We start from the raw sequence: 230,686 nt of genomic DNA, 5'->3' as shown, positions 1-230,686 counted from the left end.
ACCTTGTATCTAAAGGGTCAATAATTGCGTCTACCCACAAACGTGATGCTGCATAAAAAGGAGTAGTTTGCCGGGTATATTTACTGGTCATTTCAGCGAAAAGCTTTTCTTCATTTTCGGGGGTAATTTCTTTGCCCTTTGCTTTAAGCGATGCTACTTCAATTTGCAATAGAGTTTTTGCGGCCTGCTCACCGCCCATTACGGCTATTTTCGCTGATGGCCATGCGTAAATAAATCTTGGATCGTACGCCTTTCCACACATGGCGTAATTGCCGGCTCCATAAGAGTTTCCAAGTATGATGGTTATTTTGGGGACAACAGAATTAGCAACAGCATTTACCATTTTTGCCCCGTCTTTTATTATGCCGCTATGCTCACTCCTGCTACCCACCATAAAACCGGTAACATCCTGTAAAAAAATAAGCGGAATTTTTTTCTGGTTGCAATTCAATATAAACCTGGCAGCTTTATCTGCGCTGTCATTATAAATAACGCCGCCCGTTTGTAGTTCACCTTTTTTGTTTTTAATGTTCAACCGTTGGTTGGCAACAATACCCACTGCCCATCCGTCAATTCGTGCATAGCCGCATAAGATTGTTTTTCCATAGCCTTCTTTAAATTGTTCAAACGAGCTTTTATTGGTTGCATCTTTCCCTGGTGAAGCATCGGAAGGTTCGGCATCTACGATTCTGTCAATAATTTCGAGCATATCGTAAGGCCTGGTATTTCCTTCAGGGAAAATGCCATAGATTTCTGATGGATCTTTTGCTGGTTGCAATGAAGCAATGCGGTTAAAACCTGCTTTAGGAAAATCTCCAAGTTTACTCATAATCCTTTTTACTTCATCAAGACATTCTTCTTCTGTTTTAAACTTGTAATCGGCAATACCGCTTATCTCTGTGTGCGTAACGGCGCCGCCTAATGTCTCATTATCGGTATTTTCGCCAATAGCTGCTTTTACAAGATAAGGCCCTGCTAAAAAAATGGAACCATTTCCTTCAACCATTAAAGTTTCATCACTCATTATTGGAAGATAGGCGCCTCCGGCCACACAAGGCCCCATTACCGCGGCAATTTGTGTAATGCCCATTGCACTCATTTTTGCATTGTTACGAAAGATGCGTCCAAAATGTTCTTTATCGGGAAAAATTTCATCCTGCATAGGAAGGAACACACCGGCGCTGTCAACCAAATAAATTACAGGTAAATTATTTTCCATGGCTATTTCCTGCATACGCAAATTTTTCTTACCTGTAATCGGAAACCATGCACCTGCTTTTACAGTTTGATCATTTGCAATAACAATACATTGCTTGCCACTTACATAACCAATGCCAGCAACAGTGCCACCAGCGGGGCATCCGCCATAATCTTCGTACATCCCGTAGCCAGCAAAGACACCAATTTCAATAAAAGGTTTTTTATCATCGAGCAGGTAGTGTATACGTTCCCTGGCGGTTAACTTATTTCTTTCTTTTTGTTTTGCTATCGCTTTTTTTCCGCCTCCTTCTTCAATTGTAGTAACTAATTTTTTTAGGTTGCTCAAAGAAAGTTTCATTACATCTTCATTCCTGTTATAATCTATATTCATAAAAATTTCAATATATATCTCAAAACTAAAACTTTAAATTTATGTTATACAAATAGAACACTACCTTTCATCAAACCTTAGTATGCACCTACGAAATATCATTAAATCTATATCCCGGAAATTATTATTTATAATCTTAGGAGTTATTCTTGTTGCTGTTTCTCTTTATTTTGTTTGGCAAAATAATAAGTATCGGTTTGCAAGAGATAAACTTAAAAGCACCGTTTCAGAACAAACAGACAGCCTTTATAAAATAAAATATGATTCACTTTATTTTGATGAGATAACGGGAGAGGCATATCTTAAAAACATTCATATAGGGCCGGATACAACTATTATTAAAAGAACAAAGCTGGATGATCTTCCTTATATTTTATTGGATATTACCATTTCAACCTTAAAAGTAAACGGAGTTAAAACAGATAAAGCTTTGCTGGGAAAGCAGATGGAAGGCGACTCCGTGATAATTGATCACCCCGATGTAGTCGTTTATTTTATAAAACCTTTGCAAAAGAAAACAAACATTAATGAAGAAGCTACTTCAATTTATAATGAAATTCTTGGCAACCTGAAACGCATACAGGTAAGCCGCGTTTTCATCAATAATGTGCATATACAAGGAATCAATTATTTTGAAAAGGGAAAAGTATTTGATCTCACCAATGGTAATATTCAATTAACTGATGTACTGGTTGACAGCGCCCATAACCTTGATACAACACGTACATTATTTTGTAAACAAATCGGATTGCAGGTTGCTTCTTTTGTAGAATATGATAATTCAAGACCTGAGATCCGGGTAAAAAATTTGAACTATTCGGGCGCAGATAATTTACTTTCTTTTGGTAACATAGACGTAAACCGATTTGAAAGTTCCAATGGTGACAGCAGTAAATTATTGCGTGCAAGTAATCTTGTTCTTAAAGGTATTGATGCTAATGAGTTTGTAAAAAATAAAAATATAATCGTCGATACTATTCAATGTAAAGATATTTCTGTATACCAGCCACCCTTAAAAAAATTAAAAATGCCACGTGATAATAATCAGCAGAAGAAAGATACCACCGGCTTTAGGCATGTTTACAGTATTGAAATGACACACCTGGGCTTTCCCAAAATTTCATTTATACCCCGCAAAAAAAGTGGTATAAGCATCGGCAATATAGCTGTGACAATAAACGAAGTAAAAGCCGATGAGGTTATAGATGTTCAAAATAATCCGCTGGATTATAGCAAGGAAGTTGAAATAACCACCGATAATATAACAATGAATTCCAAAGACGGCTTTTACAATTATACTTTCCGAAATGCATCTATTAATTCTTTGCATAAACAATTAAAGATTGCCTCAGTTGGTATAAAACCTTTATTGAGTGAAAAGGCATTTGCTAATAAAGCTCATTTTCAAAAAGACCGTTATGAAGTGGATTTAAAAGATATTTCTTTGAAGAATATAGACATGAAAAATCTGCTGGATAAAAAAATATTTGCATCTGATTTGGTTGTCAATAATATTTCTGCAAAAATTTACCGCGATATCAGAAAGCCGTTAAGTGGCAAAAATAAAGTGGGTAATTATCCATCCCAAATGCTTGGCAAGGCGAATATGCCTGTTAATATTTCTCACGCAACTTTATCAAATGCATTTATACAATATACAGAGCATGAAAAAATAAGTGACAGCTCTGGTGTAGTTACGTTTAATGGTACTTCAATTAATATTTCGAATATTACTAACGTGAAAGATGCAATAGAAAGAAATGGAGTTACAACCATTTCATATAAAACCAGAATACTAAATGAAATTCCGGCTGAAGGAACGTTCAAATTTTTTTTAAATAGCAATACTGGGAGTTTTATCGCAACAGGTCATGTATCTGCTTTTGACGCACTATCGTTAAATAAAGTGTCTGTGCCAATGGCTTTAATGCGTTTGAATACAGGCCAAATAAATGCGATAGATTTCAATTTTACCGGCAATGACACAATTGCGAAAGGAGACTTTGTTATGAAATATAACAAGCTAAAAGTTGATGTATTAAAGCGTGATAAAGATTCCAAAGAAATTAAAAAGAAAGGCCTCACCAGCCTGGTAGCAAATATAATTGTGAAAAATAATAACCCTGAGAATGGAAATCTGCGTAAGGAAACTCCTCACTTTGATCGTGATGTGCAGAAATCTTTTTTCAATCTTATCTGGAAAACCATTTTTACCGGGATGAAGAAGACGGTGGGCTTGCCGTAGAAATCCTTATTGCTGTGATTGTTTTTTTCTAATAAATAACTGTATGGCATACCCGAAAATTATTACCAGCAGCGCTCCTATAACATTCAGCCATAAAAAAGAAATCACATCTGCTTTATAAATAATTATAATAAATATTTCTGAGATAACCGATGAATAGAAGGTTGCATTAGCTTTTATACCCTTAATCCAAAATGCTACTAAAAAAATGCCTAGTATTACTCCATAAAATAATGAGCCAAGGATATTTACAGTTTCAATAAGGCTATTGCCTAAATTGCTTGCAAATTCAGCAACTGCAATGCTGAAGAGGCCCCACGCCAATGTATAAACTTTTGCCAGGTCATAATCCATTTTCGGCGTAAGCTCTTTCTTAAAAAATCTTTTGTGAATATCAACAACCGTACACGACGCTAATGCATTCAATGCAGCAGCGATGCTTCCCCATGCGGATAAAAAGATTATTGCTATCAATAGGCCGATAAGGCCTTTTGGTAAGTAATCCAGCACAAATCTTAAAAAGATATAATTGGTATCACTGATTTCCTGGCCAGGCAAAGCACTTGACAAAATATTTTTGTACTTGGCCTTAATTGCGGCTTTTTCAGCGTTAGCAGCGGGCGCAACTTTTGCATAATTGGATTCAAGCGCTATAAGTGAATCTTTATACGGAGTTTTTTTTGCAAGTTCCACCTGCGTTTCGTTAAAATAAATGGGTTCTTTATGAAACTGGTAAAACGAAAAAACCAATACGCCCAGTAATAGAATTAAAAACTGCATCGGAACTTTCACAATGCCATTCATTAATAATCCCATTTTACTTTGCCGGTTATTCTTTGCTGTTAGGTAACGGCCAACCTGGCTTTGATCAGTACCGAAATAAGAAAGCGCTAAAAAGAAGCCCCCTATTATTCCACTCCAGATATTGTATTTATCCTTCCAGTCAAAACCATTCGCGGTTCTTCCTGAAGTAATGATATTCATTTTTCCATTTTTACCTCCGATGTGCAATGCATCAATAAAGCCGGTATTTTCAGGCATAAGATGAACAACAATATAACCGGCTATAAACATGCCTGCAAATACTATAATCAATTGTAATTTTTGAGTATGAGCGACCGCCCGGGCGCCGCCACTTACTGTATATATAATTAGTAAGCCACCCATAATAATATTGGTGACATAGATGTTCCAGCCAAGCAATGAACTTAATATTAATGAAGGGGCATAAATACTGATGCCGGTTGATAAGCCACGGGATATTTGGAACAGAAATGAAGTGAGCGTTCTTGTTTTAAGATCGAAGCGGTTTTCTAGAAATTCATACGCGGTATAAACTTTCAGTTTATTAAAAACAGGTACAAAAACAACGCATATAACGATCATGGCTAATGGCAGTCCGAAATAGTATTGAACGAAACGCATGCCATCTGTATAAGCCTGGCCAGGTGCGCTTAAAAAAGTGATAGCGCTCGCCTGGGTTCCCATAATGCTCAACAACACAAGATACCATGGCATATCGCGGTTGCTTAAAAAATACCCATCTAGATTTTTAGTTGTACGGCTTTTATAAACTCCATAAAAAATAATGGTCGTAAGTGAAGTAATCAGAACTATCCAATCAATAATACTCATAAGCCTTACCTGTTGTGATAATTTAATTGTGGAATAAATCTATCCGCCATTAAAATAAACTGAAAGAAAATAATATAGTATAATCTGAAATAAAAGGAATGCCAGCACCAGTAAGTACCACTTATTCCAATACTTTTTTTCAGAAGACAACATATCAGCAATTTTATTTCATTAAATTCTCTTACTTATTTTTTGGTAACGCAATTAAATTAGCCATCAGGCGGTAAGCGCCCGGAACGCCATCAGGTAGTTGGCGAAAGAAAACAAGGCTCGCATACACGAAGTTGCCTTTCCCATATTTTGCAATGGCAAGGCTTCCATTGCTTTCTTCTTCATCCGCGTCATGCATGCCGAGCGGTGTTTCATAATGCGAATCTAACTGAACGGCCTGGTAAGTACTCCTTTCCTGCACCCAGCCTTCAAAATCTTTTTCCGTTATTTTATTCGGATAATTTAATGCAGGATTAGCCGGCAATAAAAAATTTACTTTGGCATCTTCTTCTGTAACACGTGAACCGGAACTGATCTTAAAAGGGTAGGGGCCGACCGTTATATTTTTATCACCTACCTGGTTGCTCTTCATATATTGAACGATCATGTTGCCGCCGTTTTTTACGTAACGCATCAATACATCATTTTTATCACTTAAGTATTCATATAAATTATACGCTCTTATTCCAGTCATGATGGCGTCGTATCGCTTCAAATTTTCATCGGTAATATCTTTCTCTGATAGAGTTGTTACATCATAGCCCATATCTTTTAATGCATCAGGTACTTTATCGCCCGCGCCAATAATGTAACCTATCTTTTTACCGACGATCTTTATGTCAAGCTTTACAATATCTGCTTTTGCTTCGGGGAAATAAGTGATGGTGGGGATATGATTGTATGAAATTGTTTTCGTGTAACCGTTATAGTTGCCATCACTGGTCTTTAAATATATTTCTTCTGAGTTATTTGTTTCATTAGATTTTGATGTGAAAGTTGCTGTTTTGTAAACTTCCTTGCTACCTTTTGTATCATAAGTAATAGATGGAATATCGGTGGCCCAGTTTTTCGAATAATCCTGCAGAACTTTATAACTTTCTGAATTATCTAAGTTTGACTTTAAATGAATAATGGCTTTTACAGGAGCGCCATTCAACGAAATGAAATTATCCTTCGTATAACTCAACTCAATTTTTGGCAATACCGGTATTGGCTCATAAGTGTCGCCCTTTACAGGATCAATATATCTATACTGAACAGGTTTTTTAATAGTAAAATCCTCACCATCAATATTTACTAAAAATGATGCCTCAAACGAAGGGGCATTTTCTGCTTTACCAATCAACGTCTGATCTCTTACATCAAATGTCCCGCCTTTTAGCGGGTACACGAGCCAGTAAGGTTGTGATATTTTTTTATCATCAGCGACAGCTAAAGTTTTATTGATGTTAACATTTTGATTGGTAGGCAAAGCTGTTGAAAATGATGAATCAAAATTTTCAACACTTATATTTTTAAAAGACACATTTACATTTTCTCTTTTAATTAAATTAAAAGAGATGCTCAGGTTTCCGCCTTGCACTACCTGCGATTGTGATGATGTTGCTTCAACATATAGCGCACTGCATTCAATAATGATTTCTTCTACTTCATCCAATTTTTTATTTCGCCAGTTATCTTCCGGCAATGCTTTAATTGCCTGGTATAATTTTACTAAAGATGGCACTGATAAATCGGGCTGAGCAATATTATAATTACTAATGATAGCATTAATCATACTTTCTATCGGTTCGCCCCCGGGTATTCTTTTCCAGTCAGTAACAATTCCATCCATCAAATCATTCTTTGGCGCTTCTCCGCCTGTTGTTGCAAAATACTCATACGATTCACCTCTTCTTCTGGGCCTTCCTTCTCCCTGGCTTTTATGCATTGTTCTTGCTTCGCCACCCAGCTCGCCGTAACTTTTTCCTATCAGGGGATTATAACCGCCTATGTCAATTTTTAACTGGTCCTCGCTGGTTGTATTGTTTCCGCCAAAATTATAAGTGTTCCATAAAATTCTTTTTGCCTGCCAGGGTTTTACACCATATTTAAATTGTTCAGGAAATTTAGTCGGATCAGCAGCAGCAGTGAATGCTTCCTGTGCTAAAATAGAGGATGCTGCATGGTGGCCATGCCCCGCACGTTTATCAGGAGGGAATCTTTTTATAATAACATCGGGCTGATACTTTCTTATTACCCAAACAACATCACTTAATATTTTTTCTTTATCCCAGATGCGCAATGCTTCAGCGGCGCTTTTACTAAAACCAAATTCATACGCCCTGGTAAAATATTGCTCTGCTCCATCAACACGTCTTGCAGCTAATAATTCCTGGGTGCGTATTAAGCCGAGTTCTATGCCTTGTTCATCACCAATTAAATTTTGTCCGCCATCGCCTCTCGTTAAACTTAAATAAGCTGTACGCCACAATTTTTCTTTGGCAAAATAAGGAAGCAATGCATTGTTCTCATCATCAGGATGCGCACCAACATACAAGACAGATGCAAGAACATTTAATTTTTTTATTTGTTGAAAAACTTCTGAAGAGGTATAAGTTTCAGGCGATTGAGCAAAAGCAAAAAATGAAAGGTGAAGAGTGAAAAATAAAAAAACGATTTTGCGCATATTTTAAAAATTATTCTACGAAAATAAGGGAATGTAGTTTTTAAGTGCCTCCGCTTAAATAAAAAACAATAACAGGATATTGTAAACACCATTATCCGGTAAAGTTTATTTTTATTCTAATGACTTAAATTCGATGAAATTTTATAATGAAAGAACCCCCTCTTCTTTTTTTGCTGGTTATTTTTATATGTTCCGTTCAATTCACGTATGCCCAGCAATCAAATTTAAATCCTTACAATTACCATCCTGTAAAACAAATTATTTGTAGAAATGGCGCTGTAGTTTCCGCGAACGCGTTGGCAAGCCAGGTGGGAGTAAATATTTTAAAGGAAGGAGGTAATGCCGTTGATGCAGCAATTGCAACCCAACTTGCTTTGGCTGTGGTGTTTCCCGGTGCAGGCAATATTGGAGGTGGAGGTTTTATGATTGTACATTTAAAGAATGGTAAAAATGTTGCCATTGATTTTCGGGAAGTGGCTCCGGGCGCAGCATCGCGGGACATGTATCTTGATTCTAACGGTAATGCACAAATGCATTTATCGCAGGACGGATATCTTGCAGTGGGAGTGCCGGGTTCCGTTGCCGGCATATTCGCAGCTATGAGATATGCAAGACTTCCTTTTAAGAAATTAATACAACCTGCCATTGATCTTGCGGAAAAAGGGTTTGTGATATCAGATGCAGAAGCAAAAAGTTTTAATGGGTCGAAAAATGAATTTATAAAATTAAATACAACACTTCCAATTTTTGTAAAGGATGAAGTATGGAAAGCAGGTGACACGCTTGTTCAAAAAGATCTTGCCAATACTTTAAAAAGAATAAGAGATAACGGCGCTAAAGGATTTTATGAAGGTGAAACTGCAAAGCTTATTGCGGAAGAAATGAACCGAGGGAATGGAATTATTACCGAAGATGATCTGAAAAATTATAAACCTATCATACGTGAACCTTTATCTTTTAATTATAAAGGAAATACAGTTGTAACAATGCCTTTATCCAGCAGCGGTGGAATTATTTTAGAACAAATGATGAAGATGAGCGTTTTTGAAAATATTGGCAAAATGAAATTTGAAACTCCCCAATCAGTGCAATTGATGACAGAAATAGAACGCCGTGCTTTTGCAGACAGGGCAAAGTTCTTAGGCGATCCTGATTTTGTAAAAGTGCCGGTAAAAACTTTGGTAAGCGATGCATATTTAAAAAAGAGATTACGTGATTATACGCCGGGGAAAGCAGGCAACAGTAAGGATACAAAGGAAGGTGTAATAAATGTAGAAAGCGATGAAACCACGCACTTCGACGTAATTGATAAAGAAGGCAACGCTGTTTCTGAAACAACGACCTTAAATGGTTGGTTCGGAAGTAAGGTTGTGGTAGCAGGCGCCGGCTTTTTACTAAATAATGAAATGGATGATTTTAGTGTAAAACCAGGAGTCCCCAATATGTTTGGCGCTGTGGGCGCTGAGGCCAATGCGATTGCTCCCCATAAAAGAATGTTGAGCAGTATGACGCCAACGATAGTCTTAAAAAATAATAAACCATGGATTATTGTGGGAACGCCGGGCGGCACAACGATTCCAACGAGTGTATATCAAACATTGATTGACATCATCGATTTTAATATGAGTCCTGAAGACGCAGTTAATTGGCCGAAGTTTCATCATCAATGGTTGCCGGATGAACTCTATATTGAAAATACTTTTGACAAAAATGTGGCGGATGAGTTAAGAAAAATAGGATATAAAATAGTAATAAAATCGGGTATCGGAAGAACAGAAGTAATTATGGTAAAGCCTGGCGGCTCATTAATTGCTGTTGGTGACGGGCGAGGCGACGACAGCGCTGCAGGTTATTAATTATTGATGAGGCTTTCCAGAAACTTATAAAAAGGAAATGTTTTGTTATATATTAACGCATCTTCATTTGGCTAACGCAGTCGTTTGATTATTTTTGCCAATCAATTTTTTCTCCTGAAAAAAGTTTATAAAATATCTTTAAGAATTTTGCTGGCATTCTTTGCACTGATATTTGTGCTTTGGATTTTACTGCATACAAGTTTTTTTCAGAATTATATCGTTCGCAGGGTTACTCATCGTCTTTCTAAAGACCTCCATACTACCGTTTCTATTAAGCATGTGGATTTTGAGCTTTTTGATAAAATGCTGTTAGAACAAACTTTAGTGCTTGATCAAAAACACGACACATTGTTGTACGCAGGTGCTGTAAAAGTGAGCCTTACTGATTGGTTCTTTTTTAAAAATAATATCACGCTTGAATACATTGGTCTTGATGATGCAGTGATAAATTTAAACAGGAAAGATGCTACCTGGAATTACCAGTTCTTAGTGGATTATTTTTCAGGGCCGAAAAAAGCAAAAGATACTTCCTCGGGCGCTGTTCAATTGAATTTAAAAGAAATTCAATTGAACAGGATTAAAGTGTGGCAAAAGGATGAATGGAAAGGAACCAACCTGCTTGTATCATTAGACAATTTTAGTTGTAACGCAGATACCTTTGATTTAAATAATCATATTATTAATATTAAATCTGTTACCATCGGCCATCCGCTGTTTTCACAATATGATTATGATGGCAACGAGCCGGAAGATACCACCGTTGCCGCTGCTGCCCCGTTAGCCGAAGTGGATAATAGAGACACCTTGCAATGGAATACTGATGGATGGAAGATAGCAGTAAAAAATTTGCAGATTAATGATGGAGGATTAGCTATAGAACAGCAAACAGTGCGGCCGGTTTATACTAACCAGTTTGACGACCAGCATATCATTATTTCAAACATTAATGGAAGCTTTAAAAATTTCAGTTTTTTACAAGATACTTTAAAAGCTAACATTCAACTCTCGTGTAAAGACAGAAGCGGTTTTACAATTAAGAATATTGCCGCTGAGTTTAAGTTTACGCCAACTATCATGGAGTTTAATAAATTCGATCTGGTTACGAGTAAAAGTCATCTTACAAATTATTATTCCATGCGGTATAAAAATTTCAATGATGACATGCAGGATTTTGTGCACAAAGTAACCGTTGAAGGCAGGTTTGAAAAAAGTGAATTAAATAGTGATGACCTTGCTTTTTTTGCGCCCGATGCTGCCACATGGAAGGAAAATTTTGTATTGAGTGGAACTGCCAGAGGAACAATAGATAATCTGTCAGCCAAAAAAATGATTATAAAAGCAGGTGATGATAATTACCTGGATGGTGACATAAATTTACGCGGACTGCCAGATATAGACCAGACATTCATCGACTTTCGCTCAAGGGATATGAGAACAAATTATAATGAGCTGGCCCGCCTTATTCCCGCGCTTAAAGATATTACCAATCCCAATTTAAGCGCCTTTGGCAATATTAAATTTACCGGAAGCTACACCGGTTTCATCCGCGACTTTGTAACCTATGGAACGTTGCAGACCGACATTGGAACTTTGCAAACAGATGTGCAGATGAAAGTTCCGCGTGATGGCAACCCTGTTTATAACGGTACCATTTCAACTGATAATTTTCAACTGGGGAAATTTATTATGAACAGCCAGATTGGTACCATAGCATTTAATGGAAAAATAAATGGTAAAGGGTTTAATGCGAAAGATGTAGATATTGGTATTGACGGAAATATAAGCCGCGTAATTTTTAACGGATATGCCTACACGAATATAATTGCGCATGGGAATTTCCGTAAAAAATTGTTTTCGGGTAATGCTAGTATTGATGATCCTAACATTAAAATTGACACACTTTCCGGTTCAATTAACTTTAGCAGAACAGATCCTGAATTTAACCTGAATGCGAGTGTTGGACGGCTAAACCTTCAAAACCTGGGATTTACCAATGATAGTATTTCTTTAACCGGTAATTTTAATCTTCACTTTACAGGAAATAATATTGATAATTTTTTGGGATCAGCAAAAATTTATAATGCTATTTTGCTGGATAATGACCAGCACCTCTCCTTTGATTCACTCACAATTAATTCCTCTGTTCAATATGGAAAGAAATATTTAGCCCTGCAAACAAATGAATTGGAAATTACGCTAAACGGCAATTTTAAGATTCTTGAATTACCTGATGCATTCCAGTTATTTCTCAACCGGTATTATCCTGCTTATATCAATAAGCCTAGACGAAAAATAGAAAACCAGGATTTTACCTTTTTGGTTAAAACAAGAAATGTGAGTGATTACATTGCCCTTATAAATAAAAAATTAAGCGGACTGGATAATTCGATTGTTATAGGAAATATTAATGTAGCCGAAAATATTTTAAACGTCCAGGCAGACGTGCCGCAATTTAATTTCAGTAATGTAAGTTTTAATAATATTCATTTCGCTGGCCGCGGAACGAAAGACACCCTTGCTTTTAACGGCGACATTGATGATGTAATTATAAACGACAGCTTACATGCACCCGGAACAAAATTGCAGGTTATTGCTCATAACGATATTTCGGATGTAGTAATAAATACGTCTACCAACAAAACATTAAATGCTGCGAACCTCTCTGCCAAGGTTGTTACAAATTCAAATGGCTTCAGGCTGATGTTTAACTCATCAACCTTTACAATAAACGAAAAGCAATGGACAATTAATGAAGGTGGTATTCTTGAACTCAATAAAAATACACTGCTTGCCAGTAATGTTAAGTTTGATCACGATGGCCAGGAAATAAGCGTTTATACCGAACCGTCAGCCTTAGATTCAGGCAACGACGTTTTGATAGGAATAAAAAAGCTGGACATTGCTGATTTTGCCCCGTTATTTTTTAAGACACCTAAGATAAACGGATTTATGAGCGGCAGCATTCGCATTGCAGATCCGTTTGGAAAACTTGCTGTAAACTTCGACACAAAAACAGAACAGTTTCACTTTGAAGGTGATTCAATTGGAATCTTATCAACCAGTGGAGAATACATCTCAGCTTCGGGCCAGGTAAAAGCTCATGTTGTCTCAGACAATAGTTTATATAATTTTTTGGGCGACTTCGCTTATACGCCTAACGATTCAAGCAGTAATCAACTAAATGGAACTATTACACTTAATAATTCCGGCATTAATATTTTGGATAAATACCTGGGTGATATTTTCAGTAACATTTCAGGAAGAGCTACCGGCGACTTGCATATTTCCGGTACCACTGCAGATACAAAGCTTACGGGCAAAGTGCGGCTTGACAGCACATCACTAACGGTAGACTACACGCAATGCCGTTATATTTTGGAAAATAATACGCTTATAACTTTTAACCCAGACGAAATTGATTTTGGAACGATTAAAATAAAAGATACGCTTAATAATACTGCTACAGTAAGTGGAAAATTATATCATAGCTTTTTTGATAATTTTTTCTTTAATGATTTGCATTTAAAAACTGATCCAAGGGGAAACGGGCCGGCAAAATTTGTTTTATTAAATACAACTTCAAAAGACAACAAGGAATTTTATGGAAGCTTGGTAGGCGAAGCTGAGTTATCTCTTAATGGTTTTGTGACTGATATGAAAATGAGTATAAGAGGGCAGCCAACAGATAGCAGCCATATTTATTTACCTACCGGGGAAACCGCTGAGACTGGGCCATTAGATTATATCGAGTTTACAAAATTTGGGCGTGAAATGAAAGCTGATCTTGTATCGCGTAAAAGCTCAAATATAAAAGTTGATATGGCGATAACGGCAAACCCGTACGCAAAAATTGATGTAATACTGGATGAAACTACCGGGGATGTTATAAAAGCACAGGGAAATGGGAAATTAAATATTACGGCAGGAACAAGAGATCCTTTAACCATAAGAGGAAGGTATGATATAGAAGAGGGGCAATACACTTTTAATTTTCAAACTTTTTTAAAGACGCCATTCAATTTACAAAAAGGATATATTGAATGGCAAGGGGATCCTTATCTTGCCAACCTTAATATCGACGCCATTTACAGGGCTTCTAACGTAGATTTAAGCAACATACCTACCAGCGCCGGGCGAAGTTCAGTAAAGGGAGATGTTGATATAATTTTTAAATTAAGAGGAACATTAAGAGAGCCTACGCCCACATTTGAATTTCAATTTCCTTTTGACAATGCCTTAAAGTCTGATCCAATCGCGATTGAATATTTAAAAACTTTCCAATCCGATCAAAATGAATTGAACAGGCAGGTAACATCCCTGCTACTTTTTAATACATTTATGAGCAGCCAGCAGGGATTGCTCACGGGTAACAATACAGGAAATTTTGTAACACGAAGTGTTGGCCAGATATTGTCATCTACTCTTTCCAGTTCACTCAATACCTGGCTGCAAAAATTGCTGAATACAAATTCGGTTAATCTTTATACCAATATAAATACATCAGATTTTAATTTTCAAAAAGGCGGTACGCAAAAAGAAATACAAAATGTTGGAAATTTTGGTGTGAAAACTGCATTTCTTCAAAACAGGTTGCTGGTTAATTTTGGCGGCAATGTGGATTACCGGCTTGCGCAAGGCGCTTCTAATTCCAACGCTAATTTTTTGTTTACTCCGGATGTATCGTTTGAATATTTAATTTCCCCGGATGGTAGGCTGCGGGTAATTGGATTTAACCACAGCGACGCAGACCTTGGGGATATATCAGGTATTACCCGCCGCAACCGAACGGGTGTTCAGCTTTCCTACAGGAAAGAATTTGATACATTCACCGAGTTTTTTACCAATCAAAAAAGAAGGATCAACAAGCGGGTTATTGACACAACTTCAGCTAATTGATGCAATTATATTTTACCGGTTTGTAAAATATTGTGCCCCAGCTTATCTCTTTTTGTTGTAAGATATTTTTTATTATGCTGGTTGGGCGTAATCTCAATGGGAACAGATTCCACAATTTCAAGCCCGTAGCCGAATAGACCTGCTCTCTTTCTCGGGTTATTGGAAATGAGTTTTATTTTAGAAATGCCAAGTTCCCTCAATATTTGTGCTCCCACGCCGTAATCTCTTTCATCCATTCCGAAGCCCAATTTTATGTTTGCTTCAACGGTATCAAAACCTTCTTCCTGCAGTTTATACGCTTTTAGTTTATTTAGTAGGCCAATTCCTCTTCCTTCCTGGTTCATATAGAGCACCACACCTTTTCCCGCTTCCTCTACCATTTTCATTGCCGCATGTAGCTGGTCTCCGCAATCGCAACGCAGGGAGCCTAAAATGTCGCCGGTCATACAACTGGAGTGAACCCTAACTAATACCGCTTCATCTTTTTCCCAATCGCCTTTTTTGAGTGCCATGTGTTCCTCTCCTGTGTTAAGTTGCTTATATGCTATCAGTTCAAAAGTGCCATATTTTGTGGGCATTTTTACCCGTACATCTTCTTTAATAAGCGTTTCCTTTTTAAGGCGGTAAGCAATTAGATCTTTAATTGAAACAATCTTTAAATCATGCTTTTTAGCAATGAGTTTAAGCTGAGGGAGCCGGGCCATTGTGCCATCTTCATTCATTATTTCGACTAAAACACCAGCATCTCCATGGCCGGCAAGTTTTGCAAGATCTATTGTTGCTTCGGTGTGGCCGGTTCTTCTTAAAACTCCGCCGTTTTTTGCTCTCAGCGGAAATATGTGCCCCGGCCTTCCCAGTTCTGTTGGTTTTGTTTCGGGGTTAATTAATGCCTGGATGGTTTTGGCACGGTCATGGGCAGAAATTCCGGTAGCACATCCATTGCCGAGAAGATCGACACTTACCGTAAAGGGTGTTCCATGCAAAGCGGTATTTTCATTCACCATAAGGTCAAGTCCTAGTTCATCGCATCTTTTTTCCGAAAGAGGCGCACAGATAAGGCCACGGCCATGCTTGCTCATAAAATTTATAATTTCAGGAGTTACATTTTTTGCAGAGGTAATAAAGTCTCCTTCATTTTCACGATCCTCATCGTCTACAACAATTACGAGTTTCCCGTTTTTTATATCTTCAATAGCCGCTTCAATTGTATCTAACATATTGCATAATTATTTTGCAAAGATAAATGAATGTAAATCCACAATTAAGGGAGCTCGCGAAAATTGCTTAATTCGTAAAATGTTGAGAATGTCTTAATGATTTATTAATATACTAAAAGCAGCTTTTGCAGTGCAAAGCTTGCCTTGCAAATGTTAATAAATGTTAACAAATGATGATCACAAATAACATTTTATTTATTTCCTTTGCGGCTTAAAACTAAAACTATAATCATGAATCTTAGAAAACTATTACTATTTATAATTCTTGCTTTTATTTCATTTTCTGTTAATGCCCAGGTTACTACCAGTAGCATAACAGGATTTGTAAAATCTGATACAGGAAGCCCATTAGATGGCGCCACGGTTAAAGCGGTGCATCAGCCTTCCGGCACAAAATATCAGACCATCACAAAAAAAGACGGGAACTTCACAATTCCCAACACAAGAGTTGGCGGACCTTACACTATAACAGTAGGCTATGTTGGATATAAAACTCAAACTATAGATAATGTTACCTTAAACCTTGGTGAACCTTTTTCAACTGATATTACGCTCGCTACCAGTACCACCGTATTACAAGAGGTAACTATCGCCGGTGGAAGAAGTTCGGCTAACGCCAAAACCGGTGCCAGCACTGTGTTTAATGCCAGGCAAATTACTACTTTACCTTCTATATCAAGAAGCATAACGGACTTTACGAGGCTTACTCCACAAGCAAGTAGTGGCAATAGTTTTGCAGGCAGAGACGGAAGATTTAATAACCTGCAAATTGACGGAGCTAATTTGAACAATAACTTCGGTTTATCTACAGACCCACAACCAGGAGGAGGCGCCAGTCCGATATCAATAGATGCTTATGATGAAATTTCTGTAAACATTGCCCCTTATGATGTGAGGCAATCAGGCTTCACAGGTGCAGGATTAAATGTAATAACAAAGAGTGGTACTAATACCTTTCACGGAACGGCTTATGGTTTTTACCGGGATCAGAGTTTTAACGGTAAGCATGTTGGAAATGTAGACCTTACTCAAACACCACAAAAGAATAAAGTATATGGCGCCAGCCTTGGGGGGCCAATCATCAAGAACAAATTATTTTTCTTTGTAAATGCCGAATGGGAAAACAAATCTGTACCTAACGGAAACGACTACGTGCCGGCCGGATCTTCAGCTTCGGGACTTCCGTCTGCGGCACCAAAAGATTCGCTGGATAAATTTGCTTCTGTATTAAAATCTAAATATGCTTACGCTGCCGGAACATATGATAACCGGCCAAACTATGTTACCAAAAACCGTAAATTATTGGGCAAGATTGACTGGAACATTAGCGATAAGCAAAAACTGGTTTTAAAATATAGTGATTTTAAAGGTTCGGATCAATCGCCATTAAACGGCAGCAGCGTGCCCAACAGTGGCGCTGGCGGGTTCACAATCAGGGGAACTTCAAGCGCACAATTCAGATTGCCTAATAATAGAAACAGTGATCAATCAATCGGGTTTGCTAATTCTGATTATGCCACGGATCATGTTGTTCAATCAGGAACACTTGAATTAAACAGCAATTTTAATAGCAGGGTTTCCAACCAATTATTGTTTGCCTATACCCATATTGATGACAAAAGAAACAGCCCTGCCGGCATTTTCCCTACAATAGAAATTTTTGATGCTGACGGAACTGTACCGGGAGTAACTAAGGGTCGTAATTATATGAGTGCAGGTACTGATCCTTTCACCAGGAACAATGAAGTGGTTAATAACATTGCCGACATCACAGACAATTTTACTTATTTCGCCGGAAGACATACATTAACAGCAGGAGCAACTTATGAATATCAAAAAGTAGGCAATGCGTTTATGCCGGGTTCAGAAAGCTATTATATTTATAACAGCCTGAATGATTTTGTTACAGATGCGCCACCGGCATTCTTTTCTTATAATTATTCTTTAGTGCCGGGCCAACCGAAAGTATTTTCAGCGAATTTGCAAATAGGTCAATTAGGTGCTTACATCCAGGACGAGTTCAACATTAATAGCAACTTCAAACTTACGTACGGGTTAAGAGGCGATGTTCCTACTTATCTTAAACAGCCGATTTCTAACCCTGCAATTGCAGCCTTGCAATTTCCTGACGAAAACGGAAACCTTAAAAGTTACAGCACCGGTAAATGGCCAAAAGCTAATATTCTTTTATCGCCACGTGTAGGTTTCAGGTGGAAAGTTCCAAACGAAAAGGGATTAGTTTTAAGAGGTGGAACAGGTGTGTTTACGGGTAAAATACCATTTGTATTTTTAACCAATATGCCAAGCAATAGCGGTGTTTATCAGAATGGCGTAGTACTTAACCAGGCTGCAGATTTAGCCGGTATCACATTTAATCCAAACCCTGATGCTTATCTCTCAAAATTTCCTTCTACTGTTACAGCTAAAGCGCCGGGAAGCTTTGTATTGATTGACCGTAACTTTAAATTTCCACAGGTTTTCAGAACCAATTTAGGAATTGATAAACAATTGGGAAATGGCTTTACTGCTAACGTGGACATCCTATATACAAAAGACTTGAATGCGGTAAAAATGCGTAATGCAAATCTTATTGCTCCAACGGGTACTTTATCGGGAGTAGATAACAGGCCGTATTATCCAACATCACAAACGGGTGCCTCCAAATTTGTAAACCCAAGTGTTGGGTCAGTAATTGTTCTTGAGAATACTAAAAAAGGATATTCTTTTTCAAGTACCGCCCAGTTGTCTAAAGCGTTTTCTAATGGATTTTATGGTTCAGTAGCTTATACTTATACACTGGCAACTGAAGTAAGCCCCAACCCCGGTTCACAAGCAACTTCTGCATGGCAGTCCATTATAAACAGGGGAACTCCCAATGAAGAAGAACTGTATAATTCAGCCTATTCAATTCCTCACAGGATAGTGGGTACTATTTCTTACAGGAAAGAATATGCAAAACATTTTGCAAGCACTTTATCGTTGTTTTATGAGGGCGAGGCCCAGGGACGTTTTAGCTATATAGTTGGAGGCGATATTAACAAGGATGGAAACAATGCATCTGACCTTATGTATATTTATGCAAAAGGTTCTGATGTTCCTTTCTCTAACTTTACAACCACTTCAGGTGGAGTTACTACTGTAAAATATACTATCGCACAACAACAGGCCGCATACGATCAGTTTGTAAGCAATTCGCCCTACCTGCGGAAACATAAAGGACAATATGCTGAAAGGAATTCCGCATTAACTCCATGGTATGACCGTATCGATGCAAGATTTTTACAAGATTTCTTTATTATGGCGGGCAGCACCAAACACACGCTTGAGTTTAGCGTAGATGTGCTCAACGTTCCAAATTTACTTAGCAAAAATTGGGGTATAAAAGATCGTTATACTATCAATAACCCACTTTCTTTGAAATCTATCGATGCAAATGGAACACCGGTTTACAACCTTGCAGAATTTAATAAGGCTTTGGTTACTTCTCCCTATCAAAATGATATTTCTACATTTAGCACATGGGGAATGCAAATTGGCTTAAGGTATATTTTTTAATAATTTGATTTTTTAAAACTTAAAATGCCCTGGAATTTCCGGGGCATTTTTATTATCGAAAACGAATTTAAAATTCGGATAATTAAATTCAAAATTTAAAATCTCTAAGATGCTTCGGCTAATGCTTGTGCCGGTTGCCTTTTCATATTTAATTTACCATTGTATTGTGCGCCTAATTCTATTTCGAGGGTATCGGTAGTAATTTCTCCGTTTACAAACCCCGTCTTCTTAATTTCTAATTGCGTTGTCTTCACATTGCCATTTACCGTTCCAAATATGATAGCCGATTTGGTAATAATATCACCTTCAACATTTCCCTTTTCACCTAATATTACGCCGCCGTCAACAATTACATTGCCGATAATTTTTCCTTCAATTCTTATTGCTGATGATCCTCTTAGCTCACCGGTGAAAATAAATCCTTCACCAATAATGGTTGAAATTTCCTGTTGGTTAATTTCAAGCGCCTGCTGTTGTTTGTCGTTTTTTTTAAACATATTAGTTGAGTGTTAAAAAGTTTTTAGGATCTATTTTTTCTCCGTTTTTATGAACTTCATAATGCAGGTGAGGTCCTGTTGAACGGCCTGTTGAGCCAATATTACCTATCTGCTGACCAATATCAATTTTTTCACCTACGTTTACTAAAATCTTTGAGAGGTGGCCATAGAGTGTTTCAAAACCATTTCCGTGTTTTAGTATAATACAGTTTCCAAAACCGCCACGCAGTCCTGCAAATTCCACTTCACCTTTGGCCATAGCTTTCACAGGAGAGCCCCATGCGCCCCTTATATCTACTCCTTTATGTGTTTCTACACCTTCACCGCTAAAAGGATTTTCCCGATGCCCAAACGTAGATGTGATAGTTCCCGGAAAAGGATAACCCAAAGGCGTATACGAAATATTGTAAATTATTTTCTTTAAATATCCTTCGTAAAAATTACTGATCTCATCGGTGGAAATAATGTCGTTATCTGCCTCACCACCTTCCGGGCCCTTTAAGTTCGATTTAATACCTCTTGCTTTTAAGTATCCATTTATTGTTAAAAGTTCTTTATCAATTGTGGTAAACTTTTCGCGAATTGTATTGGTATCAACCTGTGCGTATGAAACGTGTATCGACTGGATTCTTTTTGCAAGTGCTTCCCGAATTTTATTTTGTTGAATACTATTAGAAGTAAGAAATACTATGGTGCCAATAAGACCAAAAAAGATTAATAAAACGGCGGCGAGGTATTTTTTCCAGTTCAATAAAAGCTTACTGGAAACCTGCATGGGTTTTAACGCCTGTGCATTTTTATTTACAAATAAGACGGTGGTTTTTTCTTTTTTTGTATTCATAGGAGCCAGGTTAATTTAATTCTGAATCAGGTTACGATAACTTGGATAACTGATATCTTGAATTCAGCAATAGCTTCAATCTTAGCCATTGAATTATAAACGGGAAAAGAAATATTTAATTGCCTTGAGTCATGGCTTTTTTATAAGCACTTTTACAAGGTATCAAGTAATTGAAAATCAATTAACAATGGCTTTAGTTGCCATCAGAAAAATTGTAATGTGGATATTTAGTTAACTATTTACCGCAATAAAAACTAAAACGAAGAATTAGATTACTCAGCGACGGTTTCTGTGATTTGTTCATTTTTTATGGTTATGGTCACAGGATTTTTTGTAAACATTAATCCTATCATCATAATTAATGCTGTTAAAATTATAACCTGTATAACAAGAGAGGTATTTACAAACGAGATATTTTGCGACGGTATAATTGCCAGAAAAAGCAGGACATTAACGAGGCCTCTTGGTGCAATAAATAATAATGGTGAAAGTGGAAGTTTAAAAAGTTTAAGTAGAATAGCACGGAATAGGAATACCAAGGCTACAATTGTAATCGCCCAAATAAGAGTTTCAGCATTTAAAATATCTGACCTTTTTATGAGGTATCCAAAAAGCAGAAAGAATAACGCTCTGATTAAGAAAGTAATTTCAACAATTAATTCTTTGAACTTGTGCACCTCCTTATTTAATTCTCGTGGTCGAAGCATTTGTATCCATTTAAATTGTTTCAACTGGTCGAGGTTGCCCAGGAACAGTCCAAAAAGAAGAATAAATATGAGCGCAGGTAAATGATAAATTTCTGATATGGCGTATATCAGGATAAGCAATAAAATAATAGGAACAAATTTTATGTTATGTTCAATTTTGCTGAGTAAGTAAGAAAGGGCTAATGTGGCAAAAAACGAAATAAGCGCAATTATTAATAATTGAACAGTAAAAGCACCTGCTGATTGTAAATTGATAACACTATTTAATGCAATATAATTAAAGAACAAAACTCCCAATATATCTGATAGGCTGCTTTCGTATACAACAAATTCCCTGTTGGAAGTTGTAAGATTTTTAACGCTGGAAATAGCTACAGAACTGCTTATTATGCAAAATGGAATAGCATTGGTAAGGCTTAGTTTATAGGAGATATTTTCAAAATACTGGAACAGGAATGCAAGCAAAAATGAAAGTAATAGAATGGGTATTAAGGCAACAAAAAAAGATTTTACGATTATTATTTTTTTTGATTTATCAAAGTCGAGTTCAAGCGCACCTTCCAGTACAATTAATATTAATCCAATGGTCCCTAAAAAAGGTAAGAGGCCAGTGAGGTCGGGAATATTAATCTTCATTAGCTGCGAAACCTGGCGTACAATCCAACCAAGAAGCAATAATAAAAGAACAGAAGGAATTTTTGTTAACGAAGAAGTGAGATCAAATACATAGGCGATAAGTAATAAACCACACAATGTTATAATAATTGGTATTGTCATAATTTGGATTATTGTTTATCACGGCTTTTCGGCTACCCGATATTCTTAAAAATTACGTCCCTTTTTTAATGCAGTAGAAGCAAATTTAATTTTTAAAGTTATCACATTTAAAATTAAGCTTTATGATGCAACCGGATACGATGGCATTAATAATCCAATATTATGTTTATGTAAAATTCAGTTGAAAAAAAGTTTTAAATAACTAAACCACTAATTGATTCGTGTAGGCTTGGTAGTAATATAATTCAATTTTGAAAATAAAAAAACCGCTCCATTTTCGGATGCGGTTTATGGTCGTGAAAAACCTATTTTTTTATCCGGTCAGTTTCTTCTCCGTTCTTTACAATATGCTTGTGGGTTACTCCATTATGACGGTGTTTAACTTTATAACCGTTATGTTTTTTGTTCTTACTAAAAGTGTTATGCACTTTTTGAGGAACAGTGGAGGTGTTTTTTGTTTTATCCTTATCCTGCGCATGTGTGGTAAGGCTGATGCCGAAGGCAAAAACTAAAATAAAAAGGAGTTTTTTCATTGTTATAAATTTTGATGTATTTAGGCCTATGCAAATCGCATGCCTGTAATTTCGTTTGTTAAACCATTAGTCACTTGCCGTTAGTAAACTACATCCTCTTAGGTCGCTTATGTCGCGCCGACCCAGCACTTCAAAACTTCCATTATGGTACAATTTCCCCACATCATCAGTTGCAATGAAACTGCAGGAATAAATATTTGCGAGGTCTATTACATTTAATAAACCCGTAGAAGGTTTATATTTTCTTGGGGATGCAGTTATTTCAAGAGGGTCATCTTCTTCCCTGGCTAATACCTTCATCCATGGAGGACATTTAAATAATCCTTTTCCTGTTGAATAAGCTTGTGATAATAATTCTGTCATTCCATATTCTGAATGTATATTTTGTAATCCAAGCTTTTGTTTTAAAAAAGTATGGACTTCCTCACGGGTAATTTCTTCTCTTCGCCCTTTCATACCGCCCGTTTCCATAACGGTTGTGTAATTGAGGTCTATAGAATATTTTTCGGCGAAATCAAGCAGCGCAAAAGTTACTCCAATTAATAAAACAGGTTGTTTCCTTATTTCATGGTGAACTAAAGTTTGGTAAAGTTTTTCATGATTGTGAAGGTAAAAGCCACTATGAGAACGATCGCTTAGTTTTATAAGATGATCTGCCATAGTTACAAGCGATGAATTTTGTCTCTCGAGATATCCGGGTAACAACGCCAGTATACAAAGTTCCCGGGGATTACCATAAAATAATTTGAAACCAGTGAGAAAACTTTCTTTATACAACGATAATTTTTTCACAAAATGGCGGCTTGTATTTTCCCCGGTGGTTCCGCTACTTTCAAAAATAGTTTCCGGTTCAAAGTTGGTGGTGGTTACCTGGTTCGTCTTAAAGAATTGAATAGGTAGAAAAGGAATATCTTCTATCCTGTTCACCTGCAGCGGGTTTATATGAAGCGCATCGGTGTATAATTTATAGATTTTGTTGTGTTCATACTGAAGCCTGAACATTTCCAAAGCCATATACTGAAAATTATAGTGGTTGGCTGAGAAAATTTTATCTTCCCATTTAGATATTTCTAAAAAGTTATTCAGTTTTTAATATTTAAATTTGAAGAATTAAAATACAAAGATGCGATACACTCTGTTATTTTCCATACTCTTAATAATTACCTCGTCATGTACGAAGACTAAATTTTCTTCTACTCCTTCTTTAAAATTTAAATCGGTAAATACTACACAGCTTCCCCAACACGCACTTTTGCAATTTACCTTATCGTTTACTGATGCCGAAGGGGACTTTTCTGACAGCGGTAATATTTTTGTACAAAAAATAAGCGCTAACTGTCCTAATAGCAATGGCGATGAGACTTATGTATTGCCGGTTTTTCCTACTACCAAGGATCAAAAAGGAGAAATTTCAGTAACGTTGGGGAATAACGCGGGCTCCAGTTATAGGGATATATCACCACAATGCCCCCCGCAAAATGATACAACCGTTTTTCGTTTTGTTTTAAAAGATGATGCAGGCCATATTAGTGACACTGCATCTTCTCCTACAATCATTATCTATAATTAATGTGTTTCTGAAAAAGCTTGTAGAATTTATTTTATTCAGTAGTATTTTTATTGCTGGCTGTGCAGTTGCCTTGTGTATTGAAACGAATTTATTATTACACCTTCCCCTAAATATTATTAGCTTCTATTGTTTTGTATTTGGCGCAACGCTTGCTCAATACAATCTTCATTATCTTGTAAAAACTTCTGCAGTAAAAAATTCGCGAAGACTTGCATGGTCTTTAAAAAATAAAAACCTTCATAAAATTCTTTTTGCAATTGGTATTGGCCTTATTTTTTTTAGCTTTTTAAGTTTTCGTTTACATCATTTTATTATTCTCGGCATTCTTGGTGTTATCGCTTTTTTATATTCTTTGCCGATAATTCCCTTTGGAAAGAAAAGACGTATAAAAGATTATGGATTTGTAAAAATCTTAACGCTTGCGCTGCTATGGACATTAGTAACAGTCTGGTTTCCGGTAGTAAATTATTCTTTTGAGAGAAACATTTTTGTATTTGTATTTTTTAAAAGATTTGTTTTCATGTTCGTCCTTTGCTTATTGTTTGATATAAGGGATATTGAAGTAGATAGGAAGGAAAATATAAAGACGATTCCCGTTATTTTGGGAAAGAAAAGATCCTACTACCTTGCATATATCACACTTGCTGTGTTCGTGTTTTTATCGATAATACAGTTTTATTTTTTCGGTAACGAGGGAGTTTTAATAGCGATGTTAATTTCGGCACTACTAACATTTTTTACAATAGAAATAACTAAAAAAACAAATTCAGATTTCATATACCTTGCCGGCATAGATGGAATGATGTTACTGCAGGCAGTGCTCGTTTATCTTATCGGTTTAAAGTTTTAAATTGCACACTTAATTAAAAAGAATTTTATATTATGGCTAAAAGCAAAAAAGCAAATTCATTAATAACTGATCAATCATTTGAATTTTTAAAGAGTTATATAAATACACCCTCGGCTGTGGGGGCTGAAAGCGGAGGACAGAAAGTGTGGCTTAATTATATAAAAAATTATGTGGACACTACGTTTACGGATCCTTACGGAACTGCGGTGGGAGTTATTAATCCCTCTAAAACTTTTAAAGTGGTGATTGAAGCCCATGCTGATGAAATAAGCTGGTTTGTAAATTATATTACTCCTGAAGGATTTATTTATTTAAAAAGAAACGGAGGGGTTGATCACCAGATTGCGCCCTCGCAAAGGGTTAGAATCCATGGTAAAAAAGGGGAAGTAAAAGCCGTGTTTGGCTGGCCCGCTATACACACACGTTCGGGCAATGCCGATAATAAAGAACAGCAGCCTAAAGTGGAAAATCTTTTTCTTGATTGCGGTGCACGGAGCAAAAAGGAAGTAGAAGATTTAGGTATTCATATTGGCGCTGTTGTTACTTATGCTGAAGGTTTTGATGAATTATCTTATGGAAATATTATAGGACGTGCATTTGATAATCGGATAGGTGGCTTCATGATTGCTGAAGTGGCTCGTTTATTAAAGGAAAATAAAAAAACACTTCTTTATGGATTGTACGTAGTTAATGCAGTTCAGGAAGAAATTGGGCTTCGTGGCGCTGAAATGATTGCCCGTAGAATTAAACCAGATATTGCTATTATAACAGACGTAACGCATGATTCAACTACACCCATGATTAATAAAATGATTGAAGGCGATTGTTCATGTGGCAAGGGCCCCGCTTTGGTTTATGGCCCTGCAGTTCATAATAAACTTTTAGGTGTTATAGAAAAAGTTGCAGAAAAAAATAAAATTCCTTTGCAGTTAAGAGCGGTAAGCCGCAGCACAGGTACTGATACGGATTCTTTTGCTTATGCAAATGATGGATGCCCTTCTGCATTAATTTCTATTCCGCTACGTTACATGCATACCACCGTTGAAATGATAAATAAAGATGATGTGGAAAACACGATCAGGCTTATGTATGAAAGTGTTCTTGCTCTTACGCCGAAAACTAATTTGAGTTATTTTTGATAAATTTCATAGATCAAATTTATATAAATGAAAATAAGAAACAACTGGACAAAAGAAGAAATATCAGAAATATACAATACTCCTTTGCTTGAGCTTATTTATAAAGCGTCTACTGTTCACCGTGAGTATCATGCAACGGGTGAAGTCCAGGTATGTACGCTTCTTTCTATAAAGACAGGAGGGTGCCCCGAGGATTGTGCTTATTGCCCGCAGGCTGCCCGTTACAATACCGGTGTAGATGTGCAGTCGCTTATGAAGAAAGAAGAAGTTCTGGCATATGCCGAGAAAGCAAAAAATGCTGGCTCCACAAGATTTTGCATGGGTGCAGCATGGCGTGAAGTCAGGGACAACAGGGACTTTGATCGCGTGCTTGAAATGGTTCAGGGTGTTAATGAGTTGGGCATGGAAGTTTGCTGCACAATGGGGATGCTCACCGAAGAACAGGCAAAAAAATTATATAATGCAGGCTTATATGCTTACAATCATAATGTAGATACTTCTGAAGATCATTACACAGACATTATTACTACACGCACTTATAATGATCGCTTAAAAACATTAGGTAATGTTCGCAAAGCAGGTATAAGTGTTTGTAGCGGCGGTATTATCGGCCTCGGAGAAACGCATGAAGACAGAATCGGCATGCTGCATACCTTAGCTACGCTCCCTTCCCATCCGGGAAGTGTTCCTGTTAATGCATTGGTGAGGGTGAAAGGAACACCTTTGCAGGACAATCCTAAGGTTGATATTTGGGATATGGTTAGAATGATTGCTACTGCAAGAATCATTATGCCCGCAGCAATGGTTCGTTTAAGTGCAGGCCGTGCGGAAATGAGTATTGCGGAGCAGGCCTTATGTTTTATGGCAGGCGCCAATTCTATTTTTTCAGGAGATAAATTACTAACTACTCCCAATCCGGCTTTTGATGAAGACAATGCCATGTTTCAATTATTGGGATTAAAACCAAGGGAAGCATTTAAAGATGAAAAAATTTTGGTTAATTAGCTGGTTAACTAATTAGCCAATTAGTCAATATGATTGATAAAAAAATTCTTTTAAAGGCTTTTCGTTTGATGTGTACTGCCAAAGCTATGACAGACACTTATGAAGCTAACCGCCAGATATGCAAATATGTTCATGCAACATCAAGGGGGCACGAAGTGATTCAACTCGCAACAGCATTTCAACTCTCGCCATGTGATTATATTAGTCCTTACTATCGCGATGAAAGTATTTTATTAGGTCTTGGTTTTTCACCATATACTTTAATGTTGCAATTACTTGCAAAAGGCGAAGATATTTTTACAGGTGGCAGAGAATATTATTCGCATCCTAATTATCGCGGGGTAGATAAACCAAATATAATACATCAAAGCAGTGCAACAGGCATGCAGGCTATACCCACAACAGGTATTGCCCAGGGCTTACAATACCTGGAATTTATAAATTCACCCCTTTATAAAAAAGGTAAAGACGGAGAATTACCTGTTGTAATATGTTCTTTAGGCGATGCCTGCTTAACGGAAGGAGAGGTGAGTGAAGCATTTCAGTTCGCTGTTTTAAAAAAACTTCCAATTATCTATTTGGTGCAGGATAACGGATGGGGCATAAGTGTAAGTGCCGATGAAGCACGTACAATGAATGCATCAGAATTTGCCCAGGGCTTTAAAGGCTTACAGCGTATAAGCATAGACGGTAGTGACTTCGTTCAAAGCTATGAAGTGATGAAAAGTGTAGTTGAAAAGGTTCGTGAAAACCGACAGCCATTTTTAGTACATGCCAAAGTTCCTTTATTGGCCCATCATACAAGTGGCGTTCGAAAAGAATTTTATCGTTCGGCAGATGACCTTGCTTCACATGCAGCACAAGACCCCTTACCTAAATTAAAAAAACAGCTGCTTGATTTAGGTATTGGGGAAAATGATTTAAATGAAATTGAATCGGTTGCTAAAACAGAAGTTGCCCAACAATTTGCAAACGCAGTAGCCGCAGCAGAACCTGATCCTGCAAAAGTTGAACAGCATGTTTTCGTTCCGACACCTGTAACAGAAGAAAAAGGAGAACGAAGTCCTTCAGGAAATGAAAAAGTTTTAATGGTAGATGCGGCGCTTTTTGCTATTCGTGAAATAATGGAAGACAATCCTGAAGCCGTTTTGTATGGACAGGATGTAGGACGCAGACTGGGTGGTGTTTTTAGAGAGGCGGCTACTTTAGCTGAACAATTTGGCGATCACCGCGTATTTAATACAGCCATACAGGAAGCATATATTATCGGTTCAACGGTTGGCATGTCTGCTACAGGAGTAAAACCAATTGTTGAAGTTCAGTTCGGCGATTATATTTATCCCGGTATTAATCAATTGTCAACTGAAGTTTCAAAAAGTTGCTATCTCAGTTGTGGAAAGTTTCCTGTGCAAACTGTAATTCGTGTTCCGGTTGGCGCCTATGGCGGTGGAGGCCCTTATCACAGTGGTTGTGTAGAAAGTTTACTTCTTTCAATTAAAGGAATTATGATAGCATATCCTGCCAATGCTGCGGATATGAAAGGATTGATGAAGGCTGCTTTCCTGGATCCTAATCCCGTTATAATGTTAGAACATAAAGGGCTTTACTGGAGTAAAGTTCCCGGTACAGAAGATGCGAAATCTGTTGAGCCTTCCCGCGATTATGTGTTACCGTTAGGTAAGGCTAACATTATTTTAAGTGCTGATGAAGAAAAAATAATTAATGGAGAAACCTGTTGTATTATTACTTATGGAATGGGAGTTTACTGGGCCAAAGAAGCCGCAAAAAAATTCGATAAGCAGGTGGAAATTGTTGACCTGAGAACTTTATTCCCTTTAGACGAAGATTTGATTTTTTCAACCGTAAAAAAACATGGTAAATGTTTGGTGCTTACTGAAGAACAAGAGAATAATTCCTTTGCAGAAGCGCTGGCAGGAAGGATTTCAAAGGAATGCTTTCGTTTTTTGGATGCACCTGTCGAAGTATTGGGCGCTTTAAATTTGCCTGCAGTGCCAATGAATATACTTCTTGAAAAAGCTATGTTGCCCAATGCAGAAAAGGTTGCTGTTATCATTAATAAATTATTGGATTATTGATCTTATTTCTTGCCACTTCATTAATTACTTCTTAAGATTTTCCTATCATAAAAAACATAGCAATTGCGGCTGTTCCCATTCCTATAAAAGTGAACCATAAAATTATTTTAGAAAGCAGACCACTTTTATATTCTCCTAAAATTTTTTTACTCCCTGAAATTTTAATGATGAGAAAGATAAGGGGAACTGCGGCTACTCCATTTAGGACTGCTGCATAAACCAATGCCTTTACTGGATCAATCCCGACAAAGTTGATGATCAATCCGATTAGCGTAGCAATCGTAATGATGCCATAAAAGCCATGCGCTCTTTTTAATTTTAAATTCAATCCTGATTTCCAATTTGCAGCTTCGGACACTGCATAAGCTGCGGAGCCCGAAAGAACTGGAATGGCTAAAAAGCCAAGCCCTATAATACCTATAGAAAAAATAAGTTTTGAGAGATAGCCGGCATGTGGGAATGAATGTACCAGGGGCTCTATTGCTTTAGCGGCATCAGCAGCCGTTTTTATATCAGTTACACCGCTGTTGTGCAACACTGTTCCGGCCACTACCATTATACTCCACGTAGTAATTTCAGAAATGATCATTCCCACGTTGTTATCTATACGCATTGAACGAATATTGGCCCGGTGAATTAAAGGTTTTCCATTTTTTATCAGGTTTCTTTCTTTTACTTCTTCCACTTCCTGCGACGTTTCCCAAAAAAACATGTATGGTGAAATGGTGGTTCCTAAAACACCGGTTATGATAAAAAAGAATGCAAAATTAAATTCTATATGTGGAATAAAAGTTGCTTTAAGAACTGCAAGCCATGGCATCCGGACAATAAAAACTGTAACAGGGTACGCCAGCAAAGAAAGTGCTAACCATTTTAATATTCTTGCATAAACTTTATAAGTTGTAAAAATTTCCAGGATTAAGATGCTTGTAGTAAAAAGTAACGTCCATACCGCAAACGGTAATGGAATTATAAGTACTGCAGCTTCAGCCATAGCGCCAATATCTGCGCCGATGTTGATAACATTTGCAATCACAACAAGTCCTACAACAGTATACAGAATTTTTGGATTAAAGTGTTCTTTCACGATTGCGGCTATGCCCTTTCCCGTTACCATTCCGGTTCTTGCACATGCTTCCTGCACCCCCATCATAAATGGAAGCATATAGAGCGCTGTCCATAATTGTCCATATCCAAATTGTGCGCCTGTTTGCGAATAAGTAGCAATGCCGGAAGGGTCATCATCTGCAGCTCCCGTTGTAAGCCCCGGTCCGAGTATCGATAAAAATTTCAGAAATTTATTTCGTTTGACCTTAGGTTTTCCTTCTGAAGTCATTTTTAGAATTGAAATGGTAATATACTTAAACCAGAAAATATAACCGTAATTTATTTTCTAAAAATCCATTAATAAATAATCATAAATTTTAGAATAATCTGGGAATATTTGTATAGGATACCGCAAATCAATTAAGTTTGAATGAAGAAGGAAATAACAATCACAAAAAGAAAGTAATGGCAACAAAGACAGAAATACAATTCCTTGAAGGGCCTCAAGACAGGTGGAAAGATTTTAAATATGCCCTGAGTGTTTTTTTCGAATTTATAAAGGGTTTTAGAGCGTTACACTTTGTTGGTCCATGTGTTACGGTGTTTGGTTCAGCACGCTTTAAAGAAGATCATGAATATTACAAACAAACAAGAAGGCTTGCCGGTGAAATTGCAAAATTAGGATTCACAATTATGACAGGCGGTGGCCCGGGTATTATGGAAGCGGCAAACCGCGGAGCAAAGGATGTTGGAGGAAAAAGTATCGGATGCAATATCATCTTGCCCAGGGAGCAGCACCATAATCCATACCTGGATAAATGGGTTGATATCAGGTATTTTTTTCTGAGGAAAACGTTACTTATAAAATATTCTTATGCGTTTATAGTGATGCCTGGTGGCTTCGGGACTTTAGACGAATTTTTTGAAGCACTGACATTGGTTCAAACAAGAAAAATAAGCACTTTTCCGATCATCATTTTTGATAAAGATTTTTATAATAATATTCTTGAACACAATAGCCGCATGCTTGCAGCAGGAACAATATCACTCCATGATGAAGAGCTATATCTTGTAACAGACTCTATAGAAGATACGATTGCCTACATTAAAGAAAAAAGCATTATGGCATTTGGACTAAAATATATGCAGCCCAGGAAGCCGTTCTGGGGATTTTTCGAAAAAGGGTTACAAAAAATTTCTTCATCGATTATGTGAATGAATAATTCTGTTATATTAAAAAAGTTACTAATTACTTAAAGTCTAAATAAGAAATTATGGAAAATAAAATACTCCTGTTATTATTTTTTTTCGCCCTAATGGCCGCAGCCTGTACATCATCTAACTACAACGGCTATGTGCAGCCTGTGTACATTGGCCCGTCGGTTGGGCTTGGAACTATTATTGCTGTTGTGGTTTCCTGGAGCAGGAATAAATCAATTCTCTGGGCAATAATTCATGGCATATTGGGATGGTTGTATGTTATATATGCATTGTTGGTTAAGCCAAAATAAAAATTGTCTTTTATTACAACGCCATCTCTGTTATTTTTGCTCATAATAAATTAAAAGATGTTTAAAAATAAAGTGGTAGTTATTACCGGCGGAAGTGATGGAATCGGGAAAGCATTGGCAGAAGCTATGCTTAAGGAAGGCGCAAAGGTAGCCACCTGCGGGCGCAATCAACAAAAACTGGAAAATCTTGTAAATGAAAACCAGGCATTCCCTTTATTTACAATGACTGCGGATGTGAGTAAAGAAGAAGATTGTAAAAAATTTATAAATGCTGCGATAGAAAAATTCGGAGGCATAGATATTTTAGTAAACAATGCAGGCATTTCTATGCGGGCTCTTTTTAAAGACACAGACCTTGCTACTTTAAAGAATGTAATGGATATTAATTTTTGGGGCACCGTTTATTGTACCAAATTTGCTTTGAATTCCATCATCGAAAGAAAGGGAACAATTGTTGGAGTTTCTTCCATTGCGGGTTACAGGGGTTTGCCCGGAAGAAGTGGCTATAGCGCCAGCAAATATGCGGTGAACGGGTGGCTGGAAGCATTGCGCACAGAACTGCTGGAAACAGGTGTGAATGTAATGTGGGTTTGTCCTGGTTTTACAACATCAAATATTAGAAATGCCGCGTTGAATAAAGATGCAAAACCACAAGGAGAATCGCCGATGGATGAGGAAAAAATGATGAGTGCGGAAGAATGCGCCCGGCATATTTTGAATGCAATTGAAAAAAGAAAGCGTACGTTGGTATTAACATTAAATGGAAAGCAAACAGTATTTCTTAATAAATTTTTTCCAGCCTTAGCCGATAAAATGGTGAGAAAGTTTTTCTTCAAAAACGGTGAATTAGTGAAGTAAAAATATTTTCGTTCATTGCTTTTTATTACCTTTTAGTTTTAAGAATTGAGTAACAAAATTTGAATGCCTTTAATTACGCTCACATCAGATATAGGACGACAGGATTTTTTAACCGGAGCCGTAAAAGGCCAGTTGCTACAGGTTAACAGTAGTTTTAACATTGTTGATATATCGCATGAGCTTTCTCCATTTAATTATCCGCAGGCAGCTTATGTTTGCCGCAATGCTATAAAAAATTTTCCACCCAATACTTTTCATATTGTGTTGGTAAATCTTTTTGATAAAAGACCTGATCATTTATTACTCATTCACCATAATAATCAATATATAGGTTGTGCAGATAATGGATTAATAACAATGATTCTTGAAGAAGTTCCTGAAAAGATTGTGGCGCTTCCCTTGCGGGCTTCGGAAAAAAAGAATACGTTGTATTGTGCTGCTGTTTTTGCCAGAGCATTCCAGGAAATTCTTGATGGAAAAACAATGGATGAAGTGGGCGATGGGAGTGTTTCAATAGAAACAAAAAATCCGCTGCGTCCTTTGCTTGGGCCAAAATATATTGAAGGACAAATTATCTTCATTGATAATTTCGAAAACGTAATCATCAACATTACTAAAGAAGAATTTGAAGAGCAGCGCCGCGGAAGAAGTTTTAAAATTGTTTTTAAGCGGGATGAAATAATTGAGAAGATTAGTGAGACGTATGCTGATGTACACGAGAGTGAAAAGCTGGCATTATTTAATTCGGCTAACTATCTTGAAATAGCCGTCAATAAAGGAAACGCTGCGGGTTTGTTTGGGTTGGAGGGTTATTCGGAAAAAGTGAATATGCAGACCCAATATATGCAGAACAGGTTGTTGTATCAAACAGTGAAAATTTATTTTGAATAATTAACGCTGTATATTTTTTTGGATAAATAATTATTCGACGAATGCATAGAAAAAATTTTATTAAAATATCCTCTTTCTCACTTGCAAGTTTATTAATTGCCGATTTCACAAAGGCGGGAAGTAGAAAAACTCATGTTCTTCAAATGCCTGACGGTGTTGAAATACTTTCAGAAGATAAATACATTTTACTGCAATCATCTGATAAGCAAAAGTGGGTTTATAAAGATGTAATTGTTGACTTAAAAAAAATGAATGATAGAATTGAAGTGTACGTTCAATCGCCGACCTTGGTCTTAAAAGAAGTAAGGCTTTCATGGAAATATGCAACGTCAAATACGGCAACAATTCTTGGTGATGCATGGGAACGCACTTATGGGACAATAAGCTGGCAAAAAATTAATGAAACAAAAAAATTACCATGGTATTGCATTGCTCATGATGCCAATAGTACAATATGTTTCGGTGTAAAAACGGGATGTAATACTATTTGTTCCTGGAAAATAGCAAACGATAAATTGCAATTAGCACTTGATACAAGGACCGGAGGGAATGGTGTACAGTTACACAACAGAACGTTGCATGCCGCAGATATTGTTACAACAAAAAATGAAGGAAATGAAAATGTGTTTGCAACTGTAAGAAGATTTTGTACGCAGATGTGTGATAACCCACGATTAACAGAGAAACCTGTTTATGGCATCAACGATTGGTATTTTGCTTATGGCAGTAATTCGGCAGCGCTTATTTTGGAAACAACTTCTTTAATGGCAAGCCTGGCAAGTGATTCAGACAATCCTCCTTTTTCTGTAATTGATGCGGGTTGGGCGATAAAATCTCCCTTACTGCCCGATGCTTGTTGCTGGGGTGATGATTTTGCGGTATCCAATAATAAGTTTGGTGACATGAAAAAACTGGCAGATGATATAAAGAGGATTGGCATGCGTCCCGGTTTATGGACGAGGCCTTTATCTGCAAGGCATAATGATAAAAAAAGTTTATTAATGGCGTCTATCCCCGGACGTGATGATCCAAAAACCCCTTTGCTTGATCCTACTATATCAGAAAATATTGAACGGATAAAAAATCTTTGGAACACATACCATCAATGGGGTTTTGAAATGGTAAAGCATGATTATACCACCTATGATATTTTTGGGCGATGGGGATTTCAAATGGAGGACGGATTAACAGCACCGGGATGGCAGTTTAATGATAACACCAAAACCAATGCAGAGATTATTTTGAATTTGTATAATAATATCCGTGAAGCAGCTGGTTCAATATACCTGATAGGCTGCAATACGATGAGTCATTTATCAGCAGGTGTATTTGAGTTAAACAGGATAGGAGATGACACGAGTGGAAAAGATTGGGATCGCACAAGAAAGATGGGCGTTAATACATTAGGCTTTAGACTGGTGCAACACGAAACTTTTTACGAAGCCGATGGAGATTGCGTTGGTCTTACGAAGGATATTCCATGGAGTAAAAACAAACAATGGATGGAACTGCTAGCAAAAAGCAGCGCGCCGTTATTTATATCTGCACAGCCTGATGCTGTTGGCGAGGAACAAAAAGAATTTATAAAAAAGAGTTTTAGTGAAGCAGCCCGTGGGCAACCTATTGCAGAGCCAATCGATTGGCTTACGAACGCTTTGCCTTCAAAATGGAAACTGGATAGCCAGGAAGTAGACTTTGACTGGAGTTAAAAAATATTTTTTTTGCTAAAGTGAAACAACCTCTAAAAATTAATTCTTATGATTATTGAAAAAAATGGCTTTATCCATCACGTTTATTTCTGGCTAAAAAATCCCGGAAATGTAAATGACCTTAACCAACTCATAGAGGGATTGAAAAAGCTTTCTGTTGTTTCAACAATAAAGAATTTTCATATTGGTAAGCCCGCAGATACCAATCGCGATGTTATTGACAATACTTACAGCGTTTCCTGGTTATTACTCTTTAATAATAAAGAAGACCAGGATAGTTATCAAACCGATCCGGTCCATTTAAATTTTGTTGAAGAGTGTTCGCACTTATGGACCAAAGTAGTGGTTTATGATACGATTGGTACCAATTAAGCATTGGATGATGCTGGATGGTTACTCTTAAAACGTATTTCTGTAATTTTTTTGAACATGCAATTACTATAAATATGAATTGCACCGTGCGAATTTTTTTATTAATTTTCAACTGCAATTCAATGATCCTGCTAAAAACCCACACCTCTCATTTTTAAGTTTTTTTGTTGCCAAATTTTTATCCGGTATCCTTAACTGAATTATAACATTATTAATCACGTAAGATGACTACTGGTAAACCCCAATCAAGAAAGCCGGTTACTGCTGTAACGTATTTAACTATATCTGCTGTAAGCCTTGTTGCGGCTATCTTCATTGGATATTATTATTTTCATTACATGAAACAGAGCGGCACCGAAAAAATGGATGACCGTGTTTTTTATCTCGTGTTAGTGCTTTTTGGCATGGCTGCGAGTGCGCTTATTTTCGGCATCATGAATTCGTACGCTTCGCTAAAAGGTATTCAATCAAATGTTACGTACAAGTTTACCGGCCCCGTTGTGGGAGTAATTTTAACAGTGTTAGGTGGTTTCATGCTACCGAAAGGTTCAACCGACCAGTTTCTTTCCATACGAGTATTTGACCAGGATAATAATCCTGTAACGCGGGGTAACGTAACCTTATCGTTTCCGCATTACCAGCGGGATGCATCCATAAACGAAAAAGGAATGGTAATATTCCCGGATATTCCTTACGACCAGTTACGCAATAAGATCATTATAAATATAATAAGTGATGGGTATAAAAGTTTGACTGTCGATACACTGCTTGCCAGTTTTAGTCCGATTGATGTTACACTAAATCAATCTAAAATTATTCGAATAACCGGCACCGTTAAGGATGCGGCAGACCGCCCTATTCGCGATGTAGAAGTAAGTGTTGATGGAACGCCCTACTTTGCAAAAACGATTAATGATGGAAGCTTCGAATTACCAATTCCCGACTATCATTTTGGTGACAGGATCACACTGGTTACTTCTCACCCTGCTTATGAGGACAAAGCAAAACAATTCGAGATTGAATCAGGAGAAAATAATATTGAATTCGTATTAAACCCCATACCAGTCAATAATGTTAAACCCAAAGGAAAATGAAAACGACTATTTTTTTCATTGCGACGCTCGTGTTACTTAACGGCGTAGTGTCTGCACAAGACGTCATTATTAAGGGAACCCTTCGTTGCATGAATAATGGTATAGCCACTTCCACGAGAGGTGCAGTTAACATCATTATTATTCCATCGTTTAATCCAAAGGCAGCTGTGGCAACAACTACAACACCACAAGGTTTTTTTCAGGTGAACACAGGTTGGGATGCAAAGGATTTGAAAGACAAAGATGTTTCACTATACATTATTACCAAATGCAGCAGTTGTAAAAGGGTGGAGCGTATTTTCATTTCGGAAGACCTCGATAAGCGAAATACAGACCCAACTAAATTGTACGTTACAGTAAAGGGTTGGAAGCTATTGGAGAATTGCCAAAATGCCGAGCTTCCTGATATACTCTCTGAGCAATTGCTGGATTCTGCTCATCGCTTACCGCCTGAAGATATTACCGGGAAAGCGCCCGGCAGCCCTGCCCTTGCGCCGGTTTCATTTATTAATTTATTTCAGAAGCTCGTCACCGCCGCTGCTACTGCCAACGTCGGCTTATTTAAAGTAACTGCTATTTATCCGGGGAAAGTCAAGTATGGTATTTTTCTTCATTCGTCTCCTATGACTAATACCGACAATACTGGTTTCAATTTTGCACCTTCACGCAACCTTTCAGAAGCCGTTTACTGGAATGCCTCTGCTATTGCATTTACCAGTAAACCAAACAATATTAGCTTACTTGCTAATTTTAAGAACAATATTAAATTATCAGGTTATTATCAGTTAACTAAACATTTTTTTGTGGGGATGGGTGGTATCTATACAAAACAAGATCAGACGAGGCAAATAGATGTGATTGGCATCGGTGCTTTAAGTAGCGGAAATATCTTCAACGGGGTAAATCACCAGGAAAAATTAGAAGAGTTTGCGGCCTTTGTGGCCCCTGCATATAAGATAAATAACAAAGCAAGTGTAGGTGTAACTATCAAATCGATTTGGCAGAAATTTAATAATCCAAAACTGCTTGCGATGGAACAGGATGGGACTGACAATACTCCATATAATTTCTTTATAGATGACAGCATTAAAAAACAAAGTATTGACGCAGATATTTCTTTCAGTTATAAAATAAACAGTTTTCTTCAGGCAGGCGTTTCCGTTATGAATGTGGCCGGAACCAAATTATATGCTGATCAGTTTGTCCCCGATTCATCAAATCAATCATATATCAACCAGCGGTCTTATGGTGTTGGCCTGTGTTACAAAAGAGGCAGACTCAATGTTGGCGCTGATGCCCTGTTCACCGACAATGAATTTTATGATGCATCATTAGGTGTAAATTATGTGCCGTTTAATAACGGCTTGATTGCCACGGGTTATGCATTTAAACAACAAAGCTTTTCGGTTTCATTCAGATTAAAAAATTTCAAGATTGCTTATATCTATGATAATAACCTCGTGATAAACGAGGTGAAAGTTTCGAAAAATAAAGTCTTTGACGGAAAAATATATTCGGGTTTTGTTTTTAATTTTTAACACAATCAACCCATATACGTTCCGCTTTGTAATTCAATTCTGTTTTCCTTTATATTTCTAACAAGCCCTGAAAGTTTTGCCTGGGTATCATTCAAAGCATTGCCTTGTACGAAGTTCGTGAGATCCTGCAAACCTGTTTCTTGCGATAGCAATTTTGCTGTTCTTATAAATTCTTCTGTGAGATCGATACCGGTAACTTTGCAACCATACTTTGCCGCAATCCTGCATATATTTTGATTTATAAAAGTTTGGCGTTTTATATAAGATGGCGTATAGCCTAAACTGTTAGTCATATTACTCAACAGCTTTTGCTTAATCGAAGTCTAGTTCCGCGCATTAAAAGCAACATCAATATTATGAAGCTAAAAATCGGGGAAAGATGTGCCGGGCTCATCTTATTGAAATTATTTGTGCATAGCAGCTTTAAAAAATTTGCCACTACCGGTAAGTTCATAGTCCCACGAGCTTAATAATTGAGGTCCCCACTCAGGATCAAAGTTCCACGCCAGCCAGCCAATTCCATTGTTCTCGAGATATTTAGTAATGCGGGTTCCATAGTTTTCGGCGCCGTCTTCAGGATCGCCCTTGCGTACATTAAAGCCCATTTCTGTTGCAAGTACCGGGTACCTTTGTGCTGCAAAACCAAAATCTTCTTCCCATTTTGGCTCCCACGGTTGAGACCGTTTATTAGGATAAGGATGCGTTACATAACCGATTCCTATTGCATTGATAGGTTCTTCACGCAAGGGTGTAAGATCGTAAGCCCAGTCGAAACCAGCTACCAGGGGTATCGTTTCATTGTCAAATGTTCTTATTAACTGAATGATGTTTTCATTTATTTTTTTCCATGTGCTCCAGCTAATATTGCCAAGCTGCCCACGATAAGTTGTGGGTTCATTAAATAGCTCGTAAAATGCAACTGTATTATTTCCTGTAAAATGTCTTGCTATAGTTTGCCAGAACTCGTAAGTTTCTTTGAGTGTGGTGTTATACATTGCGTCCTGAAAAAGTTCCATCTCCAAGTTGCCGATGGAATGCCAATCAATATCGACGTACATGCCAAGATCGGTACACCAGCTAACTGCAGAATCCAGTAATGACAGATATTTCAGGGGAGAGCGGTCCCTCCACGCTGCAGGGTGAACAGGAATGCGAACGAGCATCACACCCATGTCTTTTGCTTTTTCAAAAAGTAATTTATTCCAATGGCCTTCATGATAAATCTTATCAGGGTCGGCTATGGAAACGCCGCGGAACAATATCGTTTCTCCGCCCGCATTTACAAATTTGTTTCCTTTTACTATAATCAAGGGCAGCAGTTTTGCTTTTGGATTTTTTGCAGGTTTTTGCAAATATTTCTCTTTCCACCATGCGTGATAATTATTAAGTGAGGTGCTTTGGGCATGTACGCCCTGCGAACTAGCGGTCGTCATTATTAAAAGCAGCAAAAGCTTCATAAATTTGTTTATACGAGGCATAATTTTTTTTATGTAAAAAGTAGTAATAAAAATTTTCCTGGTAAGACTTATTTTCAATTTTCTTTTTGCGACTTGTTCTATTTCATTTTGTTTTCAATCTCCGATAAATTAATTGTTAGCCCTGATTGTTGAAATTCAGGTTGCTGCATTAAACGATTTTTATCTGCAAATCCCAATGAAACTGCTTTCAATAAATCAGCTTCGGCGGCTTTGGCATTGTTATTCCGTGCGTCGAGTATGGCAGAGAAATACCACGCTTCACTATTTGTGGGATCAGCCAGTTTATAGAGATCAACAAAGTATTGTGCATCGTTGTTTTGGTTGCCTTTTATAAGCTGGTTGCTGATAGAATAAAAAGCCAGGGAAAGGTAGGCTTCCAGGCGTTGATACATGGCGCCTTCAGGAGCTGTCGCCTTAGCTTGCGCTTCAAGCTCCTTAATCGTTTTAATCCAGTAGTTCATATCTCCCTGCTGAAATTGTTGCTGATATTTATCCTTTAAATTTTGTTCCGTTGCCAGTAATTTTTGTTTTTCCTGCGATTGCTTTTGATAAGTTGGATTGTTTTGAATAGCAACTTTCTTTTCCCGAAACCAATTTACATCATTGGATGATCCATCCAGCATGTTCGTGGCAAGCGTACACTCAGTTTCAGCTTTTAAATAGTTATTTGCTTTCAAATATGCGTCGACTGTTTTTTTACTAATATTAATATAATTGTCAATAAATTCCTTGTCGATCGGAGTTATTTTTTTCTGCATCGCATCAAGCTGTAAGCCTTCAAAGGCAATATTCATCGTACTATCAGGAGCCCACTCATGTATTCCGTTAAAGAAAATAATCCGGTGTCGCGTCTGCGTGTGTTCCAGGCCGTTAGCAATGGCTACCAGGTCGGTCATGTTCAAATCACCCTCCCCGGCAATGGCAGTGAAACTGAAATTAAAATTACCGGCCTGTATTATTTCAGGCAGCCCGGCTCCATTTGCAATTACTCCTTTTATTTCATTGTGATGTAAAGCCAGGTAAGTGGCCACTTTAGCACCTCCTGAAAAACCACACAGATAAATTCGTTTAGCATTAATCTTTAATCTCTTTTGCGTATCATCAAACAAAGTGTTCCATATATTTTCTGCAGTGGACCAATCATTACCGTTTTTCGAATTATTGCTTCCAACCAAAATGAAATTATAAACATCTGCCAATGCTTTGTATTTATCCAATGGCAATGAGCCATCTCCATGAGGATCGAAAAAATAAACTACCGGCAATGTTTCTTTATTGCCCTTTGCGGGAATGTAGAGGGCATAAGATTGCGCAGGATCAGTTTTGTAAATGACATGTGTAATAATTTTTCCTGTCTCAAAAGTTTCTGTTGAATGAGCATTAGAACCACCTAAAATAGTGGTATCTATATCGTCGCTACCTTCTGTAGTGTTATTGTGATTGTTGGCGCATGAAATCATGCAAACAAATAACAGTATAAGGCTTATAAATTGGATTGGCTTCATAAATTAAATCATGCCCTTCAACTTTTCCACGACTAAATCTACTTCTTCCTTTGTATTGTACTTACTAAAAGAAAAGCGAACCGTAATTTGATTTAAGTCATTAGAGATCGCTCTTATTACATGGCTTCCTGCATCGGCGCCTGAAGAGCAGGCGCTACCGCCACTTGCGCAAATATTATTTATATCAAGATTAAAAAGAAGCATTTCGGATTTTTCAGTTTTTGGAAATGCAACACTTAAAACGGTGTACAAACTTTTGCCATCATAATCGCCGTTAAAATAAACATTGGCAATATTACCCCTCAACTTTTTCTGCATGTAACTTTTGATATTACTTATGTATTCTCTATCGGTTTCATGATTTGCTGTTGCCAATTCTAATGCTTTTGCAAAACCAACAATACCATATAAGTTTTCAGTACCCGCCCTCATGTTACGTTCCTGGCTACCACCATTTATGAACGGATGAATTTTTATATTTTCATTGATGTATAAAATTCCGACTCCTTTCGGTCCGTGAAATTTATGGCTGGCTCCAGTAATAAAATGCACAGGAAGTTTTCTTAAATCAAAATTATAATGCCCTACTGTTTGAACAGTATCTGAATGAAAGATAGCATTATATTTCTTACATAAATTTCCAACTGCTTCAATGTCTGTTATATTACCAATTTCATTATTCGCATGCATTAAAGTTACCAGGCATTTTTCTTTGCTTTCTTCCAGTAACCTTTCAAGATCGGTTATATCAATATGCCCGTTAGATAAAATTTTTACATAAGAAATTTCTACAATCCCTATCTTGTTGATATATTCAGCGCAATGTAATGTAGCATGATGTTCCAGCGGAGAAGTGATAATTCTTTTACAGCTTAAATCATATACTGCGGCATTAATAGCTGTATTACTGCTTTCAGTTCCACCACTCGTAAAAAATATTTCCGCGGGGCGTGCATTTAATATTTTCGCCACAGATTTTCTTGCATTTTCGATGGCCATTCTTGTCTCACGGCCATAAGAATATATAGAGGAGGGGTTACCGAATTTTTCGGTAAGATAAGGCATCATAGATTCCAGTACCAGCGGATCAAGTGGCGTCGTAGCGGCATTATCGAAATAAATTCTATCCAATTGTTAAATGGTTAATTGGTCAAATAGTTAATTGCTTTTTATAAGTCTTTCACTCTCCTTCGGGTAGGTGTTGGGGTGAGGCTCAATTACATCGCCTCTCTTATATCATTCATAATTTTTTTGGCAATATTTTCAGCGGTAGTTTCAAAATTACTTTCAGAATAAATTCTTATTATAGGTTCGGTATTGCTGGTTCGGAGATGAACCCAATCTTTATCAAATTCAATTTTTAACCCATCTTCTGTATTAATAGGATGGCTTTTGTACTTGTCTTTTATTTTCTTAAAAACCTCTTTTACATCAACACTGGTTTCTAAGGCAATTTTATTTTTTGAAATAAAATAATCAGGATAAGTGCCGCGTAATTGATTAATTGATTTTTGTGAATGCGCCAGGTGCGTAAGAAATAATCCAATACCAATAAGAGCATCACGCCCATAATGAAAATCCGGAACAATAATGCCGCCATTTCCCTCGCCACCTATTACTGCATTTACTTCTTTCATTTTATTTACCACGTTCACTTCACCTACAGCCGAAGGAAAATATTCACCACCATGTTTCTGCGTAATTTCTTTCAGTGCTTTGGTTGAAGACATATTGCTTACGGTATTGCCTTTTCTTTTGCTCAACATATAATCAGCCACGGCAACCAAAGTATATTCTTCTCCAAACATGTGTCCATTTTCACTTACAAAGCAAAGTCTGTCTACATCAGGGTCTACAGCAATCCCGAGGCTGGCATTTTGTTTTTTTACTTCATTGCTCAACCCCGTAAGGTGTTGCGGGAGGGGTTCAGGATTATGATCGAATTTTCCGTTCACTTCTCCATTTAAAACAGTAATATCTTTTACGCCCAATGCTTTTAACAACGCAGGAATATAAATAGCACCTGAGCTGTTTATTGCATCAACAACAATTTTATATTTTGCTTTTTTTATTGCAGCAACATCTACCAGCTCATAATTTACGACTGCATCAATATGCTTCTGCAGGTAAGAATCATCTTTTATATATTTTCCTGTTTTATCAACCGTTGCAAAATTGAAATCTTCTTTTTCAGCAAATTCCAAAATCTTTTCACCATCTTCTCCATTTATAAATTCTCCTTTGTTATTGAGAAGCTTTAATGCATTCCACTCTTTTGGATTATGGCTGGCTGTTAGAATAATTCCGCCTGCAGCTTGCTCATACTGAACGGCAATTTCAACCGTGGGTGTTGTTGTGAGGCCGAGATCAACTACGTCGAAACCATAAGCAATAAGTGTGCTGGCACATAAGTCGCTTACCATCTGGCCGCTCATTCTTCCATCTCTGCCTATAATAATTTTTTTATTGCTTTGCTGGCTGGTGAGCCAAGCTGCAAACGCCGAAGTATATTTTACAATATCGGGCGGTGTAAGGTTTTGTCCCGATTTTCCTCCAATTGTTCCTCTTATGCCGGAGATGCTTTTTATCAGTGCCACTGTTCATGTGTTTATGTGGTAAAGATAAAGCAAATTAGATTATGTGGTTATTTGGCCAGGTTGCCTCCAGGCTAATTAGCTAATTATTTACATTTGTATTATGACAGATACCAAGCCGTGGTTTAAAGATTGGTTTAACTCACCTTATTATCACCAGTTATATTTTAAACGTGATAAGGTGGAAGCAACTAAATTTATAAATAAACTGATTGAGCATTTAAAGGCCGCCAAAGAATCTTTAATACTGGATATTGCGTGCGGCAGGGGCAGGCATTCCAGGATATTGGCTGCTATGGGCTTTGATGTAACTGGTATTGACCTTGCAGTTGAAAGCATCAAAGAAGCAAAAAAATATGAAGCAGAAAATTTGCATTTTTTTGTTCATGATATGCGTCTTCCTTTCTGGATAAATTACTTTGATTACGCTTTTAATTTTTTTACCAGCTTTGGCTATTTTAGTACCAGGAGAGAACATGAAAATTCTATAAGAACCATTGCACAATCTATAAAGCCCGGCGGCGTTTTTGTACTGGATTATTTGAATGCACATTATGCGGAAGATCACCTGGTTCATCAATCGGAATTGCAGATAGATAACGTAACGTATTTTATTACCAAATGGTTTGATGAAACTCATTTTTATAAAAAAATAATTATTGAAGACGAAGTGCTAAAAAAGCCAATAGAGTACCAGGAAAAAGTTGCTAAATTTTCTTTAGGCGATTTTACTGAAATGCTTGCCTATCATAAGCTTCAGGTTCAGGAAGTTTTTGGAGATTACAATTTCAACAGCTTCCATATTAAAAATTCTCCGCGTATGGTTATCATTTCCAAAAAGGTACCATGATCAATTTTGTTTTTTATTATTCACCAGCATCCACTTCGCGGTTTCATACATTGCCGAGGTAAGTTGGGAAAGGCTATTTTTTACTGAATCTTCCTGGGTAGCGGTGAGCGACAAAACATTTGATTTCAACGGCATTAATTGTTCTTTCTTTATCCGCAGGTTTTTTACAAAATAATAGTCATCTGTAACCACGCCAATATTTCCTTCGTCATGATGAATGATAAATGCGGCATCCATTTTATCTTTTGAATGAAGCACATCTCTTCCTAATGTGGTATTGCTATACGACATATGCAACATGCCGGCAAGCGTTGGTAAAACATCAATTTGCGAAACCACTTCATTCCTTTTTTGAGGTGAAATTAGCTGAGGCGAATAAAATAACATCGGCACATGCTCATCGCTTAGGCGGCCCGTCGTCCATGCCTCAGGATACATTTGGGAGGATTCTCCTTCTACTCCATGATCGCCTACAAAAACAAAAATGGTATTGTTGAACCAACTCTGCTTTTTTCCCTCTTCTATTAATTTCTTAAAACAATAATCAGTATAACAGAATGACTGGAATTCCTGTAATGATTCAAAACCATATTTTACCAACGTGTCTTCACTAACTATTCTCTTTTCAAAATCTGAGTCTTCTAACGGTATAGAGTAGGGGCGGTGATTATCTGCTGTTTGAATGATTGCAAAAAAAGGTTTCGTTTGTTTCGCAAAAACATTTTCCGCATTAAGAAAGAGATTTTTATCGCTGATGCCCCACACGTTTAAAGCGGGCTCTTTAAAAGAGCCCTCCTGGTAAAGTTGAATGCCATCGATGTTTTTTACAAGACCTTCAAAATTGTTGAAATTACTGTTGCCTCCCAGGAAATAAAATTTTTTGTAATCGGTAAAATTATTAATAATAGTATGTTGGTTTATTGCGGCCGGGTTGCGGGTTGAAAACTCAGAAAGCTGAACGTCAGGTGTCCCGGTAATAATAGCAAAAACACCCCTGGCAGTTCCAAAAGTTGGAGTAAAGCAGCGGTTGAAAAATAAACCACTGTCGCACATCGATTTAAAAAATGGCGTGGTATTAAGCGGGTTGCCACTCATGCTGCTTTTATACATACTGAAACTTTCGCATATCACCAGAACTATGTTGGGCCTGCTTTCCAGCGCTTTACTATCGGGCAATGCTTCCCTTGCATAATCTTTATCTGATATGCTCTGTGAATCAAGCTGGAGAAGATTTGCAATTACAGGAAAATAGGCCTTTGCTTTTGCATCTTCAAACGAAGGTTTCCTGAACCGAAGTGTTGTAAAAAAATTTTGCAGGGGATTTAAAGCAACATAAGATTTGAAATTGTCATTTAATACAAAAGCATCTTTCCATTTTAAAGGGGTAAACGAAAAAACACCGTAGAGACACCACACTAAAAAAAGTATGGCTAGGGCATGCCATCTTTTTCGATAAGTTATATTTAATTCAGAATTTCTCTTTAAGGTTTGCACATGGGTTTTTTTAAAAACTTTAGCCATTAAAAAAACTGTAAGTGCCAGGGCGGAAAGGATCCATACCATTGGATAACTTTCCCACAACATTTTAGAAGAAGTAACTGGATCTTCTGCAAAATTTAGAGCGCTTGCGTTTATGCGTGTATGGTTGTAACTGAAGTTTCCAAAATCCGCCCCAAAAAAAAAGAAAACAAATAAAGTGGTTAATGCCAGGTAATAAGACCATAAGCGTTTATTTCTTTCAGAATAAAATGGAGAAAATTTTGGATATACAGAAAGTACGGCAATGGGTAACAAAATCATTGCTATCCATTTTGCATCGAAACGAAAACCCAACCAAAAAGATGGCAAGAGAGAAGTAAAAGTTATATTAAAGGGCCGGAATAGAACTACCGTGGATATTCGAAAAATCGTAAATATTAAAACATAAATAAGCCATAACACAAAGATCCATTGAATGGTTAATGGAACATTTTTCATCAATCTGGCTTTTACAATCATGTTTTAAAAATCGTAAAGGTATATGCATTCAATCACTATTTTCCAGTTATAGCATTTCTTTTTAAATTATTCAACATCATATAACGTGCCGTTTCATAGTATGCCTGCGCAAGATCTTTTATTGCTTTCCTATCTTGTTCTATTAAAGGTGTTTGTGGTAATGGTTCATTACTATTGCTATACCTGAAATCTTCTGTGCCACTTAAAAGATTATGTACATAACAATATTCATCTGTTACAATTCCTATTTGCTTAAGATTGGGATCAAATAAAAACGCGGCATTTTTAAAACGAACATTATGGATAGGAATCGTATCAAATAAATTTTTACCTATAGTTGTATTGGTATAACTGACATGGGCAAGCGCAGTTACTGATGGTAGCAGGTCTACCTGCGAACAGGTCCTGTCTATTCGTTGAGGAGAAAGTAAAGATGGAGCGTAAAAAAGCAACGGCACATGCTGTGTTGTTAATCCATCAATATTCCAAGCCTTTGGAAACATATTCCCAACATCACCACGTATACCGTGGTCGCCCACAAAAACAAAAATGGTGTTATTAAAATATTTTTCTTTTTTGGCAGCTTCTATAAAGGTTTCAAAACTATAATCGGTAAAACGGAAAGCGTTTAATTCATCATTACTTTCAAAACCATATTTTTTTAAAGAGTCTCTTGGATATTTTTTTAACGTGAAGGTAGCTTTGTCTTCATTTGGGATTGTATAAGGACGGTGGTTGTCGGCTGTTTGAATTACGGCTACAAATGGGTTTGTTTGTTTTTTAAATGCGTCGTTTGCGGCAAGAAAAAGTCTTTTGTCGCTAATGCCCCAAACGTCAATGGATGCCGCTTTATAGTTTTCCTGTTCATACATGTGAAGACCTGCAATATTATTGGTGAGCAATCCTCTTATATTGGCCCAGCTTAAACTTCCGCCAATAAAGTAAAATTTATCATAACCGGTATAATCGTTAATAATGGTATGTTCATCCACGGCGGAAGGATTACGGCTCGCAGTATTTGGATATTCCACATCAGGGATACCTGTAATAACCGCCCAAACTCCGCGTGCAGTGCCGTAAGCGGGGGTAAAACAGCGATCAAAAAAAATACCCTGTTTGCACATTTCATTAAAGTAAGGAGTTGTGTTCAATGGATTTCCCCACATGCTGCTTTTGTAGGCACTGAAGCTTTCGCAAATAACCACCACCACATTTGGAGTGTTTGCAGCCGGCGGTGGATTAAAAATTCTTTTATAATTTAATGTGGAGCTGTCGGCATCAGGAATCGCAAGGTATTTAGCCATTAAAGGGTAATATGCTTTTACTTTTTTTATATCATAAGTAGAATTTCTAAATTGAAGCGTACTTAAAAAACTTTGAATGGGATTTAAAGAAAGATTGGCTTTAAAATCGTCATCAAAAGAAAAGGCATCGCTCCAGCGCAGGGGATATTGATTTAACCTCCCGAAAATTCCCAGCCCAAATAAAAGTGCAAAAGCTACTCCTATTAAAATTTTTGAAAAGCCACGTCCGCGGTAAATAGATAATTGCATTTTTTTAAACCAACGGATTATTAAACCATACAACAATATTATTGAGATGATAATTAATATTAATAAAGTAAAAACCGGGTAGGTTTCCCACACCATATTCATCGAAATCTTTGCATCGGCTGTATAATTTAGCACGCTGGCGCTCAGGCGCTGGTGCAGGTAATCGAAATGCTCAAAGTCAATGGCATAAAGAAAAACAAGCGAAACAGTAATTATAAAAAAATAGATTTTAAAAATTTTTCTGCTAACTGCGTTTTCAAACGGGTTACAATTTTTAGTAAAAAAAAGCCACACAAGTATAAGTGCGAATAAAATTCCCATGTACACTAGTGATGGATTCGGCACATGGCCCTTCTTCATAAAAATTATAAGCAATACCATAATAACTATGGTTAATGCTAATTGGACTATGCTGCCAATGTTAAGGCTCTTTTTGTTATTATAATTTAAATGGAGATTTCCTATGAGGAAAGGAAAGAGAACAATGCCACATGCGATTCTTGTATCAAAATTTAACCCAAGCAGAAACGGTTTAAAACTGTTGCTAAACGAATATTGCGCGGGCCCGAAATGAAAGAAAAATACAAACCGCATGATGGTCATAAAAATCAAAAATGCAACTGCAGTAAGTAACATCCATTTAACAAGCCGGGGTAGAGCGATTTTTTTCATCTAGAAAATTAAAGAGTGGCAAATTTCGATTAAAGAAATTGAATGAGATGATAAAGCAAATGTAAATATTTAGCGAGTGTTTTTGAGCAATGGCTATTTTTGTAAGAATTGATTTTGACAGAAATTACAAAACCATGTATCTCCCGGAGTTTATAAAACAGTTTGATTATAATGCGTTTTCTAAAATTAACGGGCAATGGCATACGCCGTTTTTAGACGAATTTTTCCCCTTTATTCGTGAACCATTTGTGTGGTTGCCATTTTATTTTTTCCTGGTATTTTTTGCCACTATTAATTTCAAGAAAAGAGGTTGGCTTTGGGTTTTATTTTTTATAGTGAATGCGGCAATGAGCGATTATATAAGTAGTACTATTATAAAAGATAATTTTATAAGGATACGGCCTTGTCACGATCCGTTGCTTACGGGTTCAGTCAGGTTCCTGGTAAGTTACTGCCCGGTAAGTTCGAGTTTCACGTCTTCGCACGCTGTTAACCATTTTGCTGCTGCAATGTTTATATTTACAACATTAAAAAAAACGGTCAGCCCCAAATGGGCTTTTGTTTTTTTGTGGGCGCTATTAATTTCGTATGCACAAGTATATGTTGGTGTTCATTTTCCGTTTGACGTATTTTGCGGAGCGGTAGTTGGTGTAATTCTTGGGTATATTCCCGCGAAAATATTTAATGCCAAAATAGGCCTGTTGCAAAAATGATAAATATTTTATGGTAGAAGTGATCATTTTATTTTTTCTTATTCTTCTCAATGCACTCTTTGTAATGAGTGAGATGGCGTTGGTTTCTGCAAAAAAAAACCGGCTCGAAGGTAGTGCCGCGAAGGGCGATATCAGGTCGAAAACTGCACTGGAACTTAAAGAAAACCCGGATATATTTTTATCTACCACCCAAATCTATATTACATTAATTGCTATTTTAACAGGCGTGTATTCCGGTGAAAAATTTGGTAAGTATCTGCAGCCTTATCTCGAGAAAATTAATTTTATAAAAATTTATGCGGGTACCATTTCAACCGTAATTATTGTAATACTCGTTACATTTTTGTCAATTCTTTTCGGGGAATTACTACCTAAAAGGTTTGCTATTATGCGGCCGGAAAAAATTGCAAAGCTTGTTGCAAGGCCCATAAAAGTTTTGAGCGGTATTTCTTTTCCAGTTGTTTGGTTATTAAGCTCTCTTAATTCCGGTATTTTTAAATTGCTAAACATCAGGCACAATAAAGATAACCAGGTAACGGAAGAAGAAATTAAAGCCATGATAAATGAAGGAAGTGAATCCGGCACAATTGAAGAAGAAGAAAAAGATATTATAGAAAGAGTTTTCCATCTTGGTGACAGGAATATTACTTCTCTTATGACACACCGCACTGATATTGTATGGTTTGAAATAAACGAGGAACTGTCATCAGTAAAAGAAAAAATAAAAGAATTTCAACATTCGATTTACCCTGTTTGCGATAAAACTATTGATGATATTAAGGGTGTTGTTTATATAAAGGATATGTATCTGCAACCAGATGCCCAATTGTCTTCTTTATTAAGAAAAGGCCTATTCGTTCCGGAAAATAATTCGGCTTACCAGGTGCTCGAAAAAATTAAGGTAACTAAAATTCATTATGCTTTTATTGTTGATGAATACGGAAGCCTGCAGGGCATGATAACGGTAAAGGATATTCTAAATGCAATAGTTGGCGAAATGCCTGAGGCGGAAGATGAAGATTATGAGATAATAGAAAGAAAGGATGGAAGTTTTCTCATTGATGCACAAATTCAATTTTATAATTTTCTTACTTACTTTGAAAAAACTGTCTGGATAAATGAAGGTGAAAACGATTTTGATACGTTGGCGGGATTTATTTTACACGAACTAAAGCGTATTCCGATTACTGGCGATACTTTTGAATGGCGCGGGTTTACCTTTGAAATAATAGATATGGATGGACAACGAATTGATAAAGTACTTGTAAATATTTCTGATGAGTTAAGGGACGAGATGGATTGATTAGTTTATTGGTTGCTTGTTAAAAAGGTTGACAAGTTTATAAGTTGAAAAGTTCTAAAGTTGTTAACCTGAAAAGCTTCAACATGTTAACCAGTTAACATATCAACAATAAACCAATTAACTTATAAACTCAATTATTATAACTCAACTTCTTTATTAATTCTACCGGCAGCTTCGGTAAATTTTTTCTTTCAATTAAAAAGGTAGAAAGTCCGGCGATATCTTTAAAAATATAATGACTGTTTAACGCGCCTTCAAGATAACCACGACCGCTTGTATTGCCTGTTCCCATTCGCATTCCTATCATTCGCCTTACCATATCAATATGTTTATGCCGCCAGTTTGCCATCTGATGGTCGGTTTCAATTAACGCATCTAATATTTGATAAGAGGTTTGAAAAACAGGAAAATCCCGGTAAAGCATAATAAACAAAGCAGCCCGCAATGCCTTAGCCGAAAGCATTGGTTTCTCTATTGATTGTCCATCACTAATTGCATTTTTATCTTCAAAAAAAATGAAATCAAAATCATTAATCCTATTTGCTTCTCTTTCGTTTAATCCGTTTTTATAAATATTCCTGTAATCGCTCCAGAATGGGTGAAACGAATCACTGGGCGGGTACTGATGGTGATAATTTTTCCATAAATCGATTTCAAAAAAAGGCATTCTTTCAAGCCATTTATTTATTAATGATAAAAGACTAATAGCGTTTTCTGTTTCATTAATTTTATTAAAATCTTTTTCATCAAATCCGCCTTCATTCGTTCGTTTGTAATAAGTTTTATTAAACCGGTGGTCCATCTGTAAGCCAAGAGTGGCCTCAATAAGCCGGAATTGTACACTTTGAAAGCCGGATGCGGGAATTAATAAATTTCTGAATTCAAGGAAATCAAGGGGAGTCATCGTTTCTAATAAAGTTATTTGCTGCGTAAGTAATTCAAGGATTTTTATTACCCGGTTCAACCTATGTCTTACAAGATTCAGGTCTTCCGAATTATCATCAATTTTTTCTTTTTTAAAAACCTGCAGTATAAAATCAAGCTCAAATAAGATTTGTTTAAACCATAATTCATACGCCTGGTGAATAATTATGAAAAGCATCTCATCATGCGCCGGCTCATTTCCATGTTTAAAGCTTTCAGGATGTTGCGCATCCAGAATTTTATCGAGTTGGAGATAGTCGGTATAATACATTGATTTATTTTCTGCCATGATTTTGGTGTTTATTAATCCAAAAAGGAAACCGCTTAAATGTAGATAAATTGTTTTAAGTGATAAATGTAAAGTGATTAAATTATTTGCATAATTTTAATTCAATCAAAAAAAATCATGAAGAAAAATACAAGGGGTGCTATACTTTCATTTTATTTTGTAGCCATAATTATAGGGAGTGTTCCAAAAGTTTCCTTCTCACAAATAAAAAGTAAAGATGCTACGGCGCATCCGGCGTGGAGTGAGCAAAGTAATATTTATGAAGTGAATTTGCGGCAATACACCGCTTCATCTTCTATAAAAGATTTTGAAAAAAGTCTACCGCGTTTAAAAAAAATGGGTGTGGAAATTCTTTGGTTTATGCCCATAAATCCTATCGGCATAGAAGGACGAAAGATGACGAGCGCTGATTTGGGAAGTTATTATTCCGTTAGAGACTACAGAGCCGTAAATCCTGAATTTGGCACTATGAAAGACTGGAAACATTTAGTAAATATAAGTCACAGCATGGGTTTTAAGGTTATAATAGACTGGGTTCCCAACCATACCTCGCCCGATAACCCATGGATAAAAAATCATCCTGACTTTTATAAAAGAGACAGTTTGGGAAATACAGTATATGATAATGATTATACAGATACCCGCAATCTCAATTTTGAAAATACGGAATTGCAGGATAGTATGATTGATGTAATGAAGTATTGGATAAAAGACACCCACATTGATGGTTTTCGTTGCGATCATGTTGATCCTATTCCTGTTGACTTTTGGAAGCGTTGCATTGATTCATTAAAGAAAATAAAGAATGTTTTTATGCTTGCCGAAAGTGAGAATCCGGATCTCCATCGCGTAGGATTTGATGAAACCTATGGATGGAGCGTGATGTGGGCAACGGTTGATGTTGCTTCAGGAAAAAATACCGTGAACTATCTAGATTCAATAATCAATCATAATATTTCAATTTTCCCAAAGAATGCTTACCGGCTTTATTTTACAACCAACCATGATGAGAACAGTTGGAATGGAACTGAATTTGAAAAATACGGAAATGCTTATAAAGCTTTTGCCGTGTTTTCGCAAACTATATATCAAAGTGTTCCATTGATTTACAGTGGCCAGGAAATTCCCAATAAAAAGCGATTGAAATTTTTTGTGAAAGACCCCATTGTATGGGATCAATATAAGATGGCGCCATTTTACAGCACTTTACTTCATTTGCGCAGAAAGAATCCTGCATTGGCGGCGGATGCGTCTTATAAGAAACTCGCAACTGGCAACGACATGGCGATCTTCGCTTATGTAAGAGAAAAGGCAGGTCATAAAGTTGCAGTAATTTTAAACCTGTCAGATCAGCCACAAGCCTTTACCATAGACGATTCATTAATTTTTGGAAATCCTTTAAATATATTTTTGGGGGTAAAAGAAAAAGTAAATGACACTCACGTATTTAGTATTGAGCCCTGGGGATATATTGTATATGAATACAAATAACTTGTTGTTTAAACTTGTTTATTATCCTATTCCAAAAATAATTTTCACAACAAACCGTTGGATTATTTGAAATAACTAATGAGAGGAAGTAAAACTATGACCATCGATAATCCAGGCCTTCACAAGCGAAGATCAAGAAGACATTCAGGACATTCAAGAAAAAAAAGATCCCTTTTTTATAACATCTTTAAATGGGCAAAAAAGAATCCAACGAAAATTATAGCCATATTGTTTGGCATAGTATTAATCTATATAACAATATTATTTATTCAATATGCCAATAAGAATAAGAGGAGAAATGCAACTACATTGAAATTAGAAGTGAAACAGTATAGCAACAGATATAATGAATTAGTTGCTTTTGAATAGTTTTATACGGAATTTTATATCACTTCACCATACTCTTTATCTCCTGTAATTTTAATAAAGCTTCCACGGGAGTCAAGCGGTTAATATCTGCTGCTTCCAGAATTTTCCTGATGTCTTCAAATGCCTGTGAATGGGCGTCGAAAATACTTAACTGTAATTGTGGCGGAGCAAGTTGTTTCAAATTTTCTTTTATGCTTTTCGGGCTTTTTCCTTTTGCGTCTACGGTATCCGTTATAGTATCGTCAACATTTTTAGCTTCCAGTTGCTTTAAAATTTCATTTGCTCTTTCAATAAGCGATGGAGGCATACCCGCCATTTTTGCAACATGAATACCAAAACTGTGCGTACTTCCCCCACTTGCAAGTTTTCTTAAAAAAATAATTTTATTACCCGATTCTTTATGAGTGATATGAAAGTTTTTTACTCTTTCAAACTTGTTTTCGAGTTCATTTAATTCGTGATAATGCGTAGCAAATAACGTTTTAGGCGTAAACGAAGATTTTTGCAGGTGCTCCACAATACTCCACGCAATAGATATACCGTCATAAGTTGAAGTTCCTCTCCCAATTTCATCTAAGAAAATTAGACTGCGGGAAGTGATGTTATTGATAATACTAGCCGTTTCGTTCATCTCTACCATGAAAGTACTTTCGCCGCTGCTCAGGTTATCATTGGCTCCAACACGGGTAAATATTTTATCCGTTAAAGGAATTTTTGCTTCATCTGCAGGAACAAAGCTTCCCATGTGGGCCATCAGGGTAATTAAAGCAGTCTGGCGAAGAACCGCACTTTTACCACTCATGTTTGGCCCGGTTAAGATAATGATCTGCTGCGTTTGTGGGTCTAAAAAAATATCGTTTGCAATATAACTTTCTCCCTGCGGTAAGTTTCTTTCAATTACGGGGTGGCGACTGCTTTTTAAATCAAGTTCATACCCGTTATGGAGCGAGGGCTTTTTATATTTAAACTGCAATGCATTATTTGCAAAACAGGTGAGGCAATCCAATACAGCAAGCACATGACCATTCAACTGCATCGGCGCTATATAATCCTGTAACTCATTTAAGAGATGTTCAAAAATCTGTAATTCAAGCTGGAGGATTTTATCTTCAGCGCCCATTATTTTCTCTTCGTATTCTTTGAGCTCTGGTGTAATATATCTTTCAGCATTGGTAAGTGTTTGCTTACGCATCCATGTTCCAGGCACTTTATCTTTATGCGTATTGGTAACTTCAAGATAATATCCAAACACGTTATTAAAGCCAATTTTCAAAGATGATATTCCTGTAATTTCACTTTCCTTTTGCTGAAGCTTTAACAAGTGTCCTTTACCGTTAGTAACGATATCTTTTAATTCATCAAGTGATGCATCAACACCTGCAGCTATTATATTTCCTTTGGAGGCTGCAACAGGAGGGTTTTCTATAATTTCTTTAAAAATTTTGTCAGCAATATACCTGCATGGATTTAATGAGTCTCCCAATCTTTTTAAATATTCATTAGCAGATGCATCGCATATTTCTTTTACCTGGCCTACTAATTTTAGCCCTTTGCTTATTTGTAAAACCTCACGTGGATTTATTTTTTTTAGAGGTATTTTGCTAACAAGCCTTTCGATATCGCCCGCTTGTTTTATGTGCTGGCTAATCTTATTTTTTTCTTCAGGAGATTTTATAAAATCCTCTACCAGTTGCTGACGTTCTTCAATTTTGCTTATTTCTGTAAGAGGCATTACCATCCAGCGCTTCAACAACCGTGCGCCCATGGGAGAAACTGTATTATCCAAAACTTTTAGTAATGAATTATTGCCTTCAACGCCACCCAGTAATTCAAGATTTCTTATGGTAAATCTATCCATCCAGAGATGATCTGCTTTATCAATTCTTTGTAAAGAAGTTATGTGTTGAAGATTAGGATGCTCCGTATCTTTTAAATAATGCAATACAGCTCCAGCCGCAATTATTCCCGCAGATAAATCTTCAACACCAAAACCTTTGAGGCTTTGAGTACCAAAATGTTTTAGTAAACTTTCTTTAGCATATTGTTCAGTGAAAATCCATTCATCCAAGGAGTACGTATAGAACTTGCTTCCAAAAAAACTTTTAAAATCTTTTTGATGGCTCCTTTGAAAAATAACTTCGGCAGGATTAAGACTTTGTAATAATTTATCAGCATATTCTTTATCTCCTTCTGCGATAAAAAATTCGCCGGTTGAAATATCTAAAAAAGAAATTCCTGTTTTATCATCAGTAAGACAAATGCCACACAGAAAATTATTGTTATTATGTTCCAGCAATTTATCGTTAGTGGCAACGCCCGGCGTTATTAATTCTGTAACTCCTCGTTTTACAATTCCCTTCACCAATTTTGGATCTTCCAACTGATCACATATCGCAACCCTGTAACCGGCTTTTACTAATTTATGTAAATATGTGTCCAATGCATGATGAGGAAAGCCGGCAAGTTCCGGTGCAGTAGCTGAAGCGCTGCTTCGTTTCGTTAAAGTAATTCCTAAAACACGTGAAGCCGTAATCGCATCCGGGCCAAAAGTTTCATAAAAATCGCCCACACGAAATAACAAAATTGCATCAGGATATTTCGCCTTGATTGCGTTATGTTGTTTCATTAAAGGAGTATCTTCTCTTGACATAGGCCTCACCCCAACCCCTCTCCGAAGGAGAGGGATATTATCGGGTTATAATTTTTTTTAAAGTGAAATATAGAATCAATTTACCAATAAACTTATTAACTAATAAACTTGTTACCTAACTAAAGTATTTTTGCAAATTAATAGCCTTTTGATGAGAAAACTGAGTATGGATGAGTTAAACCGGAAATCTGTTGATGAATTCAGGCGTGCAGAAAAAATTCCGGTGATTGCAGTATTGGAAAATATTAGAAGCGCATATAATGTGGGCAGCGTCTTTCGCACCGCCGATGCTTTTTTAATAGAAGCAGTTTATATAACCGGTTATACAGCAAAACCGCCCCATAAAGAAATTACGAAAACAGCCTTAGGCGCCCAGGATTCTGTAGAATGGAAATATTTTGAAAATACTAAAATGGCGATTGAAGAATTGAAACAAAATAATTTTAAAATATTTGCTGTGGAGCAGGTTGCGGATAGTATTTCGTTAGAAAAATTTTCTGAGCTAAATGTTGATAAAACGGTTTTTATTTTTGGTAATGAAGTTAGCGGTGTTGAACAGGAAACTATTTTATTGTGTGATGGCTGTATCGAAATTCCACAGTTTGGAATGAAACATTCTTTGAATATTTCTGTTGCTGCAGGCATTGTTTTATGGGAAGCGGTGAAAACTAAATCCAGTTAAAAAAATGTATTTATAATAGAATTATGGTGAAGTCGATTAAAAATTATTTGTCTCTTGTAACTTTTGCTCATACCGTCTTTGCAATGCCATTTGCATTCATCGGGTTTTCATTGGGATTAAGAGCTGCAAATTTTGAAACTTATAAACCCTGGTGGGAACTTTTAATATTGGTATTGCTGTGCATGGTTTTTGCACGAAGTGCTGCTATGGCCTTTAACCGGTGGCTCGATGCTGACTTTGATGCAATTAATCCCAGGACTGCAGTACGGGAGATACCCGCCGGAATTGTAAGCAAAAGAAATGCAATGATATTTGTTGTATTTAGTTGTATAGCATTTGTTATGACAACTTATTTTATAAATGCGCTTTGTTTGGTATTGGCGCCGGTTGCTTTGTTTGTAATTTTATTTTACAGCTATACAAAAAGATTTACCTCTTTATGTCACCTTGTACTAGGGCTGGGTTTAAGCCTTTCACCTATTGGAGCTTATATTGCAGTTACAGGAAAATTTGCCTTTGTACCAATTCTATTTTCATTATCCGTTTTGTTTTGGGTCAGCGGTTTCGATATTATATATGCTTTGCAGGATGAAGAATTCGACAGGGTTAATCATTTGCGTTCTATCCCGTCCATGCTTGGTTTGCAAAGGGCGCTGCGTGTTAGCGAGTTTCTCCATATTTTATCTTTTGCATCTATATTAACTGCAGGGATAATCGGAAAATTCAGCTGGTTCTATTGGGCAGGTGCAGCGATCTTTGCTTACTTTCTTATTTACCAACACACATTGGTAAAGCCTAAAGATTTGAGCAGGGTAAACAGGGCCTTTTTTACATCTAACGGTATAGCATCTGTTATTTTTTCATTGTTTGTTTTAATTGACATTTACCTTAATATTCATACCTGAAAATTTCAATGGCAAGAATTCTGTGTATTGACTATGGTTTAAAGCGTACAGGCGTCGCCGTTACGGATCCGTTACAAATTATTGCAACGGGATTAACAACGGTTGATTCAAAAGAATTAATTTCTTTTTTGAAAAAATATTTCCAACGGGAACCCGTAGAATTAATTGTTATAGGTGAGCCGAAAAATCTTGACGACTCTGATACACATGCAACGCCACTTGTTAATGCGATCATTGTAAAACTAAAAAAAGAATTTCCACAAATTCCGTTAAAAACCGTTGATGAAAGATTTACTTCCAAATTAGCAAAGCAGGCAATGATTGAAATGGGCATGAAAAAGAAAGACCGGCGCAATAAAAGAACCGTTGATGAGATAGCGGCTACTATTATGTTACAGGAATATATGCTAAGTATTTCATAATTTAATTTTATTAAAAGAATTCAGTGTATTTAAAGGTATTATTTACTGTTCAAAAGTTCTAAATTTGCGGAAATTTAAAAACAAAATAAAGTATTCATGGTTCTACCTATAGTAGCATACGGAAACCCGGTTTTGAGAAAGGTAGGTAAAGAGATTACTCCTGATTATCCTGAATTACATAAGTTAATTGAGGATATGTGGGAAACTATGTATAACAGTAAAGGAGTTGGTTTGGCAGCACCACAAATTAATAAAGATATTCGTCTGTTCGTAATGGATAGTTTGCAGATAATTGCAAACCTTGAAGATGATGAAAAATGGGATTACCCGGGTGACGAAGGTTATAAAGGTGTATTTATAAACGCAAAAATTAACAGTATCAATGGCGATGAATGGTCGTACAATGAAGGCTGCCTTAGCATACCAAAGATCAGGGAAGATATATTACGAAGAGAAGAGATTGTCATATCTTTTTTAGATGACAATTTTGTTCAGCATACAAAAACTTTTAATGGCGTTACGGCCCGTGTAATTCTTCATGAATACGACCATATTGATGGAAAGCTTTTTATTGATTATTTAAAACCTCTCAAAAAAAACCTGCTGAAACGCAAGCTGGATAATATTTCCAAGGGGAAGATATCGGTAGATTACCGCATGTCTTTCGTTAAATAATATGTGCCTTCCCGGTTTTCACAACATTTAATATTTAATTTAAAGGATGCTTAAAAAGAATTTAACAACGGCGATTTTATTGTTGTTGTCATTTTTTCTTTTTGCCCAGGATAAAAAAGATACTACTATAAAAGTTGACAATAATTACATCACTCTTTCTGAAATTGTAGTTAATAACAAGTTAGATATCGCTTCTTTTATTGAAAGAGTGAAGACCGATACTACATTTTATAAGGCTTTTCGCAATCTCCATATTATAGGTTATACTTCCTTGAATGATATTAGAATGCTTGATAAGAGGGAGAAGATCCAGGCTTCGCTTACGAGCAAAACCAAACAAATACGAGAAAATAATTGTCGCAAAATGGAAGTATTAAACCAGGTAACAACCGGAGATATGTATGACAGGAAAGGTAATTTTAATTATTACACTGCACAGATGTATGCTGGTCTCTTTTTTACAAAAGATTCCGTTTGCGGAGAAGATAATATTGTAAAGGGTCGCGAGTTTTCCACGCAAGGGTTGAGTGGAATTGAAAAACACAAGGAGCAATTAAAAATGCTTTTTTTTAACCCAGGAAAAAAAATTAAAGGCCTTCCATTTATCAGCGATAAAACGGAAATTTTTAATGAATCAATGGCGGATAAATATGACATGAACATTGATTACCGAAAGTACAATAATGAAGATTGTTATGTATTTTCCGTTAAAGTAAAAGATGATAAAAAAAGTGATGTGGTGATAGACGAAATGACTACCTGGTTTAATGAAAAGACTTTTGAAATTGTTGCCCGCAATTATTCTATAAGTTATGATGCAGGAGTCTATGATTTTAATGTAAATATGGAAGTGCAAATGACCAAAGTTGGCGACCTGTTAGTACCTTCCGTATTACGATATAACGGTAACTGGAAAGTTATTTTTAAGAAACGAGAACATGGAATTTTTACGGCTACGTTGTTTGATTTTATCAGATAGGGATTAATAATATTTACTTCTGGTAATATCTCGTTTGTAAGGATAAATACTTAACAGAATAAGATAATTTTCTTCTAAAGAAAAAAACAATACATTCTTGCGATCCAGTTTATACATGTAAATTAGTTGCTGAGATGTGGGCCTGGCTAAAGTCGGCATTGAAGTAAGTTTTTCTAATCTTCTGTATGTTCGTGCAATAAATTTTTCTGATGATTGGACCGACCAGGTTTCTTTAATATATAATACCATATTTCTGAAATCATCTTCTGCCTCAGCAGACCACACTAACTGGTAAGCCATTGCTTAACCTTTTGTTTCATTTGCTCATGAGTAATATACCGTCCATTTCTATAATCATCCAATGCACGATTTATCTTGACTTGCAAGTCATCGGGCAGATCACTAATGGGAATATTTTTAATGGCTTCATTAGGATACAATAATTCATAAATCTCTTCGATCAATTGCTCATCAGTAGTTGATTGCAGCTTCTGAAGTATATCTTGCTTTTTATCCCTGATTGTCATAATAATTTTTGATGATTAAAATTAATCAACATTTTTGAAATTAAATATTAGATGGCGGCCATTATTGTAGTCTCGTCTTAACTATGCTTTTTGGTGTTTTAGTCTACCAGTTTAAAATTTATTTATCAATTCCTGTTCACACTATACTTTCTCCACTTCTCAATCAGCGCTTTCATGTCTTCCGGCAATTCACTGTCAAAATACATTTGCTTTTTCGTTGTTGGATGAATAAAGCCTAATTGCTGTGCATGCAAAGCATGACGCGGGCAAATAGCAAAACAATTTTCTACAAACTGCTTGTATTTGGTAAACACGGTTCCTTTTACAATCCTGTCGCCACCATAAGTATCATCATTAAAAAGGGGATGGCCAATCAATTGCATGTGGACACGTATCTGGTGAGTTCGGCCTGTTTCCAGCCTGCACTCAACAAGAGTTACATAATTAAATTTCTCCAAAACTTTATAATGTGTAATGGCTTCTTTGCCGTGTTCGCCATCAGGGTAAGCGGTAAATAATTTTCTAAATCTTTGGTGACGCCCAACATGAGCATTGATGGTTCCTTCAGCTTCTTCAAAATCTCCCCATACCAAAGCAACATAACGGCGATGTACTGTATGATCAAAAAATTGTTTAGCAAGATGTGTCATTGCCTTTGGCGTTTTAGCCATTACCAAAAGTCCTGAGGTGTTTTTATCTATCCGGTGAACAAGTCCAAATCTTGCAAGTTCTGTTTCACTAATATTGGGATTTTGCTGTTTCAAATAATATGCAACCGCATTCACTAAAGTACCGCCGGGATTGCCGCTGCCGGGATGCACTACCCTTCCAGGCTCCTTATCTATCACCATTATGTCCTCATCCTCATACACTATTTTAAATGGAATATTTTCCGGGACTATGTCAGTACTTTCTGGAAGGTAAGTATCATACACAATAATTTTATCACCAGGCTTTACTTTATAGTTTGATTTTATCACATGCTCATTTACCAAAACTCTTTCGGCTTCTATTGCCTGCTGAATTTTATTTCGTGTAGCCCCTTCAATGCGGTTCATTAAAAATTTATCAATCCTTAACGGCTCTTGCCCTAAGGCACAAATAATATTATGTCGTTCAAAAAGCTCTTCATTGTCATCTAGAATTTCCTCTTCATTCATTATTTAAAAATTTTATTCTCCCTTAAACTAATTAAAGAAGATGATCCATATAGAATAATTGTATAAGATTTATCCCCTAATCAACCTGATAAGCATAATAATAAGTGCCACTAAAAATAAGAGAATGGCAAGCCGGTTCATGCCATGCATGTATCCTATCCATTTTGTATGCGGAGTATTAGGATCTCTTTTTTTGATCCAAAGGTATTCTTGTATTTGTCTCCATACACCCATAGCCGGACGATTTATTAACAAACTGATTTAAAAAATTTTGCAACTTTTCAACCAAAAAATGCGTAAATAATTACAAATTTACTAATCTAAAAGTTTTAGGTTGATGTAAAAATTATTCGTGCTTGCCAAGATGAGTTTGAACACTCTTGAAAACGCACTAATTGAAAACAAAAAAAAATGATAATTTGGCATAATGAAAAGAGTAATCAAGAAACATCCTCTTGCCATTAGATGGTTTCATTGGATTAATTTTCCCGTAATTGCGGTTATGATCTGGAGCGGAATGTTGATTTATTGGGCTAACGATATTTATCGACTTGGCTGGGGAAATAAAACAGTTTTGAAATTTTTTCCTGATTCGTTCTACAAGGCATTACATATTCCTTTCAGGCTTGCTGAGGGCATGAGCCTCCATTTTGTTTTTATGTGGATATTCGCTGTTAATGGATTTATTTATGTTTTGTATCTTCTTTTTTCAGGCGAGTGGCGGTTAATTTTTCCCAACAAAAAATCTTTGAAAGATTCATTCCAGGTGGTATTGCATGATCTGCATTTAAGGAAGTCTGTTCCCGATCAAAAAAAGTACAATGCAGCACAAAGAATTGCTTACACAGGTGTAATAGTGATGGGGCTTGGTTCATTACTTACCGGGCTTTCAATTTATAAACCCATTCAGTTCCATGGTTTGGCAGCCCTGTTGGGCGGTTATGAATGGGCACGTGCTGAGCACTTTATTTTAACGATACTTTTTACTTTGTTTTTTGTAGTTCATATAGTTCAGGTGATACTTGCCGGATGGAATAATTTCAGAAGTATGGTTACGGGACTTGATGTATTACCGGTAAAGGAAATTATATTTCAACCTACAGGTATTAACAATGAGAGTGAAAGCAAACAGTTTGGAAACCCTGTTATAAATATCACGGAACCTTTTATACCAAAAGATGAAACGTATCCGGATAATGCGATCTTGCAAATTACATCGGGTGATGTAACCGGTGTAAAGGATGAATCATCCATTGAAAGTAAAAACGTAAACCCTCAAGGGCCAAACATATCATAATACAAATGGATTATAAAGAAGAAATACTTGTTTCAGAAAAAAAGCTAAGAAATAAAACTATTATTTCTTTTACAGTTTTTATATTACTACTGGCAGCAGCAGTTTTTGCATGGCAGAAATTGCACGAGCAACCAAAAGTGGCAGATGTTCCCAAACCGTTACGAACTGTGTTAAATGCAAATGAAAATTTCTTTTCAAATTTTTTAAGCAACAATCATCTGGCAAAATCGTTTCCCGTTTCGCAGGCTGTAAAAAACGTAAGAGTTAATGGCAATGTCGGCATGGAAGCAGACTTTGATCCATCTACATGGAAACTGCAGGTAATACGTAAGCCCGGAGATACTTTATTTGTGACACTTGATGAGATAAAGGCGTTACCAAAAACGGATATTGTTTTTGATTTTAAATGTATAGAAGGCTGGAGCCAGGTTACACATTGGGGCGGTGTTAAATTCAGTGATTTTGCGGCAAAGTATAACCTGAATGCGCAAACGCAGATGAAATATGCCGGCCTGGTAACACCCAATAAAAAATATTATGTGGGGATAGATATGCCAAGCATGATGCATCCTCAGACAATCCTTTGTTATGAAATGAATGGTAAACCATTGCCCATGAACCAGGGATATCCACTGCGTTTAATCATTCCCGTGAAGTATGGCATAAAACATCTCAAAAGGATCGGCACAATATCCTTCAGTAATGAACGTCCCCCGGATTATTGGTATAACCAGGGATATGATTATTATTCGGGATTATAGTACAGGTGCACAAATCATCCAACTTTCATGATCAAAATACAAAGGGCTTTTTAAACCTATAGCAATTCTCCGGTTAATTATTTATCGTCAATAAAAAATCAGTCTGTAAATTTGATTTTGATATTAGAGGTAATTCAACCCTGGAAGTCAATTGTAAATAATCTTCAATAAAAAATATATGGCTGCTTACGTTATTGTAGAAATAAAAATTAATGATACCGAAAAGTATGAAGAGTATAAGAAGCTCACTCCCGCCTCAATTGCGGCATACGATGGAAAATTTATTGTTCGCGGGGGCGCAACTGAAACCTTAGAAGGCGATTGGCAACCCGGTAGAGTAGTGGTGTTGGAGTTTCCGGATGCCGGAAGTGCAAGGCAATGGTGGAATTCTTCAGAATATGCTATCGCAAAAACTATACGGCAAAGTGCAGCCGATACTAAAATGATTTTAGTGGAAGGTGTGAATTTTTTATAAATGAATGTTGCGTAATTCTTATCCTCTTAATTTTTTTCATAAAAGATGAGCACCCCGGGTTATCAAAAACAATTGATTGCAACAAAACTGGCTGAAGCTACAGTGTTTCCGATTTTATTGAGCATTAGTTTTTCGCATCTATTGAATGATTCTATTCAGTCGTTAATTCCTTCAATTTATCCAATAGTAAAAAATTCATTTCATTTAAGCTTCGCACAAGTTGGCCTTATCACATTTACCTTCCAGCTCACAGCTTCCTTATTGCAGCCGTTTGTTGGTTATTACACAGATAAAAATCCTCAACCATTTTCGTTAGCTATAGGTATGAGTTTTACTCTTGCAGGATTAATATTTTTATCTTTTGCCAATAGTTTTGAGGCTATTCTAATATCCGTTGGATTAATAGGAATCGGCTCATCTATATTTCATCCCGAGGCTTCTAAAGTTGCTTATATGGCTTCGGGTGGGAAGCGTGGATTAGCTCAATCTATCTTCCAGGTTGGCGGAAATGCCGGCAGTGCATTTGGGCCGTTGCTAGCTGCAATTGTGATTGTTCCCTATGGAAGAACACACATTTTATATTTTGGTGTATTGGCAATGATTGCCATTGTTGTTCTTGTTACAATTGGTAAATGGTATAAAAATAATATTCATCTTATTAAGCGAAAACATAGCAAGACTTCAGAAAATGTTCACCTGTTTTCTAAAAAGAAAATTACTCTCTCGGTTATTATTTTATTGTTGCTCATCTTTTCAAAATATTTTTATTTGGCCAGCATGAGCAGCTATTATACTTTTTATCTTATAAATAAATTTGGATTATCGGTGCAGAATTCTCAGATACATCTATTTATTTTTTTAGCCGCTGTTGCAGCAGGAACTTTTATAGGAGGTCCGCTGGGCGACCGTTTCGGACGTAAATATGTAATCTGGTTTTCCATTTTGGGAGTAGCGCCATTTACATTACTGTTGCCTCACGTTAATTTATTCTGGACTACTATACTTTCTGTTTTTATAGGATTTATTCTTTCATCTGCCTTCTCAGCAATATTGGTCTATGCACAGGAGTTAATGCCCGGCAAAGTTGGAATGGTATCCGGATTATTTTTTGGATTTGCCTTTGGAATGGGCGGTATCGGCTCGGCTGTGTTGGGTGTTTTAGCAGATCATACAAGTATATTTTTTGTGTATAAGGTTTGTGCATTTCTGCCGCTCATTGGATTGATAACTGGATTTTTACCAAACATAGGAGGCAGAAAAATTATTCAAAAAAGCTTTTCCTCATAAAATACTTGTTAGAATTTCTTATGCTTACTCTAAATTGCATTCTTTATATATCTTCTAAAATTTTACATCACTAATGGCATTTATGGAAAAAGATCTCCTGGTAAAAAAATCTACGATACCAGGTGCAGGAAAGGGATTGTTCACAAAAAAATTTATTCCCAAAGGCAAACGCATTGTTGAGTATAAAGGAAAAATAAGTACATGGAAAGATGTAGATCATCATGATGGATTGAACGCTTATATCTATTATGTCAATCGCTACCATGTTATAGATTCTTCTAATAATAAAAAAAATCTTGCCCGCTATGCGAATGATGCAAAGGGTTCTCAAAATGGAATTAAATTAATGAACAACTGCCATTTTGTAATTGAAGAAAACCGCGTATTTCTTGAATCAAGAAGAGACATCCCACCAAATTCTGAATTACTGGTGGCATATGGGAAAGAATATTGGGATATACTTACCTTCAACAAAAACCAGGCGGCATTGGAAAAGAAAAAGACTGCGAAAGTACACACCCAGGTTTAATTTATCAGGCGCCAACACCGTTCCTCAATAAACAGTTTGCTTAAAAAAGCCTGCCATTTGCAATAACGTAAATTTTCTTTAAGTATTAAAAACCTACTTTTGCGCAATTAAAATTTATCGCCCGTTTAGGAGAATTTGCATTATTAATTATGAAGAATTACAAAATTATTGGCTGGCTGGCTTGTATATTATTATTGGTAAGCTGTTTTATTCCGCTCACTTATTATGCAGATCTTAATAAAAATTTTACCTGCTTTTTTTCTGAAAAAAATATTTATGGAAGACCAGGCGTTTTTTTTGTTTTTATTGCAGTAGTATCTTCTATTTTAATTTACCTCGATAAGATATGGGCAAAAAGAACGCTCATTTTCTTGGGAGCTCTAAATTTGGGCTATTTAATAAAGACCTATATTCTTTTCACGTCGTGTTACAACGCATATTGCCCCGAAAAAAAATTTGGAATCTATCTTCTTATAATCAGTTGTGTGCTGCTTTTCATTGTGTCGCTTTTTCCAGACATGAAATTGGTGAACAAGGAAGATAATGGCGCTGAGTAATAATGTTTAGTATAAGAAACGTAAAAAATTATTCAAAAAGTTCCAACTTATTCTTAGGCCGCTTATTGTCAAGCCAAATAAAATCTTTTAAATATTTCTGGTCCTGCGGAATACTTTTCATTGGGTAAAATTTTCCATTTATATCATTCACAAAAAGAACTTTTTCGAGATCATCTTTTACAAAGTATAAATCTATAACATCGCCTGTTGCACGGTTCATGCCCAGGTAGGCGCTGTCTTTATCCTGTGCATAGTAAATGCTTTCGGCCTGTGAGCCCCTCACACGCATATAATCAATTTTTCCATTTACAAAATACCCGTTAATGGTTTTGCCGCTTATCTGGTTATAAAATCCCTGGGTAGTTCTATTTACAATAATACCTTTCTCAAAAGCATAAAGGCGTTCGGGCTTTTTGTTTTTGGTGTATAAGAAAATGGTATCACCGGTTATCTGTGAATGTCCACTCCAAATTACAGGATCATAATAGAGCCGGAACACTGAATCTTTTGCTGAAAAGAAAAGACTGTCGCAAACGCTTTGCAGCGAATCACTAAAAATTCTTACATGATGGAATGCCAAAAAATATCTTGATGAATCCCGCTTATTCAATGAGTCCTTTCTATTTCCATTTGAGGAATCTAAACTTCGAATATTCCTGGTAGTTATACCCGGCTTCAGCGAATCAACTGAAACGGAATCGGTTTTCGCTGGGACGATAGTTGCTATATCAGATGAAGGAAGGCCTTCCTTTGCAGCCGCACGTTTTTCTGATTGCTGTTTAATTACGGCTGGCTTCAAAGAATCAATTTGAACTGAATCTTTGTGTGGCACAAGTGCTTTTATAGAATCATTTAGTGCAGGATTTTCTTTCACTTTTTTAGCCTGTTCAATTTTCCCATCATTTTTAATTTCGTGTAAAGAATCAATTACATGCGCAAGATGAGTTGCCGAATCTCGTTCAGAATAATTTTTTAATTGCAGGTTTGGATGTAACGAATCAGAGCCAAACGCTGTGTCTGCAATATTCCGCCTGTTCAAAGAATCATTAGCAATAGAATCTTTTTTCAAGATAAATTCTTCATTTTTTACTGCAGTTGAATAACCGGAAAATATAGTATCCGCAGCTACATAAATGCTGTCGTCTTTTTGTTTAATAATTAATACGGGCTTCCTGGTCGCGAGGAATGAATTTGTCTTTTTATTTAAGAATATCTGGTTCGCCAGAACAGTATAGCCGCCCGCAGAATCTCTTATTAGTGCATTGCCTTCCAGTTGCGCACTACCCGATTTGTTATCCATCGCCATGTTATTAGCAATGTAAATCCTGTTACTCGTGTCTTTCACCGTTGTCCTGCTGGTGAACAAAGCGTTATCAGACTTAAAGTCGTAACTGCCCTGGGTGGTAAATATTTCAGCTTCTTTACTTTTTATATAGGTATTGCCATTTAAATTATAGTTCTGCGTTTGCATGTTATACAGAAGAGAATCTGTTGTCACATGATTTTTAGGTTCGTTAACCACAACATTATTTTTAAAATAGATGTCTTTTGTGTCGGCATAATAAGTTCCATCATTACTGGTGATGGTTGTTTTGCCATTAATAACTTTTCCACCGTTATGATAATTTCCAATTCCGGTTCCAAGATTATAATCCAGGGCTTGTGTAAAAAGAGTTGCTTTTTTATCAACGAGTTTTACATCTTTTTGCAGGTATGCTGTTTTCTCTGTGCCAATATATTTAAGGTATTGGGCATAGGTTTGTATGCTATCGGCCTGGTTTATATGAACGTTTCCAAATCCTTCAGCTATATGTGTTGTCGGATTAATCGCAATACTATCTGCGTTAAAAATCGTGGTTCCCTGCTTTACAATAGCTCCCCCGGCAATGGTTTGTAAAGTAGTTACAGAATCGATATTAATGCTGCGCATACTTGGCCCCCGTATAATTTCAAATTCTTTTACGGTATCAGTTTTGGAAGTATTATTAATTGAAGTATCGCCGGGTGGTGGAGCAGCCACTTGTGAAAATGAAACAAAGCTTACCTGCAGTAAAAAAAAAATAAGAATAATTTTTACTGATGTTATCATCTATTTCTTAACCGATTTTAATGTATCGTCAATTAAAGGGGCGCTTAAATAATCACCTTTATCTTTTTTACCAAACACAGAAATATTGAGATAGCGCTTTGGATGAACTCTTATATCATCAAGAAGAATGTTTAATTTGTTTGCTGTCGATTGCAAGTTATCGTACAATTTTGTGTCATTCAAAAGTAACCCGAGGGAACCATCTTTACTGTTAATTTTCTCTGAACCTTTTTTGAAATTATCTACAGCAATATTTAAAGTATCCAATGTGGTTTTTAAATTAATGTCGGCAAATTTTGCTGCGGCAATCCTGGCACTTTCAAGAATGTTATTTAATTTTTCGTTGTTTGAATTGAGGTTGGCAGTAAACGAACTTACATTGTTAAGAGAGCTTGCCAAAGCTCCATTTTGTACATTAAGAATTTTCTCCAGGGAAGCGGCTGATAAGGCGAAGGATGCTGTTGTCGTATTTAAATTTGCAACAATTCCCTTTATATTATTTTTAGTTGTAGGATCAAAAACCCCGGTAACCACATGAAGTACCGAGTCCAAAGATTTTACTGCATTCCTTACTTCATACAAAACGGGGTTAATAACTTTTAAAGCTTCATCAAATGCACCACCGCTAAGTGTGGTTAAAACTGTATCCCCGTTTTTTAAATAAGTGGTAGAACTGCCCAATTGGATTTCAAGTGTAGGGCTGCCCAATAAATTCGGATTGATAACTGCAAGTGAGTTATCTGGAATATTTACATCTTTAATAAGACTAACGGTTACCACTATCTGCTTCATATCTTTGCCACCATCCAGGTTTTCAATTCTCCCGATCTGGAGCCCGTTAATTACTACCGGATTGGATTTAGCAAGTCCCTGCACGTCCTGGTATTTGGCGTATATAAACTTATTTTTTTTGAAAAGATTATTGCCCTTTAGAAAATTAAAGCCCAATACCAGCAGCACTATGCCGACCACAGCCATAATCCCTATTTTGGTTTCGTTATTGATTTTCATATTTTTTTTATTTCGTAATAAAGCAGGTTTGTTTATTTCCGGTTAACAATAATTAAGATTAGCGTTGCGAAAATAGTGAATCTTTGATGGTAGGAAGCGTGCCATACCTCATTAAAATTCAGGAATAAATTTAAATGGATTCTTTAACCCAAGAATTTGTGAACTTGTTTGTGCAGTAAAGGTTAAGTTATTATTGTGTTGTTGTCATTGCATCGGCATTTACAACTGGCCGGGATTCTACCTGGTTTTTATATTTAATGAGGGCCCGGGTTATCGATTCTGCAATCTCCTGCTGTCCTTTTTCGCTATTAAGATATCTTTCATCCTGGTAGTTATCAATAAAGCCTGTTTCAATTAATACAGCAGGCATCTGTGTTGCCTGTAATACCCAGATTCCTTTTTGACGTTGCCACACGCCAAGGTTGTCTCTTCCCGTTGCTTCAATTTCGTCCTGGACATCTGTGGCTAACTGGTAGCTTCTCTTAAAAAATTTTTGCGTATACAACAGGGCACTGGCTTTCCACTCCGGACTGTCATAATTGATGTCGAGCGTGCTATCGTTTGCATCAGTGTTAAACTGCATTTCGCTAGCCTCTAATGCTTCTGTTTTTGCACTTGTTTTATGCGATGCAATAATTAGTGTACTCGTGCCTTTTCTTTCAGTAGGCAGTTTATAATATTCTCTTATTGGAACCACATGCGTATGCGGAGTGCGGATTTTTTTTCTTTTTTTACCTTTACCAACATATCGTACTGTGTAATAAGTTTCCTTACGATGGCCAATAATTCTCGATGCAGTTCTTAAAACTACAGCATCTGCATGTATGCACACAAACAGGTCACCATGATTTTCATTGGCAATCCTTGCCTTTTCCCTGGGATTTTGATAAATATCTGTAGTACGGGTAGGAACGATATTAACATCCGGCAATTCCTTCTTCAATTCGTCAACTAATTTTAGTGCAATAGCCAGTGTTACATTTTTTTCTTTGGAATTTAATGAACCTTCGTATTCACTTCTTGCTCCATCATCGCTTCCACCGTGGCCTGCGTCCACAATTATTGTTTTTATTTTTTTTATTGTTTGTGCTTGAGTAACTGAGCAAAGCAGTAAGAGTGATGATAATAATAAAAAAAAATTAAACGGTTTTTTGAGTTCAAACATTTTATTTATGTGGTTTTAATGGAATCAGTATTTTCTCGGTTCGTAATCTTCACAAATCCTTAATTGGATTATCTCTATTTTTGTTTCCTACTGCTATGAACATGATAAACAAAGTTAGCGTAAAATACATATTGTCATTGATGATATCAGTTGTTATATGTATTCTAACGGTTCAAAGCAAGGATAAACGTGTTCATCAATTTTATTTTCACAGTTCGTTAACTTCACATGCCGACACAGTAATACCGGCAAAGAAAAAAAATATTACTGTTGATAAAAAGCTAAAATCTGAAAACGATACTTTACCCCAAAAAATTGTAGTGTCCGATACAATTCCTTTGAATAAAAATGATAGTCTCAATATAAATAAAAAAGATTCTCTTCCTGGAGATACGACGGCATTAAAATCGAAAGCAGATACATTAAATTTTGTAACTTCTAAAAATGCGCCGGATACTGTAATTGAGTATTCAGCAGAAGATTCAATGGTGGTGAATGTTCCTGGCAAAATGATAACACTCTACGGAAAGAAAGCCACTACGCAATATAAAGACAATAATCTTACAGCCCCTATTATTACATTAGACCAGGAAACCGGTAATATTATCGCATCAATAAAGCGAGATAGTACGGGTAAAGTAATTTCATTGCCAACCTACAAACAAGGTGATTTTCTTTCCGAAAGCGATTCCATAAAGTTTAATATGAAAAGCGGGAAAGGCCTTACCAAAAGCACTTATACTACGCAGGGAGAAATGTACGTGTACGGCCAAACTATTAAAAAGGTTGATAACAATGTTTTTTATGCTTTACGGGGAAGATTCACAACATGTAACCTTGACACCCCACACTTTGCATTTGTAAGTAATAAAATAAAATTTATTAATAATAAAATGGCCATTACGGGGCCGGTACATCCAGAGTTCGAAGGTGTGCCTATCCCTATTTATTTTCCTTTTGGTATTTACCCGCTGAACCAGGAAAGGCATTCAGGTTTACTGCAGGCAACCTTTACCACAAATCAGCAGCGAGGCCTTGGCCTGGAAAACCTGGGTTACTATAAAGTGATAAGTGATTATTGGGATGTTATTTTCAGGACGAGTATTTATTCGTATGGTGGCTGGACTTTTAGCGTGAACCCAACCTACAAAAAGAATTATCGGTATAATGGAAGATTGCAGTTTGATGTTCAAAATTTTAATACCAACTTTAAAGGGGATCCCGATTTTTCTCACAACCGAAGTTATCACATTGCGTGGAGCCACAGTATGGATTCCAAGGCAAGGCCCGGCGTAACTTTTTCGGCAAATGTAAATGCAGGAAGTAGCAGTTATAACCGTAATGTTCCTAATGAGCCCCAGTTAAATTATTCCAACCAGCTTTATTCGTCTATAGCATATTCTAAAACATGGAAGGATAAGCCGTTTAATTTAACAGTCACTGCAAACCACAACCAGAATACTAATTTAAAAATTATAAACGTTGAGTTGCCCACTGTAGGATTTAACGTGGCAACAATTTATCCTTTCAGGAAAAAGGATTTTGTGGGTACACCTAAATGGTATGAAAATATAGGTATTGCTTATAATGGAAATGCGCAAAACCGGTTTTCATTTTATGATACGGCTCGCAATATTTTCAAGCAAATTGCAGACACTCTTCAATACGGTTTCCATCATTCTGTACCCATCTCATTGTCGCTTCCTCAAATAGGCGCATTTCAGGTAGGCCCCTCCGTTAGTTATGATGAAACATGGTACCAGACCAAAACTAGATATAGCTGGGACGCTGTCAACAAAAGGTTAGATACTTCAGTGCAGAAGGGATTTTATGCGGCAAGACAAATGACTTTTGGGTTAAGTGTATCTACAAGAATTTTTGGGCTGATAACTGCAAAAAATAAGAATGCAAAAATAATGGCCGTACGTCATGAAATAACTCCAACGTTTGGTATAAGCTATAAGCCAGAGTTTAATAAAACCAGTTTTTATAGTGTCCAATACGATACGGCAGGGCATAGGCAGCAATTTTCTGTTTATCAAAGGAACAATATTTTCGGCCCCTATTCACCGGGGAGATTTGGCGGGCTTAATTTTGGTATCGATAATAATATATCAATGAAGGTGCGCAATAAAAAAGATACAGGTCAAAATGCAATTAAAAAAATATCGATACTGGATGGATTAAGTATTAATGGCAGCTATAATTTTTTTGCTGATTCGCTGAGCTTTCCTTTAAGCGATTTCCCCATAAGCCTGAGAACTAATCTTTTTAATAAAATCAATATAACAGCAAGCGGTATTTTAGATCCTTATGAAATAGATGCACAAGGTCGCAGGATAAGAACCTTAGTGTGGAAACGTAAGTTCCTGACCTTGGGCAGGCTGATTTCCGGCAACATCTCCTTATCAACTTCTCTGCAAGGCGGAAATAAAAAAGATGGTTCAAAGAAAGCCGAACTTACCTCTAATACTAATGATATTAACGACCTTGGTTACACGCAGGATCAATACGATGCTGAATCAGCTTACATAAGAAATAATCCGGGGGAATTTGCAGATTTTAGTATTCCATGGTCAGTAAATCTTTCGTATTCTCTCACCTATAGTAAAAACTTTACAGTTCCGCAGGGATATGTTACTACATTCTCTCAAAATGTAAATTTTGGAGGAACGCTGGGAATAACAAAAAAATGGCAGGCATCGGTCAATGGTTATTATAACATTACACAGGGTCAAATCAATACCATTTCGGGTACGCTTTCAAGGGATATGCATTGCTGGCAAATGTCGATATCGCTTTCCCCGGTTGGCATCTATCGCTTTTTTAGCATCAGCATCAGTCCTAAATCCGCATTGCTACGGGATTTAAGAGTTAACCGCACGAGGTATTTTTACAATAATCTTTAGTCCGTTACTTCACGTAGCTTTCGATATACTTGATCCACGTTTTAATAAAAAAAGCATTGCTTTTATTACTAAGCTTTGCATCTGATAAATGCATGGAAATTCGAACCCCATCGCAGCTTGAGGTAATAACATAATCAATTCTTTCTCCGGCAGCGAGCGTAATCACGCTTCCGTTAAATTTTATACAACCGATTTCATATTGCTTCACTTTACCAAACGGAGGAGTTGATGTAAGCCTGCTTTCTATTTCTTTCAAAGCTTTCAAGAATTCAGGAATACGCTTTTTTTCAACAGGTAATAGATCGTCGAGTTTATCTGCAGTGGTAACCGCATTAGCATATTTAACAGGCTCAGCAATGTGTTGATCGAGCAACGCATACTTTTGAGCCTTTGTTACGGAAGTGAATGAAAATAAAAAAATCAATAATAAAACTTGTTTCATATAAAAATTTGATACAGATTATTTGTGTTCACCAAAAACAGATCTTAACGCGTCTGATATTTCGCCCAGGGTGCAAAAATTTTCAACGGCTTTTATTACAACAGGCATTAAATTTTGATTATTAGTTGCGTGTTCTTTAATTTTTTTTAAACATTCTGATGAAGCGGCGTTGTTTCTTTCCTTTCGTAATAAATTCAATTTGTCAGTTTGTAACTTCCTTATGTTATCATTTATTTTAAAAGAAGGTGGTGTAATTTCCTGCTTTGTTGTAAACGAATTTACCCCTACTATTATTTTTTGGCCAGATTCCACTTTCTGCTGATAAGCATAAGCACTTGAAGCAATTTCATTTTGAATAAATCCCTGTTCAATAGCTGCGACCGCGCCTCCCATTTTATCAATTGTGTCTATTAACTCCCAGGCGGCGCTCTCAACTTCCGCGGTAAGTTTTTCAACGAAGTAACTGCCTGCCAGCGGGTCTGCGGTGTCGGATACACCGCTTTCGAATGCAATAATCTGTTGTGTGCGCAATGCTATTGACGCAGCTTCTTCTGTTGGAAGGTTCAGCGCTTCATCGTAACCGTTAGTATGAAGACTTTGAGTTCCCCCGAGCACTGCAGCAAGTGATTGAACTGTAACGCGGCTTATATTGTTCAATGGTTGTTGCGCCGTTAGGGTGCTTCCACCTGTCTGCGAATGAAAACGCAACATCATAGCTTTTTCATCAGTAGCGCCGGCATCTTTCATAATTTTAGCCCACATTCTTCTTGCAGCTCTGAATTTGGCAACTTCCTCGAAAAGGTTATTATGTGCATTAAAAAAGAAGGAGAGCCTTTTGCCAAAAACGTTTATATCGAGCCCTTTATTTATGGCAGCCTGCACGTAAGCCTTACCGTTAGCAAGCGTAAAAGCTATTTCCTGCACTGCTGTGCTTCCCGCTTCGCGAATATGATAGCCTGAAATTGAAATGGTATTCCATTTGGGAAGTTCTTTGCTGCACCATTCGAAAATATCGGTGACAATACGCATTGAAGGTTTGGGCGGATAAATGTAAGTACCTCTTGCAGCATATTCTTTTAAAATATCATTTTGTATTGTGCCCTGGATCTGGACCAAATCCGCATTTTGTTTTTTGGCAATAGCTACATAAAAAGCCAGCAAAATGAAACCTGTGGCATTAATGGTCATCGAAGTTGAAATATCCTGCAACCGGATACCTTTAAACAAGGCTTCCATGTCGTGGATAGAATCAATTGCAACGCCTACTTTTCCTACTTCACCTTCTGACAATTCATGATCGCTATCGTAACCAATTTGTGTTGGCAAATCAAATGCAACGCTTAGCCCATTGACGCCTTGCGAAATAAGATAATGATATCGCCTGTTGCTTTCTTCTGCAGTACTAAATCCGGCATACTGGCGCATAGTCCAAAACCTGCCGCGGTACATATCGGCTTGTACGCCACGTGTAAAAGGAAATTCTCCCGGATTTTCCCGGAAACCTTTTGGAGCAGGGGAGTTATATAAATCAGGATAAGTGTAGACCTTCTGTATTTCTATCCCGCTGTCGGTGTATTTGTTATCCTCGTCTTTCATTTTTCAAATTAAAAACCATTCTCATGAAAAATGAAATTGAATGGCTTACATTATTTTCTTGGCCTCAAAGTTAAGGGCTTCCAAAACAATATTATGAAGAGAGGCTTTGGGATTGTTAATCAAAAAATCTATAATCTGCTTATTAAGGTCCATTGCAGAAGCCTGGAAAGGCATCGTCGCCGCCAATTGGTTTACCACATAAATATTTTGTTCTTTAAGATTATTTACCGCTCTCCACAACTCCGGGGAAACATATACCTGCTGGCTGATATTATAATCGTATTCCTGTTTAATAGCATCTACGAGTGACGATTGCATTTGCCGGGAAGAAAGGCCGGCATTAGGTACACGTGATAATAAATTCTGGAGCGATATTCTTTCTGCAAGTAATGTAAGCCTTTCATACGCCTGCAATCTCAGTTTGAGTGTTTCAGGATTGGTAACTGTTTTCTCTTTAATATCTTTTTTTAAAGAGGAAAAATCTGTTATCATCCAGATAACAGCTAAAAAAATTACGCCAAGTAGAATAACAACAATAGTTTCAAATGTTGACATTATAATAATTTAAGTCAAAAATAATAATTCCCTAAAGAAAGGATCGTAAATTTGCAAATGAATAACAAGGTTAAATTGAAGAATTAGAAACGTTTCTGCAGCGAACTTATTTTCATCTTAATTAAAAAATTATGGAAACTATAAATAAAACTCCTGTAACCTTTACCAGCGGCGCTATTAATGAGATAAAGAGACTAATGGGAGAAGATAAATTTGATACCCAAAAATTTTTGCGGGTTGGAGTGAAAGGAGGCGGTTGCTCAGGAATGTCGTATATCCTTGATTTTGATACGAAGACAGAGAAAGATGAATATTTTGAAGTAGATGGGATTCCTTGCATTATGAACCCCGCACACGGCATTTATCTTTTAGATATGGAAATTAATTTTGAAGGTGGGCTCAATTCAAGAGGATTTACTTTTAATAATCCAAACGCCAGTTCAACCTGCGGTTGCGGCAGTTCATTTGGTGTTTAAATTCCTGCTAAGAAACGGCCGGTATCGAAATCTCAAGTTTACATCCTTTACGCGGCGCTGAAATGATATTCAGGTTGCCGGAATAATATTCTATCCGGCTTTTCATATTAGTAAGACCAATGCCTTTAGATTTTTGCGTAGTATCGAATCCAACACCATTATCCGCAATGGTGAGGAATAACGTGTTATCAGTTTTTTTTAATGTAATCGAAGCTTCTTTTGCCCTGGAATATTTGGTGATGTTGGTCAATTGCTCCTGCACTACCCGATAGAGCATCAATTCTTTGGTTTTATCGATGTTCTTTTCATTATATTTTTCATCAATATGCAGTTCAACTTTAAGGCCGTTTAACAAATTGGTATCATCTGCAAGAATCTTTAACGCTTCTTTCAATCCAACGTCGCCCAGCGATGGAGCAACGAGTGAATGAGACAATTTTCTGATCTCCTTCATTGCTTCATTTACATATTCATAGCTTTTTTCTAAGAGATTATCTTCGGTTGAAGAATCGCCGGCATTCACCATGCCCAGGTACATTTTAACGGTGGCAAGAATTTGGTTCACATTATCATGAAGTTCTCTGCCTAATTCTTTTCTTTCTTTTTCCTGCGCTTGTATTGTAGTTTCATTAATAATTTTCTGTTCGTTAAGTTTTTGATTTGCTAATTCTTTTTCTAGGTTTTTTCTTTCCGTGATATCCTGTATTGTTCCCAGCATCTTAACAATATTTCCGTTACTATCCATTTCTAAATCCCCAATACCGTGCACACAAAGTTCTTTCATTGTTTTTTGATTGATTATTTTGTATTCTTTATCGAAGCGTTTCTTTTTGCTTATAACCTCCTGTGCGAAATATTCCTGCATCATGCCCCGGTCATCGGGATGGAGCATTGATATCCACAATTCTGTAGTATGGTTACTATTCGACGTTAACCCAAAAATATTATCTAATGCCTCGGAAGCTTTCCAGGTTCCATTTTTTAAATCGAGTACGTAGCTTCCTATTTTTGAAACCTTTTGGGATTCACTAAGAAATCGTTCGCTTTCCTGTAACTGTTGTTCTACTTTTTTTCGTTCTTCAATATCCATCGAAAGAATAAAGAGCCCTTCAGGAACGGGCTGGATACTCAATTCAAACCATCGCCTGGTGCCATCAGGGAATGTAAATTCATTTTCAAATATTTTCGGGCAGCGGTTTTTCATGCAATTTTCCAGCACCCGGAACAATTCCGTTTTTTCAACACCTGGATATCTTTCCATTAAGGTATTCCCGGGCAATTCATAATCGGAATATTTGCTATGTTCTGCAGCAGAGCTATTAACAAATAAATATTTCCAGTCGAAGCCGATAAGTTGTATGCCTTCCCGCATGTTTTGAAGAACAAATCTGTACTGTTGTTCTTTTTCGATTATTTCCTTTGTCTTTTCCTCTACTCTTACCTGTAAATTCTGGTTCATTTGTAATATTTCAGCTTCCAGTTTTTTGCGTCGGGTTATATCCGACCGTAGAGCGAGATATTGATAAGGTTTACCCGCTTCATTAATAAAAGGAACAATAATAGTATCTACCCAATAACAAGTTCCATCTTTTGCTTTGTTATTTAATTCTCCTCTCCATACTTTTCCATTTTCTATCGTAAGCCATATGTCACGCATAAATTCTTTAGTGTGGTAGCCTGAATTCAGCATAATATGATCTTGTCCTATCAGTTCTTCTCTGCTGTGCTTTGAGATTTTGCAAAAGTTATCGTTTACGTGTTTGATGATGCCTTTCTCGTCTGTGATAGACACGATAGATGATTCGTTTAATGCATACTTATAATCGGATGTTTCTTGTAAACTTTTTTTGAGCGCTTCTTCTATCTTATTTCTCAGTCGTACGTGATCGTATATCATTTTAAAAGCAATCACCATCAGCAAACCCGCAATAAGCTGGAATAGTGTAAATATTTTGGACGAGTTTTTTACTATAAGTTCGTTTTGAGATTTACGAAGGCCAAGAATCTCGTCTTCCTTTTGCTCGACAGTTGAAACCATAAAGCGTACATTATTGAGCAATTCAATCTCCTGGCCACTTTTAACGATTTTTTGAGCAGCATCAAACCCATTATTTTTCCGAACATTTACTAATTCATTTTGAGAGTTTACAAACGCATTAAAAGAACTCGTAAGTGAGTGCAGCTTTACGCGTTGCAGAATATTATCTTTAGTTACTGTTCTAAGGTGTGTAATAATATTGTTAACTGAATCTATAGTTTGATTTAAAAGAGGAGAAGGTGTATCCCCTCCGGAAATAATGTAACCTCGTGTGGCGCTTTGGATATAATTACATTTTGCATTTATTTTTTCAGCCAATAAAAAAAAATCATGCTTATTTGCCATCAATTTATCCTCACCGGATGAAAGTTGATTGTTGCGGTCTATGGCAAAAAAAACAGTACCGCGAAGCAGGACGACCAGGACAAAAAAGACAGCAATTTTTTTTACGAAAGAAAATTGTATAAACTCAAGCGCCGGACTTATAAATATGCCAATGAATAAGACAATAAACAATATTGCCGTAAGCATGGATGTAGGTGCCTGTAACGGAATAGAAGTCAAAAAGCTAATGCCGAAAAGATGGCTTAGGATGACAACTAAAGAACCAGGGATCATTGCAACTAATAATACCTGGATAATTAAATTATATTTTCTTTTTCCCAGGAGAAGGAAAATTAAACCAAGGAAGGTAAAATTAAAGGCCACTATCAGGCTCATTCTGCCGTAATAGCTGTCGCCGACGTTTTGCATTTTTGCATTCCAAAACAGTTCGTTTATGCCGCCGTCCCATCCAAAAACATAATAACATAGCGATAAAACACCTATCACTAAAATCAGCGATGATGAAACATAAGCAATAATTTGTTTGATTTTATTAACTGATGAACCCTCGTGAAGAAGGTAAAGAGTAAGCCCAGAAAGAACAAAACAAATAGCCGTATTGATCTTCATGATGCCATAGCGCGGGAGCAAACTTTTAAGAGCCGGGATATTAAAAAACCAACCAGCCAAAACAATACAACCTGTTACAATGGCGATAAAAACAACAGCTCTCTTTATAAGAGATGAAGTTCCTCTTCTTATTTTCATCTTTCCTTGGGTTTGACAGGCTTTGAATTATATTAACAGCAACATTCTAAATACACTCTCGTCTTAATATTATTTAAAAGAATTAATTGCGGGATTACACATTAAATCTTAATGCAAAGGATAATTTTATTGACAGCAGATTAGCTTTTTATATATCTAACGGTGGCTTAAATAATAATCTGAGTTTTTAAAAATTGAACGCAATAAATCCCATTTATTCCAACGAAAAAATATCTATTTTATTATTCGTTGACTTTATTTTTCCAGCAGTTAATTTGCGGGAACATCAATAATTTACCTATATCATATGAGTATAATTGGGAACTAATTCATTATTTTTTAAAAGCTGCAAAAATGCGGCTTCCGGGAATGGGCTTGCCTGAAAAAAGTATGGCAAAAACTTTTACAATTATTCTGTCCCGAAGCCATGATTTACGGTAATGTTTATCTTTCTTTTCGTCAAAGAATTTTTTTGCCCGCGTTTGTATTCCATACAATAGCCTGTAATCATAAATAACGGGGTGAGTTCGTAATCTTTCTTTATACTTTTCCGGAACTCCTTCTGCAATAGCTGCAGCACAGAGCTTTCCTGAAATTACAGATGGCAATATCCCTTCACCAGTCATTGGTTGTGCAAGGCCAAGTGAATCGCCGATCAGGAATACATTGTTTGCGTAGCAATATTTCAAATAACTTGTTTCGAAAATAATATAACCATGCCCTTTCATTTTATCCAGCATCGGGCGGCTTGAAACCGGGATAGTACCGGGTGTTCCATTTCCTTCAAAAAATGCGCGGGCTTTGTTCCACGCCGGTAAGACATCTCTTGCTATTTTAGTGCCGGTTCCCACATTCAGCCAATTGCCTTTGGGTACATTCCACGAGTAACCTTTCATATCATCGTGTAATAATATTTCCGGCTCGCCATCCTTACCGGCACGGGTAGACGCAATTTCTTCGGCGTTTCCCTCAAATTCTCTTTCCTGTGTTCCGCATTGAACATTATCTTTTTCAGGAAACAATGCCCTTGCTACAGGGCAGTGTGTGCCACCGGCTCCTATAAGATATTTTGCCCTGTATTTATTATCAATCAGCCAAAATCCCTCATTGTCTTTTTCTAGATGTCGCACATTGTATCCTTCAACGGTTTCGGCCTTACTGCGTTTCAATAAGAAATCGTCAAACTCATAACGGCGCACAAAATAGCCGTCTGAATGAATGGTATATTTCTTGCCGCGAAAGTTTATGTGAACTTTATTCCATTTCCAGAGTCCGCGTGTGTACTCTTCAGGCAATAGTTCCAGAACATCCCAGATAGGTGGAGAAATCCACCCGGCACAAAGTTTAACACGCGGAAAATTAGCTCTGTCAAGCAATAACGTCTTCAGGCCAGCTTTTACCAGGTTATAAGCGCAGGTACTCCCTGAAGGCCCGCCACCAACTATGATTGCATCGTATGTTGCAATGTCACTCATGATAAAGACAACAATGTAGCGATTATTTGCTTGTGGTGGGTTGAATATTCCCAAGCAAACTCAATACAGTTCAAATAATCTTTTATTAAATGAACACGTAATTGTTATAAAATTTTATATGAGGAAAACCATGGATACTTACAAGGTACAGCGCACATTTATTCTTACTGTAAAATTTGTTATACCAATAAAGGAAGTATGGAATCAAGACCAATCTGGCTTTCGTCCAACGGAGCAAGGGTTCTTCCCTGCAGGATTGTGCCAAATTTTCTAAGATCAAATTTTTCTTGAAATTTTGAATAGGAATTTCTGATCATTATAAGTAATTCTCGTTTATCTATTACGTCCGGCAGATCTATTACATAAGAATCCTCGCCAACATACTCAAGGATTGTTGTGTGTCCAATAACAAATTGGCAAGTGAACCGGCAAGCAATGCCTTTCTTTGTTGGAGCTCGTTTCTTCATTACATCCAGGGATGTAAAACTGAGTATTTTATCTTCTGCTTCATTATAATTAAGCGGAGGTTGATAATTCCATTCAGTAATAATAAGTTCAGTTTGCTCAATCATAAGAAAAATTGTTATAAACTTTCATTGCAATTTTTGCTAAGGTATAAATTCCAACGCATCTTTGATTTTCTTAAGGGAAGATGTACACCAATATAAAAACTGCTATTTATTAACAATTTGCAAATACAAGTATTGATTGATGTAGTACGCTAAATTTTTAAGGCCACCGTTATATGAAACGGGAAGGAAATTCCACAGTGGTTAAATGATTAAATAATTTATTGCGGTAAAAAAGTGCTATGTATCAAACAAATGAAGCTGCTAAATTTTCATATGCGGCTTCTTGATTCACAGGCGCTGCATTTTTTAAGCTGCAAAAAGTTGAAATGAAATTTTTAAGATTCATTTTATTTCCCAGGACATCTGCAGGTTCATTTTCTCTCGACTGACTTTGCAGGATTGCCGCTCCATTGATAATTTTCATCTTTATTTCTGCATTCCAGGAAAACAGGCCATTGTTCGTATATGCAGTAAACCCGGTGCTCGTGGTGTTTCCAATTATCCATCCAAGGCGATTTGAAGTTTCGATTGCCACGGTAAGAAATTGATCCTCCTTTAAATTTCCCAAAGGCAATTGTTCAATCTGTTTTTGTTTAAATTCTATTTTCATTTATAAATGGGTGGTTTTTAGGTTCACATCTTATTCTAAATATCAAAAAAAGAGCCGGTTTATAAATTAATTAGAAAACAGTTTTATTGATGCCGATTTAAATAAGCCTTTCAATTTTTTCCAGCAAATCATCCATCTCGAAAGTCTGCGTTTAGTTGAAGGCAGGTACCCATAATTTACATAGTATTGTATAGATGGAGTATCAATATCGATAATAAGAATAGTAGATTGTGTTAATCTTGAAGATTTTTTTATAACCAACTTTAGTTCTTCTGCTAACCATAAATTCTTATCGCTTAAAAAATGCCAAATTCTGCTTCGTAACAGGATAACCTTTTAAAAATGAATTTATAAAAAATGAAGTTATTGTCTGAGTTTAGGATTTTTTCCGCACCCGATTTTAGATTACGCACAATTTGAACATTTCTTAAAAGCGGGATCGCGATTGCTGCGCTAATTACCCAAACAGTTTTTATATAAATCTATTCCATTAGAGGTGAGGCTTATTTTATCTTCTGCGTTAAATATTACACATGTTATTCTAAGTTTTGTAAGAATATTATGCACGGTTACCGAATCTGCAAATGGCTGCATGATACTCTTTAGTTCATTTACATGAATACAACCTTTTTCATGTATTGAGTGGAGCACTTGCCATACCGTACTATGTATGCCAAAAGAGGATTGAATACGCTCAATGCCCTTAATAAAAAGCTCATCAGCATTTTTAATAAGATATTGTATTGGTAATTTTTTAGCCTTCATTGCAAGCGTTTTAATGGTTAGATAAACTTGTGATAAGCCACCGTCAAAATCATGCCAATTTGAGTGACGAAATATAAATTAAAAGAAAAGACGTTTAAGCTTTAGGAGGGAAGCTCTTCATGTGAATACTTGACAATATTAGATAATTATATTAATTTAATTTTTTAAACTATTCACAACAATTTGTTCATTCTTCAGGAATGAATTTAAAGGTAACTAGACGGACGCTACGAATTACCGGATAAAACCATCTTGAAAAATCAGTAAGATTCAACCATCCTTCAGCTTATTTTTTTGCCAACAAAACGGTATCTCATTTATTGTTGCCGGGCATTTATAAAATGCCACATATAAAATACTCGGATCATTTGTCAATCACTTCTAAAATGCTTGCACGGGGGTGCCCAATTTAAGTTGGCAGACCATTTCTTCTTTGCATAACTCAGCTTTTGTTTTGCCTGTTTGGTTACCGGCTTATCTTTCAACGCTTAGGCGGAGGTAGCATCTCCGTTGTTGATGGTAGGCTAAAAGCTAAATTCAGTATACGTTTGACATATAACTAAGTTACCAATGATATACGCTTTGGCCCACCTTATCCTTACTTTTTGTCTACATCACTGTATATAACTGGGCTCTCCCACATCCTAAAAATGAAAAAGGGTGCATACTTTTGGCAGCCCCCTTATTTTTATAAAGAGGCGGATTAAAATTTGGAAAGAAAATATTTGAATAAACCAGGTGGTTTTTCTAACGCAATTTAATGTGCAAGAAGACGTTCAGGAAGTTTTACGGCTAGTTTTGTATCTATTGTTCGTTGTTATACTTCATTTGTAAGTATAATTACTATTGATATAATTTCGTATTTGTGCTGTATCTTTTACCATTTAAAATGAAGATATTTGTAAATTGAGTTAACAAAAATTTTAAAATCGAATAATTCCAATGAATACCGAAAACGAAGAAGTGATACGGGTGATAATTGCTGATGACCATGTACTTTACCGGGCGGGTGTTAAAAATGCCCTTTCCTCCAAGAAAAATATTAAGGTAATTGCTGAAGCGGATAATGGCTCTCATCTTTTAAATCTTTTAAAGGGAATACAGCCGGATGTTATCTTGCTTGATATTCAAATGCCGATAATGGATGGCATTACTACCTTACCTGAAATTAAAAAATTGTATCCACGCATCAGGGTAATTATGCTTACCATGATGGATGACCAGAGTATGATTACCAAATTAATGGAGCTTGGCGCAAACAGTTATCTTACCAAAACCTCTGACTCTGAAATAATTTATGAGGCCATTAAAACATGCTATGAGCAGGAATTTTATTTCAACTCATTAACCAATAAAGCGCTGTTGAATAATCTTAGGCAAAAAATTCCATCTTCCATAAAACTTCAGCAAGAAGACGCAACACTCAGCGATAAAGAAATAACGGTGCTCAGGCTTATGTGCGAAGAAAAAAGTACCCGCGAAATTGCCGAAGCTGTTGATTTAAGTCCAAGAACTATTGAAGCAATAAGAGATAAACTTAAAACCAAAACAGGCGCTAAAAGTACAGCGGGCCTTATAATGTTTGCCGTAAAAAATAAGCTTCTGGAAGAAGAAGGTTAATTTTATTTTACTCAACCTATACAACTACTTTTGCTCATTCATATTTAACTTATGGCTGAGCTTTTTTTTATTTATAACGATAAGTTTTATCCGGCAAACACGCCTATTATACCCCCGGGTAATCGTTCCTTGCGCTATGGAGATGGCCTTTTTGAGACCATGAAAATCGTTGGAGGAAAAATAATCAATAAAGATTTTCATTTCGAAAGATTATTCAACGGGATTGCGTTGATGCAATTTGATATTCCTAAAAACTTTCATACCGCTTTTCTCTTTAATAAAATTATTGAGCTTGTAAAAAAAAATAATCATGTTGCTTTAGCAAGAGTACGGCTGATGATCTTTCGTGGAAATGGCGGAATATTCGATCCTGAAAATTTACGCCCCAATTATATTGTTGAAAGCTGGCCGCTTTCAAACCAAATGACTTTAAATGAAAATGGGTTGGTAGTTGATGTATTCCCTGGCGCAAAAAAAAGTTGTGATAATTTTTCAAATCTTAAATCGAATAATTATTTGCCTTATGTAATGGCAGGGCTATATGCGAAAAAAAATAAGTTGAACGATTGTATTGTTCTTAATTCATTTGATAGAGTTTGTGATAGCGCTATTGCCAATATTTTTATAATTAAAAAAGATAAAATTATTACACCCCCACTTTCAGAAGGCTGTGTAGCCGGTGTTATGCGCAGGTGGATGCTTGAAAAATCAGGTTTAAAAAAATATAAAATTTTAGAGAAAAATCTTTCAGTAAACGATATTGAAAACGCGGATGAATTTTTCTTAACTAATTCAATCTACAACCTGCGTTGGGTCAAAACTTTCCGGGGAAAAAACTATTCGAATAAAATAATTGCAGAGCTTTATATTCATATCGCTCAAACCATTTGAGTTGAATTTTGTTTATATCGGACAATATGCAAGCGCCAAAAAAGTAGGAGGTCACTTAGTATACTTCGTGTTTTAGTGGAAAACATAATTTCTGATGGTGAAAAAAGTAAACATCTTCTGGTATCGCCGCGATCTTCGCCTTCATGATAATGCGGGATTATATCAAGCCTTGAAACGCGACTATCCTGTTGTGCCGGTATTTATTTTTGATAAAAATATTTTGGATCAACTGGAAAACAAGCATGACAAAAGAGTTGAATTTATTCGTGATACGTTAATTGAGATGCAGGGAAAATTGGAAAAGAGACACTCCTCTCTCGAAGTGCATTATGGAACTCCCGGAGATGTATTTAAAAAATTAATTAAGGAATATGATGTGCAAAGTGTATTCACCAATCATGATTATGAGCCTTATGCAATAGAAAGAGATTTATTGATAAAAGAATTATTGGCGGAGAATAATATCGGTTTTAAAACATACAAAGACCAGGTTATTTTTGAAAAAGATGAAGTGCTGAAAGATGATGGAAAACCTTATACGGTATTCACGCCATACAGCAGGAAATGGAAAGGAATGCTTACTGATTTCTATATAAAATCTTACCCGGTTGAAAAATATGATACAAATTTTTTCAGGCGAAGTCCGGGGAGAATTTCTTCTTTAGATTCCATGGGATTTAAAGAAACTGGTAACAACTTTCCTTCAAAGAATCCCGGCGAAGAATTGATAAAACATTATGATAAAACGAGAAATTTTCCGGGAACAGAAGGCACGTCAAGATTAGGTATTCATTTGCGTTTTGGAACAATAAGTATAAGAAAGTTAGTGGCAAAAGCAAAAGAACTAAACAGTACTTTTTTAAATGAATTGATATGGCGTGAATTTTACATGTCTATCTTATGGCATTTTCCTCATGTTGGCCACCACAAAGCCTTTAAGCCCGAGTATGATAATATTAAATGGCGAAACAATGAAGATGAATTTGATAAATGGTGCAGAGGACAAACTGGCTATCCAATAGTGGATGCAGGTATGCGGCAACTCAATGAAACGGGTTATATGCATAATCGTGTACGCATGATAGTTGGAAGTTTTTTATGTAAGCATTTGTTAATTGACTGGCGATGGGGCGAAGCTTATTTTGCAGAAAAATTAATAGATTTTGATTTGGCGGCGAATAACGGTGGCTGGCAATGGGTTGCAGGAAGTGGTTGTGATGCTGCTCCTTATTTTAGAATATTTAATCCCGAACTGCAAACACAAAAGTTTGATAAAGACTTAAAATATATTAAGAAGTGGGTTCCTGAATTCCAGGAGTTTAATTATCCTAAACCCATTGTTGAACATACGAAAGCCAGGGAAAGATGTTTAAAAGCTTATAAAGAGGCGCTTGCCAAAAAATAATTTTTTAAGACGTTACAAATAATTCATTTTCACCTATCATAATTTTTTCTTTATTACCAGATTGGTTATAAACATTCAATACTTTTTCAATGGCATTTTTTCCATCAGTTCCAAGTTGAATTGAATAGTTATTTACATACAAGTCAATATGCTTTTTCATTACGTTAGTTTCCATTTCCTGAGAATGTATTTTCACATAATCCGTAATAAGCGGATAATTTTTAAATGCAAATTCTATACTTTGTTTTATAAGTAAATCTACCTGCATCAATATTTTCTCATCAATACTTCTTTTACCAACAATGCCTCCTAACGGTATCGGATAGCCGGTTTTTTCTTCCCAGAAATTACCCAGGTCAACTACTTTTTGCAATCCTTTGTCAAAATACGTAAACCTGTTCTCATGAATGATAACTCCAAGGGATTTATTACCGGAGTCCAGAACGAAATTTTCTATCTCATCATATCGTTTAAAGATTTTGTTTTTAGCACGTGGAAATGCCTGCGAAAAGAGAAGGTGAGCGGTTGTATTCTCACCAGGAAGAGCAACGATGCAATCATTCACTTCATCAAACGTTACTTTTTCTTTGGATATAAGGAGTGGCCCAACGCCCTTGCCAAGTGCACTTCCGCTGTTGAGCACTTTATAGTTTTTAAGAATGAGCGGTAAAACTCCATAGCTCACTTTTGTAAAATCAAGTTGATTTTTAATAGCAAATCCATTCAATGTTTCTACGTCTTCAAGGCGAACATCAAATTGTAATTCACCTGTGTCAATTTTATTATTTACAAGCGCATCAAAAATAAAAGTATCATTCGGACACGGTGAAAATCCAAGTGTATATTTCATATTTATATAAAATGGTCTATTAGTTTTTTCAATTCGATGTTGAGATTAGTAATGGCTTCTTTCATTGCCCACTTTTGTTTATCTCTTTCTCCAACTGAATTTGATATACTTCTAAGCTGCACAAAATTTATTTTCTGCTGAAGGCATACGTAATGCAATGCAGCGCCTTCCATGCTTTCAATGCCGGCATTAAACTTTTCAGATAAGCTTCTTATTTCATTAATATCGTCAGTAATTTTATTTACGGTAATTCCGGTTGCTAATGCGAGAGAAGTTTTTGAAAGAAATGCATGTTGATTTTCCAACCATCCGCTTGTGAAAGGAAATTCGTTTTCTTTAATAAAGCCCATGTCAAACAGCGTTTTAAAATTTCCTTTTTCATCAACGCCAATATCAGCAAATGTATCTTTTTCGATGAAGGTTACACTTCCGTTTTGTAAAGTACTTGTAAAAGATCCGGCAATACCAGCCTGTATTACAAGATCGTAATTTGAATGCAATAATTTCTTTGTAAGATTATATATCGTTGAAGGAACGCCCACTCCTGCAATCAATACATCCGCTGTATTATTTAAACGCAGGAAAGGTTCTATTTCAAATTCAGTAGCTGCAATCACTAATACGTTCATCCTGCAAATTTCGTATTTACAAAGCGCATTTTAATTTTCTGAAGCTACCTTTGCAAAAATATTTTTAAGTGTAATGGTTTATTTAACGAGAATAGAACATTTTAATGCGGCTCATAAATTGTATAATCCAAACTGGGATAAAGAAAAAAACGAGATTGTATTTGGAAAATGTGCCAATGAAAACTGGCATGGCCATAATTACGAATTATATGTTACGATAAAAGGAGAGCTGAATGAGGATACTGGTTTTTTGTTTGATGTAAAAATTCTAAGTCTTTTAATAAAACAATTTATATTGGATAAACTCGATCACAAAAACTTAAATGTTGATGTTGAATTTTTAAAAGGACAAATGTGTTCCACAGAAAATCTTGCAAAGGCAATCTGGAAACAACTGCAGCCAAGATTACCTCAGCAAGTTGAATTGCATTGTATAAAACTGTATGAAACTCCGCGTATCTATGTAGAGTATTTTGGTGATTAATTGTATAAAAAATTATTGAATGGAAAATAAAGTATCGGTTTACAGGCGCGAACATTTTAACGCTGCACATCGGCTTAACAACCCTACATGGGACGAAGCTAAAAACGAAAAAGTTTTTGGAAAATGTAATAATCCATCTTATCACGGCCACAACTATGAAATGGAAGTGAAGGTAACCGGCACACCCGCTGCTGATACGGGTTTTGTGATAGATTTAAAATTACTTAGTGATATTATAAATGAATCAGTAATTGAAAAATTTGACCATAAAAACCTTAACCTCGACGTAAAAGAATTTTCTAATTTGAACCCAACTGCAGAAAATATTGTTGTAGTTATTTATAAAATTCTGCGGGAGAAGATCGATAAATCTCTTGACTTACAGGTGCGCCTATACGAAACACCCAGAAACTATGCAGAATACCCTGCATGACATTTTGTTTAACTTAAATATTTCTAAATGGCTTACAGAAAAATTGAAGAGTATGATGAGGATGTTACAACTGGGTTAGTAAAAAATTACCAGCAAGTCTTGCATTTGTTGGGAGAAAGTCCCGAACGTGAAGGATTGTTGAAAACCCCCGAACGCCTGGCAAAGGCAATGCAATTTGCCACTCAAGGATATAGTTTGGATGCGAAAGCTATCCTTAACTCAGCCAAGTTTCATGAAGAGATGAATGAGATGATAATTGTAAAGGATATTGAATTATACAGTATGTGCGAACATCACATGCTTCCTTTTTTTGGCAGGGCGCACATTGCATATATACCTAACGGATGGATAACAGGATTGAGTAAGCTGGCACGTGTTGTGGATGTTTTTTCAAGGCGCCTGCAGGTGCAGGAAAGGCTTACAACGCAAATATTGGACGCAATCAAGGAGACTTTAAACCCGCATGGAGTTGCGGTTGTAATAGAAGCAGCACATCTTTGTATGATGATGCGTGGTGTGCAAAAGCAAAATTCAGTAACAACGACTTCTGCTTTCTCGGGTGAATTTGAGAAGCAAACAACACGAAATGAATTTATTAATTTAATACAGGCTGATCTTATTAAAAGACGTTAAATAATATTTTAAATGAAGCATGCTTTTATATTTCCCGGGCAGGGTTCACAGTTTATCGGAATGGGTAAAAATTTATATGATGAAGATGAACAAGCCCAGCTTTTGTTTGATAAGGCAAACGAAATTCTTGGCTTCTCTATTTCTGACGTAATGTTTTTTGGAACTGCGGAAGAATTGAAACAAACAAACGTAACGCAGCCTGCTATTTTTTTGCATTCTGTTATTGCGTTTAAAACACTTACAACTGATAAACCGGATATGGTTGCGGGCCATTCACTGGGGGAATTTTCGGCACTGGTTGCTAATGAATGTTTAAGTTTTGAAGACGCCTTAAAACTTGTTTCGATAAGGGCGAAGGCTATGCAAAAAGCCTGTGAAGTTAATCCTTCAACTATGGCAGCTGTACTGGCTCTTGATGATAAAAGAGTTGAAGAAATATGCGCTTCAATTACGAATGAAATTGTGGTAGCTGCCAATTATAATTGCCCGGGGCAAATTGTTATTTCAGGTTCAATAAAAGGAATTGATGAGGCTTGTAAATTATTAAAGGAAGCAGGCGCCAAGCGAACCCTTATTCTTCCTGTTGGTGGGGCTTTCCATTCTCCGTTGATGCAACCGGCAAAAGAGGAGCTTACTAAAGCTATTGAAGAAACTGCTTTTAAACCCCCAATATGTCCTGTTTATCAAAATGTAGTTGCAAAAGCAGTTAAAGATTCAACAGAGATTAAAGCCAATTTAATTTCGCAACTAACCGGTCCCGTTAGATGGACGCAAACAGTAGAGCAAATGATCGCCGATGGCGCAACGCGTTTTACAGAAGCAGGTCCTGGGAAAGTTTTACAGGGACTGGTTCAAAAAATTAATAAAGAAGTGCAGGTAGATGGGATTGGGTAGTTACAGATTATAGCCTAAAAAGACTTGCACAGATAATCTCAAAACTTGTCTTAAAAGAAATATTTTAAAACCTATATATTTAAAATTGAACATAGGGCAAAAACGCTTTAAACATATCATTTACCAAATAAGCAGGACCTGCGCTTATTTATTTTATAGCCCTATGGCATTTTACGGGGAGTATACAAAATTCAAAGATTGAGTTTAGGTTTATCAGCGGCCATTAATAATGGAACTAAGTGTGCCGTTAATTAACCGCAATGCTGCTGATGCAACCCTGGCGTTGACCATGCCTGCTGGTACCATTAAATTACGGAAGAACGGATCGAAGATTATTAAAGAATATTTTTATAATGTTTATACAATTATTGTATATAAAACAGATACTGCTATCAATGCATTGAATTTTATAAAGACCTCAATGCATCAATTAATTTTAAATCCGTAATAATTCTTTATTTTCAACTTTACTAAAGTTTTCCAAATATGTCGCACCCCCTTTTTCGCAAAAAAAGTATCACTGCTATTTTAGCCGATGCTAAAGAAGGTCTTTCAGATGCTACACATTCTTCTTCAGGGTTAAAAAAGGTTTTAAAAGTAAAAGATCTTACTGCAATGGGCATTGCTGCAATTGTAGGCGCAGGTATATTTTCAACAATTGGCAATGCATCTTTCCAGGGCGGCCCGGGTGTAATATTATTATTTACTCTAACTGCCATCTGTTGTGGATTTTCTGCTTTATGCTATGCTGAGTTCGCATCGCGTATACCCGTTAGCGGTAGTGCATATACTTATGCTTATGCGGCATTCGGTGAATTGATTGCATGGGTCATTGGCTGGGATCTTTTAATGGAATATGCAATTGGTAACATTGCGGTAGCCATATCGTGGAGCCAGTATTTTGTAAATCTGCTGGAAGGATTGCACATACATGTTCCCGCATTTTTAACAACAGATTATTTAAGTGCTTCACGTGCTTTTGATGCGGCCAGCGTTGAAATCGCAAAAGGTACTTCAATAGCAAATCTTCCTGAAACGATGAGGCAGGGTTATACTGCCTGGCTAACGGCACCGCATATTGGCAATTTTAAGTTGATAGCCGATTTACCTGCCCTTGGAATCGTGTTTTTAATTACCTGGCTGGTTTACGTTGGAATAAGGGAAACAAGAAAAGCAACCAACCTTATGGTGGGCCTGAAAATCATTATCATTATTGCTGTTATAGCTATCGGATTTTTTTATGTTGCTCCGGCAAACTGGAGCCCGTTTTTGCCAAATGGTTTTGGCGGAATGATGAAAGGAGTATCGGCTGTATTCTTTGCTTACATTGGTTTTGATGCAATATCTACCACGGCAGAAGAATGTGAAAATCCACAACGCGATTTACCAAAAGGGATGATCTATTCTTTAATAATATGTACTGTACTCTATATTTTAGTTGCGATTGTATTAACAGGAATGGTTTCCTATAAACAATTACAGGTAGGTGATCCGTTAGCTTATGTTTTTAAACAGGTGGGGCTTAATAAGATAAGCTATATTATTTCTTTCAGCGCTGTTATAGCTACGGCGAGCGTGCTGTTGGTTTTTCAATTGGGACAGCCACGTATATGGATGAGCATGAGCCGCGATGGATTGCTGCCAAAGGCTTTCAGCCGTATTCATCCTAAATATAAAACACCTTCTTTTTCAACAATTGTTACAGGCTTTGTTGTAGCAGTTCCCGCATTGTTTTTAAATCTTACTGAAGTTACCGACCTTACCAGTATAGGAACATTATTTGCGTTTGTGCTTGTATGTGGTGGTGTGCTTTTGTTACCTGCAAGAGAAGCGGGGGAGGAGAAGCCAAAATTTAAAATTCCCTATATCAGCTCCCAATTTATTGTTCCCGTTCTTTTTATTGTTGGCGTAATTATCTTCTGGAAAAACTTTTTGGGCTTATTTGATTTTAGTAACGGCTGGGAAGTGTTCAGGGATAAGTTGCCGTTTTTTCTTTTCGTAATATTATCCACTACATTAACTATCGCTTCGTTTATAAAAAAATTATCACTAATTCCAACACTTGGTTTGGCAAGCTGTTTTTATTTAATGACAGAACTGGGTTATACTAACTGGATGCGATTTCTAATATGGTTGGTCATCGGGCTTGTTATTTATTTTATGTACAGCAGGCATAATAGTAAATTGGGAAAACAACAAATGCTCAACAATTAGCTAATTAGTACATTATCGCATCAACTATCTTTGCATCATGAAGTACCAGTTGGGCGATAAGATTCTTGTTTTGCATTCTAACGAAGAAGGTGAAGTGGTTGATATCATCAACGATAAAATGGTATTAGTAGATGTTGATGGAGTGCGCTTTCCCGTGTATATGGACCAGATTGACTTTCCCTATTTTAAAAGATTCTCAGAGAAATCCTTTGATAAGTCCGGGGCTGAAAAAAAGAAAAGTAAAACTTATATAGATGATATAAAAAAAGAAAAAACAACTTCAAAATATAAAGTGAGCGAAGGCGTGTGGCTTTCTTTTTTGCCCGTGTTTGATAAAAATATTTTTGATGATGATGTTGTTGAAAATTTTAAGTTGTACCTCATTAATCAAACGGATAATCCTTATAATTTTATCTACCGGATTAATTTTTCAGGCTCAACTGATTTCGAACTAAAAAATCAAATCTTTTCTTTAACCGATTTTTATCTGCATGATGTTCCTTTTGAAGAAATGAATGATGCTCCAAAGTTTGAATTTGAGTTTTCTCTTATAAATCCGGATAAAAAGAAAGCGCCTCATTTTGAAACAACACTAAAGCTAAAAGCAAAAACATTATTTAAAAAGATTGAAGAAATGGAAATGAAAAATGAACCAACTTTTTCATTTTTGCTTTTCGAAAAATATCCTGATAAAGTTGAAGATGTAATTCCTGAATATACCAATACCAGGGGATTGCTTTATGATGCATCAAAAGCGAAGCAAAATCTTGAACCCGCAAGATCTGTAATTGATCTTCATATTGAAAAACTAGCGGATGATTGGGAAAAGCTATCCAACTTCGAAATGCTTTCTTTACAATTAAACACGTTTGAAAAATATTATAATCTCGCGATAGCACATCATCAGCCTAACTTAATTGTAGTACATGGTATAGGAACGGGTAAATTAAGAGAAGAGATTCACGAAATTTTAAAGAATAAAAAAGAAGTAAAAAGTTTTGTGAATCAATATCATCACAATTTTGGGTTTGGAGCCACTGAGATATTTTTTCAATATTAAATTCCTGCAGGGAAATTTCAGAAGTTTCAATCAGAATTTCACTATTCACCATTCACTATTCACGTATCTTTGCAACACTGCAAACCAGGTTATCGCTCTCATTAAGTTGGGTGAGGAAAGTCCGGACAGCAAAGAGCAACACACCGGTTAATGGCCGGTCCCGATCTTGATCGGGAAGAAAGTGCCACAGAAAATTACCGTCCTGATGAATAATCGGAATAAGGGTGAAAACGTGAGGTAAGAGCTCACGGGAATTGTTGGTAACAATAGTTTTGGGTAAACCTTGTGTGCTGCAATGCCACGTATATCCCGATTTGCCTTAACGCAAAGTAAGCTGCTCGTTTATATTTCTGCTCTTGCAGAATATCGGGAAGGGTAGGCAGCAAGATTGTTGCAGTAATGCAACAGCCAGATAAATGATAGCCATTCCGTCCTGAGCTTGTCGAAGGATCGGGAACAGAATCCGGCTTACAGGTTTGCAGTAAATGAATTTAAGGGCATCAGTTTTGGTGCCCTTTTTTTATACATTGTCTTAATGTGTAATGCCTTGTTGTTAATATTAAGGCCCGTTGCAACTTTCATTTGGCATATACCGACATTAATATATCTTTGCCGCCTCAAAAAAAAGTTCTTTAAGAAATGCTAAGCAGAAGAATTATTAGGGTGAAAGTGATGCAGGCTCTTTACAGCATTGAATCAATGAATAATGAAACCCGCCCTGGTGAGGCATTACAGATATTGAAACAAAATATCGAGCAGTCGCGCCATTTATTTACTTACCTAGTATATTTTATAATTGAAGTTGCCCGCTTTGCAGAAAGAGATGCTGCTCAAAAAGCCAGGAAGCATTTGCCTACAGAGAACGATCTTAATATAAATACAAAGATTGCAGGAAATGAAGTTATTTGGGCTATCCTTGAAAATACTTCATTTAAAAAATCACTGGAAAAGTTCAAGATAACATATTTAATAGATGACGAACTGGTGAGAAAGTTATACCTCTCATTAATTTCTTCAACTGAATATAAAGAATACACTGCCCTGCAGTCACGAGATAAAAAATCTGAAAAGAAAATACTGGAATACATTTTTGGTAATCTCATGCTTCCTGAGGAAAATTTTATAAGTGATGTGGAAGAGAAATTCATTCATTGGGATGATGATGCCGATATGATGATAGTGTTAATGAATGGCTTAATGCAAAAGCCGGCTGCATTTAATTTCGAAGAAATGGTTAGCAAAGAAAAAATGGATTTTGCAATTGATTTAATGGAATGTGTGATAAGTAAAAAAAGTTATTGTCTTGAGTTAATAAAGCCTAAACTAAAGAACTGGGATGCTGAAAGAATCGCCTCGCTTGATATGATATTAATGCAAATGGGTGTATGTGAATTTTTATATTTTGAAACGATACCGCCGAAAGTTACTATCAACGAATACATTGACCTTGCCAAAGAATATAGCACCGAGCAAAGCGGCCATTTTGTAAATGGAATACTTGATAATATTCACAAAGAACTTATAGCCGAGAATAAAATACACAAGAAGAATTTTAAAAACAGTACTTTATAATACCTTTGCAAAAAAATAAAAATAAATGAATAGATTGATTGCATGTGTTTGTATCACCATCATGTTTATTTCCTGTAATATTAGAAATACAAGAAATAAACCGGATGCGCTCGTATCAAATGCAACTGCACAATTCACCGATTCAACAACGGTGCAGCTTATTGATTCTGCCTACAACTTTGGAAGTGTTACCGATGGAGATAAAGTAGAATATAGTTATCGTTTTCGCAATACCGGTAATCATCCTTTAATAGTTGCTTCTGCCATGGCAAGCTGTGGTTGCACAGTTCCTGAAAAACCTGAAGAGCCTATTAAACCTGGCGAAACAGGATTTTTAAAAGTAGTATTCAATAGTAAGGGAAGAGTGGGCGACGTTCATAAAACAATTACCGTTACTTCAAATGCGTATCCAAGTTTTCCGCTGCTTGAATTAACGGGAAAAGTTGTTCCTGCTGATAAATAATTTTAATTAAAATGAAACATAACAAACAAAATAAATAATATGAATGTAGCAACAGTTTTTTTAATGTTAGGACAGGGCGGTGCAGGCGGTGGCGGTTTCCAGTTTGTATTCTTAGGCCTTATGATTTTGGTATTCTGGATGTTTATGATAAGGCCACAGGCAAAGAAAGCTAAACAACAAAAACAGTTTCTTGCCAATTTACAAAAAGGCGATAAGATTGTAACCATTGCCGGTATACATGGTACAATAAATAAAATAAACGATGATGGAACGATGATGCTCGAAATTAACCCGGGCAGCTATATCAAAATGGAAAAAAGTTCTATCAGTATGGAATGGACGGCCAATATTAATAAGCCGGTAACTCCTATAAAATAACGCCAGATGTACGAGGGTAGATGTACGATGTTAAATGCAGGAATGTTTCAGCCAACATTGCACATCGTACATCAAACATCGTACATGCCTTAGGCACTAACTGCCAATACTATTATAATAATTTATTGCCTTTAAGAAATCAGGTTCTTTTTTCACCTTTAATTTATTTTCTTTTACGAAAGCCTCCACTTCTTTTTTCTTATCAGACGTGAGGTCTTCCAGTGTAGAAGAATTAAATTTAATGGGGTTGGCAACTTTATTTATAAGTGCATATTGAGTGGTATGTAAAACATACTTTCTTGTGTTATTTACAATACCGTTTGAATAGTTTTCTCCTTCCGGCTTTTTATCATACGTTTCGAATATTGTTATTTTTCCTGTATCAAGTAGTGCCACGAAATTATCAGATTCCGGGTCTACATTATTTCTAAAAACAATTATAGAATTAGCATCATCACCGTTATAGATTTTTATCTCCCTGATATTGTCCTGGAATTCGTAAATGGAATCATTAATTTGATAAAGAAACCTGTTTCTTTGGCCATCCAGGTTCATCTTTTGTATGGGATAATGTTCGCCATTCTTTAAAGTTACTTCTCCTTTTTTCCAGTCACCAAATACCAACGGATCTCCTTCAACGTCATTGTCTGCCTTTGCTTTAAAATGTTGCCCCTGGAAAGGTTCTCCCAAAACATTCGGTGACATGGGAGTTTGAGCAATGGCCAGTGATATAAAACCGGAAGACAATAGGGTGAAGATTAATTTACGCATAGATTTGTTTATAATTATAGTTTTAGTTATTGAGAATATACTAAATGGTTTACAATTTGTCGCTTAAGCACGAGGATTAGACACTTAATTAGCTGTACTAATATTGTTATAGTAAGCAACTGCTTTCAAAAAATCAGTCTTATTTTTTACTTTAAGATGATTCGCTTTTATAAAATTATTAAGTTCATTCTTTTTATCGGAAGTTAAATTTTCGAGTATAGAAGAACTGAATTTGATGGGGATTGAGTGGCTATTAACTATAGAAAAATAATTTGGATGTAGTACATATTTCCTTGTGTTATTGACGATTCCATTAGAGTAATTTTCACCTTCAGGTTTTTTACTGTATTCACAAAAGATAGTTACTTTTCCGCTGCTAAGAACCTGGACAAAATTCGCGGCATCAGGATTTATATCGGTTCTAAAAACCATATCAGAAGACGGATCAGTTTTATGATCGTCTCCGTAAATTCTCACCTCTTTAATATTATTAGAAAATTCGAAAAGGGAATCATTTACAGTATAAACGAATTGATCCCTGGATGCATCTAAATTCATTTTTTTTAATGCATATTTTTCTCCGTTTTTTAAAGTTACGTCGCCTTCTTTCCAATCATCAAAAAGGAAAGGATTGCCTTCAGCTTCTCCGAAAGCATCCTTGGTTTTAAGGCCCTGGCCTCTGAAAGGGTCGGATAAAATATTCGACATGGCTGATGGATCAAGATGAACAGCTAAAATGCCATTTGTAGCTCCCGTTGGCCGGTTTATTGAAGCTCCGTTCTGCGAAAATGCCGGAGAAATAAAAGCAATAAGCAAGAACAGGGAAATTATTCGTAGCATTGAAATTTTCTTTAATTGGTAAATATAATTAATTAACAGATTTGATAAATCACATTTAACACCTGGATAATATATTAATTTTGCTTATATATTTCTAAAATGAAAAGAGTAGGTTTAACAGGTGGAATTGGAAGCGGAAAAAGTACAGTCGCTCATATATTTGAGGTGCTGGGTATCCCGGTGTTTTACGCCGATGAAGCGTCTAAAAAATTAATGAATGAAGATGAAGAATTAAAGAATAAAATAAAAAAGGCTTTTGGAAATAATGCTTATTTGAATGGTGAACTCAACCGCAAATACTTATCTGACGTGGTTTTTAACGATCATGAAAAAATAAAACTTTTAAATTCGCTGGTACATCCGGCTACCATTGAAGGTGCGTTGCACTGGATGCAGGGGCAAACTGCGCCTTATGTAATTAAAGAAGCTGCCTTAATTTTTGAAAGCGGTTCCAATAAAGATCTTGATTATGTTATAGGCGTAAAATCGCCGGTTGAACTTAGCATAAAGCGAGCGATGGCCCGTGATAATATTACCGAGGAACAGGTGAAGGCCAGAATGGATAAACAAATGGATGCAGAATCAAAAATTCGTCTGTGCGATTACGTTATAGTAAATGATGAGCAACAAATGCTTATACCGCAGGTACTTGCTTTACACGAAAAGCTTTTGGAACTGGCTGCTAAAAATTAACCCGAATTAGTAAAACAAATCCGGGTTAAATTAAATTTAAATTTAAAAACAAATTAACTGATTACTTCCACCCCTTTCTTAATTCTCCTCAGTCCTTCCTCAATATTTTTCATATTATTTGCGAAAGAAATTCTTATACATGAAGGCTCGCCAAATGCATCGCCGCTTACCGTTGATACATGTGCTGTGTTTAACAAATACATACAAAGATCGCTGGCATTATTAATCACTTCATCACCTGCTTTTTTACCAAAGTAATATTTTACTTCAGGAAAAATGTAAAATGCTCCATCGGGTTCGGTATATCTTATGTTAGGAATCTCTTTTAATAATTCCATCACACGTTGTTTACGCACTTTAAATTCTTTTACCATTTCATGTGTAGCAGAAAGGGGAGAATCCAACGCAGTAATAGCTGCTCTTTGTGCAATTGAATTAGTGCCGCTGGTAAATTGTCCTTGTATCTTTTCACAAGCCTTTGCAACTTCAACAGGTGCCGCAATGTAACCCAGTCTCCATCCGGTCATGGCAAAACCTTTGCTCAATCCGTTCACTATAATTATGCGGTCTTTTAAATAATCAAATTGAGCTATACTTTGATGACCACCGCCGCCATCCTGCGCATAATTGATATACTCATAAATTTCATCGCTGATAATAAAAATACCAGGATGTCTTTGAAATACCTTCGCAAGACCTTCCAGTTCAATTTTCGTGTACACCGCACCGGTAGGATTACAAGGTGAAGAAAAAATAAATAATTTGGTTTTGGGTGTTATAGCCGCTTCAAGTTGTTCGGGAGTTAATTTAAAACCTGCCTCCGGCGTAGTATGAACAAATATTACTTTTCCCCTTCCAAATCTTGCGATTTCAGAATAAGAAACCCAATAGGGGGTAGGTATAATAATTTCATCATCGTCGTCCAATATACTTAGCATTACATTCGCGATGCTTTGTTTGGCTCCTGTGCTTACCACAATTTGTTGCGGCGTGTAGGTGAGGCCGTTATCCCGTTGTAACTTCCTGCAAATAGCTTCTCTAAGTTCGAGATAACCCGGTACAGGAGTATAATGACTCCAGTTTTCATCTATAGCCTTTTTGGCTGCTTCTTTTATGTGTTCAGGTGTATTAAAGTCTGGTTCTCCCACACTCAGGTCCACCACATCAATTCCGCTTGCTCTTAATTCCCGGCTGAGCTTTGCCATTTTTAATGTTTCAGGTTCATTAAATCTTAACAGGTTCGAAGAAAGTTGCATGATTATTTTTATAAAATTTTTGCAAAAATAAGAGATTGCAGTTTTGTAAAACAAAACATTATTTATCGTAGTTTATTTTGAATGAAGAAAGATCGGGTTGAAAGGTTTTTTTTCTTTTTAACTCATAATTATAAATTACCCGCCCCAGGTTTTTCATGAACGGCAATCCAATTGTATCGTATTCATATTTATCATCATTCAAAACTACATCCGTATTGCAATTAATAGCTGCCGATAAAAAGAACTCTATATTTTTATCAAAATCGGTAATGTAAGCTATGTCAATCATTTGCCCGTAAGCGTCTCCAGGCTTGTTAAAAATCCTGATATTTTTTGGTAAAGGTTCTTTTTGTGCGCCGTACAATAAGAATTTCACATATGCATCGGGAAGCGAATCATAAGATGGATGAATAGTTTCCGATGGAAACTGTGACATGTATTGATAAACAAAATCATAATCAGTTTTAGTAAGATTGAATCGTTGTTTTTCAGGTACCTCACCAGGAAAAATAACACTTCTTAATATTTGATGAAGGTCTTCCAGGCTTACCCTGTTCTTCTTCGAAAAATTCATTGGCGTATTTATAAGTTGGCCATTACTGTAATAAGCATCACCGAGTGAATCATGTCTTTCATCATAAATATCGGAATTGTATACCAACGGCTGGCTATATAACACATTGTTATTGCTATCTAAAAAATTTACCGGGTTAGTATGCCGGTTTTCATCTTCTGATAAAGAAATTTCAAGCCGGTGAAGAATTTGAGCATCTTCATATCCCTTGGCGTGTAGTTGTTCATTAATATATTGTTGCCCCAAAAATTCGTACAACCTGTTGAAGGCTTCATTATCGCTCACTAAAAAAATTCTTTTAATATAACTTTCTATTGTAGGCCTTCCGTCTGCCGTTTGCGGATCGTTGTAGGTAGCGGTTTGCCCACTATATGCAGCATCCGTAATCATCGACGTGCTTCTTGTGATGCCTGTTTTATTGAGTTCATTCAACCTTTGCAGCGCTAGTAATGCAATGGGAAGCTTAACTGTAGAAGCAGGATAAAAGTATTTTGCTGAATCTACATTGAAAAAATAATCTGTGAAGGAAGGCACATTATTTTTATCTCTGTTTATTTGAGTATAAATTATTTGCACATTCCAGTTTGTTTTATTCTTTACAACGCTATCAAAATATTGCGGATATTGACTTAATAAATTAACCAAAAATGAATCTGTTTTAGTATGAGCTATTCCGGGTATCACTTTATTCACGGTTGTGTCATTTAACTTTGTTGATACAGGAACATTTATTTTTGGCTGGGATATAGTCTGAATTTTTTTTGTAGAAGCGCAGGCGCAAAAAAGAACAGGCGTTAATATCAGGACTGGCAGCTTTTTTATTTTCATTTAAATAATCTTCTTTCAAAAATATTGAAATTAATAAATTAAAAATGGGTTTAATATTTTGAAAATAGCCCTGCGTCCCCGTAAAATCGTGGCTGTTTTTAACTTCAAAACCCTATCTTTGCCAACTTCTAAAAATTAAGATATGAAACTGAAAGGTTTGGTGTGGTTTTTTGCCATTACGCTTATTCTGATCTCCATTTACCAGCTTTCCTTTACGTTGGTTGTGAATAGCTATGAAGCGAAGATGAAGCAGAAAGCTGAGAAAATTGTGAAAATGAGCCATCCCGGCATTACCGGTGATGAAAAAGACAATCTTGTAGCCAGGCAATTAGTGCGAATACTTGATAGTACAAAAGATGCTAAAATTTATCCGGTATTTGGAACAACCTATCTGAAATGTAAAGAGAATGAATTAAACCTCGGGCTAGATTTGCAAGGTGGGATGAATGTAACCTTAAATGTAGATCTCGAAGGTGTTATTAAATCATTAAGCAACAACCCTAAAGACCCACAACTTCTAAATGCTTTGAATGCTGCTAATGCGCAAAAAGCAAAAAGCGACCTTGACTACATAGCATTATTTGGGCAGGTTTTTAAACAACAGAACCCTTCGGCTAATCTTGCTTCTCTGTTTGCGGGGGCCGGGAAATCTGTAAAAATTACTGACAGCGATCAGCAGGTATTGGATCAGTTGGAAACGATTTCAAAATCTGCTATCAATCAGACTTATAAGATTTTATCAAACCGTGTTGACCAGTTTGGTGTTGCACAAACATCCACCAATCTTGAAGAAAATAAAGGAATTATTACTGTTGAACTTCCTGGTGTACAGGATGCAACAAGAGTTAGAAAGTTACTGCAGGCGTCTGCACATTTGCAGTTTTGGGAAGTATATAATATTGGCGAAATAAGTAAAAATATTGAAGATGCGGATAAAGCCCTTGCTCAATATTTGAATGGTACAAAGCCAGATTCGACGAAAAGCATAAACGACACTACTGCAAATAAAACTGATTCTTCAAAGTTAGCAGCAAATGATCATCCTCTTGCGAACGTGATTCACTTTATTGGCCCTCAGCAGGATAAAACCGGTAAGCAACAATATTATGCCCAAATTGCAAATGTAGACGAGAAGGATACTGCAAAGGTTAATGAATACCTCAACCTTGATGTTGTAAAAAATAATTTCCCGGCTAACCTGAAGTTTTTATACGGTCTCGAAGAAAAAGATGAAAAATCTGGTCACAGGTATTTTGAATTGTATGCCATAAAAACCTTACCGGGTACCGATAAAGCCAAGCTGGAAGGTGAAGGAGTAGAAGATGCTTCAGCAGATTATGATGAACATGGACGGCCTGCCATTAAAATGCAGATGACGCCAACGGGTACACGCACTTGGGCAAAAATGACCGCTGATAATGTGAACAGGCCGATCGCAATTGTTTTGGACGATGTAGTGTACAGTGCGCCAAATGTAATCGGTGCTATTGACGGAGGTAACTCTGAGATCAGTGGTAATTTTAGTGTACAGGAAGCGCAAGACCTAGCCAACATTTTAAAAATTGGTAAAATAGATGCACCTGCAAAGATTGTATCCGAGCAAATTGTTGGTCCTACACTTGGCAAAGAGGCGGTGCAGGGCGGCGCTAAGGCGTTTGCCATTTCGTTCCTCGTAATTTTTATATTAATGCTGATATATTATAATACAGCAGGCTGGGTTGCCAACATTGCCTTAATATTAAACTTATTATTTACAATTGGGGTGTTGAGTGCTTTGGGCGCTTCGCTTACTGCGGCTGGTATTGCTGGTCTTGTGCTTACAATTGGTATGGCAGTAGATACTAACGTAATTATTTTTGAAAGAATAAAAGAAGAACTTGTCCGGGGGAAAAATTATCAGCAGGCGGTACACGATGGTTACAGGCGATCGCTGGCCCCGGTAATTGATGCTCACGTTACTACATTTTTAACTGCTGCAATTCTTTTTTACTTTGGATTAGGCCCCGTAAAAGGTTTTGCAACTACGCAAATGTTGGGCATCTCGTTATCTCTTTTCTGCGGAATATTATTATCCAGGTTGGTTACCGATGTGTGGATGAGTAAGAAGAGACACTTTGAATATTTTACTACATTTTCTAAGAAGATTTTTAAGCATGCTAATTTTAAATTTATTGAATACAGGAAGTATGCTTATATGCTTTCGGTTGTAGTTTTAATTCTCGGTGTAAGCTCTTTCTTTAACGGGTTTAAACAGGGAGTTGAATTTAAAGGAGGCAGAAGTTATACTGTAGAATTTTCACAAGATGTAAAAAATGATGATGTTCGTAACAGTCTTCGTGATGCATTTGAAGGCGATTATCCTGAAATAAAAACCGTAGGTGATAATAGGCATTTGAACATTACTACTTCTTATAAGATAGGTGAAGAAAATGCGGATAGTGCCGTGCTTACCCGTTTATACCAGGGTTTGAAATCAAAATTGCCGCCAACACTTACTTACCAGCAATTTGCAAAAAATAATATCCAGGGCTCGCAGGTAGTGCAACCCGTGATTTCTAAAGATTTGAGAAATGGCGCTATTAAAGCAACCATATTTGCATTGATAGCAATTATATTGTACATCTTTATTCGTTTCCGCGATTGGCGTTATTCAATGGGAACAATCATTTCGTTGTTACATGATGTGTTTGTAGCACTTGCCGTGTTTTCATTTTTCAAAAATATTGTTCCTTTTCCATTAGAAATTGATCAGCATTTTATAGCGGCGATACTAACGGTAATTGGTTTCTCGATGAACGATACGGTTATTGTATTCGACAGGATAAGGGAATACAGCCGCCACATGAAAGGTGCGGATAAACCAACCATTATTAACAGGGCCGTAAATGATACATTGAGCCGAACCATCATGACATCTGTTACAGTATTTCTTACTTTACTTATCCTGTTTATTTTCGGCGGAGAAGTTACAAGAGGATTTGCATTTGCGATGTTGATAGGTGTTATTACCGGAACTTATTCATCTATCTTTGTGGCATCTCCTATATTGGTTGATTTTGCAAAAGACAGGCCATTGGGCGAAGCGGACCATGCAACTGAAAAATTAAAAAAAGCTGATGCGGCAAAATTGGCTAAAGCAAAATAAATTTTAAAAACAAATTTTTATCAAGCCTGTTAGTGTACTACTGACAGGCTTGATAAGTATTTATCATTTTGTTGTTAAAAAAAATATCTCCTATTTAGTAATAACTACTGTCTACAACAACAATTAACCAGGAAGGAAAAGTGATAATTTTTACTGCTGTAGGTTTTTAAAATCACTTCTGTCAAAGACACCTGGCGCAGCATGCTCGCCCGCTACGAAAGCATAATTTACGAAGTGAATACCTTGTACGGAAGTAAGAGAAAAAGTGGTTGACGCCATAAACATTTCAGCACCGGTACTTCCAATTCTTTCGGTGAGCATTTCGCTATTTGGAATATGAATGTAAATGGTATCGTGAGATATTCTAACTAAGTCGAGGTGAATAGAATCGTAATTATTATTTACCAGTTGAATTACACTTTGTGCAGACATGGTATCTATACCTGCAACGTCCGGCTTCCGAATTTTTAATCCATTGGAATCAGTAACATGCCACAATAAAGCTTTACTTTTTACATTCAAAATGGAATCTGTATCTAACGAATCAGCATAGTCATAAACAGTATCCTGCGTTACAACCTGTATATTTTCATTATTGCCAGATCTGCAACCAAACATGAAGAAGAATACAATCCCTGAAAAAATTGAAAATGCAGGTTTCATATCTAAATTTACAAATAAATTTTAGAAGGGATATCCTATGGCTAAATTCAAAACAAGGTTTTTCCTTCGCCAATCCCGGTTTCTAAAATTTATTTTATTAATAACCCACCTGCTACCCTGTGGCAGCCACGGGTCTCTTAATGGAGTTGCTAAATCAATTCTTAATAATAGTATAGTTAAATTAAGGCGTAAACCAACACCTGTACCAACCGCTAATTGATTTAAAAAGTCTTTTGTAAACTCACCGCCCGGGCGGTGAATGTCTTTGTTGTACAGCCATATATTTCCTGCATCTACAAAGAACGCACCTTCAAGAATATTATTAATCTTGTATCGCAGTTCGGTATTCATTTCAAGTTTTATATCTCCTGATTCATCAGGGAAAAAAGTGAGGCTGTCGGCTTTGGGGTCGCGATAGGTGCCGGGACCAACAGAACGGCTTCGAAAAGCCCGTACGCTGTTATTTCCTCCAATAAAAAATTGTTTTATAAAAGGTAGTTCAGTTGAATTGCCATACGGATAACCGAAGCCTATAATCATGCGATTAGCCAACCTAATTTTTGGAGTGAAGGCGTAGTAATATCTTCCTTCAAGTTGTGTTTTTATATATTGTGAGATAGGAGCCCCAAATAGTTTCTTTTTTCCGTCTGCAGGATCAGCTTTAATTAATAATCCTGAAATATTTCCTGAAAGATCGGCAAGGCCATTAAAATAAAAGCCGCTTCCGTAAGGATTATTAATTAACGGGTCTACCGTATACGAATAGTTAGAACCAATTACAAACTGGGTATCCACCGCATGTTTTAAAATTGGATTTGATTTTATACTATCAAGATATTTTTGTGTAATTTTTATTGCACGAACGTAGTTTATTGCAAAGGGGTTAAAATCCTGCTGAACTTTTATATTGGGTTTCCATGAATAACCTAATTGAGAAGTAAAAGAACTGAGCGTATATAATTTTAAACGAGTCAACAGGTCATAACTTAAATCCATTTTAGTGCTAGGCACAAAGGCATTCGTGGTATTGAATTTAAAAAACGGAACGACAAATTTTGGTATTGTAAAAGTTAAACCGCCGCCTAATCTGTAGGTGTTATAACCACTCTGATAACCGCTATATTGGACTTCACTTCCTACGTTGGCATGCAGATCGAGATGCTCCGCTCCGCGAAAAATATTCCTGTTTTTGTAAGTAACAGTTATTAATGAGCCAACATAATTATTAGATTTAGTGTTACCAGAAATTTCTGCTCTTAATGATTTTTTTGGGGATGGAGTAAGGTAATAATAAGTATTCAGCCTGCCTGTATCGCCCTGGCTGTTAGGAGAATCTTCAAACCTGTTTTTTACAAACTTAAAAACATCCAGGTTGATAAGCCTGCTTAAGGTAAGATTGTGAGCGGTTCGGCTGTAAACATCCCCGGAATCAAACATCATGATACGAGGAAATAATTGAGGCTTGAATTTTTTTAAAGGATCTACAATGTAATAACCTTCATACAAAGATTCATTTAAATGGCTTGTATCACTTGATTTTGCGTTTAAACGATAATTGGGATATATGTATACATTATCGATGATATATGGCTTCCTGGCAAGCGCAGGTGTTTTTTCCTTAACCTGCAAATACATATTTACTTTATTATTTCCAATGGTGCTATCAGCATTAACAATTAGTAGCTCGGGGCTGAAATAATAATAGCCCTGCTCTTTCAAAATTGCGTCTATGCGGTCACGTTCGTTCTTGATAACCTCAAGATTAAAATGATCGCCAGATTTAAGTAGCGATGTAGATCTTGTTTCCTGGATGGTTCTTCCGAGCGATGAACTGTCTGTTTGAAAACTTACATTTTGAATTGTATAAACGGGCCCCGGAGTAAGGGTATAAGTTGCGTGAGCTCTTTTTCGCTTAACAATTGTATCACCACTTGCCTGTGCATGGAAATACCCAATATTTTCAAGATAGTTTTGAAGGACTTTTGAATTGTAATCAACATTTACGGAGCTTAATAATACTGGAGGCTCACCTATATTCCTGAAAAATTTCCTGAGAAATCCTTTTGTTTTCTTAGGATTTCCGGCGAGGTTATAAAATAATAATTTGAGAGGGACACCCAGGAACCTGCTGTTGGGAATAGGGCGCGGAACATGCTCGGTAAGATCTACAATTTTATTCTTTTCTTTTTTTGAAAGAGTACTGTCATCAACCTTTATAGTCGCACCCGTATATAGTGCATCGCCTTTAGGCACAAGTTTCGTTGGATTACAAGCGCCCATAAATAACATCCCTATTAATAAAATTGCCTGGTATCGTTTATTTATCATTCTCATTTGCTTTTGAGGGCGGAGTAATGGTTTGCTCATCCTCTTTTCTTATTGTATCCTGTTTATTTATTGTTTTGTTTTCTTTTCTTATTTGCCTTTTCTTCCTACGCTGCTCTTTAGTTGAAAAAAGTTCTTTGAATTTGTTGTAATCCGCAGATATAACAAATCCAATTCCGGTTTCAATTACATAACCTTCTATTATATCTGTATAATCGTTTTTACGGTAAGCACGCAACATGTATTTGCCATCTTTACTCAGTTTATAATTTATTGAAATATCTCCTGCAAAATTTTGTTGTGAATTGTTCGTCGGTTGCGGTCCCTGCAATTCAAAATCGCTACCAACGGTAACGGTTAAACGATCGCTCAATAACCGTTTCGTAATTCCAACATTCAGGTCTGTCCGGTTTTGCTGGCTGCCTGTTGTGTAATCCTGCGTGGTTGCCACATCAAAATTTATATCCACGCCTTCTATAAGATTTTTTGTAAGCGCATTTAATTGTTCCGATAATAACCTGCTTACACTCTGCATTGCAAATGTGCTTGCGTTAATTGAACTTGCGCCGCTGTTGTCAAAAGGATTTTCGCCGACAAAGCGGTTCAATAACAAAAGAGCAAAAACCTGTTTATTCATTTCCCCCGGGTCCTGCCTTACCTGTACCAGTTTATTTTGAACAGTTGACACAATCGAATTGTCAACATTGTAATTTTTATCTGATGGTAACACAATATCAAAACTTATCTGTGGTTTTAAAAGTTCACCGTTCAGCGAAAGGTGTACTTCAAACGGCAATTTTTGTTTGTAAATAGTTTGATCGCCTGCTACCTGCCCTTGCACAAGATCTAAGGGAGCAGTGTTAGCGATATAGATAGCAGTAACGCTAATCTGGGCAGTCGTTGGCTCACCGGTCCATACAATCCTGCTTCCTTTTTGTATGATAAAATTTCGCTTTAAAAAATTGAAAGAAAGATTATAAGCTCCTTCATCAATTTCGTAAGAGCCAACCAGTGTTATTTTGCCACTTGCGTCTATGCCGGCCGTTAGCTGCGCTGTTCCTTTTAGTTTGAGAAAATCTCCGTTGGCTGCATCAACAATCATATTAAAGGTAGCTTCTTTAGTTACGTTAATATTTATTGAAACGTCGTACCCTAATAACGGAGATACATTTAATGAATCGTAAGGCACCATCAATAATGAATCTTCCGCCGTGGCACTATAGTCTACAAAGCGCACGATACCTTCTCTCTTCTCAACTCCCGGTTCCTGTTGTGGAAGAACAACCGTGAAATCAGTTTTATTGTTTATGGTCAGGTTACCGTCTATAACTGGATGTGTTGGAGTTCCCTTTACAGTAAGATTGGTTGAGAAAACCATTTTTCCGTAAAACAATTTATTGTCTTTATTGGTAGAATTTATTGCCTGGAAATTCCTGGCTTTTATTGTGAGATCAAAACTGTAATTCAAAAAATCTGTCGTGTTAACATTTCCCCCGATTGCAAGTTCGCTTTCAGCAGTATCGCGTATTATAAAATTCTGAAATTCGATCCCTTTATTGTTAATCACAGCTATTGATGCTTTGTCGATTTTAAATACATTATTAAATGCACTTACATTGAATGCCGTATTATTAAAATTGAGTTTACCATCAATATTAGGGCTGTTTAAACTGCCGTTCAATGCAATTTTCCCCGACAAAAAGCCTCGTGCATCTTTTATACCACCCTTTGTAAATCCTTCTAACGAATGCATTTGGAATGATGCAATATTCGCTATGAAGTTATAACTGCTATTGGTGGGTTTTACCATGTAATCGCCATTAATACTAACATCATTTCCGCGATCTTTAAGAGTTAAATCCGCATGATAAGTGCTGGCAACATTGTTATTCACTTTGGCTGTAAAGTTTCCAATGGTATCCTGGTAGATACTTAAATTTTCTACAGTCAGGTCAGTGGTAAAAGTTGGCTGTGTTTGTAAGTTTTTTACAACTGCATTTCCATTTAATAATCCATTAACTAATAGAGAGTCGCTTTCTACAAAACCTGTGAGCGTTGCGATCTTAAAGTTTTTAAGGTTAAGTTGCAACGGGCTGTTATTGTCGGTTCCGGCACTATTTAAACTTAATTGTTGATTGTTCTGGCTCAAAACAAAATTGTGTGCCTGCACGCCACCATTTATATATTGAATACTGTTTCCTTCGTTTATATTCCATTTGTCATAATTCAACAAGAGGCTGCCTGGCTTTAAACTAAAAGTGTAATTGCTGGTAGATGGAATGGAAAGCAGTCCGGTCATCGTATATTTATCAGTAGATTTTTGATCTTTTATGTTCAACGTGAAGTTGAGATTATTGTTCTGCAATGTTCCTTCTAACGTGGTGGCATACATGCTAAATGCCGTGCCGTTTTTAATTTGTTTAAAGGATGTATTAAACTCAAGTGCTCCGTTTTTTGTGGCTGCATCTACCTCGGCATTGTTAATGGTAGTTCCGTTATAAGCTACATACGGTGATTTTATAAAAACGTTCCAGCCGGTATCGCTGGTAAAAGCCCCGTAAAGTGTAATTGGTTTTAGTGCAGTAAGTGTTGGTAAAAAAGCTCTTAATGCGGGGTTATCATTAACGCCGGCGCTAATTGTGAAATTATATGGATCAACCTTTACAATGTTTTTCTTTGCACTCATTGAGAAATACGGATCAATCGCTTGCTGAAATACATCGGCCAGTTGGGTTAATCTATATTTCCCTTTAATTGATGCCGAAATAAAATCTGATGATAATTCAAGTTGATGATTTCCATTATTATTGCCAGCAATTAGCTGTAAAGAATCCAACGTAAATCTTTTGCCGTCATTTACCAAGATCGAATGGGTTACCATTGAATTTCCGGAAAGATTATCTGGATCAGTATTTGTAAAATCTCCATCAATATCTCCATGATAAACGATTGCGTTTGAAGAGAGATGTAGCGGTAAAGTTTTTATGCTGTCGATAGTCGCGTTTAATTTTACGCCCGGGTATTTTCCTGAATATTCACCACCTGCAGATATGTTGGCAACAAGGTTGGGATCGTTGATATTCGCTGTTATTTTATAAATTTTATTAGCGATAAATCCATCGGCTTTTATGTTTGAATAATTATACCCGTTGAGGGTGATAGTTGATATAACACCGCTAAATGTCGCATTCGCAACGGCAGGATTGTATGCTTTACCCTTAATTTTAAAATCTCCGGTGAGCAAACCAAGTTTTGGATTTTTTAATAAAGTACCTAACTGTATATTTCTTGCACTTAGTGAAAGGTCATATTGAGCTCTGTTGGAGTCAGTAATATTTATTAAAATGCCTTTCACCTTTGCGCCACCAAGGCTGCTGTTAATAGTTAGATTCGTATTCAAATTATCCATTCCTCCTTTTACCATTCCATTTGCTGAAACGTTTTCAGGCAATGTAATATTTGGAGGTAAGGTTGACGCAGGTAGTATGGAAAGGATATCAGTTCGGGATGTCTGAAATTTTTTTATTGTGAGATCAACATTTATTTTCTTTGGATCAGGCAAGCCTTTTACAACTCCTGACGCATTTATATCGGTGGCACTTAAACCTCTTAAAATTAGTCTTTGAAAATTTAAATCATTCACTTTTCCCGTTATTCTTGCATCTGCATATAAGGTTGAGTTGTTGGAAAGTGAAATGCTTTGTGAACTTAATGCAGGTAAAAAAGTCTTTAAGTCTTTTATAGATATTTTGCTGTTTTGTAAATCTATATCAAGAGCGAGCAGGCCAGGATCTTTTTTTATGGCATTCAGTGAAGGATAACTTATAGCCGCCGATTTTCTTATTTCGGATCCGGGAGTTTCAATTAATAAATTTTGCAGTGAAACACCGGAGGGATTCATAGTAAAATCAGCCGTAAGATTATCTAATACAAATCCACTTTGTTCTTTAAGGCTGGCAGATTTTACAGAGACGGATGTTGTATCAATGTTATAGGCAAGGTCATTAGCTTTTAAGGAAAGGTCAGTAAGATTTAAGTGCGAATAATCCATACCGTTAGCAGCATGTGGGACTGAATTGTCGTCGTATTTCAGGCTACTTTTATTAATAACTATCGCTCCGGAAAATATATTGAAAGGAGGAACCGGTGCGGTAGTGAGTGTAGTATCCTGCGGCAGTTGTACAGGTTTCTTTGAGGCCGTTTCTATAACAATGGCTGAATTATTTAATGTCGCGTCATCGAGGGTGTAAATACTGTTTTTAAGATCAAACTTTTTTGGATGTATTACCAGGTTGTCAATTACAAAAGATGAATTTATATTGGAAGGTTCACTTTTATACGCCACATTAATCTCGGAAAAATTCATTTCCTTATTGATGAATTGCAGAACATTATCAGACTGCGCCGCTGCTTCAGAAACCGTCTTTTTAACTGATTGTTTTAACGGCTCCATTTGGTAAAAATGTCCTTTAAGTCCTTTTAATGTTATTGACGGAATATCAAATAATAAATGTGAAGGATCGAATGTGGAAATTTTTGTATCAAGATGCCCCACTGCTAAATCCATATCATTCCCCGTATAAGCATCTTTGTAAATAATGTGTGTGTTATTTATGAAAATCCTGTCAATATTCATCTTTAAACCAGAGGTGTCCTTCACCTTAGATGATTTGGCAGGAGAACCTGCAAATGCATCAATTATATATTGAAAATTGAAAGTGGAATCGGGAGGAAGCCTTCTTATTTTGGCCATAATGTTATTAACCGAAATCTCCTGGATATTTATTTCACTTTTTAAAAGCTTCAACATACTTATATCAATATCCAATTCGCCACCGTATAATAAGGTGTCTTTCGATTGATCCTCAAAAAAAATATTTTGCAAAGAAAGAGAAGTTGGAAATTTTACATCAAGCCTGCCAATTTCAACTTTGGTCTTTAATTTGTTTTCCAGGTATCCTACGATTTTTTTTCGGGCAAAGTTTTGAACCGGGCCTGTTTGAATAAGCAATAAAGCCACAATAATTAGAAAAATAATAGAACCAATAATCCACGCGACCACCCGCACGGTCTTAGCTATAAACGATCTTTTTTTTTGAGGAACCTTCTCTTTTGAATCCATAAATAATTTTACCCTGAAATATTAAAATCAAAGTATCAAAATCTAAACCAAATAATAGTTATTAGGGTAATTTAAAGTTGAAATAGATAATTTATGACGATACCCATGGGTTGGTGCGAACAGCCATATTTATATTTTGAGTGAAAATAACTCCAGGCTGTTTTCCTTGCCTTTAAGTTCTACCATTCCCAAGCTTTCGGTTTGCCATTTTTTAAGGTCAATATTTTCCACAAATGTTTTTGAAACAATGGAATGATGATTAAGTTCTGTGCATGCACTCCTTATTCGTGCTGTTGTATTCATTGTATCACCACTCATAGCAAGGTCTTTTTTAATTACGCCTATTTCCCCAACAGTTACTTCACCAATATGAATGCCTACTCTAAAATCGGGAACAACATCATATTTGCTTCTGAAATAGTTGCTTTTCTTTTGAAGATTTCTTCTTGCACGAATTACCGTGTCCAGGCATTTGCGTGTATTACGTGGAGCAAATATCCATGAGCACACTATTTCGTCACCTACGTACTGGTATATAGTTCCATCAAATTCTATAACTGCCTGTGACATCCTGTAAATAAAATCTCTTATAAATTCAAAATAAAGTGAATGCCCCAATCTTTCGGCAATGGGAGTGGAATCTTTAAGATCCATAAACATTACAATCCGCTTTTCAATTCTTGGATTAATATAGCGGCCTGCAAGAATATCAAGGAAAACGCCGGGCGAATATTTTTCATTTATAATTAGTATGAGCTGTGTTATAAAGAAAATAACCATCCAATAGATTATTTTCAAGAGAAGCCAGTTTTTGTAAAGTACATAAGATCGTATTTCCTGAAAGGCTTTAGAAGCGTTTAAATTTTGGAAAAAATAGGTTTCTGTGAACTGAATTATAAACGTTAATATAAACGCCGAACCTATAAGAATAAAGCTTTTTGCCAAAAAATTAAGCCATAACGGAAAGTGCCTGAGTATTTTTCTAAGCCTGTAAACGAAAATATATCCCATAATAAGGCTTACTATAAACATTACAATTTCACGCAACCAGAGGCTTTTGGTATGTACCTGTGCATCTTGCCGTAAAAGAACAATTACAAAATCAATTGCGGTCCAGAACAAGGCGATGTAAATAACAGTTCGTAATCGAATCTTATTTAAGTTGGAAATGTAAAAGAATCTTTTGATTGCACTCATTGCCTTGTTTCTAAAAAATTGTAAATAGATTGTTGCGCATTAATTTTTTCTGCATTGCCAACGTTTATTTTTTCCTGCTGAAAGTTTGCTAACAGCATCACTGCTTTATCATTATCATCCCATTGTTTGGTGAAATATTTTATTAATTCTTTTTTACAATTTTCATTTTTAATACGAACATCAGCCTCTATGCGGTAATATAAATTCCTGGTCATAAGATCGGCAGAACCCATTATCACTTCTGCATTTTCTTTAGTTCCGAAAATTAATATCCTGGAATGTTCCAGATAGCGATCTACAATCCGCTTAACAACAATGTTCTCGCTTTCGCCTGGTATGCCGGGTACTAAGCAACAAATGCTTCTTACAATTAAATTAATTTTTACACCCGCTTTGCCTGCTTTATATAGTTGATTAATAAAGCCGGGCTCTTCAAGGTTATTTACTTTTATTCTTATCAGCGCATCTTCACCCTGCTTGGCTTTGTCAATTTCTTTATCAATCAGATTTTTTAATTCTTCTTTCATGTTAAACCGCGAAACCAATAAAGATTTAAATTCAATGTCTTTAGCTTTATTAAAATGATGATCCAATTGCAGATATTTAAACAAGCGACGAAGCTCTTTTATAATTTGCTTGTCCGCTGTCATCAATACATGGTCTGTATAAAATTGTGCAGTTATTTCATTAAAATTACCTGTGCTTAAAACTGCGAATGATTGTTTAATTCCATCTTTCTTTTTTCGTACCAACGCTATTTTCGAATGTACTTTTATTAATGCGGGACTGTAGATGAGTTTTATTCCCGCGTCCTTCATAATACGGCTCCATCTTATGTTATTAGCTTCATCGAACCTTGCTTTTAGTTCAATAAATACAACTACGTTTTTACCATTTTTTGCTGCGCTGATGAGTGCATTAATAATATGAGATTCTTCCGCAACACGATATAGTGTGATATAAATATCCGATACGTTTATGTCAACCGCGGCCTGGTTAAAAAAAGACAGAACTGGGTTATAAGATTGGTAGGGGAGATGAAGTAATATATCATCGCCGGGAAGAATATCAAAAATATCGCCGCTGTTCATAACGTGCGATGATGAAAGCGGTTTTCTTTTTTGATAACATAAGTGTTTATTAAAGTCAGGAAAATTCGAAAGGTCTTTTAGATTATGATACCTTCCGCCGGGAAACATATCGTCGTTGGTTATATTAAAAGCGGAAATTAAAAACATTTGCAAATTCAGGGGCATCCCTTTTTGGAACAGAAACCTGGATGGCAAACCGAAATCTCTTTTCTTCAACCGGCCTTCAATTTTCTTCAACAGGTTTCCACGGTAATCATCTTCTAAATGTATCTCTGCGTCGCGATTTAACTTAATACTATATACCCCGATTATTTTTAATCCCGGAAAAATAAAAACGAGGTTTTCGCGAACAATGTCATCTAAAAAAATTACATAATCAAATCCATCTAACGGAGTAAGCGTAAAAAATCTTTTAGTTTTTTCTGATGGAATATTTACAATTGCCTGCTTTAATGTTCCGTTAATATCTTCCAGGGTTATTACCAAATAAAGCTTATTATTTTCAGGCATAAAACCCTTTTCCGATTTACCATCTAAATATATCGGCTGGATAAAGGAAAGAATATTTGAAAGAAAAATTTCTCTTATCTCCGGAAGGTGTTCGATGCGGATTGTTTCATTATAATAAAATATAATTCCATTTTGCTTTAATGAAGGCAGGATTTCATTATGCAGAATTGAGCCAAAAAAATCAAGCTGGCGATTAATTTCATCCTGAATTTTTTCTACAACATTTTTATCAGATTCATGAATTTCTTTTCTTGTTTTTTTGCCGAGAAGAGAAAGAGCGATTACTTCGGGGTAGCGTACACGAAAAAATTCATCAAGGTTGGAAGAAAAAATTGATAAGAATTTTAACCGTTCATATAATGGAACATCAGCATCTGCAGCCTCCTGTAAAACTCTTAAGTTAAACCCAAGCCAACTAAGGTCTCTGTTATACATCATAATTGATTACATTTAAAGTGGCGAACCGGCGCCATTTACCAGTGTGCCTGAGCTGCCAGCATCATTAAAAAATGCAGCTATGGCAAAAGCAAAAACAGAAACAATTATGCCAATCATAAAAATATTATAAGCCAGCCTTATGAGTTTATATTTTCTGCCCAGCACAACGCCCAGGTAATAAATGTCTTTAATGAGCGAGCCATACAGGTAATCAGTGTCAAGCATCATTTCTCTCATTGCAGCGTTATACTCATCGTAACTTGCTTTATAAAAATTTCCAAAAAAAAGCAGATTGGTTTTTTTCTGTTTTATATCTTCCAAAGTAAATTCGCCGCCAGTCATTTTAGGCCTTGTGGCCAGGATAGAAATTACAATGGTACTAACTGCTACCAGTAAAAAAATAATGGTTGGTATTACTAAATAAGTTTCATCCTGCAACTTGCGAAGTAATACACTTAATATTACAGAAATAATAATAGAATTAACCGAGATAAGAATGTTCGCTTTATGATCGGCCATATCACTCAGCTTTAAATGATTCTCCGATGTAAGGCGAAGCATGGTTTGGATGCCTTTACTCATCAACCCGCTTTTATCTTTTTCAAGCCCTGCAAGTGTACCTACTTTTGGCTGTGGCTCTGCCTCAAGTTCGAGCGTTTTCTTTTTTAATTTTTTTAAATTTTTCATTTTTCTTTTATCGAGTAAGTCTTTACAATAACTTGTATAGAAATGATGATGTTCCAACATCTTTATAGTTCCTTCATTAAATTGAACCTGATCTTTTTCTCCTAACCTGAGTTTGAACTCTTCAAAAACTTCTTTATTGCTCTTCTTAAAATCTTTTGTGCCGAGATGATACGTATCTGCGTCACAAATTATTTCTCCTAATAAATTCTTTGGATTTCTTGGCGCCTTTGTGGCCATGATACAATCTTCAATGGCATTAATTGTCTCTTCTTCTTCAACATAATCCTTCATAAATTTCTCCATGATTTCAACACTCTTTTCTTCATGTTTTGCAGGCTCAGTAAAAAGATGTCCCGTATCATGAAACCATGCTGAAGCAAAAAGAATAAGCATGTCGTTTTCCGAAACTTTATAATGTCCGGCAATTTCCTGCGCACGTTTTACAACTGTTTGTGTATGGCTAAGGTTATGAAACACCAATGCCGGAATTTGCTTTTGCTCAAAAAGCCCAGTTACATATTCTTCAATCTTTTTATAAAGCTTATTATCCATGATTAGAATGTTATATTAAATTTTGTACCTATTGAAAAATTGAAAAGGTTTCCTTCATTTGAAAAAGCAACAGTGGCCGATACAATTGCAAAGTTATAAGGTGAATAATATAAACCACCTCCAAAAGAATCGTGCCATTTATGTGAAGTTTCACTTGGAATCCACACTCTGCCCAAATCATTAAATGCAATTAGCCCAACTGCACCCGGTACAAGGTAAGATTTAGAGTCAAAAAGTTTATACCTGAATTCAGTAGACTGATAAAAAACAGATTTACCGGAGAACCTGTTTTTTCTAAAGCCTCTTAAATAATTATTTTCTCCAAGGTCAAGCGCCTGGAAATATTCATAATTTTCACTAAAGATATGTCCATAGCCAATTCGTAAAACAGTAACGAGCCTTGTTGGATCCTTAAAACTTGCATAAACCGTCATATCAGTTGTAAGCTTTGTTATTTGCCTGCTGCTCTTATTTATGCCAAATAATGATGATATTTCTGTATTCCAATAAACGCCGCGAGTTGGTAAAAGATCGCTATTTATATTATGAATAATAACGGCGACTTTGCCACCCAAATAAGATTTATCTGCATAGATATCTGCAGAGTCAAGCCCTGCCAGCGAAGGCTGGGAAAGTATTTTGCCATTATTATCTGAGGTGTGATTCCAATAGTGATAATAAGAGGGACCAAAAGTGAGTTCAACGAGATGATGAAATCTTTTTCTTAATAAAAGATCGCCTGATAAATAATTGTAGCGCACTTTATAAAAATTGTAACCTTTTGTTTTATCAATTTTTGTTTGATTTCCACGGCCAAAATAATTGTTAAGCACCGTATTAAATAAGGATCCATTTGCAACGATATCATATTTATTAATTACCTCGTTAAACTCGCCGTTATAATTTACCTGGTACTTGCCTGAATTAAAATTGTAAAGAGAAGTAATGGCCTGGTAGGTGGAGTATGGGTCTTTTCGAAAGCTATAAGTTTTTAATGAATAGCCTACACCTGCATTAAGCCCGTCTTCAAGGTTATAGCCAATATTTAATAATGGAAGCCTGTAACTATTGTAATTAAAACCGGTTATATCATAAAGGTTGGCGTTAGGATCGTTGGATATTTGATTTTTGGTTTTGTGAGAGTGCATTATAAAATTGGTGTCTGGCTTAAAATCGTAAATTACATTTCTTACATTGCCCTTAATGTCGAAGGTATCGCGGCCTTTTCCACCTATAATTCTTAATTTAATTTTACTATTAGCCGTGGAGTCCACTTCAAAAATATCGTTCCCATTTAGTCCATACAAGTTAATAAATTTAGTTGTTGAAGAATTGAACGTTCGGTTGAACATAACGCTGGCGGAGTCAGTGCTTCGTTTTCGCTTATAAACGGTTACCTGGAGGTTGTCGCCAGAATTAAACACTTTAAAATATTCATTTTTATTACTGCCAACCACGTTAACTTCTTTCGATAAGAACCTGTAATATTTTATCCCATTTTTTAGAATGAGGTCCCGCCTGCTTTTTAGCTTTGCAGTTATTTTAGCTGAATCCATTTTATATATTTCAGGAGGTAATCTTTTTACCGCATCAGCAATTACAGTATCGGTTTCATCGGCCTGGAATTTAGTGATGATCCTTTTCCATGCATACTCATCGAGGTTGTTCATAAAATACCTGTCAAAGTTTCTTTCTTCCCAGTTAAACCATTTAATATCAGGGTAATGTTTTTTGAAGCCCTGCAGGTAGGGCAACGCTGCAATACTTAATGATTTTATAAACAAGCCATCTGAATAGAAAAATGCCTGGTCCCTGTCGCGTGGAACGGGGTAATATAACTTGCCAACGCCTGTATCCGTTGTTCCAAACCGCCATTGATCAAAATGCCTGTCCCAATCGCCGATCATCATATCGAGTAGCCGTGCACGTAATACACTTTCCTGGTCCATGTGATTCTTGCTGTCTTCCACCAGTTTGTCAATAACCTTTGCTGTACTTTTGGTTTCAGTTTCATCAGAAGTAGGATCGTGAAATTCGAGCAAGCAAATCTTATTGGCGAATTTTGACCTGTAAAAGCCAAGGGCCGGATCATCAGGAACAAAATAATATTGTGGGTCAGCATGTTCTATTTTTGCAGCATCTGCTAAAGGGGGAACCATAAGCGCCCCATAAGGATGTTCTGCGGTAATCATATCTTTCATTATATTTTCAGCAATGTATGGCTTCAAAACTTCGGGTATAGATCCCGTTGGGTCTTTATCAACCGATCTTAGTATCCATTCGTGGCCATCTTTATCTTGCAGGCGTAAAGATTCAGTTTGCTTGCCACCGCCCATGCTTAAAATTTTAAAGCCGCCAAATTGCTTGTTAATTCTAAAAACTTTTAAATGTACCGGTGTGCTCCATTCTTTCCTGTAATTTTTTCCTGCGATAAATTTGTGGATGGATGAAACCTGGTTGTATTGTTTATTTACAGCCACTGTTACACTGTCTTTAAAGTTTGCAGTTGGAATTGCCTGGGGAATTTTTGAAGTATCGGCTGGTTCAGTTGCAATCGCTGAAAAATTCAAGATATTTTTAGAATAACCATGATGTACAGAATCCTGGTTTACTGTATAAAAATCTACATGTACATTTTTATTTTTTGATATTTCCAACGTAGCAAACCCAAGAGCCGCGGCAGCGTATTTTGTTTTGTTGCTGTAAGAAACTCTCGTGGTTTTCGATCCGCCACCGCTTACTATATAATAATTACTGCTGTCTTTAATAAGCTGAAGAGTGTGTTCGTGACCACCGACAAAAATTATGTTGGAATGATTTTTCGTGATATTTTCAATGTTATTAATCATGTTGGCATAAGCCGGATAATGCAGATCCTCAGGTGTGCCGAAGATGCCTCTTACAATTGGATACAGAGAACCAATAACAGGTAATGGGATCCACAGGTTTGGTTTCATTTCAGTAAACGGAAAGATGTGTTGTTTCAAACGAAAGTATCCTCCATGAATTCCATAACTTTTTAAGGTATGATGGCCGGCAAGTATTATTAGCTTTTTAGAATTCCTGTTTATAATATCTTCCAGTTCATTATAAAATTGTTCAGGAGTTTTGAAACCGCAGTCCGATTCAATTCCGGGCCTTTCACCGGGTGATCTTATAAACCATTGGCTGTCGTAAATAACCAATTCAATATCATCGTTGATGCTGTATTCCACAGGCCCCGGGCATCCATCTCTTGGCAGGAACATTATATTTTTACCATTGGAATTTATGTATCTATCCTGGCGATTGACAATTTCAAGACCGTTAGGATCTTCATTGTTCCAGTCATGATTCCCCGGGATGAATATAACTTTTGCCGGAGTGCCTTTTGCAATATTAATTTGCGAATCAATTACTGCTCTCGCAGCTGCATAGCCTGGCATAATATCATCAGGCAAACCGTTATCATAAATGTTATCTCCTAAATAAATGATGGTAGTGTTACTGTTAAGAGGGATCAGATTTCGTGCTGCATCAATAACCGGGGCTCTTCCATAATTAAGTTCTCCGGCATCGCCGATAAGTACTATTCTTGCCTGTATAGAGTCCGCCTGTCCATAACAGATATGGATGACAAAAAAAAGCAAGATAAATAAAATGCATTTTTGCATTACACTCTTTTTTTAGGCTTAAAAATTAATAGGGAAGCAGTGCCATATTTATCGCCTGCTTCATTGGAAATTATCAAATCTCCCCAGGGAGTAAATGAGATGCCTTCCGGTTGGTTAAAGATTACAGGATCTAAAGTGTACACCTCTTTGGTATTACCTTTATTGTCGGTTACAATCAATAATTGATTAGTGGATGCGAGTATCCATACATCTTTCGTAACCGGGTTAATGGTTGCAGCAGAGGGTTTTAATTTAATTTTCTCTTCGCCCAATTTTTCTGCAATTGTTTTTGTGTTAATCAAAAACTGAGATAGAATGTAATGGTCGTTTGAGGGGTCAAACGCCCACGATGAAACTGTATTTTTTTTATCGTCTTCACAATCTTTGCAAATCATAATTATTTTATTGTAATCACTATCATAATACAAAGATTCAAATTCATTTTTCTTTTTATCGTTTCCGGGGAATTTGCTTTTACGGTTAAAAATGGTATCTCCTTTAGCAGAAAAGTTTAAAGCGTCGATATTGCCATTACTTTCCAAAACATAAAAAGTACCATCATGAAGCAACACATCTTCAAAATCATGTGTTTTATCAAATTTCCATTTCTCTGTAAGATAATTTTCATTGAACTTAATTTTATATAGATTTCCATACTCATCTGATATTGCAAATACACTGCTGTCTTTCGGATAAAAGTAAATACCGGAAATTTCAGTAAGGGCATCTCCAAGCTTTAATATATAAGGCTTACTGAGGTCGTATTCTTTGCATGGTAAATTAACCTTGTTTTTAGCAGATGTACATCCTTCATACGAATGAAATTTTAAGAAGAAAAATAAAAGTAACAACGCATTTCGGGGATGCATATAAGCTTTAAAAAGTTTAGTTTGTTAAATGATTACAGTCAATACAAATTCCCTGCCCTAATAGTTTAAACATAAGGTTACATTGAATTTTAAAAAACCGGGCCATGAAATCCTGATTTATTTTAAATTAAAAAAGAGGATTTGTGGTTTTTGGCCTACGCTAACGTCCCAATTCTTAATCAATATTCCAGTAGTATGAAAAATAACCACGTTAAAACGCCATAGGTTGAATTTTTTTTGCTGCTGGAACCCGCAAACTACGAGTAATTTCTCCAAAAGACGGTGCCGTGCTTTCAAAAACCCGATTGCCCTCTTCTGCGATCATGGTAAACGTCCGGTTAGCCAAATAACATTTAACCGGCTAAACCAAGAGCGCGGACGAAGACAAATGCAGGGTTTCTTTAAATATAAAACTTTATTAGAAGAAAAGTTTTACAATTCGCTGAATTGCGTTCATGAGAAAATGGGAAAGCAATTGGGGAATCTATTGCAGAAATTGAGAAATGTTTTGATCTGGGAAACTTAAATTGCGGGTTATAATTTTTTAAATGAAATGAATTACCATGAATACAATTGAAAAAGTTGCGCCATCCGGGACTGAAACGGGGGAGATTATTCAAAACAGCCAGGACTACACCCTGTTTTCCTGGAGCAAGCAAAAAGGAACCAACCCGATAGCAGTTGAACATGCTGAAGGAGTTTATCTTTATGATTATGAAGGGAAACGTTATATTGATTTTTCATCGGGCCTGATGAATGTAAATATTGGTCATGGCGATCAGCGTGTAACCGATGCAGTTATGAGGCAGATGCAACAGGTGAGTTATGTTACGCCATCCTGTGTTACAAAACCCCGCGGGGAACTTGGAAAAAAGCTGGCGGAAATTTGCCCTGGTGATCTAAACAAGGCTTTCTTCACGTTAGGTGGGGCGGATTCAATTGAAAATGCAATTAAACTGGCAAGGTTATATACGGGCAGACATAAAATTCTAACCCGTTATCAATCATACCATGGCTCTACCAATGCAGCAATGACAGCCAGTGGAGATCCAAGAAAAATCCCTGTTGATTCACAGCAGGCGACGAATTTTGTTCATTTCGATTTGCCTTATTTATACCGTTGGGAATATGGTGAAGAAAATTTACTAAAAGAAAGTGTTGCACAATTGGAAAGGATAATTGCTTATGAAGGACCGAATAATATTGCTGCAATTTTATTGGAAGGCGAGTCTGGTTCATCGGGTTGTCTGCAATATCCAAAAGGTTATTTGCAAAAAGTAAAACAACTCTGTAACAAGAATGGAATCCTATTAATCATCGATGAAGTAATGAGTGGTTTTGGAAGAACCGGTAAATGGTTCGGTTTCCAAAATCATGATATCGTTCCGGATATGATTGCAATGGCTAAAGGTATTACCTGTGGTTATTTGCCATTTGGTTGTTTAATGGTTTCGGATAAAATTGCTTCAAAGTTTGATGATACCTATCTTCCTATCGGGCTTACTTATTCTGCTCATCCTGTATGTTGCGCAGCTGCTTTTGAAGTTTTAAAAATTTACGAAGATGACAATCTCATAGAAAATGCCGCAATCATGGGAAGATATATTGATCAAAAAATTGACGAACTGAAAACAAAACACCCAAGTATTGGCGACTGGCGAAATACAGGTTTGCTCGGATGTTTAGAATTGGTGAAGAATAGAAAAACCAAAGAACCTATGGCGCCGTTTAATGCAAAGCCCGATGACATGGTTGTTATGAATAAAGTGGCAGCAAAAATCAGGGAACTTGGCATGTATACTTTCGTTAGATGGAATTACATTTTCATAGCACCACCGTTATGCATAAACGAAAAGCAAATTGACGAGGGTCTTGCGATCATAAGCGAAGCAATTTCAATAGCCGATGGAGAAGTAATTTTAAATTATGAGTAAAAGGTGATAATGTTACAAAGGCTTTAGAAGAATAGCTCTTACTTTTTACGTAACTCAAGATGTAAAAGGAAACTAAACCTGCATTCCTGGAATTACGTAACGCTATGGATTAGCATCAGAATTGAACGGATACATTTTTGCTTGATCTTCTGACGGAGGTAAAACGTTTTGAGAAATATTGCCAAAAGGTTCTAAAACCAAATCGCATTATTTCTCTTCTTCTCTTCCAAACAATTTTCTCAATTCTTCTTTCGATTATCTAAAACTTTTTTTTGCGATGCGGAAATATTTTTTCCGCCACGGTTCTCATAAAAATTAATCATTGACATTGCGGATTGAAAAGGGCCGGCTTTTCTTCTTGTACTATTCTCAGCAGACTTTTTAATGGATTCAGCAATCTTTTTTGGATCTTTTTGTTTAAATACATCTTTCTCCAAATCCATTGCGTTGCTATGTTCTGTTACATCCTTAGACCATTTTTTTGGAGCGGCTTTTTTTGCTGCAGGTTTTTTTGTCGCCATGGTTTTTTTTTAAACGATCAATCATAATGCCAATCTGTTTTCCTTGACTTATGATTTTTTGAAGATTACTAAATCAAGCCTGGCTATTTTATTTTTTCAACAAAAAATAACTTATTACCTTCTCCAAAAATTTCACGCATGAAGTATTTTAAAATATACATCTTATTTTTTCTTTTTATTCCGTCAATAATATTTGCGCAAACCGAGAAGGTTGATACAAATATAATGAACCAGATACGCAAAGAAGGTTTGCAAAATTCTAAAGTGATGAATATTGCTTTTAATCTCACTGATGCAAGTGGACCAAGGCTTACAGCTTCTCCCGGTTTTATGCGGGCTGCTAATTACGCAAAAGATCAGTTAACGAAATGGGGTCTGGTTAATGCAATGCTCGATCCATGGGGCGACTTTGGTAAAAGCTGGGAGCTTGAAAAATCTTATGTGGCCATGACTGCGCCATGGTATAAATCTTTAGAAGCATATCCTAAAGTATGGACAGGTGGGACTGGCGGTTTACAAAATGCTGAAGTAATTCTAATAACCGCGAAGGACTCGGCGGGTCTTGATGCTTATCGCGGTAAACTTGCCGGCAAGATTTTAATCATGGACAGGAGCGATACTTATAAATTAAGTTTTGCGCCCGACGCAACACGTTATAGCGATGAACAATTAGATTCAATGGCAAATATAAAAATGGAACCTATTGATACCGCGGCCATGCGCAAAAGAAGAGAAGAATTCAGAAGCCGGTTTCGTGGGGAGCAAAGCATGCTGAATAGTTTAAAATCAATGGCAATAGGAGAAGGCGCAATCGCAATGTTTACGAGTAGCCCGCGCAATCATGATGGAACTATTTTTGTGCAACAGGCAGGTCCATACAAGGTTACTGACCCGGCTAACTTTTTAGACATTGCATTACAATGGGAAGATTACATGACGATTGTTCGTTTACTTAGAAATAATGTTCCTGTAAAGATGGATATAGATGTTGAAACAAAATTCTTTAATGACGATACGAAAGGCTACAATGTGATTGCTGAAATACCCGGTACCGATAAGAAATTAAAAGACGAAGTAGTAATGCTTGGGGGTCACCTTGATTCATGGCAGGGTGGCACAGGTGCTACAGATACCGGGGCAGGTTCTATGGTTATGATGGAGGCAGTAAGAATTTTAAAAGCTATAGGAATAAAACCAAGAAGAACAATTCGTATTGCATTGTGGAGTGGGGAAGAAGAAGGTCTGCTCGGCTCCAGGGGTTACGTAAAGAAAACTTTTGCTGATCCTGCAGATATGAAATTATTACCGGCACACGAAAAATTTGCCGCCTATTTTAACGTAGATAATGGTACCGGAAAAATTCGTGGGGTTTATTTGCAAGGTAACGAAGCAGTTCGCCCTATCTTTCAGCAATGGCTAGTACCATTCAATGATTTGGGTGCTAAAACACTTACAATAAGCAATACAGGGGGCACCGATCATTTATCTTTTGATGCGGTGGGTTTACCCGGTTTCCAATTCATACAGGATCCGCTGGAATATGGTACCAGGAACCATCATAGCAATATGGATGTGTATGACCATTTGCAGGAAGATGATTTGAAACAGGCTGCAGTAATTGTTGCTGCATTTGTTTATGATGATGCTGCTATGAGAGAGACTAAACTCCCACGAAAAGAGTTGCCAAAAGCAAATCCTAATGGGAGAGGATTTTGATTTATGAGACAGTCGCTAACAGTGAAGCTTACATGTAAATTAATTGTGAGAAACATTAGCTGCATTAAAATACACTTTAAATAGCTTTTACTTAAATATTTTTAGTATGCCCAACAAAATAAACTGGCCCGAGGCCATTAAGCCATTACTTAAAAAATACAAAGGCAAACAACACCCGCTTGAATACAAAAATGTTTACCAGTTAATCGTGATGGTTGTATTATCTGCACAGGATTCAGATAAACATATCAACCAGATTGCCCCTAAATTTTTTGAAGTATTCCCCGACATGAAAGCTTTATCGAAATCAACTCCTGAACTTTTATTGAAGTATGTAAGTGATGTACGCAATTTCGGCAACAAAGCAAAATGGCTTTCAGAAATGGCACAAAAAATAAAAGATGATAAAAATATTCCATTCACATTAGAAGAACTTACCGTGTTGCCTGGCATTGGAAGAAAATCCGCAAATGTAATATTGCGTGAGTCGGGTAAAGAACCCGAGGGCGTAATTGTTGACCTGCATGTAGTTCGCGTCGCGCCAAGGCTGAGTATAGCTTCCGGCACTGATCCCAAAAAAATTGAAAAACAAATTATGGAAGTACTTCCACAGAAAGAATGGGATGCTGGTATGGCAATGTCATTTCTTGGACGAGAAATTTGCAGGCCAACAAATCCCAAATGCGAAATATGCGTGATGAATACGGTTTGCGTTTTTTACAATGAAAATAGAAAAAGCAGGTAAACCTCCAAGAGATTTAAAAATTTCTCTTACTTCGTATAACCTTTTCAGTTATGAAAGCAAAATTCATACTTTAATTCATGATTAAAATAATATTTTTTAACTTTCATTATAATTTTTTATATCATGAAAAAAATTGCCTTCATTATTTGTTTTTCTCTAAGCATAATTGTTTCATTTGCACAACAGCCTTCTTTTATTACGGATAGCATTGATGGTTATATTAATAGCGGAATGAAACAATGGAATGTCCCGGGCCTTGCTATTGTGATTGTGAAAGACGGGAAAGTAGTTTTAATGAAGGGCTATGGCGTTAGAGATATAAAGACAAATGAACCAGTAGATGAAAATACTTTGTTCATGATTGCGAGTAACAGCAAACTTTTTACTGCTACCAGCCTGGCGCAATTGGAGTATGATAAAAAATTATCGCTTGATGATAAGATAACGAAATACTTTCCAACTTATCGTGTGTATGATTCAACTACTACTCAATTAGTAACTATACGGGATATGCTTTCGCATCATCTTGGTACCAAAACATTCCAAGGCGATTTTACTTTTTGGAACAGGACACTTTCAAGTGCTGAGATTATGAATAAGATGAGATTGCTAAAACCTTCGCAAAATTTCCGGCAGTCTTTTGGTTATTGCAACAGTTGTTTTTTAACAGCAGGAGAGGTTATTCAAAAAGTAACAGGAAAGCCATGGGCAGTATATGTAACAGATAGCATTTTGCAGCCGCTCGACATGGCGAATACGCATGCCTTGGGAATGGGTATGAGCCAGATGCCTGATGCTTCTAAACCTTATACCAATAATTTTACCGGTGAGATTACAGAATTGCCTTATGATGATGTAGACAACCTTGCGCCGGCCGGGAGTATTGTAAGTTGCGTGAAAGATATATCGCATTGGTTGCTGCTGCAACTCGATAGTGGTAAATATGATGGCCGCCAGATTATTCCATGGCAGGTATTGCAGCGTACACGGCAAATGCAGACTATAATTTCAAGTACTAAAAGCCAAATACTTCCGAGACATTATTATGGTTATGGTTTGGGAAATTTCCAGGGGGATTATAATGGCAGGCAGGAGTATGAACACACCGGCGGAGCAGATGGTTTTGTTACTAATGTTTGTTTTGTGCCCGAAGAAAATCTGGGTATTTCTATCTTAACAAATAATGATAACCAGGATTTTTTTGAAGCCTTGCGTTACCAGATCCTTGATGCTTACCTGGGAGTAAAATATGTTAGCCGGGACAACCAGTTTTATCAATTCTTCAAGCCTGAATTTAATGCTACAGTAAAAAAAGTAAAAGATTTGCAGGCCAGAGTGAAAGGTAATAGGCCCACGCGAGAATTAAAAACCTATGTTGGTAAATATAACAATGAATTATTTGGAGAGGTAACCATTACCCAACAAAAGAATGATTTGTTGCTTCATTTTTCGCACACTCAAAATCTGACAGCAACTCTGCAATATATGGATAATGATGAATGGCTGCTCACCTATAGTAATCCAGCGTTCGGTATTTTTCCTTTAAAATTTAAAACTACCAACGGCAAATTATCGATGGATGTAAAAGTGAATGATTTCCTGGAATTTGATCCATACACTTTTGTGAAAGAATAATTCTTTTTCATTGCAGAAACACTTTTTTGAAATAAATCATGTCAGGTATTTTCTGCCTTGCAATCTGCTTTGTGATGAATTGGAAAATTACATGAATTAGCTATATAACATAATTTATTTGCATTCTGATGCAACTGTTTTGCTTTTTCAATCATTGATATATCGCTTACCACAACTAGTGGATATAAAATTACTTCTGTAAAATAGCCCCCACCATCTTTGGTTTCCTGCATTGTTCCTGTGGCGTTATCAATATAATCAATAACAATAACGCCTGCTTCTGAACAAAGATGTAAATACCAAAGCATGTGGCAGGTGGATAGTGAAGCAATAAATAATTCTTCAGGATTATACATTCTTTTGTCTCCACGAAAAGAAGGATCTGATGAGCCATGAATTATTTTTTTTCCATTAGCGCTTATCGTATGGCTTCTTTCCTAAGCTGTATAATTACTTGTTCCCTTTCCCGAATTACCTGTCCATTTAATATCAACTTTATAGTAATGATTTTTCATTAATAATTTTTTACAAAACTAAATGTTACGCAAAAATAGAATCCTGAAAGGAATATTTATTCAATTCTTCAAGGTTGCAATTCTTATAAAGGGAACGAACAAACGAAAACAAAATTAAGAATGCCTTTTGTTTAATTTTCTCTAATAAAAAAACCATGAGCCATTAAGCTCATGGTTACAATTAAAGTTTTAAACATTATGCTTTTGTAACCGATGCTTTACCAATTAGTCCAAGTATCAAGGCCACTACTGCACCCGTAATAGCTGACATTAATGCAAAAATTCCGATATCACCTACAACTCCTGTAGTGGTAGTAAGATTTGAAGTTCCGTAAGAAATTAAGTCGTAAGATGCGGCCATTAAAAGCCCAATAGCTGCACCGGTTAATAATCCTGAACCGACGGTTCTAACATTTGATTTTATAAAAACATAAGATAAGAGAAAACCTCCAAAAATATTTCCCAAGGCAAGAGCCCACCATACAAATTGGTCCATCGACCTGCTGACGCCGGTTGCAGTGCCAGCATTCTTCATGAAAAAATCTGAGAAAAGATTGCCATAAAATACATACCCGAGTAAAAAATAAATAATGCCTCCAACTATTCCGGCGATAAGAAATTTTTTTGTGTTCATAACTGTTTACTTTTAGTGATTAATAAAAAAACTGTGACGCGGGTACATCCTTGTTTACCAATTTTTCAGAGGGCCTAAAAAAAGAAAAACTTCTGTTAGCTTGTAATCAATGAAGAGTAGGAAAAATTTCTTTGGCGTTTTGAAAAAATGTTAGCGAGTTATATCATACATTTTCAGATTTAGTCCACGAGCCATATTGTTCTGGGTTTTACCATGCCCTTTAAACTAAACGCATGGTAAAACTCAGAAATTTCCAATGCTTTTATTTCACTGCTTAGCAGGAGGAGGAAGCAACATAGCAGTTGGTTGAACATTCTTAACCGGTGGTGTTGTTTTAAGATAAGCAAAAATGGCTTTCAATTCGTCGTCGCTCATTTGAGTTGCCGGCATCATTGACATAGGTGGCATAAGCGGTCTCGTATTGTCAAGACCCATCCACTTTTTCTCTTTCAGGGCTTTGATAAATTGAGCTTCCGTCCACATGCCAATACCTGTTGAGTCCGACGTAATGTTTGCTGCGTATGTTATTCCCCACGGCCCCATCCAGGCTGTAAAACTTTGAGTAAGGATAAGCCCTTTTTTTGCAGCCTCTTTTACGTCGAAAGCTGGTGGAGGTTGTTGGGCAGGGTGTCCTGAAAGCATCAGGCTCATGTCATCCTCTGGCCCATTAGGACCCATTTTTTTAGGCGTATGGCAATCGTTGCAGCCGGCAACCTTAACAAGATGTGCGCCCCATTCAACCTGGCTGTTATAAGCTCCAAATGCAGCATTTGAAACTACAGTGGAATCTTTTTTATTTTCGTCTCCATTTGATTTGTTTCCACTACATTTTGAAAAAATAAAAATTACTGGCACGAGAGCAATCATAATAATTGCGGCAGAAAACTTCTTCATAAAACTGTTTTTGGTTAAAGAAATAATTTGTTTAAAAATAAGCAGGTGCTTAGCAATCGGGAAAGGAAATTTTGTAGAACAATCTATGACTAAATATAGAGAATATTTAAACAAAAAGAAAATGTAATTAATTTTTTTTTACTGATTTATATAAATTCACTAGTTACATTTTCAATGAGCCAATTATTGGACTCGAACCAACGACCTGCACATTACGAGGGTGCTGCTCTACCACCTGAGCTAAATTGGCTTATAAATCAAAAATAATAGATTCAAAGTGTACAAGAAAAATATTATTTTATATCGCTTAAATTTCTTTTTGCATTACTATAAATTCAAGCGGCTGTCTTGGCATTCCGAATTTTGCATCATTGGGAAAAGGTTTCGTTTTGCCGGTATTCCTATAACCATGTTTCTGATACCATGCAATAAGTTCGGTGCGAACAGAAATTACCGTCATTTCCATGATAGAACATTTTTGATCTGCTGCATATTTTTCAGCCTCAATTAAAAGTTGTTTACCGAGTCCTTTTGCCTGTTCTAAAGGTGAAACGGTAAGCATTCCCAAATACATTTTATCCTTTATTTTTTCAAGATAAACGCAACCCTGCAATACATTATTTTCATTAAAAGATTGTAAAATAACAGCTTCCTTTTTATTTACCATTTGTTCAAGACTGTTAGCATCAGTTCTAATTCCATCAAGCAAGTCTGCTTCTGTTGTCCATCCTTTTTTAGAATCATTGCCCCGGTAAGCGCTGTTGACTAAGGTTACCAGCTGAGATATGTCTTTTAATGTCGCTTTTCTTATTATCATTCACTATATAAATTTAAATCTCTCTGTGGGAGATTGCTGAAAGCTAACAACTTTATCTATTTGTTTTTTGAAAAATAATATTTGTATTTATTCTTTACAAATTATTGCAAACTACTTCCGCAGTTTTTATTATTAAAATAGATTTTTTATTTTACTATCCAGAACGTATCAATCAAATCATGATTTTTTTTAAACGATTAATTCGTAAAATTATGCCAATACATCCATTGCCGTCTTACCATTTCCTGGTGGAATGGGGCGGCACAAGAATCACATTTATCGAAGTTTCAGGCCTCCAGATTATTGACGAAGTGATTGAACATCACGATGGCTCTGATCCGGGCCAGGTTGCTCACAAAATGCCAGGCCTGAGAAAGTATTCAAATATTATTCTGAAGCGGGGAATTGTAAAAGGAGATAATGATTTTTTTAACTGGATGAATACAAAAAATCTTAATGAGATTGAGCGCCGCGATATTTTGGTTAAATTATTAAATCAAAATCATGAGCCTGTTATAACCTGGAGAGCCGTAAATGCGTTCCCTGTGAGGCTTTCCGGCCCTGTATTGAATGCAGCGGCCAGCAACGTCGCGATTGAAGAGCTGGAACTGGCTCATGAAGGTTTGATCGTAGAAGTTTCTTAAAGCCGCAGCAAATTTTATTACAATAATTAATATTTAAAACCAGGCTGTTGAGAGGCAGATTATTTTTTATCCCATATTGAAGTCTTGCAACTTTGTCTTCCTGCAGAAAAATTTATACTATCGGTTAAGGCTACCTGCTTTTCTGGAAAACAGGCATGGGCTATTGATTTTGATCTACAGAAATCTACCCAATGTATTTTTTCTGCTTCGTGCAGGCGAAGGGTTGCAAACTTATGAAGAAAAATATGCTGCCTATTTCATCGTTTAATCATATTCAACATCGACAATGTTTCTGCAATCATTTTGCCATTATATTCCATTGCAAGATCCTTGTGATTGATTGCATCTACTATAGTTCCTATAAGGCATAAGCCACCTGTAAAAAAATAGAGAATGCCCATGCCAACCTGGCCCATAACAAACCTGTGGATGCCAGAAACACACACCAGACCAAGCAGGCATAATAATAAAATTGTTTGCGGGTCTTTTCTTTTTGAACGATAGATCATACAAAAATGGGTTAGCTCATCATCACCAAATCCCTGTGTGCGGGAGTTAATGGTAATTAATTCTTCTGGTGTAACATCATACAAGTGCTTTAAGAGAACCGGGTTTACTGAATTAGAATTATTATATTCCATAATTGTGTTTTATTAATATTTGTAAACGAAACAAATTATATAACCTAAGCAGAATAACTATTACAGCAAAAATTCCCAATGGATGTGTTGAGAATGATGCCCGGAGATCTCCATGAAATAAGTAACTGATAGAATGACCCAGCCCGCAGCCCGGGCAAAATTTAAATCCCATGAGTTTAAATACGCAAAAAGAATAATGAGGATTAGTTGCTGTTGGCATTATTGCTAATAAAACAAGAGCAGTAATCCAGAATGTGAGCTCAAAATATTTCCTGAATAAATTTCTCAAAGTGTTTTATTTAAATACAAGATATTTAAATGGCAGCGATTTGTAAAATTATCGTTGAATATTTGTTTGCCATTCAACACGTAAACTGCCATTATTAATACCTCATGTACAATCACAACCCTAAACGGACAAAGAAACATGTGCATAACTTTGTGCAGAACGGGTGCAGAACAACGCAACAAAAAATTTGCAAAACAGCCCAGTCTGTATGTATTTTAGAGGTACAAAGTTGGAAGTGGAAATCCCTTAAAAGATCCAAGCTTTCAGCAAAAAAGCATCAGGTTAGTTTGATTATAATTTCAAGCAATTGAGATTGTAAAAAAGACAAAATCAGATGCTTTTTGTTTTAAGTATATCCATTTCAATTTACCTGGATAAAATCAGGTTTTCTCACTAACTGTGTATTGTATTTAAAAGTTATATCGGTACTGATATCGAAACGCCAATTCTCATTATACACATTTTTTTTGAGGAAGTAATAACCTTTAAGTTCAAGTGTTCCAAAAATCAAGCTTTCATTTCTAGTTCTTAAGCCTCCGCCAACTATTGTATAGATACTGCTTGTATTAATGGGTGAATTATACGGAGTAAAAAGCCCTGCATTGCTAAAAACAAATGGTGCAAACCGAAACGATTCCAGGTGCCACGGGCTATAAAAAACCGACTCCGCTTTAAGTGAAGTGCGGAGGGAGCCGCCCACAGGCCCATTGCGAAATTCGGGCAAGCCATATTTACTGTCTATATATAAAGGTTCGTTTAGTATTGTGTTTATTTGTTTGGCGATACCAATATCTACAAATGTGCGCTGCTTCCATTTAGCACCAATGGCTTTTAAATGATCAAAGTAATCAATGGTCCCAAAAAAGTTTATGTCTTCAAAACTTTTATGATTAAGATATCCTTCGGCTCGCAAAGCATAACTAAAATAATTGTTTCTTGAATTGAAAGCAGAGCGCTCATAATTGAAGCCTATAAAGGGCCGTGCCAGGTTTTGCTTTTTTGTATAACCCGCGGTTATGGTAAGATTTAAACCTTCGGGAACATCTTCATTAATACCGAACGCATAAATGAACTGTGTCTTATAAAAATTTTGCCTGTAAAAAGATAACGAGGCAAGAACACCGGTAAGATTTGCATATCGCCAGTCATATTGAGAAAGATATTTAACCGGTAAATCCTGGAATTGCTGATCGACAACTCTAAGGCCTATTAATTTCCTTAGCCTTCGGTCTTCTGATTTTGTTGTAAAACTGGTAGAATTAATATTGTAGCCGGCCCACGCATCTGCTTTATAAAACCTGTAACGGATGTCTGAAAAATATATTGAATCAGAAGAATACATATTCCTGGTAGAATGATACGAACCATCGAGTTGAAAAGTCCAGTGGCTATAACGGTTTATTAAAGGCTTTGTAAGTCTAAGGTAATAGAGATTTTCCTCTTTAAGTCCTATTATATTTGGATAATAACTTTGATAACCTGCATTAAAGTTTATAAAACTGCTGCCTATATTTCTTAACACATATTCAAGACCGCCGCCAAAGTTTTTTCGCCGGCTTATATCGTAAAGACCGTGTACAACAAAGCCATTTCCCGAACCGGTAATATTATCTTCTTTTATTGCAATATCAGTATTTTTTAAACCCAGTGATGCAACAGATGTGCCTAAAGAAAAGAGATCTTTTACAACAACATATACATCAACAGAATCGAGGCTTAGATCATGTGCCGGTTCTACTTCTATAACTGCATCCTGGATGTAAGGCAACTGCCGCAGGTAGGTTTCATTGTCGGCCATAAGGTAAGGAGCCAGTAATTCATGCTCCCTGAAAAAAAGATTATTTCGGATTACAGTTGTTCGTGTTGTATGATGTAATGTATTTGCAAGACGCGTGAATACAGTAACTACTTTTTGTGACGTATCGTTAAGCGGAATACCAAACCGTAAATCTTTAATGATTATATGCCTGATTACAGCCCCTTCAAATAGTTTATAAGGTGCATCGTTTCGTTTTAAATCATTTGCTTTTTGCACATCGGTAGTATCTCTTGTAAGGCCTTTAAACATTTTGCCAAAAAAACCTTTTCTTGTTTTAAGATATTCGTCTAAAGTTTTCCTTTGTATGGTATCCTGTTCTGGTTTTTGGGATAAAGTATCGTTTCCTGTTTTTTGCGGAATAGAATCCGTTTGCGCATGTAAGCCAAATTGCAGCAAATAAAAGATGCAGGTTAATAACAAACATCGTAAAGTTTTCTTGCTACAGATCATTAGGTATTTTGTAAAATAGCTGTAGTAAAAATAGGTAATAAAGGATTAGGATTATGGGGACATGGCTATATCACCGCTATTTAAACATTTGTTTTTTTTATTCCACAGTTAGTAGCCTTCCTGGTGAATTTTTCCAAATTTGCGTCAAAGTATATTTTGTTAAGTCTGTCTTTGGATAATCCCCATCATAACACCATATCTCCAGGTAGTCTATTACTCCGTTCTTTAAAAACAAGGTAGCGTCTGCCTCAATTGCATATTCTGTTGTCTTTGCTTTTACCCCATTAAGGATAAGGTTATCTTTAATAAATCTGTATTTGCTAGTTTCTTCGCTATGTAAAAACCTACAAATAGTCCTCGACTTGTGTAGTCATAGTTAAGGTCTGTTAAATAATCTAATTGAGGCCTTATAGCAATGCCTTCCTTGTCATCATCAAGTAGCAACTCCAAGATGTCCACTATGTATTTTGATTTAACCACTTATGTTTTCTATTTGTACTATCCGGCAAAACTACTCCTCATCTTATCTATCAAATTTTCATCAAGCATTTTTTTGGCCATTTTAATCATGTTGTCAAAAGCTTTTGCGTGAGATATGCCATGCCCTATTATGACAGGTTTGTTTACGCCCAATACAGGAACACCACCATAAATTTCAAAATTGAAACGGTTGAAATGTTCATCTTCAATCTTCCTGTTTTGTACAATATCATAAATAGATTCTGCAAATTTTAAAATAACATTTCCTGTAAATCCATCACACACATATACGTCAGCTTTATCCTTTAAAAGATCTCGGCCTTCTGCATTTCCAACAAAATTGATTTGATGGTTTTCTTTTAAAAAAGAATAAGCCGATTGTGTGAGAAGATTTCCCTTGCCTTCTTCTTCTCCAAGGTTTACAAGAGCAACACGTGGATCTGGTGTATTTAATATATGTTTTGCAAACAAAGAGCCAAGCACGGCAAACTGGTTTAAATTCTCAGGTTTACAATCACTGTTCAGTCCCACATCTACCAATAGGGAAAGATTCCCGTTTTCTTTTGGAAGATAACCTCCGATAGTTGGACGCAACACACCTTCAATTGCTTTAATGCTAAACAATGCACCTACCATCATAGCACCTGTATTGCCTGCGCTTATGAATGCATCGACTTTTCCCGTTGACAGTAAATGAAATCCTATTGCAATGGAAGATTGTTGTTTTTCTTTTAAAGCTTTTGTGGGATGTTCATGCATTTCAATTACCTGTGCTGCATGTACAACTTTAATATTTTCAGAAGCTATTTTATATTCAGATAAAAGAGGATTAATTTTTTGTTCATCACCTATAAGAATTAAGTTTACCTGTTGCTGACTTTGTGAATAAAAAAGCTGAACACCTTTTACAGCTTCCAATGGAGCAAAATCCCCGCCCATCATATCCAGTGCAATATTCATAGTATAAAATTAACTGATGATGATTTTAATAAAAGTAAAGATGGTTGTAGTTACTCTAAATAAAAAAATCCAAAAACAAAGTTGAAGTTAATCAAACTTTATTTTTGGAAATTATAAAAATATGGAACCTGTTAATCAGGCTTTCAAAGGCGCTTTTTCTGCAACTACTTTTCCTTTGTAATAAAGCTTTCCTTCGTTTACATGGGCACGATGGCGTACATGGGTTTCACCTGTTGTACCGTCAACGCTCAATGTAGGAGCATCTGCTTTATAATGTGTTCTTCTTTTTGCACTTCTTTGCTGACTATGTCTGCGTTTTGGATTTGGCATAACCGTAAATTAAAATATAAATTAATTGTTTTTGTTCTTAAATTGTTCAAGTCCTTTTTGCAAAGGATGATTATTTTCAATTACTCCCGACTCCATTTTTTTGAGCATAGCGAGTATTTCTTTATTACACTGTGGTCCACCCATTTCCTGTTCACTGCACATTCGTTGCATTGGAATACTCAGCGATACAAATTCATAAATCCAGTCTGCAAGGTGCAAATGACTTTCGGTTCTTGAGATATAAAAAATATCCGGGTCTTCTTCACTTTCATTCATCTCATCAGGATTTTCAACCTGCTTTACCACCATATTAAATTCATCCCAAAGATTTAATGGCAAAGTATTTCCACACCTGTCGCAAATAACCTTTACACTGCCGCCCACTTCAAACTTCAACATCATGAATGATGTATTTTTTTCGAGTGTGAGCTTTATATTTGCCTGGCAACTGTTAAAGTCTGCCTGCTGGTATTCTGCAAAGAACTTTTCATCCACCTCGTAGTTAAATTCATGAATTCCAGGCTTTAAACCAACGAAGGCAATGTCAAACTTGCGCCTGTTTCCCATGATATCAAATTAAAGGGGGGCAAAGGTAGGGAAAATCAATTAATTTTTTTCATAAGAATGCAGTAAAATTAGATATTTATGCATTTTGTACTATTAAAAAATCCCATTAAACCTACTCTTTCAATTAACTTAGATGCCCAAAGCCTCTAAAACCGGGCTTGATTGTAAATTCCGTTCCTGTATTATATGAATATTTTTAGCAGTTTAAAAAAGCAAAAATGGGTTTGGTTAGCAGTGCTTCTTCTTATAATTGGTATAAAATTATGGGCGCAAAATAATTACCATATTGAACATTTTTACACCAACGATTTCTATTATTTTTTTTCTGCTATTTTAAGGTTTTTGTTTGGATGGATACCTTTCAGTGTGGGAGATATTTTGTATTTCATTGCCGGTTTATGGATTTTTTTAAAACTCATGAAAAACACTGCGCTTCTTTTTAAGAAGAAGTTTACCCTCGATTTATTTGTAAAAAAGTTCTGGAAGCTGCTCTTAATTTTTTTAAGTATCTATATTGTATTCAATGTTTTCTGGGGCTTAAATTACAACCGCAAAGGAATTGCATGGCAATTGAAGTTACCCAAGATTGATTATGATACCGTAAATCTTAAATTGATGCAGGATTTGTTGCTGCAAAAAGTAAACGAAACCAAACAGCTACTTATTAGTAAAAGTCTTTCTTATCCCGATAAAAAAGAATTATTCGAAAGAGCAAAAGTATGTTATGATGATGCAGCGGTTGTTTATCCCTTCATGAAATATAGAAACACTGCAATAAAATCTTCTTTATATGGCTTGATGGGAGACTATCTTGGATTTACAGGATATTATAACCCTTTCACAGGCGAAGCCCAGGTAAACACCACTGTTCCGGAATTTTTGCTTCCTTATATTACCCTTCATGAAATGGGGCACCAGCTCGGTTATGCAAAAGAAGACGAGGCAAATTTCTCAGGATATCTTGCTGCGGTTAATTCTCATGATACGTTATTTCAATATTCAACTTACCTTGATCTTTTCGTGTATGCCAACCGTGAGGTATATTATTTTGATTCCACGGCTTCTAAACTTGCAGCAACGCAATTGATCCCGGCCGTAAAAGCAGACCTTTTGGAATGGCGCCTGTTTAATAGAAAATATGTAAACGTTTTTGAGCCAACAATAACCTGGCTCTATGGAAAATATTTACAGGAAAATCAGCAGCCGCAGGGTCTCAGAACTTACAATGAAGTAATTGCAACTCTTATGGCGTATTATAAAAAGTATGGAAGAATATGATAATGCATGTACGATGTACAATGTGAGATGTACGATATAAAGAAACCTTTCGCGTTTTAAAACACCATTTGTTTTCTGAATTTTTCGTCAGTTAGAACTCTTATTTCAAAATTATTCATCCACATCTGAAGTCGCATGTTTTCTTCTCCTGTTAGATCGTTGAAGAAATAAGCCATTTCTATTTTAGTTCCGTTTTTCAGCGTGGCATATAATGCTTTTGTAAGTACGAACATTGTTGAGCCACCCTTCATTCCCGCATGTGCCAGCCAAACCTTGTTTGCAGGAACTTCCATTAATGATTCAAGAACTTCGGCGAGCACTTGGTAAGTGCTGCTATCAAAATATTTCCTATTGTTAAGTGTTGAACACAATTGTACGTATTCTTTTGTGGTAGACGCAGGTAATCTATCGCTCCATTCTTTTTGCATCTTTAATGTAAGATCCTGCGGGCGAAATTTCTTCTTGTAATTACTGTCGTTCTTTAACTGGTTATGAATTAATAATGCAGATTTTGCATAATCCTCATTACTTAATCTTTTAATCACCCTTATTATTTTATCCTCATTTATTTTCCGGGGATTTTGATAAAGAAATAAAGAAGATACAAGCGGGTAAATAGGAGTGTGTTTCTTTAACCCGAGAAGTTGAATGTTGTTTTGTATTTTATCAATTCCAAGCAGGTCCATTAAATATTCAGTGTTGGCATTGCTGCTGAAAATAATCATGCCTCTTGCAACATCAATTAGTTTTACGCTACCATTAATAATATTGCCAAGGGTTTTTTCATAATTTATCCATCTTGGATGAGCGCCTCCGTCTGTGTTTGGTATATAATATTTATTTAATTCATTTAAAGGAATTTTTTCATTTTTATTAAAAGTATTATGGGCAGCCTGTTTGGCAAATTCTATAGCAACTATAATTTTTACAGTGCTGGCCAATGGCATTAATTTGTTCTCATTAAGGGTGGCAGTTATCGTATCATTTTTTTTAAGATAGAGAGATGCCCTTTCTTTATTTTGTTTAATGAAATTTAGTAACGAATCTGCGGTTGATTGGGAATAAACAAATGCTGATGGAATTGATAATAGAAAAAACCAGATGAGTGAGGTAATAATATTTTTCATGTAAAAAATATTTTGTAAAGGACGCGACGATGTTTACGAAGTAAAGCTATATGAGCTAAATAAAAAAGCATTTGATTACAAATGCTTTTCAAAATGATATCAGCGCACAGAATATTTAAGTGCTAAACTTAGTACCTGTTTTCGTTCATGGGAATTCTTTTTCTTCCTTCATGGGGTGGTTTTTTAAAACCACCGTCTGCTTCATTCATTCTTATTAACCTCCCGTTGTATTTTTTCCCATCCATACTCTTAATCATTTTTCCGGCAGCTGATTTATCTATTTCGATCCATGAGTTCATATCACGAAGATCGATTTTACCGAGCACTTCTTTTTTGAGATTGCTTTCATCTAAAATAAACTGTAAAAAACTGGCTTTAAAAAAACCATCTTTTGTGCCAAGATTTATAAAGAGTCTTGCATATCCATTATCTCTTTGAAAAGTTGGCCGTTCTCTTCTTGCTCCATGATCGCGGCTGGTATTATTTTCAAACCTTCTTTCCCTTACATCAGTTCTTGCATTCAGGTCATCAGCATTTTCATAATATTTTAAAAAATGATCAAACTCAAGTGCAGCAACTCTTTTCAACACTTCTTCTTTACTTATGTCAGCAAATTTCTTTTGAAGATCGGGCATGTAAGTTTCATAATCGCCATAAGAAGTGTCTGCATTAATAAGTTTATCCATGAAAAAGAAAAACTGTTTACGGCATACATCTTTTCCGCTTGGAATATCAAGCCTGTGAAACTGTGCATTCACCATTTTTTCCAACTGGCGAATTTTAAATGCTTCCCTGCTATGGCAAATAGAAATGCAAATGCCGCTTTTACCAGCACGTGCTGTACGTCCGGCCCTGTGAGTGTATACTTCAATATCGTCCGGTAATTCAAAATTGATAACATGGGTGATGCCTTCAACATCTATTCCTCTTGCGGCAACGTCGGTTGCTATTAATAGCTGGATACTTTTTTCCCTAAACCGCTGCATTACTTTATCGCGTTGTTGTTGTGTAAGGTCACCATGCAAAGCTTCAATGTCATAACCTTGCTTCACCAATCTTTCGGTAATATCCTGTGCATCGGCTTTTGTACGGGTAAAAATAATTCCATAGATACCCGGGTTAAAATCGACAAGCCTCTTTAAAGTTTCAAACCGGGATTGTGCTGGTGTAATAAAATATTGGTGATCGATATTTACATTAGCAGTATTTTTTTTGCCCACCGTAACTTCCTGTGGATTGCGCATGAAATTTTTTGAAATCTCACGTACAGAAGTCGGCATAGTGGCGCTGAATAACCAGATACTTTGCCGGTTAATTGTATTTTTTAAAACGAAATCAATATCATCTCTGAAACCCATGTTCAGCATTTCATCTGCTTCATCCAGGACAACATATTTTACTTTCTGTAAATCGATAGCTTTTCTTTCAATCATATCTATAAGCCGGCCCGGCGTTGCCACAACAATATGAACCCCTTTTTTAAGAGCCCGTATTTGCATTACAATGGAAGCCCCGCCATACACAGGTTCTGCGATTATATTGCGTGAATATTTTTTATACTCCTGTATATCGCTACATATTTGTAAACACAGCTCACGGGTAGGGCACACGATCAATGCCTGTGGATATTTATTTTCAGCTTCAACTAATTGTAACAGAGGCAAACCAAAAGCTGCCGTTTTACCCGTTCCTGTTTGTGCTAGTCCAACAAAATCTGTAGTGCCAGATAGTAGAATAGGAATTGCCTTTACCTGTATAGGAGTGGGAGTGTTGAAACCAAGATCAGTAACGGCCTTAACAAGGTTTTCATTTAACCCAAGACCTTCAAATGCATTCATTTTAAATTTTTATTTTGGGGGCAAAGGTATGCTTTTAGCCCGACAGTATTAAAACCTGGCTTGTTATAGCATAGTTATTATAGAGTCATTTGCCCCTGTTTGTCATTGCCCGATTAAACTTCGTCCTGTTTTAGAAGTCTGTTTCAGGACAATGTTAGAAAAAAATGAAATTCCTCATACTGCAACACATGTTTTTAATTAATGTTTTATGCGAAGATTTTTATTTTTTTTTTACAAAATGATGAGATGCAAAAAGTGATTAATAATTACGATAAGGCTTTGGGTCATTTCACGGTTGAGATAGACATTGGAAATAATCTATATAACTACCAGCATAAGTAAGGAAATTCTTCGCAGAGTTCTCCGTTATGCCGTTGCGATAAATATATTATTCGATGAGCAAATTTTATCTTAAACCCTGATTTGTATCTTAACTATTATTTACCAGATACCCATGATAACAGGTTTGCTCAAACATTTAATTTTAATATCGGAATAACTTTTTAAAATGCACTTGGCATATTAATTGAAATCAATAACCCTAAAACACGTATTATGAAAACGAAACTTCTCACGTTTGCTTTTTTATTATTTATTGGCTCATCGGCCTTTTCCCAATCTTTTAGTTTAGGAATAAAAGGTGGCGCCAACCTTGGTAAAATTGAAGGACAATCATTTAAAAATGAGTTCTCGCTTGGCTATCATGTTGGTGGCTTTACAACAATTGGCCTCGGCAAAAAATTTGCTATTCAACCTGAAGTGTTATTCAACCAGATTAACAACGACACCACAACCAGCTTTAGTGATGTCTTCAGGGTAAAGAATGCAAAAGACATTCAATTGAAATATTTAAGCATTCCGCTTTTGCTTAATTATAATGTTACACATTTTTTGGCTATACAAGTCGGGCCCCAGTTTGGAGTATTGCTTAATAAAAATGATAACCTTCTTCAAAATGGACAAAATGCATTTAAATCAGGCGACTTCTCTTTGGTTGGTGGCGTTCAATTAAAATTGCTGAATTTCAGAGTTTATGGAAGATATGTTGGAGGACTTACTGATCTTCGTAATATTGGAAATAGTAACACCTGGAAAGCTTCAGCGATCCAGTTAGGTGTTGGCCTTTCAATATTATAGCGATCACCTTATCTTTTCAATTTCTTCGCGGTCATTTAATTTAATTATAGAAGAAGGTTGAAAAATTTGCAAATCGTCCTGTCGGTGTTGAACAATATAATCAACACCGTTTTTTATTTTGGTACTAATTACTTTAAAATTTTGGGGCGATGCATCCCCGGAAATATTTGCCGAGGTGGAAACTAACGGTCCTTGTAAACGCTTAAGAAGCATTTGGCAAAATTCGTCTTTTACAATTCTGATCGCGATACTTCCATCGCTGTTAATGAGTTCTGCCGGTAGGTTAATTGCGTTTTGGAAAATGGCCGTCGTTGGTTTTGTTTGTTGAGCAGTATAATCAATAATTTTTTTTGAAGGATTTAAAACATAATTTTTAATATCGCCTTCACGAGCCAATAATATAATCATCGATTTCTTTTCTTCCCTATTTTTAAGATGATATATTTTTTTAATTGCCGATGCGTTTGTTGCATCACAACCTATTCCCCAAATGGTATCAGTGGGATATAAGATGATGCCGCCTTGCTGCAGCACATTTATTGAATTGGTAATATCGTTTTCAAAATTCTTCATTTTTTATACTGAAAGTGTTGATAATAACTGTGAAGTTTCGATTGTGTATGCGCACTTGAAATGCCCCAGTGGGCAAGCTTTCAAGCCATGCAGCGAACAAGGCCTGCAGGTTAATATTTCTTTTGTTTCCACAATAAAAGATTTTGATGATAATGGGTAGAAACCAAAAGCCGGAACTGTGGAACAAAAAATTGCGGTAACAGGTGCATCAACTGCGGAGGCAAAATGTAATGGCGCAGAATCGTTGGTATAATTCATTTTTGCATTTTTCATTAACGCAACAGACGAGAGAAAATTTAATTTTCCTGCAAATATTTCAATTTTACTATTAGATGAATTTTCTTTTATTTTTTTGCAAATATCTTCATCTTCTTTACCACCTAATAAAAAAATATGGTAGGCTGAAGGAAAATTATTGATGAGATCAATCCACTTATCAACAGGATATTGCTTGGTAAACCATACGCTCGCCGGCATCATACAAACATAAGGTTGAGAGGTATATTTTTCTATTTCATTATAATCATTCACAAAAGGGTAGAGGCGAGGCTTTGTAAAACTATCATCCGTTAAATGTTGTATCAGTTCATTGTTTCTTTCTACTTCATGTTTACTATTGGTAAGGTCATGTTTTATTTTTTTCGTAAATAAAAAACTGAATGGATTTTTATCAAATCCAATTTTTTCTTTTGCTCCTGAAAATGCCGTTAACATCCCGGTAGAGGCAAACCTCTGGAGATTAACTACGGTATCATATTTTTCTTTTCTTATTTTTTTTAAAAGGAGTAACAGATTTTTTTTCTTGTTTTCTTTTTTATTCCATACTAATACTTCATGTAAAAACGGGTGGTTTTTTAAAAGGCCTTCATTTCCCTTTCGTACCAAAAAATCTAGTTGAGCGCCGGGATAAAACCAGTGCAGCTTCTCAAGCAGTGCTGTTGCCAAAACCACGTCGCCTGTGAATGCCGTTTGTATTACCAGAATTTTTTGCATAAGTGCCGCAAAGTTATCAATTAATCATTTGCATATATTTTGTGTTTACACATTATGTTTGCAAAAAATTGAAATTATGGATCTGGAAAAAATGATAAGGGAAGCATGGGATAATCGCGAGCTGTTAAAAGACGAAAATTACACCAATGCAATCAGAGATGTTATTGAGCAGGTGGACAAAGGAAAACTTCGAACAGCCCAACCCGGTAGTAACGGGTGGATAGTAAACGAATGGGTAAAGCAGGCTATTCTTTTATACTTTGGTATTCAGCAAATGGAAACTTACATTTTGCCGCCCTTTGAATTTTACGACAAAATGAAATTGAAAAGCAATTATAAAGAATTGGGTGTTCGTGCGGTGCCACATGCGGTTGCACGCTATGGAGCTTACTTGGCAAAAAACGTGGTGCTTATGCCCAGTTATGTAAACATAGGTGCTTATGTAGACGAAGGAACAATGGTGGATACATGGGCGACTGTTGGCAGTTGTGCGCAGATAGGGAAACACGTACACCTCAGTGGTGGCGTCGGTATTGGCGGTGTGTTAGAGCCTTTGCAGGCTAGCCCGGTTATTATAGAAGATGGTTGTTTTATTGGTAGCCGGTGTATTGTTGTTGAAGGTGTGAGGGTTGAAAAAGAAGCTGTTTTAGGTGCCAATGTAGTGCTTACACAATCCACAAAAATAATTGATGTAAGCGGTAGCGAGCCGGTGGAAACCAAAGGAGTTGTGCCATCACGTAGCGTGGTGATACCCGGCAGTTATATGAAAAAATTTCCCGCGGGCGAATACAATGTTAGTTGTGCGCTCATAATTGGAAAGCGCAAAGAAAGCACGGATAAAAAGACAAGCCTGAATGATGCATTGAGAGATTTTAATGTAAGTGTGTAACTTGAAGGTTTTATATTTGCAGCATAGCCCGGGTGGCGAAATTGGTAGACGCACTGTGTTCAGGTCGCAGCGTTCGCAAGGATGTGCTGGTTCGAATCCAGTCCCGGGCACTCAGAAGCCTTATAAATTTTTTATTTATAAGGCTTTATTGTGGTTAAAAAAGCTTATCCTGTGTAAGCAATCTTTACAATAACTTGACATGAATAAACTAAAGGTTATTTTGCTTTTGTCTCTTATTGCCGCATGTAACAATAGTAGTTCCGTTAATGAAAATAAGAGCACTGAACAATTGAATAAAGGTACCTACGGTTACGATGTTGCATTTCTAAAAAAATATTCACCTCACTTAGTGCAATTGCAGGATAGTAATATGAAAATATTAGTAAGTGCCGATTACCAGGGAAGAGTTATGACCAGCTCAGCCACAGGCGATAGTGGTTCCGGATATGGATGGATAAATTATAACCTTATATCGTCTGGTGAAAAGAAAAAACAATTTAATCCTGTGGGCGGTGAAGAAAGATTCTGGCTTGGCCCCGAAGGAGGACAATATTCTATTTATTTTAACAAAGGCGATTCATTTAATATTATGCATTGGCAGGTGCCGCCAGTTGTTGATACGGAAACTTACAACATTGTTCAACAGGATAAATCGTCTGTAACATTTTCTAAAAGCGCGGTAATCACCAATTATTCCGGCACAACTTTTAATCTTGATATTAAGAGAAAAGTTGAATTGCTTAACAAAAACGCTGTTGAAAAAAATCTCCACATATCAATTCCTGAAGGTGTTCAATATGTTGCGTATGAATCTACCAATCAAATAAAAAATACAGGAAGCCGAGAATGGAAAAAAGACAGTGGCCTCCTTTCAATCTGGTTATTAGGCATGATGAATCCAACCCCGCAAACAAAGGTTGTTATTCCATTTATTCCCGGGCCAAATGCAAAATCATACATAACAGATAATTATTTTGGAAAAATCCCCGCCAATCGGTTAATGGTGAAGGACAGCGTTTTGTTTTTTAGATGTGATGGCAAATCAAGAGGTAAGCTGGGCCTATCACCCGCAATTGCAAAACCCATTGTTGGTAGTTATGATTTTAAAAAAAATGTTCTGACTATTTTAATTCCTGAAGTTCATAACGGTGAAGCATACGTTAATTCAAAATGGGAAATTCAACAGCAACCTTATAAAGGTGATGTTATTAATTCATACAACGACGGGCCGCTGGAAGATGGAACACAACTTGGCCCTTTTTACGAAATAGAATCCTCTTCTCCTGCAAGAGAGCTACGGCCAGGTGAAACACAAGAATATCATCAGTTAACCTGTCATTTCCAGGGCGACTATTCAGCATTAAAAGAATTGGCAAAGCAATTATTATTTATAGATCTCGATGAATTGAAGAACTGGTAAACTTTAATAAGATTAAATTATTTAAAACATCAGCAGGTATTCTTCTTCAGCATAGCAATAAAAATTATTTATTGAATGAGGAATGGAATACTTTAATAAACCGGGATAATTTATTTGAATATTTATCTCGGCAGCCGACTGACAATATATTCATTAGCGAAACTGAAGCAAAGATGATGCAGAAAAAAAATAAAATAGTTTTGTTTAGAAAAATTAAGCCTAGTATCTAATAATATAAATCTCTTCAAATGCATAAGAAAATTATTACCTGTTTATTAATCTTTATAACATTAAAAACAAGTGCTCAGCAAAACAATTCTTTTAACGGAATAGATGTAAACCTCGATAACCTGTATCGTTTATCTAACGCGAAATCTCGTTCTATAAGTCCTGAAAATTTTAATGGCGCCAAAGGCGAAGGAGGTAAAGCAGTAACGGGAACAGGTTCTAAGCCTGCAAGAGAGTTAGGTAAAGGCTGGAAGATAAGCCCAAGCGTTGTTATAAAATCTAACTCAACATATACCATTGCCGAAATTAACGAAGCAGGTTGTATCAAGCACATCTGGATGACACCAACCGGAAACTGGCGTAATGAAATAATAAGAATGTATTGGGATGATGAAACCACTCCTTCGGTTGAAGTTCCCGTAGGTGATTTTTTTTGTATGGGATGGAACAAATATGCTCCGCTGCAATCCCTGGCAGTTTGTGTTAACCCGGGAAGCGCATTTAATTGTTATTGGTCAATGCCCTTTCGTAAAAAATGTAAAATCACTTTAGAAAACCGGGATAATGCTGATATGGTTTTATATTACCAGGTTGATTACGTCCTAACGGATGTTGATAAAAATGCAGCCTATTTTCATGCACAATACCACCGGATAAATCCGCTTCCTTTTAAACAGGATTATGTATTAGTTGATAATATTAAAGGTAAGGGGCAATATGTAGGAACTTATATGGCTTATGGTTCTCACCGCAACGGATGGTGGGGAGAAGGAGAGATAAAATTTTTTATGGATGGAGATACTGATTACCCTACAATCTGCGGCACCGGAACAGAAGATTATTTCTGCGGTTCTTATGACTTTGATACAAGAAAGAAAAATGAATCCGGCGTTGAAACATCAGCGTACACTGAGTTTTGTACGCCTTATACGGGCCTTGCACAGGTCATTCGCGGCGATGGACATTATAATATTGAACAGCGCTTTGGTTTGTATCGCTGGCACATTACCGATCCGGTGCGTTTCGAAAATTCATTGAAAGTTACCATCCAGGATTTGGGCTGGCACTCAGACGGGCGCTATATGCCATTGCAGGATGATATTGCTACTGTGGCTTACTGGTATCAAACTGAACCGCATAATCCTTTTCCTGAGTTGCTCTCAAAAGATGCGTTGGAGGTAAATTAATTTCATCCGGCTACCATCCAATAGGGTAAAAACTAACGTCGTGTCACCGATGCCGTTAGAACGGTTTATGCTAAAACCGATTTGTCTTGCCAACGTTTTAAATGTGCAAGGCTATCGAGTGACTTTTGAATAATATCATTGGGAAGATTCATCTGCTGCATTTGAATTGTAACGGTTGATTTCATTTCTTCAAATGTCATTTCGGGTTCGGTAAAAGCTCCATCTTTATAACAATATTTGCAATATTCACTGCTTTTTGATTTGTCTTTTTCAGTGCCCCTGTCATTTATATCATCGATAGGCATGCTGCAACTCTGGCAAAATATTTTGTGTTCCATATTCATCTTTTTATATTTAAAAATTAAATATTGGTGATACTATTTGGGCATTATTTTTCTCGGTTCCGGGTTTATTATAACGCCGAAAGTCATTAAAAAGAATTAGAATATTTTCTTAGTTTAATTTTTTATTGACTATAAAATGTTCTTTATATAAACTCTTTTACTTTTTCATTTAAGACCACTATTTTTTCTTTAACTCCGTCTCTAAGTTCAGAAAATTTCTCCTTTCCTTTATTAACGCTGTCTTTAATTGAGCCGGTAAATTTATCCCTGGTATCTGTTATTTTTTTCCTCGTATCTTTTCCTTTGTTAGGTGCAAACAAAAGTCCCAGCAATCCACCGAGAGCCAAACCAGAAGCCAGTGCTATCAACACTTTGCTATTTTTTTTCATGACTAAAAATTTTAGGGTGAACAATATATTTTACCGAAGATAGGTGTCGGCCCAATTGCGAGATATGATGGCAGGCAAAGGTTCGCATGATTATAATCACAGGATGTTAAAACACAGGAGCCGGATAGACATCCAGCTCCGTTTTCAATCCAATATCCTATGAAAAACCGACGTGAAGATAAAACCACGTTGTAATAATGAAGATGACGGTGGTCACCTGTTTCCATGATTTATCTTTTTAATGCGTCATTAATTTTGTTTTCCTTTTTTCTATTTGCCTTTGTAAAGCATCCACGCATTGTGCGGTGGCTTCTTCAAATGTTTTGCATTGCGCTGTTGCCAGTAAATCATTACCCGGTATGCTTAATTTTATATCGCATACTTTATTTTCTTTTGTGGATGATTTGTCTATACTAAAAGATACTTCACATTCGATGATTTCGTCATAGAAACGGGAAAGCTTCCCTGCTTTGTCGTGTGCAAAATCTTTTAAATCTGGTTTTGCATTAAATCCTAATGTTTTAATTGTAATATTCATCTTATTTAATTTTATTTTCTGAAATTGTTTCTAATGTTATAGTGATTTATACAGTGGTGTTTGTTATAAATGTGCCATCATCTTTGATTTCGTATTTGATTCTGCCAAAATAATATTTTCAATTCCTTTCAGCACTGCATCCGGATTAAAAGAAATGCTGTCAATACCATTCTCAACAAGAAATTTTGCAAACTCAGGGAAGTCGCTTGGTGCCTGGCCGCATAACCCAATTTTTTCGCCCGCTTGTTTTGCTTTATGAATTACCATCTTTATCATTTCCATGGCGGCTTCATTTTGCTCGCTGAAGAGTGAGCTAACAATTGCGGAATCCCTGTCAATGCCAAGTGTAAGCTGTGTTAAATCATTGGAGCCAATTGAAAAGCCATCAAATATTGCTGCAAATTTCTCTGCAAGCAACACATTGCTTGGTATTTCAGCCATTACATAAATTTCAAGTGATTCATCTTTAATCCTGTCCAGGCCATTTTGCTTCATTACTTCAATTACCTTACTTCCTTCTTCTACAGTACGGCAAAACGGAATCATTACTTTTACGTTTACTAATCCCATTTCTTCCCTCACCTGTTTTATGGCTTCGCATTCCAGCCGGAAACCATCCTTGTACAAATCATTATAATATCTTGATGCGCCCCTGAAACCAAGCATAGGATTTTCTTCATGGGGTTCAAAATCTTTTCCTCCAATCAGGTTAGCATATTCGTTAGTTTTAAAATCGCTCATGCGCACAATAACATCTTTTGGATAAAAAGCCGCCGCAATGGTTGCTATACCTTCAGCAAGTTTATCAACAAAATATTTTTCTTTGTTGGGATAATGATGAGTTAACTCTTCTATCTTTTGTTTTACAGCCGCATCTTTTATTTCATTAAACTTAATTAGTGCCATAGGGTGCACCTGTATAAAATGAGTAATGATAAATTCTATGCGCATGAGTCCAACACCATCGTTGGGATAAAATGAAAACTTAAAAGCTTTATCCGGATCGCCAACAATCATCATCACCTCCGTGGATTGGGGTTTTGTAATATTGGTAAAATCCAGGTCCGTTTCTTTGTATGACAACTCGCCTTTATAAACGAACCCTTTTTCTCCTTCACAGCAGGAAACTGTAATTAATTCGCCATCCTTTATTGTTTGTGTTGCGTTGCCACAACCTACCACAGCCGGCACTCCCAGCTCTCTTGCAACAATAGATGCGTGGCTTGTTCTTCCACCTTTATTGGTAACGATAGCGGCTGCATTTTTCAAAATAGGATCCCAATCGGGCGACGTCATATCTGTTATAACAATTTCACCTTTTTTTAGTTTATCACCATCTTTCGGCGATTCCAGAATGCGGGCTGTACCAATGGCAATTTTGCTCCCTATGGCACTACCCGCCGCAAGTGCCTCACCTTTTGCAATAAGTTTATATTCTTTTATATGATATGGATTTTTTTGTGAATGAACCGTTTCCGGTCTTGCCTGCACAATAAATAATTCGTTGGTAAGTCCATCTTTGGCCCATTCAATATCCATTGGTTTTTGATAATGTTCTTCAATCACTGAAAACCAGTTGGCCAATTGAATTACTTCTTCATCGGCTAACACATATTGTTCCCGCTTATCTTTTTCAGTTTCAATATTTATAATTGGAGAAGTTGCACCAGGCGTTGTAGCATATATCATTGTCTTCTCTTTCTCACCCAATTTTTTTTGAACGATTGCTTTTTTATTTTGTTTTAATGTTGGTTTAAAAACAAAAAACTCATCAGGTGTCACAGTTCCCTGTACAATATTTTCGCCCAAACCCCATACGCCGCTTATATGAATAATATCTCTGAAACCTGATTCTGGTTCCAATGTAAAACCAACACCAGAGCAACCTTTATCGGAACGAACCATTTTTTGGATGCCTACCGATAAGGCAACTTTATCATGGGCAAAACCATTGTCTTCGCGGTACTTAATAGCTCTGTCAGTATAGAGTGATGCGAAACATTTTTGCACTGCCTTCAATAATTCTTCTTCACCCTTAACATTTAAAAAAGATTCGTGCTGGCCTGCAAAGCTTGCCTGTGGCAAGTCTTCGGCGGTGGCGCTGCTGCGTACTGCAACTTCAATATCTTTCTCACCAGACAGCTCTTTATATGCTGATACAATTTCATCTTCTAATTCATCCGGTAACCAAACATCCATGATGAGCTTTCTAGCATTGCTGCCTATCTCTTTAAGATTAGTAAAATCTTTTTTATCCAGTTGTTGCATCAACTGTTGCAGCGGTTGACGAATTGAATTGTAATCTAAAAAATACCAGAAGGCGTGGGCCGTGGTGGCGAAGCCATCGGGTACTTTAATACCTTTCGTAGAGAGCTTTGAAAACATTTCCCCAAGGGAGGAATTTTTGCCACCCACTACAGGTAAATCAGCGAGGTTGATATCGCAGAATTTTTTAATTAATGGCTGCATAAAATAGATTTCACCTAAACAAAATTTATTTTTTATACGCATTTAATAAATGACTACAATCAAAAGCAGGTGTGATGCTAATCAGTTATAAAAGTTTCAGAAGGTGCCTGGGAAAATATTCTTAGGTGAATTTTTGGCGGCAAATGTGTTTCAGCGAAAAAAACTGCTGCGTGGAAAATTTTCTAAACTTTAATAAGTTTAACTACAATCATTTTAATTATTGACTGAAATCATAGCTCCTGGTTTCTATTTGAGCTATTTTGAACCAGAATTGATTTTCATTTATTCACAATTAATTATTTTTTTTATGAAAAAACAGATTATTGCAATAATGGCTCTTCTGCTTTTTTGCGGAGGTCGTTTATTTGCACAAAAGGATTCCGTTGTTACATTGCCGGAAATAACAATTACGGGGAGTGCAAAAATTAGTAATGAACTTGGGAAAGCCTTTAGAAAATCGTTCCCGGGTGCCCAGGATCTTAGATGGTATAAATTAGACCAGGACTACCTGGCGAAATTTATTAAAGAAGACATGGCGCATAACGCCTTGTTCAAAAAGAATGGCTTTCTGAAATACGACATCAGCTATGGACATGAAAATAATTTGCCTGAGCAAACCCATGAAATGATCCAGCAAGCTTACAAAGATTATAATATTACTACGGCAATAAATGTGAAATCAGCAGGAAGGGATATTTGGGTGGTTCATCTTGAAGGTCTTAAAAATTTAGTGACAGTAAGAGTTGAAGACCAGGATTTAGAAGAAGTAGAGCGGTTTGAAAAATCCTAATCGGGTATGATGAAAATTCTAATATTTTATAAAGGCGCTATTGTAAATTTATAGCGCCTTTGGATTCCTTTATATTTATATTAAACTACAATTGCCCTCATTTAATATGAATCAGTTTACTGTAACCCTTTAATTGATAAATGGATTCACTCACTCATATAGCACTCGGGGCATGTATTGGCGAAGCTTTTTTTGAAAAAGGATTTGGTAAAAAAGCTATGTTCTGGGGCGCACTGGCACAAAGCATTCCTGATGTTGATTTTATATCATCTACGTGGTTAAACACTTCTGAAGCATTGCTTGCTCACAGGGGTTTTACTCATTCCATTTTATTTGCGTTGATCATTATTCCCATATTTGCATTAACTGCAGACAGAATTCACCGGCCTCATAACATCGCATTTCGAACGTGGATTTTATTCTTTGCGGCAGAAGTATTTGTTCATTTATTTATTGATGGCTTTAACAATTATGGAGTAGGCTGGCTGGAACCGTTTACCCATGCTCGTTATTCTTTCAATACCATCTATGTTGCAGACCCTTTTTTTTCTATATGGCCAGGTATTGCATTTTTTATGCTGATAATTTTAAATGCTTATAGCCCAAAAAGAACATTCTGGTGGAAGGTCGGTGTAATTATTCCATTTATTTATCTCGGTTATTGCACCATTAATAAATTAAAAATTAATCATGATGTGAAAGAGATTTTTGCAACCCAACATATTCCGCATGAAAGATATTTTACAACGCCTGCCCCATTGCAAAACTGGCTGTGGTATGTAGTAGCGGGCAATGACAACGGTTATTATGTGGGTTTCCGCTCTTTGTTCGACAGGAGAAAATATATCAACTTTCAATATTTCCCGCGGAATGATTCGTTGCTAAAGGCTGTCGCCAACCATGAAGACCTGCAAAAGCTGATTCGATTTTCGCAGCAATTTTACACCATAGAAAAATATAGCGATACACTTGTGTTTAACGATTTGCGCTTTGGCCAAATCATTGGCTGGGAGAATCCAAAAGAAAGATTTGTTTTCCATTATTACCTGCAACATCCAGAAGATAATAAGCTTGTTGTTCAAAGAGGGCGCTTCGAAAAATGGGACTGGCAGATTGTAAAAGGATTGTTGAGAAGAATTGAAGGAAATTAATTAAGGTGTTTAAAATAGAATGTAAATAAATAAAACACCACTCTTATAAACTGGTAAGAACACCAACGAATAAATTGCCTTAACAAATTTTTCTTTCGCGTTTGATGCTCTGAGGTAATACGGATGCAATCATTCGCAATAATTTCTTCCAGCGTTTTACGGACCTGTGCTGCAAAGCCGGGATTGCGCACGTCTAAGTTCAGCTCAATACTCGCATAAGCGCTTATGTTATTAATGTTGTAAGAACCAATGGTCATCCATTGGTCATCACAAACAGCGATCTTTCCATGCAGAATGGCTTTTTGATATTCATACAATTCAATTCCATTTCTCAAGAGCCAATCGTACAACCAACGTTCTGCGTTTTTAGCAAGTATCACATCCGAATGGCCGGCGGCAATTACCCTGATGGTAACCCCACGCTTAATGGCATTTACAATTTGCTTTCTTATTATTTTGCCTGGTAAAAAATAGCTGCATAAAATAGTTACTTGTTTTGTTGATGTTCGCAGCATTTCTACATATGTTGATGAGATTTCATTTTTACGACGTACCCAATCATTGCGGCGCATTCTTACTTCACTCCGGTTTCCTAATGGAATTGAGAAACTAATTTGTTTCAATTCGCAAGGGGTTAGAGCCATATTAAGTGAAAAACCATTCCATGTTTTCCAGCAAAGAATACAGAGCTGTTTGGCAATTTCGCCTTCGGCATACAATGCAAAATCAAGCCACGCGGGCTTTCCCGGCATATCGTTATAGCGGTCAGCAATATTTATTCCTCCCACTAAAGCGTATTTCATATCTGCTACCGCAAGCTTATGATGCATTCTCCTGCCAAAATAAAAATACCTGCTTGCAAAAAATGGTTCGAAATAACGGAAACGAATACCCGCGTTTCTTAGGCCATGAACAAACGATTTTGACATGCCTTGTGAAGCATAGCCATCGGCCATCAAATAAACATCCACATTTCTTTTCACTGCAGCTTTCATCGCATCAGCCACCAACCGCCCGGTTACATCATCATCAAAAATGTAGGATTGAATATGAATATTCTCTTTTGCTTCATGAATAAGTTGTAAAAGAAGATTAAAATATTCCTTACCTGCCCTGATAAGTTTTACCTGGTTATTTGAAGTATATCCATTTGATAGCTTCGTTTTTTTCAATGACATACCAGTGCCAAATTAATGTTTCTTTTGTTTTTTGTATTCAATCTCAAATATTTAAAAAGCAGTACAATTAATTTATGGTTCAACATCATTTTCCCCTATGATGAATATCAGCTCATAAGGCGCGGTTCATCAGTATTTTCAGCGTATAATTTTCATGAAAGATAAATTTATACTTACTGCGGCCCTTGATTATTTCTCTTCCGTATCAACCAGGGAGATTGTTGAAAAGTTGGAGAGCAATGAGGAACGCGGGCTTAGTAATGAAGAAGCGGCATTACGTATAAAGGAATTTGGAAAAAATACAATTGAATCCAAAAAACACAAACACTTTTTGGTTGAATTACTTAGCCACTTTAAAAGCCCGCTCGTATTAATACTAACGGTTGCAGCCGTTATCTCTTATTCATTGGGCGAAACTATTAATGCCTCTATTATTCTTTTTATTATAGTTGTAAGCATTGCTATAGATTTTTACCAGGAACGGGATGCACGAAACGCGGCTGAAAAACTAAAGCAAAGTGTAAAAAGCAAAGCGCAAATTATCCGTGACAATGTTCAGATTGAAGTTTTTCATGAAGAAATTTGCCTGGGGGATATAATTATGCTGAGCGCCGGAAAAATTGTTCCGGCAGATGCCAGGCTTCTTTTTGCAAAAGATTTTTTTGTGAATCAATCTTCTTTAACCGGGGAATCATTTCCTGCTGAAAAAAAAAGTGACGTTACTAATATTGATAAACCCAACCTGCCTGATTTATCAAATATAGTTTTCATGGGGTCAAGTATAATCAGTGGAATTGCAAAAGCAATAGTTGTAAAAACAGGCGCTGCCACTGAGTTTGGAAAAATTGCTGCAAATTTGATTCAACCTGAAACAGAAACAGATTTCAGTAAAGGAATTAAAGAATTCGGGTACCTAATAATGAAAGTGACCATCGTGTTGGTGTTATTTATTTTTTTGATTAACGCGGTATTGAAACACGACCTGCTGGAATCATTTATGTTTTCGCTTGCTGTTGCAGTTGGCTTAACTCCGGAACTGTTGCCAATGATTATGGCTATAACAATGTCGAAGGGTTCGGCACACATGGCTAAGAAAGGAGTTATTGTAAAACGGCTTTCGTCTATCCCCAGTTTTGGAAGTATGGAAGTTTTGTGCACTGATAAAACAGGAACAATAACTGAAGATAAAATTCACCTTGTGAAATATGTTGATAAAGAAGGAAACAATTCTGAATATTTGTTGTTGCTGGCTTATTTAAACAGTTTTTATCAAACGGGGATAAAAAACCCACTCGACGATGCAGTTGTTTCATTTCAAAAAGTTGATATAAATAATTACATCAAAAAGGATGAGATTCCATTCGACTTTGTGCGTAAAAGAATGAGTGTAGTAGTTACTTATCAAAATAGAAATATTCTCATTTGCAAAGGTGCTCCGGAAGAAATATTTAAATCCTGTTTGATAAATGACCAGGACAAAGTGGCTGCTAACAAACAATACGAAATGCTGAGCAATGACGGATTTCGTGTACTCGCTATTGCTACCAAAGAAACGGGTGCAGATGAAATTTTTACTAAAGAAGATGAATGTGAAATGGAGCTGAAAGGCTTTATAGCTTTCCTCGATCCCCCAAAAATGGATGCCTATGAAATGATTGCGGCATTGAATACAATTGGCGTTGAGGTGAAAATTATAACGGGTGATAATCTTTTGGTAACTCAAAAAGTTTGTGAACAAATTGGGCTTACCGTTAAGGGATTTATGCAGGGGCATGAAGTGAATGACATTACTGACGAGGCACTGCAAAGAAGGGTAAAAGATGTTACGATTTTTACAAGATTCTCTCCTGAACAAAAAAACAGGATAATCATGTCTTTAAAGAAACACCATCACGCCGTAGGCTATATGGGTGATGGTATTAATGATGCCCCTTCATTAAAAACTGCCGACATTGGTATTTCAGTAAACAGTGCCACTGACGTTACCAAAGATGCTGCCGATATTATACTCACGCAAAAAGATTTGATGGTACTCAAAGAAGGAATACTGGAAGGCCGCAAAACATTTGGCAATACCATGAAATATATTTTAATGGACCTTAGCTCAAACTTTGGCAACATGTTTTCGGTGGCTGCTGCAACAATGTTTCTTCCATTTTTGCCTATGTTGCCGGTGCAGATTCTGATCAATAATTTTTTGTACGATACATCACAGGTGACTATTCCTACTGATAATGTAGACGAAAGCTACATTAAAAAACCGCAGCGATGGAACCTCAAAATGATCTATAGCTTTATGTTTATTTTCGGGCTAACCAGTTCCATATTCGATCTGCTTACTTTTTATTTGCTGTATAAATATTTTTCGGTGGATGAAGCTCAATTTCGTACCGGTTGGTTTATGGAATCTTTAGCCACACAAATTCTGGTTGTATTTATTATTCGTACGAGGCTTGTTCCTTTCAAGCAAAGCAACCCGGGCAAAAAGTTAGTTATGAGCGTTTTGTTTTGCCTGGCAATAGGCTGGTTGTTACCGTACTTACCATTTGCCCCACGTATAGGTTTTGATAAATTACCCGGGCAGGTAATTCTGTTCATTATTGCCATAGTTGCCATTTATTTATTTACGGCGGAATTTGTAAAGAGATTTATTTACCACCGGTTTTTAAAAAACGTTGCTTCCTGAAATTTTAAGAGGTAAACGTATTTATCTTCGTGTACTCTTTCTTGTTATATTCCCGGATTTCTTAAAAAAACAGATGCCGATGCTAATTTTAGAAAACTATTTCATCGCTTTTTTCAAAGCGCCCGGTTTTTTTATCGAGAGAAATACATAAAATAATTCCTTTCATCTTATCGATATCCTCTTTTGAAGAAAAAGGCCATTGTGGAGATAACTGGACGGTTTTACTTGCGACACCTGAAATTTTGCGGGCAAGTAATTTTTCTATGCCTGCTTTTCTTTCACTTGGTTCAGTGAGTTCTTTAAAATCGCCCCAGGCTATAACGGATTTCCAATTGGCCATGTTTTCCATCGTGTCAACTTCAAAACAAACCCTTGGGTTTTTTCTCATTAAATCAATTTTTAATCCCTCATAGGAACGTGCATATATACATTTGCCATCGTAGGCATAACTTATGGGCACTATGTAGGTTACATTATCTGCATGGCAACCAATACGGCCAATAATTTCTTCGGTAAGTACTTCTTCAATTTCGGTTTCGTTTAATTTTCCTATCATGTTTTTTATTTAATTGATTGAAAATAATTTTGTTTTCAATGTCTTCCAAAAAACAGGTTATCATTTGCTCATATACAATTTCTCATAATATTCCTGTGCCATTCGGTTACTGTCAAACGTTGGAACAATATCTTTCATACCATTTTTTATAAGTTCCATCCAACTGTGAGGATAATCATAATACATAGGAAGCACTTCCCTTTCCAATAAATTATACAAGCTTGCCGCGTCCAGGTCATCCTGCACATGATCTGGTTCTGAAATATCACAGGGTGTGATAATAAATGAATTGATTTTGTCATTGGCAAATTCCGGAAACCATCCATCCGGCAAAGCAACATTTACAGAGCCGTTCATTGCAGCAGCCATTCCACTCGTACCCGATGCTTCATGTGTAATGCGTGGTACATTTAACCATACATCAGAACCAGCCTTTAATAATTTGGCAAGTCTAAGTTCATAGCCAACCAATACAGAGCAGTTAGAATAGGTTTTAGCTATATCAACAATTTTATCAAACACACCTATACCGGCATAGTCCATCGGATAGGGTTTACCCGCCCAAATTATTTGTACAGGCCGGTCTTTGTTATTTACCAATTGCTCAAATCTTTCCATATCATGAAAAAATAAATCGGGGCGCTTATATCCCGCAAAGCGTTTGGCAAAAACTATTGTACAAATTTTATCATCATATATTTCACCGCATTGGTCTGCCACTACTTCAAACAAATCTCTCTTACGTTGCATTTTTATTCTTTGCATTTCTTTATCGTCATTATTCCTAAATGCTTTATATAAATCTTCATCGTGCCAGTAATTATAATTCTGTGCATTGGTAATGGAAATCATTTCACAGATACCTTCGAATGAATTCCACATTGCAGATAAAGTTTTTTGATGCATAACAGATACGCCATTCGCTTTATGCGAAAGGCGCAATGCTGCAAGGGTGTGGTCCATTGTATCACCTTCTGTTTGAGTGATTGCTTTTATTTCTGTTTGAGGAATATCACAAAAAAATCCCATTTTGTCCAGCAGCGCAATATTGGTTTTTGGGTTGCCGGATTCTTCAGGAGTATGATTAGTAAATACAAGACGTTTCTTTAACTCATTTATATCTTTATACTTGTTGTATAAATAAAATGCAAGTGGCAATGCATGCGATTCATTTAAATGATATATATCGGGTTCCCACTTCAATTCTTCTAATAATTTAGCGCCACCTTCGCCTAGCAATATGGATGCTGCAATTTTTGTTTCCGGATTGGCATCATATAATTTGTGCGAAATGGTTTTGGCCAGGTAATCATTTTCAGGTAAATCTGTAGTAAGAAAAAAAATTGGAACTGTATTAAAAACTTCCGGAGGGAGATAATAAGCTGTTACCCAAACGTCATGTTTGGAAACTTTAATAGTAAATTTGATACCGGTTTCTTTCAAAAAATTATATTTCTTTTCCTCAAACAATACATCCATTGTTTGGTCCTGCTTTCGCAACTGGTCATAATAACCGTATTTCCATAAGATGCCAATGCCTACCATGTTTTGTTGTAATTCAAATGCACTGCGCATATGGGAGCCTGCTAAAAAGCCTAATCCGCCTGCATATATTTTTAATGGCTGATGAATACCAAATTCCATACAGAAATATGCAACTTTTTTCTGGAACGCGGGATTTATATTATAAGGATGAGAGAAGGGAAAACTCATGTAAAACTCTTTAATAAACTATAATGTTTGCACGCAGGTTTTTTCTAAAATGTTTTGCCTTAGGAATAAAAAGGCGCAGGATTCCAGCTTTGTATTCAGCACTTATAAATTCTGTATCCACATTTTCAGGCAAAGTAATTTCACTATGGCAACATTCATAATTGAATTCTTTTTGTTTAGGATTTCCATGTCCATTAAATCCACGGTCTTTGTGCACTGCGTAAACCTGCAAGACATTTTCCGTTGCTTGTACCAGAAATTCTTCTCTTTTCATACCAGGGATTGCTATTTCTATCTTAAATAAATCTGCCAGTTCTGTAATATTAACCGGTGGATGATTGATTTTTTTCTTATGTGTTTTGCTGACCAATTTCTTTATCTCTTCTTCATTTACTGAAGGCACGTATTCTCCCGGGTAAATGGAATTTGGCGGCTTATATAATTTTGAAATTTTCATTTGATATATCTAAATGAAGATGAATCTCAAGTTACCACCAATTGCCAGTTAATTATATGATTCTAATTCCATGCCGGACTGACTTCAGTCATACTACCATCATACAAACAAAATTTTACTTTATACAATTTTTATTTTGCTGTTCTCAAATGCCAAAAAAATAATAGGGCACATATAATAAAAGGTAGCCCGAATATAAATGCCATATCGATATCGCGATAGTAAGAATGATATATCATTAAGGCTATTCCACCCAATAACATAACGATAGCACCAATATTTTCGCGAAATAAAACAATAACATAGCCCAATAAAGGCAATGCAAGAAGGAGGTTGAATAACGTTATGTGCGTAAAATTCATTTTCATAATATCAGGCAGCCCTATTCCGATAATAAAAGATGCAAAAAAACCGCAAACTAAAATACTGGTTATATGGGCCAGTATTTTTATATACAGGCTATTTCGAATTTTATTTTTATATAGAAAGTCTATTTCTTTTTGCTGCATTGTACAGTTTTAAAGCTGCTCAAGAATACAAGTAAGTTCTCGTGCATTCCATGATGCCAGTCAACGTTTAAATTGACTTGTGTCATGAGATTACTTACCATCAATCTATAACTTGCTTGAGCTAAAACAATAACTGCTTATCTCAAAATGCAAAAATGAAAACAATTATTGCTCCTACGGATTTTTCGCCGATTTCAATAAATGCGGTAAACTATGCAGCTGATATGGCCTTTGGCATTAACGCAAAATTAATACTGCTTCATGTAATTCATTTACCGATTATGGCCGCAGAACTTCCTGTATCAAAGGCCATTTATTCAGATCTCCTGGATGAAGCTGAAACTGAAATGGCTGCACTCTGCGACAAAATTTTACAGGCAACAGGCAATAATATTTTGGTTGAAACAATAACAGTATTTGGCTTTTTTCAGCAACAGATTAAAAGCTTGTGTAGGATCAATAAACCTTTTGCTGTGGTAATGGCCACTAAAGGTGCGGGAGCAACTTCGCATTTACTTTTTGGAAGTAATACTATTTATGCTGCAAAAAATTTACATTGCCCCGTAATTGTAATCCCTGAAAATAAAAAATTTACAGGAATAAAAAATATTGCATTAGCGTCCGACTTAAAAGACGTGTCGGAGACTATTCATTTCGATTATATTAAAAACCTCCTGAAACTCTTTGATGCCCGGTTAGACATTGTATGTATAATGAAAAATGATTCGGGTGTTCATAAAAAAGAAATGACAGGAGCCATCACCTTTCAAAATCAACTTGATAAATTTCATCCCCAACTGCATTTTATTACCAGTCCTAATATAGAAGCTGGCGTATTAGAATTTGCAAAAGACAACAAAGCAGACCTGCTTATAATAATTCCCAAAAAACATGGGTTGCTGGAATCACTCTTTCATAAAAGTCAATCAAAATCTTTTATTGATCATCCACACATTCCCATGTTATTTGTAACAGAGGCGTAAACGATTATTTAGAACGCATAAAAAAAGTAGTTAAAAATTATATGAAATGGATAGAGATGGAACAAACAGTTTAAAATTATGATTTAATAGTATGGTATCAAAGCTATTTGCTCGTTGGCTTGCAATTTATCTACAACTTCCACATTTCCGCCATACTTTATCACCTTTTCAATTATACCATCCAGGGTACTTTTAATGTAAAAAGGAGTACTATGCCGGCTAATATATTGATCGACTTCCAACGTGTTTTTCGAAGTGATTAAATCTTTTTCAATTACCAGCAGCCTGCTGTTTTTATAAGTGGCCGTATTATATACATCCTTAATGCCGCATGCAAGTATATGTTCATTTCTGGCTTTTTCGATCTCCTGTAAAATGTATTGTTGTTTTAATTTTTTCCAATTTTGTAAATGCGGTTGTAGGATTTTAAATATGGTTGTTTCGCTGGAGTCAAGATAGTCGCCATGAATTTCGGCAACAAGTTTTTCTTCATTCCGGGTTATCTTTTTAAAGTGCCCGAGAACTCTTTCAGGCGCAATTATAAACACAGGTAAATTATAGGCCCTTAGTATAAGAGACAATCCCTGGTCCATGTGACGCAGAAATTTATGTAACAATATTTCTTTTCTATCACCAGGATCTGAAAAATTAGCCACTCTCTGAGGTATATCGTTTTTATCCCATGGGAAATCACTACTCTTGTTGGATTTTATTAATTGTAAATCTTTCAAATTTCCAACATACATTTTAGACTTATCGGAATTTAACAACAATACCAGGTACCCGATTTTTTCTTTCTTATTTAATATGATATCACAAATTCCAAACGATTCATCCACCGATACTTTTTCTCTTACCGGTATGTCAAAGTAAATAACCTGCTCATCCGAAGCAGATAATAAAATGGCTATGCTTTTTTTTAATGAATTGTAATTAAGCTCCTTTATTAGTAACTGTAGCCTGAGTAAAATTGGCTGTGCCTCAGCGGCTATGTGATTTTTTAATAATTTTTCTTCAACAATTTTACTTACCTGTTTAAGCTTCAATTCAAGTTGGTACTTTGTTGACATCATTGGTTCGAAGGGCATAATTATAAATACTGATGGCTCAGTATTTAAAGCACCAAATGCAGTGCTTTCCTTTTGTGAAATATTTGTTGACATGGCCCTGAATTTTAAGTCAAATCTATCTTAGGTATAAGAAAGAAAACATGATTATTATCACTACAACCAATGATGTGTATTATTATAGATTCTTTTGGTACCATCGATTTTATAAATCATGCATGTATGCTGAAATCATTATGCCTGCTGATGGTTATCATAGAATTTACTCCCGGCTATTATTAGTTTTGCCTAAGTAGTAACTAATATATCAATTGCAAAAAATATTTTTTATGAAAACGATCCTGGTTGCAACGGATTTTTCTTCTTCAGCTTCGAATGCTGCTGAATATGCTGCGAAAATGGCGCTGGCCATTAATGCCGATATCTTGTTATTGCATGTATATCAAATACCTGTTAGTTACAGTGAGATACCGGTTCCACTGGATATAGATGAGATAAGAAAAGATGCTGAAAAATATATAGGTGAATTAAAAACAAATTTGCTGAGCAAGGCAAATGGTAAAATAAAGATAGATACCGAAGTAAGAATGGGTGTATTCTTTCCGCATGAGTTAAAAGTTGTCTGTGGCTATATAAATCCCTACGCGGTTGTTATGGGGAGCCAGGGGAAGACTGTAGCTGAACGTTTATTATTTGGCAGCAATACGGTTTTTGCCATGAAATATTTAACCTGTCCATTAATAACTATACCATTAATAACAAAATATTCATCAATAAAAAAGATCGGGCTCGCCTGTGAGTTTGATACTGTTGTGGACTCGTCGATAATTGATGAGATAAAATTATTTGTGAACGATTTTAATGCCGAGTTGCATGTAATTAATACTTCGGAGCCTGAGACAACAAATAAAGAAAACAGCCTGGAAATAAAAGTTATGAAGCAAAAAATGGCTTCGTTAAAACCATGGTATCACTTCATTAAAGGTAAAGACGCGGATGAAAGTATTATGAGCTTCGCGGAAAAAAATAAAATTGACATACTGTTTGTTTTACCAAAACATCATGACATAATTGATAAATTATTTCATAAAAGTCATTCAAAACAAATCATATTGAATAGTGAAATTCCTGTTGTGGCACTTCATTAACTATTAATTAGCAGTAGCCGATTACATAAAATGCAAATGAAATAAGTATTCTTAATATTTTACACCGGGCAACTTAATTATAATTGATGTTGCCTTATTTATTAATTATGCTTTTGAAATTTAATACAACAGCTGCAAAAAATAAAACTGGCCGGGTTAATAATATACTTGCCGGTGACATCGGTGCAACTAAAACCAATCTTGCACTTATTAAATCAGATGGTAACAATATTACTACCATACATGAGGCACATTATAAATCCGTAGATTATAAAAATATTATTGAGCTGGCTGATATTTTCATAAAAAATTTTCCTCTTCCTGACGTTATTTGCTTTGGTGTGGCAGGGCCTGTATTGAATGGACACGCAAAGCTTTCTAATTTAGCCTGGGAAGTAGATAGTGATGAATTGTCTAAGCATTTTGGCATAAAAAAAATAAAATTGATTAATGATCTTGAAGCAACTGCGTATGGATTAGCGCTGCTTAATGACAAGGATATTATGCCGCTAAATACCGGAAGTGATGTTGCAGGGAATGCTGCTATAATTGCGCCAGGCACCGGGCTGGGAGAGGCCGGGCTTTATTATGACGGTAATTGTTATCATCCATTTGCTACCGAAGGTGGCCATAGTGATTTTGCTCCGAGAAATCAATTCGATTTTGAGTTATATACTTTTCTGCAAAAGAAATTTGAACATGTAAGTTGGGAACGCCTCATCTGCGGACCCGGTATTGTAAACATTTATGAATTCCTTCGGGATGAAAAGAAAAGAGATGAGCCGAACTGGCTTAAAGAAAAATTTAAGAATGATAATTTACCAGCTGTTATAAGTACACATGTTACTGAATGTAAAATTTGTAAGGAAACTATGGATTGGTTTATACAATTCCTGGCGTATGAATCGGCAAATCTTGTTTTGAAATTAAAGGCTACCGGTGGCCTGTTTATAGGCGGCGGTATTGTTCCGCAAATTATTTCCTTATTCCAGGATAATCAATTTTACTCTTCATTTTGTAACAGCGGGAGATTAAATTATTTGCTTGAAAAAGTTCCGATAAAAATTATTTTAAATAATAAAACTGCTTTGTTGGGCACTGCATATTATGGTTCTCATTTAATTCCCTGACTTCGTTATAGAGTACTTTCTGCTGTATATCATTTTTATGGCTGATTAAAGTCATTAGCATTAGTGTCGAATGATTTTATATTTACCCGAACAGATTATTCATTACTTAAATTTTTTTTTATGACTATCGAATTTAATACGGTCTATGGAAAAGTGCCTGAAAACCTGGTAACAGATATAACGCGACAGTTAATAAAACTTTTACATACTGATAAGAAGATATCCAGGGCAGAAGTATCATTGCTGCCAGATAAAACTATTATTCCAACCGAAAATAAAGTTTGCGGCATTAAGCTGACGATGCATGGCGACGATCTTGTGGTGCAGGCAAGAGCGCAAAATTTTAAGAGTGCAGCTAAAGAAGCAATTCATGAATTGAAGAAGTTGATAAAGCAACAAATTACCGGGAAACAAGCGCTGCCTGAAGAAGAAGTAAGCACAGTGCGTTTATAATTTTTAAAAGTATCATATTTAATTTTCTATACCGGAAAATGAAGAAGGCTTTTAAAAAATACATCGCCCTTCTAGCCGTTAGTTACCGGTAATGGCCGTTGCCTTATAACGTTTCCTTTATCAAATCTTATAATTTTTTCCTTGAGCTTTATCAAATGAAAATATATTTTCAGTCGTCAGATAGTGAACAATTTGAAGATATAATTTAAATAAAAAAGCTGTCTCAATTTTTTTTATCGGGACAGCTTAATCAAACAAAACTGCTTTTCAATTCAGATTAAATTGAAACTGCTTATTAATATTCAAAAGAATATTCCGGAACTTCAATTTCAATTTTACTTTCAACAGCAGTTATTCCAGGAGCAAACCATGCAGCATTTTCAGCATCTTCTTTTTCTGCAAATGAACGAACTTTACCGCGAAGGATAGCCTTGCTTCCTATAACTTCCGCAGTAATTTTTCCGGCATCAATAGTGGCACTCCTTTTAAGAGCCTCATTGATTTTATCCTGAATGTCTGAAGCGGTAATTTTTGGTTTTACCGTAATTAAATTTATTACGGAACGAACTCCTGCCAGGTTTTCAATAGCCGCAGCAGCATTTTTGCGTTGGAAATTCCATTCAACTTCGCCCTCAAGCCTAACATACCCATCTTCTACCTTTACTTTTATTTTTTCTTCCTGTACCGCAGTATGCCATTTCAAAGCATTAAGAACAGCTTCTGCAATTTCTGCATCTGTTTTATTATATGCTGGGGACACCCCAATTTGTATGTCTTCTGCAATTGCTTTTACTCCTGAAATTTTTTTTGCGGCATTTTCTGCAATCAGTTTTTTGGAATATGTATCAACTTGCCCGGAAAGTGTTACGATCCCATTTTTTACAGCTACTCCAATTTGAGCAGCATTTAGATATGGTTCCCATTTTAATTGGTCCATCACATCTTGTTGAATTTGACTGTCTGTTTTCATGATATAAAGTTTTAACTTGATAAATTTATTTTCTTTAAGATAGTCATATTACAAACCCTTTGCTATGAGGATAATCAGGGCTTATGATGACAGTAATCAAGAGGAATTTTTCAGTGGGTTTCTCTGAGGATTATTTTATAGAACGGTAGATATTAACCCGGTAGCGGAATTAAAATGATAACTAATTATCAACTAACCTGCGTTTCTCAACTCCCTTAATTTGTCCAGGTAAAACATTACTTCTTTATCGCTTACCTGCTCAAAATTTTCATAGAAGGCACCTACGCCGTGAAACTCTTCAGGTATTAATACAGCAACAATTTCGTCTACTTCTTTTGATAATTTTTGCACGGCATTTCGCGATGCAACAGGTACACCAATAACTATTTTCGCAGGCTTGCTTTTACGCAATAAATTCACAGTACCTAATAAGGTGTTACCGGTCGCAATACCATCATCAATTATTATTACTGTTTTGCCTTGAAGATCTTCGGGTTCCTTATCGCCCATAAATAATTTATACATTTCCTTCAACCTTGCCTGGATGTTTTTTACTTCATTTTCTATGTATTGGTCTGAAACATTCTCATGAGGCAAAACAAAATAGCCCGAAAGGCTTGCTGCGCCAATGGCATATTCCTTGTTCATCGGGTGCCCGATTTTTTTAGTAAGGACAACCTCAATGGGAAAACCTAATTCATGCGCAACTTCATAAGCAACGGGCACGCCGCCTCTTGGAACCGCTAACACAATTCCAGGATCATTTTTATACTTCCTTAATTTTGCAGCCAGCAATAAACCCGCTTCTATTCTATCGCGAAACATATATTAAGTTTATTCTTTTTTATTTTGCCGATGATTAGACTTTCCAAAAAATCTCCAATGCGTTATTTGCGTAAGCTCTATACTTTTACAGGCTGTAAATATTTTTGAAACCACGCAGCCGCGAGTTTGGATACCTTATCCATCGTGCCGGGTTCTTCAAACAAATGAGTTGCTCCATCCACTACTTCCAGTTTTTTTTCGCAATGTAATTTTCGATATGCATCCTTATTTAATTCCAGCACTTCAGTATCAAGGCTACCAACAATTAACAAAACCGGCGCTTCAACTCTCAGTAAATTGTCCATCGCTAAATCCGGTCGCCCGCCTCTTGAAACAACTGCACCTATCTGAGGTAAATTAGCCGCAGCAGCTAATGCAGATGCAGCACCAGTGCTGGCTCCAAAGTAGCCAATGCGACAATCTTTAGCAGATGGGAATTTTTCCAGCCACCCAGTCGCACTGGCTAATCTCTTCGTTAACAGCTCAATATTAAACCGGTAATCATAAAACTTGTCTTCTTCTGTTGTTAACAGGTCAAATAATAATGTTCCAAAATTTTTTCCATTCAGGTATTCCGCTACCAGGCGGTTTCTTTTGCTAAACCTGCTGCTACCGCTTCCATGTGAAAAAATTATGATGGCCGGGGCTTTTTCAGGTATGGTTAATAACCCCTGTAGGATTACATTGTCATTGGAGGTAATACTCACTTCGCTATTAAACCTATAATTCATAATGCCATTTTTATCGTTGTATCACAATGGGTGCTTTAGCCCTCACGTTTATTTCATGTTCGGCTAATTGAGAGAGCCTGTCATCAATTTGTTTTTCGCTAATTTCTGCCTCATGAAAAATAGTTGCCGGTTTTTCGAGGCCTAATGCATTAGCGAACGCAGCTGCAGTGCCATAGGAACTTATTTTAAAATGGTTTATAGCTTGAACCGAAGCCAGGAGACATGCATCTGTTACTTCACTATCAGCGCAGGCGCTTAATTTTTCTTTCGCCTCTTCTATAAAGGAATGCATTATCCTGTTATTAAGGCTTAATGAGATAATATTTTCTGCTTCAAAAAACCCTTCCATCTCCTGAACATGTTGTTCAACATAATGAAGGTATTTTTCCAATACAGTTTTTAGCTTTAGTGATCCGGCTTTAGCTATCCACTCCGGCAAAATATTTTTTAGCTGTACTTCGCCAATGATAAATTTACGGGCATCCTCATCCATAAGACTTCGCAATGTAAAAATGGATTTTGTATTGTTTTGCATGATGTTTGTTTTAATTTTTTCAAAATTATGCGTTCGGGCTTTCAAGAGAAATGATCATCATCATTTGAAGATATAATCCTCCTCATTTGTTTCGGTTGAAAAGAAGTTTATTTTGTAGTAGATACTTTTTGGAAAGAACGTAGACGGATTATTTATATAAATAGATTAATACAACAACGATAACAATTTAAAATGAAAACGATGCGACGCCAATTTACCAAAGACACCATCGCAAACGAAAGCGAAGCTGTTAGTGCTATTAAACAATGGGCTTATCCTTTACAGAGCAAAGCCGATCTGCAACCCTTGTTCGATAGGGTCGGCGATGCAAGAATTGTTATGTTGGGCGAAGCCAGCCACGGTACACATGAATATTATACCTGGAGGGCTCATATCTCAAAACGCTTGATTGAAGAAAAAGGCTTCAACTTTATTGCGGTGGAAGGGGACTGGCCTGATTGTTACCGGCTAAACCGGTTTGTAAAAGATTATGATGCTGCTAACAAAAGCGCATTTAAAGTATTGCATGCTTTTAATCGTTGGCCTACGTGGATGTGGGCCAACTGGGAAATTGTAGCGCTGGCCGATTGGCTCAAGCAACATAATACAGGACTGGGGGCAAATAAAAAAGCAGGCTTTTATGGGCTGGATGTATATAGCCTTTGGGAAAGTATGGACAGCATAATGCAGTACTTAAAAAAAACAGATCCTTCAGCATTAAAAGTAGCAGAGGAAGCCTATCAATGCTTTGAGCCTTATCGCAAAGACGAGGGAAGTTCTTATGCAAGAGCGTCACAATTTGTTCCGGAAATATGCGAGACTGAAGTAGTGCATTTATTAAAAGAGATTCGACAAAAATTACCAACTTACAACACCGATCATGAAAATGTTTTTAGTGCAGAACAAAATGCGTTGGTTACAGTAAATGCCGAAAAATATTATCGTGCGATGATTAAAGGCGGTCCTCATAGCTGGAACGTGCGTGACAGGCATATGGCCGATACTTTGGAGCGTTTATTACAATTTCATGGCGATAATTCTAAAATAATTGTGTGGGCGCATAACACCCATATTGGCGATGCGAGAGCAACTGACATGGCAGATGAAGGCATGTTTAATATTGGTGAGCTCGCAAGGATGCAGCATCATGATAAAGGAGTTGCGCTGGTTGGTTTTGGTTCTTATAAAGGAACAGTAATGGCCGGCCACAGCTGGGGTGCAGAGATGCGTGTAATGCAACTACCCGAGGCCACGAAAGGAAGTTGGGAGTACTTGTTGCATAGCGCAGGGAAAGAAAATAAATTATTACTAATGGATGATTTTACTAATAATGATATGTTGATGGAAAGTCATATTGGTCACCGTGCTGTTGGCGTTGTATATAATTCCAAATATGAAGAATACGGGAATTATGTGCCCACTATTTTACCGATGCGCTACGATGCATTCATTTACCTGGATGAGACAAAAGCTTTACATCCGTTGCATATTAAACCTGATGGTAAACAAGTTCCGGAAACCTTTCCGTTTGGCGTTTAATCAAATAAATATCCGGGAGTAAAATTTTTGCAGAAGAGTAACACTCTGAAGACTAAGGAAAGAATATGGTTGAGATCCATTATTTAATAGAAGATCTCCCAAATTTCATCAGTGTTGTTTCTATTGATTCGTATTTCAATCTCTTAAATGCATCTTTCCCAATTATTCTAAAAAATTTCTTTCAATAATTTTTATTGCTTAATAAATTTTTCTACAAACATTCCTCCGTTATAATATAGTCTTATTGTGTAAATACCTTTTGCCAAATGCTGCAATGGAACGGTTGTAAGAGTATTGTTTATAATTTCTTTCTTGATAATTTTTCCACTTGCATCTGTTATTTCGAACCTGCCTTTGGTAAAATTACTTTGAACGAATAAAATATTCGTAACAGGGTTAGGCCATATTGATAACCTGGTATCTCCATTTAATTTTATTACCCGTATTATGCTGTAGTTGTAGCTTCCGTTAGTATCAACCTGCTTAATACGATAATAATATAGTCCCGCAGCAACCGCATTGTCAGTATAGTCGTATTCATGTGATGGCACTGGCAATACGGTAGCAATTTTTATCCAGTTCCTTCCGTCTGTACTTCTTTCAACTTCATAATTTGCATTGTTTATTTCCACTGCGGTTTTCCATTGCGGTAATATTGCATGGTTGACAAGAGGTGTTACATTAAATAATAAAAAGGTTACAGGAAGTGCATTATTAACAGAGCTTGATGCTATTGTAATGGACTAAAATTGCTAATGTTGTTTAATGATTGAATAGTTCCTTCATCATTCGTTCCTGAAATATTTCCGTTGCCTTCATCTTTCCATGCAGTTCCATCCCAACGGGCAATTCTTAAGTCATTCATCATATCCACCGGGCCACTTCTGTTGGCATTCCAGCTTAATGTTACTTTTGGTGTGGATGTTCCGTTAGTCCTGTCCAAAAGCCAGTACTCACTTCTGCTGATATGATTTAATGAAGCATCGTGTTGTGTAGAATCATAAACTATTCCTGGATTTGTTTTAAAGTACTGTGCCTTGAAAACATCGGTGGATAATGCTGGTGCGGTGATGCTAATGGGGGCATAGACATTATTTTCCCCCAATGGGAAAGTGAATGCGGTGTTACCTGTTTTAACTAATGCACCATCCACATAGCTGCTGTCCCCGCCTCCGGTAACAACTGCTCCATTTGTTAGCTGCATTGGATTTGATGATGATGATAAAATTATTCCTCTTGTTAAGATCAGGCCCGAACAAGTTAAAGGAGACAGTAATCTTAAACCGCCTTGACGACTTATTCCAATGTTCCTTAAAGATGGAACTGCGCCACTTCCACTATAAGAATAGTTGGCAGTATCTGCACCAATAAAATAAATGGCCGAGCTTCCGTTATCATGAACAATGGTTCCGCTTCCATTATTTTGAAGAGACAATCCTTTCCCGATATACAAATTGTTGCCAGCAAAATTGACACTGGCAGCGCCTTCAGCACTGACAGTTAAATTGCCAAGACAGCTATCGGGGCCATAAAAAGTTTGCTGGAAGTAGGTGGAACCTGTTGGTGGTGCAATTGCCAACCATTGTACATCACCAAAAAATTTATTGTTACCGTCCCGCATATAGATCAATCCGCCCCCATTCTGCGCAGTTTTCAAAATCGTGGTTCCAAGGTTGGTTTGACCCATCTTATTATTTTGGACATCAAGGCTACCACTTTGGAAATAATTGTCAGCACCCAAAAAAGAAGAATTCGCCAGTGCAAATATGTAAATAGAATCGGCTATCAATTTAAAATTGCCATGAAAAATACTGTTATTAATATCACCGGTAATGCAATAAAATGTTCCAACAGTGTCAGTGCCGGCTACAAATAAATTCCGGAGATAAACATTGGTATGCCCCACTCCTGATTCAGCAGCTGGAGAAAAATTTTTCACTGTGAAATTCCCCCCAACATTAAAAGTGTTGCCGGCGCCGCCTGTAAACTGAACCCATTTCCTGGCTCCCTGCCCATCTATGACCACATTACCTGCTACATAATTATTGCCGTTGCCATTTGTTGTCAGGTAAGAATTTCCTTTCAAAATAAAACTCATATTGCCCGAACAGCTATCTGCACCATAATAGTTTTGCTGAATTGTAGTGCTACCCGGGTACAGTGCATAAGTTTCCCATTGAACATTTCCAAAGAATTTATTGAGGCCATCTCTCATCAAGAAACTTCCACCCTCGTTATATGAAGTTCTGAGGATCGTAGAACCTATTCCATTTTGTCCGAATTTATTATCATGAAATTCCAGGTTACCCGATTGGAAAAGATTGTTCGCTCCCAGGAAAGAAGAATAATTCAATGCATAAGTCTGGTTCGAATCTGCGATCAATTTAAAATTGCCATTGAAACTGGAATTAGAAACATCACCTGTAGTGCAATAGAATGTTCCAACTGTGTCTGTGCCGGTTATAAATAAATTGCGGAGATGAACATTTGTATTGCCCACTCCTGTTTCAGCAAAAGGAGTAAAATTTTTGACTGTGAAATTTCCGCCAACATAAAAGTTATTGCCTGTACCGCCTGTAAATTCGACCCATTTCCTGGCACCCTGGCCATCAATAATCACATTACCTGCAACATAATTATTACCGTTGCCGTTAGTTGTAAGAGCAGCGTTTCCTTTTAAGATAAAACTCATATTACCTAAACAGGTATCCACACCAAAATAGTTTTGCTGAATGGTAACGCCAGCCGGATATAGCGCATAAGTCTCCCACTGAACATTGGAGTAAAATTTATTGTTGCCATCCCTCATGAAATTACTACCGGAGCTTAATGCAGATCTTAAAATAGTCATCCCAGGCCCAATATGTCCAAACTTGTCATTCTGTGCCTGTGTAATTCCCCGCCTGGAATAAATTATCAGCTCCCAAAAACGATGAGTTGGATATAAAATAGGCCTGCGATGAATCAGCGATCAATTTAAAATTGCCATTGAAGCTGCAATTATTAATGTCTCCGGTAGTACAATAGAATGTTCCCGCAGGTATCAGAGCCATTTACATATACATTTCGCAGGTAAACATTAGTGTTTCCAACTGAGGGTAGCGAGTTAGGCATAAAATTTTTTACTGTAAAATTCCCACCAATAGTAAAACTGTTGCCGACGCCACCGGTAAACAGCACCCCTTTCCTTGCGCCTTGCCCATCAATTGTCAGGTTACCTGCTACATAATTATAACCACTACCATTGGTTGTAAGAGAAGAATTCCCCATTAAAATAAAATTCATATTCCCCCAACAACTATCTACCCCGAAAAAGTTTTGCTGAATGGTAACATTGTTTGGATATGCCGCATAAGTTTCCCATTGAGCATTATTAAAAAATTTATTGTTACCATCCCGCATGTAATTACTTCCGGAATTTAAAACAGATCTCAATATGGTTGTTCCCGAACTAGCATGCCCAAACCTGTTGCTTTGTGTTTCTGTGATCCCAGCCTGGAATAAATTATCAGCTCCCAGAAAAGATGAATTGGTAATATTCATTGCAACGTTAGAATCTGCTACCAGCGTGAAATTACCGTTGAAATTGCAGTTATTTATTGAAGCGGTATGACTAAAAAAAGGCCCGTTTGCATTATTACCCAACGTTGTTATTTTTTCTAAAAGGAAGTTAGGAGTTGAACTTGAAAAATTTTGCCCTACCAGGTTGCCGCCAATCATAACATTGTTTGCACCATTCAGAAAAAAAGTTCCATTACCGATATTATCAAGTATTAAATTGTTTTGAACATAAAGTCGAGAACCCTGTGAAAAATAGACTGAATAATCATCAGCCACCTGAACCTTTAAATTACCAAAAATACTATCAGGAGAGGAGGCAGCATTCTCTAAATGCAACGAACCCTGGCGCCAAATAATGATAAGGCTATCTCCATAAAATTTATTGTTACCACTCCAAAATTCATTGGATGGCCCTGTCTTTTCCAGGATGAATTTACCTCCTATATGCATATTAGCGACATTATCGAAAGTGTTGGCTATAACTTTTCCATTTAGCACGCTATCTCCTGTGAATACTGCATTTCCGGAGCAGGTGATCGTAAAATTATTCAGATTTAAAATACCCGCCGACATAGTCAGTGATGCAATATTTACATTACCTGCCAGTGCAGGTTGATAAGATGTGGAAGCATTATTTATAATCACATTACTGGAAGAGGTGGGGACATTTCCTGGCGTCCAGTTGCCTGCAGTATTCCAATCATTATTTACAGAACCATTCCACGTTTGAGCTACTGAATGTGTGTTTGTTATCGTTGTAAATATTAACAACATCGCCATTAACTTTTTCATGGTTAATATTTTATTTATTAGGAAATAATTTTAAAAATTGCATAAAATTATTTCACATAATAGGTAGAATACATGATGGCTGTCAGTAAAAACGCTGATAGTTTTCCTGGTTTAAACAAACTCATTAACACGAACTTCTTCGATATTTTTTCAAGAATTTATCATTAGAGTTTTTCATAATTTCTCATGAATAGTTTTAGTTTCAGATGCCATTAACTCCATGATTATTGCAAGTGATATTTTAGTCATAAGCAATCTGTTTCTTTATTCTGGAATTGTTTTATAAATACTATTACTAATGACGATCATCATTTGAATGCATAATTATCCTCATAGTTTTTTAATCACAAACAGGTTTACTTTGGCTAACTGTTATAAGCGTAAAGCAAATCAACAGGCGTTCCATTCTTTTATGGATGCACGAATAGTTATTCAAAACAATTTGAAAATTTATGCCAAAGAAAAAACAACCCATAGAGCCAATCGAATTTCCACGGCCTGAAGAGCCTGAAATATATCCGTCTGAGGATCCGGAAGTTCCGATACCTCCTGAAGAGGAGCCGGATATTATTCCGGATGAAGATCCTTTTGTGACACCTCCTGTTGAAATTCCGCCGCCGGGTGAAGGACCGTAATATTTCATTACCTGTAAAAAATTATACAAGATGAAAAATGAAATGAAGGAACTGGATTATAAATTACTTAGAATAAGTAGCAAAGCCTTTAATGAAAATGAGGTTATTCCTGCAAAATACACCGATGATGCGTTGAATATAAGCCCGCCATTGGACATAGAAGGCATTCCTGAAGAAGCAAAATGCCTCGCTATTATTTTAAATAATCCTGATACAGTTGTAAGTAATTGGACGCACTGGTTAGTGTGGAATATTCCTGTAACACATCACATTAAAGAAAATGAAGTTCATGGTATTGTCGGTAAAAACGATTTTAATAAAAATGAGTATAGCGGGCCTTGCCCACGTTATGATGCACACAGGTATTTTTTCAAAGTATATGCTTTAGATGCGTTACTTGATTTGCCTGCGGGTGCCGATAAGTTGGCATTGGAAAAGGAAATGAGTGAACATATAATTGCTTTTGGTGTTCTGGTTGGCTTTTATAAAAAAATAAATCAGCCTGCAGTTAATAATAATGTTGTCACGGATTAATTATTATTTATAAAAAATATGAGATGAAATTATTCCTATTTATCCTGCTTTCTTTTATTTCGGTGACAGCTATTTTGTCGGGATTAATGATGATTGGTTACCCTGATGGCAGCGCCTTGAATTTATCCCCTGGCCTGATAGAAGGAACTCCCTTTAAAAATTATATGGTCCCGGGAATACTGTTAATAATATTTGTTGGTATTGTTAACTTACTCGCCGTTTTCTATAACATGAAACGTGATCCCAAACGCTATACCTGGGCGTTAGCAGGCGGGGTTATGGTTTGTGGTTGGATTATAACTCAAATGATAATAATTCGTTCCTATCAATGGCTCCATATTGTTTACCTGGCAATGGGAGTTGTAGTTATACTTATTTCTTTTCAGTTAAAAGGGAAGGTAATTATTTAATAAAAAAATATTTAATCATTCTCCTAAAATGTAAAAGGCGGAACAAATATTTATTGTTTATGAAATGAATAACTGGTTAGATTTTTTCATTTTATAATTCCTTTCTTAGCCATATCGGATACGATCAATTTACCATATTCATCTGCCAGGCTTTGCGTACTACCTGGATTAAATGATGTAGTTTGCACTGAATAAAGCAGCTCTTTCGTTTCAAGATTGTAAAAATTACTTTCCCAAAAATATTTTGTATCTACCTGGTAATAACCGGGAGAGTATACACGATTATAAATGGTTGTATAATATCCCCAGAAGTGGCGCTGATAAATAAAATAGGGAGAAAAGTAAACTCTTCCGGGTATGTAATACTGTTCCCTGTTTTTATCTAGTAGTACTATGGTAACTACAGCATCCACGCCACTTGCATGTAATGTATCAATCACCTCTTCTTCTTTCATATTCTCAAATGATTTAGGCCCATATTCTTTTAATGAAGAAATTGCGATATACCCTCTTATCGTTAAATCACCTACCAAATGATTCTCCATATTTTCACGGAGTTCCCTGTCATTATTTGGCATTAAACCAACTACCATTATTTTATTATAATTTTTTTCACCAATAGTGTTGGATGTCCAGGAATGAGTAATGCGTGATGAAGGTGAGCAACTAAACAGGAAAAGCAGTATTACCCAACCTGCAATTATTGTAGTTTTCATAATTTAATATTTTATAAAGTAAAGTTATTAGTGAAGTCGTAACTATGCTATGATAAGAGTCAGGTTAATTTGAAACTGTAGTCATCCCTCTTTATACCTGACGCATATTAAATGCACCTCATGTTAAAAAAATTTATCCCGCGGAGAATAAAAAAATCATTGCCTGATTATCTTGCCATCCTCCATTTCAATTGAACGATTAGAAATTTCTGCAAGTGTAGAATCGTGGGTTACAATTAAAAGCGTTTGTTGGTAATCGTTAGCAAGCCTTTTGAAAATGTCAAAAACAATTTCCCTGTTTTTTTTATCAAGATTACCGGTGGGCTCATCGCCCATTATAATAGCCGGATTATTAATAAGTGCACGTGCAATAGCAACTCTTTGTTTTTCTCCGCCCGAAAGTTTGTTGGCCATTTTTAAGGCGAGGTCTTTTATATCGAGCATTTCAAGTTTTTCTATTGCCCGTTGTTCAATCTCTTTTTCAGTAAAATGAGCAAGCTTCAATCCGGGCAGCATTACATTTTTAAGCACGGTAAATTCGTTGATCAGGTAATGGAACTGGAAGATGAAGCCAATTTTTTCATTTCTTATTCGCGCTAATTCAATTTCTTTTTTATGTACAAGGCTTTCGTTATCTATCAGTACATCTCCTTCAAAATCGGTGTCCATAGTAGAAAGGATATATAGCAGTGTTGATTTTCCGCATCCTGATTTCCCTACAACTGAAACGAATTCTTCTTTGCTAATAATAAAATTAATATCGTCCAGGACTTTCACGGTAACAGGATCATGAAAATATTTATTAATGTGCCTTGCTTCTAATATTATATTATTCATTTTACTTTCCTCTGATTATTACAACCGGGTCCACCTTGCTCGCTTTTCTTGCAGGGAATAAACCTGCCAGGTAAGTTGTGATTAAAGAAAAAGCAGTAGCAATAAAATAAATTACAGCTTTATAATTTACCGGGTAGGTTGTAATTGTCGGTAACGAAGGAGTATGGAATGGTATCTCATCAATGATGGCTGAAAATGCAAAACCGAATATGAGGCCGAGAAATCCACCCACTATCCCAATGCTTAATGCTATAAAAATAAATATTGCTTTTACATCTCTTCCCGAAAATCCGGTCGCTTTCAAAATCGCTATAGTATCCATTTTTTCGTAAATCATCATGTTTAAAATGTTATAAATACCGAACCCTGCAACTATTAATAAAGTAATGCCAACTGAATAGGAAATAATAGTTCTTACAGAACTGCCGGTTTCAAATTGCGCATTAGCTGTTTGAATATCCTCTGCTTGTGTTCCAAATTTTTTTGCATACTCTTTTGCAACTGCCGGCGCTTCATTTAGATCTTTTAATTTTATTTGTATGTCTGTAAAGTAGGTGTTGCTCTTGCCCAAAAGTTTTTGTGCAGTATTGAAATAAACATAGCCTTGTGTTTTATCCAAATCGTTTATGCCCGATTGGTAAAGTCCTACTAATTTCAATGGGAACCTGTCGCCTTTTACAGTTATAATTTGTACCATATCTCCCAGGTTTGCATTAAGCCGTTCAGCCAGCGCTTTTCCAAGAATAATACTGTTACTTATATTCTTCATATCTATTACTGAACCGCTGACAATATAATCCCCAAAATGAAACAACCTGGTTTCTGCCTGCGGATCAATACCATTTACAACACCTGTTATATCCACTGTTCCGTCATTATAAAATACCTGAGTTACAATTTTGGGAGCAAAACCCTGCACTCTTTCATCTGCTTTAATAGCTTGCATAACTGCTTGGCTGTTATAAATATCCTGGCGGCTGTTCTCAGATTTTATGGAGTGTATAATATGATAATAACCCTTGTATGCTGTACTTAAATTAACAGGCTGCACAACGCTCGGTTTTATTTCATTAAAGAGACGAATGTGGGGCGTTCTGTTTAAAATTAACCCATCCAGCAAATCATTTAGCCCCGTCATAAAACCCAGCAAAGCAATAAACATAGTAATGCTGAAAGTGACGCCAATGGCCGCTATCATTGTTTGCCGAAAGCGTGCTTTTAATAACGATTTTGCTATGCTAATGATGAGTTTGTAATTCATTGTTCTGGTTTTATAATTTCATCACCAACAGAAAGACCACTTAGGATTTCAACTTTCTGATAATCTTTAAGACCTGTTATAACTTTCCGTTTTTTATCTGCGGTTAACCTTACCAGTGAGTCATCAATTAAATAATCTAAAGGAATAGTAATTACATTTTCTTTTGATTGAATTAAGATATTTGCTTCCACAGTAAGGTTGGGATATAAGACAGGTGGCTTTGTATCAAAGGTGCCTTCAATGGTAAACGATCTTGTGCGATCGTTCATAAACGGGATTATCCTTGTTACCGTGGCCTCAAAGATCTTATTCTTGTAACTATCCATTGTTATCAGCACTTTTTGACCTGGTTTAATCTTTTCAATATCATATTCATCCACTTCAAGTTCCAATATAAAACTGCCAGTGCCACCAATTACCGCTATCGGAGATTGTGTTGTAACCATTTCCCCATCTTCTTTTGCAAGACTGTAAACTTTTCCATTAATCCTGCTTTTAATGATAAAATCATTTGCAAGTGTCTGGTTGATTTTTAAATTATTTTTTGATTGTGCCGCATTAAAATTTAACTGCCTGTAAAGTTCATCATAACGGTAAACGGCACCCTTGTAAGAAGCCAGGTCATTTTTATAGGCCAGCTCCCGCTGCTCAAGCTCATTGCGGGTGCCAATATTATTGTTCCAAAGATTTCGTTGCCGTTCTAATAAGGAAGAGTCATTTTTCAGTTTGCTTTTCAGGAAAATAATATTGGTTTGCGCTTCATTTAATTTGTCCATATTGGCCCTTACTTCAGCATTTTCTAATGTAAGTTTTGCATTCTCAATATTTAATTTTGCTGTTTCACTTTTCACCTCGATGATTGCATCATTTTTTTTAACAGTATCTCCTTCCCTTACAAATATTTTTTGTATTAGGCCGTTAACCGGTGAAAAAACCTCATATTGGTCCCGGCTCTTTACAATGCCTGAAGCATATACAGACTCTGTTATATTTTCTTTAGCTGGATGAATTTTTACCTGCCGCTTGTCGCAGGACTGCAATATTATCAGGAAAAATATTATGTATAATGTTTGTTTTATCCAGACCATATTGTTTTTGTTATCGCTGAAAAATCGAGAGCCAGACCGAAATCCAGCTCCCCTTTTAAAAGCCAATTCTCTGCATGAAACTGAAGTAAAAATAAAGGAAGATTCTATTGTTAAATATGACCTGGGTCAGTTACGGAAATGATTTTGTGATACGCAAAAAGCTAGGGTTTTGATTTCTTTGGTTAAGTATTTTCAAAATCCTTTTTATGATTTAAACATTGCGCCTGTTGAAATGAATACCACGATCTGTAAATAATATCCGCCCCTTAAAATGTTATAACCTTCGTCATACAATTAACTAACACAAATCATTGCCTGCATCCCTGCAAGCGAATAGTTTTGGTACAATGCAAAAAATATTTATTAAAAGAAAGAAATTCTTATAGCTTAAAATATTTAGCCATGCACATAGAAATTAATGATAAAACGTTGCTCAAGAATATACAGGATGTATTTTCCGATTTTTATCCTTACCTGAAGATTGAATTTTACAACACGCGACACAAAAAGTATGAAGGTTCCATGGAGACGGATCTAATAGACCCTTTAACGGATATTGGATCTCTTCGACACAAACATGTTTCAGGCATATTGGAAATTCAACCTTTTTTTAAAGTGGCAGATGTTGAAAAGGAATTTCAACAACACTTTAAACTTTCGGTTCAGGTCTTCAATAAAGATAAAGATGGTTGGAGACAGACCACAGAGATGGATGATTTTACTTTAAAGGAATTAAACCAGATTGGAAGAAACTCCTCTGATGAATTTATAATTTCTGATTATGAGGAAAGTTTTGAAGAAGACGCTGAAAATCCGGATGGCTATATTAATGTTTGATTCATAAATAAGAATATATGAAGCAAATTTTCATCATTGCCTTAATGTTTATTTGCATTGCTGCAAATGCCCAAATACTTATCGGGGCCAAAGGAGGTATCAGCATTCCAGACTTAAAAGGTAATAGCGAACAGACTAAAGGGTATACCTCAAGAGAAGCTGCTTATTTCGGTTTGGTTGCGAACTTTCAATTAAGCAAATTCTTTTCATTGCAGCCGGAAATTAATTATTCACCGCAAGGGGCCAACGAAATGGAATGCAGCCTATACCGGCTGATGCAATAAGCGGTATTACACTACCACCAGGCGTAAATATTTATGCAAATTTTAAAAATGCAACAATATTAAACTACCTGGAAATCCCTGTATTATTGAAACTAACGTTGGGGCATAACCTGGAATATTATATATGTTTTGGTCCGGACATTGCTTTTTTAACGGAGGTAAAAACAACAACCAGCGGCAGCAGTTTACTGTATATGGATGCGGCCGCTACAATGCCCTTTACGCAGAACGGGAACGAACTTCCTCCTTTTTCATTTAATAGTACAACAAATGTTAAAGAGAGTATAAAAACAGTAAACATGGGCGTGCAAGTTGGTTGGGGTCTTCAGTATCCCGTGGGTGTGGGAAGCCTTCTTCTTGAAGGCCGTGCAATTATTGGTTTAACTAACATTCAAACTCATACTGAAATTGATGGTAAAAACCAAACCGGTTCTCTTGCAATAGCATTGGGTTATTTAATTAAAATAAAATAGAACGTCTTACGGTATTGGTTAAGCCTGCGATAGTTTAGTTCGTTGGCACCACATGAACTGTTAATCTGGCTTTAACGGTGGCATGTCTTTCCCTGCTGCAATTAGTCGTAAATTTGTGTAAAGAATCCAAAAATTAAATTACGAAAGAATTCGGTGGTCATGTATGGGCGTGAGCTTCTACTCTGCAACAAATGTTACCAAATATGGGAAGAAATGTTTGCACTTTTGCCATATAAAATAAAAAACGGTTATCATGAATATAGAACAAATTTATACCGGGTGTTTGGCACAAGGGGCCTACTACATCACCAGCAATGGCGAAGCAGCTATCATCGACCCGCTTCGTGAAACAGATCCGTATATAAAAAGATTACAAAAAGATGATGTTACCTTAAAGTATGTTTTTGAAACACACTTTCACGCCGACTTTGTAAGTGGTCATGTTGACCTAAGTAAAAAAACAGGTGCACCAATCGTGTACGGACCTAATGCAGCATGCGAGTTTGAATGTATTTCTGCAAAAGATGGTGAAGAATTTAAAGTAGGCGATGTAACTATTAAAGTGTTGCATACTCCCGGGCATACCATGGAAAGTACTACCTATCTTTTAAAAGATGAAAACGGGAAAGACCATGCCATATTTAGTGGCGACACATTGTTCTTAGGAGATGTTGGCCGCCCTGACCTTGCACAAAAAGCTGCACACATGACGCAGGAAGAATTAGCAGGTTTGTTGTACGATAGTTTAATGAACAAAATAATGCCTTTGGCAGATGATGTAATCGTTTATCCTGCACACGGCGCCGGCAGTGCCTGTGGTAAAAACATGATGAAGGAAACAGTAGACACGCTCGGTAATCAAAAGAAGATGAACTACGCGTTAAATCAGCCCGACAAAGCATCTTTTATAAAAGCAGTTACAGAAGGATTAACTCCTCCGCCGGCTTATTTTGGTTTAAACGTTGCGATGAATAAAAAAGGATATGAAAGTTTTGAGTCGGTATTAACACATGGAATGAAAGCATTGACTCCTGATGAATTTGAAGCTGCTGCAGAAAGCACTGAAGCTTTGATACTGGATACAAGGGATGCTGCTGATTTTTATAAGGGTTTTATTCCTCAATCTATAAATATTGGCCTCAACGGCGATTTTGCTCCATGGGTTGGTGCATTGATTATTGATGTGAAGCAACCATTGTTATTAGTTACTGATGAAGGAAAAGAAGAAGAAACAGTAACCCGGTTAAGCCGCGTTGGTTTTGATAATGTCTTAGGACATTTAAAAGGTGGTTTTGCAGCATGGCTTGAATCAGGCAAAGAAGCTGACGTAGTAGACAGGATTACGGCAGAACAATTTGCTGCTGAAGTTGAAATACCAAAAGATAAAGTGATTGATATAAGAAGGGAATCTGAATACGCGGCCGAGCATGTGGAAGAAGCTTACAACAAGCCCTTAGATTATATTAATGAATGGATTAAGGATATAAATCCCGAGGAACATTTTTATATCCATTGTGCGAGCGGTTACCGCAGTATGATCGCTTCATCTATATTACAGGCACGTGGCTACAGAAACTTCACCGAAGTAGCCGGCGGCTTCAAAGCGATCAGTGAAACGCCAATCGGAAAAACAAACTTTGTATGCCAGACTAAAGTAATGAAGGCATAGATAATCAATGATCTTTTAAATTACGTAGCATAAAGAGAATTAAAATATCATACGATTAAAATTTCAGTTGGCATTGAATAATTCTCAAACTAATTATGGGTTTCATAAATTCAAATAAGCGATTAATAAAAAGAGTGTTAAATATTTTATTAATTGCTTTTTTTATTTTCATAATTATAAGTCCTAACGGTAAGGCGTGGTTGCTGCAACAGTTTGTGGCAGTGGGGCTGTTTAAACCAGAAATAAAAAAAGATACGGCGCAGGATTTGCCTGTAAGCGCTTCATTCGCTTATACCGATTCAACAAGAAATGTAAATAATACAGCCAATTTAAAAGGTAAAGTTGTATTCATAAATTTTTGGGCATCATGGTGCCCTCCATGCAGGGCTGAAATGCCTTCGTTGCATGAACTTTATAAAAAATTACAGAACGACACCAACTTTATTTTTCTTTTTATTAACGAAGATGAAAACAAAACAAAAGCTATTGATTATTTAGAAAAGAATCATTTTTCTTTCCCTGTCTATTACACATCGGGAGATGTACCTGCAGAAATTTTTAACGGCAGTTTGCCCACAACCATTGTTATTAATAAAAAAGGAAATGTAGTTTTAAATCATAAAGGCATTGGAGGTTATGATTCAGATTCATTTATCCGGCAATTAAAAGAACTTTAAAGGGCTACCTGTTTGCTAAAATTATTTATAGTTTAAGGAATTAAATATTTTTATGGGCGGCACCAGGTAATTTACCTTTTTAATATTTTATTTATAAAGCGAATATGATGCACAATTTTTGGAATGAACGGTATAGCGTAAAAGAATACATATATGGGGAAGAGCCCAATGTTTTTTTTGCAGAACAGCTCAGTAAATTAAAACCTGGTACTATCATTTTACCTTGCGAGGGCGAAGGAAGAAATGCTGTGTTTGCTGCCTCTAACGGTTGGAGTGTAGACGCTTTTGATTCAAGCGAAGCAGGAAAAATGAAGGCACTTCAATTAGCTCATAAAAAAGGAGTGAGTATTGAATATGTTGTTGAAGATGCCCTTGCAGTTGACTATCCTGCAAATAGTGCAGATGTTGTAGCATTTATCTACGCACACTTTCCACCTGCTACCCGAAAAGCAGTTCTTCAAAAAGCAATAACATGGCTGAAGCCCGGTGGTAAAATAATATTGGAAGCTTTCAATCCAAACCAGTTACAAAATGATACCGGCGGCCCTAAAGATGTATCGATGCTTTATACGGAAGATATCATCAGGGAAGAATTTGGCGGAATGAAAATTGAACTTCTTCAAACACTGCGGACGGAATTGTCAGAAGGTAAATACCATGAAGGAATTTCAGATATAGTAAGGTTTGTTGGAATAAAAGAATAAATCCACCGAGGGAATCAGCCTCGCTCATCCCATCATTTATTAATTTATTTGGAACGATTACTGCATGAAAGAAATTATCTTTATTATGCGTTCCAATTATTATAAATGATTATTAAAAATGGAAGAATTTAAAAGGCAGGGCAACGCTAGCGATCACCTTGCTAACGAAAGAACATTCCTTGCATGGATAAGAACAAGTGTTGGCATTATGGCATTTGGTTTTGTAGTCGTTAAATTTTCGCTGTTTGTAAAACAAATATCCCTGATACTTGGCAAGGCAGACGTTGTACCCTCAAAGGGATACTCTGGTATATTGGGTATTATTTTAGTAGGTGTGGGAACTATCACTGCCGTGCTCTCATATATGCGTTATAAAAGCTCGGCCAGGCAATTGGATGAAGGAGGCTATCAACATTCTTCTTTACTCATTACAATTCTTACCGCATTTATTTTTTTAGTGAGTGTGTTCCTGATTGTGTATCTGATAAATAGTATCTAACCCGTGCTGACAATGAACTATAATTTTGTTTATTTATATCATAAAAACATAAGAACGGGCAGGCATATTCTATTGCAGAATAGTAACAAAAGTTACTCATAAGGTTTATTAACTGTTTTAATTTTACAAAAATAATAATAATTGTTATGGCAACTATACAACTTACGACCCGGGATTTTAAGGATAAAATATTTAATTACGAAACGGTACAGGACTGGAAATACCAGGGGGAATTACCTGCCATCATCGATTTTTATGCTGATTGGTGTGGCCCCTGCAAAATGGTGGCTCCCATACTGGAAGACCTTTCTAAAGAATATGAAGGCAGGTTGGTCATCTATAAAGTAAATACAGATGTTGAACAGGAACTGTCGGCTGTGTTTGGCATTCAAAGCATACCAACTATTCTTTTCATTGGTGCTGATGGTGAGCCAATGATGCAACCAGGTGCTCTCCCAAAACATGTGTTGAAAAAAGTAATAGAAGATCATTTGCTTGCACCGGTAAAAGTGGAAGAAGGAAATAGTTAAGGCGAACGGATAATATTTTTTATAAACAGCCGGTGAATTAATAACGGCTGTTTTTTTATTTGGGTGATTTAATAATCCTTTTTGTTTTTTGTTTTTCCTCACGGCTCAATAAAATATTCAAAGGCTTCCATTCCTCTATATAGCCACTGATGATTTTCAGGATGGCAACAAAAGGCATAAATAGAACCATACCCGAAACTCCCCAAACAATTCCACCGGCTATAAGCGCTACTAATATAGCCCAACTGCTTACATTCAATTGCTGGCCTACTATTTTCGGAAAAATAACACTGTTTTCAAGGTATTGAACAAATGCAAAAATGGCGATCACTCCTAACGGATAAAGCAGTGAATTAGTGGTTACCCATGCCACTGTTATTGGAAGCATTGAACTGATGATAATGCCAACATACGGGATCATTGTCATAAAGGCAGTAAGCATTCCAAATAAGATGGCATGATCAACGCCTAACAATAACAAGCCAATACTATTTAGTGTTCCAACAACGAGGTACACCTTAATAAGTCCGACAATATATTTATAGTAAGTATAAGAGGTTTCATGTAGAATCGTTTGAAGACGTGCATGGTATTTTTCCGCGGTGAGTGATTGTAAGAACCGGACAAATTGCTCACGATGGTATAAAAACAGGGCTGTAAAAACCGGAATTATAAAGAGTGAAAATAAGATGCTGCTAACGCTTTTAAAAAGAGATTGAATGAGTGTGCTGACACTGCTGCCTGAACTCCGCGCAGTGTTCTCTATCCATGTTGTTTCAAGGCCTACAATACCTGTATTTTTATAAAACCATTGCTGGAGTTGTTGCAAAGCATCTTTAATTTTTTGGGTAAGAAAAGGAAGATCATCTTTAAGATATGCTACCTGCCATAGCAATAGCCAGATTATAACTGCAAAAAAAATTATGACAATTATTATTGAAATAGCTATCGCAACAATGCGGTTCAGCCTATGTTTTTCGAGCCAATTACAAACGGGGTAGAGAATTAATGCAAGTAATAGTGAAAACGAAAGTGGTATCAATAATCCTTTTCCAAAATACATTAGCGCAACCGTTAGTAATGTTATTTGTAACAACTTAAGATATGATTGAAGAGCGGTGTGGTTCGGATTCATGTCACTAATTTTTTATTGTCACTCATTTTCTTAAACCATATTTCCTGGAAATAATTTTTTCAATTTCAACTGCAAAGAATACTACCGATGATGCTGCGCCTACTAAAATAAATTCGTGTACGGTTAAAGCCTGGGTTTTAAATATGGGTTGTAAAAATTGTATATAGGTTACACTAAACTGCAATAGAAAAGCTGCGAGCACTGAACCAATTAAGGGTTTGTTTGAAAAAATTCCGGCACTAAAAAAAGATTGAGATTCTGACCGGATGGCAAGCACATGCCCCATCTGGCTAAGACATAAGACATTAAACACAATCGTTTGCCAATGTAAGCCATGGCTAATGGCCCAGCTTTGTGCAGACAATGCAATGCCAGCCATGAGCATACCCACCCAAATCATGTGCGTACCTCTGCCGTTGGCAAACACACTTTGCTGCGGTGGGCGGGGAGGACGGTTCATAATATTTTTTTCTGCTTTTTCAAACGATAATGAAATGGCAGGCAACCCATCGGTAACTAAGTTTATCCATAAAATATGAATTGGTAATAATGCCACCGGCAATCCGATGATAGGGCCTATCAACAAAGTCCATAATTCACCGGAGTTACTTGTCATAAGGTATTTGATGAACTTAAGGATGTTATCATAAATTCTTCTTCCTTCCCGCACTGCTTTTACAATGGTAGAAAAATTATCGTCCAATAAAATCATGTGAGCTGCTTCTTTAGAAACATCAGTTCCGGTAATGCCCATGGCAATGCCAATATTGGCTCTTTTTAATGATGGAGCATCGTTTACGCCATCTCCTGTCATGGCAACATAGTGTCCTTTTCGTTGCAATGCTTTTACAATATGTAATTTTTGTTCCGGCGAAACACGTGCATATACTTTTATCTTTTCCACCTTGGCTAAGAAGCTTTCATTATCTAAGGCAGCAAGTTCCTGGCCCGTTATTACCAAATCATTTTCGTTGCTTAAAATACCAATGCGTTGCGCTATAGTTTTTGCAGTAAGAGGATGATCACCTGTTATCATCACCGGAATAATGCCGGCAGTTTTGCATTGGGCTACGGCATCAAATACTTCTTCACGTGGCGGATCAATAATACCCGCTAATCCTAAAAATTGCAAGCCGGATTCATGAAATTCACTATCAGGATTTGGCGGTACTGCATCCCAATATCTAAAGGCGAAACCCAATACCCTGAGGCCTTTGGCTGCCATTTTATCTACTTGCTTTTGTAACACCGGCATGTCAATGTTTATACAATGCTGCAATAAAATATCCGGTGCTCCTTTTGTAAAAGAAATAATTTTATTTTCATGCAAATGGAAAGTTGTCATCAATTTGCGGTCTGCATCAAATGCTATTTCCGAAAGGCGGGGCCATGTACCCGTTTGTATTTTTTGTTCTCTTGATACTTCCAACAACGCAATTTCGGTACTGTCGCCTTTTATTACTTTATCAGCATCTTCAAAAGAATCGTTATTGAGTGCAAAGGCTTGCAGCAGTAACATGACCTCGTGCTTTTCTAATATAAAAGAAAGTTCATTTCGGTCGTACACTTTTCCGTTCACAAATACATCTTCTACATACATTTTATTTTTGGTAAGTGTTCCTGTTTTATCAGTGCAGATATATGTAACCGAGCCTAACGTTTCTACCGCAGGTAATTTCCTTATGAGGCTGTTCAAACGAATCATTCTTTTAGCAGCCAATGCAAGTGAAATTGTAATAACTGCAGGCAGTGCTTCAGGAATTGCGGCTACGGCTAACGAAATACTCGTTAGTATCATTTTTACAACATCTTCTCCACGCAACCAGCCTGCCACAAAAAACAAGACGCATAAAAACAACACCAACACGGAAAGCTTTTTTCCAAAAGAGGCCATGCGTTGTTGTAGCGGAGTAAGTGTTTCATCTTCCTGCAGCATTTTTGCGATGCGGCCTAATTCTGTTTGCATACCGGTTGCAATTACCACCGCGGTTCCTCTTCCATACGTAACAAACGTGCCTTTAAATCCCATATTTTTTTTATCTCCAACGGGTAGATCATCAACTTCCAGCGAATGCGTTATCTTATCTACAGCATTAGATTCCCCGGTAAGTGCAGCTTCTTCAATTTTTAAATTAACTGATTCAATTATGCGAACGTCTGCAGGCACTGCATTACCGGCTTCTAAAAAAACAATATCACCTGGTACTAATACAGTTGCCGGCAACCATGCGATTCTTCCATCCCGCATTATTTTTGCCTGCATTATAGCCATTCGTTTTAAGGCCTGCATGGCTTTTTCTGCACGGTATTCCTGTAAGAAGCCAATAACCGCATTCAATAAAACAATTACAAGAATAACGATGGTATCAGTGATGTCGCCGATGATTCCTGATATGATTGCCGCAGCCATTAATATCAAAATCATGACATCTTTAAACTGCGCCAACAATATGCTGGCTACACTTTTCTTTTTACCTTCCTGTAATTCATTGGGGCCAATCTCCAGTAACTTGTCTTCGGCTATTGTTGTACTTAAGCCATGTTGGCTGGTGCCAAGCAATTCAAAAACTTCGGGTATGCTTAATCTGTGCCAGTTCATTAGCAATCTGTTATTTTACTTCGTAGTGGGTAAGCGGCATTATTGTATTTTTATTTATGTTGATGAATTTTATTTATTATGCGCTACAAATAAAGCCGTGTCCAGTTTTCGCATCAGCGTATCGGCCATGCTGGTTTTAAACCAACGTGAAAGTTCACTTCGCCTGTAAGCGCCTAGCACTATCAATTCGTTTTCTTTATGGTTATGTAAATAATCCAGTATTTGTTCTTCAGCCTCGCCCGTTGCAACGTTATAAGTTGCTTTTGGAAAATGTCTTTTAATAAATTCTCTCATCAGTTTATTGTCCGGTAAGCGAAGGTTTGCTTTCCGTTCATTTACTGAAAATACTTCTACCGGCAGATCCTGGAAATTGCCAAACAAATAACTGAACATTTTTATTGCATATAATGATGAAGGTGCACCATCGTATAACAAAACTATTTTATCAACCGGCTTGAATTTATTTGAAACTAATAATACCGGGCACTGCACATCACTCAGCAAATCCTTCATGAAGCGGGTGGGAAGTTCTTCTTTATATTTTGTAAATGTTTCGTATTCGTTTATAATAATAAGATCGGCAAACATACTTTCGTGTTTTAGCTCCTGTAGAGCGATACTTTTATCCCTGTGAATAGAATAGCTAATACCAGCTTTGCCACAAGCCTTTTGAAAATGTTGTGCTGCTTCGTCTCTTTTGAGCTGGTCTTTGGCATCCATCTCTTTCATTTTTTCAGTATAATCCTCGTTTGTTTTCATCACCGCTACTACATTGTAGTTCCGGTAAATAAATTCATCCAAAAAAACACCTACAAGATTTGCATTAACAACCTTGGATAATTGTATGGCATAATTCAATGTGCTGTTCGACATTTTATAACCGTCAAAAACTGCTAAAAACTTTTTCATGTTTAAATATTTATAAGTTAGACAGGACAATTTGGGAAGCAAAATGCAAGATTAGATTCTCCCTGCACTCAATAAATGATGGAAATCATGATGACCTATGATAAATGTTGCTTTTGCTTCCCATTAACCTTCATCTTAGTAATTGTTTCCAAATTATTTGCCTGTAAAAAATTACGAACAATAATAAGTTACTTAACATTTTGCCTTTCCCATACTGAGTATTGCAGTGATCGATATCATATTCAATAATAACAAAAGTCATTCTTCAAAATAGCTAACTAACGGACCTTTGCCTGAATGGTTAGGCAGAATAAGTAATGAGATTGATTGTAATTAATCAGAAGAAAATTCGATTAACCTGTGGGCTTTGTAAAAGGTAAGAAAATGAAAAAGATAATTTTTTTAATCACAGTTAGTTTGCTTTCTATAAAAGGTTTTGCGCAACAAACATTTTCTTTAACGCCGAAGGAAAAGGATGCAATCCTCTACATGCGAGAGGAAGAAAAACTGGCAAGGGATGTGTATGATTCAATGTACATAAAATGGGGTGTAAATCCATTTGGCAACATCAGGCAGAGTGAACAAATTCACATGGATAAAATGAAAGCTCTTATTACAACTTACAAACTCCAGGATCCTGTTTATAAAAACAACGACAAGCATGGTTTATTTACGAATGCGCTATTGAAAAATTATTATAATAAATTAGTTGCGGCAGGCAGCCAGGCTTTACCGGAAGCTTTGAGGGCAGGAGCAAAAGTAGAAGAGATGGATATCGCTGATCTGCAGGAAAGGATTAAGCAAACTCAAAAGCCTGATATTCTTGCTACGTATAATTATTTAGCAATGGCGTCTGGAAATCACCTGAGGGCTTTTGTGCGGCGCTTAAAGATGTTGGGAATAAATTACGAGCCCGTTATCTTGAGTAAAACAGCCTTTTCTAAAATAATTTCTGCCAGGGATACAAGAGGGGGATATGGAAGGTGGAATTGACTTATCTGTTTTGTGCTGATTGCCGTAGTTAATATTACTATAAATACATTACCTCCCTACACAAGTGTGATAAATGTTACTATGTGATTTTTTTTATAAAAATATCTTTATAAAACAAATTTTAAAACAAACGACATGCTTGCTAAAAAAATAATTATAGTAGGGGGTGGCAATGCCGGCCTCTCTGTAGCTGCGCAGCTTTTACGTAAAAATAAAAGCCTTCAAATAACGATAATCGAACCGTCTGAAAAACATTATTATCAACCTGCATGGACTCTTGTTGGAGCCGGTGTATTTGATATTAACAAAACAGTCAGAAGCGAAAAAGATTATATTCCTAAAGGAGCTACCTGGATTAAAGATGCAGTGGAAACTTTTTTACCTGCAGAAAATAAAGTGATAACGAGACAAGGTAATTCATACGGATACGATGCTTTGGTTGTTTGTCCGGGAATTCAGCTTGACTGGAATAAAATAAAAGGTTTGAAGGAAACCGTTGGTAAAAATAATGTTACTTCCAATTACTCATTTGATATAGCTCCGTATACCTGGGAATTGATAAGAAATTTTAAAGGTGGAACAGCAGTTTTTACAAATCCGGTTGGTCCCGTTAAATGTGGCGGAGCTCCTCACAAAATAATGTACCTCGCATGCGATTACTGGCGTAAACAGGGTATTTTGGATAAATGTGATGTGCATATTCTCTCAGGTGCCGCAAGTATTTTCGACGTAAAGGAATATGCCGCAACACTCAATAATGTAATAAAAGACGATAATATAAAAACGCACTTCGGAGTAAATGTAACCGCAGTTGATGCAGCGAATAAAACGATTTATTATGAAGAAAAAAATAAGGACGGTATAACTGACAGAAAAGAAATAAAGTTTGACATGTCCCATATAGTTCCGCCGCAATCTGCACCGGATTTTATAAAAAACAGCCCGCTTTCAGATCCAAATAATCCCTATGGTTTTGTTGAAATAAATAAAACAACTATGCAGCATAGCCGTTTTGCCAATGTATTTGCACTTGGTGATTGTATTAATGCCCCGGCTAAAAAAACCGGTGCTGCAATTCGTAGACAAGCGCCTGTTGTTGTAAAGAATGTATTAGCATTCCTGGCTAATGAAAAATTGCGGGGTGAATATACAGGATATAGTGCCTGCCCAATACCCACAAAATACGGAAGATTGATGCTTGCTGAGTTTGATTATTCAAATACTCCTAAAATGACCTTTCCATTTGATCAAACAAAATCGAGATGGAGTATGTGGATTTTAAAACTTAAAATATTGCCGTGGCTGTATTGGAATAAAATATTAAAAGGAACTGCCTGATGAGAATATAACAATGACCAACTTGTTTAACATCACAGGTTGGCTTTTATTTAGCAGTCTTTTTTAAATAGGTACATTAATTCATTTTACTTTATATCGATACTTATTATAACAAAAATTATCTTTTTAATCCATAAAAATAAATTTATATGAAAAAGAATATTGGAAGTGCAGACAGGATCATCCGTTTGCTGCTTGCAGCCTTAGTGGCCTTTTTATACTTTACAAATATTATTAGCGGAGTATCAGGTATTATACTATTGCTTGTAGGTGTAGCATTGTTATTAACCAGCCTTGTTGGCACTTGCCCTTTATATATTTTATTTGGTTTAAACACCTGTGCTGCAAAGAAATCACAGCCCAGGTTTTAAAATTCATTCGCTAACATTTCCCAGTATGAGAGATGTAGAACGGCAACGGGTACACGAATAGTTAATCCTGTAATGCAAGACCATTTTGCTTTGCATTATTTACAATCCAGGTTTCGGCCATGCACGATTTCCATACGTTGTACCCGCCAGAAAGATTTTTTACATTGTTGAATCCATTTTGCTTTAATATTCTTTGTGCCAGGTATCCTCTCAAGCCAGCCTCACAATAAATGTAAATATTTTTATCTTTTGGTATTTCTATCAGCCTGGTTCTTATTTCATCCACAGGTATGTTAATAGCTTTTCCTATCTTCCCGGCAATGTATTCATCGGCCCTGCGAACATCTAACAATATATCTTGCGGCTTTAAATTTTCAAGTTCATTCCAGTAAAATACTTCTAGCCTTTTCATTAAAATATTTTCGGCGACAAAACCGGCCATATTAACCGGGTCTTTTGCCGAAGAATAGGGCGGAGCATAGGCATGTTCAAATTCAGCCAATTCGTAAATGGTTTTATTTTGTTTAATAAAAGAAGATAAAATATCAAGTCGTTTATCAACGCCGTCATAGCCCGCGATTTGAGCACTCAGCAAACGACCATCCGTAGACGAAAATGCAATTTGCATGGTCATTTGTTTTGCGTTAGGATAGTAAGCAGCGTGCGATCCGTTAAATGTAGTGGACACAACATGGTCAATATTAGCTGTTTTCAAATGTTTGGATGCAGTACCTGCAGTACCTACTGTCATATCAAAAACTTTTACAATAGCCGTATTGATAGAACCCTTATATTTTTGAACATCACCTAAAACAACATTGTTTGCACAGATGCGTCCCTGTTTGTTTGCAGGCCCTGCGAGAGAAGTAATCATAGATTGCCCCGTTATGGGGTTTTCAAATTCTATGGCATCGCCCACGGCATAAATATCGGGGTTAGATGTTTGTAAGTATTCATTTACCCAAATCCCCTTTGCTGTACCTGTTTTCAGTCCTGCCTGTATAGCCAATCGTGTATCGGGTCGCACACCTATTGAAAGTAATACCATGTCTGCAGTCAGTACTTCTCCGTTATTTAAGGAAATTTCTATTTGTTGCCCTATTTTAGTAAAGCCTGTAACAGCTACGCCTAAACGAAGATCAACTCCGTGGGTACGGATATGTTGTTGTACAATTGCTGCAATGGGGAAATCAACAGGAGCAAGAACCTGGTTTCCCATTTCTATAATGGTAACCTCAAGCCCAATATCATGAAAGTTTTCAGCCATTTCCAAACCAATGAAGCCTGCGCCAATTACTACCGCTTTTTTTACATGTTTCTTTTTTACATAACTTTTTATATAATCGGTGTCTTTTACATTTCTTAAAGTAAAAATTCCTTCGCTGCCAATACCTGGTAATGGAGGCTGAAGTGGTTCTGCGCCGGGTGACAGAATTAACTTGTCGTAAGTCTCTTCATATGCTTCGCCGGTTATTTGATTATTGGCGGTAACGTTTTTCTTCGCAGGATCAATTGCTGTTATCAGCGTGGTTATCCTTACATCAATATTAAAACGTTTGTTAAACGAAGTTGCGGTTTGTACAAACAGTTTATTCCTGTCTTTAATGACATCGCCAATATAATAGGGCAATCCGCAATTTGCGTAGGAAATATATTCTCCCTTTTCAAAAATGATGATTTTTGCATGCTCATCTAATCTTCTTAATCTTGCTGCTGTACTGGCTCCGCCTGCAACAGCACCTATTATTATGTATTTCATGTGGCTCATAAGCTTTTTAAAAAATTATGTGTAAATAAATGTGTTTCCTTTTTGCAATGGTCACCCGGGTAAGTTGAAAGATACATTGCGGGCAAAATAAATGATGAACTCACGGTACCTATAAACGTTTTTGTTTAATTCTATTACCAGACCTTTACCCGTAATTGCGGTGAAAAGTTTTTCAAAACTAACCTGTAAAAAGTAAGTGGTCTGTAACATTTATTACATAAAACTTTGTGCCAGCACTTTTGGTGAAGAATCATAACGCCTGGTGATTTAGATCACTAGACAAGGTTACCGTTATCATAATAAATTGAAATAATCCGGATGAATTTTACATCGCAAAAATTTAATTATAAATCACGAAAAATGAAAAATCTTATTATACTCGGAGCCGGAACTTCCGGCACAATGATGGCTAATCATTTACACCATCATTTAAAACAGCCCGATTGGCAGATAAGCATTATTGATGAAAGAAAAGAACATCATTACCAGCCTGGTTATCTTTTTCTGCCTTTTGATATTTATGCTCCTGAAGATATTATAAAAACGATTGAAGAGTTTATTCCAAAGGAAGTTACACTCATCAAACAAAAAATTAACCGCATTCTTCCAACCGAAAATAAAATTCAATTAGAGAGTGGTAAAGAATTGAACTATGATATTTTAATAATAGCTACGGGTGCTAAAATTGCTCCCGAAGAAACCGAAGGCATGAAAGGAACTGAATGGCAGAAATCTGTTTTTGATTTTTACACTTTTGAAGGTGCACTGGCATTAAGAAATAAATTGAGAGAGTGGCAGGGTGGAAAGCTAGTAGTTCATATCACGGAGATGCCTATTAAATGCCCGGTGGCACCGTTAGAATTTACATTTTTGGCCGACTCATTTTTTACGCATAAGCATATACGTGATAAAGTGGAAATAACTTATGTAACCCCTTTAAGTGGAGCATTTACAAAACCAAAAGCTACAGAAGCGCTCGATCATTTGCTGCAGGAAAAGAATATAAAAACTGAAGGTGATTTTGCAATTGAGTATGTAGACAATGAAACGAAAGAGATTGTGGATTATGGTGGTAAAAGAATTCCGTTCGATATATTAGTAACAGTACCTACTAATAAAGGCGATGAAGTGATAGAAAGATCAGGCATGGGCGATAACTTAAACTATGTTCCTGCTAATAAGGCCACACTTCAATCTAAAGATTATAAAAACATTTTTGTGCTGGGAGATGCAAGCAATATACCTGCATCCAAAGCAGGCTCTGTTGCTCACTTTGAGGCCGAAATATTAACTGACAATATTCTTCTTTATATAAAAGGAGAGCCCTTGAAAGAAGGGTTTGACGGCCATGCTAACTGCTTTATTGAAACGGGCCATGGTAAAGCATTGCTGATAGACTTTAATTACACACACGAGCCCGTTGAAGGAAGCTTTCCATTTGCAGGCCTTGGTCCTTTGCGTTTATTAAAAGAAAGCAGGATGAACCACATGGGTAAACTTGCATTCAGATGGATCTATTGGAATGTTTTATTAAAAGGAACACACATACCATTTGTTTCAGCGACTATGTCAGAAAGTGGAAAGCATTATGAGAAAGCTGAAACCGTTTTAAATTAAATTATTAAAATTAAAAATAACCAATTATGAAAGGACAATAGCCGGTAAATCAATCGCCGTAAACGAAGAAGGATACTTAACAAATTTTAGCCAATGGGATGAAAAAGTTGGGGAAGCACTGGCCGACGAAGCGCATGTTCCCTTAACACCGCGGCATTGGGAAGTATTAAAGTATTTGCAAAATGAACAAAAGAACAACGTAGCGCTGAGCATACGGCGTGTCGGAAAATGCGGAGTGGTAGATATTAAAGAGTTCTACCAGTTGTTTCCAACAGCGCCATTAAAAACCGCGACGAAAATTGCCGGTATTCCCAAGCCCGCAAGTTGTATTTAAAAAATTTAAATTTTTGTCAATTATGAATGAAAATGATGAAGTAACTGCAATGCTAGAGAGAAGTGGTGTAGCAGTTATGCATGAAAATAACGGTGTAATAAAAAAGATGATGATCATCTTATCTAAAGGAACATTGGAAAATGTATATGCTGCTTTTGTATTAGCTAACGGAGCCCGTATGGAGGGCATAGACGCAGAAATATTTTTTACTTTTTTCGGCCTCGAGGCTGTTCATAAAAAGAAACTGGAACATCTGCATGTGGCTACCGTAGGCAATCCTGCTATGCACCTGCCAACTATGCTGGGCGGTTTACCTGGTATGGAAGCATTGGCTACCTCAATGATGAAAAAAGAAATGGAAAAAATAGATATGCCCGAAATACCTGAGTTCCTGGATATTTTATCAGCGTCAGGCGTAAAATTATGGGCATGTAAGTTAGCCATGGATATGTTTCATTACAAGAAGGAAGATTTGTATGAAGGTGTAGATGATGTAATTACCGTTGGTGATTTTTATAAAGAGAGCGCCGGAGAAGGTGTACACATGTTGTTTGTATAGACGCCTCTTAAAACGATTCTCATTTAAACTTTAAAAGCAGCTTTTTGGCTGCTTTTTTGTTTGTAACCTTTGTTACAAAAAACGGGGATGATTGAATTTATTTTTGCTTTATCAAATTCATAAAATGTCTTTATCAGATATATTAAAAGAAAGAATTTAAATAAATTAAAAAATGAAACAGGCAATTTTTAGTAATTGGAATTTTATGAGATTTTTACGATTGGGTCTGGGCGTTGCTATTATTGTGCAATCTGTAATCGTGAAAGAATGGGCGATGGGATTACTAGGTCTGCTATTTACAGCAATGCCGGTATTTAATATAGGTTGCTGTGGTGTTAATGGTTGCGCAACGCCTGTTAAAAAAAGCACAGAAACTACTAAAGATGTTACATATGAAGAAGTGGTTTAAAAATAATATGCTATACATGATAGGTGCTGCAATTGGCGCTATTGCGGGTTATTTATATTGGCAACAAATTGGATGCGATTCGGGCACATGCGTGATAACATCAAAGCCTGTTAACAGTACAATTTATGGAGCATTCATGGGTGCATTAGTGTTTGGGATGTTTAAAAATGAAACCAAAAAGCAAACTTTAAAAGAAAAAGAATAATATTAGAAAATGACATTTAATGAAATCATACAATCCGATAAACCAGTATTGGTAGATTTTTCTGCAGAATGGTGTGGCCCTTGCAAAATGATGGCTCCTATTCTTAAAGATGTAAAGAAAGAAGTGGGTGAAACTGCCACTATCCTGAAAATTGATGTGGATAAAAATCCGGCTACAGCCGGCCAATATCAAATTCAGGGAGTACCTACTTTAATAATATTTAAAAAAGGGAAAGCCGTTTGGAGGCAAAGCGGCGTAATACCTAAGGCAGGATTAGTTGATGTAATCAAGAAATTCACAATATAAAATTTAAAACAAATGAATATTTTTCAATCCCTATTTGGTGGAGGACCAACTGTAGATTTAAAGAACATTATTAACGAAGGAGCTTTCCTGGTGGATGTAAGAACCCCCGGTGAATTTGCTGAAGGCCATGTAAAAGGGTCAGTAAATATTCCATTAAATACTGTTGCATCCCAATTGGCAAAATTTAAAAACAAAAAGAATATCGTTGTATTCTGCCGCAGCGGTGGACGGAGCAGCCAGGCAAAAAGTATACTGGAACAAAATGGATTTACAAACGTAATAAATGGTGGAACCTGGAACCAGGTGAGCCAGTTTGTAAAATAATTAAGTAGGTAATTTTTTCTTAAAGTACTGCCGCATGTTAACCATGCGGCAGTACTTTTTTTTCACCCTATTTAATAATTTTTTTATAAACGAATAGCCGAGAACGTTACAAATGTTACACTTTACCACTTTTGATGCAATTAATTTTGCGGTTAAATTAAAAATAAGTGAACAGAAGAAGACATTTCATTTTAGCAGCCTTTACAACAGTCATCATTTTTAATGCGGTTGTATTAAAAGTTTCAGCGCAGGACAGTCTAAGACAATTAAGTCTTTCTGATGCGATCGCAGCAACTTTAAATAATAACAAGAGAATTCAACTTGCTAAGCTGGATGAAAATATTGCTGCATCCAACTACAAACAAACAGAGGCTATTTATTTGCCGCAGGTTGGTTTTTCCTATACAGCAATGAGTACTGATAATCCGCTCAATGCATTTGGATTTAAGCTTCAGCAAAAATCTATCACTCAAAATGATTTTAATCCGGATCTTCTAAACCACCCTTCAGGTACTCCTGACTTTACAACAAAACTGGAAGTGCAGCAGCCATTGATAAATATGGATATACTGTACAAAAGAAAGGCTGCTGCAAAGCAAATAGAATTATATCAATACAAAACACAACGGACCAAAGAATATTTAACTTTTGAAGTTCAGAAAGCCTACCTGCAATTACAATTAGCTTACGATGCGGTAAAAGTTTTGGAAGAAGCATTGCAGACAACAAATTCAGTTTACACATTTACTGATAATCATTTTAAGCAAGGGTTAATTCAAAAGTCGGATTTGCTGAATGCACAGGTGCAGGTTACTACCGTTGAAACTAACCTGGCAAAAGCAAAGAGTAATATCCGTAATGCATCCGACTACCTCAGTTTGCTAATGGGGCAAGGCGACGGTGTTATTTATAAACCAGAAAATACTTTGCAGCAGGAAACACCGGCAAATGATACAGCCACAAAAATTGCATCTTCCCGGTCAGATTTTCTTGCGATGCAAAAAGCTATTGAAACTTCTGATTTGATGATTAAGTCAAGTAAAATGAGTTACCTGCCAAAGTTAAATGCATTTGGAAGTTACCAGTTCAATGACAGGCAGGCTCTCGGTTTTGGAGCCAATGCTTACTTGGCAGGTATTCAACTTTCGTGGGACATCTTCAAAGGAAACAGGACAAAAAATACAATTGCCACACAGACGTTAGAACGAAATAAATTATCAGAAGAATTAGCAAAGCAAAAAGATGAGAGCCAGTTGGAACTTGATAAAGCCTACCGGGATCTTGCAGATGCATCGTTCAATATTAAACAACAAAAACTTGCAATCGAACAGGCTTCGGAATCATTAATGATTTTACAAAACCGTTACCAGCAGGGCTTGGTGAATACAACTGATGTACTAATGGCAACCAATCAACTTTCACAACAAAAATTTGCATTGGCCCAGGCAATATTTACATCGAATATTACTAAGGCGTATTTACAACTATTAAAAGCATCAACTAAATAAACTATTACAAAATGAGCATGATTGCGAATACAAAAAATATACTACAACTCTTTACTGTTATTGGATTCTTGGCATTAAGTTCCTGTTCCACTAAGAATAAAACGAAAGCCGAACCAAACACAGACAGTGCCGTTGTTGTAACTGTTGCTACGCCATCAGGCAACGACCAGCAGGCTATTAATATAAGCGGACAGGTTGAGGCATCGCAATCAGCAAATATCAGTACAAGAGTAATGGGCTATATAACAAAACTGAATGTAAAGGTTGGAGACCATGTAAATAAGGGACAGTTAATTGCTTCCATAAGTAATAATGATATTGTTGCAAAACGTGCCCAGGTAGATGCTTCGATAGCAGAGGCTAATGATGCTTTACAAAATGCGCAAAAAGATTATGATCGCTTCACCGCTTTATACAAGCAGCAGAGTGCGACAGCAAAAGAGTTGGATAATGCTACACTTCAATACAATTCAGCAAAATCAAGACTGGAATCTGCAAAACAAATGCGCAACGAAGTAAATGCAATGTTGGCCTACACAACCTTAACGGCTCCGTTTTCGGGTACGGTTACACAAAAATTAGCAGATGCGGGAAGCATGGCAAATCCGGGAATGCCAATAGTTACTATTGAACAAAGCGGCTCTTATCAAATAAGCGCTGCAGTGCCTGAAACTCAAATCAACCAGGTAAAACAAGGCCAGTCAGTAACGGTAAATATTAAATCTATCAACAAAATTTTCACCGGCAAAGTTACCCAGCTTAATCAATCATCGCAGTTTACGGGTGGCCAGTATCTTATTAAAGTAAGCATTCCTGATAAAGAGAAAAATGGTTTATATGCCGGCATGTATGCTAATCTTTCAATAGCATCTTCCAATAAAGTTGAAGTAGATACAGATGCTGTTCTGGTGCCGGTTTCAAGTATAATTAATAAAGATCAACTAACGGGACTGTACACGATAAGTGCCAACAATACGGCATTACTTCGCTGGGTGAGGTTAGGTAAAACTTTTGGCGATAAAGCAGAAGTGCTAAGCGGATTAGGAAAGAATGAACAGTTTATTGTAAGTGCCGATGGAAAAATATATAACGGAATTCCTGTAAAAATAAAATAGGCTCCCAATTTTTCCCTGTTTCAAAGTTAAAACGAATTAATAGGATCAAATGAAAAATGGATTTGCAGGTAATATAGCTAAGGCTTTCATACAGTCGAAATTAACGATACTGTTAATGATTGCATTTTTATTGATTGGTGCATACAGCACGTATTTGATCCCTCGTGAGGAAGAACCACAAATACAGGTGCCGATGGCCGATATTTTTATTGGTTATCCCGGCGCCGAGCCCAAGGATGTAGAAACAAAAGTGGCGGAGCCTTTGGAGAAAATGATTTCGAATGTGAAGGGCGTTGAGTATGTGTATTCTACATCCATGAAAGGACAGGCTATGCTGATCGTTCAATTTTATGTGGGAGAAAATGTAGAAAATTCTTTGGTAAAACTTTATAATGAATTGATGAAGAATATGGACAAGATGCCGCAAGGTGTCACACTTCCATTGATAAAAACAAGATCGATAGATGACGTGCCTGTATTGGGCTTAACTTTGTGGAGCGAAAACTATGATGATTACCGGTTGAAACAAATTGGGCAGGAGCTTACCAATGAAATTAAAAAGATACCGGATGTTTCAGACATTAATATTATCGGGGGAAGAAGCCGTGAAATAAAAGTAGTACTAGATAAAAATAAGATGGCGGAAAACCATGTAGATTTTTTATCTGTCAGCAAACAAATACAAGGCAGCAATACGCAGATGCAGAGTGGTAACCTGTTGCAGCAAGACACTGTTTTTTCTGTTGAAACAGGAAATTTTTTAAATACGTCCGACGATGTAGCCAACCTTGTTGTCGGTATCAATCAACAACAGCCGGTTTATCTAAAACAAATTGCAAGGGTAGAAGAAGCGCCTGAAACCTCTAATCAATATGTGTTGTTTGGCTATGGTAGGGCAGATACTTCAAAAGCTAATAAATTCAAATCAAATTATCCGGCTGTTACTTTATCTATTGCCAAAAAGAAAGGTGCCGATGCGATGCAAATATCTGAAAAGATTCTTGCTAAAGTGGAGCATCTCAAGAAAGATTTACTGCCTAATGATGTGCAACTAACTGTTACAAGAAACTATGGCGAAACTGCTTCAGATAAAGTATCAGAATTATTACTCCATTTATTTATCGCGATTGTGGTAGTTACTTTATTTGTAATGCTGGCAATGGGCTGGCGTGGCGGGTTAGTGGTATTCTTATCAGTACCGGTAACATTTGCCCTTACGTTATTCAGTTACTACTTCATGCATTATACTTTAAACCGCATTACACTGTTTGCATTAGTATTTATTACGGGTATTGTGGTAGATGATTCCATTATCATTGCGGAGAATATGCATCGGCATTTCAAAATGAAAAAGCTGCCGCCATTGCAGGCTGCCATCTATGCTATTAATGAAGTAGGTAACCCGACAATACTTGCAACGTTCACTGTTGTAGCAGCGGTATTGCCGATGGCTTTTGTGTCGGGAATGATGGGGCCCTATATGAGTCCAATGCCCATTGGTGCATCTATTGCCATGATGCTATCATTGATTGTGGCATTAACGCTTACGCCATATCTTGGTTACATTTTCCTGCGTGAGAAAGAAAGAAAAGGAATCAGTCACAAAGAAAGCAAACCACATATACTTGAAGAAACCCGCATCTATAAAATTTATCGCTCATTCATTCGCCCGATGCTGGAATCAAGGTGGAAACGGTGGACATTTATTATAAGTATTGTGGTGATTTTACTTGCATCTCTTTCTATGTTTTACACCAAAGCGGTTGCTGTAAAAATGTTGCCGTTCGATAATAAGAATGAATTCCAGGTTGTAATTGACATGCCCGAAGGCACTACTTTGGAAAAAACACAGGCCGTTGCAAAAGATATCGCCGACTACGTTTCAAGGCAGCCGTTAGTTAGAAACTACCAGGCTTATATTGGAACATCGGCGCCCATTAGTTTTAATGGTTTAGTGCGGCATTATGATTTGAGAAGAGGGGATAATGTTGCAGATGTTCAGGTAAACCTGGTTGACAAGAAAGATCGCAGTTTGCAAAGCCATGCAATCGCAAAACAAATGCGTGTGCCCGTACAGGTTATAGCAGCAAAATACAATGCAAATGTGAAGATTGTTGAAGTGCCGCCAGGGCCACCGGTGTTATCTACATTGGTTGCAGAAATATATGGGCCTGATTACAATGAACAAATAAAAATGGCAAAACAGGTAAAAACTTTGTTCAGTAAAACAACAGATGTAGTTGACGCAGACTGGATGGTAGAAGATGATCAGCCTGAGTATCATGTAACTGTTGATAAAGAAAAAGCAATGCGGTATGGTGTAGCGCCTGCGCAGGTAACGGCGACCGTAAACGCTGCATTGTCGGGCATGCCCGTTGGTAATATATATCAGCCTGCGTCCTATAATCAAACTATTATCAAACTGCAATTAAATGATTCGGACAAAGCAAATATGGATGACATACTCGATGTAAAAGTTATGGGTATGCAGGGTAATGAGGTGCCGATAAGAGATTTGGTAACTGTTACAAAACAAATAAAGCAAAAAAGTATTTACCGCAAAAACCAGAAGGAAGTTGTGTATGTGGTAGCTGATATGGCGGGAAGTCTCGAAAGCCCGTCTTACGCTATGTCACGAATTTCTGATAGTTTAAAAAACATACAGGTTCCAAAAGGCTTTTCATTGAAAGAAGAATACACACATCAGCCGGAAATGGAAGATAATTATTCTTTAAAATGGGATGGCGAATGGCAGATTACATTTGAAGTTTTCAGGGACTTAGGTATTGCATTTGCTGTGGTTATTTTATTGATCTACATATTAATTGTAGGTTGGTTTCAAAACTTTACTGTGCCATTGGTTATGCTTGCTGCTATTCCACTATCATTAATAGGAATTGTTTTGGGCCACTGGATGCTGGGCGCTTATTTCACAGCAACTTCAATGATCGGTTTTATAGCACTGGCAGGTGTAATGGTCCGAAACTCGGTACTCCTCATTGATTTTATTAATATCCGCCTTAGAGAAGGCATTCCATTAAAACAGGCAATTATAGAAGCAGGCGCAGTGAGAACAACACCTATTTTATTAACAGCAGGCGCTGTAGCTTTAGGCGCAGTGATTATCTTATTTGATCCTATTTTCCAGGGCCTTGCAATTTCATTAATGGGTGGAACGATTACATCAACATTTCTTACACTGCTTGTTGTGCCTTTATTATATTATAGAATGATGCGCAAAAAATATCCCAACAAATAATATAAATCGTTAGATATGAAATTTTTTATAGTAACCTGTTTAAAAGAATACCATGATGTTGTTACGAAAATATTTAAACAGGCAAATATTCGCGTATTTAGTGTAACTGATGTAATAGGGTTTAAAGACAATCATACACCCAACCTGTTGGCAGATTGGTTTGCCAGCGGAGACGAAAAATTTGATTCTATGATCATATTCAGTTTTACGGATGTTGAAAATGCTGAGCATGCCATGGATTTAATAAAAAAATATAACGATACAAGCGATACAGGTTTTCCTTTACGTGCGTTTATTGTTCCTGTGGAAAAAACAAGTTATTAATCATTTTAAAAATTAAAATATGAGAGAAAGAATTGTTCGCGCTGTTGCTGGTGCATTTGTTTTAACAAGCATTATGCTGGCATACTTTATTAATATTAACTGGCTTTGGCTGGGCGTGTTTGTTGGTGTCAATTTACTGCAATCGTCGTTTACCAGATTTTGCCCGTTGGAAAATATCCTAAATGTATTGGGTGTTAAAAAACATAAAATGAAAAATTAATCTTCAAAAAATTTATTCTACGCTTTTTATTAAATTTATTCTATTACGCGGGGTTTCGTTGTAAACATTTTACAAACTTGCGTCATTTAATTTAGATGTCTTTCCAGAGGAAATCGATCTTTTAATTTCTTACTAATTGTTCATAGTTTCTTACTTCCAGAAGCTATAATTTTGCCAATGGTTTTAAAAAGATACTATGAATAAATTTACGAGCCTAGATGCAACATTTGAGTCGGCCTTAATAAAGGAAATGTACCAGTTTGGCGAGGTTAAACATTTTAAGGAAGGCGACATTATTATGGATTACGGAAAATATATTCGCATGATGCCTATTGTTTTAAAAGGCACTTTAAAAGTTTTTAGAAAAGACGAAACCGGGAAAGAAATTTTATTGTATTATTTGTCTGATAATGAAAGCTGCTCTATGGCCTATAGCTGTTGCCTTGAAGCGAAAAAAAGCGAAGTAAAAGCAATTGCCGAAGATGATGTGGAACTTATAGCGATTCCTCATATTAAATTAGATGAATGGTTATGTAAATACACGAGCTGGAAAAACTATATTATGCATAGTTTTAACGAACGTTTTTTAGAGTTGCTGAAATCAATCGAAAGTATCGCTTTTCATAAATTAGATGAAAGGTTGGTTGCCTATCTAAAGGAAAAACAACGCCTGTCCGGCTCCAGTGTTATTAAAGCATCGCATTATTTAATTGCAGATGAACTCGCCACATCACGAGTAGTGGTTTCCCGCTTATTAAAGCAACTGGAAAATGATGGTAAAATTTTATTATACAGGAATGAGATTAAACTAATGAAAGATTTTAATTGAAATCATTTTGATTTTACCAAATGTTATTTTATCAACTGCTTAAATTTTTTCAACTCCGAAATTTCATTTGAGGAAAGCAATTCATTGTTTTCATATTTAGCCTTAAGAAACAATACTCTCTTATGTTGAGGATACCTTGCAAGAATTGTTTCCATCAACATGCCGGCTTCTTTATCTTTTTCAAATAAAGGGGCACGGGGTGGCAACTCAGATTTATATCTTGTCGGCATTCTTTTTATGATGGCTTCCAGGGTGCCAAGCTTACTTACAGATACGTCTTTTATTTTTGAAGCTTTGCTGTGCAAACCCTGTAATTGTTTTTTACTCAGGCTTCCACGCTGCTGGTATTGTTTGTAAAGGCTTATTACAAACGACGACACAGGGTAAGCCAGGATGCAGTCTTCCAGCAGATCATTAATAATATCAATCTTTTTGTTTGTATTCATTTATAAAAAAAGAAACATTATGGATTAATTTTTTCATACAATAAAAAATGTTGAATTGGCAGAAATTCGCCATCCAAAGAAAGCTTAAAACCGTTTGAAATCATTTCCTTATTTATTTGTTCCACACTCATTTTATGTAAAGGTAAAATTGGAATTTTCGGATCCTCAGCCCTGTACTCAAGCAATAAGAGCTTGCCATTCTTTTTTAATGCTTTGCTGATGCTATGCATCATTTCTCTTGGATATTGTAATTCATGGTATACGTCAATCAGTAAAGCAAGATCTATGGAACTATCCGGCAAATGCGGGGATTTTACATCGCCCTTTATTACCACAACATTCGAATCGCCCAGTTCATATTTTTCATTATTCAGGTATCGCAACAATTCATCCTGTATTTCTACTGCATATACTTTTCCCTGCGGAACTTTTTCAGCAATTTTAAAAGTAAAGTAACCTGTACCCGCACCAATATCTGCGACCACACTTGTTGGCAACAAATTCATTTTTTCAATTGCAAGCCGCGAATTTTCTTCTTTCTGTCGATCTCTTCTATCCAGCCATGCGGCACCTTCACTCCCCATTACCTGTGCAATTTCCCTGTCTGCATAAAATTTTCCTGTACCATCTGAAGAGCGTGGTTTATAAGTATAATTGTATTGGGGATTAACAAACGGTTTCCTGATGGTTTTGGAAGAATTACATTTTCCGAAAGAAAAGAAAATAAAAATTATTATGCCTATCGCTGATATTTTCATAAGGCTGAAGATAAATTAATAGTTCTTTTCATTTGAAGTTAATTTTAAAAAAAACCTGCTAATAAAAGTAAGTCTTGTAAAAAATTTGTTCTCAAATCTTTTTGCATTATTTTTGCACTCCTTTTTAAAGATTTGGTAGCTCAGTTGGTAGAGCAATACACTTTTAATGTATGGGTCCTGGGTTCGAGTCCCAGCCAGATCACAACGAACAAGTCAAATCTAAAAAAAGCCGCTTAAAATGCACGTTTTAAGCGGCTTTTTACTTTTTAACCGTCAAAGGTGAACCAAATTAGATCAAGGTGTTCGGTTACCAACTCGGTTACCAGAATTGCTCCGATATTTGGTAACCGAATGCAGTCAAAATGATTGCTCTACTCTTTCACTACGAACAAATACAAAGAAGGTTGAGGTGCTTTAAAAAAATTATTCATTTTAAAGTCACCACACATGCAAACACAATTAACATTCTCGATCCTTTTCTGGATTAAAAAAAATCGTATTAAAAATGGCAAAGCTCCTATCAATGCCCGGGTAACAGTTAACGGCAATCGCATTGAACTTTCAACTCATAGAGAAGCCTCAGTTTTGGACTGGGATGCAAGGTCTCAGACTGTAAGAGGAAAATCCAATGAATCAAAAATGATAAACTTCGATCTTGCTTTTATTAAAACAAAGATTTTGAGTTGCCGAAGCAGGCTCGAAGCAAGAAATGAAATAGTAACCATTGAATCAATAAAAAGGAGTACACTGGAGTTATTGAAAGGCCGCGGATGTTAATAGAAATAATTCAGGAAGCCCTGTTTTGATTTGTAGAAGGTGATATTTCCAATCGTTCCTTCCAGGGGAATTATCCCACTTTGTTTTGCCATAAATATTGGTTTTAGAGGTTAAATATTTCTGTAAATAAATTGCGTCTATATACCGTTAGTACAATAAACTTTTTATATTTATACAGAATTCGATAACAAGAATAAAGCGCAACAATTGGGTTACAAAGTCACCAGACCGAAAATGCAGAGTTATGCAGGTTATAATACCAAAACGCATAGTGATCTATGCAAAGACATTTCGAATATTACAGGCCGTAAGGAAAGAAAGGCACGCATGATGATTGCTCAGATCCGCAAAAAATACAAGAAGAAAAAAGGAGATTTCATTTCAGTAAAGGAGTTCTGTGACTTCACTGGCCTTCAGGAAGATTCAGTATTTCCGTTTCTTAATAGTTAATGCACAGTATTAATTCGGGTCATTTTACCAGCCCAATAGAAAATAAAGATATTTCAAACTATTTTTTTGTACGATCATTATAATTATCTTGTAGTGCGTTTCACTTTTACCTCTCCTAACTATAAGACTTACCTGCTAATCTCGAAACCTCTATTCGTAAATCAGGAAATTTTTAGTCAACGACTTTAAACCTTCAAATTTCATTTTATGCCAAACGCTAATTTTTCATCATTCCAAAAAATGCTATTTTCTCATCGAAAACTATTTTCACTGGTAATTATTTTAGGCGCATGTTGCATTTTGCAAGCTTGTAATTCCGGGAATAATAAGCAGATTAATAGAACTGACACAACCAGTAGAGTTAGTACCGACACTTCCATTCCGTCGAAATCGTTTTTAAGCAAAATATGTATTGAATCAAATTTACACATTTTATACGCCAGCACACCCGACATGGTAAAGCTTTACAGGCGCCTACATGTACAAAGAACTGAAAAAATTATCTTTCAAATTTATTGGCAAAACGGCGTTTTTTCTCTCGCTGCTTTTGAAGGAAAAAAAGAACAAGAAGGCAATACAGACTTTGGTAACAACAGGGCTCCACTGATTTTGCAAGTGTCCTCCGAATTTCCAGGTACGGGAGTGTTTGACATGAACGGCATAAATGTTCTGCTATCTGATCAGGAGCTTAATTCAAAGAACGATCAGCATTCAAACAACGACGACATTGCAAACCTGCATAACTATCTTACTGGTTCAACTCCACCTCCCGCTAATTTTATAACATTTACCCCATCCATTGTGCCACTTTCCCCAAATATATACACGATTCAATATGTACTAGGTTACACTAATAAAGAACCCTCCCGATCCCCATGGGAGAAAAATAAACCTTTTTTTATGAATTATCCTGCCATACCAGGCGTTTCACCAACAAACCCAACCCCGCCCAGAAATTCATATTAAACTAATGAAGGTATTGCAGGAAATTTTTGATTGGTCAGAAGTATGGGCTTTAATCATTCCATTAATCGTACTGCTTTTAAAGCCTCACCAACCGAGATTTCTATTGCCTGTCATTTGGTACCTGTGGACAGCACTTCTTATAAATGTATTGATTGATGTAATAAGTGACTTTCCGGGAAAAACGTTTTTAGGGGATTCTAACAACTCTTTATACAATATTCATTCGGTCGTCAGGTTTATATGTTTCAGCCTTTTCTTCTATTATAGCGATAAAGTATACAGCAGAAAAATTGTGCTAATTGTCGCTTTGCTTTTCGCTTCCTTCGTTATAGTTAATTTTGCATTTTTCGAAAATTTTTTTAATTATGATTCTTTCAGCAGTACATTATTTATTGTAGAATCTTTTTGCTTATTGATATTTTGCCTGCTCTATTACCTGCACGAATTAAATGCAGAGTCCGAAAGAATTACTAGTACAAAAAAATTTTGGTTAGTTACCGGGTTGAGCACCTACGTTGTGATCAATTTCTTTGTGTTCCTTTTTTATGAACCTTTACTATCGCAAAATTTTCAAATGGCCATCAAAATTTGGAATGTTCACAATCTGGCTTATATTCTTCTTTGCATTTTGATAGCTAAAACATTCTATGCACCTTCTTTTAATTGATATGGAAACAAGGATTATTATAGGCGTTACTGCGATGGTATTGCTGTTTGCCAGTTTCATTATCGCATTCATTAGTAGTCAGAAAAAAAAGATTCAATACCATAAAAACCTGAATATTTTGCATGAGCAGCAAAGGCTCGCACTCACGCAACAAAATGAATCTCTGGAAACGAGGGTTGAAGAAAGAACGCTTGAGCTATCCCAGCAAAAAGAAATGTTGCAAAAATCATTAAACAGTCTTAAATCTGCGCAGTTGCAGCTCATACAATCTGAAAAAATGGCTTCGTTAGGAGAGCTTACGGCCGGCATAGCTCACGAAATACAAAACCCACTCAATTTTGTCAATAATTTTTCAGATATCAATCTAGAACTATTGATTGATATGAAAGATGAAATTAATAAGGGTAATCTTGACGAAGTAAGGGCCATTGCAAATGATATTACAGAAAACGAAGAGAAGATCAATCATCATGGACGGCGAGCTGATGCGATTGTAAAGGGTATGCTTCAACACAGTGGTGGCAGTACCGGCGAAAAGGAACCTACAGATATCAACGTACTGTGCGATGAATATTTACGTTTGAGTTATCACGGTTTTAAGGCGAAAGATAAATCCTTCAATACAGCCATCAAAACAGATTTTGATTCGAGTCTTGGTAAAATAGAAATAGTTCCGCAAGATATTGGAAGAGTTCTTTTGAATTTATTTACCAACGCCTTCTATGCCCTCAATAAAAAAAAGACTACTGCTGATAGCTCATATCAACCGATGGTATTTGTCCAAACTATCAAAGTGACTGACAGTGTAAAAATAATTATCCAGGACAATGGAGTTGGAATTCCACCGAAAATAGCCGATAAAATTTTTCAGCCTTTTTTCACAACCAAGCCCACGGGCGAAGGAACCGGTTTAGGATTAAGCATCAGTTATGATATAGTTAAAGCTCATGGTGGTAAATTAACAGTTGAGAGCGAAGAGGGCGTTAAGACAACATTCATTATTGAAATCCCGCTAACATAGGTAAAGCATACAAAAGCCTGGTAAAAGCCCACTGTAAAGCGTGTATGCCTAATGGTTAGTTATAAATATATTAGGCTAAAATGTACCGTTTTAAGTAAGTATTTCTTAAATTTACATAGCACTTTAGCTCTTTTTGATGTATATGAATTAAAAGTGAATGATAGGTTACCAATTCGGTTACCAATGCAATCAGCTCTTATAACCCACTGAATCTTAAGCGATATTTTAGGCGGTTCGAGTCCAGCCAGATCACTAATTTATAGTTCAGAAGAAATAAAAAGCCCGAAAACTCAATGTTTGCGGGCTTTTTTGTTTTATGAGATTGATCAAAATGCTCATTTAAGCGCATAGTAATCGTGAGTAATTCATGAGTTCGATTCGATTAAAAATATGACTCACGATTTTCGAACTCACGATTTGAAAATGTACATGTCCTGTCTTTGAACATCTCTTGTCAAAGGAAAGCTGAGGTTCTAATTTTATAACCTTAAAACTATTATTATGCTTGGCAAAAATTTTAGTATGCTTTTCTACTTAAAAAGCCAAAAAATTATCTACGTAGACACATGCCTATTTACATGCGAAGCACTGTCAACGGACTTGTAAAGGAATTAGCTACTTCACGCAAAAGTGATCCTGAACTATGGGATCAAAAATCTGAAAAGGCCTATGGAAAAGGGGAGTATATCAAGGAACTAAATAACCACCTTTCCACGCTAAAAGTAAAGATCTTTGAAGCAAGGGCTGGTGCTTACAGAGACAAACAAACCGGTTACTCAAAAACATCCTTTTCGGTATTGTTGAAAAATCAAAAAACAATTTTAGAAGTTTTCAAAAAGCACAATGAGCAGTTGGCAGCATTGGTGGATTCCGAGTATTCGCCTGCTACATTAAGGCGTTATAAAATCTCGTTTGGACATATCCTTTCTTTTATAAAATGGAAATATGATTTAGAAGACTTTGAGATCAATAAGCTCAATTATGATTTTTTGACTGACTACGTATTTTGGCTTAAGTCGGTTCGCAAGTGTAACCATAACACAACGATGAAGTATACATGTAATTTCAGAAAAATTGTCAACGGTTGTATTCGCCATGGCTGGCTAACAAGAGATCCTTTTTGGGGATTTAAAATGTCAACGCAGAATAATGCGGGAGAATAATTTGCACCCGACCATTATTCGTATAGAAAAAGCCAATTTATTTTTTGAGCATGTCTTTATCAAATCATTTGCAAATGAAACAGGTGTTGCTGTTGAGTTGTATGAAAATGATGGAAGTTTGGGAGCCGCACTGGGCGCGGGTGTGGGTGCAGGATTTTCAAATCACATAGTGAAGCATACTCTAATTTTAGACCAATAAGAAAATTTGAACCAACCAATAGTTCTATTTATGACGAGCTTTACAAAGAATGGAAGCAGTTGTTGGGAAATTATCCGTAACGATTAAAATATTTTTGTAATACCTTTTAAGCAACTTTAACTCTTCTGTAAATACGGTAAAAAAGTAAATTTATGAACTGGTCACAAGTTATTAATCCGTTTAATAACATTACTTTATCTGCATTCGTGGCTGTAATTCCCATACTTTTTATCTTCTGGGCATTAATAATAAAGAGAATGAGGGGGTCTAAGGCCAGTTTAATAGCCACTGGAATTGCCCTATTTATAGCAATCATTATCTATGGCATGCCGGTTAAATTAGCACTGCTTTCTGCTGTAAACGGGGCATTGTATGGCTTGTTCCCGATTTGCTGGATTGTTATTACCGCACTTTTTTTATTCAATATTACTGTGGAAAGCGGCCAATTTGAAATTATAAAGCATTTTATGGCATCGGTCACTTCCGACAGAAGACTACAAGCGCTGTTAATTGCTTTTTCATTTGGCGCTTTTCTGGAAGGTACCGCCGGTTTTGGAGCACCTGTGGCCATAACTGCCGCAATGCTTGTTGGACTTGGCTTTGATCCCCTTTATGCTGCCGGAATTTGTCTCATTGCCAATACAGCACCGGTTGCATTTGGTTCTATTGGTATACCGATAACGGTTGCATCGCAGGTATCCTCAATTCCTGAGATGGCAATTTCACAAATGGTCGGCAGAACGCTTCCAATATTATCTGTAATGCTTCCCTTTTATTTGGTAGTATTAATGTGTGGATTAAAAAAAACAAAAGAAGTATTGCCCGCTATATTAGTATCAGGAATTTCTTTTGCTGTAATTCAATGGGCGTGTTCTAATTTTTTAGGCCCCTCTCTTCCTGATATCCTTGCCGGTATTGGTTCAATAATAAGCCTTATAGCTTTTTTAAAATTCTGGAAACCGAAAAATATCTGGAGATTTCCCAATGAGGTTTCTACGTCAATTACGGGGAAAAAAAAGTATTCAACCGGCCAGATTATCAGAGCATGGTCGCCATTTATTTTGTTGACAATAATGATTGTAGCCTGGGGGCTGCAACCGGTAAAAGAAGTTCTCAATTCTTTCGGACAAATAGAGTTCAAATTTTGGGGAATTCACAACGTCATTCTAAGTGCGGATGGTAAATTGATATCGCATGTTTTTAAATTTAATTATTTATCAGCAGCCGGGACGGCTATTTTAATATCGGCAATTATCGCAATCCCTTTAATAGGACTAAACTTCAGTGATGGTGTAAAAATATTTATGCTAACACTTAAACAACTTAAATTTCCTGTGATTACGGTAACATCTGTTTTGGGATTCGCGTACCTGGTCAATGATTCAGGCATTATCTTAACTTTAGCTGCTGTATTGGCAAATACAGGCTCTCTGTTTCCTTTCTTTGCCCCGGTACTTGGTTGGTTGGGAGTATTCATAACAGGCTCCGACACGTCTTCCAATGCATTATTTAGCAAACTCCAGGCCGTTACTGCTACGTCAATAGGGGTAGATCCGGTAGTAACAGTTGCTGCAAATGTTTCCGGCGGTGTTATCGGTAAAATGATTTCTCCTCCGTCTATTGCGGTTGCCGCGGCCGCAGGAAATCTTGTTGGCAAAGAATCTGAGCTTTTCAGATTTACACTGAAGCACAGTTTTATTATGCTGATTTTCATCTGCTTTATTGTTTTATTGCAGGCTTATCTGTTTAGTTGGATGGTGCCAGGTTATCACCTGCTAACCGCTGAAATCTCTTATATTAATTATGATCTATCATTAGGTTCAAGGTACCTCCTTGTACTGGCAATTATTTTGATTATTTTCATGATTACTATCAAATTAATCAAGAATAGGGTGAATAAAAAGCCCGTAAGAAAAGCGCAATATGATTAACCATCATCATTTCAATTAACGCTATTTTATAAAAGATCCATTATGAATATTCTCATTTCTCCAAATGCTTTTAAACATAGCCTAAATGCAAGTGAAGCGGCGAGAGCAATAAAGGAAGGATTGGTGCAGAGTAAACTAGATTGTACCTGCGAATGTTTTCCTATAGGAGATGGAGGAGATGGAACGGGATTTTTAATAATGGAGAAATGCAAGGGGATCCCGGTAAATGCAGTGGTTCACGATCCTTTGGGAAGAAAAATACACGCCTCATTTGGTTTAATAGAAGCAGGCAAAACTGCTGTGATAGAAATGGCCACAGCATCGGGTCTGCGGTTACTACAGCCTGATGAATTGAATCCATTGGAGGCAACTTCATTTGGTACCGGGGAACTCATTAAAAATGCCCTGGATAAAGGAGTGAAAAAGATCATAGTAGGAATGGGAGGCTCTGCCACAGTGGACGGTGGTATCGGAATACTCAAAGCGCTAGGTGTTCGTTTTTTAAATGCAGATGGCAGAGATTTGCCTTCCTCACCAGGGTACCTCTCAAAACTTGCGGCCATTGATTTATCGGAAATTGACAAAAGAGTTGAGGAGTGCGAAGTGATTGTACTCTGTGATGTTGACAACCATTTATTAGGTAAGCATGGATCTGCATCTGTATTTGGCCCTCAAAAGGGTGCTTCCTATTCGTCTGTACAGGAATTAGATGCGGCTCTTTCGAGGCTATCAGAAGTGGTACTGCAAAATACAGGCAAGGACATATCAGAATTAAAGTATGGAGGTACTGCCGGTGGCGCTGCTGCAGGGTTGTACGGTTTATTGAATGCAAAAATGGTAAACGGGATTGACTATTTTCTTCAGCTTACTGATTTTGATCTGGCATTGGAAAAATGTGATTTGGTTATTACCGGAGAAGGCAGCATAGACGATCAAACAATGAAAGGAAAAGGTCCATTTGGTGTGGCTTCCCGCGCGAAGCTTAAAAGGCTACCTGTCATTGGTATGGCAGGGAAAGTACCTTTAATACCAGATACTAATTTGCGGAAATACTTTGACGTGTTAATACCAATCGGGCATCAACCTTTGAAGATGCCAACTGCGTTAGCATTTACTGAAAACAACCTTATTAGAACAAGCAGGGAGATAGGAAATTTATTGGTATTAGGTGGCCTGATCGGCAAAAGGGAGAAAAAGACGTGAAGGAAGACATTAAAAAGGGGCCTTCACAGAAAGCAGGGGATTTAAACAATTCAAAAAAAAAGACGACCAGGAAGGGGATGTCAGTTTGAAATAAAAAGCGAATTATATTAAGAGCGCCTGGGCAAGAAGGTAGCAACTATTACTCCATCAATAAAACAACGTGAAATGGCTATCGAGGTAGTTAAAAAAGAGGACCTGCAGCAATTCAAAGTCCAGTTGTTAAACGATATAAAGCAATTGCTGAAATCACCAGTAGCACAACCGGTTAAACCCTGGCTTAAAAATTCAGAGGTAAGAAAACTGTTGGATATTTCGTCCAACACGATCCGGAGGCTTGGGTTGTCCCGTGAACTCCGCCACAGCAAGATCGGCGGAATATATTATTACTGGTACGAGGATATAGAAAAGTTGCTGAAGAGCAATAGCGTGTGATGTGTGAGATTTCTGTTTTAAAAAGGAGGGGAATGGAACAAGTGAGTGCGTTAACCGGGTTTTACGAGGCGATCAATGATGACGGCAGATCGGCCTCACTCATATCAGTTTTTACATGGCGCTTTTCCAGTTTTTTAACTTAAACCGGTTTTTGTAATCCCATAAATATTACGAGGGCTTCCGTGATGGAAATGGCCAAAATAAGCGGACTGGCTACCTACCATAAGTGTATTAAAGACTCCATGATTTTGGACACATTCAGTATATGCCATCTTTTAATCCGGCTGTTTGCAGCCGGATTTTTTTGTTGAAGGTCTGGATGATTCAATTTTTGGTAAAAAAGCAGGTTTTGTTCCTTCGATAAAAAGGTTTATGGTAAAAGCGGCAAAATAGAGAATGTTAATATAATTGAATGGAAAGACAATTTTAGATAAGAAAGCAAGCCGGTTTCATTCTTTATTTGTTATTTGGTAATCAGCCAATGAAAATAACCGGGTAGCGCCGGTGGTGGAAAAATATTTTTATAAAAGATCATCACGTACAGACGATTTACCAGGAATTTTTGAAATGAAAAATCGAAACTACAATTCACTTGTTATTTTAGTAACCTCGCTGGTTTTTTTACCCGGCACGGTGAAATCTTTATATATCGCTATTGCAGCTATTGTATTGGTGGTAGCGTCATTATTTTTCAGTACTTCGATGCCGAAGTCAAAAAAGAGTACCTGTTACTAAATAGGCTTATTTGTACAACCCACTCAACATTGTTTTCGTATACGGTCCCAATAACTTGCCTTTATTCGTATTTGCGGTATATGTACATTTAAAAAGACGTAAATAAAAAGATATTATTTAACTAAAAGAATGATGAAAGATTATTATGACCAACGATAAAGTTTTACCATTTTTAAAAATACACGACGTTGAAGTTGTTGAAGTTTGACGATTGGTTTAAAAAATGGAGAGTTTAAAAAATTGCCAATGCCACAAGGGTAATTAATATATTCTTAAGAATAAAAATTATGTTGATAGACAAAGCTTTAAAATTATTTGTTTGTAGTGTAATAATGTGTTTATCAGTTGCTGCTCAAACAAATGGTAAAGAACGCGGTATTCAGAATCAAACGTTATGGTACGATACGCCGGCTGCAAACTGGCTTCAGGCATTACCATTGGGTAATGGTTCATTGGGTGCAACGGTTTTTGGAGGTACAGCAACAGAAAGGATCCAATTCAATGAAAGCTCTCTAGTAACCGGCACTACTAAAGTTGTAGGAAGCTATCAACCTTTCGGAAATATCTTTATCCACTGGAAACATCATACTGTTGGAAATTATAAGAGAATGCTATTGCTGGACCAGGCGCTTCATCACACCGAATATGTTGCGGACGGCATTCATTTTAAACACGAATATTTTATCAGTCATCCTGCGAAAGCAATGGTGATGCAGATCTCTTCTGAAAAGCCTCACTCTATTACTGCCAACATCGTCATGAAAGATGCACATCAATCTTTTTCTGTGGTTCAGAAAAATCGGATTTCATTCAAGGGTTTACTAGGAAATCAAATGAAGTACGAGGCGATACTGCAGGTAAATAGTACAGGTGGTAGGTTAATACGAACTGATAGCTCCATCATTGTTAAAAATGCTGATAAATTGACATTGACACTTGTAGCTGGAACGTCGTTCCGTCCTTATTCGGGAGAAAATTGGCTGGGTGCAGATCCCCATGATGAGTTAGTAAAAAGAATTAGTCGTGTGTCTCGCCAATCTTATCAAGAATTAAAAAAGGATCATGTAAATGACTTTGAAAGGTTGTTTAGTCGTGTTGTGTTTTATCTTGGTGAAACACCGGGTATACCCACCAACAAAAGAATAGAAGCTTATAACAAAGGTCAAAGGGATCATGCATTGGAAACCCTGTTGTTTCAATATGGCAGATATTTGTTGATCAGTTCTTCCCGAAAAGGCGGTCTGCCTGCCAATTTACAGGGGATCTGGAATGATGAATATAAGCCAGCCTGGTACTCGCAATACACTACCAATATCAATGTTCAAATGAATTACTGGCCTGCTGAAGTGACCAACTTGGCTGAGTGCCATTTTCCACTATTTGATTGGGTAGAAAACCTGGCTGCTGTAAGTAAAAATTCTGGTGATTCTGTTTTGAAAACGACGAAAGGCTGGATAGCTTATAGCACTAATAATATTATGGGAGGACCTAGTAAATGGCGCTTGCATCGGCCTGGCAATGCATGGATGTCGCAGCATTTCTGGGAGCATTATGCTTTTACGAATGATACGAATTTTCTGCGGAAGAGAGCTTACCCCATGCTCAAGCAATTGGTGGAATACTGGGAAGGTCATTTGGTAGAACGTACAGATGGCAAGCTAGTTACACCTGACGGTTGGTCTCCCGAACATGGTCCTCATAAAAACGAAAGTGATAAAAGTCCATATCCCGGAGTCTCTTATGATCAGCAGATTGTTTATGATTTGTTCACAAATTATCTTGATGCTGCCTCAGTGTTAAATGTCGAGCAGTCGTATCGCAAAAAAGTAGAGGTCATGCGAGCTAAACTACTTGGCCCACAAATAGGCAGTGGGGACAGTTGCAGGAATGGATGGAAGATTGGGACGATTCTACAGATCATCACCGTCCCTCTTTAGCCAAAGCTGCACTGATTTCTTTAAATTCCCGCGGAGATAGCAGTGTTGGTTGGAGCAGTGCATGGAAGATTAACTTGTATGCCCGGCTGCAGCAGGGAAACAGGGCTTATCAGATGGTGCAAAGCCTTTTTCGACATAGTATTTCTTATAACCTATTAGACACGTATCCTCCCTTTCAAATTGATGCCAACTTTGGTTATACGGCAGGTTTAAGCGAGATGCTATTGCAGAGTCACACCGGTGAAATTGATTTACTGCCTGCTTTACCTGATGCGTGGAGACAGGGTTTAATAAAGGGCTTAAAGGCCAGAGGCAACGTGGAAGTGAGTTTATTTTGGAAAGATGGGCAATTGCAAAAGGCCATTTTAAAGGCAGCAAAAAGTGGCTCCTACCGAATCCGATACGGTCGAACGACTAAAACTATTGAGCTTTTAGGTGGAAAGGCGTATCAATTTAATGCTCAATTGCAGGAACGTCAGTTTATCAGTAGGTGATAAATGTCCAAGCTCATTTGTTGCAGTTCTTTGTGTTTTTTCTATATTACTTAAGAACAGCAACAATAACAAATGTTAATCGGAAGTCAAGGCATCCAAACATTAACAACGGGGCTATTGTTGCCTGATGTGGCTTTGCCCCATACCTCCGTGAGCGTAGAGTCTATATGCTGAAATAAGAAGAAATAGCATACCTCCAAAAGACAGATTAATTGACTTAATGATTCATTGTATCTAATTATTAGATTAGATTGTTCTATAAATGCTGCACTCTCTTTGAAGAATCTCTTACGATCAGGTGTCCTTTTACTGTAACATTTTCTGAAGTGCTATTTTGATCAATGATCCTGTTCAATAAAAGCTTTGCGGTTTTTTCACCTATTAATCCCGTACGCACATCAAAAGTTGTTAACTGAGGTTCAATGATTTCGCCAGTATACTCATTACCAAATCCTGCTACACAAACAGTATCTGGAACCTTGATGTGGAGTTTTTTTAAGTACTGTATGGTTTGTACGGCACTTTTGTCAGAAATGGAAAAAACAGCATCAACGGGAACATCTAAATGCAACCAATTATCTACGGAAGAGTGTACCGATTTGGTGCTGAAATCAACATTGGCTACAAGTTTTGGATCTAAGGGAATTTTGAATTTATTTAAGGCCTTGTAGTACCCCTCTAATCGTTTTTTAGAAATCATTAAATGTGGTGGCCCCAATAATATTCCAATACGCCTACAGCCCATTTCAATCAGGTGTTCCGTTACCTGGATAGCCCCGTTTTCATCCTCGCAGAAAACGCAGGGCGTTTCTACTTCCAGTGATACCCTGTAAAATTGAACAATTGGAATACCTCGCCTCAACTGTATTTTTATATGATCAAAAGTTGAAGTTTCCAACGAATGGCAGAATAATAATCCGTCAATCATATTGTTCATCAATGCCTGAACATTGGCGACTTCAGTTTGATGTAAGTCATCTGACTGGCAAATCACTACCCGGTATCCTGCCTGTGATGAAACGTGCTGAATACCGCTTAGCATCGTGGCAAAAAAGGTAGTATGTAAATTTGGAATGATGACACCCAATGTATGCGTTGATCTTGTAACTAGACTTTGTGCAAGCGCGTTCGGTTCATATGCCAATTCTTTAGCAATGCTCTTTATTGCTACTTTTGTTTTTTCGCTGATATCAGGATGGTTATTCAGTGCCCTTGATACGGTTGAAACAGATACCCCCACCGCTTTCGCAATATCCAATAAGGATGTTTGACCTCCTGAATTAGGCTTTTGTTTTTTTCTTGATTTTATGCTTTCATGATATATTGTGAAATGATAATTACAATCCTTACAATAGAAACGTTGCTTTTTGCGAACGATACCCGACTTCTGAACGGTTTCAGCTTTTTCACACCTGGGGCAGACAACTCTTGGCATACTATTTAATTTATGTATCTATCGAAAACGATTTCGCAAATGATTTCGATAGGTAAATTTTGGAATGCATATTTTAGTTAGTTCAAATTTATGCTAATGATGATACTTTTAACAGGTTTATTTATAACAATGGTAAAATATTTTGTTATCATATATTTTATTTGTGAAAATTTAAATTGCCTCCCTATGTCTCGGTACTTTTTTTGGCTTTTATACTTTCTTTGTTATCACGGCATACTGACTGGTATTTTTCGTTTATTTTTTCAGTGTTATCTAGACAATTTTATCGCTATCCTGCAAATGCTGAAGGCATATTGGAGAGTAGCTGACCGGCTCGAGGCTTAAAAAACTTTATTTATTTACAATAATTCGAAACATGATAACTAATGCGGAAAAATTGTTTAGGGATCTGAAAAAAAAGGAAATTGAATCCGACTTGGTTGTTGTAGGCGGCGGTATTGCGGGGGTTTGTGCGTCAATTGCGGCCGCAAGATTGGGGCTCAAAGTTGTGCTTGTTAACGACAGACCGGTTTTAGGAGGGAATGCGTCCAGTGAGGTAAGGTTGTGGGTACTGGGAGCAACCTCTCACATGGGTAATAACAACCGATGGTCACGGGAGGGCGGAATTATTGATGAATTATTGGTAGAAAACATGTACCGTAATCCGGAGGGTAACGCTGTGATATTTGATACCATTATCCTCGATAAAGTGATTCAAGAAAATAATATTACATTGTTACTAAACACGTCAGTCTATCATGTGCTCAAAAAGGAAGAAGACAGGATTTACGCAGTAGAAGGTTTCTGCAGTCAGAATCAGATTAAATATACATTAAGTGCGCCCCTATTTGTAGACGCATCGGGAGATGGGATAGTTGGCTTTTTATCCGGCGCAGCTTTTAGAATGGGAGCCGAATCTACGGAAGAATTTGGAGAAAAATTTGCTCCATCAAAAGAGTATGGTGAATTGCTGGGACATTCCTTATATTTTTATACAAAGGATACGGGTAAAAAGGTGAAATATATTCCGCCTTCATATGCATTAAAGGATATTACAGCAATACCACGTTACAGAGGATTTAATACAAATGAATTTGGATGCAGGCTCTGGTGGATCGAGTATGGTGGCAGACTGGATACAGTGCATGACACCGAAAAAATAAAATGGGAACTTTGGAAAGTGGTGTATGGAGTTTGGAATCATATAAAAAATTCGGGGGAATTTCCGGATGCTGAAAACTTAACACTTGAATGGGTAGGTACCATCCCGGGTAAAAGGGAAAGCAGGCGGTTCGAAGGTGACTATATAATTCGCCAGCAAGATATTGTTGAACAAAGGGTACATGCTGATGCGGTGGCCTTTGGTGGATGGAGCATCGATCTTCATCCAGCGGATGGGGTGTTTAGTGAAAAGCCCGGATGTAATCAATGGCATAGTAAAGGTATTTATCAAATTCCATTGCGATCCTTATACAGTCGAAATGTCAAAAATCTTTTTCTTGCAGGCCGTATCATCAGTTCAACGCACGTTGCTTTCGCATCTACAAGGGTAATGGCAACCTGCGGTTGTATTGGTCAAGCGGTAGGTACTGCTGCCTGGTTGTGCAAATCAAAAAGTCTAATTCCCGCAACGCTTTTGGTAAAAGAAAACATCAATAATCTACAACAGGCATTGTTAAGAGCAGGTCATTTTATACCGGGTATTATACATAATGATTCGTTCGACCTTGTCGCAGCCGCTACACTTACTGCCAGTAGTGAACTGCATTTAAATGAACTGAGGGATGATAATTTGTTTAAAACTTTAGAAGTTTCTTTTGGTCAGCTAATTCCTTTGTTACCCGGTAAAGTTCCAACATTGATTGTTCAAACGGAAGCGGAAATTGAGACAAAGCTGGAAGTGCAACTAAGGATCAGCCGAAACATTAACAATTATACTCCCGAAACAATTTTGGAAACATTGTCATTTGAAATGTCGCCAGGGCGTAATTGTATCCAACTCAATTTTAACCAGTTAATGCCTGAAAAGGGGTATGCTTTTATTTGCTTTCTCAAAAACCCGCAGGTTTCGTTGCATTTTTCAGAACAAAGGGTTACAGGAATTTTATCTGTTTTTAACCATATCAATGTTGCAGTATCCAATTACGGAAAGCAATCTCCAACCGACGATATTGGAGTAGAGGCATTTGAATTCTGGTGCCCAAAAAGAAGGCCTGAGGGGCAAAATTTAGCCATTAAGATTGAAGACGGCCTTTATCCTTTTTCAGTTGAAAATATTCGCAATGGTATTGGCAGGCCAACGACTCATCCGAACGCTTGGGTGGCAGATTACAATGATCCTTCCCCCTCGGTTACACTAAATTGGAGTGGACCGAAGCGTATTAAATGCATTGAGATTTGTTTCGACACAGATTTTGACCATCCAATGGAATCGGTATTGCTGGGCCACCCCGAACGGGTAATGCCTTTTTGCGTAAGAAACTATTCAATCATCGACCAGTCGGGCAACGTAGTGTATAAAAAAGAAGACAATTATCAATCGCTTAATACCATCCTATTTGATGAGGCACTGGTTACAGACATGCTCCAATTGAAATGTGATCACCCTTCAAAAGATACACCAGTAGCCATTTTTGCGATCAGGTGTTACGAAAACTAACATGCAATCATGGAACGTTTGGATTTTATAGTGATGGTGTTTTATTGCCAGCTGGTATATTGATAACAAAAAAAGTACAAACCAAATGAATAAACCGGCTCATCGATTGCTTTTTTTAGGGGTAATATTTTTATTATTAAATGCAGGTTTGCAGGGCCAGGTAACCAAGCCCATCCCGGTGGCCATGAAATTTAATATTCCGGCAAATAACTGGCTGGAAGCTTTACCGCTGGGGAATGGCTTTTTAGGTGCGATGGTTTTTGGCGGCGCCAACCATGAACGCATCCAGTTTAATGAATCATCACTTATTACCGGCACAACAAATAAGGTGGGTTATTATCAGCCTTTCGGTAATGTGCTGATTAATTTTAATCATGGGGAGGTCGTTGGTTATCATAGAGAATTGCTATTAAATGAGGGGGTTCATAAAATAAGTTATAGCGCAGGGAAGAACAAATTTTACCGAACTTATTTTATTAGTAACCCAGATCGGGTAATGGTTATGAAATATACTTCCCAGGGCAATGCAAAAATTTCCTGCAAGATCATGCTTAATGATGCGCACCAGTCAAAAACTATTGTAAATGGTTCCAAATTAATTTTTAAAGGGAAACTTCTAGAAAATAACATGGAATATGAAGCCCAACTGCTGGTGAAACTAAAAGGCGGCCGCATGACTGAAGACAGCACGGGTATTGAGGTTAAAAATGCAAACGAGATCGAATTATACCTTGTTGCAGGAACTTCATTTGTGAATGATCCATTGGTTCAATTCAAAGGCGAAGCACCGCACAATAAGCTCGAACAACAACTGTTGGGCGCTGTTACAAAAACATATGCTCAATTATTTGCCAGCCACGTCACTGATTTTAGTCGCCTGTTTAACAAGGTGGAATTAAAGTTGGGGAAACAAAATAACCTGGATATCACAGAACGATTTACAGCCTACAACAAAGGCGCCATCGATCCTGATTTTGAAGCATTATTATTTCAATATGGAAGATACCTGCTCATCAGTTCTTCGAGGCCTGGTGGACTGCCCGCCAATCTCCAGGGAATCTGGAATGATGAATTTAAACCGGCCTGGTATGCACAATACACCACCAATATTAATGTGGAAATGAATTATTGGCTGGCTGAACCAACAGGTTTATCTGAATGCCATTTACCTCTTTTCGATTGGATTGAACACATCGGATATATTCAAAAAAAATCAACAGATTCCGCACTGAAGACAAAAAAAGGTTGGATCATTTACAACACCAATAATATCATGGGAGGGCCTTCAGCCTGGCGGATCCATCGTCCCGGCAGCGCCTGGTTGAGTCAGCATCTCTGGGAACATGTTGCGTTTACAAATGACACTGCCTTCCTGCGTAAAAGGGCCTATCCCCTATTAAAAGAGATTACGGAATATTGGGAAGATCACCTCGTTGAAGGGCCAAATCACAAATTAATTACACCATATGGCTGGTCACCGGAACATGGTCCAGGAAAAAACGAAGGCGATAAATCACCTTACCCCGGTGCATCCTATGATCAGCAAATTGTATACGACCTGTTTGGTAATTACATCGCGGCTGCAACAAAACTAGGAATAGACCAGGCTTACTGTGCTAAAATAACCTCCATGCAAAAACGCTTGTTGGGTCCCCAGGTTGGCCGGTGGGGGCAATTGCAGGAATGGATGGATGACGTAGATGATTCTACCGACCATCACCGGCACAATTCACACCTGTTTGCCGTGTATCCCGGCAAACAAATCAGTCCCATTTATACGCCCGATTGGGCGAGGGCAGCAAAGAAATCTTTGGACTCAAGAGGCAATGTCAGTACCGGGTGGAGCACTGCCTGGAAGATGAATATTTATGCCCGTTTATTGGAGGGTAACAAAGCATATCAATTATTGAGAACGTTGTTAAAACCAGTGCCGGTAGAGCGCTCAGGTTTTTCGTTTGATGGCGGCTTGTACCCTAATTTGTTTGATGCGCATACGCCCTTTCAGATAGATGGCAACTTCGGCTACACGGCAGCGGTAGTGGAGATGCTGCTGCAAAGCCATTTGGGTGAAATCCACCTGTTACCTGCCTTGCCGGATGCCTGGCAGGAGGGCTCAGTAAAAGGACTGATAGCACGCGGAAATGTTCGGGTGGATATCACCTGGAAAAAAGGAAATCTGGAAAATGTAATTTTCAAAGCAGCAGAAAATGCTACTGCTAAAATCAGGTATGGGCAACTGGTAAAAGAAATCTACCTGGTTGCAGGAAAAGAATATGTTTTGAATCAGGAATTAAATAAAATCAATAAGTCGTATGTTGAAAAATAAATTTATCACCCGCATTGTTATTTTTATACTCCTTTTTGCCGCCAACCAAAGTATTTCTGCCCAGCAATCAGCCCTCAAAAGAGTGTTGGTAAACCAGGCAGGGTATAATTCAGGTGAATCCAAACGTTTTGTTGCCTGGGGTATTGCTGATAAAACCGGCTTTGAAATCGTATCTGCTACCACTGGTAAAACGGTCTTTAAAGGAATCATTAAAAATTACAGCGGGGATTTTTCTTTGTTCAATCCGGTTGATCATGTATCTGAATATATAATCAAGGTGAATGGTTTGCAGTCGTCGGTTCCCTTTAAAATTGCCCCCTTTTACCTCGAATTAATCTCCTCCAAATTAGCCTATGATTTTTTTGTGGATGTTCGAGGTTCAACAGATCCGGTTCATTCAAATGAAGCAAAGGTGTACGGTGGAGGACCTTCAAGAGACTGTGGCGCTTACGGATTGGAAACTGTTTTTGAAACCATGTTTTATGCCAGTAACCCTGCGTTGTTTGATAACTGGAAAAATGAAATGGGCGAAGGGAAGATGCCGGACCTGGTGGCACTGATTTTATGGCATGCCGAATTTGCGTACAATCATATAAATTATAACGGGCCCGTTGCAGAAAGGCATGGCTGGTTGGGATATAAGGATAGCGCCAAAATGAATTATGATTATTGGAATACACTCGATCAGCTTGCAGCAGTCTGTGCTGCTTACCATAGTTTTTTAAAGCCATACTTGTCAGCAGAAAAATACCAGGCATACAGAAAGGTATGCCTCGAAAAATGGACCGCTTACGACCGGCATAAGGTAGTAAGGTATTGGACTTATAGTACCAAATGGGTTGACTCGGGGTACCAGGAATTCAATGAGATGGGCAATGCGTTCGGGCAATCGGTATTCAGCAATCTATTCATGTACCTCTGCGAAAAAAACGAAGCTGATGGCAAGCCGGAACAGTTTTTAAAATGGGCACAGCTAAGTGCTGAAGATATTATTAAAAACTGGGATTTTAACAATCCCAGGCATATGTGGTGGATTAGAAATGCCGAACATATTACACCACAAGCGCTGGCTTTTTTTCTACTAACGGTACCCGATAAGGCACCAAAAGGTACGAAAGAAAAGTTGACAGCCTGGGCCAATCATATTAGTGCTAAAACCACCAATCCCTGGCAATACAGGGTACACAATGATACGGAAAGGGCTCACCCAAAGACCAAAGAACTGGGTGGCGCTCCTGCATTGGGGGGGAGTTTATTTGCTGCAGCCTATTTACTTAATCAACCACAATTAAGGGAACTGGCATGGAGCCAGGTGAATTTTGTATTTGGCCTGAATCCTCTGGGAGCTCACTTAAGTAATAAAAGTAAAGAAAGAGTAGCGCTCAATGGATATTGGGAAGGCGTAGAATACGGATGGCCTGATTCGCATCCAAATGGATATGGTCAATTGGGCCTTGTAAGAGGCACGTTAGATGGCACACCGCTGGATAAAGATTTTCCAAGAATGAATCAAAAGGTAGATGGTAAAATGGCAGATACGGCCACGGATAAAATTGGAAAAAACGCTTACGCCACTGAAGGATGGGCTATCTCCAATAGAGGCTGGATGGCAACATTGACTTTTTCATCTTTACACAGTACTGCCATTTATTTCGTTAATGCCGCAGGCAAAAAAATAACACATGTAGGTAAGCTTAAAAAGGTATTTATTCGCCTAAAGGCGCCATTAAATCTTCATCCTGATAAAGTAGATGAAGCTTGGGTTGAACTAAAAGAGGAAGATGCGCCAACAATTAAATACCAATTAAAAGAGACAGGACCTGATACCGGTACTTTCAGTGCAGCCTACACGCCAGGGCAATTTCATAAGGTAACTGCTTCCTACGGATACTCGGGGTTTAAAAAACAGGCAGTATTGGAGGTGAAAAAATAATACTATCAATGGGTGGATAGAGCCAAATGAAAAATCTAACAGTTTCTTAAAATATAAACTTAATTAATATTTTTTATAACATTCAAAAATGTTATAGGATATGGATTCAAAAATAATTACTTGCATGTATAGAGTGAAAATCAGGAAAATGACCATTTTTAAATCGATCATTATTTCATTTTTTTCATTTGTAATAGCCTCAGTTTGTGTTGCTCAAAATACAAATAAGCCCTATGCAGATTTTTTTGTTTCAACCATTGGGAATGATCGGTGGTCCGGGAAATTATCCGAGCCAAATGCTGATAGAACGGATGGACCTTTTGCAAGTATTAAAAAAGCAAAAGCAGCAGTAAAGAGTTTTAAAAACGGGGTATATAGAGATATTTTTATTTTAATTCGGGGAGGAGAGTATCATTTAGCGGAAAATAAAAATTCATTGCTCTAAAGGTCGCAGTGATGGATTGAGAACGGTGTACCTAAGATGTTGTTTTGTGCAGTATATGGGAAAGACGAAAATTACAATGTTGCTATTTCAATAAAGATGGATCAATACTAATACCGATCATGAAACTTGCATTTAAAAACCTATTGTTTATTTTCTTATTGATAAGTAATCATGTGCATGCACAGCAGTCGTTTCTATTGGCCGGACAAAGCAATGCAGTTGGGCACGGCGATAGCAGAAAGAGTAACCTGAATGTATGTATAAATGCCTATGAATACGATGTGTTGTTGGATTCAATAAAATTATTAAAAGATCCTGCCGGACAAAAGTGGAAAAGCCTGGAAACGACTAACAAAGGAGGAACCATGCTTCCTTCTTTTGCAAAAGCGTTGAATGGATTAACTCAGGAAAAAGTAGTTGTGTTAATGGCAGCAAGGGGTGGAAGTTCCTGTAGCAAAAATGCAGAACTGGACAATTACGGCACATGGGATACCAGTGGGAAATTGTTTACTGATGCCGTTGAAAAAACAAACAAGGCAATCAATAAATCAGGCATTCTATTAACGGGTATCATCTGGATGCAGGGCGAGCGGGATGCCAATGCCATCAACGATGGCAAAGAAACAGGCGAAGCATTTAAAGCATCCTTAGAAAGTTTGATCAAACGTTTCAAGAACAGGTATGGTAAAAGACTTCCTTTCTTTATTGTTCAAACAGGATACCAGTCAGGCAGGCCCAAAGCAGGCAATGATATCGTTAGGGAGATACAGGCGGCCGTTGCCAAAAAAATGAAACGGGTATATGTAGCGTATGAAGACACCAACCTGTTCTTTGAACGAAATTGGATGAAAGACAATGTGCATTACAACCAGGATGGATTAAATGATATTGGAGAAAAGGTGGCGAAATATGTTTACAAATGTTTAGCTAAATAATTATTGGTGCATCATTCCTCTTTGACAAATTTAAAAACGGTATAAAAATTAATTTTTACAATATCATGAAACGAATAATTTCAATCAGTGTTTTTCTGCTTGCGTATTTTATTGGGAGTCTGTCATTTCTTTTTGCGCAGCAAATTCCACCAGGTTTAAATATGGAATCAATTTCCGGACAAAAAATTTCCCTCAATGGAATGTGGAATTTTAAAGCAGATTATTACGACAAGGGAGAAACGCAGCAATGGTTTAACCGCAGCTATAACGATGCCGGTTGGGATCAGTTGCCCGTGCCGGGTAATTGGGATATCCGAAATGAGTACGCCGATTTTACAGGTAAGGGATGGTATAGAACGGTGTTTAATTCGCCTGCTGGTATAACCGGAAAAAGCGTGCGGTTGAATTTTGAAGCAGTCGGCATCAACTACAAAGTTTGGTTGAATGATCAATTGATTGGCGATGTTACCGGTGGATTCTTTTCCACATATTTTGACATCAGCGAACAATTAAAGACTGGGGCAAAAAACTGTTTGGTGGTATGTGCCGACAATAGTTTTAGAAGTGGTGCTTACTGGAGTTGGGGTGGCATCAGGCGTCCGGTAACATTGCTGGTGGATGATCCAATACACATTGAATCTGTAAAAATAACAGCTACACCGGATCTTAAAAAGGGCACTGCTGCAATAACTTTCAATGCGGCTATCTTTAATGGTAACAAGGTAAATGAAGTGGTTGATTTAATGTATGAACTTAGTTTTAAAGGCAAGCTGATTAAAAGCGGTTCGAAGAAAATATCAGTAGTGAATAGTAATCTTAATAACGCGGAAATTAATTTTTCGCTCGCCGCAAAA

General features: G+C 36.7%; 203 protein-coding genes, 3 tRNA genes and 1 other RNA gene (2 of these 207 cut by a window edge). 115 read left to right on the top strand and 92 right to left on the bottom strand.

Features of this window, described 5'->3' with window-relative positions; all coding sequences use genetic code 11:
- A protein-coding gene (locus FW778_RS01495) for an acyl-CoA carboxylase subunit beta (protein ID WP_150412802.1) crosses the window boundary here: on the bottom strand, positions 1-1,591 show its 5' portion. The gene continues 80 nt to the left of window position 1, outside the view; the window shows 1,591 of its 1,671 coding nt (coding positions 1-1,591); its start codon is at positions 1,589-1,591; its stop codon lies off the left edge, out of view.
- Positions 1,592-1,673: 82 nt separating this feature from the next.
- On the opposite strand from FW778_RS01495, the gene FW778_RS01490 reads away from it, so the two are divergent.
- Positions 1,674-3,836, top strand: a complete 2,163-nt coding sequence (locus FW778_RS01490; RefSeq protein ID WP_150412801.1) for a hypothetical protein — start codon at positions 1,674-1,676, stop codon at positions 3,834-3,836.
- Between the two features lie 6 nt (positions 3,837-3,842).
- On the opposite strand, the gene FW778_RS01485 is transcribed toward FW778_RS01490, so the two are convergent.
- Complete coding sequence (locus FW778_RS01485) at positions 3,843-5,471, bottom strand: sodium:solute symporter (protein WP_150412800.1); 1,629 nt, start codon at positions 5,469-5,471, stop codon at positions 3,843-3,845.
- Between the two features lie 181 nt (positions 5,472-5,652).
- Positions 5,653-8,130, bottom strand: a complete 2,478-nt coding sequence (locus tag FW778_RS01480) for a PIG-L family deacetylase (RefSeq protein WP_150412799.1) — start codon at positions 8,128-8,130, stop codon at positions 5,653-5,655.
- A gap of 146 nt (positions 8,131-8,276) precedes the next feature.
- Between FW778_RS01480 and ggt the strand changes: the two genes are divergently transcribed.
- Together ggt and FW778_RS01470 are read left to right on the top strand one after the other, a co-directional pair.
- Entirely contained in the window at positions 8,277-9,986 is a 1,710-nt protein-coding gene (gene ggt, locus FW778_RS01475) for a gamma-glutamyltransferase (protein ID WP_150412798.1), read from the top strand.
- Between the two features lie 147 nt (positions 9,987-10,133).
- On the top strand, positions 10,134-14,882 hold the full coding sequence (locus FW778_RS01470; protein WP_150412797.1) for a translocation/assembly module TamB domain-containing protein: 4,749 nt from the start codon (positions 10,134-10,136) through the stop codon (positions 14,880-14,882).
- A 5-nt stretch (positions 14,883-14,887) separates the two neighbouring features.
- Here FW778_RS01470 and FW778_RS01465 read toward each other — a convergent pair whose 3' ends face one another.
- On the bottom strand, positions 14,888-16,099 hold the full coding sequence (locus FW778_RS01465) for a bifunctional 3,4-dihydroxy-2-butanone-4-phosphate synthase/GTP cyclohydrolase II (protein ID WP_150412796.1): 1,212 nt from the start codon (positions 16,097-16,099) through the stop codon (positions 14,888-14,890).
- 231 nt (positions 16,100-16,330) lie between these two features.
- Between FW778_RS01465 and FW778_RS01460 the strand changes: the two genes are divergently transcribed.
- Entirely contained in the window at positions 16,331-19,654 is a 3,324-nt protein-coding gene (locus FW778_RS01460) for a TonB-dependent receptor (RefSeq protein WP_150412795.1), read from the top strand.
- A 104-nt stretch (positions 19,655-19,758) separates the two neighbouring features.
- On the opposite strand, the gene FW778_RS01455 is transcribed toward FW778_RS01460, so the two are convergent.
- The 5 genes from FW778_RS01455 to FW778_RS01435 all read right to left on the bottom strand — a co-directional run bounded on the left by FW778_RS01455 (position 19,759) and on the right by FW778_RS01435 (position 24,023).
- Positions 19,759-20,151, bottom strand: a complete 393-nt coding sequence (locus FW778_RS01455) for a bactofilin family protein (RefSeq protein ID WP_150412794.1) — start codon at positions 20,149-20,151, stop codon at positions 19,759-19,761.
- Between the two features lies 1 nt (position 20,152).
- Positions 20,153-20,992, bottom strand: a complete 840-nt coding sequence (locus tag FW778_RS01450) for a M23 family metallopeptidase (protein ID WP_150412793.1) — start codon at positions 20,990-20,992, stop codon at positions 20,153-20,155.
- 272 nt (positions 20,993-21,264) lie between these two features.
- Positions 21,265-22,476 carry a cation:proton antiporter gene (locus FW778_RS01445; protein WP_150412792.1) on the bottom strand — a complete coding sequence of 404 codons (1,212 nt, stop codon included), beginning with the start codon at positions 22,474-22,476 and terminating at the stop codon, positions 21,265-21,267.
- Between the two features lie 305 nt (positions 22,477-22,781).
- Positions 22,782-23,009, bottom strand: a complete 228-nt coding sequence (locus FW778_RS01440; RefSeq protein WP_150412791.1) for a hypothetical protein — start codon at positions 23,007-23,009, stop codon at positions 22,782-22,784.
- A gap of 66 nt (positions 23,010-23,075) precedes the next feature.
- Positions 23,076-24,023, bottom strand: a complete 948-nt coding sequence (locus tag FW778_RS01435; protein WP_150412790.1) for a LuxE/PaaK family acyltransferase — start codon at positions 24,021-24,023, stop codon at positions 23,076-23,078.
- 109 nt (positions 24,024-24,132) lie between these two features.
- Between FW778_RS01435 and FW778_RS01430 the strand changes: the two genes are divergently transcribed.
- From FW778_RS01430 to FW778_RS01410, 5 genes are read left to right on the top strand one after another with little or no spacing between them, the layout of a single operon-like run.
- Entirely contained in the window at positions 24,133-24,579 is a 447-nt protein-coding gene (locus FW778_RS01430; RefSeq protein ID WP_150412789.1) for a hypothetical protein, read from the top strand.
- A 1-nt stretch (position 24,580) separates the two neighbouring features.
- Entirely contained in the window at positions 24,581-25,429 is an 849-nt protein-coding gene (locus tag FW778_RS01425) for a UbiA family prenyltransferase (protein WP_202552022.1), read from the top strand.
- 32 nt (positions 25,430-25,461) lie between these two features.
- Entirely contained in the window at positions 25,462-26,568 is a 1,107-nt protein-coding gene (locus tag FW778_RS01420; RefSeq protein ID WP_150412787.1) for a M42 family metallopeptidase, read from the top strand.
- 27 nt (positions 26,569-26,595) lie between these two features.
- The gene (bioB, locus tag FW778_RS01415) at positions 26,596-27,573 is read left to right on the top strand and encodes a biotin synthase BioB (RefSeq protein ID WP_150412786.1); all 978 of its coding nucleotides are present in this window, start codon (positions 26,596-26,598) and stop codon (positions 27,571-27,573) included.
- Between the two features lie 29 nt (positions 27,574-27,602).
- Positions 27,603-29,669, top strand: a complete 2,067-nt coding sequence (locus tag FW778_RS01410) for an alpha-ketoacid dehydrogenase subunit alpha/beta (protein WP_150412785.1) — start codon at positions 27,603-27,605, stop codon at positions 29,667-29,669.
- Between the two features lie 31 nt (positions 29,670-29,700).
- Here FW778_RS01410 and FW778_RS01405 read toward each other — a convergent pair whose 3' ends face one another.
- Positions 29,701-31,005, bottom strand: coding sequence for an NRAMP family divalent metal transporter (locus FW778_RS01405; RefSeq protein ID WP_150412784.1), 1,305 nt, complete (start codon positions 31,003-31,005; stop codon positions 29,701-29,703).
- 176 nt (positions 31,006-31,181) lie between these two features.
- Between FW778_RS01405 and FW778_RS01400 the strand changes: the two genes are divergently transcribed.
- The 8 genes from FW778_RS01400 (at position 31,182) to FW778_RS01365 (ending at position 38,689) form a co-directional block, all read left to right on the top strand.
- A complete protein-coding gene (locus FW778_RS01400; protein ID WP_150412783.1) occupies positions 31,182-31,931 on the top strand; it encodes an LOG family protein in 750 nt (249 codons plus the stop codon).
- Between the two features lie 59 nt (positions 31,932-31,990).
- The gene (locus tag FW778_RS01395; RefSeq protein WP_150412782.1) at positions 31,991-32,227 is read left to right on the top strand and encodes a hypothetical protein; all 237 of its coding nucleotides are present in this window, start codon (positions 31,991-31,993) and stop codon (positions 32,225-32,227) included.
- 57 nt (positions 32,228-32,284) lie between these two features.
- The gene (locus FW778_RS01390) at positions 32,285-33,085 is read left to right on the top strand and encodes an SDR family oxidoreductase (RefSeq protein WP_150412781.1); all 801 of its coding nucleotides are present in this window, start codon (positions 32,285-32,287) and stop codon (positions 33,083-33,085) included.
- A gap of 63 nt (positions 33,086-33,148) precedes the next feature.
- Positions 33,149-33,976, top strand: coding sequence for an SAM hydrolase/SAM-dependent halogenase family protein (locus tag FW778_RS01385; protein ID WP_150412780.1), 828 nt, complete (start codon positions 33,149-33,151; stop codon positions 33,974-33,976).
- Between the two features lie 41 nt (positions 33,977-34,017).
- Positions 34,018-35,685, top strand: coding sequence for an alpha-amylase family protein (locus FW778_RS01380; protein ID WP_150412779.1), 1,668 nt, complete (start codon positions 34,018-34,020; stop codon positions 35,683-35,685).
- Between the two features lie 48 nt (positions 35,686-35,733).
- Positions 35,734-36,057, top strand: a complete 324-nt coding sequence (locus FW778_RS01375) for a Dabb family protein (RefSeq protein ID WP_150412778.1) — start codon at positions 35,734-35,736, stop codon at positions 36,055-36,057.
- Between the two features lie 224 nt (positions 36,058-36,281).
- Positions 36,282-37,151: a carboxypeptidase-like regulatory domain-containing protein gene (locus FW778_RS01370; RefSeq protein WP_150412777.1), complete on the top strand. Its 870-nt coding sequence runs from the start codon at positions 36,282-36,284 to the stop codon at positions 37,149-37,151.
- Entirely contained in the window at positions 37,148-38,689 is a 1,542-nt protein-coding gene (locus tag FW778_RS01365) for a PorV/PorQ family protein (RefSeq protein WP_150412776.1), read from the top strand. Before FW778_RS01370 ends, FW778_RS01365 begins: the two co-directional genes overlap by 4 nt.
- A 5-nt stretch (positions 38,690-38,694) precedes the next feature.
- Here FW778_RS01365 and FW778_RS01360 read toward each other — a convergent pair whose 3' ends face one another.
- The 5 genes from FW778_RS01360 to glmM all read right to left on the bottom strand — a co-directional run bounded on the left by FW778_RS01360 (position 38,695) and on the right by glmM (position 44,269).
- Complete coding sequence (locus FW778_RS01360; RefSeq protein WP_150412775.1) at positions 38,695-38,982, bottom strand: methyltransferase domain-containing protein; 288 nt, start codon at positions 38,980-38,982, stop codon at positions 38,695-38,697.
- A 111-nt stretch (positions 38,983-39,093) separates the two neighbouring features.
- On the bottom strand, positions 39,094-40,167 hold the full coding sequence (locus tag FW778_RS01355) for a glycoside hydrolase family 5 protein (RefSeq protein ID WP_202552021.1): 1,074 nt from the start codon (positions 40,165-40,167) through the stop codon (positions 39,094-39,096).
- A 77-nt stretch (positions 40,168-40,244) separates the two neighbouring features.
- On the bottom strand, positions 40,245-41,672 hold the full coding sequence (locus tag FW778_RS01350) for a hypothetical protein (protein WP_150412774.1): 1,428 nt from the start codon (positions 41,670-41,672) through the stop codon (positions 40,245-40,247).
- 3 nt (positions 41,673-41,675) lie between these two features.
- Positions 41,676-42,803 carry a cysteine desulfurase family protein gene (locus FW778_RS01345; protein WP_150412773.1) on the bottom strand — a complete coding sequence of 376 codons (1,128 nt, stop codon included), beginning with the start codon at positions 42,801-42,803 and terminating at the stop codon, positions 41,676-41,678.
- 86 nt (positions 42,804-42,889) lie between these two features.
- On the bottom strand, positions 42,890-44,269 hold the full coding sequence (glmM, locus tag FW778_RS01340) for a phosphoglucosamine mutase (RefSeq protein WP_150412772.1): 1,380 nt from the start codon (positions 44,267-44,269) through the stop codon (positions 42,890-42,892).
- 100 nt (positions 44,270-44,369) lie between these two features.
- Here glmM and FW778_RS01335 point away from each other — a divergent pair, with 100 nt between their 5' ends.
- Positions 44,370-45,116, top strand: coding sequence for a class I SAM-dependent methyltransferase (locus FW778_RS01335; protein ID WP_150412771.1), 747 nt, complete (start codon positions 44,370-44,372; stop codon positions 45,114-45,116).
- On the opposite strand, the gene FW778_RS01330 is transcribed toward FW778_RS01335, so the two are convergent.
- Together FW778_RS01330 and FW778_RS01325 are read right to left on the bottom strand one after the other, a co-directional pair.
- Positions 45,117-47,114: an LTA synthase family protein gene (locus tag FW778_RS01330; protein WP_150412770.1), complete on the bottom strand. Its 1,998-nt coding sequence runs from the start codon at positions 47,112-47,114 to the stop codon at positions 45,117-45,119.
- 35 nt (positions 47,115-47,149) lie between these two features.
- Entirely contained in the window at positions 47,150-49,339 is a 2,190-nt protein-coding gene (locus FW778_RS01325; RefSeq protein WP_150412769.1) for an LTA synthase family protein, read from the bottom strand.
- Positions 49,340-49,428: 89 nt separating this feature from the next.
- Between FW778_RS01325 and FW778_RS01320 the strand changes: the two genes are divergently transcribed.
- Positions 49,429-50,052: a phosphatase PAP2 family protein gene (locus tag FW778_RS01320; RefSeq protein ID WP_150412768.1), complete on the top strand. Its 624-nt coding sequence runs from the start codon at positions 49,429-49,431 to the stop codon at positions 50,050-50,052.
- Between the two features lie 10 nt (positions 50,053-50,062).
- Entirely contained in the window at positions 50,063-51,355 is a 1,293-nt protein-coding gene (locus FW778_RS01315; RefSeq protein WP_150412767.1) for a hemolysin family protein, read from the top strand.
- 130 nt (positions 51,356-51,485) lie between these two features.
- Here FW778_RS01315 and FW778_RS01310 read toward each other — a convergent pair whose 3' ends face one another.
- Entirely contained in the window at positions 51,486-52,568 is a 1,083-nt protein-coding gene (locus FW778_RS01310; protein WP_150412766.1) for a tryptophan 2,3-dioxygenase family protein, read from the bottom strand.
- Positions 52,569-52,685: 117 nt separating this feature from the next.
- Here FW778_RS01310 and FW778_RS01305 point away from each other — a divergent pair, with 117 nt between their 5' ends.
- Positions 52,686-54,059, top strand: coding sequence for an alpha-amylase family glycosyl hydrolase (locus tag FW778_RS01305; RefSeq protein ID WP_150412765.1), 1,374 nt, complete (start codon positions 52,686-52,688; stop codon positions 54,057-54,059).
- Between the two features lie 78 nt (positions 54,060-54,137).
- Positions 54,138-54,428 (top strand): hypothetical protein, encoded by a 291-nt coding sequence (locus FW778_RS01300; RefSeq protein WP_235906000.1) that lies wholly within the window; start codon positions 54,138-54,140, stop codon positions 54,426-54,428.
- A gap of 19 nt (positions 54,429-54,447) precedes the next feature.
- On the opposite strand, the gene mutS is transcribed toward FW778_RS01300, so the two are convergent.
- Entirely contained in the window at positions 54,448-57,054 is a 2,607-nt protein-coding gene (gene mutS, locus FW778_RS01295; protein ID WP_235905999.1) for a DNA mismatch repair protein MutS, read from the bottom strand.
- Positions 57,055-57,229: 175 nt separating this feature from the next.
- Between mutS and FW778_RS01290 the strand changes: the two genes are divergently transcribed.
- From FW778_RS01290 to FW778_RS01270, 5 genes are all read left to right on the top strand, one after another.
- Positions 57,230-57,760: an RNA methyltransferase gene (locus FW778_RS01290; protein WP_235905998.1), complete on the top strand. Its 531-nt coding sequence runs from the start codon at positions 57,230-57,232 to the stop codon at positions 57,758-57,760.
- Between the two features lie 23 nt (positions 57,761-57,783).
- A complete protein-coding gene (locus FW778_RS01285; RefSeq protein ID WP_150412762.1) occupies positions 57,784-58,665 on the top strand; it encodes a UbiA-like polyprenyltransferase in 882 nt (293 codons plus the stop codon).
- A gap of 8 nt (positions 58,666-58,673) precedes the next feature.
- Positions 58,674-59,087, top strand: coding sequence for a Holliday junction resolvase RuvX (gene ruvX, locus FW778_RS01280; RefSeq protein ID WP_150412761.1), 414 nt, complete (start codon positions 58,674-58,676; stop codon positions 59,085-59,087).
- A gap of 96 nt (positions 59,088-59,183) precedes the next feature.
- Positions 59,184-59,762 carry a peptide deformylase gene (gene def, locus FW778_RS01275; RefSeq protein ID WP_150412760.1) on the top strand — a complete coding sequence of 193 codons (579 nt, stop codon included), beginning with the start codon at positions 59,184-59,186 and terminating at the stop codon, positions 59,760-59,762.
- Between the two features lie 46 nt (positions 59,763-59,808).
- On the top strand, positions 59,809-60,741 hold the full coding sequence (locus FW778_RS01270; protein WP_150412759.1) for a hypothetical protein: 933 nt from the start codon (positions 59,809-59,811) through the stop codon (positions 60,739-60,741).
- Positions 60,742-60,744: 3 nt separating this feature from the next.
- Here the strand turns inward: FW778_RS01270 and FW778_RS01265 are convergent, their stop codons facing one another.
- From FW778_RS01265 to FW778_RS23390, 4 genes are all read right to left on the bottom strand, one after another.
- Positions 60,745-61,041, bottom strand: coding sequence for a type II toxin-antitoxin system RelE/ParE family toxin (locus tag FW778_RS01265; RefSeq protein WP_150412758.1), 297 nt, complete (start codon positions 61,039-61,041; stop codon positions 60,745-60,747).
- Entirely contained in the window at positions 61,026-61,268 is a 243-nt protein-coding gene (locus FW778_RS01260) for a hypothetical protein (RefSeq protein ID WP_150412757.1), read from the bottom strand. Before FW778_RS01260 ends, FW778_RS01265 begins: the two co-directional genes overlap by 16 nt.
- A 125-nt stretch (positions 61,269-61,393) precedes the next feature.
- A complete protein-coding gene (locus tag FW778_RS01255) occupies positions 61,394-62,428 on the bottom strand; it encodes an RluA family pseudouridine synthase (protein WP_150412756.1) in 1,035 nt (344 codons plus the stop codon).
- A gap of 69 nt (positions 62,429-62,497) precedes the next feature.
- Entirely contained in the window at positions 62,498-62,662 is a 165-nt protein-coding gene (locus FW778_RS23390; protein ID WP_235905997.1) for a DUF6728 family protein, read from the bottom strand.
- Between the two features lie 193 nt (positions 62,663-62,855).
- Between FW778_RS23390 and FW778_RS01250 the strand changes: the two genes are divergently transcribed.
- The 6 genes from FW778_RS01250 (at position 62,856) to FW778_RS01225 (ending at position 67,334) form a co-directional block, all read left to right on the top strand.
- On the top strand, positions 62,856-63,725 hold the full coding sequence (locus FW778_RS01250) for a cytochrome b/b6 domain-containing protein (protein WP_150412755.1): 870 nt from the start codon (positions 62,856-62,858) through the stop codon (positions 63,723-63,725).
- Positions 63,726-63,730: 5 nt separating this feature from the next.
- Positions 63,731-64,486 (top strand): molybdopterin-dependent oxidoreductase, encoded by a 756-nt coding sequence (locus FW778_RS01245; RefSeq protein ID WP_150412754.1) that lies wholly within the window; start codon positions 63,731-63,733, stop codon positions 64,484-64,486.
- Between the two features lie 178 nt (positions 64,487-64,664).
- The gene (locus FW778_RS01240) at positions 64,665-64,961 is read left to right on the top strand and encodes a DUF1330 domain-containing protein (RefSeq protein WP_150412753.1); all 297 of its coding nucleotides are present in this window, start codon (positions 64,665-64,667) and stop codon (positions 64,959-64,961) included.
- 45 nt (positions 64,962-65,006) lie between these two features.
- Positions 65,007-66,248 carry an MFS transporter gene (locus tag FW778_RS01235; RefSeq protein WP_150412752.1) on the top strand — a complete coding sequence of 414 codons (1,242 nt, stop codon included), beginning with the start codon at positions 65,007-65,009 and terminating at the stop codon, positions 66,246-66,248.
- Positions 66,249-66,321: 73 nt separating this feature from the next.
- Positions 66,322-66,777, top strand: a complete 456-nt coding sequence (locus FW778_RS01230) for an SET domain-containing protein (RefSeq protein WP_150412751.1) — start codon at positions 66,322-66,324, stop codon at positions 66,775-66,777.
- Between the two features lie 149 nt (positions 66,778-66,926).
- On the top strand, positions 66,927-67,334 hold the full coding sequence (locus tag FW778_RS01225; protein WP_150412750.1) for a hypothetical protein: 408 nt from the start codon (positions 66,927-66,929) through the stop codon (positions 67,332-67,334).
- Positions 67,335-67,362: 28 nt separating this feature from the next.
- Here the strand turns inward: FW778_RS01225 and FW778_RS01220 are convergent, their stop codons facing one another.
- The 3 genes from FW778_RS01220 to FW778_RS01210 form a co-directional block, all read right to left on the bottom strand.
- Positions 67,363-69,423: an OstA-like protein gene (locus tag FW778_RS01220; protein ID WP_150412749.1), complete on the bottom strand. Its 2,061-nt coding sequence runs from the start codon at positions 69,421-69,423 to the stop codon at positions 67,363-67,365.
- Positions 69,424-70,434, bottom strand: a complete 1,011-nt coding sequence (locus tag FW778_RS01215; RefSeq protein WP_150412748.1) for an MlaD family protein — start codon at positions 70,432-70,434, stop codon at positions 69,424-69,426. It lies immediately after the preceding gene.
- Between the two features lie 190 nt (positions 70,435-70,624).
- Positions 70,625-71,599 (bottom strand): N-acetylmuramoyl-L-alanine amidase family protein, encoded by a 975-nt coding sequence (locus FW778_RS01210; RefSeq protein ID WP_150412747.1) that lies wholly within the window; start codon positions 71,597-71,599, stop codon positions 70,625-70,627.
- A 140-nt stretch (positions 71,600-71,739) separates the two neighbouring features.
- Here FW778_RS01210 and FW778_RS01205 point away from each other — a divergent pair, with 140 nt between their 5' ends.
- Positions 71,740-74,508 (top strand): putative LPS assembly protein LptD, encoded by a 2,769-nt coding sequence (locus tag FW778_RS01205; protein ID WP_150412746.1) that lies wholly within the window; start codon positions 71,740-71,742, stop codon positions 74,506-74,508.
- A gap of 4 nt (positions 74,509-74,512) precedes the next feature.
- On the opposite strand, the gene FW778_RS01200 is transcribed toward FW778_RS01205, so the two are convergent.
- Genes FW778_RS01200 through FW778_RS01190 form a run of 3 tightly spaced genes read right to left on the bottom strand, consistent with a single transcriptional unit; the run spans position 74,513 to position 77,101 of the window.
- The gene (locus tag FW778_RS01200; RefSeq protein WP_150412745.1) at positions 74,513-74,950 is read right to left on the bottom strand and encodes an MBL fold metallo-hydrolase; all 438 of its coding nucleotides are present in this window, start codon (positions 74,948-74,950) and stop codon (positions 74,513-74,515) included.
- A gap of 18 nt (positions 74,951-74,968) precedes the next feature.
- Entirely contained in the window at positions 74,969-76,546 is a 1,578-nt protein-coding gene (locus tag FW778_RS01195; protein WP_150412744.1) for an acyl-CoA mutase large subunit family protein, read from the bottom strand.
- 45 nt (positions 76,547-76,591) lie between these two features.
- Positions 76,592-77,101: a DUF7935 family protein gene (locus FW778_RS01190; RefSeq protein WP_150412743.1), complete on the bottom strand. Its 510-nt coding sequence runs from the start codon at positions 77,099-77,101 to the stop codon at positions 76,592-76,594.
- Between the two features lie 131 nt (positions 77,102-77,232).
- Here FW778_RS01190 and FW778_RS01185 point away from each other — a divergent pair, with 131 nt between their 5' ends.
- On the top strand, positions 77,233-77,577 hold the full coding sequence (locus tag FW778_RS01185) for a HesB/IscA family protein (protein ID WP_150412742.1): 345 nt from the start codon (positions 77,233-77,235) through the stop codon (positions 77,575-77,577).
- A 7-nt stretch (positions 77,578-77,584) separates the two neighbouring features.
- Here the strand turns inward: FW778_RS01185 and FW778_RS01180 are convergent, their stop codons facing one another.
- The 5 genes from FW778_RS01180 to FW778_RS01160 all read right to left on the bottom strand — a co-directional run bounded on the left by FW778_RS01180 (position 77,585) and on the right by FW778_RS01160 (position 84,129).
- Complete coding sequence (locus FW778_RS01180; RefSeq protein WP_150412741.1) at positions 77,585-80,707, bottom strand: PAS domain S-box protein; 3,123 nt, start codon at positions 80,705-80,707, stop codon at positions 77,585-77,587.
- A 332-nt stretch (positions 80,708-81,039) separates the two neighbouring features.
- Positions 81,040-82,182 (bottom strand): NAD(P)/FAD-dependent oxidoreductase, encoded by a 1,143-nt coding sequence (locus FW778_RS01175; protein ID WP_150412740.1) that lies wholly within the window; start codon positions 82,180-82,182, stop codon positions 81,040-81,042.
- Between the two features lie 179 nt (positions 82,183-82,361).
- Complete coding sequence (locus tag FW778_RS01170; RefSeq protein ID WP_150412739.1) at positions 82,362-82,754, bottom strand: hypothetical protein; 393 nt, start codon at positions 82,752-82,754, stop codon at positions 82,362-82,364.
- 244 nt (positions 82,755-82,998) lie between these two features.
- Complete coding sequence (locus tag FW778_RS01165) at positions 82,999-83,364, bottom strand: hypothetical protein (RefSeq protein ID WP_150412738.1); 366 nt, start codon at positions 83,362-83,364, stop codon at positions 82,999-83,001.
- Positions 83,365-83,817: 453 nt separating this feature from the next.
- A complete protein-coding gene (locus tag FW778_RS01160; protein ID WP_150412737.1) occupies positions 83,818-84,129 on the bottom strand; it encodes a helix-turn-helix domain-containing protein in 312 nt (103 codons plus the stop codon).
- Between the two features lie 942 nt (positions 84,130-85,071).
- On the opposite strand from FW778_RS01160, the gene FW778_RS01155 reads away from it, so the two are divergent.
- From FW778_RS01155 to FW778_RS01145, 3 genes are all read left to right on the top strand, one after another.
- Positions 85,072-85,749, top strand: coding sequence for a response regulator transcription factor (locus FW778_RS01155; protein WP_150412736.1), 678 nt, complete (start codon positions 85,072-85,074; stop codon positions 85,747-85,749).
- A 51-nt stretch (positions 85,750-85,800) separates the two neighbouring features.
- Positions 85,801-86,640 carry an aminotransferase class IV gene (locus tag FW778_RS01150; RefSeq protein WP_150412735.1) on the top strand — a complete coding sequence of 280 codons (840 nt, stop codon included), beginning with the start codon at positions 85,801-85,803 and terminating at the stop codon, positions 86,638-86,640.
- Between the two features lie 94 nt (positions 86,641-86,734).
- Complete coding sequence (locus FW778_RS01145) at positions 86,735-88,045, top strand: cryptochrome/photolyase family protein (protein ID WP_150412734.1); 1,311 nt, start codon at positions 86,735-86,737, stop codon at positions 88,043-88,045.
- Positions 88,046-88,049: 4 nt separating this feature from the next.
- Here the strand turns inward: FW778_RS01145 and FW778_RS01140 are convergent, their stop codons facing one another.
- Both FW778_RS01140 and mqnB read right to left on the bottom strand, forming a co-directional pair.
- Positions 88,050-88,895, bottom strand: coding sequence for a 1,4-dihydroxy-6-naphthoate synthase (locus FW778_RS01140; RefSeq protein WP_150412733.1), 846 nt, complete (start codon positions 88,893-88,895; stop codon positions 88,050-88,052).
- Positions 88,896-88,897: 2 nt separating this feature from the next.
- The gene (gene mqnB, locus FW778_RS01135) at positions 88,898-89,524 is read right to left on the bottom strand and encodes a futalosine hydrolase (RefSeq protein WP_150412732.1); all 627 of its coding nucleotides are present in this window, start codon (positions 89,522-89,524) and stop codon (positions 88,898-88,900) included.
- A gap of 73 nt (positions 89,525-89,597) precedes the next feature.
- On the opposite strand from mqnB, the gene FW778_RS01130 reads away from it, so the two are divergent.
- From FW778_RS01130 to yajC, 11 genes are all read left to right on the top strand, one after another.
- A complete protein-coding gene (locus FW778_RS01130; RefSeq protein ID WP_150412731.1) occupies positions 89,598-90,008 on the top strand; it encodes a 6-pyruvoyl trahydropterin synthase family protein in 411 nt (136 codons plus the stop codon).
- Positions 90,009-90,027: 19 nt separating this feature from the next.
- Complete coding sequence (locus FW778_RS01125) at positions 90,028-90,441, top strand: 6-pyruvoyl trahydropterin synthase family protein (RefSeq protein ID WP_150412730.1); 414 nt, start codon at positions 90,028-90,030, stop codon at positions 90,439-90,441.
- Between the two features lie 27 nt (positions 90,442-90,468).
- Positions 90,469-91,074 (top strand): GTP cyclohydrolase I FolE, encoded by a 606-nt coding sequence (folE, locus tag FW778_RS01120; RefSeq protein WP_150412729.1) that lies wholly within the window; start codon positions 90,469-90,471, stop codon positions 91,072-91,074.
- A gap of 12 nt (positions 91,075-91,086) precedes the next feature.
- On the top strand, positions 91,087-91,968 hold the full coding sequence (gene fabD / locus FW778_RS01115) for an ACP S-malonyltransferase (RefSeq protein WP_150412728.1): 882 nt from the start codon (positions 91,087-91,089) through the stop codon (positions 91,966-91,968).
- Positions 91,969-92,197: 229 nt separating this feature from the next.
- Positions 92,198-92,416: a hypothetical protein gene (locus FW778_RS01110; RefSeq protein WP_150412727.1), complete on the top strand. Its 219-nt coding sequence runs from the start codon at positions 92,198-92,200 to the stop codon at positions 92,414-92,416.
- Between the two features lie 38 nt (positions 92,417-92,454).
- Positions 92,455-94,182, top strand: coding sequence for an amino acid permease (locus FW778_RS01105; protein WP_150412726.1), 1,728 nt, complete (start codon positions 92,455-92,457; stop codon positions 94,180-94,182).
- Between the two features lie 37 nt (positions 94,183-94,219).
- Positions 94,220-95,242, top strand: a complete 1,023-nt coding sequence (locus FW778_RS01100) for a Smr/MutS family protein (RefSeq protein ID WP_150412725.1) — start codon at positions 94,220-94,222, stop codon at positions 95,240-95,242.
- A gap of 76 nt (positions 95,243-95,318) precedes the next feature.
- Positions 95,319-95,729, top strand: an RNA gene (gene rnpB, locus FW778_RS01095) — RNase P RNA component class A.
- Positions 95,730-95,881: 152 nt separating this feature from the next.
- Entirely contained in the window at positions 95,882-96,814 is a 933-nt protein-coding gene (nusB, locus tag FW778_RS01090) for a transcription antitermination factor NusB (RefSeq protein ID WP_150412724.1), read from the top strand.
- A 25-nt stretch (positions 96,815-96,839) separates the two neighbouring features.
- A complete protein-coding gene (locus FW778_RS01085; RefSeq protein ID WP_150412723.1) occupies positions 96,840-97,277 on the top strand; it encodes a DUF1573 domain-containing protein in 438 nt (145 codons plus the stop codon).
- A gap of 39 nt (positions 97,278-97,316) precedes the next feature.
- Entirely contained in the window at positions 97,317-97,655 is a 339-nt protein-coding gene (yajC, locus tag FW778_RS01080; protein WP_235905996.1) for a preprotein translocase subunit YajC, read from the top strand.
- A 96-nt stretch (positions 97,656-97,751) separates the two neighbouring features.
- Here yajC and FW778_RS01075 read toward each other — a convergent pair whose 3' ends face one another.
- Both FW778_RS01075 and FW778_RS01070 read right to left on the bottom strand, forming a co-directional pair.
- Complete coding sequence (locus FW778_RS01075) at positions 97,752-98,426, bottom strand: hypothetical protein (RefSeq protein ID WP_150412722.1); 675 nt, start codon at positions 98,424-98,426, stop codon at positions 97,752-97,754.
- A gap of 84 nt (positions 98,427-98,510) precedes the next feature.
- The gene (locus FW778_RS01070; RefSeq protein WP_150412721.1) at positions 98,511-99,266 is read right to left on the bottom strand and encodes a hypothetical protein; all 756 of its coding nucleotides are present in this window, start codon (positions 99,264-99,266) and stop codon (positions 98,511-98,513) included.
- A 99-nt stretch (positions 99,267-99,365) separates the two neighbouring features.
- Between FW778_RS01070 and coaE the strand changes: the two genes are divergently transcribed.
- Positions 99,366-99,959 (top strand): dephospho-CoA kinase, encoded by a 594-nt coding sequence (gene coaE, locus FW778_RS01065; RefSeq protein ID WP_150412720.1) that lies wholly within the window; start codon positions 99,366-99,368, stop codon positions 99,957-99,959.
- 53 nt (positions 99,960-100,012) lie between these two features.
- Here the strand turns inward: coaE and FW778_RS01060 are convergent, their stop codons facing one another.
- Positions 100,013-101,215, bottom strand: coding sequence for a pyridoxal phosphate-dependent aminotransferase (locus tag FW778_RS01060; RefSeq protein WP_150412719.1), 1,203 nt, complete (start codon positions 101,213-101,215; stop codon positions 100,013-100,015).
- A 58-nt stretch (positions 101,216-101,273) separates the two neighbouring features.
- Positions 101,274-102,617, bottom strand: a complete 1,344-nt coding sequence (locus FW778_RS01055) for a serine hydrolase (RefSeq protein WP_150412718.1) — start codon at positions 102,615-102,617, stop codon at positions 101,274-101,276.
- A 142-nt stretch (positions 102,618-102,759) separates the two neighbouring features.
- Here FW778_RS01055 and secDF point away from each other — a divergent pair, with 142 nt between their 5' ends.
- Positions 102,760-105,762 (top strand): protein translocase subunit SecDF, encoded by a 3,003-nt coding sequence (secDF, locus tag FW778_RS01050; RefSeq protein ID WP_150412717.1) that lies wholly within the window; start codon positions 102,760-102,762, stop codon positions 105,760-105,762.
- 150 nt (positions 105,763-105,912) lie between these two features.
- Here the strand turns inward: secDF and FW778_RS01045 are convergent, their stop codons facing one another.
- From FW778_RS01045 to FW778_RS01010, 8 genes are all read right to left on the bottom strand, one after another.
- Positions 105,913-106,425 (bottom strand): hypothetical protein, encoded by a 513-nt coding sequence (locus tag FW778_RS01045; RefSeq protein ID WP_150412716.1) that lies wholly within the window; start codon positions 106,423-106,425, stop codon positions 105,913-105,915.
- 21 nt (positions 106,426-106,446) lie between these two features.
- A complete protein-coding gene (gene tamL, locus FW778_RS01040; protein WP_150414362.1) occupies positions 106,447-108,753 on the bottom strand; it encodes a translocation and assembly module lipoprotein TamL in 2,307 nt (768 codons plus the stop codon).
- Complete coding sequence (locus FW778_RS01035) at positions 108,743-113,872, bottom strand: translocation/assembly module TamB domain-containing protein (RefSeq protein ID WP_150412715.1); 5,130 nt, start codon at positions 113,870-113,872, stop codon at positions 108,743-108,745. The genes tamL and FW778_RS01035 overlap by 11 nt, the downstream gene beginning before the upstream one ends.
- A 129-nt stretch (positions 113,873-114,001) precedes the next feature.
- Positions 114,002-115,069 carry an adenylate/guanylate cyclase domain-containing protein gene (locus FW778_RS01030; RefSeq protein ID WP_150412714.1) on the bottom strand — a complete coding sequence of 356 codons (1,068 nt, stop codon included), beginning with the start codon at positions 115,067-115,069 and terminating at the stop codon, positions 114,002-114,004.
- Positions 115,066-117,108: a polyphosphate kinase 1 gene (gene ppk1 / locus FW778_RS01025; protein ID WP_150412713.1), complete on the bottom strand. Its 2,043-nt coding sequence runs from the start codon at positions 117,106-117,108 to the stop codon at positions 115,066-115,068. The genes FW778_RS01030 and ppk1 overlap by 4 nt, the downstream gene beginning before the upstream one ends.
- Before the next feature lie 12 nt (positions 117,109-117,120).
- Positions 117,121-118,347, bottom strand: coding sequence for a Pycsar system effector family protein (locus tag FW778_RS01020; protein ID WP_150412712.1), 1,227 nt, complete (start codon positions 118,345-118,347; stop codon positions 117,121-117,123).
- Positions 118,348-118,349: 2 nt separating this feature from the next.
- Positions 118,350-122,000, bottom strand: a complete 3,651-nt coding sequence (locus tag FW778_RS01015) for a BamA/TamA family outer membrane protein (RefSeq protein WP_150412711.1) — start codon at positions 121,998-122,000, stop codon at positions 118,350-118,352.
- Positions 122,000-122,869: an SdiA-regulated domain-containing protein gene (locus FW778_RS01010; protein ID WP_150412710.1), complete on the bottom strand. Its 870-nt coding sequence runs from the start codon at positions 122,867-122,869 to the stop codon at positions 122,000-122,002. The genes FW778_RS01015 and FW778_RS01010 overlap by 1 nt, the downstream gene beginning before the upstream one ends.
- Positions 122,870-123,432: 563 nt before the next feature.
- Between FW778_RS01010 and FW778_RS01005 the strand changes: the two genes are divergently transcribed.
- The gene (locus tag FW778_RS01005; protein WP_150412709.1) at positions 123,433-124,803 is read left to right on the top strand and encodes an aminotransferase class III-fold pyridoxal phosphate-dependent enzyme; all 1,371 of its coding nucleotides are present in this window, start codon (positions 123,433-123,435) and stop codon (positions 124,801-124,803) included.
- Positions 124,804-125,042: 239 nt separating this feature from the next.
- On the opposite strand, the gene FW778_RS01000 is transcribed toward FW778_RS01005, so the two are convergent.
- Positions 125,043-125,324 carry a DUF3175 domain-containing protein gene (locus tag FW778_RS01000; protein ID WP_235905995.1) on the bottom strand — a complete coding sequence of 94 codons (282 nt, stop codon included), beginning with the start codon at positions 125,322-125,324 and terminating at the stop codon, positions 125,043-125,045.
- 138 nt (positions 125,325-125,462) lie between these two features.
- Here FW778_RS01000 and FW778_RS00995 point away from each other — a divergent pair, with 138 nt between their 5' ends.
- The 3 genes from FW778_RS00995 (at position 125,463) to FW778_RS00985 (ending at position 129,420) form a co-directional block, all read left to right on the top strand.
- Positions 125,463-127,040, top strand: a complete 1,578-nt coding sequence (locus tag FW778_RS00995; protein ID WP_150412708.1) for a M28 family metallopeptidase — start codon at positions 125,463-125,465, stop codon at positions 127,038-127,040.
- Positions 127,041-127,146: 106 nt separating this feature from the next.
- The gene (locus FW778_RS00990; RefSeq protein WP_150412707.1) at positions 127,147-127,785 is read left to right on the top strand and encodes an endonuclease III domain-containing protein; all 639 of its coding nucleotides are present in this window, start codon (positions 127,147-127,149) and stop codon (positions 127,783-127,785) included.
- A 123-nt stretch (positions 127,786-127,908) separates the two neighbouring features.
- A complete protein-coding gene (locus FW778_RS00985; RefSeq protein ID WP_150412706.1) occupies positions 127,909-129,420 on the top strand; it encodes a serine hydrolase in 1,512 nt (503 codons plus the stop codon).
- Positions 129,421-129,461: 41 nt separating this feature from the next.
- Here FW778_RS00985 and FW778_RS00980 read toward each other — a convergent pair whose 3' ends face one another.
- From FW778_RS00980 to FW778_RS00960, 5 genes are all read right to left on the bottom strand, one after another.
- On the bottom strand, positions 129,462-129,776 hold the full coding sequence (locus tag FW778_RS00980; protein ID WP_235905994.1) for an OsmC family protein: 315 nt from the start codon (positions 129,774-129,776) through the stop codon (positions 129,462-129,464).
- Between the two features lie 355 nt (positions 129,777-130,131).
- A complete protein-coding gene (locus FW778_RS00975; RefSeq protein WP_150412705.1) occupies positions 130,132-130,569 on the bottom strand; it encodes a DUF1761 domain-containing protein in 438 nt (145 codons plus the stop codon).
- Positions 130,570-130,836: 267 nt separating this feature from the next.
- Positions 130,837-131,463: a c-type cytochrome gene (locus tag FW778_RS00970; RefSeq protein ID WP_150412704.1), complete on the bottom strand. Its 627-nt coding sequence runs from the start codon at positions 131,461-131,463 to the stop codon at positions 130,837-130,839.
- A 177-nt stretch (positions 131,464-131,640) separates the two neighbouring features.
- Positions 131,641-131,713: transfer RNA gene (locus FW778_RS00965), tRNA-Thr, on the bottom strand.
- Between the two features lie 57 nt (positions 131,714-131,770).
- Positions 131,771-132,280 carry a GNAT family N-acetyltransferase gene (locus FW778_RS00960; protein WP_150412703.1) on the bottom strand — a complete coding sequence of 170 codons (510 nt, stop codon included), beginning with the start codon at positions 132,278-132,280 and terminating at the stop codon, positions 131,771-131,773.
- 212 nt (positions 132,281-132,492) lie between these two features.
- Here FW778_RS00960 and FW778_RS00955 point away from each other — a divergent pair, with 212 nt between their 5' ends.
- Positions 132,493-132,924: a phage tail protein gene (locus FW778_RS00955; protein ID WP_150412702.1), complete on the top strand. Its 432-nt coding sequence runs from the start codon at positions 132,493-132,495 to the stop codon at positions 132,922-132,924.
- A 257-nt stretch (positions 132,925-133,181) separates the two neighbouring features.
- On the opposite strand, the gene FW778_RS00950 is transcribed toward FW778_RS00955, so the two are convergent.
- From FW778_RS00950 to FW778_RS00925, 6 genes are all read right to left on the bottom strand, one after another.
- On the bottom strand, positions 133,182-133,565 hold the full coding sequence (locus tag FW778_RS00950; RefSeq protein ID WP_150412701.1) for a TM2 domain-containing protein: 384 nt from the start codon (positions 133,563-133,565) through the stop codon (positions 133,182-133,184).
- The gene (locus tag FW778_RS00945; RefSeq protein WP_150412700.1) at positions 133,555-133,854 is read right to left on the bottom strand and encodes a DUF2752 domain-containing protein; all 300 of its coding nucleotides are present in this window, start codon (positions 133,852-133,854) and stop codon (positions 133,555-133,557) included. The genes FW778_RS00950 and FW778_RS00945 overlap by 11 nt, the downstream gene beginning before the upstream one ends.
- Before the next feature lie 361 nt (positions 133,855-134,215).
- On the bottom strand, positions 134,216-136,123 hold the full coding sequence (locus FW778_RS00940; protein WP_150412699.1) for a BamA/TamA family outer membrane protein: 1,908 nt from the start codon (positions 136,121-136,123) through the stop codon (positions 134,216-134,218).
- Between the two features lie 498 nt (positions 136,124-136,621).
- Positions 136,622-137,563, bottom strand: a complete 942-nt coding sequence (gene plsX / locus FW778_RS00935; RefSeq protein WP_150412698.1) for a phosphate acyltransferase PlsX — start codon at positions 137,561-137,563, stop codon at positions 136,622-136,624.
- A gap of 135 nt (positions 137,564-137,698) precedes the next feature.
- On the bottom strand, positions 137,699-137,893 hold the full coding sequence (gene rpmF, locus FW778_RS00930; RefSeq protein WP_150412697.1) for a 50S ribosomal protein L32: 195 nt from the start codon (positions 137,891-137,893) through the stop codon (positions 137,699-137,701).
- A 21-nt stretch (positions 137,894-137,914) separates the two neighbouring features.
- Complete coding sequence (locus tag FW778_RS00925) at positions 137,915-138,460, bottom strand: YceD family protein (protein ID WP_150412696.1); 546 nt, start codon at positions 138,458-138,460, stop codon at positions 137,915-137,917.
- 234 nt (positions 138,461-138,694) lie between these two features.
- On the opposite strand from FW778_RS00925, the gene FW778_RS00920 reads away from it, so the two are divergent.
- The gene (locus FW778_RS00920; protein ID WP_202552019.1) at positions 138,695-139,738 is read left to right on the top strand and encodes a DUF3810 domain-containing protein; all 1,044 of its coding nucleotides are present in this window, start codon (positions 138,695-138,697) and stop codon (positions 139,736-139,738) included.
- A gap of 56 nt (positions 139,739-139,794) precedes the next feature.
- Here the strand turns inward: FW778_RS00920 and FW778_RS00915 are convergent, their stop codons facing one another.
- Both FW778_RS00915 and FW778_RS00910 read right to left on the bottom strand, forming a co-directional pair.
- Positions 139,795-140,865: a serine hydrolase gene (locus FW778_RS00915; RefSeq protein WP_150412694.1), complete on the bottom strand. Its 1,071-nt coding sequence runs from the start codon at positions 140,863-140,865 to the stop codon at positions 139,795-139,797.
- 128 nt (positions 140,866-140,993) lie between these two features.
- Positions 140,994-142,703 carry a DEAD/DEAH box helicase gene (locus FW778_RS00910; protein ID WP_150412693.1) on the bottom strand — a complete coding sequence of 570 codons (1,710 nt, stop codon included), beginning with the start codon at positions 142,701-142,703 and terminating at the stop codon, positions 140,994-140,996.
- Between the two features lie 555 nt (positions 142,704-143,258).
- On the opposite strand from FW778_RS00910, the gene FW778_RS00905 reads away from it, so the two are divergent.
- Positions 143,259-143,840, top strand: coding sequence for a porin family protein (locus tag FW778_RS00905; protein ID WP_150412692.1), 582 nt, complete (start codon positions 143,259-143,261; stop codon positions 143,838-143,840).
- Between the two features lie 3 nt (positions 143,841-143,843).
- Here the strand turns inward: FW778_RS00905 and FW778_RS00900 are convergent, their stop codons facing one another.
- Positions 143,844-144,413 carry an L-threonylcarbamoyladenylate synthase gene (locus tag FW778_RS00900; protein ID WP_150412691.1) on the bottom strand — a complete coding sequence of 190 codons (570 nt, stop codon included), beginning with the start codon at positions 144,411-144,413 and terminating at the stop codon, positions 143,844-143,846.
- A 3-nt stretch (positions 144,414-144,416) separates the two neighbouring features.
- A complete protein-coding gene (locus FW778_RS00895; RefSeq protein WP_150412690.1) occupies positions 144,417-145,406 on the bottom strand; it encodes a glycosyltransferase family 9 protein in 990 nt (329 codons plus the stop codon).
- 76 nt (positions 145,407-145,482) lie between these two features.
- Between FW778_RS00895 and FW778_RS00890 the strand changes: the two genes are divergently transcribed.
- The 4 genes from FW778_RS00890 to FW778_RS00875 all read left to right on the top strand — a co-directional run bounded on the left by FW778_RS00890 (position 145,483) and on the right by FW778_RS00875 (position 149,130).
- Entirely contained in the window at positions 145,483-146,295 is an 813-nt protein-coding gene (locus FW778_RS00890; RefSeq protein ID WP_202552018.1) for a 2,3,4,5-tetrahydropyridine-2,6-dicarboxylate N-succinyltransferase, read from the top strand.
- A 26-nt stretch (positions 146,296-146,321) separates the two neighbouring features.
- A tRNA-Leu gene (locus FW778_RS00885) sits at positions 146,322-146,405 on the top strand.
- Between the two features lie 89 nt (positions 146,406-146,494).
- Positions 146,495-147,715: a DUF6786 family protein gene (locus FW778_RS00880; protein WP_150412689.1), complete on the top strand. Its 1,221-nt coding sequence runs from the start codon at positions 146,495-146,497 to the stop codon at positions 147,713-147,715.
- A 248-nt stretch (positions 147,716-147,963) separates the two neighbouring features.
- Entirely contained in the window at positions 147,964-149,130 is a 1,167-nt protein-coding gene (locus FW778_RS00875) for a glycoside hydrolase family 172 protein (protein ID WP_150412688.1), read from the top strand.
- 65 nt (positions 149,131-149,195) lie between these two features.
- Here the strand turns inward: FW778_RS00875 and FW778_RS00870 are convergent, their stop codons facing one another.
- The 4 genes from FW778_RS00870 to ppsA form a co-directional block, all read right to left on the bottom strand.
- Positions 149,196-149,468: a zinc ribbon domain-containing protein gene (locus FW778_RS00870; protein ID WP_150412687.1), complete on the bottom strand. Its 273-nt coding sequence runs from the start codon at positions 149,466-149,468 to the stop codon at positions 149,196-149,198.
- A gap of 149 nt (positions 149,469-149,617) precedes the next feature.
- Positions 149,618-149,863 carry a YtxH domain-containing protein gene (locus tag FW778_RS00865; protein ID WP_150412686.1) on the bottom strand — a complete coding sequence of 82 codons (246 nt, stop codon included), beginning with the start codon at positions 149,861-149,863 and terminating at the stop codon, positions 149,618-149,620.
- Positions 149,864-150,101: 238 nt separating this feature from the next.
- Complete coding sequence (hpf, locus tag FW778_RS00860; protein WP_150412685.1) at positions 150,102-150,401, bottom strand: ribosome hibernation-promoting factor, HPF/YfiA family; 300 nt, start codon at positions 150,399-150,401, stop codon at positions 150,102-150,104.
- Between the two features lie 63 nt (positions 150,402-150,464).
- Positions 150,465-152,870 carry a phosphoenolpyruvate synthase gene (ppsA, locus tag FW778_RS00855; RefSeq protein ID WP_150412684.1) on the bottom strand — a complete coding sequence of 802 codons (2,406 nt, stop codon included), beginning with the start codon at positions 152,868-152,870 and terminating at the stop codon, positions 150,465-150,467.
- A gap of 307 nt (positions 152,871-153,177) precedes the next feature.
- Here ppsA and FW778_RS00850 point away from each other — a divergent pair, with 307 nt between their 5' ends.
- Positions 153,178-153,660 (top strand): hypothetical protein, encoded by a 483-nt coding sequence (locus FW778_RS00850; protein ID WP_150412683.1) that lies wholly within the window; start codon positions 153,178-153,180, stop codon positions 153,658-153,660.
- 140 nt (positions 153,661-153,800) lie between these two features.
- The gene (locus FW778_RS00845) at positions 153,801-154,811 is read left to right on the top strand and encodes a metal-dependent hydrolase (protein WP_150412682.1); all 1,011 of its coding nucleotides are present in this window, start codon (positions 153,801-153,803) and stop codon (positions 154,809-154,811) included.
- Here FW778_RS00845 and FW778_RS00840 read toward each other — a convergent pair.
- Positions 154,808-155,989, bottom strand: coding sequence for a phospholipase D-like domain-containing protein (locus tag FW778_RS00840; protein WP_150412681.1), 1,182 nt, complete (start codon positions 155,987-155,989; stop codon positions 154,808-154,810). The two genes, FW778_RS00845 and FW778_RS00840, sit on opposite strands and share 4 nt — an antisense overlap.
- A 154-nt stretch (positions 155,990-156,143) precedes the next feature.
- Between FW778_RS00840 and mgtA the strand changes: the two genes are divergently transcribed.
- Positions 156,144-158,675 carry a magnesium-translocating P-type ATPase gene (gene mgtA / locus FW778_RS00835; protein ID WP_150412680.1) on the top strand — a complete coding sequence of 844 codons (2,532 nt, stop codon included), beginning with the start codon at positions 156,144-156,146 and terminating at the stop codon, positions 158,673-158,675.
- 88 nt (positions 158,676-158,763) lie between these two features.
- On the opposite strand, the gene FW778_RS00830 is transcribed toward mgtA, so the two are convergent.
- The 4 genes from FW778_RS00830 to FW778_RS00815 form a co-directional block, all read right to left on the bottom strand.
- Positions 158,764-159,231: a pyridoxamine 5'-phosphate oxidase family protein gene (locus FW778_RS00830; protein WP_150412679.1), complete on the bottom strand. Its 468-nt coding sequence runs from the start codon at positions 159,229-159,231 to the stop codon at positions 158,764-158,766.
- A gap of 60 nt (positions 159,232-159,291) precedes the next feature.
- A complete protein-coding gene (glgP, locus tag FW778_RS00825) occupies positions 159,292-160,944 on the bottom strand; it encodes an alpha-glucan family phosphorylase (protein WP_150412678.1) in 1,653 nt (550 codons plus the stop codon).
- 10 nt (positions 160,945-160,954) lie between these two features.
- A complete protein-coding gene (locus FW778_RS00820; RefSeq protein WP_150412677.1) occupies positions 160,955-161,401 on the bottom strand; it encodes an Hsp20/alpha crystallin family protein in 447 nt (148 codons plus the stop codon).
- Positions 161,402-161,532: 131 nt separating this feature from the next.
- On the bottom strand, positions 161,533-161,910 hold the full coding sequence (locus FW778_RS00815) for a DUF7670 domain-containing protein (RefSeq protein ID WP_150412676.1): 378 nt from the start codon (positions 161,908-161,910) through the stop codon (positions 161,533-161,535).
- A gap of 155 nt (positions 161,911-162,065) precedes the next feature.
- On the opposite strand from FW778_RS00815, the gene FW778_RS00810 reads away from it, so the two are divergent.
- Positions 162,066-162,893 (top strand): universal stress protein, encoded by an 828-nt coding sequence (locus tag FW778_RS00810; RefSeq protein ID WP_150412675.1) that lies wholly within the window; start codon positions 162,066-162,068, stop codon positions 162,891-162,893.
- An 83-nt stretch (positions 162,894-162,976) separates the two neighbouring features.
- On the opposite strand, the gene FW778_RS00805 is transcribed toward FW778_RS00810, so the two are convergent.
- Entirely contained in the window at positions 162,977-164,056 is a 1,080-nt protein-coding gene (locus FW778_RS00805) for a baeRF3 domain-containing protein (RefSeq protein WP_150412674.1), read from the bottom strand.
- Between the two features lie 233 nt (positions 164,057-164,289).
- Here FW778_RS00805 and FW778_RS00800 point away from each other — a divergent pair, with 233 nt between their 5' ends.
- The 3 genes from FW778_RS00800 (at position 164,290) to FW778_RS00790 (ending at position 166,691) form a co-directional block, all read left to right on the top strand.
- Complete coding sequence (locus tag FW778_RS00800) at positions 164,290-165,108, top strand: universal stress protein (protein ID WP_150412673.1); 819 nt, start codon at positions 164,290-164,292, stop codon at positions 165,106-165,108.
- A gap of 107 nt (positions 165,109-165,215) precedes the next feature.
- The gene (gene glk / locus FW778_RS00795) at positions 165,216-166,238 is read left to right on the top strand and encodes a glucokinase (RefSeq protein WP_150412672.1); all 1,023 of its coding nucleotides are present in this window, start codon (positions 165,216-165,218) and stop codon (positions 166,236-166,238) included.
- Positions 166,239-166,358: 120 nt separating this feature from the next.
- On the top strand, positions 166,359-166,691 hold the full coding sequence (locus tag FW778_RS00790) for a hypothetical protein (protein ID WP_150412671.1): 333 nt from the start codon (positions 166,359-166,361) through the stop codon (positions 166,689-166,691).
- A gap of 295 nt (positions 166,692-166,986) precedes the next feature.
- On the opposite strand, the gene FW778_RS00785 is transcribed toward FW778_RS00790, so the two are convergent.
- From FW778_RS00785 to FW778_RS00770, 4 genes are all read right to left on the bottom strand, one after another.
- On the bottom strand, positions 166,987-167,661 hold the full coding sequence (locus FW778_RS00785) for a BON domain-containing protein (RefSeq protein ID WP_150412670.1): 675 nt from the start codon (positions 167,659-167,661) through the stop codon (positions 166,987-166,989).
- Positions 167,662-167,853: 192 nt separating this feature from the next.
- Positions 167,854-168,486, bottom strand: a complete 633-nt coding sequence (locus FW778_RS00780) for a phosphoribosyltransferase (protein WP_150412669.1) — start codon at positions 168,484-168,486, stop codon at positions 167,854-167,856.
- A 77-nt stretch (positions 168,487-168,563) separates the two neighbouring features.
- Positions 168,564-169,217, bottom strand: coding sequence for a dienelactone hydrolase family protein (locus FW778_RS00775; RefSeq protein ID WP_150412668.1), 654 nt, complete (start codon positions 169,215-169,217; stop codon positions 168,564-168,566).
- A gap of 10 nt (positions 169,218-169,227) precedes the next feature.
- Entirely contained in the window at positions 169,228-169,752 is a 525-nt protein-coding gene (locus tag FW778_RS00770) for a YciE/YciF ferroxidase family protein (RefSeq protein ID WP_150412667.1), read from the bottom strand.
- A 201-nt stretch (positions 169,753-169,953) separates the two neighbouring features.
- Between FW778_RS00770 and FW778_RS00765 the strand changes: the two genes are divergently transcribed.
- A complete protein-coding gene (locus FW778_RS00765) occupies positions 169,954-171,291 on the top strand; it encodes an erythromycin esterase family protein (protein ID WP_150412666.1) in 1,338 nt (445 codons plus the stop codon).
- Between the two features lie 191 nt (positions 171,292-171,482).
- Here FW778_RS00765 and FW778_RS00760 read toward each other — a convergent pair whose 3' ends face one another.
- The 3 genes from FW778_RS00760 to FW778_RS00750 form a co-directional block, all read right to left on the bottom strand.
- Complete coding sequence (locus tag FW778_RS00760) at positions 171,483-171,923, bottom strand: T9SS type A sorting domain-containing protein (RefSeq protein ID WP_202552017.1); 441 nt, start codon at positions 171,921-171,923, stop codon at positions 171,483-171,485.
- A 98-nt stretch (positions 171,924-172,021) separates the two neighbouring features.
- Positions 172,022-174,142, bottom strand: a complete 2,121-nt coding sequence (locus FW778_RS00755) for a hypothetical protein (RefSeq protein WP_150412664.1) — start codon at positions 174,140-174,142, stop codon at positions 172,022-172,024.
- A 152-nt stretch (positions 174,143-174,294) separates the two neighbouring features.
- On the bottom strand, positions 174,295-175,644 hold the full coding sequence (locus tag FW778_RS00750) for an autotransporter outer membrane beta-barrel domain-containing protein (RefSeq protein ID WP_150412663.1): 1,350 nt from the start codon (positions 175,642-175,644) through the stop codon (positions 174,295-174,297).
- A gap of 452 nt (positions 175,645-176,096) precedes the next feature.
- On the opposite strand from FW778_RS00750, the gene FW778_RS00740 reads away from it, so the two are divergent.
- The 3 genes from FW778_RS00740 to FW778_RS00730 are packed head-to-tail and all read left to right on the top strand — an operon-like array spanning position 176,097 to position 177,223.
- Positions 176,097-176,279, top strand: coding sequence for a hypothetical protein (locus FW778_RS00740; protein ID WP_150412661.1), 183 nt, complete (start codon positions 176,097-176,099; stop codon positions 176,277-176,279).
- 30 nt (positions 176,280-176,309) lie between these two features.
- The gene (locus tag FW778_RS00735; RefSeq protein WP_150412660.1) at positions 176,310-176,813 is read left to right on the top strand and encodes a YbhB/YbcL family Raf kinase inhibitor-like protein; all 504 of its coding nucleotides are present in this window, start codon (positions 176,310-176,312) and stop codon (positions 176,811-176,813) included.
- Positions 176,814-176,836: 23 nt separating this feature from the next.
- Entirely contained in the window at positions 176,837-177,223 is a 387-nt protein-coding gene (locus tag FW778_RS00730) for a hypothetical protein (RefSeq protein ID WP_150412659.1), read from the top strand.
- Between the two features lie 86 nt (positions 177,224-177,309).
- Here the strand turns inward: FW778_RS00730 and FW778_RS00725 are convergent, their stop codons facing one another.
- From FW778_RS00725 to FW778_RS00710, 4 genes are all read right to left on the bottom strand, one after another.
- On the bottom strand, positions 177,310-177,939 hold the full coding sequence (locus tag FW778_RS00725) for a hypothetical protein (protein ID WP_150412658.1): 630 nt from the start codon (positions 177,937-177,939) through the stop codon (positions 177,310-177,312).
- A gap of 156 nt (positions 177,940-178,095) precedes the next feature.
- Complete coding sequence (locus FW778_RS00720) at positions 178,096-178,776, bottom strand: ABC transporter ATP-binding protein (RefSeq protein ID WP_150412657.1); 681 nt, start codon at positions 178,774-178,776, stop codon at positions 178,096-178,098.
- A gap of 1 nt (position 178,777) precedes the next feature.
- Positions 178,778-180,037 (bottom strand): ABC transporter permease, encoded by a 1,260-nt coding sequence (locus FW778_RS00715; RefSeq protein ID WP_150412656.1) that lies wholly within the window; start codon positions 180,035-180,037, stop codon positions 178,778-178,780.
- Positions 180,034-181,125, bottom strand: a complete 1,092-nt coding sequence (locus tag FW778_RS00710) for an efflux RND transporter periplasmic adaptor subunit (RefSeq protein ID WP_235905993.1) — start codon at positions 181,123-181,125, stop codon at positions 180,034-180,036. The genes FW778_RS00715 and FW778_RS00710 overlap by 4 nt, the downstream gene beginning before the upstream one ends.
- Before the next feature lie 402 nt (positions 181,126-181,527).
- On the opposite strand from FW778_RS00710, the gene FW778_RS00705 reads away from it, so the two are divergent.
- From FW778_RS00705 to trxA (FW778_RS00670), 8 genes are all read left to right on the top strand, one after another.
- Entirely contained in the window at positions 181,528-181,962 is a 435-nt protein-coding gene (locus FW778_RS00705) for a hypothetical protein (RefSeq protein ID WP_150412655.1), read from the top strand.
- 17 nt (positions 181,963-181,979) lie between these two features.
- The gene (locus tag FW778_RS23545) at positions 181,980-182,246 is read left to right on the top strand and encodes an outer membrane beta-barrel protein (RefSeq protein WP_150412654.1); all 267 of its coding nucleotides are present in this window, start codon (positions 181,980-181,982) and stop codon (positions 182,244-182,246) included.
- A complete protein-coding gene (locus FW778_RS00695) occupies positions 182,219-182,719 on the top strand; it encodes an outer membrane beta-barrel protein (RefSeq protein ID WP_150412653.1) in 501 nt (166 codons plus the stop codon). The genes FW778_RS23545 and FW778_RS00695 overlap by 28 nt, the downstream gene beginning before the upstream one ends.
- 253 nt (positions 182,720-182,972) lie before the next feature.
- Positions 182,973-184,388 (top strand): MBL fold metallo-hydrolase, encoded by a 1,416-nt coding sequence (locus FW778_RS00690; protein WP_150412652.1) that lies wholly within the window; start codon positions 182,973-182,975, stop codon positions 184,386-184,388.
- A gap of 95 nt (positions 184,389-184,483) precedes the next feature.
- On the top strand, positions 184,484-185,065 hold the full coding sequence (locus tag FW778_RS00685; RefSeq protein ID WP_150412651.1) for a TlpA family protein disulfide reductase: 582 nt from the start codon (positions 184,484-184,486) through the stop codon (positions 185,063-185,065).
- A 104-nt stretch (positions 185,066-185,169) separates the two neighbouring features.
- The gene (locus FW778_RS00680) at positions 185,170-185,769 is read left to right on the top strand and encodes a class I SAM-dependent methyltransferase (protein WP_202552016.1); all 600 of its coding nucleotides are present in this window, start codon (positions 185,170-185,172) and stop codon (positions 185,767-185,769) included.
- A gap of 118 nt (positions 185,770-185,887) precedes the next feature.
- A complete protein-coding gene (locus tag FW778_RS00675; protein ID WP_150412650.1) occupies positions 185,888-186,268 on the top strand; it encodes a YidH family protein in 381 nt (126 codons plus the stop codon).
- Positions 186,269-186,414: 146 nt separating this feature from the next.
- Positions 186,415-186,798 carry a thioredoxin gene (gene trxA, locus FW778_RS00670; RefSeq protein ID WP_150412649.1) on the top strand — a complete coding sequence of 128 codons (384 nt, stop codon included), beginning with the start codon at positions 186,415-186,417 and terminating at the stop codon, positions 186,796-186,798.
- 55 nt (positions 186,799-186,853) lie between these two features.
- On the opposite strand, the gene FW778_RS00665 is transcribed toward trxA (FW778_RS00670), so the two are convergent.
- From FW778_RS00665 to FW778_RS00655, 3 genes are all read right to left on the bottom strand, one after another.
- The gene (locus FW778_RS00665; protein ID WP_150412648.1) at positions 186,854-187,933 is read right to left on the bottom strand and encodes an AI-2E family transporter; all 1,080 of its coding nucleotides are present in this window, start codon (positions 187,931-187,933) and stop codon (positions 186,854-186,856) included.
- Between the two features lie 22 nt (positions 187,934-187,955).
- Positions 187,956-190,532 carry a cation-translocating P-type ATPase gene (locus FW778_RS00660; protein WP_150412647.1) on the bottom strand — a complete coding sequence of 859 codons (2,577 nt, stop codon included), beginning with the start codon at positions 190,530-190,532 and terminating at the stop codon, positions 187,956-187,958.
- 69 nt (positions 190,533-190,601) lie between these two features.
- On the bottom strand, positions 190,602-191,441 hold the full coding sequence (locus FW778_RS00655) for a universal stress protein (protein WP_150412646.1): 840 nt from the start codon (positions 191,439-191,441) through the stop codon (positions 190,602-190,604).
- A 384-nt stretch (positions 191,442-191,825) separates the two neighbouring features.
- Here FW778_RS00655 and FW778_RS00650 point away from each other — a divergent pair, with 384 nt between their 5' ends.
- The 3 genes from FW778_RS00650 (at position 191,826) to FW778_RS00640 (ending at position 194,143) form a co-directional block, all read left to right on the top strand.
- Positions 191,826-192,434, top strand: coding sequence for a DUF2202 domain-containing protein (locus FW778_RS00650; RefSeq protein WP_150412645.1), 609 nt, complete (start codon positions 191,826-191,828; stop codon positions 192,432-192,434).
- A 135-nt stretch (positions 192,435-192,569) separates the two neighbouring features.
- On the top strand, positions 192,570-193,772 hold the full coding sequence (locus FW778_RS00645) for an NAD(P)/FAD-dependent oxidoreductase (RefSeq protein WP_150412644.1): 1,203 nt from the start codon (positions 192,570-192,572) through the stop codon (positions 193,770-193,772).
- Between the two features lie 149 nt (positions 193,773-193,921).
- Complete coding sequence (locus FW778_RS00640; RefSeq protein WP_150412643.1) at positions 193,922-194,143, top strand: YgaP family membrane protein; 222 nt, start codon at positions 193,922-193,924, stop codon at positions 194,141-194,143.
- Positions 194,144-194,204: 61 nt separating this feature from the next.
- Here FW778_RS00640 and FW778_RS00635 read toward each other — a convergent pair whose 3' ends face one another.
- The gene (locus FW778_RS00635; RefSeq protein ID WP_150412642.1) at positions 194,205-195,902 is read right to left on the bottom strand and encodes an FAD-dependent oxidoreductase; all 1,698 of its coding nucleotides are present in this window, start codon (positions 195,900-195,902) and stop codon (positions 194,205-194,207) included.
- 369 nt (positions 195,903-196,271) lie between these two features.
- Between FW778_RS00635 and sqr the strand changes: the two genes are divergently transcribed.
- The 13 genes from sqr (at position 196,272) to FW778_RS00570 (ending at position 206,920) form a co-directional block, all read left to right on the top strand.
- Positions 196,272-197,528, top strand: coding sequence for a type III sulfide quinone reductase, selenoprotein subtype (gene sqr / locus FW778_RS00630; RefSeq protein WP_150412641.1), 1,257 nt, complete (start codon positions 196,272-196,274; stop codon positions 197,526-197,528).
- Positions 197,524-197,862, top strand: a complete 339-nt coding sequence (locus FW778_RS23660; RefSeq protein WP_202552143.1) for a TusE/DsrC/DsvC family sulfur relay protein — start codon at positions 197,524-197,526, stop codon at positions 197,860-197,862. The genes sqr and FW778_RS23660 overlap by 5 nt, the downstream gene beginning before the upstream one ends.
- Before the next feature lie 22 nt (positions 197,863-197,884).
- Positions 197,885-198,421 (top strand): DsrE/DsrF/DrsH-like family protein, encoded by a 537-nt coding sequence (locus FW778_RS00620; protein WP_202552015.1) that lies wholly within the window; start codon positions 197,885-197,887, stop codon positions 198,419-198,421.
- Between the two features lie 172 nt (positions 198,422-198,593).
- Complete coding sequence (locus FW778_RS00615; protein WP_150412640.1) at positions 198,594-198,830, top strand: hypothetical protein; 237 nt, start codon at positions 198,594-198,596, stop codon at positions 198,828-198,830.
- Positions 198,814-199,035 (top strand): DUF6132 family protein, encoded by a 222-nt coding sequence (locus tag FW778_RS00610; protein WP_150412639.1) that lies wholly within the window; start codon positions 198,814-198,816, stop codon positions 199,033-199,035. Before FW778_RS00615 ends, FW778_RS00610 begins: the two co-directional genes overlap by 17 nt.
- Positions 199,036-199,044: 9 nt before the next feature.
- Complete coding sequence (trxA, locus tag FW778_RS00605; RefSeq protein ID WP_150412638.1) at positions 199,045-199,341, top strand: thioredoxin; 297 nt, start codon at positions 199,045-199,047, stop codon at positions 199,339-199,341.
- Between the two features lie 12 nt (positions 199,342-199,353).
- Positions 199,354-199,665 carry a rhodanese-like domain-containing protein gene (locus tag FW778_RS00600; protein WP_150412637.1) on the top strand — a complete coding sequence of 104 codons (312 nt, stop codon included), beginning with the start codon at positions 199,354-199,356 and terminating at the stop codon, positions 199,663-199,665.
- Between the two features lie 167 nt (positions 199,666-199,832).
- On the top strand, positions 199,833-201,173 hold the full coding sequence (locus FW778_RS00595) for a TolC family protein (protein ID WP_150412636.1): 1,341 nt from the start codon (positions 199,833-199,835) through the stop codon (positions 201,171-201,173).
- 11 nt (positions 201,174-201,184) lie between these two features.
- Positions 201,185-202,288: an efflux RND transporter periplasmic adaptor subunit gene (locus FW778_RS00590; RefSeq protein WP_150412635.1), complete on the top strand. Its 1,104-nt coding sequence runs from the start codon at positions 201,185-201,187 to the stop codon at positions 202,286-202,288.
- A gap of 49 nt (positions 202,289-202,337) precedes the next feature.
- Positions 202,338-205,547, top strand: coding sequence for an efflux RND transporter permease subunit (locus FW778_RS00585; RefSeq protein ID WP_150412634.1), 3,210 nt, complete (start codon positions 202,338-202,340; stop codon positions 205,545-205,547).
- Between the two features lie 15 nt (positions 205,548-205,562).
- Positions 205,563-205,871, top strand: a complete 309-nt coding sequence (locus tag FW778_RS00580) for a hypothetical protein (protein ID WP_150412633.1) — start codon at positions 205,563-205,565, stop codon at positions 205,869-205,871.
- Between the two features lie 19 nt (positions 205,872-205,890).
- The gene (locus FW778_RS00575) at positions 205,891-206,091 is read left to right on the top strand and encodes a YgaP family membrane protein (RefSeq protein ID WP_150412632.1); all 201 of its coding nucleotides are present in this window, start codon (positions 205,891-205,893) and stop codon (positions 206,089-206,091) included.
- 196 nt (positions 206,092-206,287) lie between these two features.
- Positions 206,288-206,920, top strand: coding sequence for a Crp/Fnr family transcriptional regulator (locus FW778_RS00570; RefSeq protein ID WP_150412631.1), 633 nt, complete (start codon positions 206,288-206,290; stop codon positions 206,918-206,920).
- Positions 206,921-206,943: 23 nt separating this feature from the next.
- On the opposite strand, the gene FW778_RS00565 is transcribed toward FW778_RS00570, so the two are convergent.
- Together FW778_RS00565 and FW778_RS00560 are read right to left on the bottom strand one after the other, a co-directional pair.
- Complete coding sequence (locus FW778_RS00565; RefSeq protein ID WP_150412630.1) at positions 206,944-207,366, bottom strand: hypothetical protein; 423 nt, start codon at positions 207,364-207,366, stop codon at positions 206,944-206,946.
- A gap of 17 nt (positions 207,367-207,383) precedes the next feature.
- A complete protein-coding gene (locus FW778_RS00560; RefSeq protein ID WP_150412629.1) occupies positions 207,384-208,124 on the bottom strand; it encodes a class I SAM-dependent methyltransferase in 741 nt (246 codons plus the stop codon).
- Positions 208,125-208,253: 129 nt separating this feature from the next.
- Between FW778_RS00560 and FW778_RS00555 the strand changes: the two genes are divergently transcribed.
- The 12 genes from FW778_RS00555 to FW778_RS00500 all read left to right on the top strand — a co-directional run bounded on the left by FW778_RS00555 (position 208,254) and on the right by FW778_RS00500 (position 220,099).
- Positions 208,254-208,326: transfer RNA gene (locus tag FW778_RS00555), tRNA-Lys, on the top strand.
- A gap of 245 nt (positions 208,327-208,571) precedes the next feature.
- Positions 208,572-208,901, top strand: coding sequence for an Arm DNA-binding domain-containing protein (locus tag FW778_RS00550; protein ID WP_150412628.1), 330 nt, complete (start codon positions 208,572-208,574; stop codon positions 208,899-208,901).
- 657 nt (positions 208,902-209,558) lie between these two features.
- The gene (locus FW778_RS00545; protein ID WP_150412627.1) at positions 209,559-210,317 is read left to right on the top strand and encodes a hypothetical protein; all 759 of its coding nucleotides are present in this window, start codon (positions 209,559-209,561) and stop codon (positions 210,315-210,317) included.
- Positions 210,318-210,321: 4 nt separating this feature from the next.
- Positions 210,322-210,984, top strand: coding sequence for a hypothetical protein (locus tag FW778_RS00540; protein WP_235905992.1), 663 nt, complete (start codon positions 210,322-210,324; stop codon positions 210,982-210,984).
- Position 210,985: 1 nt separating this feature from the next.
- On the top strand, positions 210,986-212,005 hold the full coding sequence (locus FW778_RS00535) for a sensor histidine kinase (RefSeq protein WP_235905991.1): 1,020 nt from the start codon (positions 210,986-210,988) through the stop codon (positions 212,003-212,005).
- A gap of 566 nt (positions 212,006-212,571) precedes the next feature.
- Positions 212,572-213,168 carry a phage integrase SAM-like domain and Arm DNA-binding domain-containing protein gene (locus FW778_RS00530; RefSeq protein ID WP_150412624.1) on the top strand — a complete coding sequence of 199 codons (597 nt, stop codon included), beginning with the start codon at positions 212,572-212,574 and terminating at the stop codon, positions 213,166-213,168.
- Positions 213,155-213,367: a hypothetical protein gene (locus FW778_RS00525; RefSeq protein ID WP_150412623.1), complete on the top strand. Its 213-nt coding sequence runs from the start codon at positions 213,155-213,157 to the stop codon at positions 213,365-213,367. Before FW778_RS00530 ends, FW778_RS00525 begins: the two co-directional genes overlap by 14 nt.
- Before the next feature lie 152 nt (positions 213,368-213,519).
- Positions 213,520-215,298, top strand: coding sequence for an L-lactate permease (locus FW778_RS00520; RefSeq protein WP_150412622.1), 1,779 nt, complete (start codon positions 213,520-213,522; stop codon positions 215,296-215,298).
- Positions 215,299-215,340: 42 nt separating this feature from the next.
- Positions 215,341-216,501, top strand: a complete 1,161-nt coding sequence (locus FW778_RS00515; RefSeq protein WP_150412621.1) for a glycerate kinase — start codon at positions 215,341-215,343, stop codon at positions 216,499-216,501.
- 165 nt (positions 216,502-216,666) lie between these two features.
- Positions 216,667-216,933, top strand: a complete 267-nt coding sequence (locus FW778_RS00510; protein WP_150412620.1) for a helix-turn-helix domain-containing protein — start codon at positions 216,667-216,669, stop codon at positions 216,931-216,933.
- Between the two features lie 1,022 nt (positions 216,934-217,955).
- A complete protein-coding gene (locus FW778_RS00505; protein WP_150412619.1) occupies positions 217,956-219,605 on the top strand; it encodes a glycoside hydrolase family 95 protein in 1,650 nt (549 codons plus the stop codon).
- Positions 219,548-220,099 (top strand): glycosyl hydrolase family 95 catalytic domain-containing protein, encoded by a 552-nt coding sequence (locus FW778_RS00500; protein ID WP_150412618.1) that lies wholly within the window; start codon positions 219,548-219,550, stop codon positions 220,097-220,099. Before FW778_RS00505 ends, FW778_RS00500 begins: the two co-directional genes overlap by 58 nt.
- Positions 220,100-220,355: 256 nt before the next feature.
- Here FW778_RS00500 and FW778_RS00495 read toward each other — a convergent pair whose 3' ends face one another.
- Entirely contained in the window at positions 220,356-221,534 is a 1,179-nt protein-coding gene (locus FW778_RS00495) for a LacI family DNA-binding transcriptional regulator (RefSeq protein WP_150412617.1), read from the bottom strand.
- A gap of 376 nt (positions 221,535-221,910) precedes the next feature.
- Here FW778_RS00495 and FW778_RS00490 point away from each other — a divergent pair, with 376 nt between their 5' ends.
- From FW778_RS00490 to FW778_RS00465, 6 genes are all read left to right on the top strand, one after another.
- On the top strand, positions 221,911-224,193 hold the full coding sequence (locus tag FW778_RS00490) for an FAD-dependent oxidoreductase (RefSeq protein WP_150412616.1): 2,283 nt from the start codon (positions 221,911-221,913) through the stop codon (positions 224,191-224,193).
- An 85-nt stretch (positions 224,194-224,278) separates the two neighbouring features.
- On the top strand, positions 224,279-226,519 hold the full coding sequence (locus tag FW778_RS00485) for a glycoside hydrolase family 95 protein (RefSeq protein WP_150412615.1): 2,241 nt from the start codon (positions 224,279-224,281) through the stop codon (positions 226,517-226,519).
- Positions 226,506-228,452: a cellulase N-terminal Ig-like domain-containing protein gene (locus FW778_RS00480; RefSeq protein ID WP_202552014.1), complete on the top strand. Its 1,947-nt coding sequence runs from the start codon at positions 226,506-226,508 to the stop codon at positions 228,450-228,452. Before FW778_RS00485 ends, FW778_RS00480 begins: the two co-directional genes overlap by 14 nt.
- Before the next feature lie 124 nt (positions 228,453-228,576).
- A complete protein-coding gene (locus FW778_RS00475; RefSeq protein WP_150412614.1) occupies positions 228,577-228,897 on the top strand; it encodes a hypothetical protein in 321 nt (106 codons plus the stop codon).
- A 119-nt stretch (positions 228,898-229,016) separates the two neighbouring features.
- Positions 229,017-229,832 (top strand): sialate O-acetylesterase, encoded by an 816-nt coding sequence (locus FW778_RS00470; protein WP_150412613.1) that lies wholly within the window; start codon positions 229,017-229,019, stop codon positions 229,830-229,832.
- A 161-nt stretch (positions 229,833-229,993) separates the two neighbouring features.
- A protein-coding gene (locus tag FW778_RS00465) for a glycoside hydrolase family 2 protein (protein ID WP_235905990.1) crosses the window boundary here: on the top strand, positions 229,994-230,686 show its 5' portion. It continues 1,809 nt past the right edge of the window; only the first 693 of its 2,502 coding nucleotides appear in the window; the start codon lies at positions 229,994-229,996; the stop codon falls past the right edge of the window.

The organism is Ginsengibacter hankyongi (genome assembly GCF_008710285.1).
Lineage (GTDB): Bacteria > Bacteroidota > Bacteroidia > Chitinophagales > Chitinophagaceae > Ginsengibacter > Ginsengibacter hankyongi.
This window is presented reverse-complemented; position numbering and strand designations above follow the sequence as displayed.

Coding starts and splice junctions, on each gene's coding strand:
- FW778_RS00680 (WP_202552016.1), top strand. CDS start 185,170: ATGATGCACAATTTTTGGAATGAACGGTATAGCGTAAAAGAATACATA.
- FW778_RS01045 (WP_150412716.1), bottom strand. CDS start 106,425: ATGAAACCTGCATTTTCAATTTTTTCAGGGATTGTATTCTTCTTCATG.
- FW778_RS00485 (WP_150412615.1), top strand. CDS start 224,279: ATGAATAAACCGGCTCATCGATTGCTTTTTTTAGGGGTAATATTTTTA.
- FW778_RS00985 (WP_150412706.1), top strand. CDS start 127,909: ATGAAAAAAATTGCCTTCATTATTTGTTTTTCTCTAAGCATAATTGTT.
- FW778_RS00490 (WP_150412616.1), top strand. CDS start 221,911: ATGATAACTAATGCGGAAAAATTGTTTAGGGATCTGAAAAAAAAGGAA.
- FW778_RS01110 (WP_150412727.1), top strand. CDS start 92,198: ATGGAACTAAGTGTGCCGTTAATTAACCGCAATGCTGCTGATGCAACC.
- FW778_RS01455 (WP_150412794.1), bottom strand. CDS start 20,151: ATGTTTAAAAAAAACGACAAACAACAGCAGGCGCTTGAAATTAACCAA.
- FW778_RS00470 (WP_150412613.1), top strand. CDS start 229,017: ATGAAACTTGCATTTAAAAACCTATTGTTTATTTTCTTATTGATAAGT.
- yajC (WP_235905996.1), top strand. CDS start 97,317: ATGAATGTAGCAACAGTTTTTTTAATGTTAGGACAGGGCGGTGCAGGC.
- FW778_RS01355 (WP_202552021.1), bottom strand. CDS start 40,167: ATGCCTCGTATAAACAAATTTATGAAGCTTTTGCTGCTTTTAATAATG.
- FW778_RS00600 (WP_150412637.1), top strand. CDS start 199,354: ATGAATATTTTTCAATCCCTATTTGGTGGAGGACCAACTGTAGATTTA.
- FW778_RS01465 (WP_150412796.1), bottom strand. CDS start 16,099: ATGTTAGATACAATTGAAGCGGCTATTGAAGATATAAAAAACGGGAAA.
- FW778_RS00565 (WP_150412630.1), bottom strand. CDS start 207,366: ATGAATACAAACAAAAAGATTGATATTATTAATGATCTGCTGGAAGAC.
- FW778_RS01410 (WP_150412785.1), top strand. CDS start 27,603: ATGATTGATAAAAAAATTCTTTTAAAGGCTTTTCGTTTGATGTGTACT.
- FW778_RS01480 (WP_150412799.1), bottom strand. CDS start 8,130: ATGCGCAAAATCGTTTTTTTATTTTTCACTCTTCACCTTTCATTTTTT.
- FW778_RS01320 (WP_150412768.1), top strand. CDS start 49,429: ATGGCTATTTTTGTAAGAATTGATTTTGACAGAAATTACAAAACCATG.
- FW778_RS00530 (WP_150412624.1), top strand. CDS start 212,572: ATGCCTATTTACATGCGAAGCACTGTCAACGGACTTGTAAAGGAATTA.
- FW778_RS00875 (WP_150412688.1), top strand. CDS start 147,964: ATGCATAAGAAAATTATTACCTGTTTATTAATCTTTATAACATTAAAA.
- FW778_RS00690 (WP_150412652.1), top strand. CDS start 182,973: ATGAATATAGAACAAATTTATACCGGGTGTTTGGCACAAGGGGCCTAC.
- FW778_RS01070 (WP_150412721.1), bottom strand. CDS start 99,266: ATGCTACGAATAATTTCCCTGTTCTTGCTTATTGCTTTTATTTCTCCG.
- FW778_RS00550 (WP_150412628.1), top strand. CDS start 208,572: ATGCAAACACAATTAACATTCTCGATCCTTTTCTGGATTAAAAAAAAT.
- FW778_RS00660 (WP_150412647.1), bottom strand. CDS start 190,532: ATGAACTGGCACAGATTAAGCATACCCGAAGTTTTTGAATTGCTTGGC.
- FW778_RS00990 (WP_150412707.1), top strand. CDS start 127,147: ATGCCCAACAAAATAAACTGGCCCGAGGCCATTAAGCCATTACTTAAA.
- FW778_RS01350 (WP_150412774.1), bottom strand. CDS start 41,672: ATGAAGCCAATCCAATTTATAAGCCTTATACTGTTATTTGTTTGCATG.
- FW778_RS01445 (WP_150412792.1), bottom strand. CDS start 22,476: ATGACAATACCAATTATTATAACATTGTGTGGTTTATTACTTATCGCC.
- FW778_RS00840 (WP_150412681.1), bottom strand. CDS start 155,989: ATGTCATTGAAAAAAACGAAGCTATCAAATGGATATACTTCAAATAAC.
- FW778_RS01185 (WP_150412742.1), top strand. CDS start 77,233: ATGGAAACTATAAATAAAACTCCTGTAACCTTTACCAGCGGCGCTATT.
- glgP (WP_150412678.1), bottom strand. CDS start 160,944: ATGAGTTTTCCCTTCTCTCATCCTTATAATATAAATCCCGCGTTCCAG.
- FW778_RS01290 (WP_235905998.1), top strand. CDS start 57,230: ATGAGAAAACTGAGTATGGATGAGTTAAACCGGAAATCTGTTGATGAA.
- coaE (WP_150412720.1), top strand. CDS start 99,366: ATGAAAAGAGTAGGTTTAACAGGTGGAATTGGAAGCGGAAAAAGTACA.
- FW778_RS00785 (WP_150412670.1), bottom strand. CDS start 167,661: ATGAAAACAGACAGTCAAATTCAACAAGATGTGATGGACCAATTAAAA.
- FW778_RS00980 (WP_235905994.1), bottom strand. CDS start 129,776: ATGTATAATCCTGAAGAATTATTTATTGCTTCACTATCCACCTGCCAC.
- FW778_RS00910 (WP_150412693.1), bottom strand. CDS start 142,703: ATGAATGCATTTGAAGGTCTTGGGTTAAATGAAAACCTTGTTAAGGCC.
- FW778_RS00970 (WP_150412704.1), bottom strand. CDS start 131,463: ATGAAGAAGTTTTCTGCCGCAATTATTATGATTGCTCTCGTGCCAGTA.
- FW778_RS00810 (WP_150412675.1), top strand. CDS start 162,066: ATGAAAACAATTATTGCTCCTACGGATTTTTCGCCGATTTCAATAAAT.
- FW778_RS00560 (WP_150412629.1), bottom strand. CDS start 208,124: ATGAAAATATCAGCGATAGGCATAATAATTTTTATTTTCTTTTCTTTC.
- FW778_RS01060 (WP_150412719.1), bottom strand. CDS start 101,215: ATGCAACTTTCTTCGAACCTGTTAAGATTTAATGAACCTGAAACATTA.
- FW778_RS00480 (WP_202552014.1), top strand. CDS start 226,506: ATGTTGAAAAATAAATTTATCACCCGCATTGTTATTTTTATACTCCTT.
- FW778_RS00995 (WP_150412708.1), top strand. CDS start 125,463: ATGAAGTATTTTAAAATATACATCTTATTTTTTCTTTTTATTCCGTCA.
- FW778_RS01240 (WP_150412753.1), top strand. CDS start 64,665: ATGGCTGCTTACGTTATTGTAGAAATAAAAATTAATGATACCGAAAAG.
- FW778_RS00655 (WP_150412646.1), bottom strand. CDS start 191,441: ATGAAAAAGTTTTTAGCAGTTTTTGACGGTTATAAAATGTCGAACAGC.
- FW778_RS01150 (WP_150412735.1), top strand. CDS start 85,801: ATGGCTGAGCTTTTTTTTATTTATAACGATAAGTTTTATCCGGCAAAC.
- FW778_RS00880 (WP_150412689.1), top strand. CDS start 146,495: ATGAATAAACTAAAGGTTATTTTGCTTTTGTCTCTTATTGCCGCATGT.
- nusB (WP_150412724.1), top strand. CDS start 95,882: ATGCTAAGCAGAAGAATTATTAGGGTGAAAGTGATGCAGGCTCTTTAC.
- FW778_RS01370 (WP_150412777.1), top strand. CDS start 36,282: ATGACTACTGGTAAACCCCAATCAAGAAAGCCGGTTACTGCTGTAACG.
- FW778_RS01205 (WP_150412746.1), top strand. CDS start 71,740: ATGATATCAGTTGTTATATGTATTCTAACGGTTCAAAGCAAGGATAAA.
- FW778_RS00960 (WP_150412703.1), bottom strand. CDS start 132,280: ATGATAATAAGAAAAGCGACATTAAAAGACATATCTCAGCTGGTAACC.
- ppk1 (WP_150412713.1), bottom strand. CDS start 117,108: ATGATGTATAACAGAGACCTTAGTTGGCTTGGGTTTAACTTAAGAGTT.
- FW778_RS01375 (WP_150412778.1), top strand. CDS start 35,734: ATGATTATTGAAAAAAATGGCTTTATCCATCACGTTTATTTCTGGCTA.
- FW778_RS00915 (WP_150412694.1), bottom strand. CDS start 140,865: ATGAAAAATATTATTACCTCACTCATCTGGTTTTTTCTATTATCAATT.
- FW778_RS00635 (WP_150412642.1), bottom strand. CDS start 195,902: ATGAAATACATAATAATAGGTGCTGTTGCAGGCGGAGCCAGTACAGCA.
- ppsA (WP_150412684.1), bottom strand. CDS start 152,870: ATGCAGCCATTAATTAAAAAATTCTGCGATATCAACCTCGCTGATTTA.
- FW778_RS00685 (WP_150412651.1), top strand. CDS start 184,484: ATGGGTTTCATAAATTCAAATAAGCGATTAATAAAAAGAGTGTTAAAT.
- FW778_RS01130 (WP_150412731.1), top strand. CDS start 89,598: ATGGTTTATTTAACGAGAATAGAACATTTTAATGCGGCTCATAAATTG.
- FW778_RS00575 (WP_150412632.1), top strand. CDS start 205,891: ATGAGAGAAAGAATTGTTCGCGCTGTTGCTGGTGCATTTGTTTTAACA.
- FW778_RS01140 (WP_150412733.1), bottom strand. CDS start 88,895: ATGAAATATACACTTGGATTTTCACCGTGTCCGAATGATACTTTTATT.
- FW778_RS01400 (WP_150412783.1), top strand. CDS start 31,182: ATGGCAACAAAGACAGAAATACAATTCCTTGAAGGGCCTCAAGACAGG.
- FW778_RS01175 (WP_150412740.1), bottom strand. CDS start 82,182: ATGAGTGACATTGCAACATACGATGCAATCATAGTTGGTGGCGGGCCT.
- FW778_RS01215 (WP_150412748.1), bottom strand. CDS start 70,434: ATGAAAATCAATAACGAAACCAAAATAGGGATTATGGCTGTGGTCGGC.
- FW778_RS00755 (WP_150412664.1), bottom strand. CDS start 174,142: ATGACTATTTTAAGATCTGCATTAAGCTCCGGTAGTAATTTCATGAGG.
- FW778_RS01190 (WP_150412743.1), bottom strand. CDS start 77,101: ATGTCAACATTTGAAACTATTGTTGTTATTCTACTTGGCGTAATTTTT.
- sqr (WP_150412641.1), top strand. CDS start 196,272: ATGAAAAATCTTATTATACTCGGAGCCGGAACTTCCGGCACAATGATG.
- FW778_RS01225 (WP_150412750.1), top strand. CDS start 66,927: ATGAAGAATTACAAAATTATTGGCTGGCTGGCTTGTATATTATTATTG.
- FW778_RS01365 (WP_150412776.1), top strand. CDS start 37,148: ATGAAAACGACTATTTTTTTCATTGCGACGCTCGTGTTACTTAACGGC.
- FW778_RS01255 (WP_150412756.1), bottom strand. CDS start 62,428: ATGAATGAAGAGGAAATTCTAGATGACAATGAAGAGCTTTTTGAACGA.
- FW778_RS01260 (WP_150412757.1), bottom strand. CDS start 61,268: ATGACAATCAGGGATAAAAAGCAAGATATACTTCAGAAGCTGCAATCA.
- FW778_RS01360 (WP_150412775.1), bottom strand. CDS start 38,982: ATGACTAACAGTTTAGGCTATACGCCATCTTATATAAAACGCCAAACT.
- rpmF (WP_150412697.1), bottom strand. CDS start 137,893: ATGCCAAATCCAAAACGCAGACATAGTCAGCAAAGAAGTGCAAAAAGA.
- FW778_RS01230 (WP_150412751.1), top strand. CDS start 66,322: ATGGCATTTATGGAAAAAGATCTCCTGGTAAAAAAATCTACGATACCA.
- FW778_RS00815 (WP_150412676.1), bottom strand. CDS start 161,910: ATGCAGCAAAAAGAAATAGACTTTCTATATAAAAATAAAATTCGAAAT.
- FW778_RS01210 (WP_150412747.1), bottom strand. CDS start 71,599: ATGTTTGAACTCAAAAAACCGTTTAATTTTTTTTTATTATTATCATCA.
- FW778_RS00610 (WP_150412639.1), top strand. CDS start 198,814: ATGAAGAAGTGGTTTAAAAATAATATGCTATACATGATAGGTGCTGCA.
- FW778_RS01035 (WP_150412715.1), bottom strand. CDS start 113,872: ATGGATTCAAAAGAGAAGGTTCCTCAAAAAAAAAGATCGTTTATAGCT.
- plsX (WP_150412698.1), bottom strand. CDS start 137,563: ATGAATATTGCACTGGATATGATGGGCGGGGATTTTGCTCCATTGGAA.
- FW778_RS01435 (WP_150412790.1), bottom strand. CDS start 24,023: ATGGCTTTGGAAATGTTCAGGCTTCAGTATGAACACAACAAAATCTAT.
- FW778_RS00650 (WP_150412645.1), top strand. CDS start 191,826: ATGAAAAAGATAATTTTTTTAATCACAGTTAGTTTGCTTTCTATAAAA.
- FW778_RS01200 (WP_150412745.1), bottom strand. CDS start 74,950: ATGAAACAAGTTTTATTATTGATTTTTTTATTTTCATTCACTTCCGTA.
- FW778_RS00940 (WP_150412699.1), bottom strand. CDS start 136,123: ATGATCTGTAGCAAGAAAACTTTACGATGTTTGTTATTAACCTGCATC.
- FW778_RS00515 (WP_150412621.1), top strand. CDS start 215,341: ATGAATATTCTCATTTCTCCAAATGCTTTTAAACATAGCCTAAATGCA.
- FW778_RS00775 (WP_150412668.1), bottom strand. CDS start 169,217: ATGAATTATAGGTTTAATAGCGAAGTGAGTATTACCTCCAATGACAAT.
- FW778_RS00585 (WP_150412634.1), top strand. CDS start 202,338: ATGAAAAATGGATTTGCAGGTAATATAGCTAAGGCTTTCATACAGTCG.
- FW778_RS00900 (WP_150412691.1), bottom strand. CDS start 144,413: ATGAAGAATTTTGAAAACGATATTACCAATTCAATAAATGTGCTGCAG.
- FW778_RS01405 (WP_150412784.1), bottom strand. CDS start 31,005: ATGACTTCAGAAGGAAAACCTAAGGTCAAACGAAATAAATTTCTGAAA.
- FW778_RS00800 (WP_150412673.1), top strand. CDS start 164,290: ATGAAAACGATCCTGGTTGCAACGGATTTTTCTTCTTCAGCTTCGAAT.
- FW778_RS01125 (WP_150412730.1), top strand. CDS start 90,028: ATGGAAAATAAAGTATCGGTTTACAGGCGCGAACATTTTAACGCTGCA.
- FW778_RS01075 (WP_150412722.1), bottom strand. CDS start 98,426: ATGCGTAAATTAATCTTCACCCTATTGTCTTCCGGTTTTATATCACTG.
- FW778_RS00975 (WP_150412705.1), bottom strand. CDS start 130,569: ATGAACACAAAAAAATTTCTTATCGCCGGAATAGTTGGAGGCATTATT.
- FW778_RS00750 (WP_150412663.1), bottom strand. CDS start 175,644: ATGAAAAAGTTAATGGCGATGTTGTTAATATTTACAACGATAACAAAC.
- FW778_RS00895 (WP_150412690.1), bottom strand. CDS start 145,406: ATGCAAAAAATTCTGGTAATACAAACGGCATTCACAGGCGACGTGGTT.
- FW778_RS01420 (WP_150412787.1), top strand. CDS start 25,462: ATGGCTAAAAGCAAAAAAGCAAATTCATTAATAACTGATCAATCATTT.
- FW778_RS01390 (WP_150412781.1), top strand. CDS start 32,285: ATGTTTAAAAATAAAGTGGTAGTTATTACCGGCGGAAGTGATGGAATC.
- FW778_RS01490 (WP_150412801.1), top strand. CDS start 1,674: ATGCACCTACGAAATATCATTAAATCTATATCCCGGAAATTATTATTT.
- FW778_RS01220 (WP_150412749.1), bottom strand. CDS start 69,423: ATGATAACATCAGTAAAAATTATTCTTATTTTTTTTTTACTGCAGGTA.
- hpf (WP_150412685.1), bottom strand. CDS start 150,401: ATGAATATTACAATTAAAACATTAGGATTTAATGCAAAACCAGATTTA.
- FW778_RS01300 (WP_235906000.1), top strand. CDS start 54,138: ATGAGAGGAAGTAAAACTATGACCATCGATAATCCAGGCCTTCACAAG.
- FW778_RS00645 (WP_150412644.1), top strand. CDS start 192,570: ATGCTTGCTAAAAAAATAATTATAGTAGGGGGTGGCAATGCCGGCCTC.
- ruvX (WP_150412761.1), top strand. CDS start 58,674: ATGGCAAGAATTCTGTGTATTGACTATGGTTTAAAGCGTACAGGCGTC.
- FW778_RS00870 (WP_150412687.1), bottom strand. CDS start 149,468: ATGGAACACAAAATATTTTGCCAGAGTTGCAGCATGCCTATCGATGAT.
- FW778_RS00805 (WP_150412674.1), bottom strand. CDS start 164,056: ATGTCAACAAATATTTCACAAAAGGAAAGCACTGCATTTGGTGCTTTA.
- trxA (WP_150412649.1), top strand. CDS start 186,415: ATGGCAACTATACAACTTACGACCCGGGATTTTAAGGATAAAATATTT.
- FW778_RS01195 (WP_150412744.1), bottom strand. CDS start 76,546: ATGAAAGACGAGGATAACAAATACACCGACAGCGGGATAGAAATACAG.
- FW778_RS01250 (WP_150412755.1), top strand. CDS start 62,856: ATGAAAAGAGTAATCAAGAAACATCCTCTTGCCATTAGATGGTTTCAT.
- FW778_RS00525 (WP_150412623.1), top strand. CDS start 213,155: ATGCGGGAGAATAATTTGCACCCGACCATTATTCGTATAGAAAAAGCC.
- FW778_RS00505 (WP_150412619.1), top strand. CDS start 217,956: ATGTTGATAGACAAAGCTTTAAAATTATTTGTTTGTAGTGTAATAATG.
- FW778_RS01325 (WP_150412769.1), bottom strand. CDS start 49,339: ATGAAAAAAATCGCTCTACCCCGGCTTGTTAAATGGATGTTACTTACT.
- mgtA (WP_150412680.1), top strand. CDS start 156,144: ATGAAAGATAAATTTATACTTACTGCGGCCCTTGATTATTTCTCTTCC.
- FW778_RS01100 (WP_150412725.1), top strand. CDS start 94,220: ATGAAGTACCAGTTGGGCGATAAGATTCTTGTTTTGCATTCTAACGAA.
- FW778_RS01485 (WP_150412800.1), bottom strand. CDS start 5,471: ATGAGTATTATTGATTGGATAGTTCTGATTACTTCACTTACGACCATT.
- FW778_RS00580 (WP_150412633.1), top strand. CDS start 205,563: ATGAAATTTTTTATAGTAACCTGTTTAAAAGAATACCATGATGTTGTT.
- FW778_RS01310 (WP_150412766.1), bottom strand. CDS start 52,568: ATGGCAGAAAATAAATCAATGTATTATACCGACTATCTCCAACTCGAT.
- FW778_RS00770 (WP_150412667.1), bottom strand. CDS start 169,752: ATGCAAAACAATACAAAATCCATTTTTACATTGCGAAGTCTTATGGAT.
- mqnB (WP_150412732.1), bottom strand. CDS start 89,524: ATGAACGTATTAGTGATTGCAGCTACTGAATTTGAAATAGAACCTTTC.
- FW778_RS01165 (WP_150412738.1), bottom strand. CDS start 83,364: ATGAAAATAGAATTTAAACAAAAACAGATTGAACAATTGCCTTTGGGA.
- FW778_RS00735 (WP_150412660.1), top strand. CDS start 176,310: ATGAAAAATGAAATGAAGGAACTGGATTATAAATTACTTAGAATAAGT.
- FW778_RS00850 (WP_150412683.1), top strand. CDS start 153,178: ATGAAAAAACAGATTATTGCAATAATGGCTCTTCTGCTTTTTTGCGGA.
- FW778_RS01145 (WP_150412734.1), top strand. CDS start 86,735: ATGGTGAAAAAAGTAAACATCTTCTGGTATCGCCGCGATCTTCGCCTT.
- FW778_RS00545 (WP_150412627.1), top strand. CDS start 209,559: ATGCCAAACGCTAATTTTTCATCATTCCAAAAAATGCTATTTTCTCAT.
- FW778_RS01245 (WP_150412754.1), top strand. CDS start 63,731: ATGGATTATAAAGAAGAAATACTTGTTTCAGAAAAAAAGCTAAGAAAT.
- ggt (WP_150412798.1), top strand. CDS start 8,277: ATGAAAGAACCCCCTCTTCTTTTTTTGCTGGTTATTTTTATATGTTCC.
- FW778_RS01235 (WP_150412752.1), top strand. CDS start 65,007: ATGAGCACCCCGGGTTATCAAAAACAATTGATTGCAACAAAACTGGCT.
- FW778_RS00865 (WP_150412686.1), bottom strand. CDS start 149,863: ATGAAAAAAAATAGCAAAGTGTTGATAGCACTGGCTTCTGGTTTGGCT.
- FW778_RS00535 (WP_235905991.1), top strand. CDS start 210,986: ATGGAAACAAGGATTATTATAGGCGTTACTGCGATGGTATTGCTGTTT.
- trxA (WP_150412638.1), top strand. CDS start 199,045: ATGACATTTAATGAAATCATACAATCCGATAAACCAGTATTGGTAGAT.
- FW778_RS01170 (WP_150412739.1), bottom strand. CDS start 82,754: ATGATTGAGCAAACTGAACTTATTATTACTGAATGGAATTATCAACCT.
- FW778_RS01000 (WP_235905995.1), bottom strand. CDS start 125,324: ATGGCGACAAAAAAACCTGCAGCAAAAAAAGCCGCTCCAAAAAAATGG.
- FW778_RS01460 (WP_150412795.1), top strand. CDS start 16,331: ATGAATCTTAGAAAACTATTACTATTTATAATTCTTGCTTTTATTTCA.
- FW778_RS00740 (WP_150412661.1), top strand. CDS start 176,097: ATGCCAAAGAAAAAACAACCCATAGAGCCAATCGAATTTCCACGGCCT.
- FW778_RS23545 (WP_150412654.1), top strand. CDS start 181,980: ATGAAGCAAATTTTCATCATTGCCTTAATGTTTATTTGCATTGCTGCA.
- FW778_RS00905 (WP_150412692.1), top strand. CDS start 143,259: ATGAAAACGAAACTTCTCACGTTTGCTTTTTTATTATTTATTGGCTCA.
- FW778_RS00730 (WP_150412659.1), top strand. CDS start 176,837: ATGAAATTATTCCTATTTATCCTGCTTTCTTTTATTTCGGTGACAGCT.
- FW778_RS00925 (WP_150412696.1), bottom strand. CDS start 138,460: ATGGGAAACAGGCGCAAGTTTGACATTGCCTTCGTTGGTTTAAAGCCT.
- FW778_RS01105 (WP_150412726.1), top strand. CDS start 92,455: ATGTCGCACCCCCTTTTTCGCAAAAAAAGTATCACTGCTATTTTAGCC.
- FW778_RS01330 (WP_150412770.1), bottom strand. CDS start 47,114: ATGATTGTAAAAGCCAGATTGATGAAAAATGTTCCATTAACCATTCAA.
- FW778_RS00765 (WP_150412666.1), top strand. CDS start 169,954: ATGCGACGCCAATTTACCAAAGACACCATCGCAAACGAAAGCGAAGCT.
- FW778_RS00710 (WP_235905993.1), bottom strand. CDS start 181,125: ATGGTCTGGATAAAACAAACATTATACATAATATTTTTCCTGATAATA.
- FW778_RS01335 (WP_150412771.1), top strand. CDS start 44,370: ATGACAGATACCAAGCCGTGGTTTAAAGATTGGTTTAACTCACCTTAT.
- FW778_RS01385 (WP_150412780.1), top strand. CDS start 33,149: ATGCCTTTAATTACGCTCACATCAGATATAGGACGACAGGATTTTTTA.
- FW778_RS00475 (WP_150412614.1), top strand. CDS start 228,577: ATGTATAGAGTGAAAATCAGGAAAATGACCATTTTTAAATCGATCATT.
- FW778_RS01055 (WP_150412718.1), bottom strand. CDS start 102,617: ATGAAAATAAAAAAGCTGCCAGTCCTGATATTAACGCCTGTTCTTTTT.
- FW778_RS00570 (WP_150412631.1), top strand. CDS start 206,288: ATGAATAAATTTACGAGCCTAGATGCAACATTTGAGTCGGCCTTAATA.
- FW778_RS01305 (WP_150412765.1), top strand. CDS start 52,686: ATGAAGAAAAATACAAGGGGTGCTATACTTTCATTTTATTTTGTAGCC.
- FW778_RS01160 (WP_150412737.1), bottom strand. CDS start 84,129: ATGAAGGCTAAAAAATTACCAATACAATATCTTATTAAAAATGCTGAT.
- FW778_RS01440 (WP_150412791.1), bottom strand. CDS start 23,009: ATGAAAAAACTCCTTTTTATTTTAGTTTTTGCCTTCGGCATCAGCCTT.
- folE (WP_150412729.1), top strand. CDS start 90,469: ATGGCTTACAGAAAAATTGAAGAGTATGATGAGGATGTTACAACTGGG.
- FW778_RS00665 (WP_150412648.1), bottom strand. CDS start 187,933: ATGAATCCGAACCACACCGCTCTTCAATCATATCTTAAGTTGTTACAA.
- FW778_RS01395 (WP_150412782.1), top strand. CDS start 31,991: ATGGAAAATAAAATACTCCTGTTATTATTTTTTTTCGCCCTAATGGCC.
- FW778_RS00495 (WP_150412617.1), bottom strand. CDS start 221,534: ATGCCAAGAGTTGTCTGCCCCAGGTGTGAAAAAGCTGAAACCGTTCAG.
- FW778_RS00510 (WP_150412620.1), top strand. CDS start 216,667: ATGGCTATCGAGGTAGTTAAAAAAGAGGACCTGCAGCAATTCAAAGTC.
- FW778_RS00790 (WP_150412671.1), top strand. CDS start 166,359: ATGACTATCGAATTTAATACGGTCTATGGAAAAGTGCCTGAAAACCTG.
- FW778_RS01265 (WP_150412758.1), bottom strand. CDS start 61,041: ATGGCTTACCAGTTAGTGTGGTCTGCTGAGGCAGAAGATGATTTCAGA.
- glk (WP_150412672.1), top strand. CDS start 165,216: ATGCTTTTGAAATTTAATACAACAGCTGCAAAAAATAAAACTGGCCGG.
- FW778_RS00820 (WP_150412677.1), bottom strand. CDS start 161,401: ATGAAAATTTCAAAATTATATAAGCCGCCAAATTCCATTTACCCGGGA.
- FW778_RS00615 (WP_150412640.1), top strand. CDS start 198,594: ATGAAACAGGCAATTTTTAGTAATTGGAATTTTATGAGATTTTTACGA.
- FW778_RS00830 (WP_150412679.1), bottom strand. CDS start 159,231: ATGATAGGAAAATTAAACGAAACCGAAATTGAAGAAGTACTTACCGAA.
- FW778_RS00955 (WP_150412702.1), top strand. CDS start 132,493: ATGCCAATACATCCATTGCCGTCTTACCATTTCCTGGTGGAATGGGGC.
- FW778_RS01085 (WP_150412723.1), top strand. CDS start 96,840: ATGAATAGATTGATTGCATGTGTTTGTATCACCATCATGTTTATTTCC.
- FW778_RS01020 (WP_150412712.1), bottom strand. CDS start 118,347: ATGGATAATAAGCTTTATAAAAAGATTGAAGAATATGTAACTGGGCTT.
- FW778_RS01450 (WP_150412793.1), bottom strand. CDS start 20,992: ATGAATACAAAAAAAGAAAAAACCACCGTCTTATTTGTAAATAAAAAT.
- FW778_RS00845 (WP_150412682.1), top strand. CDS start 153,801: ATGGATTCACTCACTCATATAGCACTCGGGGCATGTATTGGCGAAGCT.
- FW778_RS01030 (WP_150412714.1), bottom strand. CDS start 115,069: ATGAGTGCAATCAAAAGATTCTTTTACATTTCCAACTTAAATAAGATT.
- FW778_RS00715 (WP_150412656.1), bottom strand. CDS start 180,037: ATGAATTACAAACTCATCATTAGCATAGCAAAATCGTTATTAAAAGCA.
- FW778_RS00705 (WP_150412655.1), top strand. CDS start 181,528: ATGCACATAGAAATTAATGATAAAACGTTGCTCAAGAATATACAGGAT.
- FW778_RS01155 (WP_150412736.1), top strand. CDS start 85,072: ATGAATACCGAAAACGAAGAAGTGATACGGGTGATAATTGCTGATGAC.
- FW778_RS00675 (WP_150412650.1), top strand. CDS start 185,888: ATGGAAGAATTTAAAAGGCAGGGCAACGCTAGCGATCACCTTGCTAAC.
- FW778_RS01180 (WP_150412741.1), bottom strand. CDS start 80,707: ATGAAAATAAGAAGAGGAACTTCATCTCTTATAAAGAGAGCTGTTGTT.
- FW778_RS00590 (WP_150412635.1), top strand. CDS start 201,185: ATGAGCATGATTGCGAATACAAAAAATATACTACAACTCTTTACTGTT.
- FW778_RS01010 (WP_150412710.1), bottom strand. CDS start 122,869: ATGCATCCCCGAAATGCGTTGTTACTTTTATTTTTCTTCTTAAAATTT.
- FW778_RS01015 (WP_150412711.1), bottom strand. CDS start 122,000: ATGCAAAAATGCATTTTATTTATCTTGCTTTTTTTTGTCATCCATATC.
- FW778_RS00780 (WP_150412669.1), bottom strand. CDS start 168,486: ATGTTTCGCGATAGAATAGAAGCGGGTTTATTGCTGGCTGCAAAATTA.
- mutS (WP_235905999.1), bottom strand. CDS start 57,054: ATGAAACAACATAACGCAATCAAGGCGAAATATCCTGATGCAATTTTG.
- FW778_RS00890 (WP_202552018.1), top strand. CDS start 145,483: ATGGATCTGGAAAAAATGATAAGGGAAGCATGGGATAATCGCGAGCTG.
- FW778_RS01315 (WP_150412767.1), top strand. CDS start 50,063: ATGGTAGAAGTGATCATTTTATTTTTTCTTATTCTTCTCAATGCACTC.
- FW778_RS00695 (WP_150412653.1), top strand. CDS start 182,219: ATGCAGCCTATACCGGCTGATGCAATAAGCGGTATTACACTACCACCA.
- FW778_RS00720 (WP_150412657.1), bottom strand. CDS start 178,776: ATGAATAATATAATATTAGAAGCAAGGCACATTAATAAATATTTTCAT.
- FW778_RS00520 (WP_150412622.1), top strand. CDS start 213,520: ATGAACTGGTCACAAGTTATTAATCCGTTTAATAACATTACTTTATCT.
- bioB (WP_150412786.1), top strand. CDS start 26,596: ATGAAAATAAGAAACAACTGGACAAAAGAAGAAATATCAGAAATATAC.
- FW778_RS00620 (WP_202552015.1), top strand. CDS start 197,885: ATGAATGAAAATGATGAAGTAACTGCAATGCTAGAGAGAAGTGGTGTA.
- FW778_RS01005 (WP_150412709.1), top strand. CDS start 123,433: ATGAATACAATTGAAAAAGTTGCGCCATCCGGGACTGAAACGGGGGAG.
- FW778_RS01285 (WP_150412762.1), top strand. CDS start 57,784: ATGGTGAAGTCGATTAAAAATTATTTGTCTCTTGTAACTTTTGCTCAT.
- secDF (WP_150412717.1), top strand. CDS start 102,760: ATGAAACTGAAAGGTTTGGTGTGGTTTTTTGCCATTACGCTTATTCTG.
- FW778_RS00540 (WP_235905992.1), top strand. CDS start 210,322: ATGAAGGTATTGCAGGAAATTTTTGATTGGTCAGAAGTATGGGCTTTA.
- tamL (WP_150414362.1), bottom strand. CDS start 108,753: ATGATAAATAAACGATACCAGGCAATTTTATTAATAGGGATGTTATTT.
- FW778_RS01380 (WP_150412779.1), top strand. CDS start 34,018: ATGCATAGAAAAAATTTTATTAAAATATCCTCTTTCTCACTTGCAAGT.
- FW778_RS01270 (WP_150412759.1), top strand. CDS start 59,809: ATGCTTAAAAAGAATTTAACAACGGCGATTTTATTGTTGTTGTCATTT.
- FW778_RS00640 (WP_150412643.1), top strand. CDS start 193,922: ATGAAAAAGAATATTGGAAGTGCAGACAGGATCATCCGTTTGCTGCTT.
- FW778_RS00950 (WP_150412701.1), bottom strand. CDS start 133,565: ATGGAATATAATAATTCTAATTCAGTAAACCCGGTTCTCTTAAAGCAC.
- def (WP_150412760.1), top strand. CDS start 59,184: ATGGTTCTACCTATAGTAGCATACGGAAACCCGGTTTTGAGAAAGGTA.
- fabD (WP_150412728.1), top strand. CDS start 91,087: ATGAAGCATGCTTTTATATTTCCCGGGCAGGGTTCACAGTTTATCGGA.
- FW778_RS00725 (WP_150412658.1), bottom strand. CDS start 177,939: ATGAAAACTACAATAATTGCAGGTTGGGTAATACTGCTTTTCCTGTTT.
- FW778_RS23390 (WP_235905997.1), bottom strand. CDS start 62,662: ATGGGTGTATGGAGACAAATACAAGAATACCTTTGGATCAAAAAAAGA.
- FW778_RS01430 (WP_150412789.1), top strand. CDS start 24,133: ATGCGATACACTCTGTTATTTTCCATACTCTTAATAATTACCTCGTCA.